Source organism: Streptomyces sp. GESEQ-35, from assembly GCF_017948485.1.
Classification (GTDB): domain Bacteria; phylum Actinomycetota; class Actinomycetes; order Streptomycetales; family Streptomycetaceae; genus Streptomyces.
On record NZ_JAFFSX010000021.1, the window covers coordinates 1 to 207,275 of the forward strand.

General features: G+C 68.6%; 174 protein-coding genes and 26 pseudogenes. 97 read left to right on the forward strand and 103 right to left on the reverse strand.

Features of this window, described 5'->3' with window-relative positions; genetic code table 11:
* The 4 genes and pseudogenes from KCH87_RS49465 to KCH87_RS32400 form a co-directional block, all read right to left on the reverse strand.
* Positions 1 to 170: pseudogene (locus KCH87_RS49465) on the reverse strand (ABC transporter permease); the annotation flags it as partial.
* Complete coding sequence (locus KCH87_RS32390; protein ID WP_210590570.1) at positions 170 to 1,174, reverse strand: sugar ABC transporter substrate-binding protein; 1,005 nt, start codon at positions 1,172 to 1,174, stop codon at positions 170 to 172. The gene KCH87_RS32390 and the pseudogene KCH87_RS49465, both read right to left, overlap by 1 nt.
* Positions 1,175 to 1,689: 515 nt before the next feature.
* A complete protein-coding gene (locus tag KCH87_RS32395) occupies positions 1,690 to 2,325 on the reverse strand; it encodes a TetR/AcrR family transcriptional regulator (protein ID WP_210590572.1) in 636 nt (211 codons plus the stop codon).
* A gap of 49 nt (positions 2,326 to 2,374) precedes the next feature.
* Positions 2,375 to 3,481 carry a hydroxyneurosporene dehydrogenase gene (locus KCH87_RS32400; protein WP_210590574.1) on the reverse strand — a complete coding sequence of 369 codons (1,107 nt, stop codon included), beginning with the start codon at positions 3,479 to 3,481 and terminating at the stop codon, positions 2,375 to 2,377.
* Between the two features lie 133 nt (positions 3,482 to 3,614).
* Between KCH87_RS32400 and KCH87_RS50820 the strand changes: the two are divergent.
* Positions 3,615 to 4,004: pseudogene (locus KCH87_RS50820) on the forward strand (hypothetical protein); the annotation flags it as partial.
* Positions 4,005 to 4,130: 126 nt separating this feature from the next.
* Here KCH87_RS50820 and KCH87_RS32410 read toward each other — a convergent pair.
* Both KCH87_RS32410 and KCH87_RS32415 read right to left on the reverse strand, forming a co-directional pair.
* Positions 4,131 to 4,817 carry a hypothetical protein gene (locus KCH87_RS32410; protein ID WP_210590579.1) on the reverse strand — a complete coding sequence of 229 codons (687 nt, stop codon included), beginning with the start codon at positions 4,815 to 4,817 and terminating at the stop codon, positions 4,131 to 4,133.
* Positions 4,793 to 5,449, reverse strand: a complete 657-nt coding sequence (locus KCH87_RS32415; protein WP_210590582.1) for a TetR/AcrR family transcriptional regulator — start codon at positions 5,447 to 5,449, stop codon at positions 4,793 to 4,795. The genes KCH87_RS32410 and KCH87_RS32415 overlap by 25 nt, the downstream gene beginning before the upstream one ends.
* A 360-nt stretch (positions 5,450 to 5,809) precedes the next feature.
* Here KCH87_RS32415 and KCH87_RS32420 point away from each other — a divergent pair, with 360 nt between their 5' ends.
* Positions 5,810 to 6,073, forward strand: coding sequence for a hypothetical protein (locus tag KCH87_RS32420; protein ID WP_308298971.1), 264 nt, complete (start codon positions 5,810 to 5,812; stop codon positions 6,071 to 6,073).
* Between the two features lie 704 nt (positions 6,074 to 6,777).
* Here KCH87_RS32420 and KCH87_RS32425 read toward each other — a convergent pair.
* From KCH87_RS32425 to KCH87_RS32435, 3 genes are read right to left on the reverse strand one after another with little or no spacing between them, the layout of a single operon-like run.
* On the reverse strand, positions 6,778 to 7,038 hold the full coding sequence (locus KCH87_RS32425) for a hypothetical protein (protein ID WP_210590585.1): 261 nt from the start codon (positions 7,036 to 7,038) through the stop codon (positions 6,778 to 6,780).
* On the reverse strand, positions 7,035 to 8,576 hold the full coding sequence (locus KCH87_RS32430) for an FAD-dependent monooxygenase (protein ID WP_210590587.1): 1,542 nt from the start codon (positions 8,574 to 8,576) through the stop codon (positions 7,035 to 7,037). Before KCH87_RS32430 ends, KCH87_RS32425 begins: the two co-directional genes overlap by 4 nt.
* Entirely contained in the window at positions 8,576 to 9,232 is a 657-nt protein-coding gene (locus KCH87_RS32435) for a hemerythrin domain-containing protein (protein WP_308298972.1), read from the reverse strand. Before KCH87_RS32435 ends, KCH87_RS32430 begins: the two co-directional genes overlap by 1 nt.
* Before the next feature lie 117 nt (positions 9,233 to 9,349).
* Between KCH87_RS32435 and KCH87_RS32440 the strand changes: the two genes are divergently transcribed.
* Positions 9,350 to 12,751, forward strand: coding sequence for a BTAD domain-containing putative transcriptional regulator (locus KCH87_RS32440; protein ID WP_247197163.1), 3,402 nt, complete (start codon positions 9,350 to 9,352; stop codon positions 12,749 to 12,751).
* Between the two features lie 37 nt (positions 12,752 to 12,788).
* Here the strand turns inward: KCH87_RS32440 and catC are convergent, their stop codons facing one another.
* The 14 genes from catC to KCH87_RS32510 all read right to left on the reverse strand — a co-directional run bounded on the left by catC (position 12,789) and on the right by KCH87_RS32510 (position 28,328).
* The gene (gene catC / locus KCH87_RS32445) at positions 12,789 to 13,067 is read right to left on the reverse strand and encodes a muconolactone Delta-isomerase (protein WP_210590591.1); all 279 of its coding nucleotides are present in this window, start codon (positions 13,065 to 13,067) and stop codon (positions 12,789 to 12,791) included.
* Positions 13,068 to 13,079: 12 nt separating this feature from the next.
* A complete protein-coding gene (catA, locus tag KCH87_RS32450; protein ID WP_210590594.1) occupies positions 13,080 to 13,937 on the reverse strand; it encodes a catechol 1,2-dioxygenase in 858 nt (285 codons plus the stop codon).
* Positions 13,938 to 13,972: 35 nt separating this feature from the next.
* Positions 13,973 to 15,076, reverse strand: coding sequence for a mandelate racemase/muconate lactonizing enzyme family protein (locus KCH87_RS32455; RefSeq protein ID WP_210590596.1), 1,104 nt, complete (start codon positions 15,074 to 15,076; stop codon positions 13,973 to 13,975).
* Positions 15,073 to 16,308 carry an amidase gene (locus KCH87_RS32460; protein ID WP_210590599.1) on the reverse strand — a complete coding sequence of 412 codons (1,236 nt, stop codon included), beginning with the start codon at positions 16,306 to 16,308 and terminating at the stop codon, positions 15,073 to 15,075. The genes KCH87_RS32455 and KCH87_RS32460 overlap by 4 nt, the downstream gene beginning before the upstream one ends.
* Positions 16,309 to 16,348: 40 nt before the next feature.
* Positions 16,349 to 16,873 (reverse strand): 4-hydroxyphenylacetate 3-monooxygenase, reductase component, encoded by a 525-nt coding sequence (gene hpaC, locus KCH87_RS32465; protein WP_210590602.1) that lies wholly within the window; start codon positions 16,871 to 16,873, stop codon positions 16,349 to 16,351.
* A 58-nt stretch (positions 16,874 to 16,931) separates the two neighbouring features.
* Positions 16,932 to 17,885, reverse strand: a complete 954-nt coding sequence (locus KCH87_RS32470) for a PDR/VanB family oxidoreductase (protein ID WP_210590605.1) — start codon at positions 17,883 to 17,885, stop codon at positions 16,932 to 16,934.
* A gap of 76 nt (positions 17,886 to 17,961) precedes the next feature.
* Positions 17,962 to 18,729: an SDR family NAD(P)-dependent oxidoreductase gene (locus KCH87_RS32475; RefSeq protein WP_210590608.1), complete on the reverse strand. Its 768-nt coding sequence runs from the start codon at positions 18,727 to 18,729 to the stop codon at positions 17,962 to 17,964.
* Complete coding sequence (locus tag KCH87_RS32480; protein WP_247197164.1) at positions 18,726 to 19,256, reverse strand: aromatic-ring-hydroxylating dioxygenase subunit beta; 531 nt, start codon at positions 19,254 to 19,256, stop codon at positions 18,726 to 18,728. Before KCH87_RS32480 ends, KCH87_RS32475 begins: the two co-directional genes overlap by 4 nt.
* Positions 19,246 to 20,520: a Rieske 2Fe-2S domain-containing protein gene (locus KCH87_RS32485; protein WP_210590609.1), complete on the reverse strand. Its 1,275-nt coding sequence runs from the start codon at positions 20,518 to 20,520 to the stop codon at positions 19,246 to 19,248. Before KCH87_RS32485 ends, KCH87_RS32480 begins: the two co-directional genes overlap by 11 nt.
* The gene (locus tag KCH87_RS32490) at positions 20,517 to 20,885 is read right to left on the reverse strand and encodes a hypothetical protein (protein ID WP_210590612.1); all 369 of its coding nucleotides are present in this window, start codon (positions 20,883 to 20,885) and stop codon (positions 20,517 to 20,519) included. The genes KCH87_RS32485 and KCH87_RS32490 overlap by 4 nt, the downstream gene beginning before the upstream one ends.
* A gap of 62 nt (positions 20,886 to 20,947) precedes the next feature.
* Complete coding sequence (locus KCH87_RS32495; protein ID WP_210590615.1) at positions 20,948 to 22,117, reverse strand: acyl-CoA dehydrogenase family protein; 1,170 nt, start codon at positions 22,115 to 22,117, stop codon at positions 20,948 to 20,950.
* 113 nt (positions 22,118 to 22,230) lie between these two features.
* Positions 22,231 to 22,614, reverse strand: coding sequence for an ROK family protein (locus KCH87_RS32500; protein WP_308298973.1), 384 nt, complete (start codon positions 22,612 to 22,614; stop codon positions 22,231 to 22,233).
* Positions 22,615 to 24,875: 2,261 nt separating this feature from the next.
* Entirely contained in the window at positions 24,876 to 26,789 is a 1,914-nt protein-coding gene (locus tag KCH87_RS32505; RefSeq protein ID WP_210590618.1) for a glycosyl hydrolase, read from the reverse strand.
* Positions 26,790 to 27,089: 300 nt separating this feature from the next.
* Positions 27,090 to 28,328, reverse strand: a complete 1,239-nt coding sequence (locus KCH87_RS32510) for an ROK family transcriptional regulator (RefSeq protein ID WP_247197165.1) — start codon at positions 28,326 to 28,328, stop codon at positions 27,090 to 27,092.
* Positions 28,329 to 28,554: 226 nt separating this feature from the next.
* Between KCH87_RS32510 and KCH87_RS32515 the strand changes: the two genes are divergently transcribed.
* From KCH87_RS32515 to KCH87_RS32580, 14 genes are all read left to right on the forward strand, one after another.
* Positions 28,555 to 29,658: a Gfo/Idh/MocA family protein gene (locus KCH87_RS32515; protein ID WP_210590620.1), complete on the forward strand. Its 1,104-nt coding sequence runs from the start codon at positions 28,555 to 28,557 to the stop codon at positions 29,656 to 29,658.
* Positions 29,655 to 30,575 carry a sugar phosphate isomerase/epimerase gene (locus KCH87_RS32520; protein ID WP_210590624.1) on the forward strand — a complete coding sequence of 307 codons (921 nt, stop codon included), beginning with the start codon at positions 29,655 to 29,657 and terminating at the stop codon, positions 30,573 to 30,575. Before KCH87_RS32515 ends, KCH87_RS32520 begins: the two co-directional genes overlap by 4 nt.
* Before the next feature lie 66 nt (positions 30,576 to 30,641).
* Positions 30,642 to 31,751, forward strand: coding sequence for a Gfo/Idh/MocA family protein (locus KCH87_RS32525; protein ID WP_210590627.1), 1,110 nt, complete (start codon positions 30,642 to 30,644; stop codon positions 31,749 to 31,751).
* Between the two features lie 39 nt (positions 31,752 to 31,790).
* Positions 31,791 to 32,681, forward strand: a complete 891-nt coding sequence (locus tag KCH87_RS32530) for a sugar phosphate isomerase/epimerase (RefSeq protein ID WP_210590630.1) — start codon at positions 31,791 to 31,793, stop codon at positions 32,679 to 32,681.
* A gap of 102 nt (positions 32,682 to 32,783) precedes the next feature.
* Positions 32,784 to 34,292 carry an ABC transporter substrate-binding protein gene (locus KCH87_RS32535; protein WP_210590632.1) on the forward strand — a complete coding sequence of 503 codons (1,509 nt, stop codon included), beginning with the start codon at positions 32,784 to 32,786 and terminating at the stop codon, positions 34,290 to 34,292.
* Between the two features lie 90 nt (positions 34,293 to 34,382).
* The gene (locus KCH87_RS32540) at positions 34,383 to 35,324 is read left to right on the forward strand and encodes an ABC transporter permease (protein WP_210590634.1); all 942 of its coding nucleotides are present in this window, start codon (positions 34,383 to 34,385) and stop codon (positions 35,322 to 35,324) included.
* Positions 35,321 to 37,114, forward strand: coding sequence for a dipeptide/oligopeptide/nickel ABC transporter permease/ATP-binding protein (locus KCH87_RS32545; RefSeq protein ID WP_210590636.1), 1,794 nt, complete (start codon positions 35,321 to 35,323; stop codon positions 37,112 to 37,114). The genes KCH87_RS32540 and KCH87_RS32545 overlap by 4 nt, the downstream gene beginning before the upstream one ends.
* Positions 37,111 to 37,968, forward strand: coding sequence for an ATP-binding cassette domain-containing protein (locus tag KCH87_RS32550; RefSeq protein ID WP_210590638.1), 858 nt, complete (start codon positions 37,111 to 37,113; stop codon positions 37,966 to 37,968). The genes KCH87_RS32545 and KCH87_RS32550 overlap by 4 nt, the downstream gene beginning before the upstream one ends.
* On the forward strand, positions 37,965 to 38,411 hold the full coding sequence (locus tag KCH87_RS32555; RefSeq protein ID WP_210590640.1) for a nuclear transport factor 2 family protein: 447 nt from the start codon (positions 37,965 to 37,967) through the stop codon (positions 38,409 to 38,411). Before KCH87_RS32550 ends, KCH87_RS32555 begins: the two co-directional genes overlap by 4 nt.
* Positions 38,408 to 38,680, forward strand: a complete 273-nt coding sequence (locus KCH87_RS32560; protein ID WP_210590641.1) for a hypothetical protein — start codon at positions 38,408 to 38,410, stop codon at positions 38,678 to 38,680. Before KCH87_RS32555 ends, KCH87_RS32560 begins: the two co-directional genes overlap by 4 nt.
* Position 38,681: 1 nt before the next feature.
* Positions 38,682 to 39,299: a response regulator transcription factor gene (locus KCH87_RS32565; RefSeq protein ID WP_210590643.1), complete on the forward strand. Its 618-nt coding sequence runs from the start codon at positions 38,682 to 38,684 to the stop codon at positions 39,297 to 39,299.
* An 18-nt stretch (positions 39,300 to 39,317) separates the two neighbouring features.
* On the forward strand, positions 39,318 to 40,805 hold the full coding sequence (locus tag KCH87_RS32570) for an ATP-binding protein (protein WP_247197166.1): 1,488 nt from the start codon (positions 39,318 to 39,320) through the stop codon (positions 40,803 to 40,805).
* A complete protein-coding gene (locus KCH87_RS32575; RefSeq protein ID WP_210590646.1) occupies positions 40,798 to 43,353 on the forward strand; it encodes a glycoside hydrolase family 78 protein in 2,556 nt (851 codons plus the stop codon). Before KCH87_RS32570 ends, KCH87_RS32575 begins: the two co-directional genes overlap by 8 nt.
* A complete protein-coding gene (locus KCH87_RS32580; protein WP_210590649.1) occupies positions 43,350 to 44,564 on the forward strand; it encodes an amidohydrolase family protein in 1,215 nt (404 codons plus the stop codon). Before KCH87_RS32575 ends, KCH87_RS32580 begins: the two co-directional genes overlap by 4 nt.
* A 547-nt stretch (positions 44,565 to 45,111) precedes the next feature.
* Here KCH87_RS32580 and KCH87_RS32585 read toward each other — a convergent pair.
* Together KCH87_RS32585 and KCH87_RS32590 are read right to left on the reverse strand one after the other, a co-directional pair.
* The gene (locus KCH87_RS32585; protein ID WP_210590652.1) at positions 45,112 to 46,230 is read right to left on the reverse strand and encodes a DNA alkylation repair protein; all 1,119 of its coding nucleotides are present in this window, start codon (positions 46,228 to 46,230) and stop codon (positions 45,112 to 45,114) included.
* Between the two features lie 25 nt (positions 46,231 to 46,255).
* On the reverse strand, positions 46,256 to 46,555 hold the full coding sequence (locus KCH87_RS32590) for an antibiotic biosynthesis monooxygenase (protein WP_210590654.1): 300 nt from the start codon (positions 46,553 to 46,555) through the stop codon (positions 46,256 to 46,258).
* 278 nt (positions 46,556 to 46,833) lie between these two features.
* On the opposite strand from KCH87_RS32590, the gene KCH87_RS32595 reads away from it, so the two are divergent.
* Positions 46,834 to 47,673, forward strand: coding sequence for a helix-turn-helix transcriptional regulator (locus KCH87_RS32595; RefSeq protein ID WP_210590656.1), 840 nt, complete (start codon positions 46,834 to 46,836; stop codon positions 47,671 to 47,673).
* 21 nt (positions 47,674 to 47,694) lie between these two features.
* On the opposite strand, the gene KCH87_RS32600 is transcribed toward KCH87_RS32595, so the two are convergent.
* Together KCH87_RS32600 and KCH87_RS32605 are read right to left on the reverse strand one after the other, a co-directional pair.
* Complete coding sequence (locus KCH87_RS32600; protein WP_210590659.1) at positions 47,695 to 48,441, reverse strand: SDR family oxidoreductase; 747 nt, start codon at positions 48,439 to 48,441, stop codon at positions 47,695 to 47,697.
* Between the two features lie 474 nt (positions 48,442 to 48,915).
* Positions 48,916 to 49,803 carry a helix-turn-helix domain-containing protein gene (locus KCH87_RS32605; protein ID WP_210590662.1) on the reverse strand — a complete coding sequence of 296 codons (888 nt, stop codon included), beginning with the start codon at positions 49,801 to 49,803 and terminating at the stop codon, positions 48,916 to 48,918.
* A gap of 188 nt (positions 49,804 to 49,991) precedes the next feature.
* Here KCH87_RS32605 and KCH87_RS32610 point away from each other — a divergent pair.
* From KCH87_RS32610 to KCH87_RS32620, 3 genes and pseudogenes are all read left to right on the forward strand, one after another.
* Positions 49,992 to 50,858, forward strand: a pseudogene (locus KCH87_RS32610) (oxidoreductase).
* 90 nt (positions 50,859 to 50,948) lie between these two features.
* The gene (locus KCH87_RS32615; protein ID WP_210590665.1) at positions 50,949 to 51,707 is read left to right on the forward strand and encodes an SDR family NAD(P)-dependent oxidoreductase; all 759 of its coding nucleotides are present in this window, start codon (positions 50,949 to 50,951) and stop codon (positions 51,705 to 51,707) included.
* Position 51,708: 1 nt separating this feature from the next.
* On the forward strand, positions 51,709 to 52,632 hold the full coding sequence (locus KCH87_RS32620) for an NADP-dependent oxidoreductase (RefSeq protein ID WP_210590668.1): 924 nt from the start codon (positions 51,709 to 51,711) through the stop codon (positions 52,630 to 52,632).
* A 21-nt stretch (positions 52,633 to 52,653) separates the two neighbouring features.
* Here KCH87_RS32620 and KCH87_RS32625 read toward each other — a convergent pair whose 3' ends face one another.
* The 3 genes and pseudogenes from KCH87_RS32625 to KCH87_RS32630 form a co-directional block, all read right to left on the reverse strand.
* Positions 52,654 to 53,070: a hypothetical protein gene (locus KCH87_RS32625; RefSeq protein ID WP_210590930.1), complete on the reverse strand. Its 417-nt coding sequence runs from the start codon at positions 53,068 to 53,070 to the stop codon at positions 52,654 to 52,656.
* Positions 53,062 to 53,163, reverse strand: a pseudogene (locus KCH87_RS49470) (IS5/IS1182 family transposase); the annotation flags it as partial. The pseudogene KCH87_RS49470 and the gene KCH87_RS32625, both read right to left, overlap by 9 nt.
* Positions 53,164 to 53,253: 90 nt before the next feature.
* The gene (locus KCH87_RS32630) at positions 53,254 to 53,877 is read right to left on the reverse strand and encodes an SDR family NAD(P)-dependent oxidoreductase (RefSeq protein WP_210590933.1); all 624 of its coding nucleotides are present in this window, start codon (positions 53,875 to 53,877) and stop codon (positions 53,254 to 53,256) included.
* A 750-nt stretch (positions 53,878 to 54,627) separates the two neighbouring features.
* Here KCH87_RS32630 and KCH87_RS50515 point away from each other — a divergent pair.
* A complete protein-coding gene (locus tag KCH87_RS50515) occupies positions 54,628 to 55,917 on the forward strand; it encodes a vanadium-dependent haloperoxidase (protein ID WP_210590671.1) in 1,290 nt (429 codons plus the stop codon).
* A gap of 651 nt (positions 55,918 to 56,568) precedes the next feature.
* Here KCH87_RS50515 and KCH87_RS32640 read toward each other — a convergent pair.
* Complete coding sequence (locus KCH87_RS32640; RefSeq protein WP_210590674.1) at positions 56,569 to 56,850, reverse strand: hypothetical protein; 282 nt, start codon at positions 56,848 to 56,850, stop codon at positions 56,569 to 56,571.
* Positions 56,851 to 57,106: 256 nt separating this feature from the next.
* Complete coding sequence (locus KCH87_RS49480; protein WP_247197167.1) at positions 57,107 to 57,523, reverse strand: hypothetical protein; 417 nt, start codon at positions 57,521 to 57,523, stop codon at positions 57,107 to 57,109.
* Between the two features lie 701 nt (positions 57,524 to 58,224).
* On the opposite strand from KCH87_RS49480, the gene KCH87_RS32650 reads away from it, so the two are divergent.
* Positions 58,225 to 58,782, forward strand: coding sequence for a DUF3291 domain-containing protein (locus tag KCH87_RS32650; protein ID WP_210590677.1), 558 nt, complete (start codon positions 58,225 to 58,227; stop codon positions 58,780 to 58,782).
* Positions 58,783 to 58,980: 198 nt separating this feature from the next.
* On the opposite strand, the pseudogene KCH87_RS32655 reads toward KCH87_RS32650, so the two are convergent.
* A pseudogene (locus tag KCH87_RS32655) lies at positions 58,981 to 59,505 on the reverse strand (transposase family protein); the annotation flags it as partial.
* A 17-nt stretch (positions 59,506 to 59,522) separates the two neighbouring features.
* On the opposite strand from KCH87_RS32655, the gene KCH87_RS32660 reads away from it, so the two are divergent.
* Entirely contained in the window at positions 59,523 to 60,260 is a 738-nt protein-coding gene (locus tag KCH87_RS32660) for a VOC family protein (RefSeq protein WP_210590680.1), read from the forward strand.
* Positions 60,261 to 60,569: 309 nt separating this feature from the next.
* Here the strand turns inward: KCH87_RS32660 and KCH87_RS32665 are convergent, their stop codons facing one another.
* Complete coding sequence (locus KCH87_RS32665) at positions 60,570 to 61,508, reverse strand: serine protein kinase RIO (protein WP_210590682.1); 939 nt, start codon at positions 61,506 to 61,508, stop codon at positions 60,570 to 60,572.
* 602 nt (positions 61,509 to 62,110) lie between these two features.
* On the opposite strand from KCH87_RS32665, the gene KCH87_RS32670 reads away from it, so the two are divergent.
* From KCH87_RS32670 to KCH87_RS50520, 4 genes are all read left to right on the forward strand, one after another.
* Positions 62,111 to 62,874, forward strand: a protein-coding gene (locus KCH87_RS32670) for an IS5 family transposase (RefSeq protein ID WP_374199073.1) whose coding sequence is annotated in 2 segments (ribosomal slippage) — positions 62,111 to 62,402 and positions 62,402 to 62,874 — 765 coding nt in all. Because the reading frame shifts where the segments join, the coding sequence is not laid out codon by codon here.
* A 448-nt stretch (positions 62,875 to 63,322) separates the two neighbouring features.
* Entirely contained in the window at positions 63,323 to 63,799 is a 477-nt protein-coding gene (locus KCH87_RS32675; RefSeq protein WP_210590683.1) for a hypothetical protein, read from the forward strand.
* 452 nt (positions 63,800 to 64,251) lie between these two features.
* Complete coding sequence (locus KCH87_RS49485; protein WP_247197168.1) at positions 64,252 to 64,527, forward strand: transposase; 276 nt, start codon at positions 64,252 to 64,254, stop codon at positions 64,525 to 64,527.
* A 14-nt stretch (positions 64,528 to 64,541) separates the two neighbouring features.
* Positions 64,542 to 64,694 (forward strand): transposase, encoded by a 153-nt coding sequence (locus KCH87_RS50520; RefSeq protein ID WP_308298980.1) that lies wholly within the window; start codon positions 64,542 to 64,544, stop codon positions 64,692 to 64,694.
* Positions 64,695 to 65,694: 1,000 nt separating this feature from the next.
* Here KCH87_RS50520 and KCH87_RS32685 read toward each other — a convergent pair.
* The gene (locus tag KCH87_RS32685; protein ID WP_210590685.1) at positions 65,695 to 66,210 is read right to left on the reverse strand and encodes a hypothetical protein; all 516 of its coding nucleotides are present in this window, start codon (positions 66,208 to 66,210) and stop codon (positions 65,695 to 65,697) included.
* 172 nt (positions 66,211 to 66,382) lie between these two features.
* Here KCH87_RS32685 and KCH87_RS32690 point away from each other — a divergent pair, with 172 nt between their 5' ends.
* The 3 genes from KCH87_RS32690 (at position 66,383) to KCH87_RS32700 (ending at position 68,454) form a co-directional block, all read left to right on the forward strand.
* Positions 66,383 to 66,988, forward strand: a complete 606-nt coding sequence (locus tag KCH87_RS32690; protein WP_210590687.1) for a hypothetical protein — start codon at positions 66,383 to 66,385, stop codon at positions 66,986 to 66,988.
* A gap of 519 nt (positions 66,989 to 67,507) precedes the next feature.
* Positions 67,508 to 67,858, forward strand: a complete 351-nt coding sequence (locus KCH87_RS32695; RefSeq protein ID WP_374199064.1) for a hypothetical protein — start codon at positions 67,508 to 67,510, stop codon at positions 67,856 to 67,858.
* 122 nt (positions 67,859 to 67,980) lie between these two features.
* On the forward strand, positions 67,981 to 68,454 hold the full coding sequence (locus KCH87_RS32700; protein ID WP_210590690.1) for a hypothetical protein: 474 nt from the start codon (positions 67,981 to 67,983) through the stop codon (positions 68,452 to 68,454).
* A gap of 637 nt (positions 68,455 to 69,091) precedes the next feature.
* Here the strand turns inward: KCH87_RS32700 and KCH87_RS32705 are convergent.
* The 3 genes and pseudogenes from KCH87_RS32705 to KCH87_RS32715 all read right to left on the reverse strand — a co-directional run bounded on the left by KCH87_RS32705 (position 69,092) and on the right by KCH87_RS32715 (position 71,368).
* The gene (locus KCH87_RS32705; protein WP_247197169.1) at positions 69,092 to 69,628 is read right to left on the reverse strand and encodes a transposase; all 537 of its coding nucleotides are present in this window, start codon (positions 69,626 to 69,628) and stop codon (positions 69,092 to 69,094) included.
* Positions 69,625 to 70,164, reverse strand: a complete 540-nt coding sequence (locus KCH87_RS32710) for a winged helix-turn-helix domain-containing protein (RefSeq protein WP_210590692.1) — start codon at positions 70,162 to 70,164, stop codon at positions 69,625 to 69,627. The genes KCH87_RS32705 and KCH87_RS32710 overlap by 4 nt, the downstream gene beginning before the upstream one ends.
* A gap of 60 nt (positions 70,165 to 70,224) precedes the next feature.
* A pseudogene (locus KCH87_RS32715) lies at positions 70,225 to 71,368 on the reverse strand (IS110 family transposase).
* Between the two features lie 262 nt (positions 71,369 to 71,630).
* Here KCH87_RS32715 and KCH87_RS49495 point away from each other — a divergent pair.
* Positions 71,631 to 72,247 (forward strand): annotated as a pseudogene (locus tag KCH87_RS49495) (ISAzo13 family transposase); the annotation flags it as partial.
* A gap of 60 nt (positions 72,248 to 72,307) precedes the next feature.
* Here KCH87_RS49495 and KCH87_RS32730 read toward each other — a convergent pair.
* Positions 72,308 to 73,054 carry an alpha/beta fold hydrolase gene (locus tag KCH87_RS32730; RefSeq protein WP_210590695.1) on the reverse strand — a complete coding sequence of 249 codons (747 nt, stop codon included), beginning with the start codon at positions 73,052 to 73,054 and terminating at the stop codon, positions 72,308 to 72,310.
* A gap of 93 nt (positions 73,055 to 73,147) precedes the next feature.
* Here KCH87_RS32730 and KCH87_RS32735 point away from each other — a divergent pair, with 93 nt between their 5' ends.
* Positions 73,148 to 73,690 carry a TetR/AcrR family transcriptional regulator gene (locus KCH87_RS32735; protein ID WP_143638239.1) on the forward strand — a complete coding sequence of 181 codons (543 nt, stop codon included), beginning with the start codon at positions 73,148 to 73,150 and terminating at the stop codon, positions 73,688 to 73,690.
* A 284-nt stretch (positions 73,691 to 73,974) separates the two neighbouring features.
* On the opposite strand, the gene KCH87_RS32740 is transcribed toward KCH87_RS32735, so the two are convergent.
* A complete protein-coding gene (locus KCH87_RS32740) occupies positions 73,975 to 74,427 on the reverse strand; it encodes a VOC family protein (RefSeq protein WP_210590697.1) in 453 nt (150 codons plus the stop codon).
* Between the two features lie 258 nt (positions 74,428 to 74,685).
* Complete coding sequence (locus KCH87_RS32745; protein ID WP_210590700.1) at positions 74,686 to 76,446, reverse strand: CocE/NonD family hydrolase; 1,761 nt, start codon at positions 76,444 to 76,446, stop codon at positions 74,686 to 74,688.
* 296 nt (positions 76,447 to 76,742) lie between these two features.
* On the opposite strand from KCH87_RS32745, the gene KCH87_RS32750 reads away from it, so the two are divergent.
* Complete coding sequence (locus KCH87_RS32750; protein WP_143638245.1) at positions 76,743 to 77,459, forward strand: TetR/AcrR family transcriptional regulator; 717 nt, start codon at positions 76,743 to 76,745, stop codon at positions 77,457 to 77,459.
* 444 nt (positions 77,460 to 77,903) lie between these two features.
* On the opposite strand, the gene KCH87_RS32755 is transcribed toward KCH87_RS32750, so the two are convergent.
* Both KCH87_RS32755 and KCH87_RS32760 read right to left on the reverse strand, forming a co-directional pair.
* Complete coding sequence (locus tag KCH87_RS32755; protein ID WP_308298974.1) at positions 77,904 to 79,256, reverse strand: FAD-binding oxidoreductase; 1,353 nt, start codon at positions 79,254 to 79,256, stop codon at positions 77,904 to 77,906.
* Positions 79,257 to 79,357: 101 nt separating this feature from the next.
* Positions 79,358 to 80,185 carry a MerR family transcriptional regulator gene (locus KCH87_RS32760; protein ID WP_210590705.1) on the reverse strand — a complete coding sequence of 276 codons (828 nt, stop codon included), beginning with the start codon at positions 80,183 to 80,185 and terminating at the stop codon, positions 79,358 to 79,360.
* 643 nt (positions 80,186 to 80,828) lie between these two features.
* On the opposite strand from KCH87_RS32760, the gene KCH87_RS32765 reads away from it, so the two are divergent.
* Positions 80,829 to 81,680, forward strand: coding sequence for a thioesterase family protein (locus KCH87_RS32765; protein WP_210590707.1), 852 nt, complete (start codon positions 80,829 to 80,831; stop codon positions 81,678 to 81,680).
* A 278-nt stretch (positions 81,681 to 81,958) separates the two neighbouring features.
* On the opposite strand, the gene KCH87_RS32770 is transcribed toward KCH87_RS32765, so the two are convergent.
* From KCH87_RS32770 to KCH87_RS32785, 5 genes are all read right to left on the reverse strand, one after another.
* Positions 81,959 to 82,507, reverse strand: coding sequence for a transposase (locus KCH87_RS32770; RefSeq protein WP_247197170.1), 549 nt, complete (start codon positions 82,505 to 82,507; stop codon positions 81,959 to 81,961).
* Positions 82,504 to 83,043: a winged helix-turn-helix domain-containing protein gene (locus KCH87_RS32775; RefSeq protein WP_210590710.1), complete on the reverse strand. Its 540-nt coding sequence runs from the start codon at positions 83,041 to 83,043 to the stop codon at positions 82,504 to 82,506. The genes KCH87_RS32770 and KCH87_RS32775 overlap by 4 nt, the downstream gene beginning before the upstream one ends.
* A 57-nt stretch (positions 83,044 to 83,100) precedes the next feature.
* Positions 83,101 to 83,850 carry a hypothetical protein gene (locus KCH87_RS49500; protein WP_247197171.1) on the reverse strand — a complete coding sequence of 250 codons (750 nt, stop codon included), beginning with the start codon at positions 83,848 to 83,850 and terminating at the stop codon, positions 83,101 to 83,103.
* On the reverse strand, positions 83,813 to 84,541 hold the full coding sequence (locus KCH87_RS32780) for a transposase (RefSeq protein WP_247197172.1): 729 nt from the start codon (positions 84,539 to 84,541) through the stop codon (positions 83,813 to 83,815). Before KCH87_RS32780 ends, KCH87_RS49500 begins: the two co-directional genes overlap by 38 nt.
* Before the next feature lie 134 nt (positions 84,542 to 84,675).
* A complete protein-coding gene (locus KCH87_RS32785; protein WP_210590943.1) occupies positions 84,676 to 85,239 on the reverse strand; it encodes a GrpB family protein in 564 nt (187 codons plus the stop codon).
* 597 nt (positions 85,240 to 85,836) lie between these two features.
* On the opposite strand from KCH87_RS32785, the gene KCH87_RS32790 reads away from it, so the two are divergent.
* From KCH87_RS32790 to KCH87_RS32820, 7 genes are all read left to right on the forward strand, one after another.
* Positions 85,837 to 86,193 (forward strand): hypothetical protein, encoded by a 357-nt coding sequence (locus KCH87_RS32790; RefSeq protein ID WP_210590713.1) that lies wholly within the window; start codon positions 85,837 to 85,839, stop codon positions 86,191 to 86,193.
* A 739-nt stretch (positions 86,194 to 86,932) separates the two neighbouring features.
* On the forward strand, positions 86,933 to 88,438 hold the full coding sequence (locus KCH87_RS32795; RefSeq protein WP_247197173.1) for an amidase: 1,506 nt from the start codon (positions 86,933 to 86,935) through the stop codon (positions 88,436 to 88,438).
* 23 nt (positions 88,439 to 88,461) lie between these two features.
* A complete protein-coding gene (locus KCH87_RS32800; RefSeq protein WP_100599319.1) occupies positions 88,462 to 88,899 on the forward strand; it encodes an HIT family protein in 438 nt (145 codons plus the stop codon).
* Positions 88,900 to 89,045: 146 nt separating this feature from the next.
* Complete coding sequence (locus KCH87_RS32805) at positions 89,046 to 89,807, forward strand: MerR family transcriptional regulator (protein ID WP_210590714.1); 762 nt, start codon at positions 89,046 to 89,048, stop codon at positions 89,805 to 89,807.
* A 640-nt stretch (positions 89,808 to 90,447) separates the two neighbouring features.
* Positions 90,448 to 91,125 carry a DUF3159 domain-containing protein gene (locus KCH87_RS32810; RefSeq protein ID WP_210590948.1) on the forward strand — a complete coding sequence of 226 codons (678 nt, stop codon included), beginning with the start codon at positions 90,448 to 90,450 and terminating at the stop codon, positions 91,123 to 91,125.
* A gap of 262 nt (positions 91,126 to 91,387) precedes the next feature.
* Positions 91,388 to 92,041, forward strand: a complete 654-nt coding sequence (locus KCH87_RS32815; RefSeq protein WP_210590716.1) for a TetR/AcrR family transcriptional regulator — start codon at positions 91,388 to 91,390, stop codon at positions 92,039 to 92,041.
* Positions 92,042 to 92,333: 292 nt separating this feature from the next.
* On the forward strand, positions 92,334 to 93,998 hold the full coding sequence (locus KCH87_RS32820; protein WP_210590950.1) for an MDR family MFS transporter: 1,665 nt from the start codon (positions 92,334 to 92,336) through the stop codon (positions 93,996 to 93,998).
* Here the strand turns inward: KCH87_RS32820 and KCH87_RS49510 are convergent.
* The 6 genes and pseudogenes from KCH87_RS49510 to KCH87_RS32845 all read right to left on the reverse strand — a co-directional run.
* Positions 93,937 to 94,243, reverse strand: a pseudogene (locus KCH87_RS49510) (NADP-dependent oxidoreductase); the annotation flags it as partial. The gene KCH87_RS32820 and the pseudogene KCH87_RS49510 overlap by 62 nt on opposite strands.
* Before the next feature lie 25 nt (positions 94,244 to 94,268).
* Positions 94,269 to 94,616, reverse strand: coding sequence for a helix-turn-helix domain-containing protein (locus KCH87_RS32825; RefSeq protein WP_210590718.1), 348 nt, complete (start codon positions 94,614 to 94,616; stop codon positions 94,269 to 94,271).
* Positions 94,617 to 94,738: 122 nt separating this feature from the next.
* Positions 94,739 to 95,911, reverse strand: a complete 1,173-nt coding sequence (locus KCH87_RS32830) for an ABC transporter permease (protein WP_210590720.1) — start codon at positions 95,909 to 95,911, stop codon at positions 94,739 to 94,741.
* 11 nt (positions 95,912 to 95,922) lie between these two features.
* Positions 95,923 to 96,636, reverse strand: coding sequence for an ABC transporter ATP-binding protein (locus KCH87_RS32835; RefSeq protein WP_210590722.1), 714 nt, complete (start codon positions 96,634 to 96,636; stop codon positions 95,923 to 95,925).
* Positions 96,633 to 97,850: an efflux RND transporter periplasmic adaptor subunit gene (locus KCH87_RS32840; RefSeq protein WP_210590724.1), complete on the reverse strand. Its 1,218-nt coding sequence runs from the start codon at positions 97,848 to 97,850 to the stop codon at positions 96,633 to 96,635. The genes KCH87_RS32835 and KCH87_RS32840 overlap by 4 nt, the downstream gene beginning before the upstream one ends.
* 14 nt (positions 97,851 to 97,864) lie before the next feature.
* Positions 97,865 to 98,383 carry a hypothetical protein gene (locus tag KCH87_RS32845; RefSeq protein WP_210590727.1) on the reverse strand — a complete coding sequence of 173 codons (519 nt, stop codon included), beginning with the start codon at positions 98,381 to 98,383 and terminating at the stop codon, positions 97,865 to 97,867.
* Positions 98,384 to 98,513: 130 nt separating this feature from the next.
* Here KCH87_RS32845 and KCH87_RS32850 point away from each other — a divergent pair, with 130 nt between their 5' ends.
* From KCH87_RS32850 to KCH87_RS32860, 3 genes are all read left to right on the forward strand, one after another.
* On the forward strand, positions 98,514 to 99,170 hold the full coding sequence (locus KCH87_RS32850; protein ID WP_210590729.1) for a response regulator transcription factor: 657 nt from the start codon (positions 98,514 to 98,516) through the stop codon (positions 99,168 to 99,170).
* Positions 99,167 to 100,363, forward strand: a complete 1,197-nt coding sequence (locus KCH87_RS32855; protein ID WP_210590730.1) for a HAMP domain-containing sensor histidine kinase — start codon at positions 99,167 to 99,169, stop codon at positions 100,361 to 100,363. The genes KCH87_RS32850 and KCH87_RS32855 overlap by 4 nt, the downstream gene beginning before the upstream one ends.
* Positions 100,364 to 100,666: 303 nt before the next feature.
* Complete coding sequence (locus KCH87_RS32860) at positions 100,667 to 100,990, forward strand: hypothetical protein (RefSeq protein WP_210590732.1); 324 nt, start codon at positions 100,667 to 100,669, stop codon at positions 100,988 to 100,990.
* Between the two features lie 81 nt (positions 100,991 to 101,071).
* On the opposite strand, the gene KCH87_RS32865 is transcribed toward KCH87_RS32860, so the two are convergent.
* Together KCH87_RS32865 and KCH87_RS32870 are read right to left on the reverse strand one after the other, a co-directional pair.
* Positions 101,072 to 101,569 (reverse strand): FBP domain-containing protein, encoded by a 498-nt coding sequence (locus tag KCH87_RS32865; protein ID WP_210590734.1) that lies wholly within the window; start codon positions 101,567 to 101,569, stop codon positions 101,072 to 101,074.
* 53 nt (positions 101,570 to 101,622) lie between these two features.
* Complete coding sequence (locus KCH87_RS32870) at positions 101,623 to 103,170, reverse strand: MFS transporter (RefSeq protein WP_210590735.1); 1,548 nt, start codon at positions 103,168 to 103,170, stop codon at positions 101,623 to 101,625.
* An 839-nt stretch (positions 103,171 to 104,009) separates the two neighbouring features.
* On the opposite strand from KCH87_RS32870, the gene KCH87_RS32875 reads away from it, so the two are divergent.
* On the forward strand, positions 104,010 to 104,444 hold the full coding sequence (locus KCH87_RS32875; RefSeq protein WP_210590737.1) for a hypothetical protein: 435 nt from the start codon (positions 104,010 to 104,012) through the stop codon (positions 104,442 to 104,444).
* Between the two features lie 222 nt (positions 104,445 to 104,666).
* On the opposite strand, the pseudogene KCH87_RS50825 reads toward KCH87_RS32875, so the two are convergent.
* The 3 genes and pseudogenes from KCH87_RS50825 to KCH87_RS32890 all read right to left on the reverse strand — a co-directional run.
* Positions 104,667 to 105,218 (reverse strand): annotated as a pseudogene (locus KCH87_RS50825) (hypothetical protein); the annotation flags it as partial.
* Entirely contained in the window at positions 105,100 to 105,354 is a 255-nt protein-coding gene (locus tag KCH87_RS32885; RefSeq protein WP_143638266.1) for a hypothetical protein, read from the reverse strand. The pseudogene KCH87_RS50825 and the gene KCH87_RS32885, both read right to left, overlap by 119 nt.
* A 1,216-nt stretch (positions 105,355 to 106,570) precedes the next feature.
* Positions 106,571 to 107,224, reverse strand: coding sequence for a GPP34 family phosphoprotein (locus KCH87_RS32890; protein WP_210590739.1), 654 nt, complete (start codon positions 107,222 to 107,224; stop codon positions 106,571 to 106,573).
* Between the two features lie 563 nt (positions 107,225 to 107,787).
* Here KCH87_RS32890 and KCH87_RS32895 point away from each other — a divergent pair.
* From KCH87_RS32895 to KCH87_RS32910, 4 genes and pseudogenes are all read left to right on the forward strand, one after another.
* Positions 107,788 to 109,680, forward strand: coding sequence for a S9 family peptidase (locus tag KCH87_RS32895; protein ID WP_210590741.1), 1,893 nt, complete (start codon positions 107,788 to 107,790; stop codon positions 109,678 to 109,680).
* Positions 109,681 to 110,248: 568 nt separating this feature from the next.
* Positions 110,249 to 111,063 (forward strand): annotated as a pseudogene (locus KCH87_RS32900) (IS110 family transposase); the annotation flags it as partial.
* Between the two features lie 318 nt (positions 111,064 to 111,381).
* Positions 111,382 to 112,259 (forward strand): annotated as a pseudogene (locus KCH87_RS32905) (transposase); the annotation flags it as partial.
* 20 nt (positions 112,260 to 112,279) lie between these two features.
* Positions 112,280 to 112,687, forward strand: a pseudogene (locus KCH87_RS32910) (transposase); the annotation flags it as partial.
* 234 nt (positions 112,688 to 112,921) lie between these two features.
* Here the strand turns inward: KCH87_RS32910 and KCH87_RS32915 are convergent.
* Positions 112,922 to 113,383: a peptidoglycan-binding protein gene (locus tag KCH87_RS32915; protein WP_210590747.1), complete on the reverse strand. Its 462-nt coding sequence runs from the start codon at positions 113,381 to 113,383 to the stop codon at positions 112,922 to 112,924.
* 339 nt (positions 113,384 to 113,722) lie between these two features.
* On the opposite strand from KCH87_RS32915, the gene KCH87_RS32920 reads away from it, so the two are divergent.
* Together KCH87_RS32920 and KCH87_RS32925 are read left to right on the forward strand one after the other, a co-directional pair.
* Positions 113,723 to 114,487: a peptidoglycan-binding protein gene (locus KCH87_RS32920; RefSeq protein WP_210590750.1), complete on the forward strand. Its 765-nt coding sequence runs from the start codon at positions 113,723 to 113,725 to the stop codon at positions 114,485 to 114,487.
* Positions 114,484 to 115,407, forward strand: coding sequence for an XRE family transcriptional regulator (locus KCH87_RS32925; protein ID WP_210590753.1), 924 nt, complete (start codon positions 114,484 to 114,486; stop codon positions 115,405 to 115,407). The genes KCH87_RS32920 and KCH87_RS32925 overlap by 4 nt, the downstream gene beginning before the upstream one ends.
* Positions 115,408 to 115,856: 449 nt before the next feature.
* Here the strand turns inward: KCH87_RS32925 and KCH87_RS32930 are convergent, their stop codons facing one another.
* Together KCH87_RS32930 and KCH87_RS32935 are read right to left on the reverse strand one after the other, a co-directional pair.
* Positions 115,857 to 116,381, reverse strand: coding sequence for a hypothetical protein (locus KCH87_RS32930; RefSeq protein WP_210590755.1), 525 nt, complete (start codon positions 116,379 to 116,381; stop codon positions 115,857 to 115,859).
* 266 nt (positions 116,382 to 116,647) lie between these two features.
* Positions 116,648 to 118,078 (reverse strand): glycosyltransferase family 39 protein, encoded by a 1,431-nt coding sequence (locus tag KCH87_RS32935; RefSeq protein WP_247197175.1) that lies wholly within the window; start codon positions 118,076 to 118,078, stop codon positions 116,648 to 116,650.
* 227 nt (positions 118,079 to 118,305) lie between these two features.
* On the opposite strand from KCH87_RS32935, the gene KCH87_RS32940 reads away from it, so the two are divergent.
* From KCH87_RS32940 to KCH87_RS32950, 3 genes are read left to right on the forward strand one after another with little or no spacing between them, the layout of a single operon-like run.
* Complete coding sequence (locus tag KCH87_RS32940) at positions 118,306 to 118,986, forward strand: response regulator transcription factor (protein WP_210590761.1); 681 nt, start codon at positions 118,306 to 118,308, stop codon at positions 118,984 to 118,986.
* Entirely contained in the window at positions 118,973 to 120,469 is a 1,497-nt protein-coding gene (locus KCH87_RS32945) for a cell wall metabolism sensor histidine kinase WalK (protein ID WP_210590764.1), read from the forward strand. The genes KCH87_RS32940 and KCH87_RS32945 overlap by 14 nt, the downstream gene beginning before the upstream one ends.
* Positions 120,470 to 120,512: 43 nt before the next feature.
* The gene (locus KCH87_RS32950; protein WP_210590767.1) at positions 120,513 to 120,863 is read left to right on the forward strand and encodes a hypothetical protein; all 351 of its coding nucleotides are present in this window, start codon (positions 120,513 to 120,515) and stop codon (positions 120,861 to 120,863) included.
* 193 nt (positions 120,864 to 121,056) lie between these two features.
* Here KCH87_RS32950 and KCH87_RS32955 read toward each other — a convergent pair whose 3' ends face one another.
* Positions 121,057 to 121,635, reverse strand: a complete 579-nt coding sequence (locus tag KCH87_RS32955) for an aldo/keto reductase (protein WP_308298975.1) — start codon at positions 121,633 to 121,635, stop codon at positions 121,057 to 121,059.
* Positions 121,636 to 122,166: 531 nt separating this feature from the next.
* Here KCH87_RS32955 and KCH87_RS32960 point away from each other — a divergent pair.
* The 3 genes from KCH87_RS32960 (at position 122,167) to KCH87_RS32970 (ending at position 124,402) form a co-directional block, all read left to right on the forward strand.
* Positions 122,167 to 122,547: a hypothetical protein gene (locus KCH87_RS32960; RefSeq protein ID WP_210590771.1), complete on the forward strand. Its 381-nt coding sequence runs from the start codon at positions 122,167 to 122,169 to the stop codon at positions 122,545 to 122,547.
* Positions 122,547 to 123,119 carry a caspase family protein gene (locus tag KCH87_RS32965; RefSeq protein WP_210590773.1) on the forward strand — a complete coding sequence of 191 codons (573 nt, stop codon included), beginning with the start codon at positions 122,547 to 122,549 and terminating at the stop codon, positions 123,117 to 123,119. Before KCH87_RS32960 ends, KCH87_RS32965 begins: the two co-directional genes overlap by 1 nt.
* Positions 123,120 to 123,664: 545 nt before the next feature.
* A complete protein-coding gene (locus KCH87_RS32970; RefSeq protein WP_210590776.1) occupies positions 123,665 to 124,402 on the forward strand; it encodes a hypothetical protein in 738 nt (245 codons plus the stop codon).
* Positions 124,403 to 124,565: 163 nt separating this feature from the next.
* On the opposite strand, the gene KCH87_RS32975 is transcribed toward KCH87_RS32970, so the two are convergent.
* The 6 genes and pseudogenes from KCH87_RS32975 to KCH87_RS50835 all read right to left on the reverse strand — a co-directional run bounded on the left by KCH87_RS32975 (position 124,566) and on the right by KCH87_RS50835 (position 130,684).
* Positions 124,566 to 125,195: a hypothetical protein gene (locus KCH87_RS32975; protein ID WP_247197177.1), complete on the reverse strand. Its 630-nt coding sequence runs from the start codon at positions 125,193 to 125,195 to the stop codon at positions 124,566 to 124,568.
* 23 nt (positions 125,196 to 125,218) lie between these two features.
* The gene (locus KCH87_RS32980; RefSeq protein WP_308298976.1) at positions 125,219 to 125,905 is read right to left on the reverse strand and encodes a nucleoside-diphosphate kinase; all 687 of its coding nucleotides are present in this window, start codon (positions 125,903 to 125,905) and stop codon (positions 125,219 to 125,221) included.
* 361 nt (positions 125,906 to 126,266) lie between these two features.
* Positions 126,267 to 127,292 (reverse strand): thymidylate synthase, encoded by a 1,026-nt coding sequence (locus tag KCH87_RS32985; protein ID WP_210590778.1) that lies wholly within the window; start codon positions 127,290 to 127,292, stop codon positions 126,267 to 126,269.
* Positions 127,293 to 127,708: 416 nt separating this feature from the next.
* A pseudogene (locus KCH87_RS50830) lies at positions 127,709 to 128,218 on the reverse strand (transposase); the annotation flags it as partial.
* Positions 128,219 to 129,144: 926 nt separating this feature from the next.
* Positions 129,145 to 130,122 carry a TnsA-like heteromeric transposase endonuclease subunit gene (locus tag KCH87_RS32995; protein WP_247197178.1) on the reverse strand — a complete coding sequence of 326 codons (978 nt, stop codon included), beginning with the start codon at positions 130,120 to 130,122 and terminating at the stop codon, positions 129,145 to 129,147.
* A gap of 217 nt (positions 130,123 to 130,339) precedes the next feature.
* On the reverse strand, positions 130,340 to 130,684 hold the full coding sequence (locus KCH87_RS50835; RefSeq protein WP_374199067.1) for a UDP binding domain-containing protein: 345 nt from the start codon (positions 130,682 to 130,684) through the stop codon (positions 130,340 to 130,342).
* 71 nt (positions 130,685 to 130,755) lie between these two features.
* On the opposite strand from KCH87_RS50835, the gene KCH87_RS33005 reads away from it, so the two are divergent.
* The 3 genes from KCH87_RS33005 (at position 130,756) to KCH87_RS33015 (ending at position 140,380) form a co-directional block, all read left to right on the forward strand.
* Positions 130,756 to 134,997 carry a trypsin-like peptidase domain-containing protein gene (locus KCH87_RS33005; RefSeq protein WP_210590780.1) on the forward strand — a complete coding sequence of 1,414 codons (4,242 nt, stop codon included), beginning with the start codon at positions 130,756 to 130,758 and terminating at the stop codon, positions 134,995 to 134,997.
* A 220-nt stretch (positions 134,998 to 135,217) separates the two neighbouring features.
* A complete protein-coding gene (locus KCH87_RS33010; RefSeq protein WP_308298977.1) occupies positions 135,218 to 135,457 on the forward strand; it encodes a CU044_2847 family protein in 240 nt (79 codons plus the stop codon).
* Positions 135,458 to 136,120: 663 nt separating this feature from the next.
* Entirely contained in the window at positions 136,121 to 140,380 is a 4,260-nt protein-coding gene (locus tag KCH87_RS33015) for a trypsin-like peptidase domain-containing protein (RefSeq protein ID WP_210590784.1), read from the forward strand.
* Positions 140,381 to 140,559: 179 nt separating this feature from the next.
* On the opposite strand, the gene KCH87_RS33020 is transcribed toward KCH87_RS33015, so the two are convergent.
* The 3 genes from KCH87_RS33020 to KCH87_RS33030 all read right to left on the reverse strand — a co-directional run bounded on the left by KCH87_RS33020 (position 140,560) and on the right by KCH87_RS33030 (position 143,049).
* Complete coding sequence (locus KCH87_RS33020) at positions 140,560 to 141,267, reverse strand: helix-turn-helix transcriptional regulator (RefSeq protein WP_247197179.1); 708 nt, start codon at positions 141,265 to 141,267, stop codon at positions 140,560 to 140,562.
* 192 nt (positions 141,268 to 141,459) lie between these two features.
* Positions 141,460 to 142,623, reverse strand: a complete 1,164-nt coding sequence (locus KCH87_RS33025; RefSeq protein ID WP_210590786.1) for a helix-turn-helix domain-containing protein — start codon at positions 142,621 to 142,623, stop codon at positions 141,460 to 141,462.
* 6 nt (positions 142,624 to 142,629) lie between these two features.
* A complete protein-coding gene (locus KCH87_RS33030) occupies positions 142,630 to 143,049 on the reverse strand; it encodes an NUDIX domain-containing protein (RefSeq protein WP_210590788.1) in 420 nt (139 codons plus the stop codon).
* Positions 143,050 to 143,217: 168 nt separating this feature from the next.
* Here KCH87_RS33030 and KCH87_RS33035 point away from each other — a divergent pair, with 168 nt between their 5' ends.
* The 7 genes and pseudogenes from KCH87_RS33035 to KCH87_RS33070 all read left to right on the forward strand — a co-directional run bounded on the left by KCH87_RS33035 (position 143,218) and on the right by KCH87_RS33070 (position 147,693).
* Complete coding sequence (locus tag KCH87_RS33035; RefSeq protein ID WP_210590791.1) at positions 143,218 to 143,541, forward strand: hypothetical protein; 324 nt, start codon at positions 143,218 to 143,220, stop codon at positions 143,539 to 143,541.
* Positions 143,526 to 143,960: pseudogene (locus KCH87_RS33040) on the forward strand (TauD/TfdA family dioxygenase); the annotation flags it as partial. The gene KCH87_RS33035 and the pseudogene KCH87_RS33040, both read left to right, overlap by 16 nt.
* Positions 143,961 to 144,156: 196 nt before the next feature.
* Positions 144,157 to 144,885 carry an ATP-binding protein gene (locus tag KCH87_RS49525; protein ID WP_247197181.1) on the forward strand — a complete coding sequence of 243 codons (729 nt, stop codon included), beginning with the start codon at positions 144,157 to 144,159 and terminating at the stop codon, positions 144,883 to 144,885.
* A gap of 59 nt (positions 144,886 to 144,944) precedes the next feature.
* On the forward strand, positions 144,945 to 145,616 hold the full coding sequence (locus KCH87_RS33055) for a hypothetical protein (RefSeq protein ID WP_308298978.1): 672 nt from the start codon (positions 144,945 to 144,947) through the stop codon (positions 145,614 to 145,616).
* A gap of 137 nt (positions 145,617 to 145,753) precedes the next feature.
* Positions 145,754 to 146,332 (forward strand): hypothetical protein, encoded by a 579-nt coding sequence (locus tag KCH87_RS33060; RefSeq protein WP_210590795.1) that lies wholly within the window; start codon positions 145,754 to 145,756, stop codon positions 146,330 to 146,332.
* The gene (locus KCH87_RS33065; protein WP_210590798.1) at positions 146,329 to 146,991 is read left to right on the forward strand and encodes a hypothetical protein; all 663 of its coding nucleotides are present in this window, start codon (positions 146,329 to 146,331) and stop codon (positions 146,989 to 146,991) included. The genes KCH87_RS33060 and KCH87_RS33065 overlap by 4 nt, the downstream gene beginning before the upstream one ends.
* Positions 146,992 to 147,078: 87 nt before the next feature.
* Positions 147,079 to 147,693 (forward strand): hypothetical protein, encoded by a 615-nt coding sequence (locus tag KCH87_RS33070; protein ID WP_210590800.1) that lies wholly within the window; start codon positions 147,079 to 147,081, stop codon positions 147,691 to 147,693.
* A gap of 138 nt (positions 147,694 to 147,831) precedes the next feature.
* Here the strand turns inward: KCH87_RS33070 and KCH87_RS33075 are convergent, their stop codons facing one another.
* Entirely contained in the window at positions 147,832 to 152,577 is a 4,746-nt protein-coding gene (locus KCH87_RS33075; RefSeq protein ID WP_210590802.1) for a P-loop NTPase fold protein, read from the reverse strand.
* A gap of 521 nt (positions 152,578 to 153,098) precedes the next feature.
* Here KCH87_RS33075 and KCH87_RS33080 point away from each other — a divergent pair.
* Positions 153,099 to 153,577: pseudogene (locus KCH87_RS33080) on the forward strand (IS110 family transposase); the annotation flags it as partial.
* Between the two features lie 327 nt (positions 153,578 to 153,904).
* On the opposite strand, the gene KCH87_RS33085 reads toward KCH87_RS33080, so the two are convergent.
* Positions 153,905 to 154,315 (reverse strand): helix-turn-helix domain-containing protein, encoded by a 411-nt coding sequence (locus tag KCH87_RS33085; protein WP_210590804.1) that lies wholly within the window; start codon positions 154,313 to 154,315, stop codon positions 153,905 to 153,907.
* Positions 154,316 to 154,415: 100 nt separating this feature from the next.
* Here KCH87_RS33085 and KCH87_RS33090 point away from each other — a divergent pair, with 100 nt between their 5' ends.
* On the forward strand, positions 154,416 to 155,273 hold the full coding sequence (locus tag KCH87_RS33090) for an alpha/beta fold hydrolase (protein ID WP_210590805.1): 858 nt from the start codon (positions 154,416 to 154,418) through the stop codon (positions 155,271 to 155,273).
* Between the two features lie 18 nt (positions 155,274 to 155,291).
* Here KCH87_RS33090 and KCH87_RS33095 read toward each other — a convergent pair.
* A pseudogene (locus KCH87_RS33095) lies at positions 155,292 to 155,525 on the reverse strand (IS5/IS1182 family transposase); the annotation flags it as partial.
* 156 nt (positions 155,526 to 155,681) lie between these two features.
* On the opposite strand from KCH87_RS33095, the gene KCH87_RS33100 reads away from it, so the two are divergent.
* The 5 genes from KCH87_RS33100 to KCH87_RS33120 all read left to right on the forward strand — a co-directional run bounded on the left by KCH87_RS33100 (position 155,682) and on the right by KCH87_RS33120 (position 160,166).
* Positions 155,682 to 156,236 carry a DUF6431 domain-containing protein gene (locus KCH87_RS33100; RefSeq protein ID WP_308298981.1) on the forward strand — a complete coding sequence of 185 codons (555 nt, stop codon included), beginning with the start codon at positions 155,682 to 155,684 and terminating at the stop codon, positions 156,234 to 156,236.
* Positions 156,237 to 156,341: 105 nt separating this feature from the next.
* A complete protein-coding gene (locus KCH87_RS33105) occupies positions 156,342 to 157,697 on the forward strand; it encodes a DDE-type integrase/transposase/recombinase (protein WP_210590809.1) in 1,356 nt (451 codons plus the stop codon).
* A 20-nt stretch (positions 157,698 to 157,717) separates the two neighbouring features.
* Positions 157,718 to 157,972, forward strand: coding sequence for a hypothetical protein (locus KCH87_RS33110; protein WP_210590811.1), 255 nt, complete (start codon positions 157,718 to 157,720; stop codon positions 157,970 to 157,972).
* Positions 157,969 to 158,619: an ExeA family protein gene (locus KCH87_RS33115; RefSeq protein WP_210590813.1), complete on the forward strand. Its 651-nt coding sequence runs from the start codon at positions 157,969 to 157,971 to the stop codon at positions 158,617 to 158,619. The genes KCH87_RS33110 and KCH87_RS33115 overlap by 4 nt, the downstream gene beginning before the upstream one ends.
* A gap of 305 nt (positions 158,620 to 158,924) precedes the next feature.
* A complete protein-coding gene (locus KCH87_RS33120) occupies positions 158,925 to 160,166 on the forward strand; it encodes an IS110 family transposase (protein WP_210590816.1) in 1,242 nt (413 codons plus the stop codon).
* A 235-nt stretch (positions 160,167 to 160,401) separates the two neighbouring features.
* Here KCH87_RS33120 and pyrE read toward each other — a convergent pair whose 3' ends face one another.
* The 7 genes and pseudogenes from pyrE to KCH87_RS33155 all read right to left on the reverse strand — a co-directional run bounded on the left by pyrE (position 160,402) and on the right by KCH87_RS33155 (position 167,078).
* Positions 160,402 to 160,932, reverse strand: a complete 531-nt coding sequence (pyrE, locus tag KCH87_RS33125) for an orotate phosphoribosyltransferase (RefSeq protein WP_247197182.1) — start codon at positions 160,930 to 160,932, stop codon at positions 160,402 to 160,404.
* 210 nt (positions 160,933 to 161,142) lie between these two features.
* Positions 161,143 to 161,775 (reverse strand): annotated as a pseudogene (locus KCH87_RS33130) (IS5 family transposase); the annotation flags it as partial.
* Positions 161,747 to 162,718 carry an ISL3 family transposase gene (locus KCH87_RS33135; RefSeq protein WP_210590819.1) on the reverse strand — a complete coding sequence of 324 codons (972 nt, stop codon included), beginning with the start codon at positions 162,716 to 162,718 and terminating at the stop codon, positions 161,747 to 161,749. The pseudogene KCH87_RS33130 and the gene KCH87_RS33135, both read right to left, overlap by 29 nt.
* A gap of 163 nt (positions 162,719 to 162,881) precedes the next feature.
* Positions 162,882 to 163,697 carry a class I SAM-dependent methyltransferase gene (locus KCH87_RS33140; RefSeq protein WP_210590959.1) on the reverse strand — a complete coding sequence of 272 codons (816 nt, stop codon included), beginning with the start codon at positions 163,695 to 163,697 and terminating at the stop codon, positions 162,882 to 162,884.
* Positions 163,698 to 163,805: 108 nt separating this feature from the next.
* A complete protein-coding gene (trxA, locus tag KCH87_RS33145; protein WP_210590961.1) occupies positions 163,806 to 164,198 on the reverse strand; it encodes a thioredoxin in 393 nt (130 codons plus the stop codon).
* Between the two features lie 126 nt (positions 164,199 to 164,324).
* Positions 164,325 to 165,938, reverse strand: a complete 1,614-nt coding sequence (locus tag KCH87_RS33150) for an MFS transporter (RefSeq protein ID WP_210590822.1) — start codon at positions 165,936 to 165,938, stop codon at positions 164,325 to 164,327.
* A 135-nt stretch (positions 165,939 to 166,073) separates the two neighbouring features.
* Positions 166,074 to 167,078, reverse strand: a complete 1,005-nt coding sequence (locus tag KCH87_RS33155; RefSeq protein ID WP_210590824.1) for an NAD(P)/FAD-dependent oxidoreductase — start codon at positions 167,076 to 167,078, stop codon at positions 166,074 to 166,076.
* Between the two features lie 91 nt (positions 167,079 to 167,169).
* On the opposite strand from KCH87_RS33155, the gene KCH87_RS33160 reads away from it, so the two are divergent.
* The 6 genes and pseudogenes from KCH87_RS33160 (at position 167,170) to KCH87_RS33185 (ending at position 171,491) form a co-directional block, all read left to right on the forward strand.
* Positions 167,170 to 167,784 carry an XRE family transcriptional regulator gene (locus tag KCH87_RS33160; protein ID WP_210590828.1) on the forward strand — a complete coding sequence of 205 codons (615 nt, stop codon included), beginning with the start codon at positions 167,170 to 167,172 and terminating at the stop codon, positions 167,782 to 167,784.
* A gap of 134 nt (positions 167,785 to 167,918) precedes the next feature.
* Positions 167,919 to 168,812, forward strand: coding sequence for a trans-aconitate 2-methyltransferase (locus KCH87_RS33165; RefSeq protein WP_210590832.1), 894 nt, complete (start codon positions 167,919 to 167,921; stop codon positions 168,810 to 168,812).
* Between the two features lie 179 nt (positions 168,813 to 168,991).
* A complete protein-coding gene (locus KCH87_RS33170) occupies positions 168,992 to 169,252 on the forward strand; it encodes a hypothetical protein (RefSeq protein ID WP_210590835.1) in 261 nt (86 codons plus the stop codon).
* A gap of 62 nt (positions 169,253 to 169,314) precedes the next feature.
* Positions 169,315 to 169,806 (forward strand): DUF1684 domain-containing protein, encoded by a 492-nt coding sequence (locus tag KCH87_RS33175; RefSeq protein WP_210590838.1) that lies wholly within the window; start codon positions 169,315 to 169,317, stop codon positions 169,804 to 169,806.
* A 55-nt stretch (positions 169,807 to 169,861) separates the two neighbouring features.
* Positions 169,862 to 170,239 carry a nuclear transport factor 2 family protein gene (locus tag KCH87_RS33180; protein WP_210590841.1) on the forward strand — a complete coding sequence of 126 codons (378 nt, stop codon included), beginning with the start codon at positions 169,862 to 169,864 and terminating at the stop codon, positions 170,237 to 170,239.
* Between the two features lie 276 nt (positions 170,240 to 170,515).
* Positions 170,516 to 171,491, forward strand: a pseudogene (locus KCH87_RS33185) (IS481 family transposase).
* Between the two features lie 9 nt (positions 171,492 to 171,500).
* Here KCH87_RS33185 and KCH87_RS33190 read toward each other — a convergent pair.
* Both KCH87_RS33190 and KCH87_RS33195 read right to left on the reverse strand, forming a co-directional pair.
* Entirely contained in the window at positions 171,501 to 171,791 is a 291-nt protein-coding gene (locus KCH87_RS33190; protein WP_210590844.1) for a hypothetical protein, read from the reverse strand.
* A gap of 406 nt (positions 171,792 to 172,197) precedes the next feature.
* A complete protein-coding gene (locus KCH87_RS33195) occupies positions 172,198 to 173,046 on the reverse strand; it encodes a helix-turn-helix transcriptional regulator (protein ID WP_210590847.1) in 849 nt (282 codons plus the stop codon).
* A 138-nt stretch (positions 173,047 to 173,184) separates the two neighbouring features.
* Here KCH87_RS33195 and KCH87_RS33200 point away from each other — a divergent pair, with 138 nt between their 5' ends.
* On the forward strand, positions 173,185 to 173,964 hold the full coding sequence (locus KCH87_RS33200) for an NAD(P)H-dependent oxidoreductase (protein ID WP_210590850.1): 780 nt from the start codon (positions 173,185 to 173,187) through the stop codon (positions 173,962 to 173,964).
* An 87-nt stretch (positions 173,965 to 174,051) separates the two neighbouring features.
* Here KCH87_RS33200 and KCH87_RS33205 read toward each other — a convergent pair.
* Positions 174,052 to 174,552: pseudogene (locus tag KCH87_RS33205) on the reverse strand (phosphotransferase); the annotation flags it as partial.
* 229 nt (positions 174,553 to 174,781) lie between these two features.
* Here KCH87_RS33205 and KCH87_RS33210 point away from each other — a divergent pair.
* Positions 174,782 to 175,976 (forward strand): annotated as a pseudogene (locus KCH87_RS33210) (IS110 family transposase).
* A 34-nt stretch (positions 175,977 to 176,010) separates the two neighbouring features.
* On the opposite strand, the pseudogene KCH87_RS33215 reads toward KCH87_RS33210, so the two are convergent.
* Together KCH87_RS33215 and KCH87_RS33220 are read right to left on the reverse strand one after the other, a co-directional pair.
* Positions 176,011 to 176,112: pseudogene (locus KCH87_RS33215) on the reverse strand (IS5/IS1182 family transposase); the annotation flags it as partial.
* A 123-nt stretch (positions 176,113 to 176,235) separates the two neighbouring features.
* Positions 176,236 to 177,270: an XRE family transcriptional regulator gene (locus tag KCH87_RS33220; protein WP_247197183.1), complete on the reverse strand. Its 1,035-nt coding sequence runs from the start codon at positions 177,268 to 177,270 to the stop codon at positions 176,236 to 176,238.
* Between the two features lie 366 nt (positions 177,271 to 177,636).
* Here KCH87_RS33220 and KCH87_RS33225 point away from each other — a divergent pair, with 366 nt between their 5' ends.
* From KCH87_RS33225 to KCH87_RS33250, 6 genes and pseudogenes are all read left to right on the forward strand, one after another.
* Positions 177,637 to 178,035: an NUDIX domain-containing protein gene (locus KCH87_RS33225; RefSeq protein WP_210590963.1), complete on the forward strand. Its 399-nt coding sequence runs from the start codon at positions 177,637 to 177,639 to the stop codon at positions 178,033 to 178,035.
* Positions 178,036 to 178,203: 168 nt separating this feature from the next.
* Positions 178,204 to 178,389 carry a hypothetical protein gene (locus tag KCH87_RS33230; protein WP_210590853.1) on the forward strand — a complete coding sequence of 62 codons (186 nt, stop codon included), beginning with the start codon at positions 178,204 to 178,206 and terminating at the stop codon, positions 178,387 to 178,389.
* Positions 178,386 to 178,697: a hypothetical protein gene (locus tag KCH87_RS33235; protein ID WP_210590856.1), complete on the forward strand. Its 312-nt coding sequence runs from the start codon at positions 178,386 to 178,388 to the stop codon at positions 178,695 to 178,697. Before KCH87_RS33230 ends, KCH87_RS33235 begins: the two co-directional genes overlap by 4 nt.
* Positions 178,698 to 178,870: 173 nt before the next feature.
* Positions 178,871 to 179,329 carry a hypothetical protein gene (locus KCH87_RS33240; protein WP_210590857.1) on the forward strand — a complete coding sequence of 153 codons (459 nt, stop codon included), beginning with the start codon at positions 178,871 to 178,873 and terminating at the stop codon, positions 179,327 to 179,329.
* Positions 179,326 to 179,658 carry a hypothetical protein gene (locus KCH87_RS33245; protein ID WP_210590859.1) on the forward strand — a complete coding sequence of 111 codons (333 nt, stop codon included), beginning with the start codon at positions 179,326 to 179,328 and terminating at the stop codon, positions 179,656 to 179,658. The genes KCH87_RS33240 and KCH87_RS33245 overlap by 4 nt, the downstream gene beginning before the upstream one ends.
* Before the next feature lie 330 nt (positions 179,659 to 179,988).
* Positions 179,989 to 180,683, forward strand: a pseudogene (locus KCH87_RS33250) (DUF899 domain-containing protein).
* Between the two features lie 448 nt (positions 180,684 to 181,131).
* On the opposite strand, the gene KCH87_RS33255 reads toward KCH87_RS33250, so the two are convergent.
* A complete protein-coding gene (locus tag KCH87_RS33255; protein ID WP_210590861.1) occupies positions 181,132 to 181,719 on the reverse strand; it encodes a TetR/AcrR family transcriptional regulator in 588 nt (195 codons plus the stop codon).
* 95 nt (positions 181,720 to 181,814) lie between these two features.
* On the opposite strand from KCH87_RS33255, the gene KCH87_RS33260 reads away from it, so the two are divergent.
* On the forward strand, positions 181,815 to 182,558 hold the full coding sequence (locus tag KCH87_RS33260) for an SDR family oxidoreductase (protein ID WP_210590862.1): 744 nt from the start codon (positions 181,815 to 181,817) through the stop codon (positions 182,556 to 182,558).
* 152 nt (positions 182,559 to 182,710) lie between these two features.
* Here KCH87_RS33260 and KCH87_RS33265 read toward each other — a convergent pair whose 3' ends face one another.
* Together KCH87_RS33265 and KCH87_RS33270 are read right to left on the reverse strand one after the other, a co-directional pair.
* Positions 182,711 to 183,097 carry a hypothetical protein gene (locus tag KCH87_RS33265; protein ID WP_210590864.1) on the reverse strand — a complete coding sequence of 129 codons (387 nt, stop codon included), beginning with the start codon at positions 183,095 to 183,097 and terminating at the stop codon, positions 182,711 to 182,713.
* Between the two features lie 422 nt (positions 183,098 to 183,519).
* A pseudogene (locus KCH87_RS33270) lies at positions 183,520 to 184,337 on the reverse strand (IS5 family transposase).
* Positions 184,338 to 184,682: 345 nt separating this feature from the next.
* On the opposite strand from KCH87_RS33270, the pseudogene KCH87_RS50525 reads away from it, so the two are divergent.
* Both KCH87_RS50525 and KCH87_RS33280 read left to right on the forward strand, forming a co-directional pair.
* A pseudogene (locus KCH87_RS50525) lies at positions 184,683 to 185,534 on the forward strand (IS5 family transposase).
* Positions 185,531 to 185,929 (forward strand): hypothetical protein, encoded by a 399-nt coding sequence (locus KCH87_RS33280; protein ID WP_210590869.1) that lies wholly within the window; start codon positions 185,531 to 185,533, stop codon positions 185,927 to 185,929. Before KCH87_RS50525 ends, KCH87_RS33280 begins: the two are co-directional and overlap by 4 nt.
* 105 nt (positions 185,930 to 186,034) lie before the next feature.
* Here KCH87_RS33280 and KCH87_RS33285 read toward each other — a convergent pair whose 3' ends face one another.
* On the reverse strand, positions 186,035 to 187,123 hold the full coding sequence (locus KCH87_RS33285) for an alcohol dehydrogenase catalytic domain-containing protein (RefSeq protein ID WP_210590872.1): 1,089 nt from the start codon (positions 187,121 to 187,123) through the stop codon (positions 186,035 to 186,037).
* Between the two features lie 101 nt (positions 187,124 to 187,224).
* On the opposite strand from KCH87_RS33285, the gene KCH87_RS33290 reads away from it, so the two are divergent.
* Positions 187,225 to 188,118: a LysR family transcriptional regulator gene (locus tag KCH87_RS33290; protein WP_210590875.1), complete on the forward strand. Its 894-nt coding sequence runs from the start codon at positions 187,225 to 187,227 to the stop codon at positions 188,116 to 188,118.
* Positions 188,119 to 188,544: 426 nt separating this feature from the next.
* Here the strand turns inward: KCH87_RS33290 and KCH87_RS33295 are convergent, their stop codons facing one another.
* The 10 genes and pseudogenes from KCH87_RS33295 to KCH87_RS33335 form a co-directional block, all read right to left on the reverse strand.
* On the reverse strand, positions 188,545 to 189,510 hold the full coding sequence (locus KCH87_RS33295) for a terpene synthase family protein (protein ID WP_210590878.1): 966 nt from the start codon (positions 189,508 to 189,510) through the stop codon (positions 188,545 to 188,547).
* Positions 189,511 to 190,075: 565 nt separating this feature from the next.
* Positions 190,076 to 191,476 carry an NAD(P)/FAD-dependent oxidoreductase gene (locus KCH87_RS33300; protein WP_247197186.1) on the reverse strand — a complete coding sequence of 467 codons (1,401 nt, stop codon included), beginning with the start codon at positions 191,474 to 191,476 and terminating at the stop codon, positions 190,076 to 190,078.
* A gap of 204 nt (positions 191,477 to 191,680) precedes the next feature.
* A pseudogene (locus KCH87_RS50840) lies at positions 191,681 to 191,932 on the reverse strand (hypothetical protein); the annotation flags it as partial.
* Between the two features lie 380 nt (positions 191,933 to 192,312).
* A complete protein-coding gene (locus KCH87_RS33305; protein WP_210590885.1) occupies positions 192,313 to 193,425 on the reverse strand; it encodes a hypothetical protein in 1,113 nt (370 codons plus the stop codon).
* 8 nt (positions 193,426 to 193,433) lie between these two features.
* Positions 193,434 to 193,712: a hypothetical protein gene (locus KCH87_RS33310; RefSeq protein WP_210590888.1), complete on the reverse strand. Its 279-nt coding sequence runs from the start codon at positions 193,710 to 193,712 to the stop codon at positions 193,434 to 193,436.
* A 168-nt stretch (positions 193,713 to 193,880) separates the two neighbouring features.
* A complete protein-coding gene (locus KCH87_RS33315; RefSeq protein ID WP_210590889.1) occupies positions 193,881 to 195,248 on the reverse strand; it encodes a prenyltransferase/squalene oxidase repeat-containing protein in 1,368 nt (455 codons plus the stop codon).
* Between the two features lie 571 nt (positions 195,249 to 195,819).
* A pseudogene (locus KCH87_RS33320) lies at positions 195,820 to 196,778 on the reverse strand (4-hydroxy-3-methylbut-2-enyl diphosphate reductase).
* Entirely contained in the window at positions 196,775 to 197,839 is a 1,065-nt protein-coding gene (locus KCH87_RS33325) for a polyprenyl synthetase family protein (RefSeq protein WP_210590891.1), read from the reverse strand. The pseudogene KCH87_RS33320 and the gene KCH87_RS33325 overlap by 4 nt, the downstream one beginning before the upstream one ends.
* Positions 197,836 to 198,978 carry a flavodoxin-dependent (E)-4-hydroxy-3-methylbut-2-enyl-diphosphate synthase gene (ispG, locus tag KCH87_RS33330; RefSeq protein ID WP_210590894.1) on the reverse strand — a complete coding sequence of 381 codons (1,143 nt, stop codon included), beginning with the start codon at positions 198,976 to 198,978 and terminating at the stop codon, positions 197,836 to 197,838. Before ispG ends, KCH87_RS33325 begins: the two co-directional genes overlap by 4 nt.
* Complete coding sequence (locus tag KCH87_RS33335) at positions 198,975 to 200,369, reverse strand: 1-deoxy-D-xylulose-5-phosphate synthase N-terminal domain-containing protein (RefSeq protein ID WP_210590897.1); 1,395 nt, start codon at positions 200,367 to 200,369, stop codon at positions 198,975 to 198,977. Before KCH87_RS33335 ends, ispG begins: the two co-directional genes overlap by 4 nt.
* A gap of 938 nt (positions 200,370 to 201,307) precedes the next feature.
* Here KCH87_RS33335 and KCH87_RS33340 point away from each other — a divergent pair.
* Together KCH87_RS33340 and KCH87_RS33345 are read left to right on the forward strand one after the other, a co-directional pair.
* Positions 201,308 to 202,648, forward strand: coding sequence for a hypothetical protein (locus KCH87_RS33340; RefSeq protein WP_210590900.1), 1,341 nt, complete (start codon positions 201,308 to 201,310; stop codon positions 202,646 to 202,648).
* Between the two features lie 347 nt (positions 202,649 to 202,995).
* Positions 202,996 to 203,478 carry a hypothetical protein gene (locus tag KCH87_RS33345; protein ID WP_210590903.1) on the forward strand — a complete coding sequence of 161 codons (483 nt, stop codon included), beginning with the start codon at positions 202,996 to 202,998 and terminating at the stop codon, positions 203,476 to 203,478.
* Positions 203,479 to 203,548: 70 nt separating this feature from the next.
* On the opposite strand, the gene KCH87_RS33350 is transcribed toward KCH87_RS33345, so the two are convergent.
* Both KCH87_RS33350 and KCH87_RS33355 read right to left on the reverse strand, forming a co-directional pair.
* Entirely contained in the window at positions 203,549 to 204,829 is a 1,281-nt protein-coding gene (locus KCH87_RS33350; RefSeq protein ID WP_210590906.1) for an IS701 family transposase, read from the reverse strand.
* 227 nt (positions 204,830 to 205,056) lie between these two features.
* Positions 205,057 to 205,908: a LysR substrate-binding domain-containing protein gene (locus tag KCH87_RS33355; RefSeq protein ID WP_308298979.1), complete on the reverse strand. Its 852-nt coding sequence runs from the start codon at positions 205,906 to 205,908 to the stop codon at positions 205,057 to 205,059.
* Between the two features lie 81 nt (positions 205,909 to 205,989).
* Here KCH87_RS33355 and KCH87_RS33360 point away from each other — a divergent pair, with 81 nt between their 5' ends.
* Positions 205,990 to 206,484: a cupin domain-containing protein gene (locus KCH87_RS33360; protein ID WP_210590909.1), complete on the forward strand. Its 495-nt coding sequence runs from the start codon at positions 205,990 to 205,992 to the stop codon at positions 206,482 to 206,484.
* A 169-nt stretch (positions 206,485 to 206,653) separates the two neighbouring features.
* Positions 206,654 to 207,016, forward strand: a complete 363-nt coding sequence (locus tag KCH87_RS33365; protein ID WP_210590912.1) for a DoxX family protein — start codon at positions 206,654 to 206,656, stop codon at positions 207,014 to 207,016.
* Positions 207,017 to 207,275: the final 259 nt, after the last annotated feature.

Here is a 207,275-nt window from a genome sequence, read left to right on the forward strand (position 1 = left end):
GCCAGGAAGAACACCCACACCGCGACGGCGCCCAGGAAGACACCGATCTCAGGGCGGGCCAACAGCCGCAGCGCCAGGGGACGTTCCGCGGTCCGCCCGTCGGTTTCCTTGCCGGGGCCGGGGGCCGGCGGTGTGGTCACCGCCGGCTCGGCATGCTGGGTCATGCTCATCACCGGGTGCCCTTCGCGGCGAACTCGGCGACTGCGTCGACATTGGTCTTGTCAATGAAGGCCGGTCCGGTGAGGACGGGCGCTGTGCTGCCACCGCTGAAGTTGCCGTTGGTCTTGTAGAGCCACAGCGAGTCGACCGCCAAGTAGCCCTGTAGGTAAGGCTGCTGGTCGACGGCGAACTCGACCTTTCCGTCTTGGACGGCCTGCACCAGGTCCTTGTTGAGGTCGAAGGTGGCGAGCTTGGCCTTGCTGCCGGAGTCGGACAACGACTGGATCCCCGTCAGCGCGATCGGAGCGCCGAGGGTGACCACCTGGTCGATGGAGGAGTCCTGGCTGAGCTTGGCGGTGATCGTCGACTTCACGGACGGCATGTCGGTGCCGTTGACGTAGAGGGTGTCGGTCTTGCCGCTGAAGCCCTTCTTCAGGCCGGCGCAGCGGGCCTCCAGGGCGACCTGTCCCTGTTCCTGGATGACGCAGAGGGCGTGCTTGGCGCCCAGCTGGTTCAGGCGTTCGCCGAATGCCTGGCCGGCGATGCTCTCGTCCTGTCCGAAGTACTCCAGCATGCCGAGCTTCTTCCAGTCGTTGACACCGGAGTTGAAGCCGACGACCGGGATGCCGGCTGCCTTTGCCTTGGCCACGACGTCCTTCATGGCGTCCGGCTTGGCGGCGGTGAGGGCGATGCCGTCGACCTTCTGGTCGATCGCGTTCTGGACGAGGTTGGCCTGGTTTCCGGCGCTGGGGTCGCTGGAGTAGACGAGCTTGATGTTGTCCTTGGCCGCCGCGGCCTGGGCGCCCTTGCGGACCAGGTCCCAGAACGTGTCGCCGGGGGAGGCGTGGGTGACCATGGCCACCGTCATACGCGGGGTGGTGGCCTTGCCTGCCGAGGCGTCCGCACCTCCTTCCTCGGACTTCTTGCCGCCCGAGCTGCTGGAACAGCCGGCGGCGAGCAGGGTCCCGGTGAGAACGGTGGCGGTGAAAATTGCGGCTCGGTGGTTTCTGCGCATGTCCCTTGCACCTCGCTGTGCTTGTCAGGGTGGAGTCTGTGGTGGGCGGAAGCGCGCCCGATGTCGGCGGCCGATGAACGATCACCGAGTGGCGACGCGGCGCGCAAAAGGTGTGTATACGCCGTGTATAGCGGCGCGTTTTCTGCGGCGGCCGTAGGTATGGGCCACCTGGATAGCGACTGGAGCGCTTTAGTAGCGCGCTCTAGTTGGTGAGACTATGGAGCCGCTACGCAGGGATGTCAACAGGTTTGTCAGGACGTACCAACAAAGTGGCAGCGGTGAGCCGTGAAACGGAACCCGCGCCGCCCACGGGCCGGAACCCATGCTTTCACGTACTGAGCGGAAAGCTGCCCTGGCGTATGGTCCACGCAGGTCAGGGCTCAGCGGGGCCGAGCCGCGACGCGAAGGTGTCGAAGGCCGCGCGCCACCGTCTGGAGCCCCGCAGCCACGGTCTGCTGGCAGATCCTCTACAACCCGGCCCCTCGAAGTGACACCCGCCCTGCACATCGCCGGCCTCAGGGGCGCAGCGCGTTCATGACGAAGTCGGCGACGGTGTCGGCGTATGCGTCGATGGCTTCGGGAGCCAGTGGTGCGGGGGTGAAGAGGCGTTCGGTCTGGGCGCGGCCGGCGTACATCGCGCCGCCGGAGGTGATCATGTAGAAGATGACTTCTGGGGGGACCGGACGGATCTCACCGCGGAGTACGAGGTCGTCGCGGACCGCCAGGAAGCGCGCGACGACGGGGGCGGTGTAGGTGTCGGTGATGTAGTCGAGGCGCTCGCCGGGCTGTGCGCCTTCGATGTTCATCAGGCGCAGGAGTTCGGGGTGGTGGGCCGAGAAGCGGACGAAGGCGCGCACGAAGGTGCGGAGGCGGGCCTTCGGTGGCGCCGACTCGTCGTCGGCGGAGAGGAGTTCGGAGACCAGGAGGCCGAAGCCCCAGTCGGCGGCGGCCTGCCAGAGGGCTTGCTTGGAGCCGAACCTCTGGTGGAGCAGGTTGTGGCTGACACCGAGTTCGCTGGTGAGGGTGCGTAGCGAGACTCCGTTGAAGCCGTGGGTGGCGAACGCTTGCAGTGCCGCCTGGAGTACCTCTTCGGCCGGTGCGGGGTCAGTGTCTTTGGCCGGCCGGCCGCGTCGGCGGACGTTCTGGTCCATGGTTGGGCGCTGTTCCCTCTCGTTGCGGACGCCGCCGTCGCCCGCGGCTTCAGGACGGGTTCTTGCCGAAGTACATGAGTTCCCACAGGGCGGGTGCGTCCAGGCGCTCGGGATCCGCGCCGGGGGTGAGGTGTTCGACGCTGACCTGGCCGGTGAAGCGCAGGTAGGCGCCGTCGAATCCGGCGACCGTGGCGAGCAGGCGCTTGGGGCCCTTGAGGGCTTCGATCATGGGGTCCTGGACGATGGTGGACTGGCGGCGGAAGGTGACGCGGTAGCGGTCGCCGCCGGTGGCGGTCGCGTCGTAGTCGTAGACGACGGTGTTGGCGACGGGTTTGCCGGTGACCGGGTCGATCTGCTCGTCGCTCTTGGTGAAGTGCAACAGCGAGCCCTCGTCGGCGAGGATCTTGCCGTCCTTGGCGAGGACGAAGATCGGCACCTCGGCGAAGCCGAACTTCTTCTCCGCGGTGATGTAGGAGGCGATGACCGTGTAGGCGCCGACTTCGGCGCGCATCCAGTACCAGTGGTGCATGAGGCGGGCCATCTCGGCGTCGCCCCAGTTGTGGTCGTGGTAGCCGGTCCCGGTACGGGTCTCGGTGACGCCGTCGACGGTCAGTGTCGCTTCCGCGGCGCCCGATGGTACGGAGGGCAGCCAGGCGAAGTACTTCTGCGCGTCCCCGTCACCGAAGAGGATGTGCCCGGTCTCCGGGCGCCAGGCGGGGACCTGCCCGGTGAGGGTGACGTCCGCGGTGACGCCGTCGAGGTCGACGTGAATGCGGTAGGTGTGGAGGTCACCGGCGAAGGTGTTCGTCGCGATCCGCAGGTCGCACCGGTCGGTGGCGAAGTCGAAGTCGTCGGGGTGCGGCTTCGAGGTGCGCTCGATGTGGGTGCCGTCGGACCGGTCGAGTTCGAAGGTGACGAGCGGGGCGGCGGGCTGGTTGACGCCCTTGGGGCTGCGGAAGTCCTTGGCCATGAAGTTGATCACGAGTGTGGAGCCGTCGTCGAGGACGAAGTCGGAGTACCACCACTCGAAGGTCCCGGGCTCGCCCGGGGCGGAGCGGAAGCCGTCCTCCCACTCCGCGATTTCGCCCTTGGCGAGGCCGAGGCGCTGGTAGTCGGCGGTCCGGTCGGCCATACGGCACGGTTCGGTACGGGGCATGATCTGCGCCTCACGATCGGTCGACGTGCGTCGTGCTCGTCGACTACGGGTTCTGGTCGCCCCCCTTTCCATTAATGGGCAGCTGACCATTAATGCAAGTCGGGGAGGCGACACACATCCCGAGCAGACCCAGGCGACCGTACCCACCGACTCCGGCATCCTGGCGCTCGACGAGGACGGCACCGCCTGCTCCTCGGACTACTGCCTGCGCCTCATCGGCGACGGCGGCCGCATGGCCCACCCTGCCCGTCACCGGCCAGGTGGTCGGCTTCAAGGCAGGCGTGATGCCCTGCGCACCGACGCGGACCACGTTGTAGAGCTGCCGCCACATGAAGTCGCCGTGAACGCGCTGGCGTTCGGCGGCGTCGGTAGGAGCATCCAGCGCGCGTCCCACGATGTTGTTGATCACGAGGAGGTACGCGGCCACCAGGTCGTCGAGAGCCCGCTCGCCACCGGACTGCGCGGCACGCACGACCGCGGCCCGGTCCCGGCGGCCGTCGGGTCTTTCGTACCCGCGGTGTGAAACCTCGCTCATGACTGGAGGAGGGCCCTCGCCTGTATCGGCATGACAGAAATCGGTACGCCATCCTCGCGCTGCTGGAAGAGCGGTGGCTCGGTCGGCACCGCGGGGTCGTGCGACGGCGGGGCGTCAGGGCGGGGTGACCCGTTGGGCCGGGAGCCACGCCGAGGCCGGCGCAGGTGACTCGCCGACGTCGGAGAGCGCGTCGGGGTGGGCCCTGAGTCGTAGCACAAGGCCGATGTAGACGAGGTCGAAGACACTGCACAGGATGCCGATGCCGAGAATGAACGGCTCTCCGTCGAGTACGCCGATCAGGATGGTGGGGGCGAGGGTGCCGAGCCACTTCGCGACGGCGATCGTGAGGGTCTGTCCACGCAAGCCACGGCGCGCGACGAGCATCGCGATGAACAGGGCCGACATCAGCAGGTTCTGCAGGAAGGCCGAGTAGCGGGCGGCATCGTGTTCGCCGAACTCCGCGAGGAACAGCCACTGCACCGCGTACGAGGCGCCGAAGACCAGGGTGCTCCAGAGGGCGAACATCGGCCGGGTCACGAAGCGCGGGAACTCGGCGCGGCCGAAGGCGAAGAAGGTGTACACGATGACGAGGTCGGCCAGGGCCCAGACGAGGTTCACGTAGCCCTGGAACGACATCGTGCCCATGAGGTCGTGCGCCGTGTACGTGGTCTCCCAGGCGAAGTTGAGGGCCAGCGCGGCCAGGGGTATCGCGTAGGTCCGCTGGCGGAAACCGATCCGGATCGCGGCTATGTAGACGATCGTCCAGGCGAGGCCGCTCAGCGCGGAGAGGAACGGTTCCATAGGGCTTCTCCTGCGGTGGGTGCGGCGACATGCGGGGGGACCGGCCCGCCCGGAGCGGGGATGGCGCGGTAGCGGCGGATGAGATCACTCACCGCGTCCCGCAGTCGACCGGGGTCACGTGCCCGGTCGGGGGAGAGGGCTGTGAGTACGAGGCCCTGCAGCGCGGCGGTCACGGTGAACGCGGCCTCGTCCGAGCCGACGTAAGGGGCCAGGAGGCGGGCGAGGCGCAGTTCGAGAAGTCGCTTGACCGGCTCGAGTTCGGAGTCGTGACCGGCCGCGAGGATCATCTCGAAGACGGCGATGGTGTCGATCCGCCGCTGGGTGACGAGACGCGCCGTGAAGTCGCCGCAGATGTCCGGGAGGGCGTCGGGCTCCTCGGCGGCGCGGGTGACGAGCTCCAGGAACTCAAGGCCGATGCGCGAGCCTGCGTGCTCGAACGTCGCCTGGCGGAGGTCATCGGCCGACGGGTAGTGGTAGGTGACCGAAGCGAGCGACACGGCCGCCGAGGCGGCGACCGCACGGTGGGTGAGCGCGCCCAGGCCCTGCTCGCCGACGATGCCCACCGCCGCGTCGAGCAGCAGTTCCCTCCGGGCCTCGCCGCGCGCGAGGCGTCCGTCGGTCACCTTCTGCATTGCCGCTCCCTGTCTATCCGTACAGATGTACTGCTAACTTACGGTACACATGTACCGGTAATCAAGGTTCCACGGGCTCCGCCTGCTGCGGCTCGCGTACCGAGGGGTCACCCCTCGATGCGCCTGCCATGCGACCACGTGAGGTACCGAGGGTTTCGCCGTCGCCGTCGCGACGGCGCTGCTCATGGGCTTCGCAGGCGCGGCCGAGACCTCTCCGGCAACGAGATCAACAACTTCCCCGGTCCGCTGCGTCGTTCGGGACGATGCAGGTTCTCGCCCGACACCCAGAACAGCTGTGCCGGGTACCGGTCGCGCAGAAGGCCCGCGACCAGATGACCGACATGCTGCGCAAGGTTCGGGGTGGCCGGCCGGATCGGCAATGTCAGCGACGCCGACAACTTCTACAGCGTGGTGACCGTGCCCGACGTTGCCGACTGCGCCGCGCACGGCGACCTAATGTGGCGGCAGTTCTACAACCTGGTGCGGGCCGGGGTGCAGGGCATCTACATCTTGATGTACGACGAGTACAACGAAGGCAACCAGATCGCCAAGACCGCCGAATCCCAAGCCTGGTCACCGAGCGGCGGCGGCATGCTGGCCCTGGACGAGGGCGGCACCGCCTGATTCTCGGACTGCTAACTGCGGCTCACCGGTGACGGCGGGAGGGTGCTCAAGGGGCGATCGACCTCACCGTCACCCGTCTCACCCGGCCGGTGCTCTCCGGCACCCGGCGCGGTGTCGGCTCGGTCACGCGGACAACACCGGGACGTCCCTGCTGATCGCCAACCGCACGACCATCGGCACCTGGGAGCAGTTCACCTTGGCCACCGCGTAGCCCCGCCGGGCCGGGCAGTACCACGGCAGCGTGCCCGAGGGGGACTTGAGTCAAAACCTCAACAGGTCGTGCTGCGATTGGTTACCAGGGCACCGGACTTGGCATCCCGTACCGCCGCAGGAAGGGCGAAGAACCTCCGGCAAGGAAGGACCGGACGTGTCCGGTGGCCGCTTGGCGTTCGGGGCAGCCGGCCACACGCCGTGAACCGGACAGGACGAGCGGTCACGCAGAGGTGCGGCTGGCGAGCTCACGGTGCACCAGGTGGGACGGGGGATCGGTGGCTCGCATGGCCAGGGTCAAGGTGACGGCCGTGGCGACGGCGAGCGGGAAGAGAAGAACGGGTACTGAGGCGCAGCTGGCCACAGCGCGTGCAGCCGCGGCATGGGCGGGGGTCGGCAGCGCGTGAGCCGGCGGCGTTCGGCGGCCGCTGCGGAACGGTGCACGGCTGCGACGGGTAGCGGGTCGTCGCCTCCGATGGCGGCGTTGGCGCAGGTCAGGGCCGGCGGTCCGCGGGCAGGTCCGCCCAGAGGGCGCGGCGCTCCCCGCGGGGGTCGCGGACGATCCGCTCCAGCTTCCGGCCGAAGGCCAGGGAGGTGGTGAACCCGAGCGTGCCCAGGTCCCGTTGCCCGAGGCCGAGCGGTGAGACGGCGGTGACCACTGCGCCGCCGGCCGGTGTGAGGTAGGAGACGGCCGCGGTGAGGTCACCCTTCACCACGTCGTCGACGTCATCGGACCAGCTGATCACGTCACTCATGACAACACCGCCTCATATCCGAGCCCTTGGAGGGCGTGCAATGCCTCGGCATCGAGGTCCACGGACATGTCCGCGGCCCACCACACATGCCCGTCGGGGCGAAGGAGCGCAGCCCCGACGGCCGACCACGCCGGGTCGCTGTGCGGTGCGAGGCGGCCGGCACGGATCGGGATGCCGAGCGACGCGGCCTGCTTCGCCGCCGTACGAAGGCCACCGCCGGAGAAGTCCAGCAGGACGGGGCGGCCTTGTCGCAGCACACCGGAGAACAGTGAACAGGCGTCCTCCACGCTGCCGAGGTCGGGCGCCCGGGCTCCGGTGAGGGGGTGAGCGCGCGGGTCCGCCGCGGGATAGCCGACATCGAGAGCGGACAGCTTCATCGCGAGTCCCAGGGAGAAGCCCGGTTGGGAGGCGATCAGGCCGCTCAGCAGCGAGCGCAGCGCCCCGCCCTCCGGCGAGGTGGTGGTCATGAGCAGGGTCTGCGCGAGGGTGTGCTCGGCCAGAGCGCCGCCCACCGGGTGGCGCTCGCTCTGGTAGCTGTCCAGCAGGTCCGGCGTCGCGCGGTGCTGTACCACGGCGGCGAGCTTCCAGCCGAGGTTCATGGCGTCCTGGAGGCCGACGTTGAGTCCGACACCGCCTGCCGGGAAGGCCATGTGCGCGGCGTCTCCGGCGAGCAGTACTCGGCCCTCGCGGTATGTTGCGGCCTGCCGCGTGGCGTTGCCGAACCGTGAGAGATAGCCCGGATCCCGCATGCCGAAGTCGCTGCCGGCCAGCCGGATCGCGGTCTCCCGCAGCTGATCCAGCGTCAGTTCGTCCGCCGGATCCTTGTGAGCGGCGTCGTATCCCATCACGCGGAAGAGGCCACCGGGCGCCGGTGCGACGGCCAGGGTGCCGTGCACGCTGTGCCAGGCGAGGCCCATCTCGCTGGGCGGGGCATCGAGGTGAACGTCCCCGAGGAAGCCGACGATGGTGGTGTCCGTACCGGGGAAGTCGATGCCCGCCGCCTTGCGTACGGTGCTGCCGGCTCCGTCGCAGCCGACGACGAACTGCGCGCTCCGCGTGTACCGGACGCCGTCCTGGCCGGTGACCTCGACGGTCACCGAGGAGCCGTCCGCGTCCTCGGTGAGGCCGGTCACCGTGTGGCCGCGCAGGACGCGAACGCCCAACTCGACGGCGTCCGCCTCCAGAAGCTCCTCGGTGCGCACCTGCGGATGGGCGAGCATGAAGGGGAACGGGGTGGGGAGGGCGCGGAAGTCCAGGCGGTTGTCCAGCATCGCGAAGTGCCAGGCCGGCACCTTCACGCCGCCGGCGAGAAACTGGTCCGCGAGGCCGCGCATCGCCAGGACCTCGATCGTCCTGGGGTGGATCCCCAGTGCCTTGGAGTGCGGGGCGCGCTCCACCGTGCGCTCCAGGACCACCACCGAGACGCCGGCCAACCGGAGTTCACGGGCCAGCAACAGCCCCACCGGTCCGGCGCCGACCACGATGACCTCTTCGCCGTTCGGGCGGTGGTCCTCACTTTGGGTCTCACGGGGCGGCATCAGCCGCGCACCTTGCGAACGTAACGGGCGTACTGGGCACGGCCGATGGCGTACCAGAGGACGCGGGCCGGGCCTGGCATGTGGCTGAGCATCTGCTGTCGCTCGGCCGGGGTGGCATCCTCCAGCGCCATTCCGAAGAACCGCAGCATTTTGGCTTTGGGTGTGTGGGTGGCGACGTGCTCTCCCTGGGCCTCCCATTCGGCCAACGTCAGATGCCGGGCGGCGAGCGGCAGCAGAGCGGCCTCCTCGTCGTCGAGGTGCGCGACGAGAACCGCCCGCTGGTCGACGAGGGCCGCCACGAGAGCGTCCCGTTCGCTCTCGCCGGGTGTGGCCTCCCACGCGTCGGCGGCGGCGGTGACCTGGTCGAGGCTGCTGGAGATGTGCTCATGCGCGGCCTCCATCCGCAGCACGACATCGGCCTCCTGGTCGAGGCGGGCCAGCAGCTTCGGCCAGAGGAGTTCGTCCTCGGCGCTGTGGTGGACGTGTACGGCGACGCAGTAGTCGCGCAGATGGTCGACCAACACCCGGCACCGGGCCCGGTCGCCGGGCTCGCACGCGGCGATCAGTTCAGCCAGCAGCCGCGACTCGCGGCGGAACATCCGGTGGACGACGACCATCTCATGGGTGTCGATGGGGGCGGATACATCGGCCGTCACGGCACACACTCCTGGTGGGCGGCGGGCCCGCTCTCGGTGGGGCCCAGTGACTAGAGCGTCGGCGAACGGTCTTGGAAGCCGGCTGGAAGATGATCCAAGCGCGTCTGGAACCGTAGGATGTGGCGCACCATGCTGTGGATCCGGGTGCTCGGCTCACTCGATGCCGAGACGAACGACATACCGATCGCTCTCGGCGGCCCGCGTCAGCGTGCACTACTGGCCCTGCTGGTGGTGGCCCGCGGCCAGGTCGTCTCGGTGGACCGGCTGATCGAGGACCTGTGGGGCGGGGAGCCACCGGCTCAGGCGCTCAAGACCCTTCAGTCCTACATCTCCAACCTGCGCAAGCTGCTGGAAGCCGGGCGTGCCCCGCGCGTCCGCCCGAAGCTGCTGGTCAGCGCCGCACCCGGATACGCGTTGCGGCTGCCGGAGGACGCGGTGGACGCTTCGCGGTTCGAGCGGCTGCTCCGGGAGGCGCGCGCGACGATGGCCCAGGGTCCGGCACCGGCCCGGTCGCTGCTGGACGAGGCGCTCGCGCTGTGGCGTGGACCGGCGTTCGCGGAGGTCGCCGACGAGCCCTGGGCGGCGGCAGAGGTCGGCCGCCTGGAGGAGCTGCGGTTCACCGCGCGAGAACTGAGAGCCACGGCGGCGCTCCGCACCGGGGACGTAGTCGAAGCAAGGTCGGAGGCCGAACGGCTCACCGCCGAGCGGCCGTTGCGGGAGGAGGGATGGCGGCTCTTCGCGCTCTCGCTGTGGAGCGAGGGACGCCAGGCCGACGCCCTGAACGCACTGCGCAGGGCTCGGTCCGTCCTCGCTGACGACCTCGGACTCGACCCCGGGCCCGCGCTCGCCGGCCTTGAGGACGCGATCCTGAACCAGCGCGGCGCGGTACTGGACGACGCCACCCGTGGTCCGGCGGTCGGCCCTACGACCCCGGCCCCGCGGCCAGGTCCGGCACTGGCTGCCCCGCCCCCCGCCGCACTGCCCTGGGCTCCCGCAGCCGCCGACCACTTCGTCGGCAGGGAAGGGGAACTCGCCCAACTCGCCACGACCGCGGCCGAGGTGGCGCACCACGGGCTGCGCATCGCCCTGGTCACGGGCGAGGCCGGCATGGGCAAGTCCGCGCTGCTGTCCCAGCTCGGTACGCAGCTCGAACGCGACGGCTGGCTGGTCACGGCAGGGCGCTGCCCCGAGTCCGAGGGCACCCCGCCCGCCTGGGCATGGTCCGAGGCACTGCACACGGTGGCCGCCCTCGCACCACCGCCGCCGGAAGCCACCGGGATCCTGGCCCCGCTGCTCTCCGACTCGACCACCGACACCGCTTCGACCGACCCTGCGGCGGGACGCTTCCGCCTCCACCGCGCCGTCTGGTCCTGGCTCGGTGAGACGGCCCGCGGCCGGCCACTCGCCATCATCCTCGACGACCTGCACTGGGCCGACGCCGAGACCCTCGCCGTGCTCACCGCCGCCGCTGACGACCCCGCCGGCCGGCCGATCCTCGTCGTGGCGGCCTTTCGACCGGACGAGATCGACGGGCCGCTCGCCGACGCCCTCGCTCTCCTCGCCCGGCAGGCACCGCTACGGCTGTCGCTGCCCGGACTCACCGAGCCCGCCGCCGCACGGCTGGTCGACGCCGTGTCGGAGACCGCCGTCGGCACCGCGACGGTGGCCGCGCTCACCGAACGCACCGGCGGCAACCCGTTCTACCTGCGCGAGAGCGCCCGCCTGCTGCGCAGCGAAGGCACGCTGGTGGCCATCTCCGAGGTACCGGAGGGGGTACGGGACGTACTGCGGCGCAGGCTAGCTCGGCTACCGCCGTCGGCGGTGGCGGTACTGCGCCTCGCCGCCGTCGCCGGACAGAGCACCGATGTGGACGTGCTGATCGGCGCCGCCGAGACGGATGAGGCCGCGGTCCTTGACGCTCTGGACGCAGGGATCATCTCCGGGCTGCTGACCGAACCCGCTCCGGGCCAGGTGCGGTTCGTCCACGCGCTGGTCCGCGACACGGTCGCCACCGACCTCAGCCAGGTGCGCCGGACCCGGATGCATGCGAGGCTCGCGGACTCGCTGGAACGACTCCACCCACAGGACGTCTCCGCGCTCGCCCACCACCGCAGCCGGGCGGCGACCGCGGCGACGGCCGCCAAGGCCGTCCGTTACTGCGTGCGGGCCGCTGAACTCGCAGGCGCCCGGTACGCGCACGACACTGCCGTAGAACTGCTCACCCAGGCCCTGGAGTGCTTCGACCGGATACCGCCCGCCGAGCACTCCGACCAGGACAACGAGCGGATCGAACTGCTGGGGACCCTGCTGCGCGCCCAAGTCAGAGCAGGTGCCGTCCCCGCTGCCCGCGCCACCCGGTCCGCCGCGGTCGCGGTCGCGGAACGCGCACGGCGCGACGACCTGCTGATCGCCGCGTTCACCGCCTGGACCGAGCCGACGCTCTGGCAGACGCGTCCCTTCGACGTCGTGGACGAACGGATCGTCAGCCACCTGGCCCGGCTCCTCGACCGTCCCGGTCTGCCGCCCGCCGTCCGGTGCCGGCTGCTGATCATCTACGTCGAGGAGGTCTCGGGTGAGAACAGTCGTGGCTCGCTCGACGCGGCCTGGGAAGCGGACAAACTGGCCAGGGAGCTCGATGATCCGCGCCTGCGTGCGCTCACGGCAGCGTCCCTCATCAGGGAGCTGATCGACGGTGACCAGGATCAGGTCACCCGGTATTCCGAGGAACTCATCGCGCTGGGAGTCGCGCACCATGTGCCCGCCTTCCACTGGGCCGGGCTGTTCAACCTGGCCAGGGTGGCGGCCCGACGACATCAGGCCGCCGACGCCCGACGTCTCGTCACCGAGTCCCTGGAACTGGCACACGCCTACCGACTGCCCGAGGCACTCGCCGTCAGCCAGTGCGCGCTCGCCGCCTTCGCGCACCTGGAGGGCCGCCTCGACGACGCCGAGCGCCGCTACGCCGAGGCCGTCGACACCATGCGGCGCCAAGCCTCGCTGCACGTCGGCACCATGACACTCCAGTCCAGGGCCAGCGTGCTGGCCACCCGCGGCCGTCTCGCCGAACTCGCCCCGGATACGGATCAGTTGTCGCAGGCCCGCCACCCCATGTCGGTGGACATTCTCGGCGCCGCGCTGACGGCGGCGGGTCGCCACGACGAGGCCCGAGCCCTCCTCGCGGATTCCGTCCCGCTCTCCCACCCTCTCCTTTTCCCGGTCTTCTCCACCTTCCGCGCCCAGGCCGTCATCGACCTGGACGACCGCGAGAGCGCGGAAGCTCTGTACGCGTCCCTCCTGCCCTACCGCGATTCCCCGCCCGCCGGCATGGCCAACTTCGCCGTCGTCATGCCCCCCGCCGCCCACACTCTCGGCGAACTCGCTGTCCTGCTGGGCCGCCACGAGCAGGCGGCCGAGCACTTCACCCGGGCGGTCGCCATCGCCGACCACTGGCACGCCACCCGCTGGGCCGCTCAATCCCGTACCGCGCTGGCCGCCATGCGCAACGCGGTCATCACATGACCCAGGCGCCCATGGCTGTGATCTTCAGTGGAGGGGGTCAGCGGATGGCAGACGGGTGCTGGGCCAGCGGGGTCACGGTGACGTCCATGTACGGGAAGAGGGGTAGGCCCCACAGGAGTTCGTTGAGCCGGTCGTTGTCGATGACGTCGAAGACGCTGAGGTTGGAGTACTGACCGGCACAGCGCCACAAGTGCAGCCATTCGCCCGCGTGTTGGAGCTTCTGTGCGTACTCCTTCTCGGCGGCGACGGTCGACGCCCGGAGCGCCGGGTCGAGATCGGGTGGCAGGTTCACGGTCATGTGGACGGCGAAGAGCATGACGGTCTCCGGTCAGGAAGCGGGATCGAGGACGAGGTCGTAGGTGACCTGGTTGCCGCCGTTGCCCGTCGGCTGCGGGTCGATGACGAGTTCCGGCTTGACGGCGGAGGCCACGTCGTCCTCGACGTGTTCGCCGCCGCGGAAGTACAGCTGGGCGGTGAGCGTCTCGTGGCCGGGCGCGGAGACCTTCAGGTGCAGATGGGCCGGGCGCCAGGCGTGCCAGCCGGCGGCGGCGATGAGCTTGCCGCAGGATCCGTCGGTGGGGATCTGGTAGGGGGCGGGCTGGATGGTGCGGACCGCGAAGCGCCCCGAGTCGTCGGCTTCGACGGCACCGCGCAGGTTCCACTGGGCGATGCCGGGTGCGAACTGCGCGTACAGCCCGTCGTCGTCGGCCTGCCAAATCTCCAGCAGCGCGCCGGGCAGGGGCTCGCCCGAGACCCCCGTGATGCGGCCCTGGAAGAGGAGCGGGGTGCCGGACTCGTCCTCGCGCATCGGCAGGGTGCTGACGCTGGGGAGGGCGGGAGCGCCCGGCACGTAGTACGGCCCTTCGATGGTTCCCTTGCTTCCCTTGCGGTCGGCGCCCGCGACCTCCTCGACGACGTGCTCGATCCACACGTCCAGGAAGAGCGGCCATTCGCCGTCCTCTCCCACGGAGATCAGCCACGACTTGAGGGCGTTGTACTCCTCGTACGTCACCTGGTGTCGGCGGATGACGTCGTGAACGGCGGCGATCATCTCCGTGGCGAGGATGTTGACGCGCTCGGTGTCGGTGACGGCCTGGCCGGACGCGGTGGTCTTGTCGGTGCGGAAGCGTTCGGTGGCCGAAGCGCCGGATGCGGCGGCCGTGGCTTTCAGGGTGGTGTCGGACATGGTGTGCGGCTCCTTTGCCGGTGGGGACATGCGGTTCAGCGGTCCTGGCGGTATCGGGTGAGTTTGTCCGGGTCGATCGCGACGCCCAGACCGGGCAGGTCCCGTACGGCGAGCGTGCCGTCGGTGATCGTGACCGGTTCGGTGAGCAGGTCGTCGCTCATGTCCAGGAAGTTGGAGAGTTCGCCGGCGCGGCGGGAGGCGGCGGCGTACGCGGCGCCGAAAGCGACCGTGCACACCGTGCCCAACTGGCCGTCGATCTGGTTGCCCATCACCACCTCGGCGCCCATCCCCTCGCACTGGAAAAGCACGCGCTGGGACTGGGTGAAGCCGGTGCGGGCGGTCTTGACGCTGATCGCGGTGGCCGCGCCGTCCAGCAGAGAGCGGGTCACCTCCGCGGGCGTGGTGGCGGACTCGTCCGCGACGAAGGGCACGGGACTCTGCCGTACGAGCCATCGGCGTCCCAGCACGTCGTCGGCGGGGCACAGTTCCTCGGCGAGTGTGATGCCGACGGGTTCGAGTGCGCGCAGGGCGGCGGCGGACTCCGAGGGGGTCCAGCCGCGGTTGCCGTCGACGTACAACTCGGCCTCGTCACCGAGAGTTTCGCGGAGCGCCCGGCACACATCGAGGTCGAGCGTGATGGGCCGCCGACCGACCTTCACCTTGAAGGTGGTGATGCCGTACGTGTCGCGGATTCGCTCGGCTTCGGCGGCCATCCGCTCCGGGGCATCGAAGCCGAGCATGTGCGATACGCGCATCCGGTCGGTGTAGCCGCCGAGGAGTTGGGTGACAGGTTGGCCAAGGGCCTGGCCGACGATGTCCCAAAGGGCCATGTCTATAGCCGACTTGGCGGCCGGGTTGCCGACGGTTCGGTGCAGCCGGGCGTGTACCTGCTCGCGTGCGAACACGTCCATGCCGGTGACCTGCGGGGCGAAGATCTTCTCGATGACGGCGATCACGGACTGCTGTGTCTCGCCGTAGGTGAAGGGGCGGGGTGGCGCGTCGGCCACTCCGACCAGCCCTTCGTCGGTGTGGACCCGGACGAGCACGTGCTCGGCGCTGTGCACCTCACCGCTCGCGAAGCGCAGGGGTTTCGCATACGGGATCGAGTACGGGATCGTCTCGATCGCGGTGATCTTCATCGGGTGCCCCCGGCGGTCTCCTGGACGATCGCCTCCGTGTGCTGGGCGATGCCGAGCAGGCGGGCCACACGGTCGGGGTGGCCGATGAGTTGGAGGCCGAGCGGCATGCCGTGCGGGTCGCGGTGGCCCGGGACGGTGACGACGGGCAGGCCGAGCAGCTGCCAGGGGCGGCTGAGTACGGGGGTGCCGGTGGCGTCCAGCCCGTGCGGGGCGGGGCCCGGGGCGGCCGGAGCGAGGATCACGTCGACCTGGGTGAGTAGGTCAAGGACGCGGACACGAGCGGTTCGGGCGGTGTCCTGCGCCGTGAGGTACTCGCCCTCGGGGGTCCGGTGGCCGCGCTCCAGCAGTTCGCGCAGGGGCCTACTCAGCGACTCCGGGTGCTCCGCCTCGGCGGCCAGGGAACGCGCGGCCTCGTACGCCATGACGGTGGCGTGGGTTTCGGCGAGTTCGGGCGTCCGGATCTGGCTGCCCAAGTCGTTGGTCTCGGCGTCGGCTGCCGTCAGGGCCCTGGCGGCGCGGTCCAGCGCGTCGAGCATCGCCGGGTCGATGTCGGCCAGTTCAGTGCCGGGCCAGACAAACACCCTGATCCTGTCCGGGACTTCGGCCTGGGTGCCGTCGACGGCCTCGACCGCGGCGGCCAGTTCGGTGACCCCGGCGGTGATCAGCCCCGGCGCGTCCAGGCTCGGGCTGAGTCCGGTGAACCCCCGCGTCGACCAGGCGCCGACCGGGGCGACGTAACCGGCGACACCGCAGAAGGACGCCGGCCGGGTCAGCGAACCCGCCGTCTGCGAGCCCAGCGCCAACGGCACCACGCCCGCCGCGACCGCCGCCGCGGACCCACTGGAGGAACCGCCCGGAGTATGGGCGAGGTTGTGCGGATTGCGGGTCGGGCCCGGCTGGAAGTACGCGAACTCGGTGGTGACCGTCTTGCCCAGCGGTACGGCGCCCGCCCGGCGCAGCCGGTCCACCAGCCAGGCGTCGGACGTGGCGATCCGCCCTCGCCGCAGCGGGGAGCCGCACTCGGTGGGCAGCCCGGCGACGTCGATGATGTCCTTGACGCCGACCGGCACACCCCGCAGCGGCCCGTCCGTGCCGCGCCCGGCCGCCTCGCGCGCACCCTCCGCGTCGACGAGGACCCAGGCACGGATGTCCGGCTCGGTCTCGTCCAGGCGCCGCAGAGCGCTGTCGACCGCTTCGCGCGGGTCGTGCGCGGCGGAGGTCAGTGAACGCACGTCAACCTGCTTTCGAAGTAGGGGTGTTCCTCGACAGGCCTCAACAGGCCACCGGCGGCGCCGAGTCCAGCCGGTGGAAGTTGCGGTTGAAGTAGACGAGGCTGTGGCCGCCCGGCCGGGTGCGGATCTGCTCGATCTCGACGAACAGCACGCTGTGGGTGCCCATGGCCTTGGAGTCCTTGATGGTGCCGACCACGGTCACCACCGCGTCCTTGAGGACCGGCACGTCATGAGTCCGGTCCCAGACGTCCCAGGTGAAGCGCTCGGCCATGGACGCCTCGGTCGCGCCGGCGAAGTGCAGCGCCAGCTCCTGCTGGTCCCCGCCGAGCACGTTGACGCACACGCGGCCGTTGGCACTGAAGACATCGTGCATGGCGCTCTTGCGGTTCACGCAGACCAGGACGGTCGGCGGAGCGTCGGTCACCGAGCAGACCGCGCTGACGGTGATGCCGCAACGTCCGTTCGGTCCGTCCGTCGTCAGGATGTTGACGGCCGCGGGAAGGTGCGCCATCGCCTCCCGGAAGTCCGCCTGATTCGGGGCGCGTTGGCTGTCGTACGCGTTCATGGTCGGCTGTTCCTCTCTGCGCCGGTCTCCGGCGCCGGGCGTCGCTCCGCGTGCCGGCTCACCACAGCTCGACCACCAACCGGGGTGACCTGGAGCGTGAGACACACGCGGCGATCTGGTCGCCCGCCGCCTTTTCCTTGGCGGTCAGGCAGTGGTCGCGGTGGTCGGGCTCGCCGTCGAGGACCCGTAGGACACAGGTGCCGCAGATGCCTTCGCGGCAGGAGGTGTCGAGTGGGACTCCGTTGTCCTCCAGCACTTCGGCGATGGTCTTGTCGGCGGGCACGGTGTAGACCTCGCCGGTGTCCAGTTCGACCTCGAAGCTCTCGCCGGGGGCGGCGTCCGGCTGGTCCGCCGCCTGGAACAGCTCGGAGTGGATCTGGTTCTCCGGCACACTCCGGGCCGCGAGCGCGGCGACCTGTTCCATGAACCCCTGGGGCCCGCAGGTGTAGACGTGCGCGCTCGCCGGGAGATCGGTGAGCGCCTCGGAGAGCGCTTGGACCGCCGTCTCCCGCCCGTGCCCGAGGTGGAGGACGACCCGGTCGGCGAAGGCGGGCTCCTCCAGCCGGTCCGCGAAGGCCGCCTCGGCCCGGCTCCGCGCCACGTAGTGCAGCGTGAAGTCGGCACCGGTGCCGAGGAGTTCGTACGCCATCGCCAGCAGCGGCGTGATACCGATGCCGCCCGCGACCAGGTGGTGCTCGCTCGCGCCGGGGTTGAGGCCGAACAACTGCCGGGGTACGCCGATGTGCAGCTCCGTGCCGGGTTCCGTCTTGTCGTGCAGGGCCTGGGAGCCGCCGCGGGAGGTCTCCTCGCGTTTGACCGCGATGGTGTAGGCGCCGGGGTCGTGCGGCGGTCCGCACAGTGAGTAGGGACGGGTGATCCCGGTCGGTCCGGTCACATCGATGTGGGCGCCAGCCGGGTAGCCCGGGAGCGGGCTGCCGTCGGAGCGGGCCAGCCGGAGGATCTTGACCGCGTCGGTGGCGTCGACGGCCTCGGTGACGGTGACAGTGAACATCCGTCTGCCTTCACATTCGGGGTGGAACCAAAGGGGTGGAACAAAGGGGCGAGGGGCTTCAGCACATGGAGGGGCTTCAGCGCATGTAGAGGCCGCCGTTGGCGTCCCAGCACGCCCCGGTCACCGTGTCCGCGTTGTCCGCCGCCAGCAGCACTGCCATGTCGGCGATGAACTCGGGGCGCCCGAGGCGGCGTACGGGGATCGAGGCCTCGATCTGCGCGAGCCTGTCCGGGTCGACGCTCTCGCGGACGGACGGCAGTTCCTGCGGGCCGGGGGAGATGGCGTTGACCGTCACGCCCTGCGGGCCGAGTTCGCGGGCGAACACCTTGGTGAGCGTGATGACGCCGCCCTTGGCCGAGGCATAGTGCGCGCCGGTCGCCGTGCCGCCGTTCTGCCCGGCGAGCGAGGCGATGTTGACGATGCGTCCGTAGCCACGGTCGGCGAAGTACGCGCCGAGCACCTGGCAGCCGAGGAACGTGCCGTCGAGGTTGGCCGACACGACCGAGCCGAAGCTGTCGGGAGTGATGTCCATCAGCGCCTCGACCTTGGAGAGGCCCGCGTTGTTGACCAGGACGTGAACGGCGCTCCAGCGGGCGACCAGGTCGTCCAGTACCCGTACGAACGCGGCCTTGTCGCGGACGTCCAGGCCGAGCCCGACCGCGGAACTCCCGGTCGGGTCCAGGGCGGCAGCGGCCTTGACCGCGCCTTCGCCGTCCAGGTCGGTGAGGGCGACGCGGTAGCCGCGGTCGTAGAACCGGGAGGCGATACAGGCGCCCAGGCCACGGGCCGCCCCGGTGACCAGCACGACGCGCGGCTGGGCGTCCTCCCACCCTTCCGGGCTCACAGGAGGAACCCCGACGCAGTCACGGCGTCCTCGGAGTTGATCAGACGTACGACCTTGCGCGCGATCCGGGGACCGTCGGTGGTGAACCTGACGAGGTGCGTGAGATCGGCCGCCAGGACGAAGGTCTCGCCGCGCTTGTAGCCCACAACGATCTGCGCCGAACAGATCTCGATGGAATCCTCGGACTCGTCACGGGCGGCGACCGTGAAGCGGGAGACGGTACGGACCGTGCGGGCCGCGGCCGTCGCCGAGATGGAGAGACCACCGGTCAGCCGCTCGATGCGCATCCGGCGCATCCGGTCGTCGTCGTACACCAGGTTCAGCGAGCCGGCGAAGTCCGTCGTCACCGGGTCGATGGGGATGACGTACTCGCCACCGTCGGCCCACAGCGTGTCCCACTCCTCGTACCGCTTGGCATCGAGGAGGCGGGCTTCACGCCAGATCAGAGACAGCGCGGCGAGGGCGCGAGGATCGTCGAGCGGCAGCTCGGCATCCACAACTGCCGTACTGAGAGTGTCACTTGACATCGGTCATCATCCTCTTCCACATCGCGTACGCCTCCCGCATGCCGGTCTCGTCGGTCGCGTGAGAGGTCGGCTGGCCCAGGTCGTTGGGCTTCTCCCGGCCGAGGCCCCGGTTGACGAGGATCGGCATGTCGACGCCGCCGGTCACGCCGCGCTGGACGCGGTTCCATGCCTCGGCGTCGTCGGGGCTGCCGAAGCCGAACGGGCCCTGGAAGTGCTCGTGGATGCGCAGCCGCTCGCGGTTGACGATCTCGGGGCCGCCGTCCAGACCGAGGGCCACATGCCGGATCTCCGTCTCCGCGACCGAGACGGGCCGCAGGACCCGGAAGAAGGACATCGACATGGCCACGTTCGGGAACAGGTTGAGGTTGAAGCCCGCGCCGTGCAGCGAGCGCACGATCCGTCGCACGCGCTCCGGAGGCAGGTCCTTCGACAGCTCCTCGATGACGTGACTGAAGCGTTCCTGGAGCTTCTCGGTGCCGTCGTCGACGTCCAGGTCGGCGTGCTCGGCGACGGAGACGGACACGCTGTGGCCGTTGCCGAGGGCGTGGGTGACCGCGTTCTCGTCGGTCATGATCGACAGCATGCTCGCGGTCTCGGCGTCCACGGACGACATCCAGGAGCGGTGCACGATCGGGAAGTGGTACCAGTCGGTCGTGTTCTCCAGCTGGATCTTCCAGTTGCCCTGGAAGCGGAACTTGTGCTCGCCCTGCACCTTGATCGGATAGCCGGCGCCCTGCTTCATGAAGCGGTCGATCCACAGCCGCGCCCCACCGAGGAAGTCCTCCAGCGGTTCGATCTCGTCGTTGAAGCTCGCGAAGATCATGCCCGCGTACGTCCCCACCTTGAGGTGTTGCAGCGGCAGGTCCTTCTTCTCCGTGACGTTCTCGTAGCCCTCGGGATAGGGGATACCGCGCAGGGTGCCGTCCAGGGCATACGACCAGGCGTGGTAAGGGCAGGTGAAGCCGTTGCCGTTGCCCTTGGGGACGTCGCAGACGCTGGCGCCGCGATGGCGGCAGCGGTTGAGGAGGACGTTGATGCCGCCCTTGCGGTCGCGGCTGACGATGACGGGACGGCGGCCGATCCAGGCCGTCTTGAAGTCGCCCGCCTTGGCGATCTCGCTCTCGTGGGCCACCCACACCCAGGTGCGGTGGAAGATCCGGTCCATCTCCAGCTCGAACAGCTCCGGGCCGGTGTAGAGGGTGCCGGCGACGCGGTCGTCCTCGACGAGCGCGGCGATGTCGGGAATCTCCGGGGACACGGTCATCGGGTGGCCTCCGGCTCCGGCAGCGAACGGCCGACGCGCGCCTCGATCTTCATGTAGCGCCACAGCCCGTGCTCGCCGACCTGGACGGTGCGGAACAGGTTGCAGGCCGCCCCCACCGTCGGCTGGTCGGTCACATCGGCGAGGACGTACGACGTCCAGGGCCAGGAGCCCGAGGGGCCGACCATGTGCTGGTCGTCGTCCATGGTGCCGAGGACGCTCACGCCGGGCAGCTCCCAGAGCTGGGAGAGCATGGTCGTGAAGCCGTCCCAGACCGCCTTGCCCTGACCGGTGGGCAGATCGAAGAAGTTCTGGTTGACGCCGATGCAGAAGAGCACCCGCAGGGGTTTGTCGCCGGACTGGGGCATGGTGGAGTTCCCGCCTTTCAGGGGGGCCGGACAAGGGCTGCTCGGAGGTGGCCGGGGAGGGGCTAGAGGTAGCCGGGGAAGGGCTGGACGCCCATGAGGACCGCGCCGGCGCCGTCGTACATGCCCTCCTGGAGGAAGGCGTGCTGCGGGACGACGGACGCGTCGCGCAGGAAGCGCTGCATCGGGTGGCCGTCGGCGATGGCCGGGATGCCACTGAGCTGGTACGCGGTGCGTACGACCTCGAACGAGGTCTTCGCGAGATGGGCCGAGGCGAGCCGCAGCAGACTGGCCTGCTCGGAGGTCGCGGGATCTCCCGCCTCCACCGTGGCCCACACCTCGCCGGTGGTCTCGTAGAAGAAGGCGCGCACGGACCGGAGTTGGGCCTCCGCCTGGCCCACCGCGATGCGGTAGGTGGCGCGCTCGGCGGGTTTCGGGGCGCCGGTGAATCCGGCGCGTCCGCCACTGGCGATCGCCTGGTCGAGTGCGGCGCGGGCGACTCCGAGACCGACCACAGCGAGAACCTGGGCGGCGTACGGGACAGTCGGGTAGCGGTACAGCGGTTCGTCGACGGTGGGTTCGCCGCCGCGTACGAACGTCCACTCCTCGGGGACGAGCGCTCCGTCGGCGACCAGGTCGTGACTTCCGGTGCCGCGCAGGCCGATGACGTCCCAGTTCTCGACGATCTCCAGCTGCTCGGGGCGCATCACGGCGGTCAGTGGACGACCGGCGTTGTGCTGACCTGCCTGGTCCCCGCTCGCCTTGATGCCGACCCCGAGGACGTCCGCGCCCTTGCAGCCGCTGGCGAACTTCCACCGTCCCGAGACCCGGTACGTGCCGTCGACGAGTTCGGCCGGCTGGACGGGGAACAGGCCGCCGGCGAAGGCCACATCGGGTCCGTCGGCGTACAACTCGGCCTGGGTCTGAAGGGGCAGCGCGGCCAGATAGACGAGGGACGAGCCGAAGCTGGCCACCCAGCCAGCCGATCCGTCGACCTCCGATATCCGCTCGATGAGCCGCAGGAACTCGGCCGGCGGCAGTGCGTCGCCGCCGAAGCGCTTGGGGGCGCCCGCTCGGTAGAGGCCGGCGCGTTTGAACTCGGCGACCATGTCCCGCGGAACGTGGCGCTTCTCCTCGAATTCCGCGCGCCGCTGGGCCACTTGGGACAGCACGCGGTCGAAGGCCGCTCGGGCGTCGGAATCGACCGGTGCCGGGGAATCCAGCGACTGCGTCATGGGATGAACTCCTCGTGTTGCCGGGCGGTTCTCGATCCCGCCGTGTCTTCACGCTAGGCGTGGCAGGAACGGGCGGACAATTGGGAGTTGGCTGGAGTGTGTAGGGGATTCCTTTACGTGGTCCGGCGCGTCAGGAGCCTTAGGTGGGTTCGTTCGCCCGGAGGGTTTACGTGGGTTCGCTCGCCAGGAGTCGTGCGATGCCCGGCGGGCGGATCGCTGTTGGCCACCCGCTGTGCCAGTTCGTGGGCGCCGTGCAGCGGGTCTTCGCCCGTCGTCTCGGGAATGCCGAGGCTGCGCAGGATCGCCCGGTGGGAGGCGAGCGCTCCCACGCAGCCGATGTTGCCGCAGGCGCACAGCACGTCGCCGCCGCCGACCGCGCGGATGTGGCCGATGTCGCCGGCGGCCCCGTCGGCTCCGCGGTACACGTCACCGTTCGCGGTGACGATGCCGGCACCGATACCACTGGCGATCTTGATGCACAGCAGTGGAGTGTCCACCGTGGCCTGACTGCGTTCGGCGGGACTTCACTGCCGAGGCACCCGACCCCTTCTGGTGCGGGGACGTGACGGAAATCGATACTGGTGAGGGCAAGGCTCGGCGCCACCGTGCGGCGCAGGCCCGGTCGGACAGGCTCTACTGGACGAAGTGGAGCTCCACCGGGCCGCGCAGTCCGGAGACGAGTTGGGAGGGGAAGACGAACCGGGTGGGGCTGACCGCGTGGAGATAAGGAGCCAGGGTGTTGTACACCCGGACCACGATGTCGTTCTCGCCCTCCGCGAGCAGTCCGGTCGTGTCGGCGCTCCACGGGCGGCAGAACAGCAGTGCCGCGGATCGGCCGTTGACCAGGACCTCCACGCTGCCGCGCAGCTCACCCAGGCGCAGTTCGGCACGCGCTGACGCCTGTTCGGCGGTGAGCCGGACCCGCGTGCGGTACTCCAGGCCACCGCTCCAGGTGGTCAGGCCCAGTGTCGTGGCCCAGTCGCCGAGCGGGATCGGCCCCGGGGCGACGTCCACCTCCACCGGGCCGTCCCAGGCGGCACCACCGCGGGCCAGTCCCGCGCCGTCCACCCTGACCAGCAGGTCCGACGGGCTGGTAAGCGGCGGGTCGAGTACCGTCTGCCCGTCTTCGCAGGGGAGTTGACGGTCTGCCAGCCGTACCGTCGCGGTTCCCCGCACCGGGAGGCGCACACGCGCCGTGCCGACCGGCAGGCGCATGCGGAACCACTGCGGAGCGTCCACGGACTCCGGGGCCGCGTCGGTGCGCAGCGTCTCGGTGCCCACCGCGGGAGGTCCGTTCAGCCAACTGGTGGCGGGCAGCGGATGGGGGCGGGCGATCCGTTGGATCGCGGCCGGCTCGCCCCACTGGCCCCTGTGCAGCCGCACCGGGAACGACCGCTCGTCGACGAAGCTGCGCCAGGAGGCGTCGCTGACCACCGTCCGCACGTCGCCGACCGGTTCCATCGCCAGGTCTACGAGGACGACCGCGCGAGGATCGGAGCTGTGCAGGACGACTTCCAGAGTGTTGCGGCCCGGGTGCAGCGCCGGGCGGACATCGTGGACGAAGAAGGCGGGACGGGCTCCCCAGTCCGCGTAGTACTCAACCTTGGCCTGGCGGGCCACCGGTTCGCCGTTGACCAGCAAGGAGAGTTCGACTGCTGCGCCCACCAGGGCCTCGGCGAGGTCCGGTACCGCGTCGATGGTGAAGTCGCGGAGGAAGCGGGTCTCCCGGCCGCCCTCCGGGGCCGTGGTGGTCAGGTACTCGGGACGATCGGGGAAGTCGCCGGGCTCGGCGAGTGCCCAGAACGCGTCGACGGAGGTGCCCTTGCCCTCGGGCATACCGGTCGCCCGGCGCCAGTCGGCGAGCCGGATCTCCAGCACATTGCGGGCGTTGGCGGTGACCGGGGCGCGCAGCAGATAGCCCTCGCCGGCCATCGGCTCCGCCTCGGGCGTGACCTCGACCCCGTTCCACCACACGCGCTTCGCCGCTCCCGCGCCGACCAGGAGCTCCACCGTGCCGCGTACGCCGGTGCCGACCACCGTGCGGTACTGCACGCCCTCTCCCGGAGCCGGGCCGGGGAAGGACAGGAACTCCTCGGGGACGCGCCCCTTGGGGCCGAGCGAATGCCGCGGGTCCTTGTGGATGCCTCGGCTGTCGGAGTACTCCACCGGGTACCAGGCGGTCTCCTCCGCGAGGGCGTCCTCACCCCGGGTCACTGCGGCAGTCCGGTCGGGGAGCAGCGGGGTGGGCAGCTCGGCCACCGGCGCCGTGGGGTGGGCGAGCCCGTGCGGCCCGAAGGTGGCGTGCACCGTGGACCACGGGCCGTCCGGCGCCTCGGCGGCCTCGAACTCCCAGATCTGCGGCGCGGGTTCGGACGCGTCCGGCTTGGCGACGTCGCCCCGGGCGTTGACCGCGCCCAGGGTGGGCAGCAGGGTGCCGTGCCAAGGCCCCTCGATCGCGAGGGCGCTGGATTCCCCGCCTGCCGATTCCCCGCCTGCCGATTTCCAGCCCGCGGACGGCCGGAGCGCGGCGGCCGGTGACGGCTCGTCGGACCAGACGACGAGTTGCGCCGGGGCGCCCGCGAAGTCGACCTCGACCCGGGTCTGCTCGCCATCCCGGGCGAAGCGCGCCGGGCGGCGTTCGCCGGTGGCCGGGTTCCACAGCTCCACGGCGGCGGGCGTTCCGTCCAGCCACAGGGTGGTGGAGGCGGCGTAGCGGGCCGGGTCGAAGTCGTGGTCCTTCCACCACCAGTCGCTGCCGTCACGCAGGGGGTAGCGGGAGGCGTTCGGGGAGGCGGCCGGGACGAAGGCCACACCCTCCGAGCCCTTCGCGCGGGCCAGCACCGGGACGGAGGAGCGCAGCGGCCGGGTCCCTTCGGTCAGCCGACGGGCTAGTTCGGCGGGGTTGTCGGTGGTCAGGACCCGCGGGTGTGCGGCGATCCGCTGGACCAGCTCGTCGTCGCCGCAGCGTTCCGCGGCTGCCGAGGGCGGTTCGCCGAGCAGCGCCACCCGGCCGCCGGCGTCCAGGAGTTCGAGCAGATAGCGGGCGGTCGCGGTCTCCAGTACCGCGCAGCCGGGCAGTACGACCCACCGGTAGCACAGCGCGTCGATTGCGGTCCACCCGTCCTCGGGGACGGCCCGCTGAAGCGAGTCCTCGTCGACGATGTCGTACTCGACCGCGGCCTCGCGCAGCGCACCGGGGCGGTGGTGGAACCAGTTGTTCTGGCCGACCAACTCCAGGTACTGGATCTGGAGTCGGGAGAGGGGACCGTACTCCGGGCCGGGGTCGGCGGCGTCGAAGTTGTGGTCGACCGGGGCGTCCAGCGGAAGCCGGGCCCGGACCGTGCCCGCCGGGTGCAGCACGGCGACGTCGCACACCGGCGTGCCCCAGCTGAGCATCGAGCAGATCCGTGAGACGGCCTGGGCGAACGGTCCGTACTGCCCCCCAGTAGGGCTGGCGCCAGTCGGTGGAGGGCGGCGCCCATTCGAACCAGCCGCCGCGCATGCTGTAGTAGACCGCATGCGGGTTGTAGAGGGTCGCCCCGGACTGGAAGAAGGGCAGCAGCCAGTCGTAGGTGTCCTCCAGCGTGCCGCCCCAGCCCGAGGAGTGGAACGACTCGCACCAGACCCGGTCGTGGCCGTAGAGGTGCGCCATCGAGCTGTGCACCTTGATATCGCCCTCGTGGTCGCTTCCGGCGGCGCCGAACCAGCGGTGAGTGCGGAAGTAGTCGGAGTAGAACTGGGTCGCCTGGATCGGCTGCCCGCCGCGGGCGGGGTTCAACTGGTCGGCGCCGACCAGCATTCCGTACCGGGAGTGCCACTCGCCCAGCGGACGGAAGAAGGCCTCCTCGGCGAGCTCCGCCCGGGTGCGGTAGTAGTCGCCGAGCACCTTGGCGCCGTCCTCGGTGGCCTCCGGCGCCCAGAGCGCGGGCAGCACGTCGAGCAGGTCGTAGCCGCGGCGCTTGGTGAACTCCTCGGACAGCCGCGGGGTCCAGGAGTTGTGCATCGGCAGCTCGTCCTGGAAGCTCCCGGCGATCACCCGGCCGAGCCGCTCGGGCATCCGGCGCTCGAACTCGCCGTGCACCAGGTCGCGCAGGGCGTCGCAGGCCTCGGGGGACAGGTAGTCGTAGGCGGTCCGCAGGGTGTAGGTCAGGGTAACCGGGGTCTCGGGGGTGGCTTCCCCGTCGACCAGGCGCCCGTCGTCGCCGAGGGCGATCCGCCGCCCGTCGGCGTCGTACGCGGCGACCGGGGTGGCCAGCGGCGGTACGGCGACCCGCCCGTCGGCACTGACCTTGAGCTCGGTGCGGTGCAGCGTGGCCCCGGCGTACTCGGGATGGTCCTGCGTCAGTCGCCCCTGCAGATTGGCTCCGGAGAACCCGATCTGGTCGTAGAACCAGATCCGCATCCCCAGCCGTTCGCAGATCTCGCAGGCATCCGCGAAGCGGTCCCACCACTCCTCGCTGAACCAGAGCGGGTCGTCGGACGCGGCTCCGACCATGGGGCCGGCCGGAGCGAGGTTGATGACGACGACGTTCTTCACGCCCTGCCCGGCCAGCTGCTCCAACTGCTCGGTGAGCCGCTCCGGAGTGACCTTCTCCCCACTCCACCACCACAACGGCGCGGGGGAGAACTCGGGGGACGGTTCGTCGAACAGGCGGGTGAGTTCGGAGTTCATGCGGTGCTCCCTTTACGGTCGCGGCGGGGGTGGGCACTCCGGTAGGCAGTCCGACCTGCGGGGCGATCCTTCTCATGATCCGGATACCGATGGCGCCGGCCAGGCCCATGGCCGCGTAGAACAGCCGGTCCCGCCGACGGGTGTCGGCGAGCCGGACGAACTCCTCGCATTGCCGGGCGGTTCTCGTTCCCGCCGTGCTTTCACGCTAGGCGTGGCAGGAACGGGCCGACAATTGGGAGTTGGCTGGAGTGCGTAGGGGATTCCTTTACACGGCTACACGGCCCGGCGTGTCAGGAGCCGTTACGTGGGCTCGTTCGCCAGGAGTCGTGCGATGCCCGGCGGGCTGAAGATGTCCCGGGTGGCGAGCGCGATCCCGCCGTGGATGCCGGCTGCGGCGCCGAGCTGGGTCGTGGTGATGGTGAGTTTGCGCGTGGCCAGTGGCAGGGCGCGCTGGTAGACCACCGCGCGGACGCCGGAGAGCAGATCGTCGCGGAGTTCGCTCAGGGGGCCGCCGAGCACCAGGGTGCGGGGGTTGAACATGTGCACCAGCATCGCCACCACCTCGCCGATCTCGGTGGCGGCCTGGCGCAGTGCGTGCAGGGCGGGCGGGTCACTGTTGGCCACCCGCTGTGCCAGTTCGTGGGCGCCGTGCAGCGGGTCTTCGCCGGTCGTCTCGGGGATGCCGAGGCTGCGCAGGATCGCCCGGTGGGAGGCGAGCGCTCCCACGCAGCCGATGTTGCCGCAGGCGCACAGCACGTCACCGCCGCCGACCGCCCGGATGTGGCCGATGTCGCCGGCGGCCCCGTCGGCTCCGCGGTACACGTCACCGTTCGCGGTGACGATCCCGGCACCGATACCGCTGGCGATCTTGATGCACAGCAGCGGAGTGTCCGCCGTGGCCTGGCCGGCCTCGCCGAGCGCCATGAGGTTGACGTCGTTGTCCACCACGACCGGGCAGCGGAACGCGGTGCGGAGGTGCTCGGCGACGGGGTAGCCGTCCCATCCGGGCATGCCGGTTGGACGTACCGCGCAGCCGTGCTGGAAGTCGACGGGGCCGGGCAGGCCGACCACCGTCTCGCGTACCCGGTCCGGGTCGCGGTCGTGCTTCGCCAGCAGGCTGGACAGCCGCTCCGTCACCGCCTCCAGCACCGCCCGGGGGCCGGCGTCGATCCGGATGTCCACGGTCTCGTGCGCGATCACCCGCTGGGTGAGGTCGGCGATGGCGACCTGGCTCGACAGCGTGTCGATGTCTGCGACGGCGATGGTCCCGGCCTGCGGGCTGATCGTCAGGACCCGCGGCGGGCGTCCCCGGACCGACTCCCTGCTCTCCAGCTCCTGGAGTATGCCGCGCGCCACGAGGTGGTCGACCTGCTGACCCACGGTCGAACGGGCGAGGCCGCTGCGCCGGGAGATCTCCGCGCGGCTGGTCGCCTCACCGGAGACCACGAGATCCAGCACCCTGCGCAGGGCGACCGGCACCGGGGAGGATGGGGCCGTCCCGGCAGTGTGCCCCTCGCTATATCCGTCGCCTTTATGCATTCCAGTGACCCTAATAACGTCATCTTGCGCCCGTCAACAGTGTCTTCCGGTCAAGGATGTCGGGATCATGTCGAGATCGTTTCGGTGCAGGACCGGGATTTGGCCGATTTTAGGCCTTGTAGAAAATTAAATAGGGCCTCTTGTGCTTCTCCGGCGAACTAAACGATGGTGATGCGCAACGCGGCGTTCAGGCCGCGGTCGGTCGGCAGACGGCGGAGGTGCACCGGTGAGTGGTTCCCTGCGCGCGGTCGTGATCGGGACCGGAATGATCGGCGCGGTACACGCCGCGGCCATCCGCTCGGCCGGGGGCATCCTCGCCGGAGCGGTGGCATCGACTCCCGAGCGCTGCGCACAGATCGCCAAGGAGTGGGACGTACCCGCTCGGTATCCGGACTTCGACGCGGTACTCGCCGACGAGAGCGTCACGGTGGTGCACCTCTGCACACCCAACGCCCTGCACGTCCGGCAGGCCGAGGCGGCCCTGCGCGCCGGCAAGCATGTGATCTGCGAGAAGCCGCTGGCCACCTCCGCCGCCGACGCCGAGCATCTGACCGAACTGGCCGACCGCGCCGGGCTGTTGCTGGCGGTGCCCTTCGTCTACCGGTATCACCCGCTCGTCCGGGAGATCCGCGACCGCCGCCTGCGCGGTGAGTTCGGGGCGTGGCAGCTCATCCACGGCAGCTACCTCCAGGACTGGCTGCTGGCCGAGGACGCGACGTCGTGGCGGGTGGATCCGGCCGAGGGCGGGCCCTCGCGAGCCTTCGCCGACATCGGATCCCACTGGTGCGATCTGGTGGAGTGGGTCGCCGGAGTCCGCTTCACCGAACTGACGGCACGCATCGGCACCACGTTCGCGAACCGGCCCACCGAGGACGTGGCCGCCTTGCTGCTGCGCACCGAAGCCGGTGTCCTCGGCACGCTGACGGTCTCCCAGGTCTCCGCGGGCCGCAAGAACCGGCTGTGGTTCGAACTCGACGGCGCCGACGGCAGCGCGGTCTTCGACCAGGAAAACCCCGAGACCGCCTGGCTGGGCGCCCAGGACGGCGCACGGATTCTCGTACGCGATCCGCAGCACGGCTCCGCCGAACAGCGGCGGCTCTCCCGGCTGCCCGCCGGACACGCACAGGGCTACGCCGACTGCTTCAACTCCTTTGTCACCGACGCCTATACGGCGATCGAGGGCGGCGCGCCCGAAGGCCTGCCCACCGGCGCGGACGGGCTGCGCTCGGCGCGACTCGTCGAAGCCGTGCTGAGGTCGGCCGGCTCCCTCGCATGGACCGGCGTGGACGGCCCCGCCCTCAGCCACGAGAGCCAGGAGGCCCCCGTATGAAACTCGGAATGCTCACAGCCTGTCTCCCGAACCTCTCCTTGACGCAGATCGCCGCCTGGGCGAGCGAGGCCGGATACGAGGCTCTGGAGGTCGCCGCCTGGCCGCGGACCGGCGGCCGTGACTTCGAAGCCGCACACCTGCCAGTGTCCGACTTCGGCCCCCAACAGGCCGCCGAGACCCGCGAGTTGTTCGAGCGCCACCGCCTCCAGCTCCCGGCGCTCGCGTACTACGAGAACAACCTCCACCCCGATGCCGGGCGCCGGGAACAGATCCACGCCCACCTCAAGAAGGTCATCGACGCGGCGGCCTCCCTCGACGTTCCGTACGTCGGCACCTTCGTCGGCCGCGACTGGACCCAGCCGGTGGCGCACAGCCTCCGCGAGGCCGAGAAGATCTTCCCCGAACTCGTCGAGTACGCGGGCGAACGCGGCGTACGCATCATCATCGAGAACTGTGTGATGGAGGGCTGGCACCCGGACGGCTACCCGGGCAACCTCGCGTACTCGCCGGAGCTGTGGGAGTGGATGTTCTCCCTCGGGCTCTACCTCAACTGGGATCCGTCGCACCTCACTTGGATCGGCGTCGATCCGGTGAAGACCATCGCGCCGTACGCCGACCGGATCGTCCACGCCCAGGCCAAGGACGCCGAGATCCTGCCCGGCGCGATCGACCGCTACGGCGTCTTCGGCAAGGCGGTCGGGCGCGACGACCCCTGGGACAACGGCTGGTGGCGCTACCGCGTCCCGGGCCGCGGCCAGGTCGATTGGAACGCCGTCGTGGACGCCCTGTACGAGAACGGGTTCACCGGGACGCTCTCGGTCGAGCACGAGGACCCCGTGTGGAGCGGCACCGAGGAGAAGGTCAAGACGGGGCTGGAGATCGCCCACCGCACGCTGCGGCCACTGATCGCGGCCTGACGGGCCGTACCCAGCCCGCCACTTGACCGACACGCCCCCCAACTGACAAGAAAGCGCAGGAGATTCATGGCTCAGGAGAACACGCGGCACCGCATCGGGATTCTGGGCGCGGGCAACATATTCGGCCGTTACGTCGAAGGCCTGCGTAATTTCCCGGAGCTGGAAGTGGTCCGCGTCGCCGACATCGACCCGGCCCGCGCCAAGCAGGCCGCCGCCGAATTCGGCATCCCGGAATGGGGGGACGACACCGAACTCCTCGCCGACGACAGCGTCGAGATCATCATCAACATCACGCCGCCGCAGTTCCACGCGAAGACCACCATCGCCGCGCTGGAGGCCGGCAAGCACGTCTACGCGGAGAAGCCGCTTGCCGTCACCGTCGAGGAGGGCAGGAGCATCCTCGAAGCCGCGGCGCGCACCGGGCGCCTGCTGGGATCGGCACCCGACACCTTCCTGGGCAGCGCCGTGCAGACCGCGCGGCACGCGATCGACGCCGGGCTGATCGGCGAGGTCGTCGGCACCACCGCCTTCGTACGCTCCAGCCGCGCCGAGACCTGGCACCCCGACCCCCGTTCCTTCTTCCAGCCGGGCGCCGGGCCCGTGTTCGACATGGGGCCCTACTACCTGGCGGCCCTGATCAACTGCCTCGGCCCGGTGAGTTCGCTCTCCGCGGCCACCCGCATCGGCGCGAAGACCCGCAAGGTCACGAGCCCCGACCGCGTGGTCGACGAGATCACCGTCGAGGTGCCCACCCACGCTTCCGCCGTGCTGACCTTCGACTCCGGGGCGATCGGCACCGTCCTCATGAGCTTCGACGTCTGGGACACCGAACTGCCACGGATCGAGATCTACGGCACCGAGGGCACCCTCGCGCTGCCGAACCCCAACTTCTTCGACGGCGACGTACGGATCAAGCGCCACCAGGACACCGACTGGGAGGTGCTCACCCCGGTGACCGAACTGTTCGGCGCCGTGGGCACACCCGAGCAGCACCGCCGGGGCCTGGGAGTACGGGACCTCGTCGGCGCGCTCGCCGGCGAGCCGCACCGCGCGAACGCCCAGTTCGCCTTCCACACCCTGGAAGTCCTCGCGAGCTTCGAGATCGCGCAGCAGGAGAGCCGGGTCGTCGCGCTGGAGAGCAGCTGCGAGCGCCCCGAGCCCCGCCAAGCCCGCTGATCCCGAGCCGCGCCCCACAGTCTGAAAGGACCCGAGAACATGAAGATCAGGCAGGACCGTCTCGCCATCAACCCCCTGCAGTGGGTCGCGAGCCCCGACGGCTGGATCGACCCCACCCTCGCGCCGGCGCTGGAGAACCGCCTGGAGGTCATCCGCGACGCGGGCATCACCGCCGTACACAGCGACGTCCCCGGCGACATGAAGGCCGCGACGTACGCCGCGCTGCTGGCCGAGCACGGACTCAGCGCCGCGCCCGGTTACGTTCCCGTACGGCTCACCGAGGACGAGACCGAGCGGCAGCAGTACCGGGACACCGCCGCGCGGGTCGCCGAACAGCACGCGGAGCTCGGCGTGCCCACGATGTTCCTCGCCATGGGGATGGCCAAGGACGCGGTACGCGTGGCCCGCCCGGCGGTCGGTCAGGACGCCGACCAGGACCGGCTGGAACGCGTACGGGACCTGCTCGCGGAGACGGCCGGCATCATCCGCGCTCAGGGGATCACCCCCGCCTTCCATCCGCACGTGGGCACCTGGGCCGAGACCGAGGAGGAGACCCGCTTCGTCCTCGACACCGTCGACGCCTCCGTCCTCGGTTTCGGTCCCGACATGGGCCACCTGGCCTGGGCGGGCGCCGACGCCGCGCAGCTCGTCCGCGACTATGCCGACCGCGTGGCGAGCGTCCACATCAAGGACCTCGACCTCGGCCTCGCCGCACGGGCGAGGGAGGCGGGCTGGGACTACCGCAGGACGGTGAAGGCGGGTCTGTGGTCCGAGCCGGGCCACGGAAACGCCGACATTGAAGGCTTCGTCGGCGCGCTCCCGGACGGCTTCGACGGCTGGCTGATCATCGAGGTCGACCGCGGGGCCCAGCCGACCCCGGAGGAGAGCGTCCGACGCTGCGGGGAGTGGGCCGCCAAGTACGTGCGGTGACCCACAGGCTCGGAACGTCGAATGACTGGTTGCTCACACCCGGGGAGCGGGACGACCAGGGGGAGCCGAGGAGACAGTGGTAATGGAACAGATGGAGAGATCATGCGCAAGACAGCGGCGTTCATCGGCGCCGGATTCCTGACCATCACAACCGCGGCCTGCGGCGGCACCGGCTCGACCGGCGCCACCGACAAGACGCTGACCATCTCCGAGTCGGTCACGGCCACGCCGTGGGACCTCGCGAAGGCCAACATGGGCCCCGAGGCCCCGTACTACCAGCCGGTCTACGACACGCTGATCCGGCTGAACACGAAGAACGAGCCCACCCCGAACCTGGCCACCTCGTGGACGTACGACAAGGCCGAGACCACCCTGACGCTGAAGCTGCGCAGCGGTGTGAAGTTCACCGACGGCACAGCGCTCGACGCGCAGGCCGTCAAACAGAACCTCCTGCACACCAAGAGCGGTACGGGCACGGCCGCCGGCGAGATCCAGGACATCTCGAGCGTGGACGCCGTGGACGCCCAGACCGTCGCCATCAAGCTGAGCCACCCCACCGCCGCCCTCCTCCCCGCCCTGGGCCAGGTCTCCGGCATGATCGCCAGCCCCAAGTCACTGGAGAACCCGAAGGCTCCCGTCGGGTCCGGCCCGTACCAGCTGGACGCCTCGGCGACGACGGCCGGGCAGACGTACACCTACACGCGGAATTCGGGTTACTGGAACGCGAAGGCATTCCCGTACGACAAGATCGTCATCAAGTATCTGGCCGACCCGACGGCACGTACCAACGCCCTGCTCTCGGGCCAGCTCGACGGCGCCTCGCTCAGCCTCAGCCGCGTCAAGACAGTCAAGGGCCGTGGCCTGAACGTGGTCACCTATCAACCCGGCGACATCGAGGGCCTGTTCATCTGGGACCGGGCCGGCAAGACCGTCCCCGCGCTCGGCAAGCTGAAGGTCCGACAGGCGCTCAACTACGCCTTCGACAAGCAGGCCATCATCAAGACGGCCAAGACCGGCCTCGGCGAGCCCACCACGCAGCTGTTCGCACCGTGGGAGGAGGGCTACGACACCTCGCTGAACTCCACGTACTCCTACGACCCGGCGAAGGCCAAGAAGCTCCTCGCCGAGGCCGGTTACCCGAACGGTTTCTCGGTCACCCTCCCGGACTTGTCCGCCCTCTTCCCGCAGGAGCAGGCAGCCCTCACCCAGTCCCTCAAGGACATCGGCATCAAGGTGAAGCTGGACAACCTGCCGAGCGACCAGATCTTCAGCAGCATGTTCGCCGGAAAGTACGCCCTGTCCTACTTCAAGATGGGTGCCCCGACCTCGTGGGACAAGGTTCAGCTGGAGCTGACCGAGAAGTCGGCCGGGAACCCCTTCAAGTACCACGACGCCAAGGCCGACGGCCTGATCTCGCAGATCTCCAAGGCGACCGGAGCCGAGCGCAGCGCGCTGTTCAAGGAGCTCAACACCTACGTCGTCGACCAGGCGTGGGACGCCCCTTGGACTCCCACCGTGAACGCCTACGCGACCGCCAAGGACGTGAAGGTGACACCGCAGCCCGGCATCATTTTCCCGCCGATCTACAACTTCGCGCCGGCGACGAGCTAGCAGCGACGAGCCAGCAGCAACGATCTAGACGAGCCAGCAGCAACGATCTAGTGGCAAGGCCGCTGTGACCTGCGGAAGGAGGAACTGACCGTGCTTGTCTTCTTGTTCCGGCGCATCGCCGCCGGTGTCGTCCTGGTGGTCGTCGTGGCCACCGCGACGTTCCTGCTGCTCAGCCTGACCGGCACCGACGTGGCCCGCAACATCCTCGGCGAGACCGCCTCGTCGTCCCAGGTGTCCGCCAAGGCCCGTGAACTCGGCCTCGACGAACCCCTGGTGGTCAGGTACGGGCACTGGATCGACCAGGCCGTGCGCGGCGATCTGGGCCAGTCCTGGTTCACCGGCGACTCGGTGAACCAGTCCCTGGCGGACACCCTTCCGGTCACGCTCTCCATCGTCCTCGTCGGCATGCTGATCGCCCTGGTCCTCAGCATCGCGTTGGGAACCGTGGCGGCGCTGCGCGGCGGCTGGGTGGACCGGGTCGTGCAGTTCGCCGCGGTGCTCGGCACCGCGATCCCCAGTTTCCTGATCGCCCTGGTCCTCGCGGTCGTCATGGCAGTCCAGCTCGGACTGCTGCCGGCCACCGGATATGTCGCCCTTGGCACATCCGCCACGGGATGGCTCCAGTCGGTCATCCTGCCCGCCGTGGCACTGGCGGTCGCGGCCACGGCGGCCACGGCGATGCAGGTGCGCGGGGCACTGATCGACGTCCTGCGGGCCGACTTCGTCCGCACGCTGCGCAGCCGGGGGCTCAGCACACGCAGTGTTGTGTACAAGCACGCGCTGCGGAACGCCGCCCCACCCGCCCTGACCGTGCTCGCCCTCCAGTTCATCGGCCTGATCGGCGGCGCGGTCGTCGTGGAGAAGGTGTTCGGGCTGCCGGGCATCGGCACGCTCGCCAACTCGGCGGCCGTCCGGGGAGACGCGCCCGTCCTGCTCGGCACGGTCGTGGTGACCGTGGCCGTCGTCGTCGCCGTCAACCTCCTGCTGGACATCGCGTACGGCTGGCTCAACCCGAAGGTGCGTGTCTCATGACCGTCCCGGAGACCGCCGCGATCCCGAAACGGGACCGCCTCCTGCGCCGGACCCTGCGCGACCCGCTGGCCGTCGGCTGCCTCGTGGTCCTGGCGCTGGTGATCCTCGCGAGCCTGGCCGCCCCGCTGCTCACCGACCAGGCACCCGACCACAGCGTCCTGGCGGACACCCTCGCACCGATCTCGGGCGCCCACCCGCTCGGCGGCGACGGCGTCGGCCGGGACGTGCTGTCCCGGCTGCTGTACGGCGGCCGGACCAGCCTGCTCGGCGGAACGCTCGCCGCTCTGGTCGCCTTCCTGGTCGGCGGCCCGCTCGGCCTGGTCAGCGGCTTCTACCGGGGCTGGTTCGACGCGGTCGCCGGCTGGATCATCAACGTCATCATGGCCGTGCCCGCCATCATCGTGATGCTGGTGGTGATGGCGGCCGTCTCCCAGGACCTCAACGTCGCGATGATCGTCCTGGGCGTCATCATGGCGCCGATGGTCTTCCGGCTGATCCGCGCCTCGGTGGTCTCGGTGCGCGAGGAACTGTACGTCGACGCCGCGCGGGTCTCCGGCCTCGGCGACCCCCGCATCATGCGGCGGCACATCCTGCCGGTGGTCATCGCGCCCTCGGTCATCCAGGCGACGCAGCTGTTCGCGGTGGCGATCGGCATCCAGGCCGGTCTGTCCTTCCTCGGTCTGGGAAAGTCGTCCCAGGCCAGCTGGGGCGCGATGCTCAACGACGGGTTCACCAACGTCTACACCACACCGACGCTGCTGGTGTGGCCGGGCCTCGCGATGGGCGTGACCATCCTGGCGGCCAGCCTGCTCGGCAACGCGGTGCGCGACGCACTGGGGACGACGGAGACCCGTGTGGTCCGCCGTCGCCGGCCGGTGCCGAGGAAGACCGCTGCCGGGGTGCCGCCGCTGTCCGATCGCCTGCTCACCGTGGAAGGCCTCCGCATCAGCTACCCGAAGCCCGGAGGTTCCGGCGGCTCCCGCGGCTCTGGAGGTCCCGGCGGCTCCGGTGGCGACAAGATCGTCGTCGACGGAGTCAGCCTCACCGTGGAACGCGGTGAAGTCCTGGGCCTGGTGGGCGAGTCCGGCTCCGGCAAGAGCCAGACGGCGTTCGCCGTCCTCGGACTGCTGCCGGACGAGGCCGAGGTGACGGCAGATCAGATGGCCTTCACGGGAAAGGAGTTGCTCGGTGTGAGCCGGGCCGCACTCAACGCCCTGCGCGGCCGTGGGATCGGATACGTTCCGCAGGAGCCCATGTCCAACCTCGACCCCTGCTTCCGTATCGGCTCCCAGCTCGTCGAACCCATGCGCAAGCATCTGGGGCTCTCCAGGGGCGAAGCCCGCGCCAAGGCGCTGGAGCTCCTGGCGCGCGTCGGCATCCCGGACCCGGAGCGGGTGTTCAAGTCGTACCCGCACCAGGTCTCGGGAGGCATGGCCCAACGCGTACTGATCGCGGGCGCAGTGTCGTGCGATCCACAACTCCTGATCGCCGACGAGCCGACCACCGCGCTCGACGTCACCGTCCAGGCCGAGGTGCTCGACCTCATGCGCTCCCTCCAACAGGAACGCGAGATGGGCATGATCCTCGTGACCCACGACTTCGGCGTCGTCGCCGACATCTGCGACCGGGTCGCCGTCATGCAGACCGGACGCATCGTCGAGACGGCACCCGTCGAGAAGATCTTCGCGGCGCCCGAGCACGCGTACACGCGGATGCTCCTCAATTCCACGCTCGAAGGCGGCCCCGCGCGCGCCGCCCTGGACGCCCCCTTGAAGGAGGTGACGTCATGACCGCTCGCCCCGCGGCCCCGACCCCGCTGCTCGAACTCGAAGACGTCGTCGTGGAGTACCCCGGCAAGGGCCGTCGTGCGAAGCCCTTCCGCGTCCTGCACGGAGTGTCCCTGTCGATCGCGCCCGGCGAGACACTCGGCCTGGTCGGCGAGTCCGGCTCCGGCAAGACGACCCTGGGCCGGGCGGTCCTCGGCCTCGCTCCCGTCACCAGCGGCGAGATCCGTTACGGCGGCAGGCCGGTCTCCGGGCTCGGCAAGCGCGAGCGGCGGGCGCTGAGCAAGGACATCCAGGTCGTCTTCCAGGACCCGTTCACCTCGCTGAACCCGGCCATGACCGTCATGGACATCCTCACCGAACCGATGCTCGTGACCGGTGTCTCGCGCACCGACGCGGAACGCCGCGTCCAGACCCTGCTCGACCATGTGTATCTCCCTCACGACGCTGCGCAGCGACTGCCCCGGGAGTTCTCCGGCGGCCAGCGGCAGCGGATCGCCATCGCGCGCGCCCTGTGCCGGGATCCCAGGCTGATCGTGTGCGACGAGCCGGTCAGCGCCCTGGACCTGTCCACGCAGGCACGGGTGCTCGACCTGTTCATCGAGATCCAGGAGGCGACGGGGGTGGCGTATCTGTTCGTCACGCACGACCTCTCCGTCGTACGACACATCAGCCACCGGGTGGCCGTGCTGTATCGCGGTGACATCGTGGAGACGGGCGACGCCGCCCAGGTCACCGAGCACCCCGAACACGCCTATACGAAACGGCTGTTGCTCGCCGCGCCCGTCCCCGATCCCGAGCGGCAGGCGCAACGCCGGGCTGAGCGGCTGCGGTTGGCGCGGGAACGGGATGCGTCATGAGCGAGAGGTCTCCTGAGGACCTGATCACGGACACCCTTGCCCGCTACCTCGCCCTCTGCGACGTGCCGGTCCGTACGGAAGGTGAGTTGGGGGACCACTTCACCGAGGACGCGGTCTGGGAGGGCGGCGGCAGCGAGTACGCCGAGAAGTTCGGCCGCACCGAGGGCCGCCAGGCGATCGTGGAGATGCTGTCGACCTACCTGCCGCCCACCCCTCACTTCCGTACGAACGTGCACTTGCTCTTCCCCGGCACGGTCGAGGTCAAGGACGGTACCGCCCAGGGGAGTTGGCCGATGCAGCAGCTCTCGCGCTACGAGTCGGGCGCCACCGAGATGATGGTCGCCAAGCTCGACGTGACCTTCCGGATCGGCCCGGATCACCCTCGTATCTCGGCCTTCCGCACTGAGCGACTGTTCAGCGCACCGTTGACGGGAGAGCGATGAGCGCGGACACCCAAGACCGGACGATGTTCCTGACCTGCTACGCAGACACCCACCACTACGGCTGGCACCATGTCGACCTGTTCGTGCACGACAGCGCCGGCCGGGAGGTCAACTGGGTGCACTGGCAGGTCGATCAGGACGGCCCGGACGGCGCCGACGCGGCGACCGCGCGGGTCGAACCCGCCCTGCGTCGCACCAGCGAGTGGCAGCGCGGCGTCAGCGCCGACGGCAGTGAGTACTGGATCGCCCAAGCGGCATGGGCCGATTGAGATGTGCCTCGTCTACATCCTGGACGACGACGAGGAGTTGTGTACCTCGCTGGCCTGGCTCCTGGAGTCGGTGGGCATCCGCGCGCAGTGCTTCTCCGACGCCCGGGCCTTCCTGCGGTCCTACGACCGGGACCGGCCCGCCTGTCTGGTCCTCGACGTGCGGATGCCGGAGATCAGCGGATTCGGCGTCCAGGAGATGCTGAACGAGGCGGGGGCGGCGCTGCCCGTCGTCTTCGTCTCGGCGCACGGGGACATCCGGATGACGGTACGGGCCCTCCAGAACGGGGCCGTCGACTTCCTGGAGAAGCCGTACGACCCCCAGCACATGCTCGACGTCGTGCAGGCGGCGCAGCGGACGGCGCGGGAACGCTTCGACGAACTCGCCCAACGGCGCGACCTGCTCGGGCGGTTGGACACCTTGACCGCCCGCGAACGGGAGGTGCTGCACCTGGTGGTTGACAGCGTGCCCAGCAAACTGATCGCCGGGCGGCTCGGCATCAGCACGAAGACCGTCGACGTACACCGCACCCGAATCCGGGAGAAGACCGGCGCGGAGAGCATCGCGACGCTGGTCCGCGACGTACTCCGGCTGGGACTGCGGCTCCCCGCCGCCCGATGAGAGCGAGGGCAAGGCCGCATGAACGACCTCGAACAGGCCGACCGCTTGAATGACCTCGAACCGGCCGACTTCCGGGCCCTGACACAGGCCTTGAAGTACTGCGTGCTGCTCCACGACGCGAGGACGTACGACATCCTCTGGGCGAACCAGTCGGCCTGCGACCTGCTGGAGTGGACCGTCGACGAACTGAAGCCGCTCAAGGCCCCCGACATGAGCAAGAACGCCCGCCAGTACAGCCGCGAACTGGGGCACCGCTGGCTCGGGCAGGCGGTCGAGGACGGGGTCAGCGCCACCGAGTGGTGCTACCGCTCCAAGAGCGGCGAGGAGATCCTGACCGAGGCCATCGCGATCCGCGTGGACCTGCCCTCTCGCCCCGTCGTGATGGTCCAGTTCCGCGACATCGCCGAGGAGAAGGCCGTCCGCCGCGACCTGTTCCGCACCGAGGGACGACTGCGCACCTTCCTCGGCAATCTGGCCGAGGGCATCGTCGTCCTCGACGACGACGGCGGTGTGGTCTTCGCGAGCGAGTCCGCCGCCAAGCTGCTCGGCGTCGACGTACCGGCCCTGCACGGTGCCGACTTCGCGGACTACTGCCGCGACGGTGCTGTCCCCGAGCGTGAGGGCCGCTACCGCCTCGGCGCACCCGGCGGCGAAGCCCGCTGGTACGCGGTCACCTGCCAGGACATCGACATCGAGAGCGATCTGCGTGGCCGGCTTCTGCTCTTCTACGACATCACCGACCGGGTGCGCGCCGAGGAGGAACACCGTCGGGACACCCAGCACATGAACCACCTCGCCCGCTACAACGCCATGGGCGACATGGCGATGGCGATCGCGCACGAGGTGAGCCAGCCGCTCGCCGCCGCGTACAACTTCGTGGAGGGAGCCCGCGGGCGGCTCGCCGCCGGCGACGAGTCCGTCGCCTGGGGGCTGGACAACGCCGTACGGCAGATCGAGCGGGCCCGGCGGATCCTGGGCAGCCTGCGGCAGTACGTGGGCCGCTTGGAACAGTCCGAGCAGCTGACCGACCTCAACACGATCGTCGAGGACTGCGCCTACTTCATCGACGTCAGCGCCCAACAGCACGCCGTGGACGTCGAGTTCGACCTCACCGACCAGCCCCTCCCGGTGCGCTGCGAGAACGTCCTCATCGGGCAGGTCGTCATGAACCTTGCCTTCAACGCCATTGACGAGATGGCCGGTTGGCCGCCGGGGGAGCGCAAGGTCGAACTCACCACACGGCGGACGGCGGACGGAAACGCCGAACTCGCCGTCCGCGACCACGGCCGGGGCCTGCCGGCCGACCTTCCCGGCGACCGGATCTTCGACGGCGTCTTCACCGCGAAGGAGAACGGCAGCGGCATCGGCCTGGCCCTGAGCCACCGCATCATCACCCGTCACGGCGGCCGTATCCACGCGGCCGGGAACCAGCCGCAGGGAGCGGTCTTCCGCTTCGCTCTCCCGCTCGTGCCAGCCGCGGCCCTCTCGGAGGAGGACCATGCCTGACCAGGACATCCACGTGACCGGGCTGCGGGCCGAGCACCACAGGGAGCCACTCGGGATCGGCGAGCCCCGGCCCCGGCTGACCTGGCAGACCGTCACCACCCGTGCGGGCTGGACCCAGTCGGCGTACGAGATCCGGCTCACGGAAGGTGAGCGGGAGCTGTACACGGCCCGTCGCCTGTCCGCGGACTCGGTTCTGGTGCCCTGGCCCGGCGATCCCCTGCACTCGCGGCAACAAGTCGGCGTGTCCGTACGGGTATGGGGGAACGACGGCGCGGGCCCGAGCCCGTGGTCCTGGCCGCTGACCGTGGAGGCCGGGCTGCTCGAACCGTCCGACTGGCAGGCCCGCTTCGTGTCCCCGGCCTGGCCCGAGGCCACCGACCGGCAGGTCCCGCCGCCCGTGCTGCGCGGCACCTTCCGACTGCGCGCGCCCGTGGCGTCCGCCCGCCTCTACGCCACCAGCCACGGCTTGTACGAGGCCGAGATCAACGGCGTACGCGTCGGCGACCATGTCCTGGCCCCCGGCTGGACCCACTACACCGAGCGGCTGCGCCACCAGACGTACGACATCACCGAAGCGCTGCACCTGGGGAGCAACACGGTCGGCGTACTGCTGGCCGACGGCTGGTTCCGCGGCCGGATCGGCTTCGGCGGCGGACGCCGCAACATCTACGGAGACCGGCTGGCTGCCCTCGTCCAGATCGAGGTGCGCTACACCGACGGCACCACCGAGACCTTCGGCAGCGACTCGGGATGGCAGGCCGCGCACGGCCCGATCCTCACCTCCGGGATCTACGAGGGCGAGGAGTACGACGCGCGCCGCGAACCCGCAGAGTGGAGCCCGGTCGAGGTCCTACCGTACGACCTGGCGCCGCTCGTCGCCCCGGACGGCCCACCCGTACGCCGTACCGAAACGCTGGCTCCCGCCACCGTCCTCACCTCACCTTCCGGCCGTACGATCCTCGACTTCGGTCAGAACCTCGTCGGCCGCCTCCGTATCCGGGTCACCGGCGAGGCCGGACACACCGTCACCCTACGCCACGCCGAAGTGCTGGAGGACGGCGAACTCGCCGTCCGCCCGCTGCGCGAGGCCCGCGCCACGGAGACGTTCACCCTGCGGGGTGAGGCGGACGGCGAGGAGTGGGAGCCGCGTTTCACCTTCCACGGCTTCCGCTACGCCGAAGTCACCGGGTGGCCGGGAGACATCGGCGACGGCGACATCCACGCCGTCGTCCTGCACACCGACATGCGCCGCACCGGCTGGTTCAGTTGCTCCGATCCGCTGCTCAACCGCCTGCACGAGAATGTGGTGTGGAGCATGCGCGGCAACTTCGTCGACATCCCCACCGACTGTCCGCAGCGCGACGAACGGCTCGGCTGGACCGGCGACGTGCAGATCTTCGCCCCCACCGCGACCTTCCTGTACGAGTGCTCCGGCCTGCTGCGCACCTGGCTGACCGACCTCGCCGCCCAGCAGTACCCGGACGGCCGGGTCCCGATGTACGTGCCCTTCTTCCCCGACCGTTTCCCCGAACTGCGCGCCGCCGCCTGGGGCGACGCGGCGGTCGTCGTGCCGTGGGTGATGCACGAGCGCTACGGCGATCTCGGCATCCTCGCCGCTCAGTTCGACAGCATGAAGGCCTGGGTCGACGGCATCACCGCCGTGGCCGGCGACCGGCACCTGTGGAACACCGACCGTCAACTCGGCGACTGGCTCGACCCCACCGCCCCACCGGACCGCCCCGGCGACGCGCGTACCGACAAACACCTGGTCGCCACCGCCTACTACGCCCACTCAGCCTCCCTGCTCGGCCGCACCGCCCAACTCCTCGGCAGGGACGACGACCACGCGCACTACACGAAGCTGGCCGAGGCGGTACGGGCCGCCTTCCGCGACGAGTACGTCACCCCGGACGGTCTCCTGACGAACGACGCCCAGACCGCGTACGCCCTCACCCTGCGCTTCGGCCTGCTCACCGACGCCCAACGGGCTCAAGCCGGACGTCGCCTCGCCGAACTTGTCCGTGAGGGCGGCTTCCACATCGGTACCGGCTTCGTCGGCACGCCGCTGATCTGCGACGCGCTGTGCGACGCGGGGGAGTACGACACGGCGTACCGGCTGCTGCTGACGAAGACGTGCCCGTCGTGGCTCTACCCGGTCACCATGGGCGCGACCACCGTCTGGGAACGCTGGGACAGTATGCTGCCGGACGGCACGGTCAACCCCGGCGAGATGACCTCCTTCAACCACTACGCCCTCGGCGCCGTCGCCGACTGGCTGCACCGCACCGTCGCCGGGCTCGCCCCCGCGGCCCCCGGCTACCGCCGCCTGCTGGTCCGCCCCCGCCCCGGCGGCGGACTCACCCACGCGAGTGCCGTACACGACACCCCGTACGGCCGCGCCGCCGTGTCCTGGTCCCACACCGACGGCGTGCTGCGCGTGACGGTCACGGTCCCGCCCGGCGCCACCGCGCTGATCGACCTGCCGGGCATGGCGGAGCACCCCGAAGTCGGCTCCGGCGAACACCGCTTCCTCACGGAGATGCCATGAACACCCGCTACCAGCACGCGACTCTGATCGACGGAACCGGAGCCGCGCCCGTCCCGGACGCGGTCCTCGTCGTGGACGACGCCGGTCTCATCGCCTACGCGGGACCGGCGGCCACCGCGCCCCCGACACCGACGGCGAAGACGGTGGACCTGCGCGGACGCACCCTGCTCCCCGGCTTCTTCGACTGCCATACGCACCTGTGCATGACCCCGGGACGCGGGCTCACCGCAGGCCTGACCACCGACCCGACGGTGGAGACCTTCGAGATCGCGCGGCGACTTCGCACGACCCTCGACGCGGGTGTCACGACGCTGCGCGACCTCGGTGGTCTGCCCGCGGGCTATCGCACGGCCGTCGAACGGGGTCTCGTCGAAGGCCCCCGGATCCAGACCGCGGTCAAGGTCATCGGCCACACCGGCGGACACGCCGACTGCTCGCTGCCCAGCGGTGTGAATGCCGCCCCGCACCTGACCGAGCTCGCCGACACCCCCGACGAGGTACGGATCGCGGCCCGGCGCATGCTGCGCGACGGCGCGGACGTCATCAAGGTCTGCGCCACCGGTGGCATGGGCAGCCCGCACGACGACCCCGACGACGAGGGGCTGACCCCCGACGAACTGAAGGCCGTCGTCGACGAGGCCCGACGGCATCGCGGGAAGACGGTCGCCGCGCACGCCCAGGGCACCGCCGGCATCCGCAACGCCCTCCGGGCCGGTGTCACCAGCATCGAGCACGGCTACGGAATGACCGACGAACTGTGCGATCTGGCGTTGGAACGGGGAGCCGTCCTCGTCCCCACCCTCGCCACGGTCTTCGCCCCACTCGACGAGGCGGCCATGCCCGACTACCACTTCCGCAAGAAGAGCCGCTGGGCTGGCATCACCAAGGAGAACATCGCGCACGCCATCGCCCGCGGCGTCCCGATCGCCCTCGGCACGGACGCCGGTGTCGTTGCGCACGGCCGAAATCTGAGCGAGTTGTCGCATCTGGTGGAACTCGGCATGGACCCGCTGGCCGCGATCACCTCAGGCACACTCACCGCGGCCCGGCTCCTCGGGGTCGACGACCGACTGGGTTCCCTGGAGGCGGGGAAGACCGCGGACTTCGTGGCTGTCGACCAAGACCCCTTGCACGACATCGGCACCCTTGGCCGACCGGAGAATGTCGTACTGGTCGCCCAGGCGGGAGCGCTGCGCAAGAACCTCCTTTGAGCAAGGGAGAGTTGGCGAGGAACGTAGCATCGAGTGGCGCTGCGCGCCCCCAAGCCCCTGCACGAGGAGCATGGTTGCGCTGGGGACAAGGGGTCGCAGGTTCCAATTCTGTCGTCCCGACGGTGCGAAGGTCACCGCGGGTCCATCCGCGCCGATGATCTTCTGGAACGGGCTTGGGCGGAAGGCGTCCGGCACTGGCAGACTCGCCGGCGGCCGATTTCTGCGGAAACACTCCGCAAGCGCCTGCAAATCGTCGCCTCACGATCTCGCTCACTGGTCGCTGTCCCGCGCACGGCAGCGTTCCGTAGCCCAGTAGTGGGCCACGGCCCGTGGCTGATCCGGATTTTGGTTGCGCAGGCCCATGGGCATGGGCGTAGGGGTGTCGCTGCGTGGGGACGTGGCGAGGCCGCGAGACACGGTTCGCACACTGCGGGCAATTCGCGCGCTGCCAGCAAGGGGAAGGTACGGCGGGCGGACATCGACGATGAGGAATCGGTTCACGCCCGGCCGCATGCCCAGAGAGGACGCCATCGCGCCGCAGCGCGGGTCACCTGGTCTGCGAGGCCGGCAGGAGCTCGAAGCTGGCCTGCGGTGAGCGCACGCCGTTGACCTGGAGTTCCATCGCGTGTCCGCCTGGGTAATAGCGGCGCGTGGTGACCGGCCGGAACGAGTGCTCGCGTCGCAGCCGCAACTCCTGGCCCGGCTCGACGGTGCGGGTGGTGAGCTTGAAGACCTTCGGGCGCATGGTTCCGTCGGCCGCGAGGTGGTGGATCACGTAGTCGATGGCCAGCCGGACTGGTGCCGAATCGGTGTTGCGGATGGTCGCGGTGAAGGTGAGGGTTCCGCCGATCGCCACCGCGGGGTCGGCGATGGTGGGTCCGGTCAGCTCCACGCTCGCGGGCGTGAAGCCGAGCAGTGCGAGCGCACCGGGGTGGGCCTGCTTGACCAGACCGCGCAGTCCGTGGCGGACCAGGCGAGGGGTGTGGTCGTCGGGCCGCGCGAGCCAGGCGGTGGCGGTTTCCACCACGAGGTCGGGGGCGTGCCGGCTCAGATCGTTGAGGTGGTTCGCGACCGAGCGTCGGACGTACTCGCTGTCGTCCCGGTAGAGCGCGTTCAGCAGCGGGAGAGTGGACTCGGGCATGTTGAGGATGGCGGGCACGCGCACAGCCCAGGGAAGGTAGGGGCGCGTGCCCTCCGAGGCCAGGCGGCGCACGTCCACGTCGTCTGAACAGGTCCAGGAAGCGATGACCTTCAGGGCCTGGTCCAGGTCGTGGTTGAGCAGGGTCCGCAGCGCGAACTCGGAGGTGAGCCGGCCCGTCAGCTCGGCGAGCAGCGCCAGCGCGTCCTCGAAAGTTCCGGGAGTGTCCTCCTGGGTGGCTTTGACGGCGACGGCGCTGGTGACCGGCCAGATCAGCCATCCGTCGAAGGGGACCTGGCTGTCACGGGCGGCCTGTCGTACGGCGTCGGCGAAGGAGACGTAGTCACCGGGCAGGTCGTCCAGCAGCGCGTCGCGCAGCAGGTCGGCACGGGCGCGCAGGCCCAACCCGTCAAGGCCGGTCGACGCCCGCCGTAGGGCGGACAACGGGGAGCCCGGCCGGACCTGGCGGATGGCGCGCACGAGGACCTGTGCGGTGACGCGGTTGATCAGATCGTCGGCGAAGGGCATCGGGCGGTCTCCAGGTGTATCGGGCTCAGGCCGTGTGCAGGACTTCGATCACACGCCAGTCCACGGTGGTGTGGTCGATCGTGTCGTGGACTGGTGAGGAGGCCATCTCGGTCATGATGCCCGCGGCCGAGGTGCGGGCCTGCTCCTCGCTGTCCCAGGCCACGATGTCGACGACGGTGCCGTCCTCGCGCACCGCGATGTTCCGCCACCGGTAGCCGGGCTGTCGCGCCAGGTAGGCATCGATGTCCTTGTTGGCCTCGACGAAGTCGGCGGCCGTGCGGCCCGGGGCCGGGGTCAGGGTGGTGATTTCCAGAACGTGCGTCATGACGGCTTCTCTCGATCGGGTTGCCGGTGCGGCGGAGGGCACCGTTTGGTGATCTCCACCCTGGGCGCTCGTCCGGAGGACGGGAAGGACGTACCGGCCAGGGTGCGGTGCACCCACCCTGCCGCGGCCTCCCTCGGTCTCCGCTGCTCGACCAGACTGGGTTCGACCGACCGGCCCCATGGTCAGGGCCTTCACCAGGAGGAATCCCTTTGCGTCTCGTCGTCCCTGCCCAGCCGCCCACAGTGGCCGGCGGTCGTCCGCGCGGTAGTGTCGGTCATATGCGGAACGCGCCCGTCAACGCCCTCGGCGACTTCCTGCGTGCCGGCCGTTCCCGCCTGGAACCGTCCGATGTCGGACTGCCCGCGGGCGGTGGCACCCGTCGGGTGAAGGGCCTGCGGCGGGAAGAGGTCGCCGTGCTGGCGGGCGTGAGCGCCGACTACTACATCCGTCTGGAACAGGGCCGCGAGACCCGCCCGTCACCGCAGGTGGTGGACGCGCTCGGCAGGGCACTGCGCCTGGGTGCCGATGCGCGCGGTCACCTGTTCCGCCTCGCCGGGATCAATCCGCGTCTGAAGGCCGACAGCTTGCGCGACCAGGTGCATCCCGACCTGTTGCGACTGTTCGACACGTTCCCGACGGCCGCCGCCTACATCCTGGGCCCCGCGTTCGACATCCTGGCCACCAACGCCATCGCCGACGCCCTCCTGGCCCCCTTCGAGGGGGAGAGCAGCATGCCGCGGATCCTGTTCACCCACCCGCGGGCCCGCGAGGTCTTCCCCGACTGGCAGTTGGTCACCAGCGCGACCGTGTACGCACTGCACCTGAACGCGGCCCGGTTCAGCGACGCCCCCGAGATCGACGACCTGGTCCAGGAACTGATCGAGGTCTCGGGGGAGTTCCGGACCCTGTGGAACGACCAGACCGTCCGGGCCCTCACCCGCGCCTACAAGGTGTTCGTCCACCCCGAGGTCGGTCGCATCGAGCTCACCTACCAGAGCTTCGACGTGCGCGACGCGCCCGGCCAGGAGTTGCTGGTGGGCTCGGCGGAGCCGGGAAGCCGCAGCGAGGAAGCCCTGACGTATCTCGCGTCCATGGCCGCTCCTCGGTTGCGGGGGTGACGGTGCCGGACGCGGTCCGCGTCAGTTCTGGGCCGTGGGGCGGACGATGATCTCGTTGACGTCGACATCCGCGGGCTGGGCGATCGCATATCCGATGGCCTCGGCGACCGCCGAGGCGGGCAGCCCGATCAGCTCGGTGGCGCCGCGTGCCGCGGCCTGTGCCTGTGCGTCACCGCCCTTGTCGGCCAGTTCGGAGCGGGTGAAGCCGGGGCTCACCACCGTGACGCGGAGGTCGGAGTTCTCCTGCCGCAGCCCTTCGGACAGGGCCCGCACCGCGTACTTGGTCGCGCAGTACACCGCGGCCGTGGGGTCGACCCGGTGGGCGGCGGTGGAGGCGATGTTGACGATGTGCCCGCAGCGGCGTTCCCGCATCGACGGCAGCACGGCCGCGATGCCGTGCAGCACTCCCCGCAGGTTCACATCGATCATCTGGTCCCACTCCGCGACGTGCAGGGCCGCCAGCGGGGCCAGGGGCATCACCCCCGCGTTGTTGACCAGTACGTCGATACGGCCGTGACGAGCCAGCGCCGTCTCTGCGAAGGTACGGACGCCGGCAGGGTCGGTGACGTCCAGCTCTGCGTACTCGGCGCTGTACCCGGCCTCGCTCAGCTCCTTGGTCAGCGCTGCGAGGCGGTCGGTGCGCCGGGCCCCGAGGACGACGTGATGGCCGGCCGCCGCCAGGTGGCGGGCGGTCGCCTCGCCGATGCCGCTGGACGCCCCGGTCACGAGAATGATTTGGGGGTCGGACGGGGTGGAAGTCGTGTTCACGGGACTCTCCGGAGTGGGGGACTTGGTGTCGGCAGCTGCCGACGTTCCGAGTCTTCGCCCGTGCGACTCCGGGAAGAAGGCCGTGCCGACGTGGGTGCCACACACCCTCCTTCTTGCCGGCGATCAGCAGGCGCAGCACTCACCAGTGGAAGCGTGGGCGAGGCCGTCGGTCGCCTGGAGACTTTCCGCGGACAGCTCCGGCCCGGCGTGTTCGAGGGATCATCCGGCTGAGGTCTGCAGCGGCGCCCTCGTACGGAAGGACGAGCCGAGGCATGGCTTCGCCGACCGTGCTGCGATGGGCGCGCAGGCGGGCGTCGTCCAGCCTGCCAGGTGCCATGGCGCCTGCCGGTGTCCAAGCGCTGGCCAGGGGCGGGAGCGAACGTGAGCAGATCCTCGGCGGTGAACGCCTTGGGTACGCGCCCGTCGGCCTGACCGAATGCGTCGAGCACAGGACGTTCGCCGTCTGGCATTGCGTCACTGGGAGGCGGTGTTCGGTGCTTCGGTGCCGGTGCGGCCGGGCACCTCGGTCGTCCGGAGCTCGTCGCGGGTGCCGAGGGAGAGGGATCCGAGGAGGGCGAGAGAGCGTGCGGAGTCCGATCCCGGTTCCGGGTGGTAGATGACAAGGAGCTGGCCGTCGGTCCCGGCGATGGCCAGTTTCTCGAGGTACAGGTCGAGGTCGCCGACCTCGGGATGGCGCAGGCGGCTCCGGGTGCCCTCGCCGCGGCGTACGTCATGGCGTGCCCACAGGCGTCGGAAGCGGTCGCTCTTGAGGGACAGTTCGCCCACCAGGGCGGCCATGCGGGGGTCGTCGGGTTCGGCTCCCGCGGCGGCGCGCAGTCCGGCGACCACGGCGACTGTCGCGGTCGCCCAGTCCTTGTGGAGTTCCTGTTCCCGTGGGTCGAGGAAGGCCGCGCGCAGCCGGTTCACGCCGGGGGTCCAGTTCGGGGAGAGCGCCCGGGCGATCGGGTTGGCGGCGAGGACGTCGAAGTACTTCCCCTGTACGAGCGCCGGCATGGGCAGCTGGTCGAGCAGGAGCAGGATGCCGGCCGGTACCCTTTCGGGCTTCGTGCGGGGGGCCTTGCGTGACCGGGCCTGGGCGAGGCCGATCATGTGGGCGGTCGCATCGGTGTCGAGGTGCAGGACGCCTGCGAGCGCGTCGAGGACCTGGACGGAGGGGTGGCGGTCGCGCCCCTGTTCCAGCCGGAGGTAGTAGTCCGAGCTGATGCCGGCGAGCATCGCGACTTCCTCCCGTCGCAGTCCGGGCACACGCCGCAGTCCGGTGCTGCGCAGCCCGACGTCCTCCGGCTGAACCAGTTCCCGCCGGGCGCGCAGGAACTCACCGAGTGCATTCGAGCTGTCCATGGCAACCACGGTAGGCCGGATCTCCCGCGGGTGACTGTCCCTGACGCTCCCAGGAACACCGGGGTACTCCCACCGATACCGGACAGGCCGGAGAGTCGTAGCAGAGCCCCACATCACTCGGTGCGAACCGGGATGCCCTGGCGCTCCTCTGCGATACGGCGAATGCGATACGACGAAAGGGACGAACCATGACCACCACAGCTCCCGGCGGCACCCTCACGCTCGCGGACGACCTCACCGTCAGCCGCATGGGCTACGGCGCCATGCAGCTCGCCGGCCCCGGCGTCTTCGGGCCCCCGAAGGACCGCGATGAGGCCCTGGCGGTGCTGCGTGAGGCGATCGAGCTCGGCATCACCCACATCGACACCAGCGACTTCTACGGGCCGGCCGTCGTCAACGAGCTCATCAAGGAAGCCCTGCACCCCTACCCCGCGGGCCTGCACATCGTCACCAAGGTCGGCGCCCGCCGCGGTGACGACGGCGGCTGGATTCCGTCCCTGGAGCCCGCTGACCTCAAGGCCCAGGTACACGAGAACCTCCAGCACCTCGGCCTGGACGTCCTGGACGTCGTCAACCTCCGCCTCGGCTCCGTCGAGGGCACCTCCGAGGACTCCATCGCCGAGCAGTTCGGCGCCCTGGCTCAGCTCCAGGAGTAGGGCCTCATCCGCCATCTCGGTCTCAGCGGCGTCTCCGGCGCCCAGCTCACCGAGGCGCAGGCCATCGCGCCCGTCGTCACCGTGCAGAACCTCTACAACCTCGCCAACCGGCAGGACGACGACCTCGTCGACCGCTGCGCGGCGGAGAACATCGCCTTCGCCTCGTTCTTCCCGCTCGGCGGCTTCACCCCGCTCCAGTCCGACACGCTCACCAAGGTCGCCGCCCGCCTGGACGCCTCGCCGCAGCAGGTCGCCCTGGCCTGGCTGTTCCAGCGGTCCGCGACGACCGTCCTGATCCCCGGCACCTCCTCCGTCGGTCACCTGCGCGAGAACGTTGCCGCGGCCGACCTGGTCCTGCCCGCGGACGCGGTCGCCGAGCTCGACACCATCGGCAAGTAGCCCCCGGCTCCACGGGGGCGGCCCTTTGGAACACAACGGGCACAACGCGCAACATCCATGCCGGGCTGTCCGGACCGAAGGGAAGATCACATGCGTTCCGTTGTCGTCGTACTCGGAGCCTCGGGCGGCATAGGCCGCGCGGTCACCGCAGACCAAGTCGCCCATGGGCGGCACGTCGTAGCCGTTGCCCGTGGCGAGAAGACCCTCGCGATGCGTGATGAGCACATCACCCCGGTGCTCGGTGACGCCGCCAAGCCTGAAGACCTGGAAGAGGTGTTCTCCGTCGCGGCGGGCATCGGGCCGGTGGACGCGCTGGTCCACTCCGTCTTCGCCGACGCCCGCGTCCCGCTGACCGAACTCGACACCGCCGCCATGCAGCAGGTCTTCGCCGCGGGCGCCACCTCGGCGCTCAAGGCCGCCCAACTCCTGCACCAGCAGCCCGCCAGGACCACCGCCTGCGTCCTCGTCGGCTCCATCCATGCCGGATTCGGCGAAGCAGGCATGGCCGCATACTCCACGGCCAAGGCCGCGCTGCGGGGTATCAGCCGCTCCCTCGCCGTGGAATGGGGCCCAGAAGGGATGCGGACCAATCTCGTCGAGCCCGGCTTCGTACCCGTACCCCGCAATGAATCCCTGACGGACGACACCGTGCTGGAACAACTGCAACACGCGTACCCCAGCCCGCGCCTGTGCACCCCGGACGACGTCGCCCACCTCACCACGTTCCTCCTCAGCGACAGAGCCGAGTTCATCAACGGCGCGACCGTCCCCGTCGACGGCGGCGCGGGCGCCGTCCTCCCCGAGACCCTGCTGCGACGGCCCCCGGCCGCGCACGCCAAGGAGCAGTGACATGCCCAGAGCTGTCCGCTACGACCACTACGGCTCCCTCGACGTCCTGTACGTCGCCGAAGCCGACGTCCCCACCCCGGCGGCCGACGAGGTCATCGTCGAAGTCGTGAGCGCGGGGATCAACCCCGGTGAAGTCCCCGTCAGGGAAGGCCTCGCGCACGGCATCTGGCCGGCCGCGTTCCCCTCCGGCCAGGGCAGCGACTTCGCCGGCCGGGTCGTCGCCGTGGGCGCGGCGGTGTCGGCCCCCGCAGTTGGCGCGGAGGTGGTCGGATTCACCAACAACCGTGCCGCGCAGGCGGATTACGTCGCCGTCCCGGCGACGCAGGTGACGCTCAAGCCCGCGAACGTCGGCTGGGACGAGGCGGGTTCCCTGTTCGTGGCCGGTAGCACCGCCTACGCGGCCGTCCGAGCCGTCGAGGCGAAGTCGGGCGAGACGGTCGTGGTCACGGCAGCCGCCGGCGGGGTCGGCTCACTGGCGGTGCAACTGCTGTGCCGCGCAGGAGTGCGCGTCCTCGCCGTCGCGGGCAAGGCCAACCAGGAGTGGCTGGCCTCCCTCGGGGCGGAACCGGTGGTGTACGGCGACGGCCTTGAGGAGCGGCTGCGTACCGTCGCGCCGGATGGCGTGGACGCGTTCATCGACGCGTTCGGTGACGGCTACGTCGATCTTGCCGTCAGGCTCGGGGTCGCCCCCGTACGTATCAACACCGTCGTCGACTTCCTCGGCGCGCAGAGGTTCGGCACCAGGAGCGACGGCGGCATGGCAGCGGCCACCGCGGACGTTCTCGCCGAACTCGCGGCCCTCATCGCCGCCGGTGAACTCACCGTCGAGATCGGCGCCAGCTACCCGATCGAACAGGTTCGGGAGGCGTACACGAAGCTCGCCGAGCGACACACCCGGGGCAAGATCGTCCTCCGGATGCGCTGACCGGGCCCTCTCGTTTGGCTGTCAACTGCCCAGGGGCAGAGGAGCGTTGGGACTGTCCTTGAACTCGACCGTGGTGAAGACCAGGGGTGTGGGACCTGTGTTCTCCAGATCGTGGAGGAGGTACTGGCCGGGGCGGAAGCTGAAGTGCCGGTTCTCGCCCGGGTGGTACTCGACCTCCCGGGTGGGGCCTTCGTCGGTGTGCTGGCGGCTGCGGCCGCCGGTGATGGCCGTCCAGAAGTAGTCCAGGACATGCCGGTGGGCCGGCACCCGCTCGCCCGGGGCGAGACGGATCTCCCACACCCGGATCCGGCCGGTCTCGCCCAGCAGTGTCTGGCCGACCTGCACGTTGAACGCGTTGCGCCGGAATTCCTGGAGCAGGTGCGCAGGCCGGCCCTGGAAGCCGTCGGAGACCAGGTCCCCGGGCGAGCGGCAGCCCAGCGGGTGGCCTACGGCGAACTCCTCCAGGACGGGGAGGAGCGCGGCCAACTGGTCCCACAGGGGTTCGAGCAGGCAAGCCGGCAGCGCGGGCACGGCTGTCCTTCGTGATCACTGAGCGTAGAGATTACGAGCATGAGGTACGCGCAGGGCGGCGGGTCGACCGATCCTGAGTTCAGGGCAGGTTCACCACGGGAGGTTCCCGGATCGGTCGATGAACTGTCCCGTCGGCCCGCCCAGGCCGATCGTCGCGAGGGTCACGATGGACTCTGCGCCGTCGGCGACGCTGTGTCCGAGGCCGCCGGTGAAGTCGGTCGCACTCTGCCCGGGGTCTGCGGCGTTGGCCTTCACGTCCTTCAGTTCCTTGGCGTACTGCGTCGTGAGCATCGTGACGGCGGCCTTCGAGGCGCAGTAGAGGGGCAGGGCGTACTGCGACTCGATCCGCGCCGGGTCCTGGGTCATGCCGAAGGAGCCCATCCCGCTGGACACGTTGACGATGACGGGGTTCGGCGACTTGCGCAGCAGCGGGAGGAAGGCGTGCGTGACGCGCACGATCCCGACGACGTTCACGTCGAGCACGGCGCTCACGTCGGCCGCGGTGTACTCCTCGACGGGGCCGACCTTGCCGAGGACGCCGGCGTTGTTGACCAGGACGTCGATCGTTCCCTCATGCGCGGCGACATCCGCGGCCGCGGCCTGGACCGAGGCGTCGTCGGTCACGTCGATCTGAACGAACCGGGCGCCGAGCGACTCGGCCGCGGCCCGACCGCGCTCACGGTGGCGGGCACCGAGGAGTCCAGCCTCGACCAGCCGATCCGGACAAGGGCCGGACCAAGTTCGACTTCGCTCCCAAGATCACCTTCGCCGCGGCGCCCTGCTCCGGGACACCCGGTTCCACTCCTTCAGCGACTGGTCGATCAGCCGATTGGCGTGTTACCTCACACCGCCCAGGAACTTCGCATGGTGCCGGAAGAGAACCTCGACGCTCTGTATCCCGCCCAGCGAGCACACTCCGCCGGGTCGACGCCGGAGTACAGCCAGAAGGAAATGCGCGCGTGCCGAAGGTCGGGCCGCTCGGCCGGCCCCACGGCCAACGCGGCCACCACCTCCGGCGCCCAGCCGCCGACTCCTTGCCGGCGGTCGACCTGCCGAACGGCTGCGACACCGCCCACCGGGCGGCGTACGAGACGGCTGGATGGATCGGTGGAACCTGGCCTCCTTCCTGGCGCATGCTGCCGACAGCGACGTGCTGTCCGTCGTCGTGGCAAGGCGCCGAGTCAGCCGTTCTGCGTCTGCGCATCGACCCCCCTGCTCTCCGCCTTCGCTTCGCGCCGACCGCGCCCAGAGGCGCCCGGACTTCCTGCCCGTGCCCTCCGTCCCGGCGACCGACCTCGCCACCACGGCCGACCGGCCCGCCCGGAGGCCGCGCATTCGTCGCCGAGGTGACGGACATCCGGGTGTGAACCCCGTCGGATTGTCAATGATTGTCGATGTAACGACAAGAATGACCCCTGCCTATAGGCTCTGACAATCTGTCACCGACAAGCCCATGGGGGTCTCGTGACACAACGCCCGCTCGCCGGATCATTCAGAGGGTTACGCCGTATCGCGGTCCTCACCGTACTTGCCCTGACCGTCCCACTGACGGCCACCACCGCCGAGGCACACAGCGGCGTGGAGGCCGCCCCGGGCAATCCCGTCATCGCCTGGAACATCCACGCCCAGACCGCCATCTACGACACCGCCAAGCAGTCGCCCACCACCAGCACCCGCAGCTTCGCCATCGTGCAGGGCGCCGTGTACGACGCGGTCAACGCCGTCGCCGGCCGTCCGTACGAGCCCCTGGTCAGCGCGCCCCGCAGCCGCCCCGGGGACTCCACCGCCGCGGCGGTGGCCGCGGCCGCCCACGACACGCTGCTGTGGCTCTTCCCCGGGCAGGCCGAGTCGCTGAACGCCCGGTACGACGAGGCGCTGGCCGCGATCCCCGACGGCCGCGCCGAGGACGGCGGGGTGGCCGTCGGCAGGGCCGCCGCCGCGGCGATGACCGAGAGCCGCCGTGACGACGGCTTCGACCCCACCGCGCCGTGGACCGTCGGCACCGAGCCGGGCGAATACCGGCTCACCCCGCCCGGCTACGTCGGCGTCGGCGCCTGGGTGCCGAACCTGAAGCCGTTCGTCGTCCCCGACGCCGGCGCCTACCGGGTCAAGCCCCCGCCGGCCCTGACCGGCGCCGCTTGGGCCCGCGACCTGAACGAGACCAAGAGCCTCGGCGCGGCCACCAGCACCGTCCGCACCGAGGACCAGACCGAGGCGGCGATCTGGTGGGACGATCCCCGGATGGTCGAATGGTCGATCACCCGGCAACTCGCCGGCGAGCACCGCCTCAGCAGCCTCCGGACGGCCCGGCTGCTCGCCATGGTGTACGTGGCCTCCGCCGACACCCTGATCGCCTGCTACAAGGCCAAGGCGCACTGGAACTTCTGGCGCCCAGTGACGGCCATTCCGCTCGCCGGCACCGACGGCAACGCGGCCACCGATCCCGACCCGGACTGGACGCCGCTGCGGGTCACCGCCCCGTCGCCGGAGTACCCGTCGGGCCACGCCTGCTTCACCACGGCGGTCATGACGGCCCTGGGGTCGTTCTTCGGCCGTGACGACCTCACGTTCGCCGCGTACAGCCCCGCCTCCGGCACGACCCGCCACTACGACAGCCTTCAGGCGGCGACAGCCGAACTCCTGCAGGCGCGAATCTGGGCCGGCGTGCATTACCGCTTCGCCTCCGAGCACGGGCACCGGCTCGGGCTGGCGGTCACCCTCGACGTCCTGAACCGCGCCTTCCAGCGGCGCTGACGCGGCCGTCCCTTCCACCACCGTCGGGAGGACGGCTCAGGACAGCACCGACACCGGCGCCCTGGCCCGTCGCCGTATCCGGTCATGCCGCCTGGTTGTTGCGGGCAGGGTGCGACACTGAGCATCCAACGGAGTTCCTCTTGCGACAGAAGGATCTTGGTCGATCTCCTGTCTATGGGGAACTCCGTTGCCGCGTGGGGCTTTCGCGGGACAGCCACCCAAATTGGGGCGGAGTTCACAGAGCTAGAGCCCTTACAGACTCGCTCCCCAACCCCCGCCACCTGCGGTAACACGCTAAGTAACCGGCATTGCTGCTCACGGACCTCTTGGGCGATCTCGCCGACACTGGCCCCAACACCGAACCTCACGAACAACTGGCCATCGCAGACCGCATCCTGCGCGAAGCCGCACACCTACTCACCGCGCACTACCGTGCTTGGAACGGAGCCGGAAAGTGGTTGCCCAGGACGGACATCTAGCCCTGGCCGGGCACGCTGACCCGGGACCGTTGGCAGCCTCAGTCAGCCATGCGCTGGACCTCACAGGCAGCCCCCTCCGCGAGGGTTATGTCAACCGCCGTCGCGAGCCCTGCCGGCGCTCCACAAACATCAAGGGTGTGCCGGGCGCCGGTCAGAGCTCCGCGCCATTCGCTCAGCTGAACAGCCTGCTCAGTAGGCCTTCGTCTGCGTCTTCGTCAGGACTTTCTGCGGCCGGAGTCTCGCGTTGGTCGGAAATGCCCCCGATTCGATTCACGCCGTGCTCAGGCAACGAGCTCGGCATTTCATGTCCGACCTGCTCTGGCTGGTCATTCCCGGAAGCGGATTGAACGATGCTGCCGCTGTTCTCTTCGTCCTCGGCAGTGGCTGGGCCAATGCTGCCGAGGACTGCTGCGGCAGCCATGGCGGTTACGGTCAGGAGCGTGCGGATGCGCATGTGGGGCGTTCTCCGTTCGAGCGCGGAACATTGGATAGGCCCATAACATCATCAATTGTGAAATAAAAGCCCACTGCACCCATCTGTGGGCGAGGCGTCCCATAAAGCAAGTGGACCGCGGCGGGGGAGTGCCGGCCGCTGTGCTCGCGCTGGGGTGCTGCGCCATCCGGTGGGGTCAACTCGTGGTGAAGGCTGCGGCAGCGATGGCCGCCTCCCACGGGATAGGGTTCCTGGCTCATGACCTGGGTAGCCAGGTTCATGAACGGGACGATGCCGGTGCGTTCTTCGGTGCGGCCGAACACCTTCGCGGCGTGGACGTCGTAGGCGGCGAGGTAGGCCAGGGCACCGCCGGGTCCGTAGGAGTGATTGACGCGCATCGCCCTGGCCGTACCGGGGCGAGGGTGGGGTGGCAGCGGCACCGGGCCTGGATGGAGGTCTTCTCGTCCGCGCTGATCACGTACTCGTCATCGCCGAGTTGTTCGCCCTGCCAGGTGCGGGCGTACAGGTCCAGCACCCAGGCGGCCTTCAGCCGGAAGCCGCGGCTGGTGATGAAGATCCAGGAGCGGTGCTGCCAGGGCTTGAGCGCGTCCTGGGCGGCCAGCGACGCACGGTCGACGCCGACATGAACGGGGCGATGCCCCGCCGGGCGGCCTAGCGGGCCAGTTCCGGGCACGACCAGCGTGAGAGCGGTACTTCACTCTGGGCAGGCAGGCAGGCAGGCAGGCAGGCAGGCAGGCAGGCAGGCAGGCAGCCGGCAGGCCGGCGCCTTGACCTCGGCGGCCGGCAGCGGTGTGAACGAGGCGGGACAGCCCCAGCGTTGACGGTCTTTGAGCCCGGGCAGGCCCGCCTGGGCGAACCGGCCACGCCAGCGGCGCACGGCGTCCACATGCAGCCCCGTCTCCCGGGGCGATGCATGCGTTGGAGCGTCCACGCGCGGCGTGCAGCACCACCTGTGCACGCACCCGCACCCGCAGCCGGTGCTCGGTCTTGTTGCCGTAGGCCATCTTCTTCAACCGCACGCGTTCGGCGGCACTCGGGGCTGTCGGACAGGAGGTGCGGACGGGCATGGCGGGCGAACCGATCGGCTGAAGTGGATCATTGGTACCCCGCAGCCTGCCCCGCCCGTCACCGCCCCGGCCCCCGCAATTGACCGGTGCAGGAGGCCACTTGGACAGGGAAAACGCAACTTCGACATGGCCCGCAAAGGCAGCTACCTTCACCTGGTCTTCGGCGATCGCCCACGGTCGCGCAGGAGTTCCTTCAGGCTGAGCCACCCGCGACGGGATGAGTTGGTCATGCCCCACGAACCCTCGCCCCCATGCGTCAGCCACCGAACCGGGTCCACGCCAGGCAGCCCCAACCAGGGAGAGACGCATGCCCCATCTTGCTCTGTACACATTCGGCGTCCTGAAGTCACCTCTCGCCGATCCCGCACCTCTCACGCGCGAGTTCTACGACATTGGTGAGGCCGTCTACCGGAAGATCAGTCAGCACCCCGGATACCTCGCGCATGCTGAAGCGGCAGACGGTGACCGGGGCATGCTCTTCGAGGCGGACTGGGGTGCATGGGGAGAGTTCGCCGTACCGACCTGGTACGGCAAGGGCCGTACGGTGGAAACCACCGCCCTGGCCGCGACACTCTCACTCTGGACCGACCTGCGCCCCGCCTTCGACGCCATCTACACCGGTCTGCACCGTGAGGCGCTGAACAGGCGTTACGACTGGTTCGAGAGGACAGGACACCCGAATTACGTGTTCTGGTGGGTCTCCGACGGCGCGATCCCCACCTGGCAGGACGGGGTTTCCAGGCTGGAACACCTTCACGACCACGGCTCCGCGCCGCACGCTTTCACCTTCCACCACTCATTCGCCCCGGACGGAACTCCGACCAGGATCAAAGGCATCGGGCCGAAGAGCGACCAGGTTCGCTGACAAGGACGCCTGAACGACTGGGTTCGCTGTCAGACGCCGCGATTGAATGACGGCGAACAGATGCGTCTGCGCTAACGGCGGATCCGCCAGTACCTGGGGCTTCGCCCTCTACATCACTGACCCCAGCATCTGACCCCGCACCACACACAACACAGGCTCCACAGTCACCCCCCGAAGGCTTTACGGAGCCGACCACTAAGCGCCGGACTCCGCCCACGCCTTGCAGTGGTTGCGGTTGCCGGGCAGCGGCTGGCCGGCCACGACGACGAGACGGGTGTCGGCGTCGATGACGGCCTGGTGGTTGGTGGAGAAGCGGTAGTTCTTTCGCTGCTCGGCCATCGGGCGGTCACGGGTGGGCACGGGGGTGCCGTCGACGATGGGCACGGTGTCCTTCGCGAACCGGTTGCGCGGCTGGAGCGCGAGCTTGGGGCCTAGGTGATCGATGATGCGGTCGGCAGCCGACTTGGAGACGCCGCAGAGCGGGGCGAGCTGGCGCAGTGTCAAGTTGGTGCGCCAGCAAGCGGGGACGAGCAGAACCGGGTTCTCTCAGGGCAGGCTCCACGGACGTCCGCGCCGTGGCTTCTCCGCGGTCTCGCGGCGCGCCAGGGTCACCAACTTGCGGGAGCAGCGCGGGCTCAGCCCGGCGAACGGGGCTGTCCAGGACGGCTCCGACGCCGTGATCACACCAGTCTCGTCAAGATCATCTGAGTCGTGACCAGGCAACCCTTAGGGTATGCGGCATGACACTGCAACTTGTTCAGGTGAACTTCAAGGCCCGGGACGACTCGGCGCTCGGCCAGTTCTGGGCGGAGGTGCTCGGCTGGGGTGTTTCCAGCGAAGGGCCCGGAGTCACCAACCTGGAACCCGTGGGTTTCGACTGGCCGGACCCGTCCGCTGTCTGCGTCGATCTCGTCCGCGTCCCGGACCCGGAGACGGTGAAGTACCGCGTGCACATCGAGCTCGCCACCACTTCCGACGCCCATCAGACGGAGCTGGTCGCACGTCTGAAAGACCTCGGGGCGGCGCCCGTCGACGTGGGCCAGGGCGACGTGCCGTGGACGGTGATGGCCGACCCGGAAGGCAACGTGTTCAGCGTCCTGGAGCCCCGAGAGCTCTACCGGGACGCCGGGCCGATAGCCGCCGTGGTCGTCGACTGCGCCGACCCCCGGGCCATGGTCCGGTTCTGGGGCGAGGCGATCGACTGGACCGTGCACGAGCTGACCGACGACCGCGCCCTGCTGCGCTCCGTCAAGGGCGTCGGGCCGTACCTGGAGTTCCGCCGCACGCCGGACGACAAGGTTGTAGGGAACCGCATCCATCTCGACGTGATGTCCGACCCTGTCGAGGATCAGGCGAAGGAGGTCGCCCGGCTCGAAGGTCTCGGCGCGACACGGGCCGATGTGGGTCAGGGTGACGTCTCCTGGGTCGTCCTGGCCGACCCGGAGGGCAACGAGTTCTGCGTCCTCGGTCGGGGCTGACGCGGAGCTGCGTCTGCTGCCTCGCGGTGGTGCTTCAGTGCGCCCCGCCGGTGGGACGGAGTGCTGCCACTGCGGACCCTGCCCATTGGCTACTGGGTGACCAACCTGCCCGCCACTGCCGACCTGGTGCGCTGGGCCAAGGTCCGCTGGCGCATCGAGCGCGACTGCCGCGAACTCAAACACGGGTTGGGGCCTGGACCACTGCTGGACCGGCGCCTGCACCACCTGCCGCCGCCTACTCCGGCCCTCCCATCAGCGCGAACGAGCAAGACACCCTCACACCTGACGGAGCTCTACTGGCCGCCCGGTTCAGAAGGCGTGCGCCATCAGCTCCGCGAACAGTGCGTGCTCGTCGGCCTCGAGGCCCCGTGAGCGGAACCAGCCGCAGATGTTGGCGCAGTCGCGCTGGAGGTAGTTCGTCCCGTTGAGGTTGCCGACTAGGTCGACGATCTGTGGCAGGTCGATGATGACGAGCCGCTCGCCCGCTGCGAGGATGTTGTACGCCGAGAGGTCGCCGTGCACGAGGCCGTTCTGCACCATCGTCGCGAGTGCATCGGTGAGCTGCTCGAAGTACGCCGCCAGCAGCTCGGGTGAGGGCCGGGTCTGGGCGAGCCGGGGCGCGGTCGCGACGGTGCCGTCCTGGTCGGCGATGGTGATCCACTCCATCAGGATCTCGGTGCCGTCGATCTGGACCGGGTAGGGAACCGGCAGCCCGAGGTTCCAGAGCCGCACCAGGGCACCCCACTCGGACACCGCCCACTCGCCGGCCGCGACCTGCCGGCCGAAGGTGCTCTTGCGTTTGAGGGCCCGCTGGTCACGTGAGCGCTTCATCGAGCGGCCCTCGGTGTAGGACGCGGAGCGGTGGAAGGTCCGGTGCTCGGGAGAGCGGTACCGCTTGGCCGCCATGACCACGCGGGCGGCGGGGTCGAGCAGGTCGGCGCGTTCGACGAGGTGGACGTCGGCTTCCTTGCCGGTCTTGAGGACGCCGAGCTCGGTGTCGATCGCGCCCTGTGTGGTCACCACCCAGTCAGGGAGCGGCTCGGGGCCTCGGCAGAGGGGTTCGACGCTGCGCCAGGTCGACCAGCGCTGGCCGTCCTCGAGGTCGCCGTAGGCATGGAAGTCGAAGACGAACCGGTCGTCGATGTCGCCGAGGTCGTCCGGCGGCGGGACGTGGCGGTAGGGGCCGGTGATGAAGTCGTCAGGAAATGCCGGGTGCTGAGTGTGCTGCGAGAGATCGTGGTGAGACATCGCTGGAGGTGCTCCATGAGGTGAGAGGGAGGCGGTCTGCGGGCAGGCCCAGGACAGTCGTGGTCACGGTCGTGCCTCCTCTCGTGGAGCACCGGGCAGCTCCCGGTGTCTCGCCCATGGTGAGGGGCGGACACGGGGAGCGGCAACCGAATAAAGTCGGCCCGCATCGAGCGGCCCCGGCGGTGCCGTGGGTTTCCGGCGTGATCCTCCGTACCGGGTTCGTCCCGGTCCTGCCTGGGCTGACGTTGGCGGGTCGTTGCCCAAGGGCACCTCGGCCATCGAGGAGCCACAGGGCATGCCCGCTGCGCAATCGGGGCTCCCGCCACACCGTGTCGTGCTGAAAGGAACAACAGCACTTTCACCGTGATGAGGGACGTGTGCCTGCCGAGTCACCAACGCCTGCGGCATGGCACCTCATCGGCCCAAGCGCCAGGCCGAGTTGCCGCAGCACCGCACTTCCGAGGGCAGACCACAAAGAACAAGCTAAGAGGTCCTAACAGAAGCCGTTGATCATGTGACTTTCGGCTTGGGTTCTCGTTGGTCTGGTCGTGGGAACACGACAGTCTCGGCCGTGGATCGTGTCGGATGAACTGTGGTCGCTGATGGAGCCGTTGCTGCCCGAGCCGGGTCCGAAGCTGGTGGAGGGCAGGCCGCGGATACCGGACCGGCAGGCGTTGTGCGGGATTCTGTTCGTGCTGCACACCGGCATCCAGTGGGAGTACCTGCCCCAGGAGCTGGGCTTCGGTTCCGGCATGACGTGCTGGCGGCGCCTGGCCGCGTGGAACGAGGCCGGCGTGTGGGACGAGTTGCATCTGGTGCTGCTGAAGAAGCTGCGGGCGGCGAACAAGCTGGACTGGTCGCGGGCGGTGATCGACTCCTCCCATGTGCGGGCGGCCCGGCGGGGCCCAAAAGCGGGCCCAGTCCGGTCGACCGCGCGCGGCCGGGCAGCAAGCACCACGTCCTCACCGACGGCCAGGGCATCCCGCTCGCGGTGTCGCTGACCGGCGGAAACCGCAACGACGTCACGCAGTTACTGCCGCTGCTGGACAAGGTTCCGGCCGTGGCCGGCGCCGTCGGCAGGCCCAGACGCCGACCCGATGCGCTCCTCGCAGACCGGGGCTACGACCACGACAAGTACCGCCGCCTGCTGTGGGCCCGCGGTATCCGTCCGGTCATCGCCGAACGAGGCCAGAAACACGGCAGCGGCCTGGGCACCTTCCGGTATGTGGTCGAGCGCACGATCGCCTGGCTGCACGGCTTCCGCCGCCTGCGGATTCGCTGGGAACGACGCGACGACATCCACGAGGCCTTCCTCGGCCTCGCCACCTGCATCATCACCCACCGCCACGTACAACGGCTTTGTTAGGACCTCTAAGAGGCTGTTGTCTTTCCAATCCTGAGCGGCGTCCCTCGAACGGGAATCCCGAGCAGGTGATCGCCGCTGGCTACCCCCGTTCCCGCACCCGCGGGGAGGTCGCCGGCGGCGGCCAGAATGCGCGTGGAGGCGCCTCAGGGGCGTTTGAGCGGGGCGTGGCGGCCCTGCTCTAGTACAAAACAGCCTGGCAGCCGGGGAGTTGTCCGGTTCGTCAACGGCGAGATCCGTCAGCGTGCCGTTGTCGTTGGTGACGTGTGGGGCGGAACCACGGCGGGTGGCGTGCCGGGCCGCCATGCGGCGATCGCCTCAGGGCAAGGCTGTTCACTTCTCGTTCGATTTTTGTTGGGGTGTCTGCCGTTACTGTCTGATGTGCACTCAGATCGACGATCATAAGACGACGAGAGCCATTATCCGTGGTTTCCGAATACGGGAGAAACACGTGAAGGTACTTCGCCTGCCGTTCGTCCTCGCCGTTGCGTTGGCGGCCCTGTTGGGCACTCTCGCGTCGCCGGCTTCGGCCGTAGAGCGCACCTGCTACGGGAAAACGGGAGACTTCAACGACCAGCCTCTTCTGCTGGTGGACTGGAACAGAGGCGTAAGCGAATGCTTCGGCGTCGCGCCGTCCGGCAGCATTTGGCACACATGGCAAACTGCCAACACATGGTACGAGATGCCGGGCAACGGCCGTGCCTGGTATGCCGCGTCTGGCTATGACATCTACGACGGCATTTTCCCGGAGACATCTCAGAATATTGGAAAGGCCGTAAAAGTCGTCTCCTCGACGAGTAATTCTTACTGCAATTATCTTGACTACGCAACCAACACCTGGGGTGGCTGGTATCAGGTCCCCTCTTCCAGCACCTGCACGAGCGCACCCAACTACGGATATGCAGCTCCGAGTTGGCTCCTGCAGTAGGGCGTAGCCGCGCTCCACAGAACAGTTGCCTCGCGAGAGACAGCTGTCCTGCGGTACGTGATCAGGACCAGCCTTGTCCGCGCAACTCCAACAGAGCGGTACAGCCGTCGTCACGCAGGCCCCGGATTCACCAGGAGCGTCCAGGGACAGGCCAGGGTCTTCGGGTCGCTTCTGAGCGCTAAGAAGCCGTATCTCGACTGATCATGGAATGTGCGGTTCGAACAGGTTTCCCGGCGGGGTGATCTTCCCGTTGTCGACGCATGAGGACAGGGCCTCTCGGTAGCTCGGGGGATGCGAATCTGACCGAGCAGTGCCGGGAGGCCCTGGTGTCATTGTTGTATGCGTCCCAGCCTGTTCAGTTCAACTCGGCTGCTCCATCGTGTGATTGCCTTGCGCATGTGTAGGGGAACGCGGTCGACCATCCGGACCGGCAACGCCGGTCTCCCTCGGACATGTCGGACAGCAAAACGCTCCAGGGCAGGGGCGGCCGGCCCGAGGGCTACTGCCATCGGCAGATGCTGGACGCGATCCGTTACCTGGTCGCGGGCGGGATCTCCTGGCGGGCGATGCCCGTGGACTTCCTTGATTGGGGCCGGGTTTCCGCCTTCTTCCACCGTCGGCGCGAGCACGAGATGATCAGCGACACGACCGGCTGTGCGGTCGGGTACGTGAGCGGGAGGGCCGTGAGGCGGAGCCTACGGCGGCCATCATCGACGCCCAGTCGGTGAAGGCCGCCGCGACAGTGTCGGTCGCCTCACGCGGCTACGACGGCAGAAAGAGAGTGGGCGGCCACAAGCGGCACATCGTGACCGACTGCCTCGGCCTGCTGCTGGTCGTCGCGGTGACCGCTGCCAACGTCGGGGATGGGGAGGCTGCGGTGGGTAGCGAACCTTGAGCGTGTGCTATCAAAGGTGAATTTCTGCGAAACGAGTTGACGCCTTCCCTATTGGTCCTGGGCTGAGACAGGATACGTCGCATGGATCAGGGGCTGGCCGCTGTTCTTGGCGCTACGGGGGGTGTCGTAGGAACGCTGGGAACTGCGGTCTTCGCGTACGCGGCGGCTCGCATGCAGACCCGTGACGCCGGGATGGTCGAACACGGGCACTGGCTACGCGAGAAGAGACTTGCCGCCTGTAGCGCCTTTCTAGAGACCTTGACGCAAGTTGAGGATCGCGTGCACTCCGACTGGAGCGGCCTGCGCTTTCCTAAGAGCCATGAGCAAGACAAGTACCCAGAGTTGCTACTTGAAAAGTTGACGGCAAGCGCACTGCTCTGTACTGAGCAGGCCAATCTGCTGGAGCAGGCGCGGGCTGGCCTGATCCAATTCGGTCCGACTCGGCTGGTGGAAATATCCAGCAAGGTCGTGTTGGCCTTGCGGTCCGTTGGGTTCGAGACGGACCGAAGGAAGCGCTTCGAAGGTGAGGGGCGCTTGGCGGAGGAAGATGCGAGGTGGTGGGAGGCCGGGAAAGCCTTCAGGGCCGCGGTCCGAGACGTTATGGAGTCACCTCCGAGGCGCCGGCGCGCCTGGGGACGCAGAGCGCAGTGAAGGCAGCGACGCTCGTCCTTGGGTGGCACAAGCCAGAGGCCCCCGACTCGACGTGGCAGGAGGCCGATGCTTCAATCGAACATATGATCGACAAGTCTACGGGCCCGTCGCGTCTCCGCGCGATCCTGGCACACCTCGATCAGCAGCTCGCCACCAACGAGACCGTCGCGATGTACCTCTGCCTCCAGAGGGAGGCCGTACAGCATGGCTCTGACGTCGTTGAACGGGTTCTGGCAGTGATCACGGGGAGCTGTCATGGTCGGTGTAGCGTGTTCGATTCCCGTGTCTGAGCCGGGGTGCGCCGTGCGATGGTGGGTGATGGATGGGTTTTCGGGCCGTGTCGTGTCTGTCAGGGATGGTCGGGGTTGCCGGCGAGGGATCCGCCTATCGAGAAGGGCAGTGCCTTTTGGTCTTTGCTCAGTGAGCGTCGTATGGCGTTGACCAACTGCACCTGTGCTTGGGCGGGTGCTCTACTGGCCTGGGTGAACTCTTCCTGGCTCAATGGATTGTGCAACGGGTCGCGTGCCGGGTCGCGCGCCACCTGGTCCAGGAATGCTCCGATGGCCTTGCCGAAGTTGTCGATCTCCGCCGCGACGGCGGCGGGGGCGACCAGGCTGGCACGGGTCAGGGTCGCGCTCCACTCGCTCCAGTCGTAGTCCCAGCCCTGTCGGCCGGCGTGGGCGCGGCTGATGGTCATCGTGAACTTGGCGTAGTGGCTGATCAGTTCCTGGTAGGCGATCAGTTGCTTGTCCCGCAGCCACTGACGGTCCTGGGCCCGGTGGGCGACGATGCCCCCGACCAGGACCCCGATCGTGGCGGCCAGCGCCCCGGCGGCCGTTGTCACCAGTGTGTCCAGCAGTGCCACCCCAGGCCCCGCATTCCCCGTTGCTCGAACATCGGCGGCTCGAACCTACTGGTGACCAGCCTCCGGTGACAATGCCCGACCTGCGCTGGCGCAGGCCGCTGTCGCGGCGGGTCACGCGAGCAGGATCATCTTCCGTAACAGGTCGAATTCGGCGCGCCCGTACAGCTGCCTCTTGATCCTCTTTGATGCGGTTCACGGCGTCCTCGGTGCCGCCCGAGCTCCAGCGGAGGGTGAGCCCGGCGGTGATGGCGTCGAGATCATTGGTGAGGCCGCGGGCGAAGCCGGTCAGGCCGGGCAGGTCCGCCGTGAGGGTCTTGTCGGGCCGGGCGGGCAGGAGGACGCCGGTCTGCTGGGTGAGCATGTCACCGAAGTCACGGATGAGTTGGTGCGCGGTGGCCGGCTCGGGGCAGGTGTCCAGGACCGTTTTGAGCTGCCGGTGTTCGTCCTCGGTGAGCGAGCCTGGCCGGCGTGTGAGCCAGCCGGTGACCTGCCGCGCGGTCGGCGGGGGCGGTTGTGGGGTCCGGCGGGGCTGGTGCAGGCGGTGCCGCGCCCAGTCGCGCAGCGTGGAGTGGCTGCCCTGCCAGCCGCGTTCGGCGAGTTCGCGGTGCAGGGCGGTGAGCGAGATGCGGCCGCGGGTCTCGGTGATGCGTCGGGAGAGGTAGGTGTGGTGGACTCCAGCTCGTCGGTATTCACAGGCGACAGCCTCCTGGCATTCCGGCCTCCATACTGCCGATTTGCTGGCCCCCTTCCCGGTGTGACCGGCTCTCCCGGCCTCTGAGTACTACGGAGCCTCCGCCCTGCCGCACGGCCATCAGCCGGCGATGGGCCTGCCCCGGCCGGACTGGAGGCCCGGTCCAGGGGCGACCGCAGGCAGTTTCCCCGTTCACCACGGAATCGATCGACGGGTGAGGTGTCCAGCTCTACCCCGGCAGCATTGCCGCACCTACGCCGCAGATCTTCGGCGCGGCCTCCCCGCCGATCAGTGGAGTCGGCTTCGGAGTCGACCACCAAGGATCGGCGGTCGTGCACGGCGTCCGGCCCGCATCCGCCAGGTTGGAGCCGGTGTCGTAATTACGGGGCGTCAGGCACTGGTTCCTCGCGTACGCAGCCATCAGGCTTTGGCTCCGACCATGGTCCGCCGGACAGGCCTTAGCCCGCTGCCCCCTGGGAAGCGCTCCCGTCGAGTGACCGGCGCGTAAAAGCCGTGTGCCGGTCCTCGGACTGCTGTAGTCGTCAACTGCCCTCGGATGTTGGGGTGTTGAGTGGTCATTCGATGCCAACGCAAGAGGGAATGACAGTGAAGCGCATCGCAATTGCAGCATCCGTCGCCGCCCTCGCGGCCCTGCCCCTGGCGGGCGCCGCTCACGCGGCTGACAACCAACCGACCGCCGAGCAACCCGTCGCACCCAAGGTGAGCACGCAGAGCGTGCTGGACTGCAACACCGGCGTCGCCGGGCTCGACGGCTCGGCCGCCTGCCGCAACAACACCGATCAGCCCGTCTCCTTCGCCGTGCAGGTCGTATGCGGCTGGGCACCGGATGTGACCGGCAACTGGGTCACCCTGAATCCCGGTGCGACCGGAACGTCCACCGGTACGTGCCCCTCGTACTCGTCCGGCGCGGGCAGCGCAAGCTGGATCGAGCAATAGCGCCGAGTGCGCACCTCAAACAGGGGCCCGGTCGCAAGCACCGTTGGTAGAAGCTGGGCCTCTGCTGGACGCTGGTCTTCATCACCTGGCTGTGGTGGTGAAGACCGGCGTTCGGTTTGGGGGTGGTGTCGGCGGGCCTTGCCGATCTCGTCGGATGCATTGAGGACGTGGCGGGCCAGCGCACCCGCTGCTATCTGTTCGCCTTCCGGCTGGCCTATTCCGGCAAGGCCGTGCACCGCATCTCTCGCTCCTGTGGTCAGCAGGCGTTTTTCGAAGGACATGTCCACGCGCTGAACACGCTGGGCGGAGTGCCGGCCGGTCAGGTCCGCTACGACAACCTCACCCCGGCGGTGAAGAAGGTGATCTTCCGCAGCCGCTCGCGGGAGGAGAACCCGCGCTGGGGCAACTTCCATGAGTACTACGGATTCACCCCGTTCTACTGCGAGCCGGGACTGCGCGGCGCCCACGAGAAGGGCGGCGTCGAAGGCCAGGTCGGCTACTTCCGCCGCAACTACCTCACCCCGGTGCCTTCTCTGAACTGCCGAGACGAGGTCATCTTCGGAGTCCGTTGCCTGCGTATCGCAGCACTTGCATGATCGATTTCAGCCCGCATCGTGCTTCTGCCTCTCTAGACTGCTGCCACTTGGCAGCGTGGAGGGCGGGGTTCGTTCATGTCCACTGGAACCATCGAGTTCTACTGCGAGTACCCGTGCAGACAACACGGCAATTCCCGAGGTAGCGGAGAGCCCGGAGAGAGTGACTTCTACGTCGATGTGCGGGAAATCGAAGCTAACGCACGTGGTGACGGCTGGACGGCCAGGGGCGAGGGGGTTAGCTATTGTCCCCTCTGCGGGGCCGCGGTCCGGATGATCACCCACAGGGTTCCTTTGGAGCTTCAAGGGCTGCCCTGCTCCCGGTGCCACGAGACCGTTGATTACCGAGTCGAGCTTCAGTGCGTCACCACCGATGCCCGGCGGTTCACCTTCACAGCATCTGTTATGTGCCCGGCTTGCAGCCGAAAGTCTGTCTTTCGGAAATTGATCGAGAGTCTGATTCGAGTCAGACGGATTCAAGTAGGTCCAACCGGCATCGAACTTGAACTTGAGAATGGCCAGTCAGCTGAGTAGCTCGCATCGAGCGCCTCGCTGGCCAGCGCGGGCTGGCTCTAGTTCTTAAGGAATCTCAATGACCTGTCAAGCCCCAGGGGACGCGGTGGAGTTACTGAGCTTGAACTCATGAAGTCGTTGGGGTGAGGGATAGTCCGGTTCCGGCGAGGCATCCGTCGATGAGGTAGGGGCGGTACTGGATCTTCCTCATCCCCTGCCGGATGGTCTGGATGAGGTGCTCGGGGGTGGTGAAGGCGGTGTTGGACAGCCAGCCTCGCCGCAGCAGCGACCAGATGCCCTCTACCGGGTTGAGATCGGGCGCGTAGGAGGGCAGCTGGTAGACGGTCAGCCAGTCCTGTCGAGCGATGAACTGCCGCATGCCGTAAGCGAGATGGACGTTGAGGTTGTCCCAGACGAGGACGATCGGGCCGCCGAGCTGGGTGTGGGCGGTGATGAGCAGGTCGCGGTAGTCGGTCCAGGCGAAGCTCTTGCGTCCGTCGCGCCGGCCGTCGTCGCGGCGGGGCCGGTAGATCAGCCGGGAGCGTTCGCCCGGCTTGTAGCAGGTCAGTGCGGCGATCGAGATGCGGCGGCGGGAGCGGCCCCGGACCCGGATCACGGGCGTCTTCCCGCGCCTGGCCCACGTGCGGGCAATCGGCGGCGTCATCGAGAAACCGGACTCGTTCTCGAAGACGATCCACGCGTCGAGCGCCGCCGCGGTCCTTCCACCTGCGGCCAGGTCTCCTTCACCCAGCCGGTGACCTGCTCCTCGTCGCGTTCGACGGCCCGTCTGGCCGGCACCTGGCAGGAGTAGCCGTGCCGGATCAGCAGCTTGCGCACCCCCTGCAGGGTGTAGCTCTTGTGGAAGCGACGGCCGATCACGGTCTTGACCCGGGACAGTGTCCATCGCTGGTCCGGCCAGCCGTGCGCGACCGGCCCCTTCGCCAACTCCGCCTCCAGCTGGGCGAACTGGGCCTCGCTCAACCGGGGCAGAGAAGCAGATCCCGCGGACCGCAGGGCCCGCGGACCGCCCTTGCCCCATAGCCTGCGCCACCGCTGAATGGACCGGACGCTGACCCGTAACTCCTTCGCGATCGCCGAACTCGGCTCACCCGTGGCGAACCGCTCGGCGGCCACCATGCGGATGCCCTCGCGGAACTGCCGGCGCTCGTCCGACAGTCCGCCGCCCTGCGCGTACCTCATGACAACGGCGTACCGCGAGGATCAAGGCCTGTCAGCGGCTACGACAACCCGAGTTCAAGCTCAGTAGCCGCTTGCAGGGGCGGTCGGCAGCGCGAGTACGTAGGGGCGGTGGTCGCGGAGCATCGCCCAGAGCACGTCGACGCGGCGACGGGCGAGAGCGAGGACAGCTTGGACGTGGCGCAGGCCCTCGGCCCGTTTGCGCAGGTAGAAGTCTCTGGACGGGCCGGGATACATCATGGCGCTCTGAGCGGAGAGGTAGAAGACCCAGCGCAGACGGCGGTCGTAGCGTTTGGGCCTGTGCAGGTTGCCGGTCCGGCGGCCCGAGTCGCGTGGCACCGGGGCCAGGCCAGCGTGGGCGGCCAGGCGGCCGGCGCCGCGATAGGACGAGAGGTCCCCGGTGATGGCAACGAACTCAGCGCCGAGGATGGGGCCCATGCCGGGTAGCGACTCGATGATCTCCGCACGGTCGTCCGTGCGGAACAAGTCCCGGATCTCCTTGTCGTTGGCCGTGATCCGCTCGTCGAGTGCGAGCAGCTGGTGCGCCAGCTCTCCCAGGAGGACTGCGGCGCGGGCCTCACCCGGCAGGGCGGTGTGCTGCTGTTCGGCTGCCTTCACGGCCTTCTCCGCCAGCCGCTGGGCACTGCGGACCTTCCGCCGCTGAAGCCAGGTGGCCAGGCGCTTGACGCCGGTGCGGCGAAGAGCTGCCGGGGTCTGGTAGTGCGTCAGCAAGATGACTGCGCCCCTGGAGCGGGCGTAGTCGAAGGCTTTCTCCAGGGCGGGACTGATGCCGCACAGCATGTCGCGCATCCGGTTCACCAGCCGGACGCGGTCCGCGATCAGGTCGCGCCGGTGGGCGGTCAGCAGGCGGAGGGTGCAGACCTGTTCGCACGGGATGCTGATGGCGGTGAAGTCCCGGCGGACGCGGGCCATGTCCGCGATGATCAGGGCGTCCTTCGCATCGGTCTTGCCCTCGCCGCGGTAGCCCTCAGCGGCCCGGCTCACGCTCCGGCCCGGGACGTAAGTGATGTGCTGGCCGTGCGCGGAGAGCTTCGCAGGCGGTGGCGATGAGTTTGAGAATCTCTGTCTCGTCGTTGGGGATCTTCCGCGAGAAGACGGCCTCACCGGCCGAGTTGATCGCTACGGCCCAGTGGTGGCCTTTGCCGACGTCGATGCCGACCCATAAGTGTTCGTTCCGGGTGTTCACTGCTGTGGCTCTGTTCCTTGCTGACCAGCCTTTCGTGGTCCGTAGAACACTCCGCAGCAGGCCCTTAACCAGCGATGACCGCAGATCTCAATCAGCAACACAGAGCGTCCCGGAGGACCAGGTGGCCATTCAACGAAAGCCACAACAACGGCAGTCTGGCATCAGCCATGCCTGGTCCTCCCGGACCGTTGTCATTGTCCAGCAGTTTGGTATCAGCCGTGCCTGGTCCCCCCGAACCACTGCTGATTCTTAAGGGTCTGGCATGAGTGGGTTGGAAGGGCAACGGGCCGTGCTGGCAGCCAAGTTCGGGGCGGTTCTGCCGCACCTGGACGAGCGGCAGCGCCGCCTGGTGGTAGGGGCGGAGGCCCAGTCCCTCGGCCACGGCGGGATCAGAGCGGTCGCCCGTGCCGCCGGTGTCCGTGAGGGCACTGTGACTGCCGGAGTGCGGGAACTCAGCTCAAGAGAGGCCCCGTTGGGACGCATCCGCCGGCCCGGCGGTGGCGCAAACACGTCGCCGACCTGAACCCAGCTGTCCGGGAGGCTCTCCTCGCATTGGTCGAGCCCGACGTCCGCGGAGATCCCATGTCGCCGCTGCGCTGGACCATCAAATCCACTCGCAAGCTCGCCGAACAGCCGACCAGGCAGGGCCACCGAATCTGCGCAGAAACGGTGGGCGACCTTCTGCGCGAGGAGGGCTTCAGTGTGCAGAGCAACGCCAGGACCCTCGAAGGCAAGCAGCACCCCGACCGGGACGCACAGTTCCACTACCTCAACGAGCAGACCCGCGACCATCAGGACTGCGAGGCGGGTCGACACCCACGACTTCCCCGATCGCGAGCTGGGCAGCTGGTCGGCCCGTTCAAGAACAACCGCCGTGAATATGCCCTCGCGTGCAAGCGACCTCATCACCGCGAGGACGTCGCCCACCGGTACCGGATGTCATGCGGGCCGGGAGTCCCAGAATCGGTTGAGTACCTCCGCGCCCCGATCAGGATCCTGGAGCATCCAGTAGTGGGTGAGGTTGTCCAGTTCCGCTGCCTGTGCTCCTATTCGCGTGGCCATATCCAAGTCCATCGCGGGCTGCGCCATCGGATCGCCGGTCGGGATCAGGACGAGCCCCGGCGCGGGAGCGGGGCGGTCGAAGTCCTTGCCCCAGTCGGTGTGGAAGTTGGGCCAGGCCGAGCGGTAGAGCGTCAGGATGGCCTTGCTCATCTCCTCGTCGTGGGCGGTGTCGACTTCTGCCGCCAGTTCGGCGCTCATCCCCCGGGGGCGGAGGAAGTCGCCGAAGCTGGGGCTGCCGGGGGTCTGGGTGCGCAGCGACGCGAGCAGCTCCTCGCCCTCCGGGGTCTTCTGGAAGAGGGCGGCCGCCTCGTGCCACTGATAGTCGGGGTGCCAGCCGTGTGCGACGTCGGACACCCAGCTGCGTACCGGAACGTCGTAGGCGGAGACGATCCGCATCACCAGATGCGCGCCCCAGTCGTGGCCCACGAGATCGACGGGCTCACCGAGGGCGCGCAGCTCGTTCGCAAGCCAGACGGCGTACGCCTCCTTGCCGTCCAGGTGGGCCGGGCGAGGGCTGCCGAATCCGGGCAGCCGCAGGGCCGTGGCGGGGCGGTCGATCCGTACCCGGAGGTCGTCCCAGACGGAGGGCGTCTCCGGTACTCCATGGATGAACACAACGGTCATGACCGCTCCTGACACAGTGAATTGGATTGGTTATCCACTTCACCGTAGCACCCACCTGATAGGTTATCCACATAGGTGTGCGAAGGAGGGATCATGAGGTCGGATGCCGCACGCAACAGGCAGAGGATCTTCGATGAGGCTCGCGGCGCCGTCATCGGCGGGGAGACTGCGCTCACCCTCAACGAGCTCGCGCGCAGGGCGGGCGTGGGGGTCGGGACGGTCTATCGGGTCTTCCCCACGCAGCGGGCCATGCGGGAGTCCGTCCTGGAAGAGGCGGTCCGAGAGCTCATCGATGCCGCGACCGTAGCTGGCGGATATCCCGATCCCGCCAAGGCACTCATTGACTTCCTCCGCACGGCACTCCTGACCGCCCTGGCGCGACCGGGCCTCACCGACGTTCTGATCACCGGGTCCGACGAGACGGACTCTCTGCACCGGGCCAAGGGAGAGCTGGTCGAAGTCACCTCCCACCTGCTCGCACGCATCCGCCCTGCCCCTGCCCTCACCGGCGAAAACCTGCTCAAGCTCCTGTGCGGCCTGATCCACGCCGTCAGCGAGCACCCGGCGGAGCGGCAGGGGGCCGCGATCGACAACTACCTGGACATCCTCCGGGCCGGCCTCGCACCCACCCTCTGACGACCGGGGCTCTGGGTGCGGGCTGGGCCCGAACTCGGACGTTGGGCCGGAGGCTGCATCGTGCCGCTCGTCGTGCAGCCCACCTTGATGTGGACGCGAAGGCGCTTCGGAGCACGGCTGGCTTATCGGATGCCCGCCAGTCGCCGGTTGCCGCTCGGGCGCACGGACCGTTGGCACACGCGCCCGAGCGGGGAAGATGGCGACTGTTCGTGAACACTGGCCAGCGCGACCGTCAGATGTGAGAGCCCGCTGCCGTGTCGCGTCCGTCCGGAACCGTGTCGCGGTCAGGCGTCTTCGCCGATCATTTCGATCAGCTCGATGGCCGGCCCATGGGCCAGGCCGTCCAGGTACACGAAGCGTGTCCGCCCTGCGATCGATGCCTCGAAGGTGACCGGAGCCCCTTCTCCCGTCGCTCGCAGCGATTCGAGGTGCTGGTCGATGCTTCCCACCACGTAGGCGAGGTGGTGGACGCCTTCGCCGTGGAGGTCGAGGAACTCCGTGTACGGCGAGCGGCCACCGAGCGGCTGGATCAGTTCGATCTCCGAAGATCCCGTCCTGATGAAGCCGTAGCGGGCAGAGGAGCCGACCTCTTCCCCGTGAAGTCTGGCCGTGGGAAATTCCAGATCCGTTATCTGCTCTGTGTCGACCCCCCACCGTTTCTCGTAATCGGCGACGGCACGGTCGAAGTCTTCCACGACGATGCCGACGTGAAAGAGAGGCGGAAGGCTGATGGGCACGGGGCTCTCCCTTGGTTTGATGAACTGAGCTGTTTCCGACCTGTCGTTCGCGCTGGTCGGTGGGCTTTCGGTGGCGGGACGGCGGGGGCTGGGCTGTGCCGCCTGGCACCTGGCACCTGTGGTGATGCTGGGCCCGCGGGGTCCCGCCCACCGGCCTGGCCGGGGCCCCGCGGCATGGTCGTCGGCCGCGCTGCGTGGGGGGAACTGTGCTCCGCCCTGTGAGCCAACGCGACGAGGATGTCCAGCGGTGTGGCGTCCTCAGCGCCGCGCACGGGCCGGGGGCACCGAGAACGTGGCTGGGCCGGGCTTCAATTTCGCCGCGTTGATCTGCATGAAGGTGTCGAGCCACGGCGCTCGGTCGCCACCGGTGGCGATGTCTTCAGCCGGGTTGTCCAGGGACAGATGGAGACGGGCGTTACTGATCCGGATCTTTTGCTTGGAGGGGGTGTCGAGCCAATCGCCGGTCCGCACCGAGCCGATCTCCACGGCGAGGCGGTGGCCTGCCCGCAGGGTCCAGTCGGTCGACTTCAGGCCGATGTCCGGCCGGTCCCGGTCCAGCCGGGAGACTCGCTCGTCGAATGCGACAGCGTTGCCGTCCTCGTCCACGTCGTACAGCTTGACCATCACGTTGCCCTCACCCTTGGCCATCATGGTGACCCGGGGCGTGCCGGTGACCCGCGTGGCCGTCTCAAGAGGCCCGGACCAGACGATGAAGCTCCCGGCGTCACGACCGGCTTCCTGTTCCGGGGGAGTCGGCTGCGAACCCGCTCCGCTGTCCACGTACGAGCCATTGCCGAGACGGACGTTCGCGGAGCGGTTCGCTGTGGGCCAGGCCTTCTCCGCGCGCCAGTTGCCGAGGTTGTCCTGGACGGCGTAGTTCGGGAACTGGCTCTTCAGGTCGATGCCCTTGAGGTGTTCGTCGAAGAAGGACAGTGTCTCCTTGAACCAGGTCGCGCGGCCCATCGCGAGCTTCCCGTCCTGCGTGCGCTCATTGCCGCGTACGTGGTCCCAGGGGCCGACCCAGGCCCGCTGCGGGCCGCGGTGATTGTCGAGGAACTCCTCCATCCCCACGGGCAGGGTGTTGGTCTCGGCGGTGCCTTGAGTGAACAGAAGCGGAGTGGCGGTGCCCTTCGCGTTCCTGGCCGGGCTGCGGTCCTTCCAGTACGGGTCGTCCGGGTCACCGATCGAGGGGCCGAAGGAGTTGAGCACCAGGCACTCGGGGTGCTTCTTCTCGTACGCGGCGTTGGTCCGGTACCGCTTGTCCTCGTCCGGCAACTGAGCCAGGCCCGCAATGCGGTTGTAGCTGGTGGGCAGTTGGACGCTGTTCGGACGCGGCACGCCGTAGGAATGGAGCTGCTGATACAGATCCCAGATGGGCTCCTGGGCGACGACGGCTTTCAGCGCGTCGTGTTTCACGTTGTTGCCGAGGAGACCGGTGTAGGCGTCGAGGGACTTTCCGTACATTCCCACCGCTCCGGTGGACCAGGGCTGTCTCGCGATCCAGTCGATCGCGGCCTTGACGTCGGCCTGGTCTCCTGGCCCGCCGAGGTCGAGACATCCGGTGGAGCCGCCGAAGCCACGGGTGTCCACCATGACGAAGGCGTACCCCTCGTCGAACAGGTCGGTCCCCTCGATGAGGTCCCGGAAGCGCTCCGAGGGGCCGGCGTGCTCCTCCTCGACCTCCATCGCCCCCGAGTGGCCGAAGTACGCGCCGGCCGACAAGATGACAGGCACCTTCGCGCCCGCGGGGAGCTTCTCCGGAAGCAGAACATCGGCGTGCAGCTCCGTCTTGGAGCCGTCTGAGGAGGGGAAGTAGTGCTGGGTCCAGCGCGCCCCTTCCGGCACCCGCTCGTTCTCCTCGTGCGTGATCGATTCGGTAGCGGTGGCGACTGTCGTCTCTTCTGTTCGGCCGCCGTCGGTTGCCTGGTCCGGCGCGGCGACGGCTGCCCCTATGAGGCCGCAGGTCAGGGCGCAGGCCGTGAGCAGGGCTGCGGCGGTGGCGGCTGGTCGTTTCCTCATGCGGTACTCCGGAGCTCGCGTGTGGGGGACTCGGAAGGGGGGCGCCCGCTGTGCAGGCCGGCCTTGCACTGCGAGCGGCAAAGGCCACCGCACGGCGGGGCCCTTCTGTCACTTAGTGACAGAGTCGACGGTGTCACTAAGTGACGGACATTGCAAGTGGGTGCGTTCGGGTGTGGATCAAGGTGGGCGCAGGCCGAGGCTGCGCGCACCGAAGGCGCGCGCACTAGCTGGCTTGTAGCGTCACTTAATGTCAATATGGCACTGAGTGAGCGCGATGGTGAAAGGGTGGCGAAAAGATGGCCGACGACGTGGTATCGACCGAACGCAGCCGTGGCGGGATGAGTGAGCAGCGCCGCCGTCGTGTACGTCTCGAGATCTCGCGGGAGGCGGCACGCCTGTTCTGGGCGCAGGGCGTCGACGGCACGAGCGGTGACCAGATCGCGGAGGCGGTGGGCCTGTCGACCCGCACCATCTGGCGTCATTTCCGTAGCAAGGAGAGCTGCGCGGAGCCGATCGTTGCGCAGAGCGTGGAGTGGGAACTGGCCACTCTGCGCAGTTGGCCGCTGCACCGCTCTTTGGAGGAGCACTTCGCCACGGAGGCGAAGCGGTTGGTCAGCGAGATCAGCCCTTCGGAGCAGGCCGATGCCGGGCTGGGCGTCAAGATGATTCGATTGGCCGAGACCGAACCGGCCCTGCGCACGGCCTGGCTGATGGCCTGCGACCAGGTGGAACACGAACTGGCCGCGGTCATCGCGACTCGCCTCGGACTCAAGCCCGACGACCTACAGGTACGTCTGCACGCCGCGGCCGCCGCTGCCGCCCTGCGAGTCATCAACGAGTACGTCGGAGCCGGCCTTCTGGACGGCACCGATCCGCGGAAGCTCGGTGACGAGAGTTTCGCTTTCATCGCGGACGCTGTCCGCACGGCCACCGGGGGCGCCGTGGGCGACCCGGTCCAGGTCGACGAGGCGCCCGCCGCGCCGGACGAGGGCGCCGCCGATCGACAGGAGTAAGCGGTGCCCCCTGAGCGGCACACTCCGATGGGCTCACCCACGGAGGCAGGAGGGGACACGGTCGTTGCTGCACGCACTGTCTACGCCGCTCAACCGCCGATCTCTCAGGGCACGTCAACGCCGTAGTGCCCATGTGAACTCTGTGGTCCAGGGCGCCATTTCGGCCAGTCCGACGAAGACCCCAGCTCTCCATCCCGGATACAGCGGCCGGTGGCGCCTGACCCTGCCCGGCGCCCTGGACCCGGGGAGCGCTTCTCTCCTGGCGACGAACAGGACCTTCGACAAGCCCTACCTTCCCAGTTCAGAGGCGCTCCCCGGCTATCTGATCACCCGTCGGACGGCCCCCTTTGGTGAAAGCCCGAGGTCAACGTGGTCAATGTCCGACGACCCGATGCCGTTCTCCGGCGGGATCGCCGGCATCCCCGGATGCTCCGGTTCCGCGCCTCACACGGGCCTGGAACCGGCGTCGTCACTCCCGCTGGGGAGCGGCGTGGCGGCGAAGACGGAGTCCGGGTCGACCGCAGATTTCACGGCGAGCAAACGCTCGGTGTTCGGCCCGTAGGACTCCGCGACCTGGTCGGGAGTCTCCGGCCCCAGGAAGTTCACGTAGCCACCCGGCAACGAGAACGGCTCAAGCGCCGCGTGCAACGCTTCCAGCCAGTGCAGGTGCGGGGACCTACCATCGCCGGCTCCTGCGTTGCCCTTGCTTTCGCCCTCCCACAATGAGATCAGCTCGACCATCAGGTGCGGTTCGCGTCGGCCGAAAGCTGTCGAGCCGAGGGGCAGACGGGCGGCGGCACCATGGAACTGATGCCACACGATCGCGGAGAACGGTGAGGTGAACTCCTGGGCAGCCCGGTCCAGGACGGTCGCGATGGAGCCGGAGATACTCTGGACGGTGCGCGTGCGAATCGCGCCCATCCGCCCCGGTGGGAACATGGTGTCCGTCGCGGCCAACGCCGCGGAACGGGCGGCCGGTCCAATCTCGGCCAGCACGGGTGTACCGAGTCTGGCCAGGGCACGCACCGGCCCGTTCTCGGCGTTCCCCACCTCGATGTCCCCCGACCAGGTCGGCGCGACGTACACCGTCGGCTTCCCGTCCGGGCCGGGAAGGAACCCCACGTCAACCGTCAGCTCATCCGGACAGTCCTGAAGGATCCCACCGAGGTCGGCGAGAATGTCGGCGCTCTGGACGATCGGGTACAAGATGGTGCCCGACACGACTGTCGGCACGGGGTGCAGACGGATCCGCGCCGAGGTCACGACACCGAAGTTGCCGCCGCCGCCCCGCAACGCCCAGAAGAGGTCCGGATGATGGTCGGCGTCGGTGTTCACTCGTGAACCGTCGGCCAGGACGACTTCGGCGCCGAGCAGGTTGTCGGCCGCGAGCCCGAACTGCCCGATCAGGGGGCCGTATCCGCCGCCGAGCGTGAGGCCAACCATGCCGACGGCGCCTGCTGTTCCGGTGACCGCCGTCAGGCCCGCCCGCTCGGCAGCGGATACGACGTCGGACGAGAGTGCCCCGCCACCCACCGTCGCGAAACGGCGGCCGATGTCGACCTGAACTCCTCGCATGTCAGTCAGATCGAGAACCAGTCCGCCGGGACGGAACGCCCGCCCCCAGAAGTCATGCCCTCCGCCGCGTACCGAGATCGGCACCCCATGGGTGCGAGACGCGCGTATCGCGGCCTGCACGTCAGCGGTGGTCGCGCACCGCACGACGACAGCAGGACGGACATCGACCGCTGCGTTGAACAACGCCACTGCTTTTGCGTACTCCGGTCCGTTGGTGAGCACACGGCCCGCAGGGATTCTGGACCGCAGCTCAGCCAGCAAGGCAGTGCTGACTGCGTAGCGGGCATCTGCATGGGCATGGGCACGGGCATGAGACTGCATTGTCACTCCTGCGTGTCGCTCACGGGTGCGGCCGTCGACGGCGACGGCATGGAGCCGGAGACCGGCGCGGTCAACGAAGTTCGGTAGCGTTCCGCCCGTCGGGGCTGGGTGGACTCGTCCACGATCACGTGGGTCCGGTGCAAAACGTCGAGCTGCGCCGGGTTGTACAGCTCACGCAGGACGGTCTCCATGGTCTCTCGAACGAATTTCTCCCCCCTCGGGGCGTCCGTGTACAGGTCGGGCAGGTTCGGGTGGTCCTGCCGCAGCCGGCGCAGGTAGGGCACCATCCGCTCCATGAGGTCTTGGCGGATGTGCTCGCCTGCGTCAGCGGGCAGTTCGTCGAACTCCCGATTGATCGGGTGAGCAGGCAGATTGCGCACCAGTGAACCGTAGGCTTGCAGCTGCTCCCCGTTCATCAACCGGGTCATGACCAGCAGGAGCGAGCGGTCGGTCTCGGACAGCACCGTTGCTTCGCCGGGCGTGAGTTCCGTAGGCAGGTCGGCCGGGGCACGCAGGTCGATCAGTGCCGCGAGTTCGAGCCGGGCCCGCTGCAGCCGTTCGATGGTCGCGGCCAGCTCCGCGTCGAGCGTGCGCAGTGCCTGCCCGGGGTGCTCACCCTCGTCCACCGTCTCCGCGATCTGGTTCAGCGAGAACCCGAGATCGACCAGACGCTTGACCCGCAGCAGGCGGACCAGGTGCGGCACGCCGTACTGCTTGTAGCCGTTGGCGCGGCGCTCGGGCTCCGCCAGCAGCCCGACCTCGTGGTAGTGCCGTACCGCCCGCAGGCTGGTGCCGGCAAGCTCGGCGATCTCCCGAGTACTCCAGCTCATGGCTCTCAGCCAACACGGTGCCGCTACGGCACAGTCAAATCCTGTCTCTGCCGCTCACGATCGGCATCGCGATCGGGCCCGGGCCGGTGCTGTTCGGCTCCCGGCTCCCGCGCGGTGAACGCTTCACCGCCGCGATCGGCAGCTTGGCCGCGTGGCGGTGACCGTCGGCATGGTGGCCTGGACCGCCGCGTGGGGCCTTGCGCGCCGAGTAAGGCAGCCGACTTCGAGCCTTTCTTGCCCCGGTCCACAGGGTTCGGACCTGTCAGCTCCCCCCGCAGTTGGCGCGTTTGCTCAGGGCCCCGCAGTACTGCGGGGGCCCCGCCCCACACCCCGCCTCGGACCCGTTACACACGCCCTGAACTGGTCCCTCTGGCGCAGACGACACCAAGCCGCAGCCCGCTGCTGCCACTACCGAAGAAGAACCAGCTCAGGCAACGATTTCTGATTGGAGTACCGGGACATGGAGATGAGCGTGTTTGGAGGAACGCCGGCCGAGCTTGGCGGAGCTGGTGGCGCATCGGCAAAGGCAAGATCGTCGGTGCTGCGCACAGTCGCGGTGCGGCTTGGAGCAACTGGACCTGGTCGTGCGGTACGTCCTGTCCGACCTGGCAGCGAAGTTGACGCTGCTCTAAGATCATCATGCATGAACACTCCTGACGGTCAGAGGCTCGGTACCCAGATCGATGTCCGGGTGCGACAGGCCGATCTTGGTCGAAACGGCTCGGCAAGCACAATCGGCATGGCGCGCTGGCTGGAAGATGCCCGGATCCGGCTGCGGCTGCACCGCTTCGAACGCCTCATTGGTAAGGGTGGTTTCGGGCCGTACCAGATCTTGCTCGTCGGCCAACGGGTCAACCGGCTTGCTCCGGTCGGCCCGACCGGTACCCACCTGCAAGTGCACACCGGCGTTCGCCGGATCGGGCACTCCTCATTCACCTTCGAACAGGCGATCATGGTCGACGGCAAGCATGTGGGCAGTGGCGACGCCACCGTCGTGCTGGCCGACAACTCGGGGCCGCTCCAGCTTCCGGACGAGCTGATCGCCGATCTCGACGAGATGCAGCTACCGGAGACGGCTACGTCGGCAGCTGCCCGTCCACGCCCTGAGCGCCTGCAACGTGCCCACTACTCGCACTGGGCCACGCTGCGTTCCCGGATCGGTGACGTCGACTCCAACCAGCACGTCAACTTCATCGCATTGACCACTTGGTACGACGAGGCCGTCGCCACCTTCACCTCGCACTCGATTGGGACAAGTGGTGCGGGCTCGGTGCCAGATCTGCCCCCTTCGTCATACCAGATCCAGTATCTCGGTGAGGTGACCTATCCGGGCGACTACGAGATCGGGCTCACGGTCCGCTCCGTCGACGCCGACTCCGTGCACTACGAACTCGGTATCTTCCACGACAGCACCTGCCTGAGCGTGGCCGACGCCGTCGGCCCACGCGGCGAACTGACCTCCGAAGCCCTGAAGGCGGCCCCGACGGCGGACTGACCACAGTCCTCTCGGGGACAGGCCCAGGTTCATCCCGGCATTGCGGCGCCACTGGGCCCGATCCGCGCCTGCGGAGGAATGCTCCGATTCTGGGACTCGATCCAGCCGACTCCTGGACGCTCTGCTGCCCCGCCCCACACCCCGCCTCGGACCGGTTGCACATGCCCTGAACCGGTGCCTCTGGCGCAGACGACACCAAGCCGCAGCCCGCCGCTGCCACCACCGAAGAAGAACCAGCTCAGGCAACGATTTCTGACTGGAGTACTAGCGGTGGTTTGTTACTGACCTTTCCGTTGAGTTGTCGCGTTGAGTGAGAGGCCGGTTTCGGCGAGGTAACCCTCGATGAGGTCTGTGCGTCGTTGGATGCGGCGCAGGCCGCTGCGGACGGCTCGGACAAGGTGGTCGCGGTCGCGGAAGACGACGTTGGCGGTAGTGCCGCGCCGGAGCAATGACCAGATGCCCTCGACCGGATTGAGGTCGGGCGCATAGCTGGGCAGCTGGACGATGGTGAGCCAGTCGTGCTCCGCCGCGTACTCACGTAATCGACTACAGCGATGAACATTCAGATTGTCCCAAACCACCAAGACGGGACCGCCGAGCTGAAGGTGAGCCCGCACGAGAAGATCACGGTAGTCCTGCCAGGTGAAGCCACGGTGGGCACCTCGGTGATGGCCCTGGGTGCGAGGACGGTAGATCAGCCGGCTGCGCTCGCCGACCTTGAAACACGCCAGCGCAGCCATCGAAATGCGGCCGCGGGAAGCGCCGTTGAACCGAACCACCGGTGTGCCGCCTTTCGGCGCCCAGGTGCGGGAGCGGTGCGACGTCATCGAGACGGCGGCTTCGTCCTCGAAGACCAGCCATGCCCCGAGCGCCGCCGCGGTGGCTTTGCCTGGGGCCAGGTCTCCTTCACCCAGCCGGCCACCGCCGCATCGTCACGTTCGACCGCCCGTCGCGCAGGCTGCCGACACGACCAGCCGTGCCGCCGCAATAACTCCCACACTCCGCGGATCGACATCGACACGCCCAGCTGGTCGGCAATCAGCAACCGCACCCGGGCCAGGGTCCAGCGCTCATCTGACCAGCCCCAAGCCACCGCACCCTCCAGCAGGAGCGGCTCGAGTACAGCGAAGTCATGGTCGTCCACCTTCGGCCGTTTCGCAGGGCCCGAAATGCGCAGGGCCCCCTGCCCTCCATCCCGCCAGGATCGGTGCCACCGCTCCACCGACCGCACACTGACCCGGAGTCTTTTGGCTATCACCGTGTGCTTCTCACCCCGGGCAAAGCCATCGGCAGCGAGCATGCGCACCCGCTCGCGCGCGGCCTGGCCTTGCGGCGTGAGACCGCCGCCCTGTGCATACCTCATGACCACGAACGACCGCAGGGATCAAGCGATGTCACCCCCGACAACTCAACGGAAAGCTCAGTAGGTCGGGATGTAGAGGTCCAGGGGTCTGCCGGTGCCGTCGGTGTTGATCAGTTCCTGTAGTGCTGTGGGCGGGGCTTGGTCGTCCAGGCCCGCCAGTAGCGTTGCAGCGTGGCCCAGGGCATCAGCCAGCGACGGACGGCGCGGATGGCCTGGGGCCAGCAGGCCGTTCGGGGCCGCTGGGACCCGGGTTCTCCCCCTCTCTGCCGGTCCTGGCGGCGCGTCAGGCTCGGGTGGTGGGCCGACCGGAGCGGGCGGGGGTGGGTTGGGCGTGAACCAGGTGTTCCAGCAGAAGCTGAACGCACAGTTCACGAGGGTCTGGTGGCGGCGGATCGCGGTGTCGGAGCGGACCTGGAAGTCGGCCCAGCCGAGTTCGTCCTTGACCTGTTTGTAGCTCTGCTCGACCCAGTACCGCAGGCCGTAGAGCCGTACCACTTCGGTGAGATCGGCGGCCGGGTGGCGGCTGTGTGCCGCGCGGGGTGATCCAGGCTGGGGCAGGTTGGTGGCCAGGTACCAGGTGGACGTCTCGGGCAGGGTGGCCGGGTCGGTAGTGGCCACCACGAGCCGGATCACGCCGCCGGGTCCCCACCAGCCCAGCCGGGCGTCGGCGGCCCACCAGGTCGTGGTGCGTCCGTTGCGGAAGATGCGGGTGACAGGCTGCCAGTCGCCGCTCTGTTCAGGGCCATACCAGGGCAGCTCGCGAGCGGCATCAACGGGCCGGAAGGCGTCCTTGTACTGGCCAGGCACCGTGGCCGCGTTTGAGGGCCATCACGAACGGCAGGCGGGCGTCGGACAGTTCTGCGCGGAAGGTGTTGTGGTCGCCGTAGGCGCAGTCGGCGACGACCGCACGGAACTTGACGCCCGCTGTCGTCGCCGCGTTAGCCAGGGTGGCCCCGATCTGCAACTTGGTGCGGAAGGCCGGGTCATTCTTCCCGTGCGTGAAGTGGTGGGCGGCGGTGTAGGGCACGGCATGCAGCGGGTAGGAGAGGCGTTCGTCGGCCCAGCAGGTGGTCACCGTGACCACGCCGCGGTCGATCTTCCCGACCGAGCCGAGGTACTGCTTGCCCACATGGGCGGTCGCGCCGCCGTCCTTGCGATCCCCGGAATCGTCGATGACCAGCACCCCGCCGTCATGCGGTGCCGTGGCCGGGTCGGCCAGCAACAACTGCAGGCGGCGGGCATTGATCTGCTCGCCGTCCCAGGTTGACTCGGACAGGAAGAACTGCAGGCGCTGCACCGCCGCATGCTGGGCACCCACCACGGGCTCCGTGCCGGCCAGGCATGTCAGTGTCTTGTTGTGGTCCCGCGGCAACAACAGCCCGGCCAGGAACTCGCGAAAGCCCGGCCGCTGCGCCAGCGTCCCGAAGAGATCATCGAAATGGACGGCGTACGCTTCCAGCGGATCCGGTGCAGGCGGACACGGCAGCCGCTTCGTCATCTCGGGCTCCCCAGACCGTAGTTGACGCCTCCACTCACGGCCTACTCCCGCTCGAACCCGCCGCCAACAAACCACCGGTAGGCGTCACCAGTCGAACAGATTCACAGATCACAAACCCGTGAGACCATCCCGCGTCATTGGCGAGTTGCCCTGGCTCGAGTCTTGATCGCGGAGATGACGTCGTTCTTGGCGTCGGCGTAGTCGTTCATGTCGTTCCACTGCTGGCTGAGCAGAGCTCGTTTGACACTCTCGTACAGGGCGCGATCGTCTGCATTGGTGCGCAAGTGGTCACGGAAGAGAAGGTACTCGTGCACCGCTGCGTCCCCTCGTTCATATACGTGCACGTGAACGTCGCGAGTCGGCGTACGCACGAGCCGATGTCCTGGCTCGCGAACCCGCAGTTCGTAACCTGCGGCCAACAGCCCGTCGAGGTAGTCCTCCTCTGCTGTGATGTCGGCCACCGCGACGACGATGTCAACAATCGGTTTGGCGGCAAGGCCTGGAACCGAAGTCGATCCAATGTGCTCGACATCGACGTCCACTGCCGCCAACGCATCAAGGATCCGACGCCGGTGATGCAGGTAGACCTCCGCCCACCGGGCGTCATAGCTGCCAAGGCCGACCTCGAGCGCTTCTGGACCACCGATGATCTCGACCGTCGTGACGTCCGGCCGACGAGGCTTGCTGCTGTTCATCACCAACACATCCTCTACGTCTTGCGCCAGTTCACCACCTCGATCGACGGGGCTGCGGTTGGCGGCTTCGTCGAGCCTCGCCGTCGTCACGCGGGCTCGGCGGATCGGGACCTGCGTCGCGCCGAGAGCGGCGACGCGTTCCTGCTCGACCCGGAAAAGGTCGATTCTACCGTGCAGCGCGACATGCTCGGCCCAGGCACAGTTGTCCTTGCTCAGCGGCATGGATTGCGGCGCGCGAACCAACAGGCTCCTGAGGCGGGCCAGAGGACTGTTGGCCCCTCGGATGAGCGGCTGCCCCTCCGTCAGCAATGCGGACACTTTGTCGGCGCCGGGGCTAACGATGTCGGCGTCCCTCCTGTGAGTGCAGTACACAAGAACCCGATCTGCGAGCGGTCCCTGAGTCTGCCGCCGCTATCCCGGGTCCTCACTCGAGCGGCTCTCAGCAGACAACGCTTGCAATGAAGTCTGGCCTGAGTTACGTTGCCGGGCTGACCATTTCAGCCCGGCCAGGTTGTCGAGGTGCCCGGCAAGGTGGGCAAGACCCGCCGCGTGTTAGCGGCGAAGCCCGCGCCGCGGGCTCTACACAATCTGGAGCCAGTAATGACCGACACCGGCAGCATCTCCGACGGGTTCCACACCTTCGACGAGCTGTACGAATTCAGGCTGCTCTACCACGCACACGCAGTCCGGGCGTGGCTGGCCGCCAGGTATCCCGTCGTCCGCTCATGGAAGCACCACGACGGTGAACCATGCTTCGGAGGCGGCTGGTTCATAGTCGTGGCCCAGCTCCCCACGGGGCAGGTCAGCAATCACTACCGAGCCAATGGCTGGTCGTTGTTCGGTGACGTGCCCGAGGTAGAGACGGCGCCCGTGTGGGACGGGCACAGCACCACCGACGTAGCTCGCCGGCTGCGCACCCTCCTCAGTGGGGATGGATCTACGAGCGTGGCGAGCTGACGCTGCGCCGATAGGGCAGTCCGCTTTCGCCATGAGTCGCGGAGGGCATCCGTGGCGCCGACCTCCCACGCGAGCGCCGCGCCCACCTCTTCACCACGGACCATCAGCGAGAAGCAGGCCGGCCTGCGCACCGAAGCGGTCGCCACGCTCCTCAGAGCAGAGGAAGAGGCCCCCGAAGCTGTTGACCTGTCCCGCGCCAGCCGTCTTGCTCAGTTCGCGCCGACTTTCCGCAGTGGTCGCGGCCGTCGAGGTTGCGCGGGTGCGGGTCGTCGGACGCCGATGTCCGAGGACCTGCGCGAGTACGTCGCGGACGACGGTGAGTGTCAGGCGCCAGGTCGGGGTCGGGAAGGCCAGACCGCGCGAAATGGCGCGCGTCAGCCGCAGCCCACTGACGACGTCAACTCGGCATAGCAAGAAGGCGGACGGGCCTACGTCGGCCCGGCAGCCGGACACCCCTTCTGCCTCCGGTCAGTCCGACCTTCACCGCGTGCCCGCGTCCTATGCTGCGCCCAGAACTCGGCGTGGTGTGATCCCGCTATCCATGAGCTTGAGTGTGCCGTCGCGGCATGGTGTTGACTCAGATCAGGGCTGATCAACATCGCTACGCGGTGTCTGACGCGGTCGTGACCGGCCGACTGAGACCTGCGCGAGGTCGTGGCCGGGACGCCGGTGGCCGAGGCGTCGTGACGTTGGACGTGCCTCGGACCGGGCCCCTTATCACTCTGATGGGAGCACTCGTATGGGTATCACTTGGGATGAGTACCGGGAGCACGATGCCGTCGGGCTGGCCGAGCTGGTGAAGTCCGGGGCGGTGAGCCCGGTTGAAGTGCTCGAGACGGCGATTGCCCGTGCCGACGCCGTCGAGCCGACGATCAACGCGATCCGCCACCGACTCGACGACGATGCCCGTGCCCGCGCTCGCAGTCCGCTGGCCGGCCCGTTCGCCGGCGTCCCGTTCCTGATCAAAGACTTGGGTCAGCACCTCGCCGGGGTTCCGACCGGCAGTGGGAATCGATCGCTGGCGCGCTTCCCGCGCCCGGAGACGTCCACGGTGGTACAGCGTTGGCTCGACGCCGGTCTGGTTGTGTTCGGCCGGACCACGACCCCCGAGTTCGGAGCTCGCGCGATAACCGAGCCGGTAGCGGGGGGCCCGACCCGCAACCCCTGGGATCCGTCGCGGACGCCCGGTGGCAGCTCCGGCGGGTCCGCGGCGGCCGTCGCGGCCGGAGTCGTCCCGGTCGCGGGCGGGAACGACGGCGGGGGCTCCATCCGGATTCCGGCTGCGGCCTGTGGGCTGTTCGGGCTCAAGCCGGGGCGGGGCGTCGTCCCGTCCGGGCCGGAGGTCGACGAGGTCTTCCATGGCGCCGCGGTGCAGGGCGTGCTGTCGCGCACGGTCCGTGACTCCGCCGCGATGCTCGACGTCCTGGCCGGCTCCGCACCGGAGGGCCCGTACCGGGCGGCTCCGGCGGAGCGTCCGTACGCCGACGCCGTCGTCGACGACCCGCGCCCGCTGCGGATCGGGCTGACCACGGTGTCCCCGCTTGGCGGACCGGTTGATCCGCAGGCCGCCGCCGCGGTTCGGGACGCGGGGGAGTTGCTCACCGGACTCGGACACGTCGTGGAGGAATCCGCCCCGGTCATCGACGGGCAGCGCCTGGCCACCGACTTCCTCACGACCTGGTTCGCGATGGTCGCCGCCGAGGTCACGGCCGCACGGGAGTTCACCGGGTGCGCCGAGGACGACTTCGAGATCGAGACCCGGATGATGGCTGCGATCGGCCGGAGCCTTTCGGCGCCGGAGTATCTGGCCACGCAGTCCCGCTGGCACCAGCACACCCGGGCGCTGGCCGCGTTCCACGAGCGCTACGACATGCTGCTCACCCCGACCATGGCCCGGCCGGCTTGGCCGATCGGCGAGTTCGATCTCGCCTTGCCGGTCCGGCTCGCCGCACGGGGGCTGCTGGCTGCCCGGATCGGCGGTGTGCTGGGCCGGATGAACCTCGTCGAGAAACTGGCCGTCGCGAACCTTGAGCCCGCGCCCTTCACTCAGCTGGCGAACGTGACCGGGCGCCCGGCGTCGTCGGTGCCGCTCTACCGGACGTCGAGTGGGCTGCCGCTCGGCATCCAGTTCGTCGGGCGCCCGGGTTCGGAGCCCGAGCTGCTGGCACTGGCCGCGCAGTTGGAGCGAGCGCTGCCGTGGGCGCATCTCTGGCCGTCGTTGCCCGATTCGCCGTCCGCGGCCTGACGTCTCTGAGGACAATTTCACGTATGACTACTGTATTCTCACGCATTATCGTCGGCGAGCTGCCCGGACGCTTCGTCTGGCAGGATCCGGAAATCGTCGCTTTTCTGTCCATCGCTCCGTTGCGGCCTGGCCACACTCTTGTTGTGCCGCGGCGTGAGGTCGACCGGTGGACGGACGCAGACGGGACCCTTCTGGCGCGTTGCTTTGAGGTAGCCCAGGCCATTGGGCAAGGGGTGCAGCGGGCTTGGAACGCTCCGCGTGCCGGCCTCGTCATCGCAGGCTTTGAGGTACCGCATTTGCATATACATGTCGCTCCCGTCTGGGACATGTCCGACTTTGATTTCAGCAAAGCCAAGCAGGAGGAGGATCAGTCAGCTTTGGCTGAAGCCGCAGCAAAGCTCCGTGCCGCCCTGCTGGAACTCGGTTATGAACAGGCACGGGACTTTGACCCCGGAGTGTGAACCGGAACTCGCGCGACCGCGCACTGGCCCAGCTGCCGCGAGCCGGGAGCCGAACAGCACCGGCCCGGGCTCGATCGCGATGCCGATCGTGAGCGGCAGGGGGAGGATTTGACTGTGCCGTAGCGGCACCGTGTTGGCTGAGGGCCATGAGCTGGAGTACTCGGGAGATCGCCGAGCTTGCCGGCACCAGCCTGCGGGCGGTGCGGCACTACCACGAGGTCGGGCTGCTGGCGGAGCCCGAGCGCCGCGCCAACGGCTACAAGCAGTACGGCGTGCCGCACCTGGTCCGCCTGCTGCGGGTCAAGCGTCTGGTCGATCTCGGGTTCTCGCTGAACCAGATCGCGGAGACGGTGGACGAGGGTGAGCACCCCGGGCAGGCACTGCGCACGCTCGACGCGGAGCTGGCCGCGACCATCGAACGGCTGCAGCGGGCCCGGCTCGAACTCGCGGCACTGATCGACCTGCGTGCCCCGGCCGACCTGCCTACGGAACTCACGCCCGGCGAAGCAACGGTGCTGTCCGAGACCGACCGCTCGCTCCTGCTGGTCATGACCCGGTTGATGAACGGGGAGCAGCTGCAAGCCTACGGTTCACTGGTGCGCAATCTGCCTGCTCACCCGATCAATCGGGAGTTCGACGAACTGCCCGCTGACGCAGGCGAGCACATCCGCCAAGACCTCATGGAGCGGATGGTGCCCTACCTGCGCCGGCTGCGGCAGGACCACCCGAACCTGCCCGACCTGTACACGGACGCCCCGAGGGGGGAGAAATTCGTTCGAGAGACCATGGAGACCGTCCTGCGTGAGCTGTACAACCCGGCGCAGCTCGACGTTTTGCACCGGACCCACGTGATCGTGGACGAGTCCACCCAGCCCCGACCGGACCACTCGGACGCCGGCTCGCGGTAATGATCGTGACCCGCGACGGGGCCGGTCTCACCCGGAGAGGGTGCGCGGGTCAGCTTCGACGCCGTCGAGGGCTCGCGTGAGCGGAGCGGCATCGGGGGTTCGAGCCATCGGACCACTCCTCCCTGATTCAGACGATGCCGACATCGCCTGGTCTGCCCACGTGTGAAAAGCACGTCGAAATCCGGCTCTCCCACACGGAGATCACCGAGCTGATCGCCCCGCGCACCGACGCCCCGCCAGGAAGGCTTCGGACAGCGAGCGGCGGAGTGTGGCTGCACCGTGGCAGGCCCATCAGCCACGGCTCGAACGCCCCGCATCCGACCACGAGCTGGTCGGCGCGCCGCGCGGGAACCGGTCAACCTGAGGTTTGGTTCGGCGGCAGCGCGCTGTTCGATCCGTTCACCACCGCGCGATGCGGGACACCTCCCGAGGGTCCGATCAGCATCAACGCCGTGATCGCGGCACCGTCGTACGGACCCTGATCGCCACGTGATGACGGGCGACTCGCTGAGCGGAGGTTTCGCCGAGGCGTGACTCAGGTCACGTCGCGCGAGGTGGCTTCGTTCGTCACTAGATGTCAAGATGTCACTTAGTGACGCAGGATTTCGCCCCCAAGACGAACCCGGAAGAGCTGATCACCATGCAGATCACCAGTCCCCAGGAGGCAGCGACCGACATGCAAGCGGCAGACCAACGGAAGAAGAAGTCGGCGCTCGAACAGGCGGGCGGCACCAAGGGGGTCATCTACTCGGCGCTGCCCGCCCTGGTGTTCGTCGTCGCCAACAACGCCAGGGGACTCAAGGTGGGCATCCTCGCCGCCCTGCTCGTCGCCTTGGGCATCGCGGTGCAGCGGCTGATGCGCAAGGAGTCGATCCAGCCCGCGCTCGGCGGCATGTTCGGCGTGGCGATCGCCGCCGGCATCTCCTGGTACACGGGATCCGCCAAGGACTTCTTCCTCATCGGTATCTGGCTGAGCCTGGCCGGCGCCGTCGCCTTCGTCCTCTCCGTGGTGCTGCGCTGGCCCCTGGCCGGCCTGATCTGGAACTCGACGACCGGCAAGGGCAGCGTCTGGCGGGCGGACAAGCGTTCGCGGTTCTACTACGACATCGCCACCCTGGTGCTGGCCGCCATCTTCGGCGCCCGGTTCGCCGTCCAGCAGTACCTCTACCAGGCCGACGAGGTCGGCTCCCTGGGCTTCGCCAAGATCGCTATGGGCTACCCGCTCCTCGCTGTCGGCTTCCTGGTCGTCGCCTGGGCCGCCCGCGCTTCCGACAAGCGGCTGAAGGCCGTGGGGCTGCTGCCCGCCAAGCGCACCTGACCGACGCCCTCTCCGCTCCCCGTCCGTGCCAGACGGGCCACACGGCCCGTCCGGCACGCGCGTCCGCACCGCGGAGCGACCACGGCCAATTCGGGCGTCGATTCTTATGGGTTGCCGACGCCCGCACCGTCGCCGCGAGCGCAGGGCCCAGCACTTCCTGGCCTTCGTCGGCATAGCCGCAGCCCTCGTCGGTTACCGCCGCCCCACCAACTGAACGACGTCTGAGTGGCGTTGTCCCATGGATGAATGACGAGGTGAACCCATGCAGGTGAGCAATCGCGTGGGACCTGGGACGAGCGAGCAACGGCGCTGCCGGATCCGGTTGGAGATCTCTCGAGAGGCGTCGCGTCTCTTCTGGGAGCAGGGCGTTGCCGCGACCAGCGGCGACCAGATCGGCGAAGCAGCGGGCCTGTCGACGCGCACCATCTGGCGCCACTTCCGGAGCAAGGAGAGCTGCGCCGAACCGATCATCTTGCATGGCGTCGAATGGGAGGTGGCCGCCCTGCGACGCTGGAAACCCGAACTCTCCCTCGATGACCATCTCGCCGACGAGATGAGCAGGCATGCCCGCGACGCCGACAGGGCGGAGCGCGCCGACGACGCGCTCGCGATGAAGATGATCACGCTCAGCAACAGGGAGCCTGCACTCCGCACGGCCTGGCTAATGGCCTGTGACCAGGTGGAACGCGAACTGGCCGGGAGCATCGCTGGTCGACTTGACCTGCCGGCCGACGACATCAGGGTGCAGGTGTACGCGGCGGCCGCCTCAGGCGCCCTACGGATCGTCAACGAGACGATCGGCGATGCCCTGCTCGGCGGTGCCGACGTGCGGCAATTCGCACACGCGCACCGGCTCCTGGCCCAGGCGGTTCGCAGCGCCACGGGAGGCGCCATGGGGGACGCGACTACGACCTGAGGTCCGTACGCGACGACACCGTCAGGTCGCAATAAACACTGTCAATTAAGTGTCACGCTCGGCATTTTGTCTGATCCGGCCGCCTGCGCTGTTCGCGCGGTGTGACACAGGCCCGGCCCGGTGGCAGGTGGATCCACCCGCGCCGGATCGGATGCCGCCCTCGTTTGCGGTCCTTCGGTGCATCGCCGTCAGGTGGCGATCTGTGCCCATGAGTACGCCGCACTGTTCTCCTTGATTGGAAGAGTCAGTGGCTAGCGAAGTTTCCCCTGAGAAGAGGCCGGAAGCGGTGACGATGCCGCCCCGGCAGGTGCTGCAGGCGGTTTCCGGGCTGGTGGCCGGTTTGTTCGTCGCCATCCTCGCCGGAACCGTGGTGGCCAACGCGCTGCCCCGGATCACCGCCGAGTTGGGGGCGAGCCAATCCTCGTACACCTGGGTGATCATCGCGGAGCTGCTGGCCATGACGGCCACCGTTCCGTTGTGGGGCAAGCTGTCCGACCTCTACAGCAGGAAGCTGCTCCTCCAGACATCGCTGGGCCTGTTCGTGGTCGGCTCACTCCTGGCCGGATTCTCCCAAGGTGCCGGCACGTTGATCTTCAGCCGGGTGGTGCAGGGCGTGGGGGCAGGCGGACTCACGGCACTGACGCAGGTCGTGATGGCGGCCGTCATCCCCCCGCGGAAGCTGGGCAGGTACTCCGGCGTCTTCGGCGCCGTCTTCTCCGGCGCCACCGTGGCCGGCCCGCTGATCGGCGGCCTCCTGGTGGACACCTCCTGGCTCGGCTGGCGGTGGTGCTTCTTCATCGGTGTGCCCTTCGCGCTCCTTGCCATCGCGCTGCTGCAGCGCACACTGCACCTTCCGCACGTCCGCCGCGACGTGAAGATCGACTGGCTCGGTGCCTTCCTGATCGTCGCCGGTGTCAGCTCGCTGCTCATCTGGGTCTCGATGGCGGGCAGCACGTTCGACTGGTTCTCCTGGCAGACGGCCGCCCTGGTCGGTGGCGGAACGCTGCTGCTGGCGGCGGCCGTCCGGGTCGAGTCCCGGGCCGCCGAGCCGATCATCCCGCTGAGCATCTTCCGCAACCGCACCGTGGCACTGACCAGCCTGGCCTCCCTACTGGTCGGAGTCGGCCTCTTCGGCGGCACCGTCTTCCTCTCGCAGTTCTTCCAGGTGGCCATAGGCAAGTCGCCCACGATTGCCGGTCTGATGAGCCTGCCGCTGGTCCTGGCATCGCTCGCCGCCTCCACGCTCGCCGGCCACCGGATCAGCGCGACCGGCAGGTGGAAGCGGTACCTCGTGGCAGGCACCGTCCTCATGACCGCCGGCCTCGCCCTGCTGTCCACCATCGGATCCCACACGCCCTTCGTTCTGCTGAGCGTCTACATGGCCGTCCTGGGGACCGGCGTCGGCATGCTGACGCAGAACCTGGTCCTCGCCGCGCAGAACGACGTGCCCGCCGACACTCTGGGCAGCGCGACCTCCGTCCTGTCCTTCTCGCGCAGCATGGGCGGGACCGTGGGCACCAGCGTCCTGGGGGCGGTCCTCGCCCACCGCGTCGCCACCGAACTTGCCGACGGCCGCGCGGCGGCAGGTGACACGCCGGGAGGCGGAGCCGGGCATGGTGTCCCCGACGCGACGAACCTGCCCGCCCCGGTGCGTGCGCTCGTGGAGAACGCCTACGGCATCGCCATCGCCGAACTCTTCCTCTGGGCCACCCCGTTCGCCCTGCTGTCACTGATCGCCGTCCTGTTCATCGAAGAGAAGCCACTCAAGACGACCACCAGCACGGAGCGACTCGCCGAGGAGAGCGCCATCGCCGCCGGCGGCCGCGCCCTCCCGACCCCCGCCGACACACCCCGTGCCGACCTCGCCGAGGCGTCGACCAGAGGCAGTGGAGGGTGCCCAGGCACCACCCGCCTGCTTGGTCGGCGACCGTCGCGACGCGCGTCGGGTCGCCCGTGATCGCGACGAGGTCGACCAGCGAGCCGGAGCCGCAGTGTCGAGTGTCAGGTCGACGCAGTGCGGAGCGAGAGCGGTGAGGCGCTGTGCGAGGCCGGGGCCGTAGGTGGTGGGAACGGCGCCGAGAGAGGTGGGGAGTGGTTGCGTTGACTGGCTGTCCCGATCACGGTGGCACCTTGTGCTACAGCGATCTCGACTGCCGCGCTCCCCACGCCTCCAGCGACGCCCTCGACGAGAAGGGTGCGCCCCGCAGGCCGAGGTCGCGCAGTCGATTTAGGCCGCGACGCACGAGGATGCGGTGGCCGGCGCCACGGTGACGGCGTGCAGCCGCTCAAGTTTTGCGGCGAGCCGGGCAGGCCCGTACTTGGTCTGCCGCCGCAGCGCTTCCACCAGGTCGGCGATGTCCTCGCTGGTGCGCGTAGGGCTGGCAGACGGTCGGGAGGAGTGGTCGCGCAGGCCGTCCTCGCCGTGTGTCCGCCATCGGGCATACCACTTCGCCAGGCAGCGACGCGAGATCCCGGCTTCCGCCGCGATGTGCGCGATGGGGCGTCCAGCGTCGACGCGTAGGCACAACCGGAGCCGCCCTTCCGGGGTGCGGGGCGCGTTCGCGTGCAGAGTCATGACCCACCGCGTGCTGCGGCACGCGGGCCTCCGTTCGTATCGAGCAGGATCATCGAGCAGCCCCGGAGCGGGACGGGCACGACGCGATCGGGCATCCAGACCTTGGACGAGCCCGCCTGGGATCAGGCCCCGGACAGCGCCTCCGTCGGGGGCAGCCGGGACGCCCGTACGGCGGGGTACAGGCCGGCCAGGGCCCCGATGGCGAGGGTGGCGAGCAGGCCGCCCGCCATCGCCCAGGCCGGGACGACTGCCGGCCAGCCCTGCGCGACGGCGTACGCGGTGGTGACGCCCACCCCGATGACGACTCCGGCGATCCCGCCGAGTCCTGCCAACAGCTGGGATTCCGCGAGGAATTGGGTGCGGATGTCGCCTCGCCGTGCGCCGAGGGCGCGGCGCAGGCCGATCTCGGCGCGGCGTTCCAGGACGGAGATGACCATGGTGTTGGCCACGCCGACCCCGCCGACAAGGAGCGCAACGCCGCCGAGGCCGAGCATCAGGCCCGTGAAGGCTTTGTCGGTGGCGCCCTTGGCGGCGAGGGCGTCCGAGGGGCGGCTGATGGTCACTTCGGTGGGAGCCTCGGGGTTGACGGTGGCGGCGAGGACGTCGCGTACGGACGTGACCGCGCTGTCTGCGGTGCGGACGTAGATTGTCGTGGGGTGTCCGTCGAAGTCCAGGTACCGCTTGGCGGCGTCCCAGCCGACGAGCGCGCTGTCGTTCAGCTCGGGTGCCAGGAGCGCCTCGTCGAGGATGCCGACCACACTGAACCACTGACCGCCGAGCCAGACCCGGGTGTCCGGGCCGACTTCCCCGATACCCAGGCGGTCGGCGGCGCCGCTGCCGAGTACGACGGCCGGGTACTTGGCGGTGGCGGCGTTGAGCCAGTTGCCGCGGGCGAGAGAGCCGCCGACGGTGTCCAGGAGGTCGAGGCGGGCGGCCTTGACGTTGATGCTGCCGGTCTCGGCGGCCGGGATGTGGTCGTTGCGATAGACGTACGCCGACACTTTGCCGGTGCCGGTTGCGGACTCGACCGGGGCGATCCTGCCCGCCATGTCGATGGAACGCTCGGGGAGTTTGGCCTCGCCGCCGGTGAAGGTCCGGCCGGGGGACGCGGTGAGGAGGTTGGTGCCCAGGCGGTCGAGAGTGCGCTGCAGTTCGGCGTGGCTGGAGGTGGAGATGCCCACCACGCCGATCATCGCCGCGATGCCGATGGCGATGCCGAGCGCGGAGAGGAAGACCCGCAGCGGGCGGGCGCGCAGCCCGGAGGCGCCGACGCGTACGACGTCGCGGGTGCTCATGCGGGAGACCTTCAGCACGCGGACACCGCCTGAACGTCGCCCTGGGCGTTCTGGGCGGAGTCCTGCACGATGCGCCCGTCGCGAACGTGGACCTGGCGGGGCAGCGAGGCCGCGATCTCCCGGTCATGGGTGATGATCACGACGGTGGTGCCGTCGGCGTTCAGGGCGCGCAGCAGGTCCATCACGGTGGTGCCGGAGTGGGAGTCCAGGGCGCCGGTCGGCTCGTCCGCGAGGAGCAGGCTCGGCCCGCCGACCAGGGCGCGGGCGATCGCGACGCGCTGCTTCTCCCCGCCGGACAGCTCATGCGGCCGGTGGTACACCCGGTGGCCCAGGCCGACCCGCTCCAGGGCGGTGCGGGCCGCGCGGCGGCGTTCCGCGAGCGGGATGCCCGCGTACAGCAGGCCCTCGGCGACGTTGTCGAGGGCCCGTACGCCCGCGGTGAGGTGGAAGTGCTGGAAGATGAAGCCGATGCTGAGCGCGCGCAGCGCGGACAGCTCCCGGTCGCCCAGGCCGGCGATGTCGTGGCCGTCGACGGTGACGGTGCCGCTGCTGGGCCGGTCCAGGCTGCCGATCATGTTGAGCAGGGTCGACTTGCCCGACCCGGAGGGCCCGACGATGGCGACCAGCTCGCCGCGGCGGATGTCGAGCGAGACACCGTCGAGGGCGGTGACGCCGCCGGCGTACGAGCGGGTGATGTGGTCGAGGCGTACGACGTTGTGGTTCATCGCGGCACCCCGACCTTGTCGCCCGCCTTCAGGCCGGCGCCGGTGATCTCGACCCGGCCGTTCGCGAACATGCCGGTCTCCACCGCGACCGTGCTGCTGACGGAGCCCTTGACGACCTGGACGCCGTATCCGCCCTCCGACAGCGCGAGGAGCGCGGAGATGGGCACGGTCAGCACGTTCTTCTTCTCCGCGGAGGTGATCTCCACATCGACGGGCGCGCCGTCGTAGCTGCCGAGCTTGCCCCTGTCCTTCTTGTCGATCTGGACGGTGACCTTGATGACGGTCTTGCCGTCGCCCTCTCCCGGAGCGCCGTCCCCGCCTTCAGTGCTGGCGACCGTACCGACGGAGGTGATGGTCCCGGCCGCGTGTGCACCGTCGGGCAGGACGACGGTGACCTTGTCGCCACGGCGGACGAGTTTCTGCTTCTTCGCGTCGAGGTCGATGGCGACAAGCTGGCTGGTGCCGGTGTACGTCAGCACGGGTGAGCCGGGCTGGAGTATCTGGCCCTTCTTCACCTCCTGGCCGGTGACGCGTATCTCACCGTCGGCAACGACCAGGTCCGCGGGCTTGACCGTGCCCGTCTGTGGCACTCCGAGGTGCTTCTGCCAGCGCTTGACGGCCGCCTCGGTCCGGTCGGAGTACTCCTCGTCGGCGGTGAAGCCGGTGTAGCCGAGGGCGGCCAGGGCCCGTTCCACCTCGGCGACGTCGGGGCCTTTCGTGCCGGCGCGCAGTTCGCGGTAGAGAGGTGTGTCGCCGTAGATGAGGGGGATGGGCCGCCCGTCGGCCTTGAGCGCGTTCTGGCCCTGCTTGATGGTGGCACCGGGGTTCGGCAGCCAGGTCACGGTGCCCGACGCGCCGCTGGTCAGGGGCTGCTTGTCGCCGTAGCCGAGGCTGCCGGTGACGGTGTCCTGCTGAGCGAGGTCGGAGCGGGTCACCAGTGCGGTCGCCGGCGGCAGACCGCTGCCCTTTTCGGACTTCTTGCCGTTGCCGCCGCCGAAGCCGTACGCTGCCACGCCGGCGGCGCCCAGGGCGACCGCGACCGCGATCAGTACGGCGGTGGTGCGGGCGCGGCGGCGACGCGGTGGGGCGTGCTGCGGGCCGTCCGGAGAGCTGCCCGCCGAGACCCCTGACGGGTCCTCTGCCGGGTCTGTTCGAGGGGAAAGCTGGTGCATCCGGGGCGTCGCGTCGTCTGCGGTTTCGGGCGTGTGCGTCATCTCGATCTCGCCCGTCACTTCTGGGACGCGGGGTTGACGTCCTTGCACTTCTCGGCGGCCGCCTGAAGCTTGTTCATGTTCTTCATGGCGTCCTTGTCGAGCGGCATGCCTCCCGTCTCCGGGTCGGGGTCCGGGGCGTCATAGCCGTTGGCCCGCAGGCACTTGACGTATTTGCGCGCCTGCTCGAGCTGCTTTGCGTCGGGCTTCTGCGCGTTTTGCATGTCCTGCGCGGTGGGCGCGAACTCCTTGCACGCCGCGAGCGCGGCCTGCACCTCCTCGGGCGACGCGGTCTGCTCGGGCGCGTCCTCGCCGGCCTTCCCGCCCGTCGGCGCCACGCCCCGCTCGGCCAGGCAGGCGTTGTACTTCTTGGTCTTCTCGGCGGGCGTGAGCTGCTGCCCGCCCCCCTTCTTGTCGCCGCCGGCCGACGCGACCTCGTCGTTCCCGCCGGTGTCGCCCCCGCAGGCAGCCAGGCTCAGGCTCAGCAGCGGTACGGCTGCCAGCAGCCCCCAGTTGGTGCGCGAAATGGTACGCATGCGCTCGGCAGTCCCTTCTGTGCCGGGTCTCTCCCGGCGTCGGGGACCAGTAGAGGCGGGGCCCGGTATCCCCTCCGTAACCGCAGGCGGTTACGTCCTGGTTATCCCGGCCTCTGGCACTCTGGGGATCATGAGAGTGCTGATCGCCGAGGACGAGCGGATGCTGGCCGACGCCGTCGCCGAGGGGCTGCGTGAGGAGGCGTTCGCCGTCGATGTCGTGCACGACGGGGATTCCGCTCTGGAACGCCTTTCCGTGTACGACTACGACGTGCTCCTCCTGGACCGCGATCTGCCCGTCGTACACGGCGACGAGGTGTGCCGGGCCGTCGTCGAATCCGGCGGCCGCACCCGCATCCTCATGGTCACCGCCGCCTCCGATGTGCCCTCCCGCATCGAGGGCCTCGCCATCGGAGCCGACGACTACCTCACCAAACCGTTCGCCTTCGAGGAGCTCGTCGCCCGCGTCCATGCCCTGGCCCGCCGCGCCCAGCCCGCGGGCCCGCCCACCTACGAACGGGCCGGCCTGCGGGTGGAGACGGCCCGCCGCGAGGTCTACCGCGACGGCCACTACGTATCCCTCGCACGCAAGGAATTCGCCGTTCTGCTGGAACTACTGCGGGCGGACGGCGCGGTCGTCTCGGCCGAGGAACTCCTGGAGCGGGCCTGGGACGAGCACATCGATCCGTTCACCAACGTCGTCCGCGTGACCGTGATGAAACTGCGCAAGAAACTCGGGCCGCCGCCGGTCATCCAGACCGTCCCGGGCTCGGGGTACCAGATCCCATGAGGCTCACCTCGCGGCTGCCGCGTCTCCCCATCCGCGTCCGGCTCACGCTCCTGTACGGCGCCCTGTTCATGGCCTGCGGCGTGATCCTGCTCGGCGTGACCTATCTGCTGCTCGACGCGGGACTGACCGACCGGTTCGACGGCGTGGCCGTGCAGATCACCAAGGAGGGCGGGATCGCCCCGGTACCCGAAGCGTCCACCCACAGCCTCCCGTCGGAGCCCGCCGCCGGACTGGCCGGCAGTCCCGAGCTACGCGAACTCAAGGACCGCTACCGGGCCGCGACCCTGCAGTCCCTGCTCCGCCAAGGCGCCCTCGCCCTGGGCGTGCTCACCGTCGTCGCCACGCTGTTCGGCTACCTGATGGCCGGCCGTGTGCTGCGTCCCCTCAACCGCATCTCCCAGACCGCGCGCCGCATCACCTCCCGCGGCGACCTCAGTGAGCGGCTGGCCTTCACCGGCCCCCGCGACGAGGTCACCCAGCTCGCCGACACCTTCGACTCGATGATGGGACGCCTGGAGAAGTCCTTCCAGGACCAGCAGCGCTTCATCGCGGACGCCTCCCACGAACTGCGCACGCCCCTCGCCATCAACCGGACCCTTATCGAGGTGGCCCTGCGCCGCAAGACCGCAACCGAAGACACCAAACGCCTCGGCACCTCACTACTCGCCGTCAACGAACGCAACGAAAGACTGATCAACGGCCTCCTCGCGCTGGCCAAGGGCGAGACAGAGGTCGCCAACCGGACACCCGTCGACCTCGCCGAACTCGCCCGTCACACCGCCGAGTTGCACCAGTCACAGGCAGCCGAAGCAGGTATCGGCCTCCGGCTCGACACCAGGCCCGCCACCACCTCGGGCAACGCCGTGATGCTGGAGCGCATCATCCACAACCTGCTCGAGAACGCCATCCGCTACAACGAACCGAACGGCTGGGTCCGCCTCACCACCCGCACCACCCCGCACGGCGCCGCAACCCTCACAGTCGAGAACACCGGCCCCGTGGTCGCCCGCCAGGACATCGAGGCGCTGTTCCAGCCTTTCCGCCGCCTGGGAGCGGACCGCACCGACTCCGAGCGGGGCTCGGGCCTCGGCCTGGCGATCGTACGAGCCATCGCGCGCTCCCACGACGGCGATGTGACCGCGGCCCCCCGGGAACGCGGCGGGCTCATGGTCACCACCACCCTCCCACGGTGAGAGGCCCCTGCGCGAAGGGCTCTTCCTCCGGTGCCTCGGGGGCACCCCCGACGAGCTCAAGTGCTTTGCGCTGCGCCGGAGTCGGGTGCGCCGGGAGGTACAGGTACCAGACACCACGCCATCAACCTCATGAGATGGCACACCCTGGACGAATAGGTCCGATGTATTCAGTGATCGAATGCGACCAGCGACCAGCGACCGCGTGCTCGGGGCGCCGGTCTTGTGGTTGCGCCAGATAGCGGCGGCCATGGCGAGGATGCGCCGGGCGACACGGACGGCGACGCCCTCGAAGGTCCGTCCGCCGTGCTGCTCCAGGTCCAACTGCCCCTTGAGGGTGTCGTTCACGGACTTGATCAGCTGCCGCACCGACTTGAGCAGGCCCTTGCCCTTGCGCTTCTTCTCCCACTTGAACGAGGGCCGCAGCAGTTCGGCCCCACGCATGACCAGGTCATTCTCGAACTCCTTGGAGGCGAAGCCCTTGTCCGCGATGATCAGCAGTCCGGGCCGGTCGGCGACCAGGTCTTCATCGACGTCGAACATGGCCTGGAGCACTTCGCGTTCACCGAGTTTCGGGTTCGCCAGCGCCCACAGGATCGGCATCCCGGTCGGCGTGCGTCCGGCGGGTAAGACCGGAAGAGCCACGAGGAGACGGCGGTTCAAGGAGTGGACAGGGGCTCGGCGACGATGGCCGTCGAGCCCCTGTCGGTCTCAGTGGAAGACCCGCTCCACGAACGCGTCGAGGTTGCCGTGCAGGCGCTCGATCTGCTGCTCGACAGTGAGGGACTCCTCCATGCGCCCGCCCGGTGCCGCCTTCTTCCTGCCCCGTACGTACAACGAGCAGTCCAGGTCGGCGCAGATGTAGAGGCCCACCGAGTTGCCTTTGCGGCCGGCTGGGCCTGCCTTGGGGGCGGTCATGAGGGAGACGCCGCTGCCGGGATGCGTGGTCAGGCACAGCGAGCACAGGCTGCGGCGCAGGAAGCCGCGGTTGCCGGAAGCGGAGCGCAGGGACAGGCCGATGAGTTCATCGGCGCGTTCGACGACGAGATACCTGCGATCGGGCGCGGACAGATCGAACCAGCCCAGGAAGTCCAGGTCGTCCCAGTGGTCGAGGTCCGCCAGGTACTTGGGCAGGGGGAGACGTTTGGCCTCGCCCTTCGAGCAGTTGACGAACGAGGTACGGATGTCGTGCTCGGTCAGGAGTTTCATGCAGGGTCCTTCGAGGGGTGAGGTGAACGGTGGCGGGACACGACCCCGGCTCGCTAGGCCGGTGCGTCGTTTCCGGCGTGCTTCGGCGTCTTGAGCCGTACGGTGAGGCCCGCTACCAGGGCGGCGAGCAGCAGGACGCCCGCCGAGCACCAGTAGGCGACGGAGAAGCCGTGCACCATGCCTTCGTTGAGGGTCGCGCCGCCGTGGGCCGGATCGTGCGAGTGCGAGTGGACGTAACGGCTGGTGGCGCCGGTGGCGATGGTGTTGAGCAGTACGGTGCCCAGCGAAGCGCCCATCTGCTGAACGGTGTTGAGGGCAGCCGAGGCCACACCGGTGTCCTGCGCGGGCACGCCGGCGGTGGCCGTCGCGTAGACCGGCATGAAGGTCAGGCCCATGCCCAGACCGAGCAGCAGCAGGGCGGGCAGCACGTGCGGGACGTAACTCGCATGCACGGTCAGGCGGCTGAGCAGCACCATGCCGGCGGCAGCCAGCACCATGCCGGACGACATCAAGGTGCGCGGCGCCGTGCGTGGCAGCAGGCGGGGCGCGATCTGGGCCGCGGCGATGGCGATACCAGCCGAAATCGGCACGAAGGCCAGGCCCGTCCGCACCGGCGGGTAGCCGAGGACGACCTGCAGGTAGTACGTCAGGAACAGGAAGACGCCGAACATGCCGATGGTGGCCAGGCCCATCGTCGCGAGCGATCCGGCCCGGACACGGTCCTTGACGATGCGCAGCGGCAGCAGCGGGCTCGCCGCGCGGCTCTGCCACCACACGAAGGCGGCGAGCAAGATCACGCCGGCCACGAGCAGCGTGAGCACCGACGGGCTGGTCCAGCCGCGAGGTTCGGCCTCGCTGAAGCCGTACACGAGGGCGACGAGCCCGCCGCAGCCCAGCAGCGCGCCCGGCACGTCCAGGTGCCCGCCCCGGCGGCCGGAGCGGTCGCGCAGGAAGACCGGTGCGCCGAGCAGGGCGGCCAGCGCGATGGGCACGTTGACGTCCAGGGACCAGCGCCAGTTCAGGTACTCGGTCAGCAGACCGCCCACGATCAGCCCGACCGCGCTGCCGCCGCCGGCCAGCGCACCGTAGACCCCGAACGCCCTGGCCCGCTCCTTGGGGTCGGTGAACGTCGTCGTCAGCAGCGACAGGGCCGAGGGCGCCAGGACCGCCGCGAACGCACCTTGCAGGGCCCGCGCCGCGAACAGCATCCCGGGACCGGCCGCCGCGCCGCCCAGCGCGGAGGCCGCGGCGAACCCGGCCAGGCCGATGACGAAGGTGCGCTTGCGGCCCACCAGATCGGCGATCCGGCCGCCGAGCAGCAGCAGCCCGCCGAAGGCCAGAGTGTAGGCGGTGATCACCCACTGCCGGTCGGCGTCCGACATGCCGAGAGCGCGCTGGGCGGAGGGCAGCGCGATGTTCACGATGGTGCCGTCAAGGATCACCATCAGCTGGGCGAGGGCGATGACGGCCAGCGCCCACCAGCGCTTCGGATCCGGTGCCGGTGCCGGAGTCGCGGCGGGAACCTCGCGGTCCGGGGAACGGTCGGTGGCCGTGGAAGGGGCGGACGGGAGGGATTCCCCTCCGGGACGTTTCTTGCTCATGGCGATCACGCACGTTTCGTGTCGAAGTGCTGTCGAGACAGCCGGCCAGGGACGGTCGCAGTGGTGACGACGGGCCGGTGTACGCAGCACGGGGACACGGCATGGCGGTGGGGCAGCGGGAACCGCGGACAGCACCCGGGGCCTGCCTCACCAGCTGCGTGTCACTCACGCCGGCGCTCTTGCTGGTCGTGAGGCGGAGAGTGCCGAGATCACGGTGACCAGCAAAAGAAGGGCCCGTCTTCGGGCACGCGCCCCCGCAGCCCGCGCGGCGACGAACCGCGCAGACCAGGACATCTCGTGACGCGGCATCTCAGGAAGATGCCGAAGACAAGAAACAAGAAGGGGGAAGAGTTACCGCGCGCCGCAGAGGAGGGAGGGCACACGGCCGGAGGCAACTATGGCCGCAACGCATTCAGCACGGTCCATGTCTCTCGCCTCCTTCCGGGCAGGGCACGCGGTGCGTGTCGACGCCGAGCGCGCCGAACGGGGCGGCAGAGAACCTGCCGCGCGAAATCCCGGAGAGCTTATCCCATCGATGCCACCGCGCGACCGGAATTACCGACCGCCCGCGCACACGGAAGGGGTTTGCTTGGGGGTGGAAGTCCCTGGGGGAGGAGGTGGTGCCAACCCCGAGCCGGGAGTACGCGCGGGAAGCCGTTGACGATGTCTGACAGCTGTTGGTGCAGCCCCGACACGTATGCGGCCTGGCAGTCACGGGGCTTGATGTCCAGCACGACCCAGGTGCCGAGTAGTCCTGCTGCTCTCGCTCGACCAGAGCGTGGCGTTCCTCTGGGTCGACGTCGTCAGACAGGACGTCGACGACCTCGACGTCAGTTTCCGTGGGCTCGGGAGCGATCCTGTGGGCGCTGGCGAACCCGAAACTCGACGAACGCGAAGTGCTCCAGGCCATGCTCGACGTCGATGAAGACCTGGTCGCCGACCGGCCCGGACTGCTGATCATCGCGGACGAGGGCTTCGCCTCCAAGGAGTTCGAGAATGACCTGGTCATGCGTGGGGCCGAACTGCCGCGGCCCTCGTTCAAGCGGGAGAAGAAGCGCAAGGGCAAGGGCCTGCTCAAGGCGGTGCGGCAGCTGATCAAGTCCGTGAACGACACCCTCAAGGGGCAGTTGGACCTGGAGCAGCACGGCGGACGGACCTTCGAGGGCATCGCCGTCCGTGTCGCCCGGCACATCCTCGCCATGGCCGCCTCTATCCGGCGCAACCACAAGACCGGCGCCCCGAGCACGCGGTCGCTGGTCGCATTCGATCACTGAATACACCGGACTTATTCGTCCAGTTCCACGAGTTGAGCGCCGGGCACTCCGTGTGCCGCTTCTCCTGGTCGGCCTGGCCCGGCAGCGCTTGTCGCCGTCCGGCGACTGCCGGAGGTACGAAGATGTTGGTACGCGTCGAACGACTTGCCGTTCATGTCCACTGCGCCTGTGGGACCACGGCTGCTTCGCGCTCCAGTTGATCGCGGCCTTCACGTCGGCCTGCTTGCCGGGTTCGCCGAAGTCGGGACAGCCGGTGGAACGGTCGAACCCGCGCGTATAAACCATCACGAAGGCGTAGCCGTGCCCTTGTCGAACAGGTCGGTGCCCCTCGTGAAGTTCTGGAAGCGCTTGGACGGACCGGTGCGCTCCCAGCCTTCGGGCCCGAGCTCCCCGGAGTACCCCAGTACGAGAGTGCGAGCTCGTCGACAGGCTGACCGACGCTTTCTTGCCGTTGGGCAGCTCTACCGGAAGCAGGATGTCGGGGACGCCGCGCCCGACGCGGTTGCGACCGTGCTGGCCAGCGGGCGAACGGGCCCCACCCAGAGCCTGCGGCCCGAACGGCAGGAGACGGACCGGGCTGTTGGTGAGACAACGGGGAGCGGCCACCCTGCGCAGCGCGCCAGGGTGGCCGCCTCTTCTGCGCCTTGCGAAGCGGTCAGCGCACCCAGACGGTGTACTCGGCGCGACCACCCGGACCGTCGCACCACACCTCGTCATACCCGTTGTGCTGGGCGTTCGGCAGCTCCTCAGCCTCGCACTGCCTCTTCGAGTCATACGTCATACCGCCAGCCACGTGCCAGCCGCTGCCGGGTGGGGGGACGGCGACTGCGCTGGTGGCGGTCAGCGGGACTGCTATCGCTGCGGCGCCGACGGCGAGGCCGACGGTGATGCGGGAACGCCACGACTTCATGAGCTCTCCTTCTGTTGGCTGCACTGTCCCTAGGTAAAGCACCCGGGATCCGTGCGTGGTGCCTCTGCGGCTTGCAGCGTGTCTTGATCGACACGCCCCACGGGATGACACTAAGCGCCAGTTTGGCATTTAGTGACTTCAATGGCCATCCTCGGTGGAGTGGCCTGAGTCACAGCAGAGTGTCTACGCTGAGGCCGTGGCAGCAGACCTTGACCGCACTCGAGAGAGTCCACGGGCCGCAAGAAGGCGGTAGGGGCTGGTAGGTGATCTGCCGTCACCTGAACGGATGGGGCTGGGGCACCCCAGCCGGTCGCTCGCTCGGCTGAACACCGTGAGCAAGGACTGCTCGATGCGCGGGTCTGTCCAACGTGAAGTCCATGGTGCAGGGCCTCGCCGCCGCCTGCGAACTGCAGGGCGGTCTCCAGTGGGAAGCGACCTACGACGGGCTGCGGGTCGCCGAGGCCAAGGGCGACGGCGGTGGCGATCGGCTATCCGGGCAGGACCATCGCCGACGTGCGCCGCGCACCTCGAAGGCGGGCCACGGCTACCCAGGCCCGCGAGCACCGCATCAGCCATGGCGCCGTGCGCACCGCTGTGGTCGACCTCATGCCCGACCACAGCGCGGCCGACCACCAGGCCACACCTGCCACGGGCAGTCGTCACCCTCGATACGCCGGGCAAGTTCGCCGAATTCCTCCGCGTGACCGAGCTGGACGACGCCGAGTGGGCCACTCCACCGCCGCTCCCGCCGTGCACTGCCGAGCCGTTTGACGGCCCCCAGGGCGCCCCGACCGTCCCGGGTGAAGCGCAAGGCCCGCCGGGAGTACGAGATGGTCGGTTGCGGTTCCGGTGACGTCGGCCAGACGGCCAGGAAAGCTCGCTGCGGCGTGATGGGTTCCCGCTCACCGGTGGCGAATTCGCCGGTCGCGGACGGTATTTGTGGGGTGTACGGGACGCGGTCCGGGTACGGCGGTGTTCCCTTGCGGTGTTTGTCTTGCCGTGGCGCGATTTTTTCTCCGTCGCCACTCGTCACAACGACTGTGGCGCCGGCGATGATCAACCGGAGCCCAAGGGATGGACGTGAGCTCGGCACTTGGCTCCATCAGCCACCATGCGGCGAACGCGGCAACCAGAGTCTCCAGCACCGGCCTTGATGTCGCTCGATTTTACTTCGGCTCGCATTCTGCGGACGCGCGCATTTTTAGGTTTGTCCTGCTCAGCTCCATCCGCCGCCGACAGACCGACTGGAAAGCACCGAGTTTGACAGGGCTTTGCGCAGGCCCGGTATTTCTCGATCGAATTTCTTGGCGAGTTCCTCAAGCGTATCCTTGTGTTTGCGGCGCTCGGAACGGTTCAGTACGACCCCCATGGTCGCGTCGCTCTCCAGGGCGATCACCGGCAGTGCCACTTGCGCCAGGGGCAGAGTGGACGGGTCGGGAGTGGTGGTGACCCGCGTGCGCAATGCTTCCTGCACAGTTCGGGCCTCCTCTTCCCGCCGCAAGACAACTTTGCTTCCTCCGAGCAGACTCAAGGTGAGGCCGGTCTTCTTTTCGATAATCCCAGCAGCCGTCAGCTGGTTTTCGACCGGTTTCTCCGCCTTGTGCGCGGTGTTGTGCACCAGTGCTATCCACTTTTTCGGCCTCGCGTGCAGCTCTTCCCACACAGAGGCGAGAAACGGATCCGTCGGTGATTGGTCTCCAAGTACGCTAACCCGGCGCCCGTCGGTCTCAGCCTGTCCCGCAAGGACTAGTTCGGTCAGGGCAGCAGCGCGCAGCCGCTGCCCGCGGAACTGCAGAAGAGTAGCCGGAAACTTGTTCTTCTTGAAGGCGTAGGCACACAGGTAGATCTGCTGCGGAAGCGTGAGATCCATGTGAACTCCTTGAATACGTGGTAACAGGGCCAGTTCCTACTACATGGCGCGATCTACAAGGGTCGTTGACGGCATTTTGGGTTCGCCGACCTCGGCCGTCGACCTGTCGGCGTAGCGCTTTTCCTGACTCGACGGGACTGCAGCCGCTCGAAGGCGCCATGAATCCGCACCACGGTCACCCGACTCACAGCAGGAAGCTCGTGATCTTCATGGCCGTCAACTCTCCCGAAGTGCATCTTGCGCGACCTCACCATCGTGTCACTAACTGCAACACTGACATTTAGTGACGGCATTGCCTACATCTCGCGCATGTGACCTGCGCCACGAGTGCACTGCCGGCCGAGCGGTCACCCAGGGGAGGTGGGGCTGTAATCGACGGCCCGCAGCGGCTGGGCGTGCGGCGCACTTGCCATTGCTGTCACTTAGTGACAATGTCATTAAGTGACAGCCTTCGATCGCTGAACGGTGACCGGCTCCAGGCTGCGGACCCACTCAGAGCCCTTGCGGACCATCATCAGGGCCTCATCACTCGCTGTCCGGGGACAGCCACAGGAAGGACCCACATGGCACTGCCGAAGCCGATCAGCGTCGAGGATTTCTTTGCCCCTCCCGTCCGTTCGAGGGCCTCCCTCTCGCCGGACGGCACCAAGATCGCGTACCTGGCTCCTTGGGGAAACCACCTGAACCTGTGGATCGAGAGTGTCGACGCGCCCGGGGACGCGCGGCGGGTCACCTCCGAGGACCGCAACCTGCTGAGCTACCACTGGACCGACGATCCGAGGTGGCTGCTCTATACCCGGGACCAGGGGGGCGACGAGAACCGGCACCTGTACCGCGTCGATCTCGAAGACCCGGACGCAGCGGCTACCGACCTCACCCCCTTTCCCGGCGCACGCATCATGGATCTGAAGCTGCCCGCCGGGCGGCCGGGGAAGGCGGTGTTCTCCTCGAACAGCAGGAATCCCGCCACGTTCGACCTCTTGGAGCTGGACATCGCAACCGGTGACCTGCGGACCCTCGCAGAGAACACCGGAGGCGCTGCCACCACCCTTTTCTATGGCGGCAGCGGAGACCCCTTCACCAGCGACGTCACCGAACAGGGCGACCTCAACCTCTCGCGCTGGAACGAGGCCACGCAAACGTTGCGCCACATCGCGCAGTTCGACGGTGCCGACTATCCGCTGGGCGTCTATCCGCTGGAAGTTACCGCCGACGCCGGCGGCGTTCTCTTCGGTTCGAACCGGGGCTCGGACAGACTCCGCCTGGCCCGGCTGGATGCAGAAACCGGCGAGGAGACGGAGGTCGACTCCCACCCGCAGTACGACCTGGACACACGAGCCCGTGTCTTTCCCGCACTGCCCTCGCCGCTCATCTTCAGCCGACGTACCGGCGAGCTCATCGGAGTTCGCTACCTCGGGGAACGACTGGTGATCAACGCACTGGACCCGCACTTCGCCGAGGTCTTGGAGAACCTGAGGAATCTGTCCGATGGCGACCTGGCCCACATCTCGTCCGACGAGAGCGAGCTGCGGTGGGTCGTCAGCTTCACCCACGACCGCGATCCCGGGGCCACATACTTCTACGACCACTCCTCGGGCGAGAGTCGCCTACTGTTCCGGCCCCTTGGCCACCTGGACCCCGAGCAGCTGGCACCGATGACACCGGTGACGATCACCGCTCGGGACGGTCTCGCGCTCCCCTCCCACCTGACACTGCCAATCGGGACAGAGCCGCACCGGCTGCCGCTGGTCCTGCTTGTGCACGGCGGTCCCTGGGACCGAGACAGCTGGGGGTTCAACCCTCTCGTCCAACTGCTGGCCAACCGGGGCTACGCGGTGCTTCAGGTGAACTTCCGCAGCTCCACGGGGTACGGCAAGTCGTTCATGAAGGCCGGCATCGGGGAGCTGGCCGGCAAAATGCACGACGACCTGATCGACGGTGTGAACTGGGCCATCCAGCAGGGATATGCGGACCCGGACCGGGTGGCGATCTTGGGCGGCTCCTACGGTGGCTATGCGGCACTGGTCGGAGTCACCTTCACGCCCGATGTCTTCGCCGCTGCGGTGGACATCTTCGGGGTCTCTGACCTCGCCAACTTCCTGCGCAACCAGCCGGATTTCGTCCGGCCGGCCCTTGCCGCCAACTGGTTCCGCTGGGTCGGCGACCCCGCGGATCCGCAGCAGGAGGTTGACATGCTGGCCCGCTCACCGATCAGCCGGGTGGACCAGGTCCGTACACCGCTGCTCATCGCCCAGGGCGCCAACGACGCCCGGGTAGCGCAGGCAGAATCCGACAACATGGTCCAGGCTCTCCGGGCACGTGGGGTCCCCGTCGAGTACATACTCATGGTGGACGAAGGGCACTCCATCGAGAACCCGGAGAACTTGATCGCTGTGTACCGCGCCGTGGAGCGTTTCTTGGACGAGCATCTCGGACACGGCCGGGACGCTACGTAGCCGTCGTCCGGGCCGTGGCGGCAGGCGGTCGGCGGTCGGCGTAAGGAAATCCGTGAGGACCCGCAGCCCGGAGGCCGCATTCTCCGCGGCCGCCATTAGCGGATGCTCTGTCCAGCGGCTGCGGAGGTGTTGTGGGAAGCGGCGGCGGGGAAGCGCGAGGCGTGAGCGCCTGAGGGAAACACAGCGAACCGGAACGGAGCCCGCGCAGCCATAGCCAAGATGTGGGAAAGCTACCGAAGCCTCCCTGCGCTTCGCCGGGGGGCACCCCTGATAGGACCCTCCGACGGCGGCCGTGCCCGTGCTGCGCACCTATGTCTCGCGGCTGTGCAAGAGCCTGGAGCCCGACCGGGCGGCCGACGAGTCCCGGGCCGTGATTGTCTCCGTCATCGACAGATACCTGGCCTTCGCTGTGCCTAAAGTGGGCGAGACGGCGCTGGCCGCGATAGAGGCAATTGCGTGCGAACCTATTCGGACGGCACCTACCGCGTGGTGGCACACCTGGAGAAGGAGGATGTGTCGGAGGACGTCGGGGAGATCGCGCCGGGTACCTATCGCACGTCCGGGGGACCTGTCGGACTTCTACGACGTGGATGTCTTCCTCGGCCTGGACGTCGGCAAGACGGCCCACCACGGCCACGGCCTCACCCCGGCCGGGAAGAAGATCCTCGACAAGCCTCTGCCCAACAGCGAGCCCAAACTGCGGGCCGTCTTCGACAAGTTGACCGCGAAGTTCGGCACGGTCCTGGTGATCGTGGACCAGCCCGCTTCCATCGGTGCCCTGCCCCTGACCGTCGCGCGGGATGCCGGCTGCAAGGTCGCCTACCTGCCCGGACTGGCCATGCGCCGGATCGCCGACCTTTACCCAGGAGAGGCCAAGACCGACGCGAAGGACGCGGCGGTGATCGCAGACGCCGCCCGCACCATGCCGCACACCCTGCGCTCGCTGGAACTGACCGACGAGATCACCGCCGAGCTGAACGTGCTCGTGGCTTCGACCAGGACCTCGCGGCCGAGGCGACCCGCGCGTCCAACCGGATACGGGGCCTGCTCACCCAGTTCCACCCCAGCGTGGAACGCGTCCTCGGCCCGCGCCTGGACCACCAGGCCGTGACCTGGCTGCTGGAGCGCTACGGGTCCCCGGCCGCGCTGCGCAAGGCCGGACGGCGCAGACTCGTCGAGCTGATCCGGCCCAAGGCCCCGCGCATGGCAGCCCGGCTGATCGACGACGTCTTCGACGCCCTCGACGAGCAGACCGTCGTGGTCCCGGGGACCGGCACCCTCGACATCGTCGTGCCCTCCCTGGCCCGCTTGCTCGGCGCCGTCCATGAACAGCGCCGGGCCCTGGAGGCACAGATCAACACCCTGCTGGAGGCCCACCCTCTAATGCAGTGCGTACGTGCTTCCGCACCCGCTTGTTGAGACGGGTCTGGAACGCGTGGAGCGGATGCCTCAGTTCCTTCTGACCTGTGAGGTCTCAAAAGAAGACAGGCACCGCTCTCCACGGTGAGTTTCGTGGTGGCCTGGTGGGCGTCGGGATGACTCCGAACCCTCTTCGGCACGGTGATGCCTATTGAAAGACTGGCAGCGCCCGGCGTCCTCCGACCGCCATGAAACTCGCGGGCCCACAGCGGACGTTGATGCTCGTGGTGCGAGCCCGCCGCATGGTGACCTCCCGTTCGTCTCCGCGAGCCCCCGAGCTCTAGGCCACTGCCGGCCGACAGCGAACTCGCCCAGGCTGTCGTTGTGCTCGCCCGCGCCCAGCAAGACGCCGTCTGGCGCCGCCAGCAGGCCGCCAACCAGCTCCGCTCGCTGTTACGCGAGTACTACCCCACCGCGCTCGACGCGTTCCTCACCGGCCGCAACGGCGGCCTCGCTCATCCTGAGGCCCGCGCCATTCTGGCGATCGAACCTACGCCCGCCATCGCGGCGAAACTCACGAAACCCCAGATCCGAGCGGCTCTGAAACGTGGCGGCCGCCAGCGGTACACCGAGGCCGAGACCAAACGCCTCCAAGAAACGTTCCGGACCGACTGCGCCCACCAGCCTCCGCTCGTCGAGGAGGCCATGGGCAAGCAGATGCTTGCCCTGCTGCGCCAGCTCGACGCTGCCGCCGAAGGCGCTGAGGACCTGGCCAAGGCGGTGGAGTCACCATTTCAGGAACACCCGGACGCCGACCTGATCACCAGCTTCCCCGGCCTCGGCTCCCTGCTCGGCGCCCGGGTACTTGCCGAAGTAGGAGACGACCGCGACCGGTTCGCGGACGCACGAGCGTTGAAGGCATACTCCGGGTCGGCCCCCATCACCCGCGCGTCAGGGAAGAAACGCTACGTCGGGCGCCGATTCGTCAAGAACAACCGCCTCACTCACGCCGGCTACCTGTGGGCCTTCGCCGCCATCACCGTCTCACCAGGCGCTAACCCCACTACCGGCACCGCCGCGAACGGGGCGACTGGCACGCAGCCGCACAACGCAACCTGTTCAACCGCATGCTGGGGATGCTCTATCACTGCCTGCAAAACCGAGTCCCCTACAGCGAACAACGCGCCTTCGCACCGTTCCCCGAACCCGCCGCGGCTTGACTCTTAGCGTCGTGAGATGTCTTTCCAAAGTCCTGACCTCGATGCCCGGCGTCGGCGTCAGGACCGCCGCAGTCCTGCTGACCACCATCGGCGACGGCACCAGCTTCCCCACCGCCGCCCACCTCGCCTCCTACGCCGGACTCGCGCCGACGACCAGGCAATCCGGGACCTCGATCCACGGCGAACACGCACCACGCGGCGGCAACCGGCAGCTCAAACGCGCCATGTTCCTCTCCGCCTTCGCCTGCATGAACGCCGACCCGGCCTCCCGCACCTACTACGGCCGCCAGCGTGCCGGCGGCAAAACCCACACTCAGGCCCTCCTCCGCCTCGCCCGCCAACGCATCAGCGTCCTGTTCGCCATGCTCCGCGACGGCACCTTCTACGAACCCCGCGAGCCCAGGACCGCCGCCCCCGCCGCCGCATGAACCCCACACCGCCGAATCATCTCAAACCCGGCACGACAGGGTTGACGAAAGGCATAGAGGCACCCCCCGGCGTCGAGCGCCGGCGACCGGGATCATGGGCGCAGAGCATGTCCGGGAGAGTCGCAGGTCGGACCGTGGGGTTTCCAGAAGCCCGGAACGATCAGCTGGCAATTGTGAAGCCGCAGGTACGGAGGGGTGTGTTGGTCCCTTCGAAGGAGCCCCACCCATTGTGTTTCAGCTACTGCCATCACGACGTGTACAGGTGCTCATGATCTCGCCGTTGCTGCGGTGCCAAGGAAACGTTATGGCGTTAGCCGTCGCCAGCCCGTAGACACCGTCCCACAATTCGTCCTGCTCGGGGAAGAGATAGATCATCTGAACCCAGTGGAGAGCCGCAGCAGTCCGGCTTCCATAGTCACCGTCGACCACGATGTCCCGGCCATAGCAGAACTTCAGTGCGGTCTGCAGTGCCACGACTGCGCTGTTCTTGCTTCCCTCCTTGAGGTAGCACTTCACGGTGGAGCTTGACTTAGGGATCATCATGTAGTAGGAGTACGCAGGCACCGGCTTCATCTGAACCTGCCGAGTGCACTGCGGCGTCGCGGTGCTCGCCGCACCCGCCGGCGCCACCGCCGCTCCCGCCGTGAGCAATCCGGCGGACATGAACACTGCTGCGAGCTTGAGTCCGAACTTCATTGGGTGTAACCCCTTTCCCTTCGGGGTCGTAGGGCGGCACCTGACGTGCCGCCGACTGGCGACATCAGAGTGCGCGGCGGGCGGCGAGGGCTGCCACGGTTGCCGCGGAAGTGACGTCCTCACGGGACGCCTCAGCCGCTGACCTGCGGGGACGCAGTCCGATGGGACCGTATGGCGGGACGGTGGGACGGGCGGTGGCCGATTTCCGTACGGGCCCGGGAACCACGTTCGGGTGCATTCCGTGGATACTTGCGTTGACTCTGATGCGGAATGCGACGGGAAACAGGGGCCGCTGGCCAGGGCCACTGGGCACAGACCGTGAACGTGAGTGGGGGGACGATGTCGCGCTGGAAAGCGCTGCCCGTTGAACTCGATCCGAGCGTCCTGCAGTTGGTGGCGCGCTTGCGCCGACTGAAGGACCTCGGCGGGCTGAGCATGCGGCAGTTGGCGGCGAGGACCGGATACAGCCCGAAGTCGTGGGGGCGGTATCTGGGCGGCAGGTCGCTCCCGCCCCGGGACGCCGTCGTGGCGCTGGCCCGGGTGAGTGGAGAGGACCCCACACGGCTGCTCGCGCTGCACGAAGTCGCCGCCGAGGCCTGGGCGAACGGGCGCGGAGGGACGGCCCTGCGGGAGGCGCCCGTGCCGGAGCCGGACGTGCCGGAAGCGGAGGTTCTGTCGGCGGGCGACGAGAACCCCCCAAACCTCAAGCGTTCGCTGCGCGTCGCGCTGGTGGCGGGGGCGGTGACCTTGACACTGGCCGTCCCCTCGACAGTGCTCGTGACCGTACGGGTCCTGGACCACGGCGGCGGGGCGACGGCGGCGGCGACTCCGACTCCCTCGTACCCGTGCCGTATGGAGCGGGTCGACGGCCGCTGGTACGCGGGCAACAGCCGTACCGGGGACGCCATCGTGCAGTACGGCAGCGTCGGGCCGGAGGTGGCCGAGGCGCAGTGTCTGCTAGGCCGGGCCGACTTCTCGCCGGGCGATATCGACGGGATATTCGGCCCGTTGACTCGGGGTGCGGTCAAGGCGTTCCAGCGGCAGGCGGAGCTCGACGCGGACGGGGTCGTCGGGCCGCACACCTGGAAGACACTACGGCGATGACGGCACCGACGCCCTCGCCGGAACGGGCCCGACTGGCCGCCGCTCTACGGGAGTTGAGGGCCCGTACTAGTCTGAGCATGGCAGGGCTCGCGGCGAAGACGACGTTCAGCAAGTCGTCCTGGGAGCGCTACCTCAATGGCAGGGCGCTGCCGCCGCGCGAGGCGGTGCAGGAGCTGTGCCGTCTGGCGGGCGAACCCGATAGCCGGTGCCTGGCGTTGTGGGAGATCGCGGAGTCGGAGGGGAGCGGGCGGGCGACGACGAGGGCTGTGGGGGCGGGGTCGGTGGCGGTGTCCGCGGCGGGTACACGGTCGCGGGTGCCGTCTCTGGACACGGCCCAGGTCCCGTCTCGGACCGCGCCCGCGGGCTCGCCTCCGGTTGTCGCGCCTCCGGATCCGCCGGTGGCCACCCGTGCCGGTAACCGGCGTGCGGCGGCCGTGGCCGCGCTCGCGGCAGTGTGTGCCGTGACCGTCGGGGGCATCGCGGTGACGCTGTTGCTGTTGCCGCACCCGGGCGGCGAACCGCGGTCGCCGGGGAGCGCTGCCCCGTACGCCACCGGTCCGGAGTGCCGGGGGTCGGCCTGCGAGGGCAAGAACCCGGTGGACACGGCCTGTGCCGTCCTGCCGGTCACCCTCGCCCAGCACCAGCTGGCGGGCGGCGCCCGCCTGCAAGTGCGCTACAGCCGGCCGTGCGGGACGAGTTGGGGGCGGATGTGGGGAACGCGCGTCGGCGACCGGCTCGAGCTGACGGCGGACGACCGGGTCCGTGAGGCCGAGATCAGGGATGCCGTCGACCTCGACTCCTTCGTCTACACGCCCATGACGGTGACCGGCCCCGGAACCGCCCTGCGGATCTGTTTCCGTCCGGCGGCGGGCAGCAGTCCTCCCCAGGAGGAGTGCTTCAGCTCCGTTTCGCCGTGGTGACCCCGGGTGTCGCGTACGGCATCGTTAAACGACTACCGGCACCGGTCCCGTCTCCCGGATCGCCGACCGGGTTGAGACCCTACAACTTGACCTTGCGTGAAGGGTTCTGGGCCGCGTGCACGAGGCGATCGCGGCGCCGGGCGCCAGGAGTGCCGAACTCGGCCTGCTGGCCGCCCTGTTGGTCGACGGGCTTCGGCACCTTCTACAAACCCCACAAACCCAGGACCGCCGCCCCCGCCGCCGCATGAACCCCACACCGCCGAATCACCTCAAACCCGGCACGACAGGGTTGACGAAAGACATAGAGGCACCCCCCCGCACCACGGTGCGACGCGATCGGCGGCCGGCGGGTGCTGCAGGAGCGCGGCTCACTGTCCCAGGGACGCGTACCGCGCGCCGCACACGGCCAGCTCGGGTGGCGCTGCGGGGTTCGCGGTGGTGTTGTTGCGTCAGCCGGTCTGGGTGGCCAGGGAGTCGAAGGTGTCCTGCATGATGACGTCCGTGGCGCCGGGCTGGTCGACCAGGGTGTCGTACAGGTCGGCGAGCAGCCACACCACGAAGCTGTGCGCCAGGGCCTCCTTGGGTGGGACGATCCCGAACTGGTCGCGCCAGGCCACTACGTCCATGCCCATCGTGGCGGCCATAAGCACTCCGGTCACCATCGGCACCTGGGCGGGGTCGGCCAGTTCGGAGTCTGGGAGCTTGCGAATCACCGCCGGGATCAGATCGCTCAGCGGGTCAAGACGCCCCTCTTCGTCCTCCGGGCCGTCCTGCCCGATGATGTGCGTGGTCAGCACGCCCACCAGGAAGACCGAGCCCCTGGCAACTTCGCCCTGGCCGTATGAGTCCATCGCGGCCCGGACGCGCAGCTGCGCGTGCCGGCGGTCCTCCTGCGATGTGCGGTTTTCCAGGATCCGGTACGAGTCCCATGCTGCGCGGACCGCTTCGTCCACGACTACTCCGTCGCTGCTCATGCGCCGACCCTAGTGATGGCGTGGCCGGGCCCGACAGGGTGCACCAGGAACCGCTCGTCCCGGCAACGGCCCTCGCCAACCGTACGTGTGTGGCACGGTGTGCTGTGGCCTGGCCCGTCGCACTCCCCGTGGTGACGGGCCAGAGCCATGTGCAGCGCGCGAGGGGAACTCCATGCCGCGCGCCGGCGTGATGCTGGGGTGTCCGCGGCTTCCGGGTCGACACAGCGTGACAGCGATGGTGCCGGCCGGGCCGGCACCAGTCGCGGTCACCTCATCACCCCGCCGCTCGCTCCCGGGCTGTTGGATCCAGGACCGGCCGTCGGAGACGGGTCGTGGTCTCGGACATAGACGGTGACTCGCGCCCCGTTGACATGGGTTGTTCCGTACTCGCGGAAGTTGCGCCGCAGGGTGCTCGTTTTCGCTTCCTCCTGCGGGTTGGTCGGCGAGTGCGCACCCGCTGCGCGGACCGCGACGATCCGGTTGAATTCCAGCATGCGTGCCGCTATTTCCTGGGCGGGAAGCTCGACACCTGCAAGTGTGTTCGACGAAACGGGATCCTGCGCCAGGGCCAGATCCGTCAGGAAACGGGTGTCCTCGGGATTGGCCGCGGTCAAGATCCGGTGCTGGCCGGCGAGATAGAGCAGTCCGTCGCCGGGACGGCCTTCCTTGCGTACGGTGGCGCCGATGGCGGTGACGTCATTGCTCCGGCTCTGGGGCGTCCTCAGCGACATGCTCGGCTGGACGAGCGCGGCCAATACGGCAACCGCCGCGATCCACGCGATGCGTGAAGAATGCCACCGCCGGTGGAAGTAATCCATCAAGGCGCCCAGCAGCAACGCGATTCCGATATTGCTGAAGAGCACATACCGGTCGACGAAAATGGGCTTGACCAGTGAGGCGATCAGCAGCAGAAGGCCCGGAAGGACAAGAATCGGCACAGCCAGCGCGGAAAGCCGTACGGGCCCCCTCACCCCCAGGGGCGCACGGGCACACGCCACGCCCACGACCGCCACCACCAGGAAATATTGAAGCCGTACCGGTCCGCCGATCCAGGACACCTGCTCCGACTGCCCCGCACTCCAGATCGCCAGCGGCAACAGCCCGACCACAATGCCCGCGGCAGCCACACTCCACGCCCTCAGCACCGGTCGTGGAACACGGGAGACGACCAGTGTGACGCCGTGTGCAACCAGGGCGAGGACCGCGAACTCATGGAGGAGACAGGCCAGCAGCATGGTGGAGCCATATACCGCCCACCGCCACCGGGCGCGATGCGGGACGCTGACCACGAGCGCGTAGGTGGCCCAGGTGACCAGGGCACACACCATGGCATACGAGCGGCCTTCCTGAGCGAACTTCTGTACCTGGGGAAGGAGCGGAAACACCAGCCCGGCCAGCAGCCCGGCACGGGGCCCCGCCAGGCGTAGTGCCAGAAGCCCGACTCCGCTCGCCGCCGCGGACATCGCCAGCACAGACGGCAGCCGCAACGTCAGCAGCCCTCCGCCGAAGAGACCGAAGATCTCATGCATCACGGCGTAGTAGAGGGCATGGACCAGATCAACATGCTGGGCGGTGTGCCATATCTGCGAAAGATCGCGGTGCGCGAGCTGATAGGTGACGGACTCGTCCCCCCACATGGTGTTCTTCCTGCGGATACCCCAGAGCCCCAGAGCGATGGTCAGCGCCAAGGGCGCCATGACGACAACGGCTTTGGCCGGGCTCGGTGATGGTCGACGGGCGGCTACGGGAGGGGAAACCGTCCTGGCCGCGGCGGGGGCACGTTCAGCAAGGGACATCGGCGACAGGGCCTTTCAGCAGTGGCGAAGAAGCTCCGCCAGCGTGCCGGGACCTCGTTGACCGGATGCTGATCCAACCTGACCGGCCGATCAGGAAGGCGGGCCGGCGCTGTGCGAGGCTGCACCGCATGCGCATTCTGGTGGTCGAAGACGAGGTGGACCTTGCCCACACCCTGCACACCGGTCTGACCGCCGAGGGCTACAGCGTCGACCTCGCCCATGACGGCCGGCAGGGATTGTGGATGGCCCGGACCGGTGAATACGCCCTTGTCGTCCTGGACTTGATGCTGCCCGGACTCAACGGCTACAAGGTCTGCGCCCAGCTGCGCCGGGAGGGCAACGCGACCCCCATCCTGGTACTCACCGCCAAGGACGGGGACTGGGATCAGGCAGAGGCCCTGGACACGGGTGCCGACGACTACCTGGCCAAACCCTTCTCCTACTTGGTGCTCGTCGCACGGCTGCGGGCCCTGGTCAGACGAGCCGCCACGGTCGCCCCGCCCGTCCTTGCCGTGGGCGACCTCTCGTTGGATGTCGCCGGCCGGGTCTGCCGCCGGGCCGGGACCCGGGTGGACCTCACCCCCCGGGAGTTCGCCGTGCTGGAGCTGCTGGCCCGCCGGGCGGGCCAGGCGGTCTCCAAATCGGATCTGCTCTATCACGCGTGGCCCGACGAAGCCTGGGATCCCAACCTGGTGGAGGCGCGCGTCAGCGCGCTGCGCAAGAAGGTGGACGCCGCGTTTGACCGGCAGTCCCTGCAGACCGTACGGGGTACCGGCTACCGGCTGGTGGACGACCGTGAACGCGACTGAGCCGCGACGCCGCTGGTGGCCTCGTTCGGTACGAGCCCGCACAGCCCTGGCCGCCGCCCTGGCCGCCGCCGTCGTCCTGGTCGGCATTGGCTGGTGGGTGCACCAGGAGGTCTACCGCGAGAGCATGACCATCGCCGAAGAACGTGCCGAGCGGAATCTCGCCGCTCTCGTCCATCAGCTGAGGGATGGTTCGGTTCCCGGTCCCAGAAGCGCCGCGCCGTACGAGGTCGTCGCGACCGGCCGACGCACCGCTGTCGCCTCCGGCGGAGCCATGCAGGACTTCGATCCCCGCGCCCGCCATGTGCTGCCCGCCCCACCCGCGCTCTCCGCCCCGACACCGGATGACGGTGAGGGCGGGGGCTATACGATGCAGCCCCTCCGCATACCGGAGCGCCGCGACTACAACCCCGAGTACGGATACGACTTGGCCGGCAAGACCTACTTGGTCTTGTACAACGACATCTGGGCCGGTGAACTGGGCAAGGACAAGGCCGCCGCCCTGGGAGTCACCGCCGGCGCCACGCTGCGGGCCTACGTGGTGGTGCTCCCGGACACAGCCGAGGAGATCGCCGACACCACCGACCGCCTGCTGCTGCGGGCCGGTCTCGTCGGCCTTGTGCTGATCGCCGCCATCGCCTACTTCACCGTCCGCATCGCGCTGCGGCCGGTCGAAGCCATCCGCGTCCTCACCGCCTCGGTCACCGCGAGCGACCCCCGCGAACGCGTCACCGTCCCCGCCACGGGACACGAGATCACCGCCCTGGCCACCACCATCAACACCACCCTCCAACGCCTCGACAACGCCGCCGCCCAGCAACGCCGCTTCGTCGCGGACGCCGCCCACGAACTACGCAGCCCCCTCACCACACTGCTGGCCAGCCTGGAAGTCGCGCTCGCCTACCCGGAACGCACCGACTGGCCCGCCGCGGCCACCACCGCCGCACGACAGACCCGCCGCCTCCAGGCCCTCGCCGAAGACCTGCTGCTCCTCGCCCGCCTCGACACCCGCACCCCCACAGCCGGCCCCGAAACCGTCGACCTGACAGCCCTCGCCTCCCGGCTGACCGAGCAATACCCCCTCACCGAACGACCGTTGACCCTCACCTGCGACAGCACCGCCCCCGCACACGCCCACGGAAACCCCGACGAATACGAACGACTGCTGCGCAACCTCATCGACAACGCCGCCCGCCACGCCGCACACCGCATCCAGATCACCATCCGAGACCAGGACGACTGGATCGTCCTCACCGTGCACGACGACGGACCGGGCGTGCCCACCGAGGACGCCGAGCGCATCTTCGAACGCTTCGTCCGGCTCGACGACGCCCGTGCCCGCGACCACGGCGGCACCGGCCTAGGCCTCGCCATCGCCCGCGACCTGGCCCACCGCCACCGAGGCACCCTCACCCTCACCCCCCAGACCCTCGGAGCATGCTTCCAGCTACGCCTTCCCCAAGCCCCCACCCCAGCCGAGAAATGACGCGCTTCACCGCGGCAGCCCTTCGGAACCGGAAGACCACCAGATGACCACGCCCACCGCCGCTGCCACAGAAACGATCATTCACTTCACCCGCCACCTGACTGAGCCCGGCTGCTGTGGACCTCCACCGCCCGACCCGCGCGCGGCTCGGAGATCACCGCCTGCCGCCACGACGACCTGGTCGGCCGACTCCGCGCGGCCGGCCTCGCCGCGATCGCCGACCTCGGCTTCATCGGCCTCGACGGTGGTGGCGACGGCAGCAGCGACCCGCGGTCATCACCGGCTACAAGAAGCCCAGGGCAAGAAGCTCACGCCCGCGAAGAAGCAGGTCAACCAACTGATCGCCGCAGAACGAACCGTCTGCGAACACGCCTTCGCACACCTGAAGAACTGACGCGCACTGACCCGGATCCGCCTCGACGTGAAGTGGGCCACCCGGCTCGTCCGCGCGCTGAGGGTCCTCAACTGGCACGAGATCGCCCGCTGACCGACGATCTTCACCGCAGACAGCCGCCGCCGACCAGCACGAGCATGACCTCACCCACCCAGGCCACCCCCGTGACCTGCACGTTCAAGATGAACACAACTCACTGGTGCTGGGGATGGGCGCGATGTGGGAGCCCTGACCGAGGAGCCAGTGCAGCGGCTGCCGGTCCGTTCACACGAGCCAAGGTGCCGGCGTCGAGCGGCCTGTACGCCACATAAGGAATGCTGAGTTCCTGGCAGAGTTCCACGGCGCCGTCGTCACGGTGTGTGGAGTTGAGGACGTTCTGCACCGCGGCAATGGTCAAGTCCTTGCCCACCCGGCGGATGGTCCCGGGCGTGACCTTCGACAGACCAATGTGCCCGATCTTGACCTCGTCCTGCAGTGCCTGCATGACGGCGATCTGGTCGTCGAGGGCCACCTCGGGATCGATCCGGTGCAGGTAACACAGCTCCAGCCGGTCGACCTTCAGGCGGCGCAGACTAGCCTCGACGGAGGCCCGCAAGTAGAAGGGATTGCCGAGCGGCACCCACTGCCCCGGGGCGGGGCGGACCAGGCCGACCTTCGTGGCGATCAGCACGTGCTCCGGGTACGGGGAGAGGGCCTCGCGGATTAGGTACTCGACGGTGTGGGGACCGTAGGCGTCCGCGGTGTCGATATGTGTGATGCCGTGCGTGTTCACGGCCCGCCGGAGCACGCTGAGCGCGATGTCGCGGTCGACGGGGTCTCACCACTGGCACGGTCGACTGGGCCACTCTTGGCGCGATCACGCAGGTGCTGCTCGCCAATGAGTCCCTGGCGGCACTGGATACTGACGAACCGTGATGGGTGCGGCCCCACTTCCGTGACTTCCCCGCTCGGGCGATGTAGCCGGAGTCGTCCCTGGAGTGAGCCTGCTGGATCGCTCGCGGCTTCGACAACTCCGAGTTGTGCAGGAGACCGCTCTGCCCGCCGAGACCCGCTCACCAGGCACTCTGTTCGATCACATCGCCGTCATGCCAGACCCATGAATCACCGAGCGCGCCCCGGCCGTCCAGCCGTTGCAGCGCCCAGCCCTCCTGGCCCTCGACGTACGCGGGCGCATCAAGCGTTGATCACGAGTCAGCTCACAGAGCACTTGTCGAACTGTCCTGCCGTATTTGACCGTTGATTGCGCGGGACTGATCGTTTGTCTCTATCGTGGACGGATCACGAGAGAGACTACGGGGGCGTCATGCGGGTTCAGGTCAGTATCGACGCGGAAGACGGTGGCACGGCGCTCAACGACCTGTACCGCTGGTTCCGACAGGATACCGACCTGCGACGCCATGCCGAGGTACGGCTGCGGCCCCTGCGGCAGACCGGTGGCTTCATGGGAGCCGCCGAAGTGGTCGAGCTGGTCATCGGCCAGGGCATCGCGGCAGCCAACCTCGCCGTCGCGTACGCCACGTGGCGCCAAGGACGCGCCGTGCAGGCCCCAGTGACGATCACGGTCGGCGGCGTATCAGTCACCGTCCGGGACGGCTCGGAGGAATCAGTGCGCCGGATCATCGAACTGCTGCGGCCCGGAAACGATGCCGCAAGCGACGGCGGAAACGACCCCGGGAGCGGCTGATGGGTGTGCCTGATCCCGCGCGATCCCGTGCCGTCCTCATCGGAGTGGACGGTTACGACCACTTGGACGACCTGCCTGCGGTCGGCAACAACGTTCGCCGCCTCGCGGAACTGCTGACGGATCACGACCTGTGGGGCCTGCCTGCGGAGCGCTGTGTGGTGCTTCACAACCCCTCGACCACCGACGCCGTACTCAATGCCGTCCACGAGGCCGCGGGCGCAGCAGAGGACGCCTTCGTGCTCTACTTCGCAGGCCACGGCCTGGTGTCGCCGGTCGGCGAGGTCGACTTGCATCTGGCCCTGCCCGATTGGGACGACAATCGGTCGTACCGGTCCGTTGCCTACAGCGCACTCCGGCACGCGCTGGTTGACACGTGTACGGCGTATGCCCGTGTGGCCCTCTTGGACTGCTGCTACAGCGGAATCGTGCTTAAGGGGTACATGAGTCCGCCCAACATGGCGGATCTGGCCGCTGTGGACGGCACGTACGTGATGACCGCGTCATCGGAGACCCAGCTGGCCCGCGCGCCGGAGGGGGGGAGGAATTCACCGCCTTTACGGGCGAGTTGGTGAAGGCGCTGGCCGAGGGGATACCTGGTGCCCCCGACCCGCTGGACATGGACACGCTCTACCAGCACCTGGACCGTGAACTCCGCGCCAAGGGCCATCCCGTACCCCAGCAGCGGGCCCGCAACGCCGGCCACAACATCGCTCTGGCCCGCAACCGCTGGGCAACGGGCGAACTCGCGGAACCACCGCCCGCGCCGGACCAGGCAGGCCACGAGCAACCGTTGGTAACCGCACCGCACGCAGCGACCACGACCGGCCGTCCCGCAGCGCAAGAGCCGCAGAACGCGGCGGTCGTCCGCAGCGCGCCGGGAGCGGGTGACCACCGACGCCTGCCAAACGACCCGCCCCCGGGCCCAGTGGATCCCGACCTCCCGCCTGACTCCGCTGCCCCGGACCTGCCGACCGAGACCGCGGCCCCGTCGGCCAGACTCACCGCTGGGCGCGAGCCCGCACCGCGCCTCAACGCGGCAGATGCCGGCGCGCGATCACGGGCAGCCGCTGCCACGACCGGGACCGTGCCGCCTCATGGGCGCGTACGGACAATGGCTTTGCCCACCAAGGTGCTCGACCCGCCGGCCAGGCCGATCTGGAAACGCAGAACAGTCGTGGCGGTGGTGGCGACACTCCTGCTTGCCGCCGTCGTCGCCCTTCCGTACGTACTCTCACAGGACCGGGGAAACGCCGGGCAGCAGAGCCCGACGAGCTCCCCGGTCACGCCTCTGAGGCCGACGCCGACGCCCAGTCCGAGCGCGTGGCCGACGACCACTGGGCGATACGCCACGATCCCCGACATCTGCACCAAGCTGGTGAGCAGAGCAAGCAAGATCGTTCCAAGTACTGTGGGCGGCACGGAGGACACACCGTACGGCGACTTCGCCGGTCTCGCAGAGGCACACGAATGCGACTGGAGCACGGAAGGGGAATGGCAATACCACCCCTGGGCCGCCAGATTCACCGTCGAGATGTTCCGATTCTGGTCCGGCTCCGACGCGTCGGCCGCGTTCGAAGCCGAGCGCACCGACGTCTACGACAGCGCACTGCGGCTCCATGACTACGCCGACGCGCTTTGCATGCGCATCCAGGCCGACGAGGAGACCCCGTACACCAACGTGATGTTCCGCGTTGACAACCTGCTCGTGCAGGTGTCCTACAACATGAAGACCAAGGGTTCGCCTGATCCGGCCGTGGCGAAACCGCGTGGCCTGGACATGGCGAAGTACATCTACGAGCTAGTGACGCCGCCCCGTTCGACGGCGCTCGTGGGCAGGAAGCACAGCCTTGGCTGAGCGGGCTTGCTCGCCAGCACGAACCCGAAGCCGAACACCGGCCCGGGCATGGCTCAGGGGCCACCGTTCAGGCGGTGTGACGCCCGCGTAGACCACGGCGATCTGGTCCTTCACGAGAACAACACCCCTACAGGAAGGGCCGGTTGCGGACAGAGCGGTTGGCTTACCGTCGGCACCGTTGCACCACACCTGTGGTGCTCGATAGCCTAGGGTTCATCGCTTCTGAACTGCGCGAACGTGAGCCTTCCTCCTGTCGCAAGAGGTTCACCCCGAGAAAAGGCCCGATGGAGGAGTTCACCGGTTTGATGGCCGGGTTGTCGATGCCGGAGTGGGTGACCAGGACCGTCAGCCGCAGGTTCTGGAAGGAGTTGAGGACGGCACAGTCCTCGGCGCTTACCCGCCACCGGGTGATGACCAGGACGTGATTGGTCAGCCCTTGCTCGTCTAGCTGCCGGAGGACTGCGAAGACGTGCGGCTTGACCACGGGAAGCATCGGATCAGTGGCCCGGTTCAACAACTGGATTGGCGTCTTGTGGGGCCGGAAGTACGGATGATTGACGAGCGCGGCGAGCGCAGCCTCGTCGCTCATGAGCCGCTTCGGGGTCTTCATACCGAAGTTGTCGAACAGGTGGCGGACGCAGTATCCGCACTCGAGCGGACAGCCGACGATGTGGTTCACCGACAGGCCTGACTTGCGGTACTCGATCACGTCGGCGAGCTCGGGCTTCAGCTCACTGATCTGCTCGGCGGTCAGGATCGGAAGCAGGCGGCGCAGTACGGCGGGAGCGGTCAAGGGATCCTCCTGGGCCGGGGTGGTCAGCGGTCGGCGTGAGTGGGCTGGAGCGGTACGCCGGTTGGGGAGATGAGCAGTCCGCGGCGGGCGGCACCGAACCAGGTGCCGAAGTCACGGCGGGCGGCGTCCGGGTCGTCCGAGGTATGGACGAGGTTGTGCACGAGGCGCTTCTGGGCGAGCGCAGCGTCGAGGCTGTCGTTGCCGAGATCACCACGGATGGTGCCGGCCGCGGCCCGTGTCGGGTCGAAGTGCCCGATCAACTGGCGCAGCAGGGCGTGGATGCCGGGCTCGCCGAAGGCGAGGGCCACCGTCACCGGCTTGCCTGCATACGCGTCGTCCAGGCACTCGGGGATGTTGCGGTCGGGGAACCAGGCGGCGTCCACCAGGAGATCCCAGTAGTGAACATGGGCCTGCCACGGCTGCACGGTGACATCGAGGCGGCTGGCAACGGTGACGCCGGCGGCGGCGATTCGCTCGAGTACGGCGTCGACGAGGCGGCGCTCCACGGCATCCGGCTTGCACAGGATCACGGAGCAGCGGTCGAAGTCGGACACCTGCAGCGTGCGGCCGGGCCCGTACCAGGTGCCGTACTCCCGGCGGGCCCCGGCCGGATCGTCCGAGGTGTGGACCAGGTTGCGGACGAGGCGCTTCTCCGCGCGCGCGGCGGCGAGACTGTCGTCGCCCAGTTCGCTGCGGATCGTGCCGGGCACCGCCAGGGTCGGGTCGGTGTGGCCGATGAGCTGGGCAGCCGGGCGTGAACGCCGGGTTCACCGTGTGCCAGGGCTACGGTGACCGTCTGGCCCACATACGCGGCGTCGATGTAGGAGGGCAGGTCGCGCATGTCTCTGCGGCCGGTGTCGGCGAGCAGATCCCTGTAGACGACGTGCGGCTGCCATGGTTGGGCCACGAGGTCCATGCGGTCCGAGACGGTGATGCCCGCATCGGAGATCATTCCCAGGATCCGGTGGATCAGGCCTCGGGCGAGGGCGTCCGGCTTGCACAGGATGACTGCCCGGCGGTCGAAGTCGACACCTTCCACCACGGCGCCGCTCCTCGGCTTCCCGTTCCCGCTCATCGCAGGCTCCCGTCAGGGGCAGCGAAGCAGGCCGACCACTTGCGTTCCATGAGCCAGCGCAGGCCCGGGGGGAGCGCGGCCAGGAGGCCAGGGTCGACGGCTGCGGTCTGGTCATGCTGGATCTGCCGGTACAGCTCGAACAACATGACCACCTGCTCCCAGTACGGATCCAGGCCCAGGCCGCGGATGTGTTGGGCGTTGTAGCGGAGCTGGTTCGTGCGCAACGCCTCTTCGTGCTGCAGGACGTGCGCGATCGTCGCCCCCTCGGTGCTCTCCGGCATTGCCGGGAACGAGAAATCGGGCGCCGTGGGACGGGAGTCGACCTCGTCCAGGACGCGCTTGACGCGCTCGGCGTTGCGGTCGTTGACGTGGGCGGACCCAATGAAGTGGGTGTACGTCCCGAGCTGCAGGCCGAGCTGGATGGCCGCGTATTCCTGGATCATCGTGCAGGAGAAGACGTCGGACAGCAGGCCGCAGTCGAGATCGTTCGCGCGCATGTTGCAGATCATGTGTAGCTGCCCGTCCCGCGGGAGCAGGTGCAGGCCGGCCAGGCATGCGACGTCAGGGTTCTTGCGGTCGGCGAGTTCCTTCGCCCTGAACACTGGCAGGTATCCGCGCTTGCTGTCGGGTTCGTTCAACAGCAGTTCCACCACGTGGTCGAACTGCGACTGCTTGGCGCCGCCGGCCGGGCTGAACAGGGCGTGGCCGTACGCGGATCCGCCGAGTCGGATGCCGTCGGCGCCGCTGGCGCGCATCGACGGGGCGTAGTAGCCGATCATTTCCAGGTCGCGGCGTCCGGCGAGGTACCAGAGCGCTTCCGCGAACTGGAACACCGGGTTCGCCTTGCGCTCGGCCAGGTACGGTAGGCGCTGGCGGGGGTCGGTGAGGCGGAATCCCACGCCGATGACCTCACGGGCCTCGTTGCCGCGAGCCGCGGTGTGGTGTTCGGACTCCTCGGTGGCCAGCCGGAGAAGGGCCACGTAGGCGCCTTCCACGCTGGTGAACTCGGGGGCGGTGTGCATGTGAACTCCAGGTCAGGGCCCCCGGTGAGCACTCCAGTTGTGCGTGTGTCCCGGCGCGGGGGCGCTCGGCAGTCTCGGCTGGCGCTGGGGCCGTTGGGGGACGTGACCCCAGCGCCGTCTCCGCCCGCGCCGAATGCCGTTTGTCGTACGGGCGGAGTCTGGTGCCTGCCCGGTGGCCAGGGCCGGATCCTCCCGGGCCACCGGGCAGGGGTCTATGCGGCGAGCGTCGCCAGTTCCTGCGTCAGCTCGTCGAGTCCGACCACCCTGAGAGAGCTCAACCTGCGGATCAGTTGGGAGCCGAGCAGAGTGGGCAGGTTCGGGTGCCCGAAGGGCAGGGCGTGGTCCGGCTGCGCAACGACGTGCACCGCGTTGTCCGCGTTGAGGCCGTAGAGCGCGGGACCGGGTGATGCGCTGGAGGTGCAGAAGGCGTGCGCGACGGAGACTAGGGTGACGTGGTGGTGCCAGCCCCTCCAGGTGCGGCCCTCGAAGTGGGCCAGGCCCAGGGCCTGTTTCATCTCGCGGTAGTCATGTTCGATGCGCCAGCGCAGTTTCGCGGTGCGCACGAGGGTGGCCAGCGCCGTGTCGGAGGGCAGGTTGGACAGCCAGAACTGCACGGGTTCGGGTTCGGTGGCGGGCCATTCGGCCAGCAGCTAGCGCACCGGCAGCTCCGGGCCGTCGGCGGCCTTGCGGATCGCGCGCCCAGCGGGCCGGATCCGCAGGGCCACGAACCGTGAGTACATGCGCTTGACGCCGCTGCGGCCGCTGCCCGGACGGGAGCCTTCCCGCCACTGCACCGGCCGGGCGGCTTGCTTGCCGGCCTCGATGACCAGCTTCTTCACCGTCTGGGCCGGCTCGGGGTGGGCGGGCTGGGGCCTCGGGCCGCGACCTGCGTAGGGCGGGGTGCGCGGCCGTGCTTCTTCCGGCTGGCGCTGACCGGGCATTGGTGGTTGCTGGCTGGCAGCGCGCTGGGCGGGGCCAAGGACTACGTCCGCGAGTTCAACGCGGCCCTGGCCCCCTGACGGCGCGAGCCGGCCGTGCGCGAGTTCGTCCACCGGACCCGCAAGGAGCTCGGCGTCGCCGCCTGACCGACCGGCACACCCCTCCTGGTGCGGCTCGCGTAGCTCGTCCAACAGGGCGATCCGGCGTTTCGCCTCCCTGATGAGGGGTTGGCCGCGGGGCGTCACCCTGACCGGCCGCTTGCGGTGATTGAACACGGCGAACCCGGCGGTGTCCTCCACCAGGCGAAGGTGCGCATTGAACGTCGTCCGGGGGATGCCGAGGGTGAGGGCTGCCGAGCGGCGCGTTGAGTATCCCGGCACCAGCGCCGCGCTTCGCAGGGCGGTCAGGCAGTTCTGGCGGATGCTGATGCGGGGCATGGCCAGCGAGAGCCTCACCGGCAGGTCGGCGAACGGATTCGAGTGGACGCGTGGCGGAGGGACGTGGCCGCGGAGAGGATGACGAGGGATCCCCCATGCGTCGAGGAGGTTGGTGATGCTGTTGCCGCCGGTGTTGAGCTCCCGGCCGATGTCCGCGGCCATGCGCCCCTTTACGTGGTACTCGTTCCTGAGCCAGGTGCGGTTGACTGACCTGGCGAGTTCGCCTGCCGCGCGGCGCGGCCGGAGCGGGATTCCGGCTTCCTTCAAGGAGTAGCGGACAATGCCGGGACTGCATCCGGCGAGCTCAGCGGCCTTGACGGCATAGCGGTGCATCAGCGGCTTGCCCGGCGCGAAGTCCGCACGCGGCTCTCCGTCCAGCGCCAAGGCCGCGTCGCCGAGCCGGTATCCGGTCAGGACCTCCTGGAGGTGCTGGACCTTCACGGTCAGCTCGTCGTCTTCCTCGGCGGCCAGGCCGCTCAGCAGGGCTGCGGAAGCCGTCGTCTCCTCCGGAACCGGCGCCAGGATCTCGGTCGTGGGATGGGCAAGCAGTATGGAGATGTCGACCTGCCGCAACTTCGGCGGCCCGGCCAGCGCCGCCTGGCGCAGGAGAATCCGTCGCCCCTCGATCTCTTCGACGGTGAACTGCTCACCGTCGAAGCCGATCGGCAGCCCTGGCCGCAGCGTCGTCGTCCACTGGTTGATACGTGCCTCCGCAGTACGCACTCTCCCGACAGCGGCCGGGCCGCGAGGTCCGTGGTCAGCCTCCCGGCCCACAACAAGGCCATGAGCGGAGGACGGGCTGCTTCGGGCTCCCGGTCTCCGGCCAGCCGCCGCTCGGCGAGCGCCAGCTCCTCGCCGTCGACGACTTCTTGCCAGGCCCGTTCGGCGTCGGCGGCGGGTACAACGCCGGGGTGCCGATAGGCGGCGAGGAAACTGATGTTCTCCAGCAGGGTCGGCTCGGCTCCCGACCAGATCTCGTACTCCCAGCCATGCCGCTCGATCAGATGTCCCGGCCAGGCCAGCGCCTGCGCGACCTTGGGGTCCTGCAGGCGCGAGGCCGGCTTGACGTTGACGACGCGCACCGTCCCCGAGCGCATCACCAAGAGGAAGTCGGGAACGTGGCTGCGTACCTTGCCATCGATCCTCGCCACCATGCGCAAGGGCTGGGCGAAGATGCCGCACACCGACGGATCGAAGTCGGCGAGCAGCAGACGGGCCAACTTCAGGTGGCTCTCGTAGACAACCTGGCCGCCCGTCATCGCCGAGGCGTAGTTGCCCGAGTAGTGCGCCATCCCGTGCACCGAACGAACCCGGCGCCACGGGTTCGACTCGTCGAAGTCCCTCAACCGCAGCAGGCTGAAGGGGACGTCGCGCGTCGACCCGTCGGCGTACCGAATCGACGCCGTGGGGCTGTTGTGTTTGCTACGGCCCTTCCTTGAGCGCTCTTCGGCCATACTGGAACGGTGCGAAGAGCACACACCACCCAAACCGGACGACCGCTAACAGTCGACAACTGACAACTACGGCGCGCTACCGCTGCTCATGATCGCGCGGAAATGCTCGCGAAACCGCGACGACGTCGAGGGTGCCGCGGCCGTCGATGACCCTCGGGGTGGCGGCACGGGCGGCGGGGCGGTGCAGGTCGATGTGTGAGAAATGCGGCCCACTCGATCAGGTGCAGCAGCAGGTCGGTGTCCTGAACGGCGGCGATTGGGTTGTAGATGAAGTCGAGTTCTGGGTGCGTCTTGCGGGCGTTGTCGAGGGCCAGGGGGTCGCGACAGTGACGGTGGCGCCGCGTTCGTGGAGCTTCTGCGCGACCGCGAGGGCGGGCGAGTCGCGGATGTCGTCGGTGTTCGGCTTGAAGGGGGCACCCCTGGGGAGCGCGTTCGCATCCCTCCGGTTGGTCACCTGCAGTCCTGATGGCGGAGTCGGGTGGAGGGCTGTGGGAGTGTCTTTGTCTTCACTGAAGGATGGGTGTTTCTGCGCTGGGTGAAGTTTCAACTGGGGTCTGGGCATGCCGAGTTGTGTGGGACGGCTGTGCCGGGAATGCTGGCGTTTCGCGACACGCCAGCAAGGTGGGGGAGTCCATGGCTGCGGTACTGGGGAGCGATGTCCTTGAGGCGTCGCAGGTGCGGATCCGCTCGGCTGCGGGTGAGGTGGTCGGCGCCGGCTTTCTCGTCGCCGCCGATGTGGTGTGTACCTGCGCCCACGTCGTCGCCCGGGCGGTCGGAGCGCCAGATGCCGTGGAGTGGGCGCCCGGCCAGTCGGTGGATATCGACTTTCCGCTGCTGGATGGCAGTACCCGGCGGGCGACCGTCGTGTCCTGGCGGTTGGGCGGGGCGGATGTCGCGTTGCTGCGGCTCGACGCGGGCGTCGAGGGTGCGAGGCCGGCGCCACTCGTCGACGCGACGGGCGTTGCGGGGCATAGGTTCAGGGCGTTCGGCTGCCCGGCAGGCGCCGACGATGGCATGTGGGCCTCTGGGGTGCTGCGCGCCGGGCAGGGCTCGGGCTTGGTGCAGATGGAGGCGCAGCGGCCGGGGCCGCACATCATGGAGGGGTTCAGCGGGGGGCCGGTCTGGGACGATGTGCACGGCGGCGTCGTCGGGATGACAGTCGCCGCACACGAGGGCGAGAGCACCGCGTATCTGTTGCCGTCGGACGCGCTGGTCGATGAGGAAATCCTGGAGCCTCGCTGCCCGTTCAAGGGACTCGCGGCGTTCACGGAGGACGACGCAGAGTTCTTCCACGGCCGAGACAGTGACATCGTCCGCGTGCACACAGCCGTCAACGGGCGGACTGTGACCCTCATAGCGGGGCCCTCCGGATGCGGGAAGTCGTCCCTGGTATGGGCCGGGGTGCTGCCCCTGCTGCGGGCCGACGGCATGAGCGTGACCGAACTGCGCCCCGTCCCCGGCGTGCGGCCGACTGCGGTGCTGGCGCAGGCGCTGATCGGTGCTCTGGAGCCGGGGCTCGACGAAGTCGAGCGGCTGGCCAAGGCCGAGGAGCTGGCAGGGCTCCTGGAGACCGGCGACGATATGCCCGCCAAGCTGCGTCGCAGAGTTCTGGACTGCGGAGAGGGCTCCGGACATGTCGTCTTCGTCGACCAACTTGAGGAGTATGCACTCGCCGACACGGGCGCCGCGCGGGACCTGTTCGGGATGCTCGCCGACCTGGCGGGCAATGACGGCGCGGCCGTGCTGCGGGTCGTCGCCACCACACGCCCCGACTCCCTCGACGTGCTGCTGACGGGCGACACGTCCGACCTTGTGAGCGACGCGGTGCAGTTCCTCGCGCCGCTGGCCGCCGACGACCTGGAGCGGGCGGTGACCGAGCCCGTCGACGCCGTGCCTGGGGTGTGGTTCGAGCCGGGCCTGCCGAAGCGGATCGTGGCGGACGCGGGCGACGAGCCCGGGCGCATGCCGCTGGTCCAGTTCGCCCTGACGGAACTGTGGCAGCGCCGCACCTCCCCAAGGCTCACCCGAGCCGCCTACGACGACTTCGGCGGCGTCGCGGGCACCCTCGTCACCTACGCGGACGAAACTGTGGCCGGGCTAACGTCAGCCCAACAGGAGTGTGCGCGACGCCTGTTCGTGCAACTGGCCCAGCCAGGAGAGGGCGACACCTTCCGCCGCAGGCCCACCCGCACCGCCGACCTCGCCTCCGAACTGCTCGACCTGGCGCGGAAGCTGGCCCCCGGCAAACTCGTCGTCCTCTCCCGCGCCCGTGGCGGTGCCGAGCAGGAGGAGATCGTCGACCTGGCGCACGAGGCGCTGACCCACCTCTGGCCTGCCCTGAGGCAATGGCTCGTCGACTCTCGCGACTTCCGCGCCTGGCAGGAGCAACTGAGGGACGACCTGCACCGCTGGCAGGCGCAAGACCGCAAGACCGATCGGCTGCTGAGCGGAACCGACCTGGCAGAGGCCGACCGCACGCTGGCCCACCACTCCGACGACATATCCGCCGACGAGCGGGGCTACATCCTGCTCAGCCGCCGCCACTCCCAGCGCGGCACGCGCCTCAAGCAGGCCGCGGTCGGGGCGCTCGCCGTTCTCACGGTGCTTGCCGTCGTGCTGGGGCTCTCCACCTGGACGACCCTCAAAAGCACCGAGAAGCGGGTGCGCACCCAGGCCGCGGGCCTGTTGGCCCAGGCCGCCGAGGAACGCCCGGGCAACGACCCGACCACCGCGATGCAGCTTGCGCTGGCCGCCTGGAACACGAAGCAGACGTCCAAGACTCGCCAAGCCCTGCTGCACCAGTACGCGCGAGGGCAATACCTGGTCGGAAGCTATCCGTCGGTATGGCGGGGGCAGGTCACCGGTATGGACGCCACCGCTGACGGCCGGACCCTCGTGGTGCGGTCGAAACGTGAAAGCGGCGAGCGACAGACGATCACCGTGGTTACGGGTGCCCTCCAAGGCAAACCAAAGGCAAGGGAGTTGGGCGGCGTTCCCGAAGGGGATCTGGTGACCGCTGTCAGCCCAGATGGTCGTTTCTTCGCTGCGACGGCAGGTGGCGGGGTGCGGCTTTGGCGGTTGAGTGAGCCGAAGCATCCCGAGGTTCTGGGGCTCGGTGACTACGACGTTCCCGAAAAGACGATCAGTACATTCTTGGACTTCAGCAGTGACGGAAAGCGGCTGCTGCTGGCGATGAACGAAGCCATTGGCGGATGTTATGCCGGCACTGAGGCATGCCACCCCCCTTTCATCGGGGCTTGGCACGTGCCCTCCGGTATCCGTATCGACGTATCGGACCGGATCGTCCCCGAGACTGGGCTGCAGGACGCGGCGTTCACTTCCGACGCAGACACCGTAGTGACGATCACCTCCACCTATAAAAGTCAGCGCGATCGCATCGAGTTGAGGGACCTCACCAATGGTCGGCTGCGATACACCTCCACCGCCGCGAAGTACGACTCGCAGCTGCGGGACGGCGGTGAGATCTTCTACACAATCTCCTCCCAATCGGGCACCGCTCACAGCCAAAGCCTTGGCCGCGCTGCGGGCCGCAAGACCGCCCTGCCCGCCGAGGGGGTTTTTCCGGACGCCACCTCGAGCTACGGCATAGACGCGGGACCGAATGCATACGATGAGGGGACCGGGAACTACGACGAGCCGACCTTGACCGATAGCCGCACCGGGCGCATCTACCGCACCCGCATCCCGACTTCGGGCAACCGCTCCGAAGCCAGTTACACGGGCGTCGCGGCGGTACCGCACGCGAAGGGTGGACTCACAGTGCTCGTGCCCATCGGCACGGCGCTGCTGGCGGTGCGGGCCGAAGCAGTCGGCAGCAAAAGCATCCTAGGGGATGGCTCTGAAGACTACGCGATGTCACCCGACGGACGCTTCGTAGCCAGGTACACCGGCGACCACCTTGAGGTCGTGGACGCCTCACGTACCCGCCTCCAGTCCGTGAAGTTGCCGACTCTCCGCTACATCAACTGGGGTGCGAACTGGACGGCCGACTCACAGCGGATCGTGCTGTGGGACGAGAACGGCACCCTCTACCGGTCGTATTCCGTGCGAGACCTTAACGACAGCGTGCCGCTCGATGATGCTTTCCCGAAAGGAAAGCAGGTGGCCAATGTCGCCGGGCTCCAGGCCAGTGAGATCGCTGTGCTGACCAAGGAAGGCACTCTGTTCCGCGTCGACGCCGCCGATGGGGCTGCGCTCAGCCAGCCCCTCCTCGTCCACCCCGAACCCAATCCCCCCGACGACCCCGAAGGACTTCAGGAGCGGAACCAACTCGTAGCTCGTCCGGGGCACCCTGGACAGGTGGCCGTAGTCACCAATCTGGGATCCCTCCGCGGTGAGGTCCTGCTGTGGGACGCCCATAAGGGCCGACGCATAACCACGCTGCCGGGACCGGAGATCACTGTGCACGGGATGCGCAATGGGTCACTCGCCTTCGACGCCGACGGCTCGCACCTCGCGGTGCAGAACGATACGGGGGAGGTGCGCGTGTGGGACGTGGACCGCAGGAAGCAACTGGCAAGCAGCGCGCTCAGCTCAGATTCCGAGTGGGTTGTTGGGTTCGGCCCCGGCGACAGCGTCGTCACGTATCTCTGGAAGAAGAAGCAGATCCAGATCTACGACGCGATGGGCGACGGCGCCTCCACCACTCTGGTGGTGGAGGCCATCGACACCGACATGGCAGCCCTCCTGCACGGCCCCCGCCTGACCACCGACACCGGCACCATGCGCCAGACCTTCGACCTGAACCCCAACACCCAATTCCGCACCCTCTGCGCTGCCGTAGGGCGTGACTACACCTCAGCTGAACGCAGGGTGATGCCGGCGGGAACGCCGTCGGAGCCGCCCTGCGACTGACTGTGTGGCAGTCGCCCGCCGCGCCCCAACTGCAACTACGTGGTAACCGACTCACTCACGGCAGGAACCCCCGAGCGCTCCGTGCACAATTCTGCGTATGACTAGTACGCAGGAGTTCAGCCTCGACGATGGCACAACGGTTCGGTTCCTGGTTTCAGGGGAAAGCCGACCTGCTCAGGAAAAGGCAGATGCCGTGGGCGGCATCGGACCGATCGTTCCCGTGGCTCGGCGTGGACAGGCCGTCGCCGCAGTCGCCGCCGAAATGCTGCGCAGTACCCTCCAGCCGCTCGGCCCCCTGGTCCAGGAGGTGCACGATGCGGTGACCGCCGGGCCCACACCGCCCGCCGAGGTCGCCGTCACCTTCGGCGTCCAGCTCGGACAGGACCTGAAGCTGGGCATCGTAAACGGCAGCGGACAGGCACATCTGACGGTCACTGCCACCTGGAAGCCTGGGGCGTGAAACACGTTCTTGAGCACCCTGGCGCCGAGATCGTGTGCCGTGACCGGCTGATGGCCTTCACCAAGGCCATCAGCCAGGCAGCCTCCGACGCACTGGAGGTGCCAGATCGGTGGCACCTCCTGAAGAACCTCTCGGCAGTCGCGGAGAAGACCTGCCGCCGACACCGCGAACCCCTACGACAGCCAGTTGCCACCGACTCCGGCCTGAAGCCGACCGGCATGCAATCGCCGCTCCCTGGCCGGAGTGCGCCATCGCGAAGTCAACGAACTGGCATTCCCTGAGCGCCATCGGCCGCTGCCCGCTCTCGGCCTTTTGGATCCCAGTTCCGGAGCCGGTTTCCACAGCGGCGGCGGAGCATGTCCGTGAGCACTCCCGCGCGAAGTCGCAGGCCAAAGCTATCTCCAGGCAGGCGCTCCGCGCGGCGCTCAGAGTCTGCATCCTCTTTCAGCCGCGGGAGCGCGTTCGCATCGCTCCGGTTGGCTAGCCGCAGTCCTGATGGCGGAGTCGGGTGGAGGGCTGTGGGAGTGTCTTTGTCTTCACTGAAGGATGGGTGTTTCTGCGCCGTGTGAAGTTTCAACTGAGCTCTGGGCATGCCGAGTTGTGTGGGACGGCTGTGCCGGGAATGCTGGCGTTTCGCGACACGCCAGCAAGGTGGGGGAGTCCATGGCTGCGGTACTGGGGAGCGATGTCCTTGAGGCGTCGCAGGTGCGGATCCGCTCGGCTGCGGGTGAGGTGGTCGGCGCCGGGTTCCTCGTCGCCGCCGATGTGGTGTGTACCTGCGCCCACGTCGTCGCCCGGGCGGTCGGAGCGCCAGATGCCGTGGAGTGGGCGCCCGGCCAGTCGGTGGATATCGACTTTCCGCTGCTGGATGGCAGTACCCGGCAGGCGACCGTCGTGTCCTGGCGGTTGGGCGGGGCGGATGTCGCGTTGCTGCGGCTCGACGCGGGCGTCGAGGGCGCGAGGCCGGCGCCACTCGTCGACGGGACCGACGTATGGGGGCACACGTTCAGGGCGTTCGGCTACCCGGCAGGCGCCGACCACGGCATCTGGGCCTCTGGGGTGCTGCGCGCCGGGCAGGGCTCGGGCTTGGTGCAGATGGAGGCGCAGCGGCCGGGGCCGCACATCATGGAGGGGTTCAGCGGGGGGCCGGTCTGGGACGATGCGCAGGGCGGCGTCGTCGGGATGACAGTCGCCGCACACGAGGGCGAGAGCACCGCGTATCTGTTGCCGTCGGACGCGCTGGTCGATGAGGAAATCCTGGAGCCTCGCTGCCCGTTCAAGGGACTCGCGGCGTTCACGGAGGACGACGCAGAGTTCTTCCACGGCCGAGACAGTGACATCGTCCGCGTGCACACAGCCGTCAGCGGGCGGGCCGTGACCCTCGTCGCCGGGCCCTCCGGATGCGGGAAGTCGTCCCTCGTGCGGGCCGGGGTGCTGCCCCTGCTGCGGGCCGACGGCATGAGCGTGACTGAGCTGCGGCCGGTGCCCGGGGTTCGGCCGGCAGCCGTGGTCGCACGGGCTCTCATCGGAATCCTGGAGCCGGACGTCGGTGAGGTCAAACGGCTCGTCAAGGCCGAAGAGCTGGTAACACTCCTGGAGACCGGCGACGATATGCCCGTCGAGCTGCGCAGCCGGGTCCTCGCCCGCGGAGAGCGCACCGGGCACGTCCTCTTCGCCGACCAACTTGAGGAGTACGCGGGTGCCGACCCAGGCGCCGCACGGGACCTGTTCGGGATGCTCGCCACCCTGGCGGGCAATGACGGCGCGGCCGTGCTGAGGGTCGTCGCCACCGCGCGGCCCGATTCCCTCGGCGTGCTGGTAACGGCCGACACGTCCGAGCTCGTCAGCGACGGTGTGCAGTTCCTCGCGCCGCTGGTCGCCGACGACCTGGAGCGGGCGGTGACCGTGCCCGTCGACGCCGTGCCTGGGGTGTGGTTCGAGCCGGGCCTGCCGGAGCGGATCGTGGCGGACGCGGGCAATGAGCCCGGGCGCATGCCGCTGGTCCAGTTCGCCCTGACGGAACTGTGGCAGCGCCGCGACCGCTCGATGCTCACCCAAGCCGCCTACGACGATCTCGGCGGCGTCGCGGGCGCCCTCGTGAAGTACGCGGACGACACACTCGACGGGCTGTCGCAGCCCCAACAGGACTGCGCCCAGCGGCTGTTCGTGCAACTGGCCCGGCCCGGCAAGGGCGACATCTTCCGTCGCAGGCCCACCCGCACCGCCGACCTCGCCCCCGAACTGCTCGACCTGGCGCGGAAGCTGGCCCCCGGCAAGCTCGTCGTCCTCTCCCGCGCCCCCGGAGGCACCGAGGGCGAGGAGATCATCGAGCTGGCGCACGAGGCGCTCATCCAGCTGTGGCCACGCCTGAGGCAATGGCTTGTCGACTCCCGCGACTTCCGCGCCTGGCAAGAACAACTGAGGGACGACCTGCGCCGCTGGCAGACCCAACACCAAGAGTCCGCCCGCCTGTTGACCGGAGCCGACCTGGTCGAGGCAGGCCACAGGCTGGCCCACCACTCCGCCGACATATCCGCCGACGAGCGGGGCTACATCCTGCTCAGCCGCCGCCACTCCCGGCGCGGCGCGCGCCTCAAGCAGGCCGCGGTCGGGGCGCTCGCCGTTCTCACGGTGCTCGCCGTCGTGCTGGCGCTCTCCACCAGGACGACCCTCAAACACGCCGAGGAGCAGCTGCGCACCCAGGCCGCCGGCCTGCTCGCCCAGACGGCCGAAGACCGCCCGGGCAGCGACCCGACCACCGCGATGCAGCTTGCGCTGGCCGCCTGGAACACGGAGCAGACCCCCGAGACCCGGCAGGCCCTGCTGCACCAGTACGCGCGCGGACAATACCTGGTCGGAAGCTATCCGTCGGTATGGCAGGGGCAGGTCACCGGCATGGACGCCACCGCTGACGGCCGGACCCTCGTGGTGCGGTCGAAACGTGAAAGCGGCGAGCGACAGACGATCAGTGTAGTGACGGGCTCTCTCCAAGGCAGGCCCCAGGCACGGAAGTTGTCAGGGGTCCCGGAAGGCGAACTGGTGACCGCCCTCAGCCCGGACGGCCGCTTGTTCGCAGCCACGGCTCGTGGTGCGCTGCGGCTGTGGCGGCTGAGCGATCCAGGGCCCCCTCAGGTGCTTGGCCTCGGTGACTACGACGTTCCCAAGGAAGAGATCAGTACGTTCTTGGACTTCAGCAGTGACGGAAAGCGGCTGCTGCTGGCGATGATCGAAGCCGCTGGGGGGTGTTACGTCGGTATCGAGGCGTGCCACCCTTTCGCCGGGGCTTGGCACGTGCCCTCCGGCACCCGTATCGACGTATCGGACCGGATCGCCCCCAGAGGGCTGGAAGGGGCGGCGTTCACGTCGGACGCGGACACTGTCGTAACGATCACCTCCAACGTCTTCAAAATGCTGCCCAGGCGCATCGAACTCCGAGACCTCACCACCGGTCGGCTCCTGTACACCTCCACTGTCGCCAATGGCGACAAGATAGAGCTACGGGCTGGCGGTGAAGTCCTCGTCACAGAAGTCGGCGACTACCTGGACTCCACCGTGTACAGCCAGGTGCTCGGCCGTGCCCCGGGCCGCAAAACCGTCCTGCCCGTCGCGAAGTTGCATCCGGGGGACGCCACCTCGCGGTACGACATGGCCCACGGGGAGTGGACCATCGATTCAGATCCCTGGCCCGGTGGCTACGTCGAGGCAACCCTGACCGACGTGCGCACCGGACGTACCTACCGGACCCGCGTACCCACCTCGGGCGAGACTCCCGCCGCGTACACGGGCGTCGCAGCGGTACCGCGCGCCGGCGGCGGGTTCACCGTCCTCGTGCCTGTCGGCTCGGCGCTGATGGCCGTGCGGGCCGAAGTGGCGGGCATCGAGCAGGCCCCGGATGATGCAAACTTGGCCGCGCTGTCACCCGACGGACGCTCCATAGCCAGAGTGTCCCTTGGGCGCCTTGAGGTCATGAACGCTTCCCGTACCCGCATCCAGTCCGTGAAACTGCGCCACCCCAACACCTTGTGGCCGACCTGGACGGCCGACTCACAGCGGATCGTGCTGTGGGACGAGTACGACGGCCTCTACCAGTCGTACTCCGTACGGGATCTGAGCGACAGCGTGCCGCTCGGCGACGCTCTTCCGAAGTCCAAAGAAGTGGACACGGTCGCCGCGCTGCAAGGCAGCGAAATCGCGGTGCTGACCGAGGACGGATTCCTCGCCCGCGTCAACGCCGCCGACGGGGCTGGGCTCGGCCGCCCTTTCCTCGTCGACCCCACACCCAACCCCGCTGACGCCTCCGATATTGCTGAGGTACGCAGCGAACTCGTCGCCCGTCCCCGCCACCCGGGGCAGGTCGCCGTGGTCACCAACTTGGGAGCCACCCGCGGCGAGATCCTGCTGTGGGACACCCGCAAGGTCCGGCGCACAGCGAAGTTGTCGGGACCAGGCATCGTAGTGCCAAACCACCTCGATACCTTCACCCATGGGCTCGCCTTCGACGCGGACGGCTCGCACCTAGCCGTGCAGAACTCAGACGGCCAGGTGCACGTGTGGGACGTCGACGGCAGGAAGAAGCTGGCCCGCAGCGCGTCCCGATCAACTGACGACACCCTCGTCGGTTTCGGACCCGACGACAGCATCGTCACGTACCTCGCCGAGAAGAAGCAGATCCAGATCTACGACCTGACGGGCGGCGACGCCACCACCCTGGCGGTAGATGGGGGGAACCTCACCAACGACTGGCTGTCGGCCTTCGTCCACGGCCCCTACCTGACCATCGAGACCGCCGATCTACGACAAACCTTCGACCTACGCCCAGACGCCCAGTTCCGCACCCTGTGCGCCGCCGCAGGGCGCGACTACACCAAGCCCGAACGCAAGCTCCTGCCGGACGGAACCCCGTCGAAGCCGCCTTGCGCCTGACAGGCCCCGCACGCGCCGTATGCCGCACGGGCGCGCCAACCGGCTTCATAGACGACCTGGCCGCCCGTTGTCGCGGATGCATAGTCGCCCGAGTAGTGCTCCATGCCGTTTATCGAGCGAACCCGCGCCACGGTTCGGACTCGTCGAAATCCCTCAACCGAAGTCGCCGGGAGGGTATTTCACGAGCCCACCGTCCACATACCGAATCGACGCCGTGCGGCTCGTGTGCTTGGGAGAGCCCTTGCGCACTCAGTCGTGACGTCGTACTCGGCACCAGCCTTGTCGTACTCGCCCAGGTCCCAGGCCACCCATCCGGCAAGGGCAGCGGTTTCGCCGGCTGCGATGGTGAGAGCCCGCTCGTGCGCGCCGGCGTGAGGCAGGGCTGCGGTCATCGGGTCAAGGTGCGACTCAACCGTGCCTTGCAGGCGCCGGGCACTGAGATTGAGTTCCTGGACGTGCAGGTCAGCAGCTCGGTTGACGAGCGCGATCGCAGCGGGCGTGTCGATGCGGGACCCCTTGCTCAGAGCGAAGGCGAGCCGCCCCCAGGGCTCGGCAGCCGCGCTTACGCCGATGGCGGCGCTGCCCAGCAACTTGCGGCGCTTCACGTCGTCCTGGTCCTCCTCTTCACGGACGTTCCCCCTCCTCCGTCGGGCGCGGGCGGCGTTGGCCTCCCGCAGTAGTTCTTCGAAGGGGACGCCGGAGGCCGCTGCGATGTGGGCGAGTGTGTGGTTCGTAGGGACGTTCTCGAACTTCTCATAGCGGCTGATCTCCCGGCGCGTCAGAGTTGCCCGGCCGGAGACAGCGTTGATCGCGTCTGCCTGCTGCTCTTGCGTCCGGCCTGCGTCATTCCGGAGCCGAAGTAACAGTTCAGCGAACGGATCTGGCATGAGTGTGACCTCTGTCGTGGGCGGAATCCAATCATGGCCCCAATTCCCCTACGAGTTTCCCCCCTTGAAAGATTTTTCCCCCTCTGGATTCCCCTGGTAGACGGCTTCGTAGCGCGGTGCGATGAGCCCATGACAACGTTCCTTAAGCCGGACGACCGAAACCAGCCGGTGCTGCTCCGGGACGAGATCAAGTTACGCGGCCATCTCTTGCCGAATCCGGTCCAGGGCGTGGCCTGCGGTCTCCCTGATCTCCGGCAGCCGGGGGTGCGCCGCGCGCACGATGCGTTGCAACTGGTGGGGAAGTCGCTGGCGACTAGCTTCGTCGACCGCGGTGTGCAGGGACTGCGCGGCGCTGCTGCAGTCGTCGGCGGTCAGCCGTACTTGGGCCACCGTGATGAGCTCGATCACCCGCCACTGGGGTGCGACGGTGGTCGTCGGCACAGGGCTGCCCTGCTCGATCAGTTGTATAGCTACGCCGGTCCTGCCGGTGGTCATCAGCCCGCGCAGTCGGATCTCGTGCAGGGCGTAGGGGTTGAACAGCGACGTGTGTTCGGTCTCGTCGAGGAGCCGGTTCGTCTCGCGCATTGCCTCGTCGAACAGGGGCTGGTTGTGGAGGGTGCCGGCCGCGCGAGCGAGGAGCGGGAGTACGGCTGCTTTCGCTGCTGGGTCGGGTGCGAGGGCCGCGGCGTGTTGCAGGCGGTCGACGGCGGCGCCGTGGATGCGGGCCTTGCGGAGTTCGTTGCCGTGCATGCGCAGCACGTAAGAGGTGAAGGCCGGGTTGTCGAAGTAGCGGGCGATGTCGATGCTCTTCGCGGTCCAGCGGGCGGCGGTGCTCAGTCGTTCCTCGGGCAGGACGTTGCCGAGGGCGACGCCGAGGCCGACACGGGCTCGGGCCAACAGGTGCAGGGCGTCCCGTTCTGTGTGCCCGTCGTCCATGCGTGCTTCGAGCCGGGCGATCAGGGGCCACAGCTCGGCGACGGCTTCGGAGGCGTGCCCGGACTGTCGGGCGATCTCGGCGAGGCGGACGGTGGACTCGCCGAACTGGAGCATGGCGCGGTGGTCGGTGTCGGCGGGATCGGTGACGCCGACAATGTGCGGAGGCAGACGCAGGGTCTGGGCGATGTGCCGGCGGGAGCCGATGTCCTCGAGGCTGCGTTTGCCGAGTTCGAGGAGCGAGATGTATGTCTTGTCGTAGCCGAGGAGCTGGCCGAGTTCGGTTTGGTTTATGCCGTGTACAGCGCGGTGGAAGCGCAGGATGGCCCCGACGTCGCGGGTGGCCAGGATGGCCTCGGCCTGCGGGGTGGCCCAGTGCCACAGGGCGTGTTGCGCGCGCCGTGCCACCATCGCGTTGTCCATGGTCGGTCACATCCGTGCGTACCAGGTGGCGATGGACTGCTTGTATCCGTCCGGCATTGTCAGTCCTGGCACTTCGTCGGCGGTGAACATGCCGACCTGCTTGTGTTCGTGACTTACCACGGGGGGCACGTCCGGGGTGAGGACGAGGCAGCCGTAGGTGACGATCACGACGCGGCGGTCCGGCATGGTCACGGGCAGGGGCTGGTAGATCCACACGTCCAGGAGGGGACCGGCCTTGACCGCCCAGCCGGTCTCCTCCTCGATCTCCCTTTCCACTGCCAACTCCGGTGTGCCGTCGGTGGGTTCGAGTCGGCCTCCGGGCAGTTCCCACTCCTCGCGTTCGTTCTTCAGCAGCAGGACGCGTCGGCGGCTGTCCACGGCTACGCCCTTGACGGAGACGGGCCAGGTGGGGGGCGTGTGCGCCATCGCTCTCCTCGGATTCCACGTGCGGCCGGGGGTGGTCGGAACGTAGCACGCGGCCCGTGCTGCGAGTCGGGCGTGGGCGAATTGCCCGAGTCGACAGTCTGTCGCTTTACCCCCGAGGCGTCGGCGCCGAACAGTGAGACCAATCCATCGCCGCGAAGGAGTTCCGTGATGCGCCGAGTTCATCAGCCGTACGCCGACGTCTTCGTGCGCAATCGTATCGATGTCACCGTGCCGGGGGCGGAGGAGGAGATCGCAGGAAGGCTGCGGGATACGGGCCTGGTCACTGTCGATGGTCTCGCCTCGCGTCCTGCTGTGCTCGCTTTTGCCACCCGGATCATGAATGTGGTGTCGCATCGCGACAGTGACCAGGACGGCCTCACCACCATCCGGGACACGCGGCGCGACGCGCATCGGTCGGGCCTGCCGGGTTCGGCAACGGTCCGCTTGACCCGCACACGGAACGCTCCGGCACACCCAATCCGCCCCGTCTGATGCTCCTTGTGTGCGGGCAGGCTGCCGTGACCGGCGGGGAATGCCTGCTCACCGACGGGCAGGCCGTGCACGCCGACCTCTTCACGGGTCAGCGGGAGGCCGGGGTTGCGCTGACACAAGCCCGCACCGCGTTCTTCGGCGCTGGAGACGGTCATGCCACGCAGGTGTTCACCGTCCACAACGGTCTGCGGGTGTCCGTTCGTCTGTGGTTCGACGGACTGGCGCGCTGGAATCCGATCGTTGCGCCCTACCTTCCGCAGCTGCGGGCCGCAGCGTCACGTCATCAGGTGGGTCTCGCCCTGGCTCCCGGGCAGGGGTACCTGCTGGACAACGAACGCTGGCTGAACGCGCGACGTGCCTTCACCGGCGATCGGCTCTTCTGGCGCGCTCTTGGCCAGCCCCTGCTTCCCATGCCGTGAGGGTTCGTTCCCGCCCTCACCTGCGTCCGTACCCCCTCGCTTTCTGAGGCGGCTGATGACGGAGCGAAGCATGACGCTCGCCACAGGAGCGATGACGTCCCCCACGTCTGTCGCCGTTGCCTGGTCAGCTGGGGACCGGCCAGTGGAGAGCGGCTTCGAGGTCGACTTCCTGCCGGCTGACAACCGCACTGGGCAGATGAGACGGATCACCAGGGCCCAGCTGCGCCACTGGGACCTGACGACGCTGGCCGACGATGCCACGCTCGTCGTCTCCGAGTTGGTCACCAACGCCATCAAGCACGGTAGGGGAACACCGGTTGGAGTGCGGGTGCGGCGCTCCGTCTATGAACTGCGCATCGAAGTCACCGACGGCTCCCCAACTCCGGCCCGGCTGCGTTCCGCCGGCATGGCCGACGAGAGCGGCCGCGGCCTGCTACTCGTCGCAGCCATCGCGAAGGAGTGGGGCGTGAGCCCCGACTGGCACCATGACATGGTGCTCCCTCGCGATCCCCGAAGGGGGACCGTGATGGTCGCAGTGACGGCTGACGTCGCCGTGCGGTTGCTGAGCCCGCGAGCCTCCAACGATCACGAGACGGTGGGTGCGGTCCTCTACGGCCTTCGCCGCTCCCTCGCCAGCGAGGCGATCGACGAGCAGCTCTACGACGACTTGGAGGCCGTGCTCGGCGAGCGCGCCCACCCGGCTCCGCATGAAACCGCCGTGATGGCGGGGCGCTTTCGGACGGCGACCACGACGCTCGTGGAGATCGTGCCGCGCCTTGTGCAGCCGTACCCGGTCGATGAGATGCGCCACCTGATCTACCTGAGCGCCGAGCACCCCCACCCCGAGGCTGCACACGGCCACCTCCGCCGGTTGGCCCTGGCCGTCCTCGCGCTCCTGGACCTGATGGGAGATGACGCCTCGTGACGCGCTGTCGCCCGCTCCCCGCTAGCCCGTTCATACCGCCGAGAGAGATGAACCGTTCCGTGCGCCCAGCGACCGAACCGCGTCTGATCCCCTACATCACCCAGCGGGAGGGGGAGGACGCCGCGCCGGACAATCTCATCATCGTCCGCCACGCCTGCGGCCCCAGGCTCTACTACGCGGATGAGGATGCCCAGGGCAGGGACCGGCCGCTGCGGGGCGTGCTGTGGGCGCGGTGCGGGTTCAACCCGGTGGACGAGCACAAGATGCCGACGGGCGAGCCGCAGTGGAAGCTCATGCACCCCTACCGGCAGATGCTGACGATGCAGGCCCTGCGCTGCCAGGTCTGTACGCAGCCGGCACGAACCCCCCTGGGTTTCATCTTCCTTGCCGGGCCAAAGGACGAGGACCCCTCATGGGCCACGCTCCGTACGAACCAGCCTCCGGTATGCCCGAAGCATGCCCGCGCCGCTGCCGCGCTCTGCCCGCACCTGGAGAAGAACCCGATGGTCTTCCTTGCGAAGAGTGCACCCTTGTACGGGGTCCTCGGCACCCTCTATGGCCTCAACGCGAACCAAGTGGTGCACGTCGCCGCCCAGCCGGACGACGCCCTGCCCTTCGGACACCCGGACATTGCCACCCTGCTCGCCTCGCAGCTCATCCGCCGGCTGAGTTCCTTCCGCGTTGTCGGCATGGACGAGCTGATGCAGGAGCTCCCCGCGAGAGCCACATAGGCACTCGTCCCTCCCTCGACGCGGACGAGCTCCAGGGAGGGACGGGATGCACCTCCCGGTGCCGGGCCGTCTTCCCCTCCCCGGGCGGCCCGGCACCGGGACCCGTCACCGATCCGACTCACTCAAGGGGGCAACCCGTGCACGATCTACTTCCCGGCTTCGTCGACCGGCTACTCGATCAGGGGAGCGACCCGGGCGAGATTCCCGAGGTCCCGGTATCCAGTGCCACGGGATGGCTTGGGCCCCTCGCCGCGCGGATTCTCAGCGTCCCCAGCGCGGGCACGCATCGGCCCGCGGACGCGTTCCTCGCTCACGGCTACGTCCACCTCCCGCTTCCGGCGCCCGACGGCCGTCCGGTCTACCTGCGCCTGGGTTCCCGTTCCGCCATGGTGCCGTGGCCCGTACTTGCCACCTCTGTCGTTTTGACGGTTGCGGGCTCCGTCGCGCTGGAGATGTATCAGGAAGTCGCCGACTCGCTGGCCGGCCGCCCGCAGTACGCGCGTAGCTTCGGCCCCGAGCAGGTGTTCGCCGTGCACCCGGGCACGCAGTGCGCGACCCAGAGCAGCCCGGGCGGCGTGCAGGTCCTCGCCGCCGCGAGTACCTCACCGCGGGTGGGCACGTCGCTGACCGGCGACGCGTACGCGGCCGCCGTCCAGCGCGCCCGATGGGTCCTCGAAGGCCTCGCCCATGGCGCTCCGGCAGGGGATCGACGGTGAGGACTGCAGCCACCTGGCTGGACCGGGTGCCGTCGCTGGATATCCCGGATCTGCGTGAAGTGCACCGCATCACCCGCGCGCTCCTTGACCAGCTCGCCGGCGACCGGGACCTGTTGACCCTGCTGGTCAGAGAAGTCCTGCACGACCCTGAACGGCTGGCAGCCAGCCGCGTCACGCTCCTGCTCGATCGGCTGTCGCTCTATCAGGCGCCCGACCGCGGCTTCGAAATCCGCCTCAATATGAACCCGCGGCCCGACAACCAGCTTGTTCCGCACGACCATTGCTATGCGTTCGCCACCCGCATCCTCGCCGGGGGCTACCTGCATGTCGTTCGCCGCCGCACCGACGGCTGGGACGGCCCGTTTACCGGGGCCGACCTCGAACCCGCCATCGTCACCGTGAAACGGCCCGGCAGCGCGTACACGCTGGACCACACGATGGTGCACCAGGCGGTGATGGAGCCGGGCACCGTCACCCTGTTCGTGCGTGGCCCCCGCCGCAAGCAGGACTCCCACGCGGCGAAAGAGCTGATGCCGCCCAAGGAGACCTGGCCGGCTCCGGCCGGGCCCGGCGCCTGGGCCGTCGAGTCCCGGCCCGCGACGGTCGAGGAGTACACGCAGATGCGCACTTACCTGATGCAGCAGCGCTTCATCAACTGATGGTCCGGCATTCCGTGAGCCCCGCGCGCGCAGGTTTCGTGACGCGAGAGGCTACGGCGCACAACCGCACTTCGTGAGGAGCATCCGATGACCGTCGTACTGACGACTGACCACCCGGCATGGCAGACCGGTGACGACGAGCAGCATGCACGCGCCGTTCGTACCCCCTCCGGGATCTGGACCCTGTCCTTCGACCGGCAGGGCCTGCATATGACGTGCGTGCACGGCACGGAGGACGTGAAGCCCGCGTTCGTCACCACAGACCCCGCCCGTACCCGCCGCCGCTCCCGCGTCGCTCCGGGACGGTCTGCATCAGCTGGGCACCACGCAGCGCTTGGCCAATCCGTGGCTCTGGGACGCGATCACCACCGCCCTCCTGCGGCAGGTCGTCCGCGCCGACCAGGCCCGCAAGCTGCTATTGGTAACCCGGGCTATCGGAACCTGCGGAATGCTGTGGCGCAACAGGCGGCGATCGCCTCGGGACGACGATTAGGTCTGGGTGTCGACCTGGTCGATGGCGACGACAAGTTCTTCGACCAACACCTGGTGCTGCTCTCGCTCGGTATGCCGTGTTGGGCTGGTCAGGACCAGCGTCTTTGCCAGTCCAAGAGCCTCTGGTCCAGCGCCCAGCAGTTCGCGGGTGACGATGATGGAGTCCATCACGCCGATTCCACGCGCGCTCAGCATCTCCTGGATGGCTGACATCTCCGTGCCCGTCGCCAGCAGGGGCCGGAGTTCGGCAGTCAGAGCCGAGGTTGCGCCAGGTGGCCATCGCGCGGGGCGCGTTGTCGGTCCGCAAGGCGTCCTCGGCGAAAGTGATGTCGCGGACGTGATGCAGGACTAGCTGCGCTCCCCGCCGTCGGCTCTCGGCTGGAGGTGCCCCGTACGGAAAGAGAAGCGGGCGACGTAAGTAGCCCAGTGTTGATATTCGGACGCGGCGTCCGAAGCGCCAGTCTCCGCGACGACTCGCTCGGTGACCGATGCCAGGCGGCTCCAGATGTACTGAGAGTGCTCGGACGGCTGCTCCTGTCGCGCGGGCTGTTCGCGCGTGTGCACCCTCCGGAGCAGAGCCGTGAAGTCTCCCGGCAGTGCCCCGGTCCCGGCATCGAGCAAGGTTTCCAGGACCACCGCGCCCTGAGCCGGATAGCCGATGAGGACCGCGAGCAGGAGGATCAGCGGTTTGTGGTCGCCCGAACGGACACGCTCGATGTCGGTTTCGTTGAGACAGGTGCGCAGGAGACGGTAGGTGTTCACCAGCCTTCTCGCCGTCCGCGGAGTGGCGATGAGCGGACCGACAGACATGATCATGTCGTGCTCGGCACGCGTCAGCCGAAGTGCTTCGAGCTTCAGCGCGGCCTCGGGGTCCGGATTCTCGATCGCCCAGACCTGCACGGTGCCGTCCTGCGCGCCCGTGGCGAGCCGACGGCCGCTGGGCGAGAAGGCCAGCGCCGTCACGGCCGAAGTCGCCTCCAGCTGTGCGCGGAGCGTGCCGGAGGTGACCTCCCACACTCGGACCCGGGTGTCCTCGGCGACGGCGATCAGGCCGTCCGCACTCAGCGCGATCCGGGCGGTGGCCAGCACCGGTGGCAGTACCTGTGAAGGTGTGATGGGCCCGGGCGTCCCGGCCGTGTCCCACAGTCCCAGGAGTGTCTCGGTACCGATGAGTGCCAGTCGCCGGCCCAGCGGATCCATGACGGTCCGCTCGATCCGGCCGGGGTCGGGGGACACCTCGAAGGAGCCACCGGCGGTTCGGCTCAGCCGTACACCGTCGGCGTCCGCGAGCAGTCGCCATGAGCCGGTCCAGGCCAGCAACGCACCCGCCTGCGGTGCAGTGATGTCCAGTTCGACGACCTCTCCCATGACCCTGTCTTGAACATGGCCCGCGGGCGTTCCGCCAGCCTCGTGCCAGGTCAGCGCCACTTCGGAGCCGTCCTCGGAGAACAGCACGGAAGGGGTGGTGGGGAGGGGCGGATCCGGTGCGCTGACTCTGCTGAGGATGGTGCCGCGCTCGTCCGCCACCAGTGCCACGGCGTCTTCGAACTCGCCGGTGAGCAGCACATTCCCCTCAGGTGTGAACGTGACGGTCATGAGTTCGCCACCGGTGATCTTCTGTGTCAGGTGAGGAACGCCGTTCGCGCGAAGGTTCCGGTGGGTGAGGACGGCCGCGGAGTCGACGGACACGATCAGGGGACGGTCGTCGGTGAGGCCGAGGGCTGCGACGGGACCGGTGTCCTGATACCGGTGCAGCTCGCGGGCGACGACTCGGGGCGTTCCGGGAGCGGCGACCGTCGCGGAGGGGCGTGCCGTCGGCGGCGGCTGTGAGGGTTGGGGTGCCGTCTGCCGAGTGGTCACGGGCTGCTGCTCAGTGGCGACGGCGGCCGCCTCCTCGGGGACGGAGGGCAGGGGCTCGTGCAGGTCGGCACCAACCAGACGCGTGTATCCCGCTGAGGACATGGGTGGCAGGCACAGCGGGATCTGGAAGATCTTTTCCAGGTAGTTCTGGGGCGTGGAGGCCCAGTGCTGGGTGTCCTCCACAGCTGTGGGCACGCTGTCGGAACCCAGAACGTCACGGTAGTGAGCGTGTACCGACCGCAGCAGCCATTGCGCGTCCACGCCGACCACCACGACGAAAAGGGGGAAAGCGAGCAGCAGTTGGATCGCCTGGAGAACCTCGACCACGCGAGGGGGCGGGCATCTGTCGAGGTCGTCGATGTAGAGCACGATGCGTTCGAGGTCGGTGGTGGCGGAGAGGGGCGAGGTGTTCTGTGCGGTGAGCCGGCGACTGAGTTCTTGCAGGTCACGTCGGAGCAGGGCCATCAGGCCTTCGTGCCGCCGGTAGTCGTCATCGTCGAGGCGTTTGAGCGCGTAGGCACGGATGCTGCTCTCCTGTTCCAGGTCCCGGATGCTGGCGTCGATCGCTGCGGTCTGCTCCTCGATCCGGGCGATACGGCGCTGCAGGGCCTCCTGGCGGGCTTGCATCGGTATGCGGCGTTGCCGGTCGACTTCGTTCACCGCGTCCTCGGCCACCTTGAGCGCCTGCTTCAGTCGGCGCAGATAGGGGGTGGCGATCGCGGTCGCCAGGATGGCGGTGCCGAGCATGGACGAGATCGCGGCGATACTCGTGCCCAGGACGTTCCGCAACATGTAGATCAGCGCGGGCCCGAGCAGTACGAACACGGCAATGGCGGCCCCGAGTGCCAGGCGGACAGGCCAGTTGCCTCTGCTGAGTAGCAGCCACAGCCTCTGCAGGCTGTCGGCGGATTCCATCGCCTGAAGCTTCACCTTGCCGACCTGGGTAGCCGAGATTCCCGCATCGGTCAGTGCCTTGTCGGCCTGTTCGAGCACAGACGGCGCAACCACGTCCTGCACCTGCTTGAGGCTGTCGACGGTAAGGAGGCTACGGAGGTCCACCGGTTCGTTCCGGGCGAGGTCCTCAGTCGTCTTGCCGAGCTGCGCCTCAAGACTCCTCTTCTTGTCCTTGAGTTCCTGGCCCAGTACCCGGGCGGAAGGCAGGTCCCGCAGGGTCGCACGCGTATCGGTGTCGGTGAGGGCGAGCCGGTCGAAGATGGCGGAAGCCACGCTGGCCCACAGATTGGCGTCGAGATAGTGCCAGGCGTTGAACTCGACCTCGCACACTCCGCTACACAGGCCCGAGCCGACCTGTTCCAGCTCGGCCTGCTTCGATCTGCGCGCCAACTCCTTGATGCGTTGCCGCATCTGGGCCATGAAGAATGATTTCCCGGTACCCCAGTCGCCGAAGAGCCCGATCGACATCGGCGGTCTCACTTCGCGGGCCATGATCAATTGGCAGAGCGTGTCCACCTCCCGGGATATGCCCAGGCGGTCCTCGCCTTCGGCGACATCGGCGGCGTATCCCGCGTGGAACGCGGCGGGTGCGTCCGTATGGGGAGCTGTCGGGGTCTGGGTCTGAGTCGCCGCCTGTGGAGCGGAGTTGAAGTCCCCCAGAGGCCAGGGACGCAAGCCCTGGGTGTCCCCGATGAGCAGGAGGTTCTGGCCGTTCATCTCCGCGAAGGCCAGCGAGCAGACGTCCGGGCCGCTGCTGGTCACCTCCAGTAGCTTCGTGCCCGCCCCCACGTCCCAGATGTCCATGGTTCCCCCGGGACCACCGACGGCCACGAGCGGGCGTCCCAGCAGTACGGACAGGGCTCGGATCGGCGTCGGCCGGGCCGAGAGAGTTCGGAAGAGAGTCCCGTCGGCCGTGGCCCAGACACGTAGGGTCCCGTCCTCGCCGGCGCTGACGACCACCTCGCGACCGCCGACAGCTGCCACGGCCAGCTTATGGACGGGGCCGGTATGCATGGACTGACGCCACTTCTGCTCACCGGTGGCGTAGTCCCACGCCGCCACGTCTCCATCGGCACCCGCCGAGATGACCAGTGGACCGGCGACGGCGACCGCATTGGCGAAACCCTGGTGTGCCGTCGGGATGTCGATCTGGATGACGCCCTCGGTGTCCCCTCCCCGGATCGAGCCGTCATCGGAGGCGGAGCACACCATCCAGCGTCCCTCCACGGAACCGACGGCCAGGTCGTTGACCTGCGCGGCATGTCTCCACAAGACTCTCTCGACCGAGAGATCGACGCTTGACCGGACCTCTACCGCGTTGCTCTTTCCCGCACACACCAGCGAGTCACTGCCCGGTACCGGCGCTACGGCGAAGACGCTGTCCGTGCGGACCGTGGCTCGCGGAAGCCCGGTTTGCAGGTCGAAGACGCGCAGTGAGTCGTCGCCGCCCAGGGCGACACTCGGTACTCCGTGCGTGTCGTACACGGAGAGGCACCAGGTCCGGCCGGCATCCTCCATTGCCGGGATCGGTGAGGCCGACGGCTGGTATCGAGGGTTGGGGAAGAAGGGGAATTCCGGCTGGTTCAGGGGGTTGATCAGGCTGGTGACCAGCGTTTGAGGCAGATCTTTCTGCTGGGTTCCAAGTTGGTGCTGGATCTCTCGGGCGACAAGTGTCAGGGGTACGTATCTGACGCTCGGGTCCACATTATGGGCGTCTGTGGAAATGGATCTCAGGGTCCGGGCCGTCGCTTGTGTGAACAATCCGTCGAACGCCATTTCGTCAGCATCGGACGCGCCTATGATCCAGACGTGCTCAATGTCCGCTTCGCTGGTTGTTCTCAGGAACTGCGTCGAGCGCCGCGTGACGCTTCCCGCGTGGCTGACATCCAAGAGGAACAGGACCTGCGGGCCTGCGGCCCTGTCGGCCGCCTCCGCGATCCAGTCCTCGACTGTGGCCGCTCCTGCTTCGTCCCCCTCGGCACCTATGACTAGCAGGCGGCCTGAGCGATCCAAGGCGCTGTGGCTGATCACGTGCACAACTAGAACGTCTTCGGGCTCGGCATCACGAATCGCCTTCCGGACCGTTGTATCCATCTCGCGGGACGTTCTATCGGCCAATAGCGAACAGTCGAAATCGAATTCGCTGAGCCTGTCGGCGAGTTCCGCCGCACGCTTCGGAGCGAACGGCAACGGCGGATAACTGCCGGAGTTCTCTTCGCCGGAACCACCGAAATGTGAGCCGGCGATGAGAATGGCCCGCCGTGGCATCCGTTGCTCCATGGACATGCCCCCTGCCCTGCCGTCTACGCGGCGTCACAAACCTTCAGCGTCGCAGGTCCGCTGTGCCTCCGCACCGGAGTCGGCAATGCTCGTCGTCAGCGCCGGGACGACAGCCGCCGTCCAACAGCACATCGGCAAGGTGCCGGGCCAGGGCTTGGCATAGTCACGTGACGCCCAGTTCGTGGCAAACCGCCAGCTCAGCGGTATTCTCGGAACGTGACAGGCACGGCTTCCAAGATCATGGAGTCCTACCTTTCAAGCATGGGTTTCCACTGGTCATTCGTAAGACCGGTGGGCCCAGGGGCTCCGGGTATGGCTGTCATGGAGGAGACGATCGGATGGCTCAGAGAACATGGCCGCCCGGAGCCCCGCGACGACTCGACCGCCAATTGGGATACGCGACTTGATCGCTCTGTAGGACTACGTCGGCGAGGTCGTCTGCGGGGTGGACTGACGACGAGCTGACGGAGGTGGCCGTGCCCAGATTTGGGCCGGGATGAGCAAAGGAGCATCACCACTGTGTGGTGATCAACGAGCGAGGCGAACGGCTGCTGTCCCGCCGAGTCCTGAATGACGAGGCGGCCCTGCTGGAGCTGATTCGCGACGTCCTGGACATCAACCAGGAAGTGTTGTGGGCGGTGGACGTCAATCATGGCGATGCCGCGCTGCGATCGGTCTGCTGCTCAACCACGGTCAGCCCATGGCCTACCTCACCGGCCTGGCCGTCCACCGTGCGTCCGGCACCTACCGCGGTGAGGGCAAGACCGACGCCAAGGATGCCTTCGTCATCGCCGACCAGGCCCGCATGCGTCGCGACCCGGGCCTGCTGCGGCCCGGCGACGAGATAGCCGTCGACCTGCGTATCCTCACCACCCGCCGCACCGATCTCGCAGGCGACCGCACCCGTCAGATCAACCGGCTCCGCGCCCAACTGCTGGAGTTCTTCCCCGCGTTGGAACGTGCGCTGGACCTGACCAACAAGGGTCCCGTCATTCTCCTGAGAGCCTGTGTCTGAGCCTCACATGACAAGTTGAGCGGGGCTCAGACACAGGTCAGGGCGCTATCGCATGGACGTATCCGCCCGTTGACCTACTTAGAACCACCGCGGATAGGTGCCCTCGACGGCGGACTTCAGGATCTTGGAGTGCTTCGGGCAGACCCCGGAGATGCCGTCATTGGACACCATCTCCCCGTCGTCCTACACCAGTTCCTTCGTCGCCAGCCACTGTGCCGGCGGCATCCCCTCCATCTCCTACGTGGTACGAGGGCGGCGACGCCGGCTACATCGAGTACCGAGCCACCAGTACTGAGCGCGGAACCGGCCTACCTATCCGTCATCGACCTCCTGGTCGGCGGCCTCGTTGGCGCGGTCGATCTCGGCCATGTGCTCCTCCGCCCAGGTCCGCAGCCCCGCAAGCGCGGCCTCCAGGGACAGCCCGAGTCCGGTGAGCCGGTAGAAGACCCGCGGCGGCACGGTAGGTTCCACCCGGCGCGACACCAGCCCATCGCGGGTCAGGCTTCGCAGCGTCACGGACAGCATCTTCTGCGAGACGCCAGGCATCCGGCGTCTCAGCTCCGCGAAGCGCACCTCGTCCGGTGCGGCATCGGCGAGCGCCTTGACGGCCATGGACGTCCACTTCGTACCTATGCGATCCAGCAACTGCCGCGTCGGGCACCGGGGATCGAACAGATCGCCGCGCACCCCGCGACCGACGGCCCGGGCTTCTTGGGTGGTCACCTGTGGCTCACCACCTTCCCTGAAAGTGCCGTCTAGGCAGCGGTCGGACAGTTACCTATCGTTCTGTGGTCACCAATGGTAACCAACCGCAGGAGCCGTCTTGCCCGCCACCACCGCACACCAACTGCGCCGCATCGCGACGAACGGCGTCCAACTCAACGTCGCAATCGCCGGGGACGGACCTGCGGTTCTCCTGCTGCACGGCTTCCCGCACACCTGGCAACTCTGGAGCGACATCATGGGCCGACTGGCCGGGCAGTACCGGGTCATTGCCCCGGACCTGCGAGGCTTCGGTGCCAGTACACGAGCCGTCGAGGGTTACGACGCAGGCACCCTCGCCGCCGACGCCGAAGGGCTGCTCGTCGCACTCGGCGAGCCCTCGGCAGCAGTGGTCGGCATCGACGCGGGCACCGCCCCCGCCGTCCTGCTCGCGCTGCGTCGGCCCGGCCTCGTCCGGCGCCTGGTCGTGATGGAGGCACTGCTCGGCCGCCTGCCGGGAGCAGAACACGTCATCGCGGGCGGCGCCCCGTGGTGGTTCGGCTTCCACGCCGTCCCCGGCCTCGCCGAGACCGTCCTGGCCGGCAACGAGGCCCCGTACATCGACTGGTTCCTCGACTCGGGGACGCTCGGGCGAGGAGTACCCGACGACATCCGTGCGGCCTTCGGCCACGCGTTCACCGGGAACGGGGCTCTGCGCTGCGCGTTCTCCTATTACCGGGCCCTGCCCACCAGCGCGCAGCAGATCCAGGACGCCGTCGCGAAGGCTCGGCTGACCATGCCCACCATGGCCGTCGGCTCTCACCCCGTCGGCACCGGGCTCGAACGCCAACTCCGTCCCATCGCCGATGACCTGGTCGGACACCATCTCCAGGACTGCGGCCACATCATCCCCCTCGACCGCCCCGACGCATTGTTCGCGCTCCTTGCTCCCTTCCTCTCCGCCGATCTGCCGAAGTGACCGGAGCGGGCCGAAGGATCACGGTCGGCGGTTCGGGCGTTCGTCCCAGCGGTGAGTTGTCCAGGACCGCCGGATCAGGTTGCGCACGGTGATGATTGTGTCGGCGAGGTCGAAGAAGGCATCAATGACAGTGACGCGACGCTCATAGCAGCGGGCGAGACGGTGAAAGGCGTTCTGCCACGCGTGAGTGCGTTCGACGTACCAACGCCGACTGGCCTGAATGGGCGCCTTCTCCCCCTTGTGTGTTGGACGACTCTCTGTATGAGCACGTAGCCGGGGGTCGGCGACACTCGCGGTGGACATGAGTGCTGATCTTGGTGGGCAGCCTGATCTTGCTTCGTGCACGACGACACGGTGTGCACGAGGTGGAGGTGTGAGGTGCTCATCGTCGACACCGACGTCGTGCTCGTGGAACGCCAGCTGCGGGCTGGTGAGTTGACGTGTCCTGCGTGCGGGGCCGTGCTCGCGCCGTGGGGACACGGCCGGCCGCGGGAGATCCGTGGTGATCTTGGGTCACGGCTGTTCGTACGTCCTCGTCGTTCACGCTGTACCGGCTGCCAGGTCACGCACGTGCTGCTGCCGGAGATGCTGTGGCCGCGGCGGTCGGATGCGGCCGAGGTGGTCGGGGCCGGGCTGGAGATAGCTGCCCTGGGCATGGGGCACCGCCAGGTCGCCGCTCATCTGGGGCTGGCGGACGGCACGGTCCGCGGCTGGATCCGCCGCTTCCGCCGCAGGTCGGAGGACGTGCGCCGGTACTTCACCGTCGCCCTGGTCGCGCTCGCGGACGATCCGGTGATGCCGGAACCGACACAGACGCCGCTGTCGGATGCCGTCTCGGTCGTCGCGGCCGCCCATCGCGCGGCCGTGACAAAGTGGCCGCAGATGAACACGGTGTCGCGATGGGTCTTCGCCGGCCGGGCGATAGATGGCCGGGTGCTGACCTGCACTCCTTCAGCCAGTTGATCAACACGGGCCGCCCCTGGGCGGCGATCGGAGGCGCCGGAAGTCTTGATCGTGTCCGCCCCAAGAGGAGGCGGACGCTGATCGAGATGCGAGGAGAGTCCGCGCATGGCATTGAGCGAGGACGAGGACCGCCGCCGGGCGGAGAAGGCCCGGCAGGTCGGTCTGTTCCGCTATTCCCTGATCCAGGACCTGCTGGACAACAGCCTGACGACCCGCGAACGAGGCCGCCTCGCACGGGAGTTGGCAGAGAAGGAACACACTGATCCGTTCGGCCGGCAGGTGAAGGTGTCCAGGGGCACGATCGACCGGTGGACGCGGGACTACCGCGGCGGTGGGTTCGCCGCGCTGGTCCCCGAGCCGCGCAAGGCGGTCCCCCGGACGCCGCCGGAAGTGCTGGAGCTGGCGGCCGCGCTGAAGCGGGAGAACGTTGGCCGGACGGCCGCGCAGATCCAGCGGATCCTGCGGACCACGCAGGGCTGGTCGCCGACCGAGCGCACACTCCAGCGGCACTTCGTGAACGCCGGCCTGACCGGGGCCAGCAGCGACAGGAGCGTCTTCGGCCGGTTCGAGGCCACCCGCGGCAACGAGTTGTGGACCGGGGACGCCCTGCACGGGCCGAAGATCGGCGGCCGGAAAACGTACTTGTTCGCGTTCATCGACGACCACTCCCGGGCGATCGTGGGGCACCGTTTTGGGTTCGCGGAGGACACCGTCCGTCTCGCCGCGGCCCTGCGGCCGGCCCTGTCGGCCCGCGGGGTCCCGGAGTCGATCTACGTCGACAACGGGAGTGCCTTCGTGGACACGTGGCTCTTGCGGGCCTGCGCGTCGCTGGCGATCCGGCTGACCCACTCCAAGCCGGGACGGCCGCAGGGACGCGGGAAAATCGAACGGTTCTTCCGCACCGTCAGGGATCAGTTCCTCGTTGAACTCGACGAGGAACGTGTCGGCCAGATCGAGCATCTCACCGAGCTGAACAGGCTGTTCACCGCCTGGGTGGAGACGGTCTATCACCGCGCGGTGCACTCGGAGACCGGACAGCCGTCGATCGAACGCTGGCTTTCTTCGATTCCCACGCCGCTGCCGCTGCCCTCCCCGGCCGATCTGCGGGAGGCGTTCTTGTGGTCGGAGTTCCGCACCGTGACCAAGACCGCGACGGTTTCGCTGCACGGCAACTCCTACGGAGTCGACCCGTCGCTGGCCGGGGCGAGGATCGAGGTGGTCTTCGACCCGTTCGACCTGACCGACATCGAGGTGAGGGCCTCCGGCAAGACGGTGGGCAAGGCCCTCCCGCACCACGTCGGCCGTCACGCCCACCCGAAGGCGAGCCCGGAGACTCCGGCCGAGCCGGCACCGCCGACCGGGATCGACTACCTCAAGATCCTAGACGAGGCCCACACCGCGAACACCGCCAAGGGCATCAACTACTCGTCCCTGATGGACGATTCGCGGGGCCGACAGTGAAGCCGGCCCGAGCTGCAGAGTTGTACGTCGACCCCGAACCCGACCTGTTCATGCTCACGCCCCGCGAACTGGCCGACCGGGCCCTGGCCCTGGCCGAGGTCTGCTGCCACCGGGCCGAACACGACGCCGGACCTCTCGACACTCCCGCCGTCCGCACCGCTTTCCGCTCGGTCCGTCTCGCCGTCCGGCTGGGACAGCGGGCCGCGGCCGCCGAGTCGGCCGAACTCGCCGCCGCCCAGGCGGAGTTCTGTCCCTGCCCCAGGAGGATTCCTTGATCGACCGTGTCCAGGGTTACTACGGATTCACCCGCGTCCCCCTCGGCCGTGACCTGGCCCCCTCCATGCTCCACCAGCACATCTCCCACCGGGAGGCCGCGGCCCGCATCGCCTGGTGCATCAACAACCGGGCGATCGGCGTGGTCACCGGCGAGGTCGGCGCGGGCAAGACCGTCGCCCTCAAAGGCGCCGTCTCCTCGCTCGATCCGGCCCGCTTCACCGTGATCTACCAGCCCAACCCGGAGGTCGGCATGCGCGGCCTCTACGACCGCATCGTCACCAGCCTCGGCGGCACCCCGAAATACCAGTCCGCCGCTCTCGCAGCTCAGGCGTCCGCCGCGCTGGCCGCCGAGGTCGACGAGCGCGGACGCACCCCCGCGGTCGTGATCGACGAGTCGCACCTCCTGGACCACCACGAGCTGGACGCGATCCGCATGCTCACCAACTACGACATGGACTCCACGACGCCGTTCGCGGTGTTGCTGATCGGCCAGCCCACCCTGCGCAAGCGGATGAAGCACGGCGTCCTGGCGGCCCTGGACCAGCGGATCGCGATCAGCTACCAGATGCCGACCATGACGAAGGATGAGACGGCCAGCTACATCAAGCACCACCTAATGGTGGCTCGCGGGGCCGGTGAAACCTGAAGCACCACCGGGTCGGAACCCTGTGATCAGACGGGTTCACCGGCCCCGTCCTTGCGGTGCTGCCGCTAGTGATCACGCGATCCAGCCGATGATGTTCGTGGTCCGAGCCCCTCGCGGGAAACACCTCTCAGCTCACTGGGAGCTTTCGAGCCCCTTACAAAGACCGAGGAACCCGCGGGCAGCTGGGGTCACGAACGGCTGATCGGTGATGGGCCATCAGAGCCCTTCCATTAGGGAGTCGCGTGCCTCCACGGCTGTGACCACCAGCAACACGCACTCCCGACGGAAGGACGTGAAACCAACCCATGAGGATCTACTGCGGAATCGACTGGGCCAGCGACCACCACGACCTCGCCCTGGTCGACGCAGACGGCACCCTTGTGGCCCGGGCCAGGATCAGCGACGACATCGCCGGCCTCCAACAACTCCTCAGCCTGCTGGCCGAACACGGCGACACCCTCGAAACCCGCATACCAGTGGCAATCGAGACTTCCCGGGGACTGCTGGTGGCCTGCCTGCGAGCCACCGGACGGCCCATCTATGCGATCAACCCGCTGGCAGCGTCCCGGTACCGCGAACGCCACACGGTCGTGCGCAAGAAGTCCGACCACCTCGATGCGATGGTCCTCGCCAACATTTTGCGCACCGATGCCTCAGCCCACCGGACGCTCCCCGCGAACAGCGAACTCGCCCAGTCCGTCGCCGTTTTGGCCCGCGCACAGCAGGACGCAGTCTGGGACCGCACGCGGGCGGGCAACAAACTCCGCTCCCACCTGCGTGAGTACTTCCCCGGCTACCTCGCCGCCGTCCAACCGATCCTTGGTGGACTGTGCTCACCCCTCGCACGCGCCCTCCTCGCCGCCGCACCCACTCCGGCCCGAGCCGCCACTCTGCCCAGAGCCCAACTGCGAGCCGTGCTGAAGCGGGCCGGGCGACAGCGTGGCATCGAAGCCGAGGCGACACGTCTTCGCGCAGCCCTGCGCAGCCCTCAGATGCGCCAACTCCCGCTGGTCGAGGAGGCGATGGGCCGTCAGACCCTGACCTTGCTGCGGAAGCTGGATGCCGCCTGCACCAGCGCGGACGAACTTGCCGAAGCGGCGGTGGAGACGTTTGAGAGGCACCCGGACTCCGAGATCATCACCAGCTTTCCCGGGCTCGGCTCGCTCACCGGTGCCCGGATACTTGCCGAGATCGGCGACGACCGGTCCCGCTTCGCCGACGCCCGGGCTCTCAAGTCCTACGCCGGAGCGGCACCGGTGACCCGGGCGTCCGGCAAGAGCATGTCCGTCAAGGCCCGCCGCATCAAGAACCAGCGTCTCGCCGCTGCCGGCTACATCTGGGCCTTCGCCTCCCTCACGGCCTCATCCGGCGCCAGAGCCCACTACGACCGCAGACGCGCCCACGGCGATCGCCACATCTCCGCCTTGCGCAATCTCTTCAACCGCATGATCGGTTGCCTCCACCACTGCCTCGACAACCGCGTCCGCTACGACGAGATCATCGCATTTCCCACCGAGCCCGAACCGGTCCTCGCGACCGCAGCTTGACTCCTTAAACGCATCGGATGTCTGACCATCGCCGGACGGTCCGATCCACTGTTCTCCGACGACGCCGTCGACCTGATCCACCTCACCAGCCGCGGCCTGCCCCGCTCGGTCAACAACATCGCTCTGCAGTCCCTCATCGCAGCGTTCGCCGACGAGAAGAGCATCGTGGACGAGTCCTCCACCCGCCTCGCCATCACCGAGACACACGCGACGGATTGACCACCGGCTCTGCCGATCAGGCAGCAGCCCGCAGATCCCCCGCCGTCAGCAACGACACCAGGCGGATGCCCTCGGCCGCGAGGGCATCCGCACCACCTTGCTCACGGTCAATCACACACAAAGCCTCGCGCACCTGGGCACCCAGACCACGCAGGTCCGCGGTCGACAGCACGATCTGCCCGCCGCTGGTGACCACATCCTCAACAACCAGCACCCGACGGCCCTCGACCTCGGCACCCTCGGCGAGACGGCAGGTGCCATACGGCTTGGCCTGCTTGCGCACGAACGCGCAGGGCAGACCCGTATGCCGGCCGAGCGCGGTCACCACCGGGATGCCGCCCATCTCCAGACCGGCCAGCACCTCCGTGTCGGACGGCACCAGCGGCGCCATCCGCAAGGCGATCTCGTCCAGCAGCACGGGATCGCCTTCGAACCGGTACTTATCGAAGTACTCCGTGGCGGCACGGCCGGACCGAAGCGTGAAATGGCCCTCCAGATGAGAGACCGCATGGATGCGACGAGCAAGATCAGAATGTGTCACAGGCATCCAGTCTTCCAGGCATCGCGCCGAGCCAATACTCGTACTCGCTGCGCAGGGCCAGGTCCAGGTCCAGGAGGCCCACCCTCCATGCCGACACCGTGAACACGAAGCCGACACCGTGAGCACCAAACACCCCTGCGGCCTACGGCCGCAGGGGCGTTCTCACTCCCGCACGTCAACAACGACAGTGACGCCGTCGTACTCATGCAGCGTGTCGGGCAACACCTTGTGCGCGATGCGTCCGTGCAGGCCGCGTTCGCTGAGCAGAGCGCGGGTGGTGTCCGAGTCGTAGCCGTCGTCCAGGTGCACGGTGATGGTGTCGGGCAACGGGCCGAGGCCCTCCAGACGGTCCAGAGTCGGGGCGAGCAGCGGAGAGTCGTGGCGGTTGGCACCGGCCAGGACACGGCCCAGCGGAATGCCGTATCCATCCGTCATGCCCGAGCGCTTCAGTCCCTGTTTGCCGCGGTCGACCGGTGAGCGTCCGGCGGCCTCCCCGCCTCCAGGTGCCTTGGTGATCGCTCCGGCGACGGCGATCTGGTCGAGGACGAGGCCGACGATCCGGTCGTAGGACTCCAGAGCGAGCTGCTTGAGCCGGGCGAAAACGCCCAGTCGTATCCACTCTTCGCGGCGACTGCGGATTGTGGTGGCCGAGCAGATCGTGTCGGCGATCGCCTCGTAAGAACAGCCGAAGCGCAGCAGTTGCAGCATCTTGTCGAAGATGATCCGGTCGCTGATGCGCCGGCGGTGGCAGCCGAGCGGATGCTCTGGGTGGTACACCGACCGCTCGGGCAGCAGGGCCGCGAATTGGTCCCAGAGTGGTTCAGTCAGCCATGATGGCAGCGCGGGCACAGGTCCCCCAGTGATTACAGAGCGTCGCAACTCCATGGGCGGCGAGGAGAGCGTGGATGGTGGCGTGCTTGGCGCGGGTGCGTTCGGCGAACCGGTGCCCTGTCGGCCAGGGCGACGCAGCTGGTTCCGCCTCTTCCTGCGGTTCCTCAGGTTGGGCCGGCGTGGGGCGCAAGCAGCCGCGGTGCCGGTAGACGCATTTCTCGGCGGCTTCGCCCAGGTTGTGCCAGAGATGCCATCGGTCGGCGACCTGGAGGGCCTGCGGGGCGCCGCGGGTGGCACCTTCGGCGAAGAAGGGCGCCCGGTCACGGCAGACGATCTCGATGCTGGGCCGCTCGGCGAGCCAGGCCGCGAGCGTGTCCGCCTCCCGATCGTGAAGGAGGTCGACGGGGCGACGTGTTTCGACGTCGACGAGCACGGTTCCGTAGACACGGCCCTTGCGCTGGGCGTACTCGTCCACGCCGACCACGCGGGGCACTGCGGTGGCGGGGTCCGGAAGCGAGGCGATCAGCCTCAACAGGGTGTTCCGGCTGACCGGAACCTTGAGGGCGTCCGTCATCCGGGCGCCGGCCCGGCCCGCGAGCGCAAGACCGACTGACACCAGCGTCGACCGCAGCCGCTCGGTCCGTCGCCCGAACCTGCGGGTGAGACCGGGTAATTGCTCGGCGAAGGTCATACGCTCGCAGGATTCCTCCTCGCAGACGAACCTGCGCACCCGCAACGACACCACGACGAACTTGCCCGCCGTCGGCAGATCACGAGGAAATCGCAGGTAGGAGCCGTGTATTCGCCCCGACCAGCACCCGCACGCCGGACAGGCCGTCCGCCCTGCGATCGTGCGGGCCTCGACCCGGACGACCGTGTCGATCACCTCGACCGATTCCACCAACACGCCCTCGACCGAGGAGAACAGCAGCTCGTTCAACTGCAGCAACACTTCGTTCACGGCGAAGGACTGTCGACCACACCACCATCCGGCCAGGCGATTTTCGGGCGAACTTTACTGGTCGTAGGCGGTCAGTGCGCGCATGACTGGCTGGCCACGCATGAACCTGGCTCCACTCATCAGGCCCCTTTGGAATCGATCACCCAGGGAACCGGGAGGCGTTCTACCGGCGGACCGCCGAGATCAGTCCGCCGGGCCGCTCCTCACGCTGCGACGGGGTGCTGATCGGGCGGCCATAGGCGGCAGCGCGCTCGCGCAGAGCGTGGCTGCCGGCCTCCCAGCCGTGCCCGGCCAGCCAGCCCACCGGGTCGTCGGGCATCTCCGAGACCCACATGGACGCTGCCGATCCCGGCACGGCGTCCGCACCGAAGCGCTCGATCACGCCGCGCGAGCCCAACGTCAGCCCCATCCGACTGCCTGCCGCCGACTGCGCGCTGATCCGGGCCAGCAGCAGCTCCACCGCGTCCTCGGGCAGATAGATCAGCAGTCCTTCGGCGATCCACACGGTCGGCACCGCCGGGTCGTGTCCTGCGGCGGCCAGCGCGCCTGGCCAGTCCTCACGCAGATCCACCGCTACGGTGATCCGCTCGCAGCGTGCGACGGCCCGCTCCTGGCGCAGCACCGAAGCCTTGAAGTCCAGTGGCGCGGCGGTGTCGACCTCGAACAGCCGTGTGCCCTCGGGCCAGTCCATCCGGAAGGCCCGGCTGTCCATGCCGGCGCCGAGCAGCACGACCTGCCGGACCCCGGACGCGGAGGCCTGCTGCAACAGGTCGTCGAGGAACTTCGTCCTGATGACGATGGAGAACGACACGCCCAGCCGGCGGCGTCGCGCGGCCTCGTCACCGGGCAGCGGCGGCGAGGAGGGCCCCAGGCCGCCGGCGCTGGCGAAAGCCTGTGCCAGCGGGTCGCGGAACAGCGCGTCCTCCCGCTCGGTCTCCAGCGCCCGAACCCTGGCCACCCCCACCGCCGTGGCCCACACTCCCGATGGCTGCACCCGCTCCTGCTCATCAGTCACCGCGCCAGCCTAGATGTATTGACCACAAGCGTTGTTGACACACAGCAGATTTCGTACCCCGGGGAGTTGCGCCTACTGGTTCTTGTCTGCTGTCGTGCGGGAAGCGCGCACTTCGTTCATGTCGAGGCTGCGCGCCTGGTGGATGAGGTCGTCGAGTCCGGCCTCTGGCAGGGCACCCGCTTGGCGGAAGATGGCGATCTGGTCGCGCACGAGCATGAGGGTGGGGATCGATATGATCTCGAATGCCTGCGCCAGCTCTCGCTGTGCCTCGGTGTCGACCTTGGCGAACACGACGCCCTCGTGCTTGTCCGAGACCTGCTCGAAGACGGGCCCGAACTTGCGGCAAGGGCCGCACCATTCGGCCCAGAAATCGATGACCACAAAGTCGTTTCCGGAGATGACCTCGTTGAAGTTGTCCGGGGTCAGCTCGATGGTGTGCTCATGAGGGCTGCTCCTACATGTGATCGGGGGTATCGGGTTGCGCTCGGGGCGCTGTGCGGCCGTCGGGCACACCGCGAGGTCGCGGTGTGCCCGACGGTCGTCTGCCGTGCGGGCGGCGTCGTGCTCCGTCCGCACGGAGTTCCTGCGGGGTCAGCGAGCGGCGACGTTGTCCGCCACCCCGGCCTCGGGGGCTTTCTCGGCGTCGGGCTGGAGGGGTGCGGTGTTCTTCGGGCCGCGAAGGGCGACGTAGAGGAGCAGTGCGGCCATGACGGCGGCGCCGATCCACATGGATTGCTGCCAGCCGTCGACGAAGGACTGCTGTGCGGCGTGGATCAGGTCCTGGGCATGGCTGCCGGTGGTGGGTGCGACCTCGATGGCGTTGGCGATGCCTTCGCGTGCGGTGTCTGCGGCGCCCGTGGGGATGCCGTCGAGCTTGTCGTCGATGGCGCTGCGGTAGCCGCCTGCCAGGAGCGCGCCGAGCATGGCGACGCCCAGGGCGGTGCCGAACTCGCGGGTGACGTCGTTGAGCGCGGAGGCAACGCCTTGCTTGGCGCGGGGCAGTGAGCTGGTGATGGCCTCGGTGGAGGGTGTCATCGACAGCCCCATGCCGGTGCCCATGGCGAGCATGCCGGCCAGGATGGACAGGTAGCCGCCGTCGACGGAGACGAACAGCGCCATCAGCGCCAGGCCGAGCGTTGCCAGGGCGACGCCCACGGTCATGGTGGAGCGGGCGCCGATCTTGGCGGCCATCTTCGGGGCCAGGCCCGAGGTCATCATCATCATGACGGCCATCGGCATCATCGCCACCGTGGACAGCAGCCCCGACCAGCCGAGCACTGCCTGGAAGAACGGGAAGAGGACCACGGCGATACCGGCCTGGACGCCGAAGACGACCAGCAGGGTGATCGAGCCGGAGGCCAGGCCGCGCTCACGGAAGAGGCGTACGTCCAGCAGCGAGGCCTCGCGGCGGTGCAGCTCCCAGGCTACGAAGGTGATGGCGGCGACGACGCCGACGGCCAGGCTGATCAGGGTGATGGGGGCGGTCCAGCCGCGCTCGGGGCCTTCCTGCAGGACGAAGATGAGACCGATCACGGCGATGGTGGAGACCAGCGCACCGATGGTGTCAAAGGAATGGGTGGAGCGTTCGCGGGAGTTGGGCACCGACTTCAGAGTCATCGCCAGCGCGACGACGACCAGGACCACGGGCAGCACGAACAGCCAGCGCCAGTCGGCGACGTCGACCAGCAGGGCGGAGAGGAACATGCCCAGGATGCCGCCGCCTCCGGCGACGCCGGTCCACACACCGATCGCCTTGCCGCGCTCCTCCTCGGGGAAGGTGGAGGTGATGACGGCGAGAGTGATCGGCATGATCATCGCGGCGCTGATGCCAGCGGCCACACGGGCGGCGATCATTACCCCAGCCGACGGGGCGAGGCCCGCGGCGACACTGGCGGCACCGAAGACGATCAGCCCGGTGATCAGCATGGGCTTGCGGCCCAGCCGGTCACCGATCGCGCCGAGCGGCAGCAGCAGAGCGGCCAGGGCGAGGGTGTAGATATTGATGATCCACAGGACGGTGGTCTGCGAGGCGCCGAACTCGACGGCCATGTGGGTCTGGGCGACGTTCAGCCCGGACACCGAGGCGATGACAGCCATCAGCGCGATCGAGACCGTGATCAGGATCGCGCGCAACTGACGCGCATCCGGCGCACCCGCGCCGCCGGCCGGCGCGGCCGCCGCATGAGGAGGCTGACTGATACTCATCATTTCCTTTCCAAAAGGGCATGCAGAATCAGCGCCGGGACAAGACCGGTCGCCAAGTTGGTGAGATAGGGACTTACTCACCGCGCCGACCGCTGGATGGCGGTCGCGCGGTTCTTCAGCAGCGGAACTTACGCGTCAGCCGGTGGTCTTCTGCGTGGCGGCGAGCGCGGCGTCGGTGTCCGCGGCGGCGAGCACAGCGTTGATGTGCGAGCCGGCCAGCGCGTCGGCCGCCGCAGAGGCGCCGACCTGGGCGGTGAGGTCGGTGGCGTTGCCGGCCACCCATACGCCCGGGATCTCGGTGGTACCGGCCATGGCGGAGGCGAAGCGGCAGCCCATGTTGTCGGGCAGGTCCTCCATCGGCAGCTTCAGCCCGTCCAGGCCCTCGGTACGGGCCTGCATCTGCGTGGCCACAGCCAGAACCCGCCGCCCCACAAAGGGGCCGTCGATCAGGCGGACGCTTGCTAGCGCGCCGTCGTCGTTGACGACTCCCTGGACGTCGGTCTCGATGATGCGGATGTTGCGGGCGGCAAAGCGGGCGCGGGTCTCGGAGTCCGGGTCGGTGCCGCGGGTGAAGTAGATGAGGTCATCCGTCAGCTGGCAGAACAGCCAGGCATGGTGGACGGAGGCCGGGCCGGTGGCGAGGACGCCGATGGGCTCATCACGCGCCTCATAGCCGTGGCAGTAGGGGCAGTGCACCACGCTGTGGCCCCAGTGCTCGGCCAGACCCGGCACCCCGGGCAGCACGTCGCGCAGGCCGGTGGCCACCAGCACCCGGCGCGCCGTCAGCGTGCGGCCGTCGGCCAGGGTGGCGGTGAACCGCAGGTCACCGGCTGCCGAGGGGGCGGCGGGTTCGGCCGTGGCCACTTCCCCGAACACGATCCGGCCGCCGTACTGGCGTACCTGCTCGCGTCCGCGCTTGAGGATCTCGGGCGGCGGGGTACCGTCCAGGACAATGAAGCCATGCATGGCTGTTGCGGGGGCGTTGCGCGGGGTGCCGCTATCAATCACGACAACCGAGCGGCGCGAGCGGGCCAGCATCAGCGCGCCGTTCAGGCCCGCGGCGCCGCCGCCGATCACCACGACATCCACGGTTTCGGTGGGCAGTGCGTCGCTCTCGTAGCGGGAAGCCTGCGCAGACATGTCGCGCCCTTTCGTCGTACCTGGCCCCCGTGCCGGACCATCTGTGCTCGACGTTAAGCCCGCTTTGCATCAAGGGCATACCATGTTGCCTATGACGCAAGAAGATGGGCAGCTGGACAGCCTCGTACGCAAACGGATCCGCGCGCTGCGCGTCGCACAGGGCTGGTCCCTGGAGGAACTGGCCACCCGCGCCAACCTCAGCCAGTCCTCACTGAGCCGCATCGAGAACGGCCAGCGCCGCCTCGCCCTGGACCAGCTCGTCACCCTCGCCCGCGCCCTGGACACCACCTTGGACCAGCTCGTGGAGAACGCCGCCGACGACGTCGTCATCAGCCCGATGATCGACGGCACCCACGGCCTGATGCGCTGGCCCATAAAGGGCGACCCCGGCATGAGCGTGATGCGTCAGCGGATGACCGACCCGCCGCCCGACAACCCGGCCCGCATGCGCGCCCACCCCGGCCGCGAATGGCTCGTCGTGCTGTCCGGCACCGCCATCCTCATGCTCGGCCACCGGCGCTTTCGCATCGAGACCAACCAGGCCGCCGAGTTCCCCACCATGATGCCGCACGCTATCGGCGCCGAGGGCGGACCGTGCGAGATCATGGGCATCTTCGACCGCGACGCCCGCCGCGGCCACCAGAAAGACTCCGACGCCGACGGCCCCGAAGCCGACTGCGGAGGCACCCAGGATCCCTGCGAATAGCGGGCCACCACAGTCGCGCCGAAGGCCCACGGTGCGGTGGGCGATCTTGCGTGCTGGGCAGCACGCCAAGCCACCTTCTTGCGCATTACGCAATCAGTCGTGCGGAGGACGCATGGTGGATTTACGGTGTTGCCATGACCCAAACGCACCAGCACACCCCCCACCAGGGCGAAGGCGGTCACCACCCCGACCACGACCACGTCGGCCACCAAGAGCACAGCGATGGCGGTCAGGCGGAGATCCTCGATCTGGACGCCGAGGTGCTCACCGAGCACATAGCGTCCATCACCGCGTGGCTGCCGCTCAAGAGCGAGCCGCGCCAGATCGTGGACCTCGGCTGCGGCACCGGCGCGGGAACCTTCGCGCTCCTCGAACGCTTCCCCGACGCACACGTCACCGCCGTCGACACCTCGGCCGGGCACCTCCAGCTCCTGCGCGAGAAGGCATGCGCCCGCGGTGTCGAGGGCCGCGTACGGACCATGCAGGCCGACCTCGACACCGACCACTGGCCCGACCTCGGCACGCCGGATCTGGTGTGGGCCTCGGCCTCGATGCACCACATGGCCAACCCCGACCGCGCCCTGCGGAGCGTCCGCGAACTGCTCACCCCCGGCGGCCTGTTCGCCGTCGTCGAGCTCGCGGGCTTCCCCCGCTTCCTGCCCGCCCACGCCCCGGAGAACCGGCCTGGCCTCGAAGAGCGCGCCCACGCCGCGACCGACAGCTTCCACGCCGAGCACGTTCCGCACCGCGGCGCCGACTGGGCCCCGATGCTCACAGCCGCCGGCTTCACCGTCGAGGACGAGCGCACCATCACCGTCAACATCGAAAGCGTACGCAGCGAAGCGATCGGCCGCTACGCCCACGGCAGCCTGCAGCGCATCCGCGGCGTCGCCGCACCCGCCCTCAGCCCCGAGGACCTCGCCGCACTCGACGAACTCCTGGACACCAACAGCCCGAACAGCCTTCTGCGCCGCGAGGATCTCGCCGTACGCACCGAGCGCACCGTCTGGGCCGCCCGCCGCGCCTGACACCCGGCGCAACCCAGGGTTGCCTGCCGGGCAGCCCCAGCACCCAATTGCTTGCCTCATACGCAACCACCGCCTGCGCAGCGCCATGCGCTTCGTTGGGCTGAGCAACCATGCCCGCGCACGCCCGCCCAGTGCCATCGCCGCGACCCCACAGCGCGACGGAGAGGAAAGGGAGCATCATGACCGCACTGCAGATCCCCGCCGACTACGAAGCCTGGCGCCAGGGCCGGTGGGAAGAGATCGCCGGAGCGAACGGCAAGGCCAAGGTCGTCGCCAACGCCAAGATCACCGACCCGGGCCCTCACACGCTTCCCGACATCCCCGGCGAATGGCGCACCACCGCAGCAGGAGACCTGACCGTGACGGCCAAGGCTGCCGACGGAGTGCAGCCGGCAGCCTGGTCGACGGAACGAACCCCGTTCCCTCCGGCGGCTCCCTGAAGTTCCCTCACAACCAGGTCGGCTTCGCCAGCGGCGCGGATGGCTCCTACGGCCTGGTCGTCATGGACCAAGGCCGCGTCGAGCGCACCGGACTCACCGGCATCGACACCTTCCCCTACACCCCCGCCTGGGTCTTCGAAGGCCAGTACCGGGCAGCTCCCGAAGGACGCCGGATCGAGGTACCGCGGCTGACCAGCCCACGCAGCACCGAAGCCATCCTGGCCCCGGTCGACCTGGCCGTGACCATCGACGGCGCCGAATACGTCCTGGCCGCCCTCCAGGACTTCCCCGGCCAGCGACTGGTGATCTTCACCGACGAGACCAACGGCGATTCGACGCCGACGATCGGCCGCTGGCTGGTGCTGCCGCTGCCGCTGCCGCTGCTGGAGCCCGGCAGCCCCCTGACGGTCGACTTCAACAAAGCCACGCTCTCGCACCACCACCTGAACCCGGACGTGTTCGTCTGTCCGCTCTCGCCGCCCAGCAACCATTTGCCAATGCGTATCGAGGTCGGCGAGCGCGCCCTGATCCACGCCGCTAGCAGCCAGAGCTAATACGCCCAACCCCTGCCGGAACCCATCAACTCACTCGTATCGAAGGAAGACCCGCATGAGCCAGGACCTCAAGGACAAGGTCGCCACCTACCTCCGCGCACTGGAGAACCGCGACTGGAAGACGGCCCGAACCCTGTGCGCCGAGACGGCCACCGTCTGGCACAACGACGGCAAGGGCGAGCAGTCCATCGAGGAGAACATCGCCGGAATGGAGGGGCAGATCGAATCCATCGAATCGATGCGCTACGACATCCTGCGCCAGCTCTCCCAGCCGGGCGAAGTCCTCCAGCACCACGTGGTCCACGTCGCCACCACAAGCGGCATGCGCGGCGAGGTCCACGCCGCCGTCTACTTCGGCTTCGACGATGCCGGACAGATCAAGCGCATTGAGGAGTACGCCAACTTCATCCCCGCCGGCGGCCAGGACAGCTGACAGCGACAGTCAGCACAAGCCCCTCATCGTCACGGCACCCAGTCCATGGCAATCAGGGGCGCTTCCACTCAGGCAGGCGTGAGAGAGCTATACGGCGCCATGGCCTCGAAGGGCCCCTCCCACTGCCCGGGGCCGCCAACCACCACCTCGGCGGCCCCGGGCAGTGGCTGTGCTCCCCACCTCTCCGCCACAACTGAAAACCCAGGGAGCGAAAACCAACGGCAGCGCCCCGAATCCAGACAGCCCGTCAGATCCCGCACCGCAACAGAGGTCTTCGTGTCTCATCCACATGCCCGGCTGACTATCCACGGCAGACGGCTCCTGATCGACAGAGTCCGGGCCGGCCGCCCCGTCGCCCACGTGGCCGACGAGATGGGCATCTCCCGCACCACCGCCCACAAGTGGGTCCGCCGCTGGCGAGCCGAAGGCGACGCGGGACTGTACGAGCCGACCTCGGACCACCCCGCACCGCACCCCCGCCGACGTCGAGGAACAAGTCTGCGCGCTGCGGCGCGAGCGAAAACTCGGCCCCGCCCGGATCGGTCCGATCCTGGGAGTACCCACCTCGACGGTCCACCGCGTCCTGACTCGCCACGGCCTGAACCGACTGCGCTGGATGGACCGGCCCACCGGCCAGATCATCCGCCGCTACGAACGCTCACGCCCCGGCGAACTCGTCCACGTCCACATGAAGAAGCTCGGCAACATCCCCGACGGCGGCGGACACCGGATCATGCCCCGACAGCAAGCCCTTGCCAATCGGCAGGCCACCACCGCTATGCGCGAGGCCGGCAGTCCCGCCATCGGCTACAGCTTCGTCCATACCGCCATCGACGACCATTCCCGGCTCGCCTACGGCGAAGTCCTCACGGACGAACGCAAGGAGACCGCCTCCGCGTTCTGGCAGCGCGCGAACGCCTTCTTCAACACGCACGGCATCACCGTCGAACGCGTTCTCACGGACAACGGCTCTTGCTATCGGTCCGGGCTGTTCGGTCGGACTTTGAGCGCGGCCGGCATCATCCACAAGCGCACCCGGCCATACCGTCCACAGACGAACGGCAAGGTGGAGCGACTGAATCGCACCCTGCTCGACGAATGGGCATACGTGCGCCCCTACTCCAGCAATGCCGAACGCACCGACGCCCTGGCGGGCTTCCTGCACACCTACAACTACCACCGGTGCCATACCGCGCTCGACGGGCAGCCGCCCATCAGCCGCGTCAACAACCCTGCGGGTCAATACACCTAGGGCGCGTGATCAGTCACCAACGAACCAGACGTATCGGTGGGAGCCTTCCTCCGCGGTCCGGCACAAGGCTCGCACTGCGTCAACCCAAGGACCACCTCGCGCTGCGGGCAGTCGGTCCAGCTCCTCAAGCAGCATGGGGATTTGCCAGGCGTTGAAGACGGTATCCGCGAACGGGCAGACACCGGAGAGCATGGGAAACTGCGACCGGTCGATTTCTGCGAGCGACTCGTCCCAGGCGACGCCATGCTCGGAACCGGCCACAACAGTCCCGGACTCGTGACGAACCTGCACGTTGATCATCGCGTCAAACTATCGCCCGAAGAGCCCACAGCCCATCCAATGTGACCGAAGCTGCGTTCAGTGGGGTTCATTGCACGCCCAGGTCAATTGAGCCGTCACGCGGAGTGACTGCCCACCAGGAGTGGATCAGAGCCGAGTACGGGCAGCAGATGTACACCACTTCCGGAAGCGCCCTGCCGCACACAGAAGTCGAATTGTCCAGCAGACACGACAGCGGCCGGCACCATCCCGGCTTCTTGTTAAGCAACAGTCCTTGAGTTCCTGAAGCCCGTGACTGGTTCCTCCTGCTCGTTCCGTGCCTGGACCAGGACCTGTTCACTCCTTCGGGTGGTCAGACCTCGTTCTGACCCCACCTCATCCAGGGTGAGCGCTGAGGCGTTCCCGGCGGTGGGTGGGCGTCGTTGAGTTACTCGCGGATCTGAGCGTTCACCGCGGGATGCGCGTCACCGTTGGCGACGCCCAGGCCCGCGAGCAGGCGCAGCCCGTCTTCGGCGGGGCTGCCGGGGGCCGCGGACAGCACTAGCAGCTCCATGCCTGATTCATCCGGTAGTGCGAAGTTTTCCTGGTGCAGTTCCAGCAGTCCGATCAGCGGGTGCCGATACGCCTTGCGTCCATGTGTGCGGGCGCGCACGTCCGCGCGGGCCCAGAGGCGGCGGAAGCGCTCGCTGCCCATGGCCAACTCGCCGATGAGTGAGGCCAGGTGGGGGTCCTCGGGGTGTTTGCCGGCGGCCAGGCGCAGGTGCCCGACCACGTCGAGCGTGCAGTTCTCCCAGTCCGCGTACAGGCCGCGCTCGGCCTCCTCGAGGAAGATGTGCCGGGCGGTGTTCAGGCCCGGAATCGGCCGGCCGTACAGGAGCCCGGCGAGGCGGTTCCCGGCGAGCACGTCCAGGCGGTGGTCCATGATCAGCGCGGGCGCGTCGGCGACCAGATCGAGGACGCGCAGCAGCTCGGGCCGGACTCGCCCGCCCGGCGCCTTCGCGCGGCGGCGGCGCTGCCGGGCGAGCCGGTAGAGGTGCCCGCGTTCGGTCTCGTCGAGGCCGAGGACGCGGGCCAGCGCGTCGAGGACCTGCTCGGAGGGCTGGGTCGCGCGGCCCTGCTCCAAGCGTACGTAGTAGTCGACGCTGACTCCGGACAGGTGCGCGACCTCTTCGCGGCGTAGCCCTTCAACCCGGCGGCGGCTGTCGGTGGGGATGCCGACGGCCGCCGGGTCGACCCGGGAACGCCGGGTCCGCAGGAAGCCCGCGAGATCGTCCATGTTCCGAGTATGGCGTCGGCGGTGTCCGTGAAGGTGGTCCTGCCGGTACCAGGAAGTCCCGTCCGACGGAAAAGGAGCCCCTGAACACCGGGCGCCGCGGCCCCCAGGATCGAAGGCATCCGATCCGAAGGAGTTCCCGTGAAGACGCTGATCGTCTACGCCCACCCGGAGCCGAAGTCGCTCAACAGCTCGCTGAAGGACCTCGCGGTGTCCACCTTGGAGAGCGCCGGGCACGAGGTACGGGTGAGCGATCTGTACGCGATGAACTGGAAGGCGGTCGTGGACGCCGCGGACTACGGCCCCAGCGCCTCAAGCCCGCTGAAGGTCGCCCTGGACTCGGGCCGGGCCTTCGACGCCGGGACACTCACCCCGGACGTCCTCGCCGAGCAGGAGAAGCTGCTGTGGGCCGACACGATCATCTTCCAGTTCCCGCTGTGGTGGTACACGATGCCCGCGATCCTCAAGGGCTGGGTGGACCGGGTGTTCACCTTCCACTTCGCGTACGGCGTCGGCGAGCACAGCGACACCAGGTACGGCGAGCGCTTCGGCGAAGGCACCCTCGCCGGCAGGAAGGCTCTGCTGTCGGTGACCGCCGGCGGCCCGGAATCGCATTACGCCGCTCGCGGGATCAACGGCCCCATCGACGATCTGCTGTTCCCGATCCACCACGGCATCCTCTACTACCCGGGCATCGAGGTGCTGCCCCCGTTCGTGCTCTACGGCACCGACCGGATGACCGGCGAGGACTACCCGGACGTCGCCAAGGCCTGGGAGCAGCGCATGCTCACCCTGGAGTCGACCGAGCCGATCGCGTTCCGGCGGCAGAACTTCGGTGACTACGAGATCCCCTCGCTGCACCTGAAGGAGGGACTGGAGCCCGCGGGCCGCACGGGATTCGGGCTGCACGTGCGCGGCTGACCGCCGGCGATGGACAGGATGAGCCGGGGAGGGAACCCGAGGGCCGGGGCGGCGATGGCGGCCGACGCAGCCAGCAGCTGCTTCACGTCACGCGAGCGCCTTGTCCGCCAGCATACGTTCCAAGGATCGTTGGCCCGTCCGGCTCATGGCCGGGTTGCTTTTGACGTTGTACCAGACCAACCTCATCGCTTGAACGAAAGCCCACGCCTTGCCTCGCTCCCATTCAAGGTCGTCGCTGCCCAGGTAATCACGGAGCACCTGCCGCGGCCCAGCCTCGAGCAAGTGCCACGCACTCACAAGATCCAGCGAAGGGGCAGCCGGCCCGAAGCCGCCCACGTCGAGAATCCCCGCAAGCCGATCAGCGGACACGAGCACGTTGCCAGGAATCAGATCGCAATGAGCCATGGCGTCCTCAGCTGCACCTCGCGGCAGATCACGCAAAGTTGCCCAGATACGGCGCAGCCGAGGGACATCCAGGAGTTGCTCGCTGTGTCTGAAACAGGTCTCCATCCACGCGTCATGGGACTGCAGGTCGCCTCGTCGACCTGTGCTGGCGAACGTGTGGCCATGCGTGTCGATCGCGCGTAGAGGTTGTCCTACCTTTCACGCGTGGGTCTGATCCGATCGTTCGTAGGATCGGAGGGCCCGGGGGCTCCGGGTATGGCTGTAAAGACTGAGCCGCTGGATGGCTTACGGGACTTGGCCGCCTGGAGCTCCGCGACGACACGACCGCCAATTGGGAGACGCGACTCGATCGCTGCTGTAGGACAACTTCGGCGAAGTCGTCTGCGGGTCGGTGTACGACGAGCTGGCGGAGGTGACCGTGGCCGAGATCTGGGCCGGGGTGGACATTGGCAAGACGCATCACCACACCGTGGTGATTAACGCGGAGGGCGAGCGACTTCTCGCGACCGATCCTCAATGACGAGGCTGAGCTGTTGGCGCTGATCGGCGATGTGCTGGCGTTAGCCGACGATGTGCTGTGGGCCGTCGATCTCAACCATGGCGGTGCCGCCCTGCTGATCGGTCTGCTCATCGGACATGATCAGCCCGTCGCCTACCTCACTGGCCTGGCGGTCCACCGGGCCTCGGCCACCTACCGGGCGAGGGAAAGACCGACGCGAAGGACGCCTTCGTCATCGCCGACCAGGCCCGCATCCGCCGGGATTTGGGGCTGCTCAGGCCCGGTGACGAGATCGCCGTCGACTTGCGCACTCTGACCACCCGGCGCCTGGACCTCGTCTTCGACCGCACTCGGCAGATCAATCGTCTTCGGGCTCAACTGCTGGAGATGTTCCCCGCGTTGGAGCGGTCGTTGGACTTGGCCAACAAGGGTCCGGTGATGCTTCTGACCGGCTACCAGACTCCGGCAGCGATCCGCCGGGACAGGCGCGAGGCGGATCGCGACGTGGCTAAAGAATCGCAAGGTCAAAGGCGCTGCCGTACTGGCTCGCACCGCCGTTGAAGCCGCCCAAGCCCAGCACACCGCGCTTCCCGGAGAGCATTTGGCCGCTGCCATGGTGGTCCGCCTGGCGAAGGGGGTGATGGCCCTCGACGACGAAATCACCGAACTCGATGCCCTCATCGAGACCCGGTTTCAGCAGCATCCGCACGCCGAGGTGATCCGCAGCCTGCCCGGCATGGGGGCAAGGCTGGGCGCCGAGTTCATCGCCGCGACGGGCGGCGACATGGACGCCTTCGGCAGCGCCGACCGCCTGGCCGGCTTCGCCGGCCAGGCCCCGCAGCCTCGTGACTCCGGCCGCGTCAGCGGCAACCTGCGCAGACCTCGCCGCTACCACCGCGGCCTGCTGCGAACCATGTACTTGTCGGCGATGGCCAGCCTCAAGTCCTGCCCCGCGTCCAAGGCGTACTACCAGCGGAAGAGGAGCGAGGGAAAGGGACACAAGCAGGCTCTACTAGCCCTCGCCCGCCGACGCGTCAACGTTCTGTGGGCGATGCTCCGTGACAGAGAGTGTTACGAGCCTTCACGCCCCGTCGCGGAGGCGGCTTGACATCATCATTGGGAAGTCCCGTATGGGGTTTGAGTTATCGAGTGAGAGCCAGGTTGTGGAGTCGGGCGATGCCGAGCATGGCTTGGTGAACGCCGTTGCCCTTGAGGCGGCAGTCGCGCAGGATTCTCCAGTTCTTCAGCTCGTGCGCGCCGATGCGTGACCAGCGCTGCTTCGTGTTCTTACGTGATGGGGAAGCGTCCGACGCCGGGCAAGGCGTAGACGGTCTTGCCGTCGTGAGATGCCGGGCACCTCGTCTCACTTACGCGGCGGCGAGTTGGAGGAGCTCCGGAACACCCTGGGCACGGGCGTAGGGCTGGAAGCGGGGGAGCAGGTCGTCGACGAGGCTGACGCAGCGGGGTGCGTCGATGCGGCGGGCCAGGAGCAGGGACTCGGTGGCGGCAGCCGCGGCGGGCTCGGGCTCCTTCAAGTCGAGGTAGCTCGCCGCACGGTAGGCGAGGAAAACGCCGCGGGTCTTGTCCCGGGCCGGGGGCAGCAGCCGTTCGCCTTCGGTGATGAGCCGGTGGGCGCTGCCGGTGTCGCCGAGATCCAGGAGGGCCTGGCCGGAGTCCACCGCGAGGTCGGCCTCGGACACCCAGGCGCACCAGGCGGGCCGGTCGGCACCGGCGTCGGTGAGGTGTTTCTCCGCTGCGGTGAGGGCGCGTAGTACGGCACGCCGGTCGCTTTGGTCGCTCGGGTCTTCTCGTGCGGCGAGGGTGCGGGCGAGGCGCAGCTGGAGCAGGCAGCGTGCGGCGGGGTTGTGGGCGCGGGTCAGGGCGTGGTCGAGGATGCTGGCCGCGGTGGTGTGGTCGCGGCGCCAGGCGGCCTGGTAGGCGAGGTCGCCCAGGAGGCCGGCGCCCATGTCGTGGTCCCCGGCCGCGTGCGCGTTGTGCAGGCCCGCGATCCAGTACTGGCTGGCGTGGGTGTGGCTGCCCAGGTCGAAGCGATGCCACGCGACGGTCTGGGCCAGGGAGGCCGCCAAGCTGTGCAGGCGCAGCCCGACGGTGGACGTGTAGCGGCCGTGCGCGAGCAGTTCGGTCACGGTGGACAGGTGGGCATCGAGGAGCACGGGGGTGTGCTGGCGCTGCTCGGTGACGAGGCCGGCGAGGTGCCGGGTGCTGTTCTCCAGCCATGTGACGAGGTTTTCGCCGACCTGTTTGCCGTCGCGGGCCTGGGCGAGTGCGCCGGTGGGGCCAACGGCCCAGTCCGCGGCCAGTGCTGTCATGGCGGTGCCGGAGATGGTCAGGAAGGTGCGGCGTTCCATCGCGGTTCGCAGGGCCTCTCTCAGGGCGGGCACGGAACTGTGGGTCCGAGCGGGACCACCCCGTCGGTCGTCAGCGGCAGCCAATTCGGCCAGTCGTCGCTGCGGACGATGTCCCCAGGCCAGCCGAGCGCTTCGGCGATGTAGATCTGGGATTCCTCGCTGGGCTCTACGCCGCGCTGCCCTTTTGCGTACCCGCGCCTCGTCACCACCTGGGCGCAAGCCCCGCCGGCCGGCCGCGGCACGAATGCCCGCGACCAGCTCTCTGATCGTCATGTCGCGCGCGATGCGGGCGACGGCCAGCGGGTGACGGGCGGTCTCATCCACCCCCTCATCCAATCACTCAGCGCACCCAGCCGGTGACTCCCTCGCGGATGCGGGACCCCTGCGGGACCCCTCCAACTGGTCGACCAGGTCGAACGACGCTTCTGGGCCACACCGGGGGGCTCTCTGGAGTCGGGGGAGAACGACACCGCTGCAACGCTTCGCGAGTTGCAGGAGGAGTTCGGTATCGACGAGCAGGCTGTCGTACTGGGCGTGCAGCTCGCCGAGCGCAGCATGGGCCACCTGGTGGGCGGACACCAGGTCCGCCAGGTCGAGAAATGCTTCCTCGGCCGGGTCGACGCGGCCGCCGTCGACCCGGCCTGGGCTACGCAGAGCGACAACATCCGCGAATCCCGGTGGTGGACCGTTCCCGACCTGCGTCGCACCAAGGAGACGGTCTATCCCGAAGGCCTCGCCGGCCTGGTTGCCCGCGTCCGTGACGGCCGCATCCCCCTGCATCCCGTCGTGCTGGGCTGATCCGTGACCGAGTCCAGGGGATCAGCCGTGCACGGGCCCTTCGATGCGAGGGCGCACTCGTAGGTCACGTGCGTCGGCGGCCTCCCCGCCGACTCCTGGAGCGCCTCGTCTCAGCCTGTTGGGCGATAGGGGTGCGGTGATGGCGGCTGTGCCACTAGATTTGGTGTCATGACTGCCATCACTTTGCGGATTCCCGACGCCATGGACAAGCAGCTGCGCGACGCCGCAGCCGAGGCGTCGTCGCTCAACGACTACATCCTCAAAGCCGTGCGTCGGCAGATGACGCTCGACGCCGGCCGTAAGCTCTCCGCCATCCAGCCCCTCGACCTCGCGGGTGAGGGCGACGCTCTGTGACGATCCGCAAGGGCGACGTCTTCGACGTCGACACCGGCAAGGGCGTGCGCACGGTCCTCGTCGTCAGCCTCGACGGGCTTGCCGAGGCGTACGGCGCTGTAGTGGCCCTGGTGCTGCACGCCCCGGCCGCACACCCCGACACGGCCATGAGCGTCCGGCTGACCTCCCCGGTCGACGCCTCGGTCGTCGCTGTCAACCTGCTCCAGCTCTCCGCGGCCCGCTTCGAGACCGCGACGCTTCACGGGAACGTTGGCCCCGAGCAGCAGGATCGCATCGACAACGCGCTCCGCGCTGTCCTCGACCTGTAGCGCGAGGACAGCGGGGGTGAGTGTGACAGCGACGCCCGAATGTGCGCGGAATGTTGAGGAAGCCGGTCTCAGAACCCCGCGGCACCGCCGGTCTGCGCGCCCCACCACTGACACCTGCAGTCCCTGGAAAAGGCCGCTGTGTGCTGGAGAGCTGAGCTCCCTACCCTCACCCCATGGCGTGGAACGAGGACAGTGGCACAGTCAGCCGGGCGTTTGATGACTGGAAGTGGAGCGACAGGGAGAACCGTGCCTTCCTGCGCCTGTCCGACCAGTGGTCCACAGAGGCCTACCAGCAGACCTGGCAGCAAGCGGGGAAGTCTCTCGCCGAGCGCTTCGACCCGGACCGGCACTACGGCGACGAACACGTCGACATGTTCCACGACGCTGTCGATGGACTCTGGCCCAACGACTACGCCTGGATCACCGACGCCTCGGTCATCAAGAACGCAGTAACCGCGTTCGAGGTCTACTTGGAGAAGGCGCTGCACGAGGTCTTGGGCTCGACCCTCACCATCGACGGCCAACAGCACACAGTCCGGCTGGCCGCCCCGCCGAAATTCGAGTCGCCGGGTGGAAGACGCTGGTCACGGCCCACGGAGTCCTCGGAACCGCGGTCGAGATCGACGACGTGACCTGGGCCAGGGAGCTGAGGCATCTACTCACCCACCAGAACGGCGAACTGCGCACGGAGAGGGCGCTGGCGAAGTTCCGAGACCCTGACGCTGAGCTGGACCAAGACGAGATCGACCGCGCGGACGTCGGGGGCAAGGTCCGACTCGGTGCTCCACGAGTGGTGAAGATCCTCGACTCCCTCGCCGCCGTGGTCCGAACGGCAGATGCTCCTGTGTGGGCGCTCTGCTGGGGCAGAAGCGGCCGCGCGCACTGGCCGGAGACCGTCACGAAACTGCACGAGCAGAAGTGCATCGTCATCGAACCTGTCCAGACCGACGCAGCGCGATGAAGCCGCCCGGCGGCCTGGAGACGCCTGCGAATTAACGCGGACCTACCCTGAAGGTCCCCGCAGGAGGTCTGCGTGCCGCCCTTCACTCTGCCTGCTCCGCTCGCTCTGGCCCGCGCGGTCGACGCGGTGCCCGAGGCGCCGGGCTGGACGCTGGAGCCGAAGTTATGGACAGGGTTTGTCCTGTCCGCTGTCTATCCTCGATGCGCGGAACTGGCCGCCGTGCAGAGTTGTGCGAGCGCCGATGGGGCGGCTCGGTCCGATGAGTTCCGCGGCACAGTGGGGTCTACCTCTGCACGAGCGAAAGCTGCACACGAGTTCTGTGAGGGGACCATGACCACCCATGCGCTACCACCCGTCGTCGACGCCGCAACCTGGGAGCGCCAACTCGAGGCGCTGCGTGCCCGGGAGAAGGCCGCGACGCGGGAGCTTGACGCCATCGCCGCCGAACGTCGTCGCCTGCCGATGGTCGAGATGCCCGACTACAGCCTGGAGGCGAGGACGGCCCCGTTCGGCTGGCGGACGTCTTCGAAGGCAAGAGGCAACTGATCGTCTACAACCACATGTGGTTCGCCGGCAAGGAATGGCAGTGCCCGGGCTGCACGGGGTTCACCTCGCAGTACACCCGCCTGGAGTTCCTGGACAACTACGATGCGCGATTCGTCATCGTCACCCAGGGCCCGATCAAAGAGGCACTCGCCTATCGGCAGCGGGTCGGCAACCAGATGACGTGGTACTCGACTGCCAACAGTTCCTTCGGAGCCGACGTCGGTGCACCGCCCGACGCAGGATTCGCGGTCAACGTGTTCCTGCGCGACGGCGGCACCGTCTATCGCACCTGGCACACCAACGGCCGGGGCACCGAACAGCTCAGTCACACCTTCCCGCTGATCGACGTCCTGCCGTACGGACGGCAGGAGGAGTGGCAGGACTCGCCCGAGGGCTGGCCTCAGTCGCCCACCTACAGCCGGTGGGCAACGTCCAAAGACATTGCTGCGCTCTACGGCCCGGGCTCCGGCGGCGGCTGAACGACCTGCATCACGGCCGGTGAGCGGGTGAACTCGGTGATGCTGCCGGTGCGCGACGGGTTGACCATCGCTCGGCGCCCCCGCAGCTGCCGGGACAAGTTGCTTACGCGCTGCTCGGCAGGGCCTCCTCGGGGTCTCTTCACGTGGCCACGCGAGCTCCCGGCGGTGTGGCACACCCGCCCACCCTGTGATCGACATGGCGCTGGACGATAGTTCGTGGACAGCTCAACAGCGCATGAATGAAATGGGATGGCTGGAGACGCCAGATCCATACCGCGACCCGACGGGTCTGGACCATGGCTTCGTAGGTGGGAGCGGCCACCACTTGTCGACGAGTTTGAGCGGCACTTGTCGATTACCGAGCAGTGAAATGTCGATGAGAACTGACACCGCTCGGTGGCGGAGTCGACGTCTCTCCTCTGCTATCTGGTGATGCTGCGGTTGCTGTTCAGGATGTCTTCGGGGTTTGCCGCCCTCGCCGGTCCGCGTCCTGTCGGCGAAGGCCCTCGAGGATGACGTTCATCAGAGGCCGTGCTGTTGGCTCCCATTCATCTCGGTCCAGTCGGCCGAGGTAGGCGATGAGCAGGAGGACCCCGCGGGCATCCACGTCCGTGCGGATGGAACCAGCTGCTTTCCCGGCGTCCAGCAGGTGGCTGAGAGCGCCTTCGATGGGGTTCTGGCTGTGGGCGACAAGGTCTTGCCACGCTGCCGGCTCGAGCGCCGCCAGGACGCCGTACTTGATCTCGGCGTAGTCGATCACTCGGTCGAGCCAGTGGCGCAGGGCTTCCATGGGTTCGTGTTCCGCCAGTAGCGCGGAGGCGGCGGTCACGAGTTCTTCGACGTCGCGCCGGTAGACCTCGGCGAGGAGCGCTTCGCGGTTGGGAAAGTTCCGGTAGAGCGTTCCCTGTCCCACACCGGCGCGCTTGGCGATCTCCTTGAGGTGGACGTGGTCGGACTCGGCGAGGGCTGCGCGGGCGGCCTCCACGATGCGGGTCCGGTTCTGCGCCGCGTCCGGACGGCGTGCCGGTGTGTTCATAGGCGTCTCCTGACGTTCCGTCCATCACAAGTGGACATGAGTCCGGTAGGGTGGGTCACGCACCGGACACGTGTCCACTTTATCTGGAGGCAGTAGTGCCCTCTCTTCATGACAAGATCGTCGCGGTCACCGGAGCAAGCGGCGGCATCGGTGAAGCCACAGCCCGTCTCCTCGCCCAGCGCGGTGCCGCAGTCGTCCTCGCGGCGCGCCGCAGTGAGCGCATCGAGGCCATAGCGCAGGACATCCGGGAGGAGGGGGGCCGTGCTGCCACGTGCATCGTCGATGTCACCAAGGCCGAGGACCTGCGGCGCCTGGTCGCCACCACCGTCGATCGGTACGGCCGTATCGACGTACTGGTGAACAACGCTGGTATCGCCCCGATCAGCCCGATGGCCGACCTCGACACCGAGGGTTGGTCGGCAATGATCGACGTCAACCTTCGCGGCACTCTCAACGGCATCGCCGCCGCGTTGCCCGCCTTCCGCGAGCAGGGGTCGGGCCACCTGGTGAGCATCGTCTCCGTGGCCGGCCTGTCCGGCGTGTCCCCCTCGATGGCTGTCTACGCCGCGACCAAGAACGCGGTGCGCACCGTTCACGAGGGGCTGCGCAGGGAGTCCACCGACGGGGTGGTGCGCACGACAGCCATCTCGCCGGGATACATCCGCACCGATCTTGCTGACTCCATGGCGGACCCGAACATCCGCGAGCAGACGCGCAAGAACATGGACGCGGTGGGCATCCCTGCGGCGGCGGTCGCCCGCGCGGTGGCCTTCGCCATCGAGCAGCCCAGCGACGTCGAGATCGGCGAGATCAACGTTCGCCCCACCGTCCAGGCGTGACACTTGCCGTCACCGGTCAAGTGAGACGGCCGCCAGCCGCTTGCACAACGCCACTGTCTGGCCGGGCGTCCCGACGAGCAGAACACAACTCCGGACCTGGCTCCCGGCCTCAACGGGAGCGACGCCTCTCGGTGAAGGAAGTCCCAGAGCGGTCAGCCTGCCGTGCCGTCCTGGGCAGCGGCCCGGGCTTGGGTTATGGCGAGGCGGTGCCAGTCGTGGATGTCGCTCAGTTCGCTCTGGAGCGCGAGGACGGGCGCGGTGATCGCCCGGTACTGTCGGTGGGTGTCCAAGGCAGCCTGATAGGCCGCGTTGGCCGGTCCCATGGCGTCGACGATCGAGCGACGTGTGGACTCGACCATGCGGAGTTGGCGGCGGACCGGCTCAAACTGCCTGTCGATGGAGTTGAGCCAGGCCGAGGTCCGCCTGATCGACTCCATGAAACCGGACAGGCCGATGTTGCCGCCCTGCTGCGGCTCCGCTTCCTGGCCGAAGGCTTCGTCGTCGCCTTCTTCTGCGCCGGGGCTGTCCTCGTCGTTCATGGACTCATGATCCCGCCATCGGCGCGGGCGGGCACTCGTATTTGTGGCTGCGGGGCGCAGCATGCCAGGCCGTACGTATGTGCCGGGGCGGTGAACCGACAACTCCAGCGAACGGTTCTCAGCGGAGGTTCAACGGCGCGATCGATGAGGCATGCGATTCGCCGGAATTGTCGCTCACCGAATCGTGATCATGTCCTCAAGGCGCAATTCAAGCGAGCCGATGAGCGGAGCGAGCCCCGCGCCTGCGGGGCTCTCGTCGCGTGACGAACCTCCGAACCGCATAGGGAGGAGCCGGGCTCGCCCATCTGCCGGCCAAGCGCTGGGCGAGCCCGTAGGCCCATGAACAACGGTCCGCTCATCAGCCTCACCGCCATTGTTCTCCTCGCAGTAGGCAGAATCACAACTTATGTCGCTTAAAGGCGCTAACAAAGCCGTTGGACGTGGCGGTGGGTGATCAGGCAGACGGCGAGTCCGAGGAAGACTTCGTGGATGTCATCGCGGCGTTCCCAGCGGATGCGCAGGCGGCGGAAGCCGTGGAGCCAGGAGATTGTGCGCTCGACGACGTAGCGGAAGATGCCCAGGCCGGTTCCGTGGGGCTGGCCTCGCTCCGCGATCACCGGGCGGATCCCGCGCTGCCAGAGCAGGCGCCGGTACTTGTCGTGGTCGTAGCCGCGGTCGGCCAGCAGCGCATCCGGCCGTCGGCGCGGTCTGCCGACCCGGCCCCCGACGGCCGGGATCTTGTCGAGCAGCGGCAGGAGTTGGGTGACGTCGTTGCGGTTTCCGCCGGTCAGCGACACCGCGAGCGGGATGCCCTGCCTGTCGGCGATGAGGTGGTGTTTGCTGCCCGGTCGTGCGCGGTCGACCGGGCTGGGCCCGCTTTTGGGCCTCGCCGGGCCGCGCGGACGTGCGAGGAGTCGATCACCGCCCGGGACCAGTCCAGCTTGTCCTTCGAGCGCAGCTTCTCCAGTAGCACGACATGGAGTTGGTCCCAGACGCCGGCCTCGATCCATGCGGCCAGCCGGCGCCAGCAGGTCATGCCCGAACCGAAGCCCAGTTCCTGGGGCAGGTACTCCCACTGGATGCCGGTGTGCAGGACGAACAGGATCCCGCACAGGGCTTGCCGGTCCGGCACCCGCGGGCGCCCCTCGACCAGTTTCGGACCTGGTTCGGGCAGCAACGGCTCGATGAGCGACCACAGTTCATCCGACACGATCCACGGACGCGACTGACGTTTCCCCACAACCAGACCAACGAGCAGACAAGCCAACAGTCACATGATCAACCGCTTTTGTTAGAGCCAGTTACAGCAGCGATCGGAGTCGCGTCTCCCAATTGGCGGTCGAGTCGTCGCGGGGCTCCGGGCGGCCAAGTCCTTTGAGCCATACAACGGCTTCCCTGTGACAGCCATACCCAGAACCCCTGGGCCCTCTGATCTTACGAATGACCAGATCAGGCCCACGCCTTGAAAGGTAGGACCCCTTAGTGGGCGGTTCGTGGGTCTTTGAGAGGATCTGTTGTCGCCTGATGGTGTGGCGGTGGGGCGGAATCTGCCGGTCCGCGGTTGTTGATCTGGTCATGTGATCGGGTGAGTGAACGCAAGCCGTATCCGAGTGACTTATCGGACGAGCAGTGGTTGTTGATCGAGCCGGTGATCACCGCGTGGAAGGACCGGCACCGCTCGGTCAGCGGCCATCAGGGCGCCTATACGACATGCGGGAGATCGTGAACGCGATCCTCTACCAGGGGCGGACCGGCTGCCAGTGGGCCTACCTCCCGCACGACCTGCCGCAGAAGAGCGCGACCTACTACTACTTCGCCGCCTGGTGGGACGACGGAACCGACCAGGTCATCCATGAACTCCTGCGCTGCCAGGTCCGTGAACGCGCCCGCCGATTAGAGGACCCGACCCTGGTGGTCCTGGACACCCAGAGTGTCCATGTGGCCGCCGGGGTCTTTGCCGCCACGAGCGGCCACGATCCGGCCAAGCGGGTGCCCGGCCGCAAACGCGGACTGGCTGTGGACGTCCTCGGCCTGGTCATCGCGGTCGTCGTCCTCGCCGCGAACACCCACGACAACGCCGCGGCCATCATCCTGCTGGACCAGGTCGCCGAGCACGCCGGCAAAACCGTCCGCAAAGCCCTGGTCGACCAGGGATTCAAGAACCAGGTCGTCGTGCACGGCGTCGGCCTGGGAATTTGACGTCGAGATCGTCGCACGCAACCCGCAGGACAAGGGGTTCGTGCCGCAGCCGAAGCAGTGGAGGGTCGAGCAGACCTACGGGATCCTGATACTGCACCGGCGCCTGGTCCGCGACTACGAGCACCGCCCCTCTTCCTCCGCCTTCCGCGTCTACTGGGCGATGACCCACGTCATGACCCGACGCCTCACCGGCGCGAACGCACCCACCTGGCGCGAACCGCAGGCGGTGACCGCATGAACATCCAGCCCCTGCTCGACGCGCTGGACCTCCAGGAAGACGCCGCCCGGGCCCAGGCCAACGACCTCCGCACACAGATCGGCGAATTGCAGACCCGGCTGCGGGAGGCCGAGTCGCACCTCGAGTACCTCGCGATCACCCGGAAGACCGTCACGGGCCTTGCCGACCGACTTCCGGCCGTCCCACCGGCCCTGCCCGAGCACCCTGACTACCCTCGCATCCTCGCCGTCTTCAACGAGGCGACCGGACCGCTGCGGGCCAAGGACATCTGCGAAGCCCTCGACCACAGCCTGCTGCCGAAGAACATTGAAGGCACCCGAGCCAAGTTGAAACGCCTGGTCAAACTCGGCATCCTCACCGAGGTCGACACTGGCAGCTTCGCCAGGAAGCAGTAACCGGCCGAGCCCCGATTGGCTTCGTTCACGTCAAACAGCAGCCGTATGGCCGCCTGTGCTCGTAAGAATGGCGGTCGTGCGGGTGGTGGGGATCAGTGGGCCTTGTCAGCCAGCCGCTGGGGTGAGGCTGGTGCGGTCGAACGGGCCACCGTGCGCGGCGGCGTACGCGATGGCGTCGTTGACGGCCTCGAGGCCGAACGGCCGGACTCGTTCGGGTGCGAGATCCAGAGTGCCCGAGGCGAGGAGCCGGATGATGCCGACATTGGCTGTGCGCGGGTACATCCACTGCCCGCGCACGGTTATTGAGTTGCGCATGATCCATGGGTACGGGAGTGCGAGGTCGTCGCCACCGAGCATGCCGACGCCGCCCATGAGGACGACGCGGCCGTACTCGCGGACGGTCATGGCCGCCGCGCGCGACGCCGAGCTGGGTGCGCTCGGCGGGAGCAGGTCGATCACGATGTCGATCGGGCCGTCGGCCGCCGCGGACATCGCCGCGCGGTCGGTGGCCTCGTCTCCGGTCAGCGGGACCGGGCGCAGCCGCGGACCGAACCGGTCGGAGAGGAGGTCGAGCGCGGCCTGGTTGCGGCCCGGGGCGACCACGCGGCCCGCTCCCATCGCGAGCGCGACCGCGACCGCGCTGCTGCCGAGGTTGCCGCTGGCCCCGCTGACGAGCAGCGTCTCGCCGGCTGCCAGCCCGCCTGCCAGCAGCCCGCCGTAGGAGATGGCGTGCACGGTGAGTGCGGCCCAGCGGGCCGGATCGTCCCCTGCCACGGTGGGCAGCGGGAAGACGTTCTCCGTCGGGACCCGCATGAGCTCGGCGAACGAACCGTCGTGCAGGTACCGGGCGAGCCGCGCGCCGCCCTCGCCGCGCGAGCTCCAGCCCTGGAGCGTGATGTCGGGAGTCAGGGCGTCGTCCCGCGAGCGCACCGTCGAGTCGCACCACACCAGGTCGCCGACGCGCAGCCGGGTGGCGTCCGGGCCGACGTGGATGATCCGCCCCACGCCGCCGACACCGGGCACGACAGGAGGGACAAGGGGGTAGTTCCGCTTGCCGCCGAAGACCTCGGCCGCGTACGGCGCCACGCTAGCGGCGAGGACCTCGACCACTACCTCACCGCCCCCGGCCTCGGGGTCGGGCACCTCCCGCACCGTGAGCGGGGCGCCGAACTGCGTCAGAACTGCTGCTCGCACGTGATGACCTCCGTGTTCGTCCGTACTCGTGGGATCGACACTAGGAGCTGGGTGGGCATGCGGGAAGCGATGACCTGGCATTCGTGGTATGCGTATGCCGCATGGACATCTCCAGCACGGGACTGCGGGTCCTGCGGCAGATCGCTGAGTCCGGCAGCTTCACCGCGGCAGCTGCCCGACTCGGCTACACGCAGTCAGCCGTCTCACGCCAGGCCGCCGCCCTCGAACGCAGCGTGGGCACCACCCTGTTCGAACGCCGCCCAGACGGGGTGCGGCTCACTCCCTCCGGCCTGACCCTGCTGCGGCACGCCCACACGGTCCTGGCCTCGCTCGCAGAGGCCGAGCGTGAGCTCACTGGCACCGTCCCGCGGACCGAACTGGTGCGGCTCGGGGTGTTCCTGAGCGCGGGCGCGGCGATCCTGCCCGCTGCCCTCGCACACCTCGCGGCGGCCGGCCAGCAGATCACGGTCACCACCAGCGAGGGCACCACGCCCACTCTGAGCCGGGCGCTGCGCGCCGGCTCACTCGACCTCGCCGTGCTGAGTTCCCGCCCACCCCACCGGCCCTTCGACGGCGACTCGCCGCGCCTGCACGTCGAGACCGTCGCGGACACCGAACTGGTCGTGGCGGTGCCGTCGACCGGAGAGTTCGCCGGACGCACCACGGTGCACGTCGACGAGCTGGTCGACGCCGCGTGGATCGCCACCCCGTCATCGAGCTCCGAGCCGCTGCTCGGCGTCTGGCCCGGCCTGCCCGGACGGCCTCGCGTCATCCACTCAGCGCGCGACTGGCTGACCAAGCTCCAGCTGGTCGCCGGCGGCTTCGGTGTGACGACGGTGCCGTCCCGGCTCTCACCGGTGCTGCCGCCCGGGGTGAGCCTGCTGCGCGTCGACGGCGCACCCCCCGAGATCCGCCGGGTGCTCGTGGCGCGCCTCCCCGGCCACCCCGCCCCGGCGATCACGGCCGTCACCCGAGCGATCACTTCGACCGCCTGAACCGCCGCCAAGGCCGCGCACGATCGCGTGTACCCCTTTCCCCCTCACGGGTGGGCACCGCGGTCACCGTCGGCCTGTTCTTCGCAGTACTGGCGATCGGCTTCGCCGTCGTCACGGCCCTGCACGTACTCCTCGCGCCCCGCGGCCGCGCATAACGGCCGCCGGCAGCCAGCCTTCCGCCGAGGCAAGCGGACTCGTTGCCGGTGGACAGCGTGGCACTGGTCGTAGTTCGTGTCCGATCTCCCACCAAAACCTCTCAAACCGCCCTTTGAGCGCCTTCCAAGCGCGCGCCGGCCTGGCTGTCCGGATGCGTGATTCGTACGCGGCTGACCTGCCCGGTGGATCGGACTGGTTCATGGGTTCCCTCTCTCTGCGGGAAAGGTGACGACTGCGGCGTGCTCGTGGGATCACGCGGCCGGCGGAGGCTCAGCGGGCGCCACCGGCACCGGGGGGAAGCTGGTCCCACCACCACGAGATCTCGGGGATCGGCAGCGGAGCCAGGTCGGCGTGTTCTGTCCGGTGAGGGGTGAGGACGACGGTCGCCTCGCTCGCGTCGGCCGACAGCGTGTAGCGCTGCTGGGAGGCCCCCCATTCGAGCTGGGCCCGCATGAAGTTCCCGAGGTCGTCGACGTAGCGGCACAGCGCCTCACCGGCTGCGGGACGGATGTCTTCGCGAAGGGCGAGGTACAGGCACATCAGGCGGTCGCACAGTGCCATGCCCTGCTGAACCGGGGTCCCCGGCAGCTCACCCGCCACGACAGAGAGGACGCTCTGGTCGTCCTCATGCTGCAGGGCCTCCTTGTAGGAGGACATGAGGTCGTTGCTCCACCCTACGTAGAGCCAGGTGAGTTCGGTCAGGGCCCGCACAGCCGGGTGCAGGATCTCCGCCTCGGTCAGCTCGATCCCATTGGCGATCTCGATCAACACGGTCAGTTGCGGCGCGTACGATGCCTCACCGCGAAACAGGCAGAACTCCCCGAGGCTCGGCTGCCTGCCCGCAGCGCGGTTGGCCACCTGCCACTGCGTGGCCTGGGCCCAACGGCGGAGCGCCTCCGACCAGCGGCGCATCAGCACTGGCGACAGGTGGCGCTCAGCGCGCTGGGCCAGGTCCCGAAGAGCGCGGATGTGCGGGTTGGCGTCGAACACGGTCAAGCCGGGTACCTCGACTACCCGCACCAGCTTTCCCAGGACCGGGATCAGGTCGCCCGGCTGTATTTCCGCGTCGCAGTACTCGTCGTCGAACCGTAACGCCCAGTAGTTCCAGTCCGAGGCAATCTGGAGTGCCGGGCCAGCGGGTGCTAGCGGGAGAAGCCGTGCCGCGAAGTAGGCCGGGGCGAAGGCGCGCAGTTTCTCTTGCGTCGCACTGCTCGCGCCGAACGCCGCGGTGTCCATCCAAGCGATCGAGCCCCGTTCGAGAGCCGCTGCCGAAGGGTTCGAAAGAGACGGAAGAGGGCAGTACAGGCGGGGACTTTCGATCTGCTCGGGGGTCCCGTCAACTACTGTGTTCTCTACGGGCATGTCGACTCCTCGCTGCCTCTGAGGGCCGGCGGCATGGCTGAAGCCGGGCGGACGATTGTCCCGGCAGGGCATGCCGATCCCCTCGACGTGATTGTGCCTATCTTGCGCAGGTGGTCGGCGGCGCCGATGCCGGACAACCGGAGCAGACGGGGGGCGAACCCGAGCTGGCGGGTCAGGCGGCCAACCGCCGCAGGCGGTGCAGCAAGCACGTTGTCGAGGACGGAACCCGGACAGGGCAGGGTGGACGGCTGCACGGCGGCGCCGAGCAGGCTGGCCAGAAACTCTGGCCAACGGGCCATCCGCATGGCATGTTCCACCGCCCGGTAGCCCTCTTCCTGGTGTGGCACGCGGACCGAGACGTACGGTCGGTACTTAGGTTCGCGGGCCATGTAAGCGGCGGCCCCGTCTGTTGCGGGACGGTCATCGTTGCCGAACATGTTCAGCGCCGGAGGCGGCGTCGAGGGTGTGTGCGGTGTCCTGGGTCGTGAGCCAGGCTGCGGCGCGGGTTTCTGGCGAGTAGGACGCGTGCGAGGATCTGCGGTCGGGCCAGCGCCGTGGGCCGCCTAAGACTGTGGAAGACCAGAAGGAACGCCTGGCGGGTCACGGGATCGTGGATGATGCGGGTGAACAGCCGGTTCTTGTACCACTGCACCGCGTGAGAAAGGCGGTCGGTGCGCTGCTCCCGCGCTGCTGCCCAGATCCGGTCCTCGCTCGTGGACATGAGCCAGGGCCAGAAGTGGACTCCTCGCAGGCTCCGTTGGAAGGATCGTGAGAATCCGGTCAGGTCGGCATCGTGCCGGAGTAGGCTCCGATGCAATGTCAGGGCGCTGTGGCACGCGACCGTCATTCCCTGGCCATAGACTGGGTTGAACGCGCACACGGCGTCGCCGACTTCGACGAAGCCGTCGGGCCAGGCCGCTCCGCGTCTTAGCTCACGACGGCGGTTTTCGGTGCGGGCAAACCGGTGTATGGCCGAGATGGGATGGCTGCTGGCCAGGACATGGGCCAGTTCTGGATTGTCCAACGAGGCTGCGAAGGACAGGAATCCGTCTTCGTCCGTTGGGGGGTGATGTCCCGTGACGCCGAGCAACGTGACCAGCCACTGGCCGTCTTCGATCCGCGTGATGTAGACACCGCGGGGCTGGCCGCAGGCGGCCAGCGGCTGGTAGAGGGCCTTCCACTCCAATGCGGGACCCTTGTACATGCGCGATGCGTAGGCCAGCCCGGAGTCGACGACAGTCTCGGTCAGCGGCGGATAGCCCAACTCGTCCAGCCATCGCGGACATTGCGAGAACCGGCCGGAACAGTCCACGGTTAGGTCTGCCTGGTACTCCACGAACTGCCGGGCCACCCCCGGGCGGTGTACGCAGGCGGCGACGCCGGCAACGGATCCTGGCGACGGGCCAGTGAGCAGGGCCGTGGCCGACACCCCGGTTTCGACGCGCACGTGCCCGATCGTCTTGACCCGTCGGCGGATTTGAGCCTCCAGCAGGTCACGGCTAGAACTACGAAAGAGCAGGCCCGCTGTGCTGGCAGGCACCCGTCCCGGCGGGAGCAACATCACGCTCTCGTCTCCGAAGTCGAACACGAGCGCTCCCGCTTCGGCCAGTTCGGTGCCCAGGCCGGGAAAGAGTTCCTCGAATCTGGCCGCCCCGGCAGCTAGGAGTCCGTGCACATGCCTCGCCTGTGGAACCCCTGTCCGACCCACACCGTCGCCGGGTAGCCACTCGCGTTCAAGGATGACCACCTCCCGGAAGTGATCGGCCAGAACGCGGGCCACTGCCAAGCCCGCGATCCCACTTCCGATCACCAGCGCCCGATCTCTCGTGCTCACCTGCATCCCCCTCCTCGCCTTTACCTGACCCGTCACTGGTCGGATGACTGCAGCGGCTCTGTGATCCGACACCGGGTTCTGTGCGTATGCTGGCCAGCAACCGAGCAACTTTGCGGAGCTCCTTGCTCTATGGGTCCGTCTGCGGGAACCGCCTGCCACGGGCCAGAACACCGTCCACCAAGGGCGCGTGGGACACGGCCCGGCCGCTGCCACCGCAACACGCCCTCGATCTCTGTGCTCGGGCACCTCATCGGTCTCCGCGACGAAGATCGCGTCCTTGGCCTGAAGGGTGCTGACGACGTAGGTGTTGTGGACGATCTCGTGGCGCGCACCTACTGGTGCCTCGTACACCTCCAGCGCTTTCTCCACGGTGGCGATCGCCCATTCCACTCCGGCGTAGCCCCCGCGCGGGCGGCGAGCTGGACCCGCTTGCGGCCGGTCATGAGGTGCGCTCCACTGCAAGGGCCGCGATGCGGCGCAGGGTGACGGTGGCGGCGGGCGTGAGGGGGGTCTCCCGGGCGGCCACGGCCTGTCCGTATCGGGCGGCGATCAAGGCGACTGGCTCGACGGCTAGAAGCGTGGCGCTGCTTGTCGATCACCTGGATCGGCGGGAGGGCAAGAGACGGCTGAGTGGGCATGGATTCTCCCAGGCAGAAAGGGGTGAAGAGGTCCCTGCCGGCGCCGGCCGTGGCGACCACGGGCGCCACCGCCTGCGGCCGGAGCAGCTGCTGTGGCTCCTGGTGGGCAGCGAGGCTCGGGGTGCATTCGGGCCGCAGCCCCTGGAGCGGCAGCATCGTGGGCGGTTGGGCCGGCTGGCTTGGCCCGTTCAACTGGCCGATGTTTCAAGCCGGCTTCCAGCAGACGGGGCGTTGTACGCGCCACCACCAGCTGATCGAGTCGATGTCGAGCGGTTGATGGGAGGTTGCACCGCACTGGTCGGTGAACCCGGGCGGGGTGAACATCTCGGCGCTGTCGGGGCTTCCGTCCTGGTAGCGGTAGCGGTGGCTCTCCTGGAAGAAGTGCATGCAGCCACTGATGTACGCGGCGAGCGCGTTCAGGTACGTGTCGACGGTCGGGGGATGGTCGTCGTGCAGGACCTGTTCGCGTAGGTCCAGGAACCGGTTCACGATGCGTTCGTAGATGACGACCGCTTCGGCGACCGCTTCGGCGATCGTGGCGCGGTGTTCGTGGCGCAGTACGTCGATCAGGTTGTGCAGGTCACTGGAGCGGGCGGCTTCCTTGCCGTGGGAGAAGACCTCATGGCCGACGGCCGCGGCCATGACGGCCATCTCGGTGAGGGCCCGCAGCCTTGGGTCCGCGAAATGCTCCGGCCCCATCCCGTGGATGCCCATCAGGGCCGGGAAGAGAACGCATGCCGGGCCGCCGCCGATGTAGAGGCGTGAGTGCAGCGTGTCGCTCAGGGTAGGCGGGATCCCGCGCACGTTGGCGGCGATCCGCCAGAGTTCGCGTACCGTCTGGGCGTGGAGGGTCGCTTCGAGCCGCTCGCACAGATAGGCCGGGCAGGAGGCGCGGAAGTCACGCAGGATCTCCGCCAGCGCGTGGGCATAGGGTCCGTCCCTTTCGCTTACCGGCTCCGGGGCGGCCGCCGTGCGGACCGTGCGGGCCAAGAACGCCGCCGCACCGGCCGTGTCCAGGCGGACCGGCCCTTCGTCGAGGAAGTCGTCCACCGCGAAAAACCACATGGACATGTTCGCGGCCACCTGCAACAACTCCGCCGGACCGGCCGGAACGATATAGCCGACCAGGGCCCCGGCCAGGTGGCCTGAGATGCGCTCCTGCTCCTGCGGCGGGTAGAGACCATGGCGTCGCATGAACTCGTTCGCGCCGAGATCGACGGTGTGGGAGGCCGGGTGCAGTTGGAACGGGATCGGGCAGTACACGGGTGGCACATCGATCTTGTGGATGTCTGGCACGGAGGTCTTCGGCAGGGTCATCGGCTCTCCTATACGGGGCAAGTGCGGGCGGTCGCGTCCGGGACTTGGTCGGGCGGGGCGGTGAAGTCGCCGTCGGGGTGCGGTTGGGCAAGGAGATAGCTGACCGTGGGGGTGATCACGCGTGAGGCGGCGCCATATCTGGTGATCGCGGGGATGGCCTGAGCGGTGGACAGCGCGTCGCTGGCGCTGTTGCCGTCATGACCCCAGCCGCCGTCGGAGTTCTGGGGCTCCTCCAGATGCGCTATCGACCGCGAGGTGGCGGCTGCGATGTGTTTCTGGATGGCCATCCCGCACTCCGTTAGGGCGGCCTGCTGCGCTTGTGCGCGGAGGCTCTCGGAGTCCATCAGCGTGCCGTCAAAGTCGAAGACGTAGGCCGTGTAGTGGAAGGACCGGTCTGCTCCCTTGCGGCCTGGCGGGGGTGGCCCCGGTTTCGGTGAGCGGCCTTGCCGTGCGCGTCATACCGCCGCCGACTGGGGTCGTCCGTTGGCCGGGTGCGCCTCGACGGCCGTGTTGAGCGCTGTCAGGGCGTGGACGTTGGCCAGGACCGGGAAGTTGTAGGGGAGAGGCCGTGGTCCCACCTGGTCGGGCGGGGCCGTGAAGCCGCCCTCGGGTTCCTGCCGGTCGAGGAAGTGGGCAAGAGCGCGGCCGGCTGTGGTTGCGGCCCCGTGCCGGACGATGATGGGTACGGCGTGCGCGGTGGACAGTGCGTCGCTCGTGGTGCTGTTGCGCTGGCCCCAGCCGCCGTCGGGGTTTTGGGTCTGTTCCAGGCGCCGCACCGCCTTGGCGGTGGCCGCGGCGATGCGGGTGCGGGCCGTCGGGGAGACGTGGGCCGTGGTGCGGCCGAGGGCCTCCACCACGTGGGCGATGACGCTGGACTCGCTGAGTGTCCAGCTTCGCTGCCATGTTCCGTCGTCGTCCTGGGCATTGAGGAGGAAGCCGACGGCCTGGTCGAGGATGCCGGAGTGGCGTCGCCAGTCGGGGGCCAGTGCGATGACAGCCCCGGCGGTCAGGTCGGGCTCGGGGGCATGTCCGCGGACATAGGTAGGCCATCCGCCGGCCTTGTCGGCCATGCGGCGCAGGTAGTTGTCGGCCCGGCCGAGCCGATCCCCGTAGGTGTTCGGGCCGGCCAGGCGGAGCAGCTCGGCGCACCGACTGGTGTCGTCGACGTCGCTTTGGGTGGTGGTCTCGTCGTAGCCCCAGCCACCGTCCGCGAGCTGCTGGCCCGCGACGTAGGCGGCCATCAGTGGGACCACGCCTCGCCGGTCTCCGGCGCCCGCGAGAACGGTCCCGGCCAGTGCGGTCACCCACACCTCCTGTCCGGCGATGAACGGGATCCCGCGGTCGGCGTTCTGGACCCGGATAAGTGCGTGCAGGCCCTCGCGCAGCAGCGCGCCGCCGGGCTGATATGTGTGCAGGGCGTGCAGAGCGATCAGGTGTGCCAGCGTGTTCCCCTGCCATACCTTTCCCGCGTCAAAGGAGCCCAGGGACGTGGCCATCCGGACCCGGTCGGCGTCCAGGGCTGGGGATTCCTCGTTGCGGTGTGCGGCGTGGAGGATCCGGACCGCGCGGAGGGTCACGTCGGTCCAGACCGCCTGTTCCTCGTCCGGGATGGACCCGGGATCCGTGCGGCCGTCGAAGGGCAGGGCACCCAGCACTGCAAGGAGCGTTTCGAGAAGGAGCTGTTTCCGAGCGCCGGTGAAGTGCCGGAAGCCGTCCAGATGGGCCCGTACCTCCGCGCTCGCTACCGGCCGGCCCGTGACGGCTGCTGCTGCGGCGGCGTCCAGGACGCCTGCCGGGCGCGCCCGGCCCAGGAAGCCGGTCAAGGCTTCTTGCGTGTCGGGGTCTGTCCCTTCTTTGCGCAGCAGCCTGAGTAAAAGGGCTGATTCCAGGATCCGGCTGGCGCATCGGTCCCGGATCGCACCGTCCGGTTCCACGCGGCGGACCAGGTGGTTATACAGGCGCTGGCGGGCGGACAGGATGCGAGCGTTGGGCCAACTGACGGTCGTGGTCATCAGGTTCTCCCTCATTTGGGATAATAGGGACCGCTGAAGTGCCCCCGGAGTGACTCTGCTGGTCTGTTCACGTGTCGCAAGTGAGAGAGGCGGAGGGTGTCGAGGCGGGAGGTCCAACTGCCTCCCAGTGGGGTTCCGGTGAGCCAGGCATCGATGCAGACGAGGTTGAGGGCGGGCATCGCAGTGACTACGTGTTGCAGGGTGGGTCTTGGCGAAGCCTGTGTAGCGGGCGTGGTGGACATCGCAGTCAGGCCGGCCGGCCCGCCCATCGCCACCGCAATGGCCACCACCCATGCGACCGAAGGTGTAGGGCCGGTCGAAGTCGTGTTCGGCCGCATACAGGACATTGGTGTTGATCCGGATGGGGCACGGGACGGGAAGGTCAATCTTGTGAGGCATGGGCATCCCCTGCATTCGTCAGCTCTCGTGGCAGGGCGAAGTGCTGGTGTTCGGTGGCGGCGCTGACGGTCTTCACGTCGTCGTAGCCGTGGGCGGCCAGCCGCTGGAGGACGCCGTCGACCAGGATTTCCGGGACGGAGGCGCCCGAGGTGACGCCCACGGTGCTCACGCCCTCAAGCCACGTCTGGTTGATCTGGTCGGCGTGGTCGACCAGGTGGGCTGTTTGGGCGCCGGCGGCGAGTGCCACCTCGACCAGCCGTTTGGAGTTGGAGGAGTTCTGTGAGCCGACCACGATGACCAGGTCGGACTCGGCGCCGATCATTTCACGGCCATCTGACGGTTCTGGGTGGCGTAGCAGATGTCGTCGCTGGGCGGGGACTGCAGGTTGGGGTAGCGGTCCTTGAGGGCCGTGACCGTCCGCATGGTTTCGTCGACGGAGAGGGTGGTCTGGGAGAGCCATACCACCTTGTCCGGGGCGCGGACCTGGACGCTTGCCACGTCGTGGGGGCCGTCGACGAGCTGGATGTGGTCAGGTGCTTCGCCGCTGGTGCCGATGACTTCCTCGTGTCCTTCGTGGCCGATGAGGAGGATGTCGTAGTCCTGCTCGGCAAAGCGGGCGGCTTCCTTGTGGACCTTGGTGACGAGCGGGCAGGTCGCGTCGATGGCCCTCAGGCCGCGTGCGGCCGCCTGTTCGCGGACGGTGGGGGCGACGCCGTGGGCGGAGAAGATGACGATGCTGCCCTCGGGTACTTCGTGCGTCTCCTCGACGAAGATGGCGCCTTTGTCTTTGAGGGTGTTGATGATGTGGGTGTTGTGGACGATTTCGTGGCGTACGTAGACCGGGGGCCCGTACAGTTCCAGGGCCTTCTCGACGGTGGCGATGGCGCGGTCGACCCCGGCGCAGCATCCGCGGGGAGCGGCGAGCAGCACGCGACGGTTCATGAGGTGCGCTCCACGGCTCGGGCGGCGATGTGCCGCAGTGCGGCGGCGGCCGGTGGCGGGTACGGGACGGCGTCGAGGGCGGCGAGGGCGCGGGCGTACCGGGTGGCGATCATGTCTTCGACCGTGGCGCGGGCGCCGGTGGCGTCCAGGACGGTGCGGATGCGGGCGGCGCCGTTGTGATCCAGGTCCTCGGTGCCGACCAGGGAGTCGAGAAGCTTGCGCTGGGCGGTGTCGGCGCGCTGGGCGGCCAGGGCGAGAAGGACTGTGTGCTTGCCCTCGCGCAGGTCGTCCAGGACGGGCTTGCCGGTGTCGTCGGGGCGGCCGTAGACGCCGAGGATGTCGTCACGGAGCTGGAAGGCTTCCCCGAGTGGAAGGGCGTAGCGCGACAGCGCGGCGTGCAGGCCCACCTCGGCGTCGGCGAGGGTCGCTCCGCAGTGCAGGGGGCGATCCACGGTGTACTTGGCGGTCTTGAACCGGATCACCTGCAGGGCCGCTTCATGGTCGGTGATCGGCCCGAGCGGCGTCATGAGGTCCAGGTACTGGCCGTAGATGACCTCTTGGCGCATGACATCGATGACCCGGCGCAGCCCGGCGAGGCGGTGGGCCGGGTGGCCTGAGCTGTGCAGCAGCTCGTCCGACCAGGCCAGAGCCATGTCGCCGATCAAGATGGCGGCGCTGGTGCCGAGTTGGTCGTGGCCGAGGCGATTCGCGAGCACACGGTGCACGGTGGGCTGGCCGCGGCGGGTGGCGCTGTTGTCCATGATGTCGTCGTGGATCAGAGCGAAGGCGTGGAACATCTCCAGGGCCGCCGCCGTCTGGATCACGGCCTCCTCGTCGCCGTGGCCGCTGGCGGCATACCAGCCCAGTACGCAGAGCAGGGGGCGCAGCCGCTTACCGCCCGCGTCAAGGAAGTCCCGCAGTGCCGTGGGCACCACCAGGGGCAGGGACCGGTCCTCGGCCGTGCGTGTCTTGGCGTCGAGGAAGCTGTGCAGCGCCTGGTCGATCCGGCTCTGCACGTGCGCGAGGTTGATGGGTTCGGTGTTCAGGGACGGGGCGGTCATGGGGTATCACCTGCCGGCTCGGTGGGTGCTTCGTCGGTCAGGAGCAGGGCTTCGTCGAGGAGGGCCTCGACCACGCGGGACTCGGGGACGGTGCGTACGACCTGGCCGCGGACGAATATCTGGCCCTTGCCGTTGCCGCAGGAGACGCCGAGGTCGGCTTCGCGGGATTCGCCGGGGCCGTTGACGACGCAGCCCATGACAGCGATGCGCAGGGGGTGGGGGAAGCCGTCGAAGGCCGCTTCGACCTGGCTGGCGAGGCGGTGGATGTCTACTTGGAGGCGGCCGCAGCCGGGGCAGGAGACGATCTCCAGCTTGCGCGGACGCAGCCCGAGGGAGGCCAGGATGTGGTTGCCGGCCTTGACCTGCTGCACGGGATGGTCGGAGATCGAGACCCGGATGGTGTCGCCGATGCCCTCGGCGAGGAGGATCGCGAAAGCGGCCGCGGACTTGATCGCGCCCTGCATGGCGGTGCCGGCCTCGGTGACGCCGAGGTGCAGCGGGTAGTCGCAGGCGTCGGCGAGCAGCCGGTTCGCGGCGATCATCGTTCGTGGGTCGTGGTGCTTGACGGCGATCTTCAGATCGGTGAAGCCGTGTTCCTCGAAGAGGGATGCCTCCCACAGCGCGGATTCGACGAGCGCCTCGGGTGTCGCGGATCCGTACTTGGCCAGCAGGCGGGGGTCGAGGGATCCGGCGTTGACGCCGATGCGGATCGGCACCCCGGCGGCACGAGCAGCCTTGGCGATCTCGCCGACCTTGTCGTCGAACTTCTTGATGTTGCCGGGATTGACGCGCACGCCCGCGCGGCCGGCGTCGAGGGCGGCGAAGACGTAGCGGGGCTGGAAGTGGATGTCGGCGATGACCGGGATCGGTGACTTGGCGGTGATGGCGGGCAGGGCGCCGGCGTCGTCCTGGGAGGGGACGGCGATACGGATGATGTCGCAGCCGGCGGCGGTGACCTCGGCGATCTGCCGCAGCGTGGCATCCACGTCGGCGGTGTTGGTGGTGGTCATGGTCTGCACGCTCACCGGCGCGCCGCCACCCACCGGCACATCCCCGACCCGCAACTGACGGGTGGCCCTGCGGCGCACCGGAACCCGCGGGACGGCAACAGCGGGCAGTCCGAGGTTGATGGCGCTCACCGCAACGCCTCCCGGGCGGCGAAGGACGCGCCGGCGACCGACGGCCGTAAGCCAAGGGCGTCGTGGACGGCACGGGCAACACCGGCGGCGTCGAGTCCGGCCCGGGCCAGCAGGCCGGTGCGCGGGCCGTGGGGGACGAACGAGCGGGGCAGTCCCAGCGGTACCACCGGTGTGCTGACCGCGTGGGCCTGGCATGCCTGGGCCAGGGCCCAGCCGATCCCGCCGGTGACCACGCCGTCCTCGATACTGACCGCCAGCCGGTGACGGGCCGCCAACGCGGCCAGTGCGGGGTTGACCGGCAGTACCCACCGTGGATCGGCGACCGTGGTCCCGATGCCCTGCTCTTCCAGCAAGGCCGCGGCGTCGAGGGCCGCCCCGGCCAGCGGGCCGACCCCGACGAGCGGTACCTCCAGGGGGCGGTGCGGGCTGCGGTGCAGGATGTCGATCCCGTCCATCCTCGCCAGCGCCGCGATGTCCCGCGATGCCATGGCCTTCGGGATCCGTAGCGTGGTGGGCCCCTGGTCGTGGGCGACGGCCTCACCCAGCAGCTCCTGAACCCGTGCGGCATCCCGCGGGGCGGCCACCCGCATGCCCGGCACCATGGCGAGCAGCGACAGATCCCACATGCCGTGGTGGGAGGGCCCGTCCGGGCCGGTGATGCCGGCCCGGTCCAGGACGAAGGTGACCGGCAGCCGGTGCAGGCCGACGTCCATCAGCACCTGGTCGAAGGCCCGGTTCAGGAACGTCGCGTAGACCGCGACCACCGGATGCAGGCCCCCCATCGCCAGACCTGCCGCCGAGGTGACCGCGTGCTGCTCGGCGATGCCCACGTCGAAGACCCGCTCGGGGAAACGTTGCTGCATGGGATGCAGGCCGGTGGGCCGCAGCATGGCCGCCGTGATCGCCACCAGGTCGGGCCGCTCGGCGGTGAGCTCGCAAAGGGCCCGGCCGAACACCGCGGTCCAGGACGGCAGGCCGTCGCCGCAGGAGCGTCCGGTGGCCGGGTCCACGGTGCCGACGGCGTGGAGGCAGTCTGCCTCGTCTTCCTCGGCCGGGGCGTACCCCTTGCCCTTGACGGTCACCACGTGCACCAGCACCGGTCGGTTGAAGGTTCGGGCCCGCCGCAGCACTTCCTCGACCGCCCCGGTGCTGTGCCCGTCGACGGGCCCGAAGTAGCTGAAGCCGAGGTCGGTGAACAGGTTCCGGCACGCAGCCGCGTCCTTACCGGACTTGAGCGTGTGCAGGTGTACTGCCATGGCCCCGGTGGTCGGTTCGTAGGAGCGGCCGTTGTCGTTGAGCACCACGATCACCGGCCGGTCCTGAGCGGCGCCCAGGTTGTTCAGCGCCTCCCACGCCATGTTGAGGAAGACGTCGCCTGCCAGATGGCCCATTCGGCTGGTCCTTCCGCCTGATCGAGCGGTAAGCAGTACGGGACGGGGAGGGCGAGACAAACCGCTGTGGGGCCGGCGTCACGCCAACATGCCGCAGCGGAAGGCCAGTTCAGCACCGCCCGCCTCGCTGGGCCATGGAAGGAAGCCGCGACCGAGTCGCACAACTCGCAACCTAGTGAATTTGTGATACGCGGATACGGGGCCTCAGCAACCGCACCGCGGGCGGGCGAGTCGCATGCCGTGGTGCTCCCGGTGCCGGTGGGGTGATCGCGAGGCCGGCGCGGTCACCCGGGCCGCAGCAGCAGGCACAACCGGCACCCTGCGGACTCATCCGCACGGGTCGGTCCCCGGCCCGTGTGCGCGGCTCCATACGGGGTGTGCGCAGGACGCAGGGGTGGGAACCGGCGTCCCGCGTATGCCCGCCGCACACGCTTACCTCGCCCGGAACGCTTTGCTTGACTGCCCTACCGCGCTCAGCACACATCCCACGGACAACGGCGCGCGAGCGGAAAGGGAACTCGCCGTGCAAGATCCCTTCTTAACTGCCGAAGTCATCATCGCCGGGAGGGCTTTCGGTAGCCGCCGGCCCGCGGCACCGAGATCGACACCGCCCACTCTCCCGGCCGGGGTACGTCTCCCGGTATCGGGCCAGCGCGCATCCGCGGACAGCGACACACAAGTGATCGGTGCCACTTCGGCCGAGGCGGATCGAAATCCAGGCGTCAGATGCCGCCCACCACTTACAGACCGGTGATCGTGCGATGCGCGGGTTCGGCCGACGAGTCCTGCGGCATATAGACGAAGTGCGGCTCGTCCCCGGACATGCACAAAACGCATCGTCACACCAGCGACCGCTGCGATGGCGCACGGCCGCAGGACCCGCCCCGTCTTCAGACACCGGCAAGAGCGCCACGCACTCGCCCGCCCTGGAGGCAGGCATGCCACGCACCCCCAACACCCGGCTCACGCTCTTACTGGAGGCGGCCGACTGGGGACCTGCCCAGTTCGCCGCCGCACTCCGGAGCGTCGCTGCCGAGCAGGACCTGACGTTGATCGTCCATCTCACCACCGTGCGGCGCTGGCTGGAGGGCTCCCAGCCCCGGCCCCCGCTGCCCGCTCTGATCCTGGAATGCCTCTCCCGCCGCCTGGACAGGCGCATCACGGCCCACGAAGCTGGCCTCACCCGAGCCCCGGCCCAACTCGTGGATCCCGCCTGGGAGGCCGACCCCATGCGCAAACTCATCCACCTCACCCACGCCGAGCTCGACCCGCACCGTCGCACCCTGCTCGGCGCGGGCGTCCTCACCGCCACCGCGCTCGCCGTGCCCGCCCAGGCCCGGAACCCGGCCATGTCCGAGGGCCCGGAACGCTCCGGCCGTCGCGCCACACAGAGCGACGTGGATCAACTGCGGGCCATGGCCTCGGTGTTCGCCACCTCCGCCGACCAGCACGGCGGCCAGCGCATGCGCGCCGCCTTAGCCGCCTACCTCGCCCACGAGGTTGCTCCCCTCCTGCACCGTCCGGCCCCCGCCCAGGTGCACCACGGCCTGCTGGCCGCCACCGCCCGGCTCGCCCTGCTGCTGGGCTCCATGTGCGCCGACAGCGGCCACCACGCCCTGGCCCAGCACTACCACCAGATCGCCGCCCGCCTCGCCACTGACGCCGACGACCACACCACCCTCGCCATCGCGCTGCGCACCATGGCCACCCACGCCCACGACCTCGGCCAGCACACCCCCGCCGTCCTGAACCTCGCCGAACAAGCCGACCAGCACGCCCGGCACGCCCCGCCCGCCGTCCGCGCCTACACCCACATCCACCTGGCCGTCCTCAACGCCCACCACAACCGGCACGCCGCTGTGGCCGCCCTGCTCCGCGCGGAACGTCTCCACATCGAGGCCGATGCCGAGCTGGGCCCTTTCAGCAGCTATCCGGCCGGTGCCCTGCACTACCAACGCGCTCAGGCCCTTGCCACCCTCAAGGACCGCACCGGCGCCCTCACCGCTCTGACCACTTCCCTGCGCCTGCGCACCCCGACCGAACGTCTGCCCGCCGCGCTCACCCGTGCCCGCCTGGCCGAAACTCACCTACGCCTCGGCCACCTCGAACCCGCCCTCACCCATTGGCACGCCCTCCTCGACGCCTACCCCGCCCTTCGTTCCGTGCGCGCCGACCAGTGTCTGACCGCAGCAGTCCAGCACCTGCGGCCCCACCAACGCCGAGCCGGCGTCGCCGACCTTCTCGACTGCATCACAGAGCTGACCAGTGCACCCCGCTGAGCAGGCGTCGCCTTGTGAGCTGTCACCCACCGGCCCGTGCAGCGCTATGCGGTCGCTGTGGGGAACTCCGCGTTCTGGTCGACCGGGCCGCGGGACGGCACGGAATCGTGCGGACCCTGCTCCGGCACGGATATCAGCTTCTCCTGCCGGCGATGTGGCTTCCCGGGCGACATCTACGCCGATGGCTGCTGCACCCGATGTGTGGTCCGCGACCAGGTCAGTGATCACCTCAGTGGTGATGGCGAAGAGGTTTTGCTGCAGCTCGCGCCGCTGGCCGAGGCATTGATCTCCGCAAGGTTCCCCAGGTCCCGCAAACCGCCCACACCCGCTCGGTCCGCGAGACACTGGTGGCCACCAGGGTCCTGCCTCCCCGCCACGAGGGCCTGGCCCGTCTTGAGCTGTGGATCGAGGAGACGCTCGACGCGGCTTCCCCGAGCCAGCGCCGGTTCGTCCGGCCGTTTGCGGAGTGGTCGGTGCTTCGTGATGCCCGTCGGCGGGCCGCCCGCGACCGATTCACCGCGGGCACCGCCGATGGCGGTCGCAGAGACATACGCGCAGCCATTGAACTCATGGACTGGCTCGACCGGAACACGATCGATCTCGCGGACCTCGACCAGGCGCAGTTCGAACTCTGGCTCCTGGCGGTCAAGCCGACGCGTCGCCGCGGCATCGGCAGGTTCATCCGGTGGACTAACGCCCGACACGTGACCCGCAACCTTGAGGCTCCATCCCCCAAGCACGGACTGGCCGAGCGGTTCATGGACGAAGACGAACATCAAGAACAGCTTCGGCGTTGCCTCACCGACACGTCTCTAGTAGGGCTCCGTTAGGTCTGTCTCGATCTTGCGGTCCCGCTGGGCAGGGGTTGTTGGCAGGTGGTGCAGATGCCGGTCCAGTACCTCAGGGTGTTCTGGAGGGTGTCGAGGACTTGGTAGAGGGTGAGGCCGGCCCGGGGACTTTTGGGGCCAGGCGTTGTTCGGTGAGGAAGGCGTGGGCGGCGGTCACGAGGGTGATGTGGTGGTGCCAGCCCGGCCAGGAACGGCCTTCGAAGTGGTCCAGGCCCAGGCCGTGTTTGAGTTCACGGTAGTCGTGCTCGATGCGCCAGCGGACCTTCGCCAGCCGGACCAGGTCGGCGATCGGGGTGCTGGCCGGCAGGTTGGACAGCCAGTAGTCGGTGGGAGCCTCGGCGTCTTCGGGCCATTCGACCAGCAGCCAGCGGTCGGGCAGGACGCCGTCCCACCAGCCGTGTTCGGCCGAGGCTGCGGCCTTGATCGGGCGCTCGACGGCTTTGCCTGCCGGACGCACACGTGCGGCGGCGAAGCGGGAACGTAACTCTCCTCGCGAGCCTTGCCGCCAGGTGAGGGTGGTGAAGGCCTCTGGCTCGAGTCCTGCGGCAAGAGCCGCCACTGAGGGTGCCCGGTGCCGGTAGCGGGGCTGGGGCCAGCAGCCGATGGGCCCGTTGCGGGCCGGGGCCTTAGGCTCCGCGCCGAACGGGTGAGCCGTCACATCGGCCCGGATGGCGAGCACATAGGCGAGTTGGCGGTCGTTGAGCGCGGCCCGCAGGTGTGCGTTGGTGCCGTAAGCGGCATCGGCCACCACCGCCGGCGGTGTCATGCCCCAGTCGGCGAGGGTGTCGAGCATGTCCAGCGCCAGGCGCCACTTCTCCCGATGCGTGACCTCGGGCGGGATGATGGTCTTGGCCCGGCGGTCGCTGTCCGAGGCCCATTCCTCGGGCAGGAACAGCCGCCATTGCAGCGGGCAGGAGGCGGTGTCACTCGCCGCGTGAACACTGACGGCGACCTGGCAGTTGGCGCGTTTGCCCACGGCTCCGCAGTATTGCGGAGCCACGGCGACAGACATCTGACCGTCCTTGGGCACCGACACATCGTCGATCACCCAGGCCGCCGGGTTGACCAGCGTCAGCAGGCGTTCGTTGATCCGCCGCTGCACCGGCACCGGATCCCAGGTGGACTGGTTCACAAACTGCTGCAGGTTCTGCTCGTTGCCGTCCGGCAGCCGCGACGCCATCGCCTGAATCGACTTACGGCGGCCATCCAGCATCAATCCCCGCAGACAGCAGTCGCCCTTGGCCCGCTGATCCTTCCGCGGCACCGAGGCGAACACATCCGCGACGAACAACGCCAACACCGCCCGGACACGGTTCACTTCATGTGCGTCCACACACCCAACATGCTCCTGAACAGGACCGACAGGAAGACATAACGGAGTCCTACTAGAGGTCCAAGCCTGACTACGCAGTCGAATTTCAGGGCGAAACCACGCGGCCCAGGTTCAGAGTGGCTCTGTACGCGAGAAGGGGCAGCAGATGTCCACCACTTCGGGAGGCAGTCCAGAGGGCCGCAGCGTTCGAATTGTTCACGAGCTGCGGCAGCACCGGTTGCCGGTGCTCAGTGGCGGTAAGCGGCTGTCGCGATCTTGATGAAGGACCGGATCAACGGGTTGGTGTCACCTTCGTTCCACGCTGCCACCACGCGGCTCGGTACCATGTCGATCAGCGGTACCACGGTCAGCTCTGCGGGCAGGTCGTGTCCGAGCGGGGCCAGGCCGACCGTGCCGTTCCACAGCACGGCCTGTAGGCATTCCTGGACGGCGCGCACCATTGGGCCCTCGCGCGGCCTGCCGGCGTTCCAGTACGACTGCCAGATGGGGTCGGTGCCCTGTGGGAACTGGAACCAGCGGCGGTCGCTCAGCTCGGCCAGCCGCAGCCGGTCGCGGCGGGCCAGCGGATCGTCGGCGCGCAGGACCACACCGACCGGATCGGTCCGCAGCACACGCACCGTCAGGGCAGTCTCGTCGAACGGCGCCCGAGTCAAGGCCACGTCGACCAGTCCGGCGCGCAGCCCGCACGTTGGGTCGGTCAAATCGGTGTCGCGGATGCGGATGTCGATGCCGGGGTGGCTTCGGCGGTAGGCGGCGGCCAGCCTTGACACTCCCGGGTCGGTGCCGTCGCCCAGGATGCCGACGGTGATGGTCGCGACGCCGGCCGCCGCGCTCACGCGTACACGGACGCGGTCGGCATGGTCGAGTAGGGCCCGCGCCTCGTCGAGCAGCACTGTGCCCACCGGAGTGAGAGTGACGCCGGTGGACGAGCGGGCGAACAGCAGGGCCCCGACTTCGGCCTCCAACTGCTTGATCGCCCGGCTCAGCGGCGGCTGACTCATGTGCAGTCGGGTGGCGGCCCGGCCGAAGTGGTGTTCCTCGGCGACCGCCACGAAGTAGCGCAAGTTCCGTAGCTCCACGCTGCAACGATACCCACGAGGTATCGGCGCTGCGGAATGGGTTTTGGACACTGGCAGGGTGTCGGCGGTGCACTCGTGAGCATGACCGAAGAAGCAAGGACCAGCGAGCCGCAGGCCAGCCCCGCCGTATCGGTGGTGGGTCCCGGCGGCGGCGAGACGATCGTTCTGGGCACCACGCACCTGCGCGTTCTGGAGGACGGCAGCCACACCGGGCACCGCCTCGCGATCGCCGAGTCCGTCCTCGCCCCGCACACCCAGGGACCGCCGCAGCACCGCCACGGCCGACACGACGAGGGCTTCTACATCCTCTCCGGCACGGTGCGGTTCACCGTCGGGGATAAGGACTACGACGCCACCACGGGCACGCTCGTGATGGTTCCGCCCGGTACCCCGCACACCTTCGCCAACCTGTCCGACCAACCCGCCGTCATGCTCAGCACATTCACCCCCGACTTGTACGTGCAGTACTTCCGAGATCTCCAGGAGGTGCTCGCCGGCGGTCGGCCGTTGACGCCACAGGCCAATATCGACGCGATGAGCCGCTACGCGACCGAGCCCGCCACCGACCTCGCCTGAAGCCGACGGGACGGCACGGTGGTCGCCCTCCTTTCGACCGGCGGTGCCGTGGCCCTCCCGCCTTTCGGTGTCCGGGTCCCTCGGGCGACAGCCCGGGCCTTGCCAGGGCTCCCTGGCAATCGACGTAATCGACGGGCCTCCGCGAACCGGTGGCCCATGAACGGGAACTATGAACATCGCCTATTGGATCGTCGCGGGACTGCTCGCCCTCTTCTACTTCTACTCCGGCACGCTGAAGGTGAGCCGCAGCCGCGATCAACTCCGACCGATGATGGCCTGGGTCGACCGCGTACCCTTGCCCGCCCTCAGGGCGCTGGGGACGGTCGAAATACTCGGCGCGACCGGCCTGATCCTGCCGCCGCTGACCGGCATCGCTCCCGCGCTGGCACCGGCCGCGGCCATCGGCTTCGTACTCCTGCAGACCGGTGCGATCGCCGTCCACCTGACCGGAGAAGACCGCCGGATCACGCTCAACGTCGGGCTCACCGCCACCGCGGCAGTGACTATCTGGCTGGCCACCACCTGGCTGTGACCGAGCACAGCTCTCGACCGGTGGATGCGACTGCGGGCCAGCCGACCCACGGCCGCTGTCACCTCTCATGAACATCGAACACGCCGCCATCCACGTGCTGCCCGGTGAGTCGTACATCTGCTGTCGCATCTCGTGAACAAAGCCATTCAGAGGCACTCATTGAGTGACATCGAAACTCGCCGACATTCAGAGCCCCGCAGGCTCCCGACTGACATCCGTACTCATCGACAAACGACATTCGTTGAGACGTGCGCAGCCA

Coding starts and splice junctions, on each gene's coding strand:
- KCH87_RS32390 (WP_210590570.1), bottom strand. CDS start 1,174: ATGCGCAGAAACCACCGAGCCGCAATTTTCACCGCCACCGTTCTCACC.
- KCH87_RS32395 (WP_210590572.1), bottom strand. CDS start 2,325: ATGGACCAGAACGTCCGCCGACGCGGCCGGCCGGCCAAAGACACTGAC.
- KCH87_RS32400 (WP_210590574.1), bottom strand. CDS start 3,481: ATGCCCCGTACCGAACCGTGCCGTATGGCCGACCGGACCGCCGACTAC.
- KCH87_RS32410 (WP_210590579.1), bottom strand. CDS start 4,817: ATGGAACCGTTCCTCTCCGCGCTGAGCGGCCTCGCCTGGACGATCGTC.
- KCH87_RS32415 (WP_210590582.1), bottom strand. CDS start 5,449: ATGCAGAAGGTGACCGACGGACGCCTCGCGCGCGGCGAGGCCCGGAGG.
- KCH87_RS32425 (WP_210590585.1), bottom strand. CDS start 7,038: ATGAGTGACGTGATCAGCTGGTCCGATGACGTCGACGACGTGGTGAAG.
- KCH87_RS32430 (WP_210590587.1), bottom strand. CDS start 8,576: ATGCCGCCCCGTGAGACCCAAAGTGAGGACCACCGCCCGAACGGCGAA.
- KCH87_RS32440 (WP_247197163.1), top strand. CDS start 9,350: ATGTGGCGCACCATGCTGTGGATCCGGGTGCTCGGCTCACTCGATGCC.
- catC (WP_210590591.1), bottom strand. CDS start 13,067: ATGCTCTTCGCCGTCCACATGACCGTGAACCTGCCACCCGATCTCGAC.
- catA (WP_210590594.1), bottom strand. CDS start 13,937: ATGTCCGACACCACCCTGAAAGCCACGGCCGCCGCATCCGGCGCTTCG.
- KCH87_RS32455 (WP_210590596.1), bottom strand. CDS start 15,076: ATGAAGATCACCGCGATCGAGACGATCCCGTACTCGATCCCGTATGCG.
- hpaC (WP_210590602.1), bottom strand. CDS start 16,873: ATGAACGCGTACGACAGCCAACGCGCCCCGAATCAGGCGGACTTCCGG.
- KCH87_RS32470 (WP_210590605.1), bottom strand. CDS start 17,885: ATGTTCACTGTCACCGTCACCGAGGCCGTCGACGCCACCGACGCGGTC.
- KCH87_RS32480 (WP_247197164.1), bottom strand. CDS start 19,256: ATGTCAAGTGACACTCTCAGTACGGCAGTTGTGGATGCCGAGCTGCCG.
- KCH87_RS32485 (WP_210590609.1), bottom strand. CDS start 20,520: ATGACCGTGTCCCCGGAGATTCCCGACATCGCCGCGCTCGTCGAGGAC.
- KCH87_RS32490 (WP_210590612.1), bottom strand. CDS start 20,885: ATGCCCCAGTCCGGCGACAAACCCCTGCGGGTGCTCTTCTGCATCGGC.
- KCH87_RS32495 (WP_210590615.1), bottom strand. CDS start 22,117: ATGACGCAGTCGCTGGATTCCCCGGCACCGGTCGATTCCGACGCCCGA.
- KCH87_RS32505 (WP_210590618.1), bottom strand. CDS start 26,789: ATGAACTCCGAACTCACCCGCCTGTTCGACGAACCGTCCCCCGAGTTC.
- KCH87_RS32510 (WP_247197165.1), bottom strand. CDS start 28,328: ATGCATAAAGGCGACGGATATAGCGAGGGGCACACTGCCGGGACGGCC.
- KCH87_RS32520 (WP_210590624.1), top strand. CDS start 29,655: ATGAAACTCGGAATGCTCACAGCCTGTCTCCCGAACCTCTCCTTGACG.
- KCH87_RS32525 (WP_210590627.1), top strand. CDS start 30,642: ATGGCTCAGGAGAACACGCGGCACCGCATCGGGATTCTGGGCGCGGGC.
- KCH87_RS32530 (WP_210590630.1), top strand. CDS start 31,791: ATGAAGATCAGGCAGGACCGTCTCGCCATCAACCCCCTGCAGTGGGTC.
- KCH87_RS32535 (WP_210590632.1), top strand. CDS start 32,784: ATGCGCAAGACAGCGGCGTTCATCGGCGCCGGATTCCTGACCATCACA.
- KCH87_RS32545 (WP_210590636.1), top strand. CDS start 35,321: ATGACCGTCCCGGAGACCGCCGCGATCCCGAAACGGGACCGCCTCCTG.
- KCH87_RS32550 (WP_210590638.1), top strand. CDS start 37,111: ATGACCGCTCGCCCCGCGGCCCCGACCCCGCTGCTCGAACTCGAAGAC.
- KCH87_RS32555 (WP_210590640.1), top strand. CDS start 37,965: ATGAGCGAGAGGTCTCCTGAGGACCTGATCACGGACACCCTTGCCCGC.
- KCH87_RS32560 (WP_210590641.1), top strand. CDS start 38,408: ATGAGCGCGGACACCCAAGACCGGACGATGTTCCTGACCTGCTACGCA.
- KCH87_RS32565 (WP_210590643.1), top strand. CDS start 38,682: ATGTGCCTCGTCTACATCCTGGACGACGACGAGGAGTTGTGTACCTCG.
- KCH87_RS32570 (WP_247197166.1), top strand. CDS start 39,318: ATGAACGACCTCGAACAGGCCGACCGCTTGAATGACCTCGAACCGGCC.
- KCH87_RS32575 (WP_210590646.1), top strand. CDS start 40,798: ATGCCTGACCAGGACATCCACGTGACCGGGCTGCGGGCCGAGCACCAC.
- KCH87_RS32580 (WP_210590649.1), top strand. CDS start 43,350: ATGAACACCCGCTACCAGCACGCGACTCTGATCGACGGAACCGGAGCC.
- KCH87_RS32585 (WP_210590652.1), bottom strand. CDS start 46,230: ATGCCCTTCGCCGACGATCTGATCAACCGCGTCACCGCACAGGTCCTC.
- KCH87_RS32590 (WP_210590654.1), bottom strand. CDS start 46,555: ATGACGCACGTTCTGGAAATCACCACCCTGACCCCGGCCCCGGGCCGC.
- KCH87_RS32595 (WP_210590656.1), top strand. CDS start 46,834: ATGCGGAACGCGCCCGTCAACGCCCTCGGCGACTTCCTGCGTGCCGGC.
- KCH87_RS32605 (WP_210590662.1), bottom strand. CDS start 49,803: ATGGACAGCTCGAATGCACTCGGTGAGTTCCTGCGCGCCCGGCGGGAA.
- KCH87_RS32615 (WP_210590665.1), top strand. CDS start 50,949: ATGCGTTCCGTTGTCGTCGTACTCGGAGCCTCGGGCGGCATAGGCCGC.
- KCH87_RS32620 (WP_210590668.1), top strand. CDS start 51,709: ATGCCCAGAGCTGTCCGCTACGACCACTACGGCTCCCTCGACGTCCTG.
- KCH87_RS32640 (WP_210590674.1), bottom strand. CDS start 56,850: ATGCGCATCCGCACGCTCCTGACCGTAACCGCCATGGCTGCCGCAGCA.
- KCH87_RS32650 (WP_210590677.1), top strand. CDS start 58,225: ATGCCCCATCTTGCTCTGTACACATTCGGCGTCCTGAAGTCACCTCTC.
- KCH87_RS32660 (WP_210590680.1), top strand. CDS start 59,523: ATGACACTGCAACTTGTTCAGGTGAACTTCAAGGCCCGGGACGACTCG.
- KCH87_RS32665 (WP_210590682.1), bottom strand. CDS start 61,508: ATGTCTCACCACGATCTCTCGCAGCACACTCAGCACCCGGCATTTCCT.
- KCH87_RS49485 (WP_247197168.1), top strand. CDS start 64,252: ATGTCGGACAGCAAAACGCTCCAGGGCAGGGGCGGCCGGCCCGAGGGC.
- KCH87_RS32705 (WP_247197169.1), bottom strand. CDS start 69,628: ATGACGCCGCCGATTGCCCGCACGTGGGCCAGGCGCGGGAAGACGCCC.
- KCH87_RS32710 (WP_210590692.1), bottom strand. CDS start 70,164: ATGAGGTACGCGCAGGGCGGCGGACTGTCGGACGAGCGCCGGCAGTTC.
- KCH87_RS32730 (WP_210590695.1), bottom strand. CDS start 73,054: ATGACCGTTGTGTTCATCCATGGAGTACCGGAGACGCCCTCCGTCTGG.
- KCH87_RS32735 (WP_143638239.1), top strand. CDS start 73,148: ATGAGGTCGGATGCCGCACGCAACAGGCAGAGGATCTTCGATGAGGCT.
- KCH87_RS32745 (WP_210590700.1), bottom strand. CDS start 76,446: ATGAGGAAACGACCAGCCGCCACCGCCGCAGCCCTGCTCACGGCCTGC.
- KCH87_RS32750 (WP_143638245.1), top strand. CDS start 76,743: ATGGCCGACGACGTGGTATCGACCGAACGCAGCCGTGGCGGGATGAGT.
- KCH87_RS32760 (WP_210590705.1), bottom strand. CDS start 80,185: ATGAGCTGGAGTACTCGGGAGATCGCCGAGCTTGCCGGCACCAGCCTG.
- KCH87_RS32765 (WP_210590707.1), top strand. CDS start 80,829: ATGAACACTCCTGACGGTCAGAGGCTCGGTACCCAGATCGATGTCCGG.
- KCH87_RS32770 (WP_247197170.1), bottom strand. CDS start 82,507: ATGACGTCGCACCGCTCCCGCACCTGGGCGCCGAAAGGCGGCACACCG.
- KCH87_RS32775 (WP_210590710.1), bottom strand. CDS start 83,043: ATGAGGTATGCACAGGGCGGCGGTCTCACGCCGCAAGGCCAGGCCGCG.
- KCH87_RS32780 (WP_247197172.1), bottom strand. CDS start 84,541: ATGACGAAGCGGCTGCCGTGTCCGCCTGCACCGGATCCGCTGGAAGCG.
- KCH87_RS32790 (WP_210590713.1), top strand. CDS start 85,837: ATGACCGACACCGGCAGCATCTCCGACGGGTTCCACACCTTCGACGAG.
- KCH87_RS32795 (WP_247197173.1), top strand. CDS start 86,933: ATGGGTATCACTTGGGATGAGTACCGGGAGCACGATGCCGTCGGGCTG.
- KCH87_RS32800 (WP_100599319.1), top strand. CDS start 88,462: ATGACTACTGTATTCTCACGCATTATCGTCGGCGAGCTGCCCGGACGC.
- KCH87_RS32805 (WP_210590714.1), top strand. CDS start 89,046: ATGAGCTGGAGTACTCGGGAGATCGCCGAGCTTGCCGGCACCAGCCTG.
- KCH87_RS32810 (WP_210590948.1), top strand. CDS start 90,448: ATGCAGATCACCAGTCCCCAGGAGGCAGCGACCGACATGCAAGCGGCA.
- KCH87_RS32815 (WP_210590716.1), top strand. CDS start 91,388: ATGCAGGTGAGCAATCGCGTGGGACCTGGGACGAGCGAGCAACGGCGC.
- KCH87_RS32820 (WP_210590950.1), top strand. CDS start 92,334: ATGCCGCCCCGGCAGGTGCTGCAGGCGGTTTCCGGGCTGGTGGCCGGT.
- KCH87_RS32825 (WP_210590718.1), bottom strand. CDS start 94,616: ATGACTCTGCACGCGAACGCGCCCCGCACCCCGGAAGGGCGGCTCCGG.
- KCH87_RS32830 (WP_210590720.1), bottom strand. CDS start 95,911: ATGAGCACCCGCGACGTCGTACGCGTCGGCGCCTCCGGGCTGCGCGCC.
- KCH87_RS32835 (WP_210590722.1), bottom strand. CDS start 96,636: ATGAACCACAACGTCGTACGCCTCGACCACATCACCCGCTCGTACGCC.
- KCH87_RS32840 (WP_210590724.1), bottom strand. CDS start 97,850: ATGACGCACACGCCCGAAACCGCAGACGACGCGACGCCCCGGATGCAC.
- KCH87_RS32845 (WP_210590727.1), bottom strand. CDS start 98,383: ATGCGTACCATTTCGCGCACCAACTGGGGGCTGCTGGCAGCCGTACCG.
- KCH87_RS32850 (WP_210590729.1), top strand. CDS start 98,514: ATGAGAGTGCTGATCGCCGAGGACGAGCGGATGCTGGCCGACGCCGTC.
- KCH87_RS32855 (WP_210590730.1), top strand. CDS start 99,167: ATGAGGCTCACCTCGCGGCTGCCGCGTCTCCCCATCCGCGTCCGGCTC.
- KCH87_RS32865 (WP_210590734.1), bottom strand. CDS start 101,569: ATGAAACTCCTGACCGAGCACGACATCCGTACCTCGTTCGTCAACTGC.
- KCH87_RS32870 (WP_210590735.1), bottom strand. CDS start 103,170: ATGAGCAAGAAACGTCCCGGAGGGGAATCCCTCCCGTCCGCCCCTTCC.
- KCH87_RS32885 (WP_143638266.1), bottom strand. CDS start 105,354: ATGAAGTCGTGGCGTTCCCGCATCACCGTCGGCCTCGCCGTCGGCGCC.
- KCH87_RS32890 (WP_210590739.1), bottom strand. CDS start 107,224: ATGGATCTCACGCTTCCGCAGCAGATCTACCTGTGTGCCTACGCCTTC.
- KCH87_RS32895 (WP_210590741.1), top strand. CDS start 107,788: ATGGCACTGCCGAAGCCGATCAGCGTCGAGGATTTCTTTGCCCCTCCC.
- KCH87_RS32915 (WP_210590747.1), bottom strand. CDS start 113,383: ATGAAGTTCGGACTCAAGCTCGCAGCAGTGTTCATGTCCGCCGGATTG.
- KCH87_RS32920 (WP_210590750.1), top strand. CDS start 113,723: ATGTCGCGCTGGAAAGCGCTGCCCGTTGAACTCGATCCGAGCGTCCTG.
- KCH87_RS32925 (WP_210590753.1), top strand. CDS start 114,484: ATGACGGCACCGACGCCCTCGCCGGAACGGGCCCGACTGGCCGCCGCT.
- KCH87_RS32930 (WP_210590755.1), bottom strand. CDS start 116,381: ATGAGCAGCGACGGAGTAGTCGTGGACGAAGCGGTCCGCGCAGCATGG.
- KCH87_RS32935 (WP_247197175.1), bottom strand. CDS start 118,078: ATGGCGCCCTTGGCGCTGACCATCGCTCTGGGGCTCTGGGGTATCCGC.
- KCH87_RS32940 (WP_210590761.1), top strand. CDS start 118,306: ATGCGCATTCTGGTGGTCGAAGACGAGGTGGACCTTGCCCACACCCTG.
- KCH87_RS32950 (WP_210590767.1), top strand. CDS start 120,513: ATGACCACGCCCACCGCCGCTGCCACAGAAACGATCATTCACTTCACC.
- KCH87_RS32960 (WP_210590771.1), top strand. CDS start 122,167: ATGCGGGTTCAGGTCAGTATCGACGCGGAAGACGGTGGCACGGCGCTC.
- KCH87_RS32965 (WP_210590773.1), top strand. CDS start 122,547: ATGGGTGTGCCTGATCCCGCGCGATCCCGTGCCGTCCTCATCGGAGTG.
- KCH87_RS32985 (WP_210590778.1), bottom strand. CDS start 127,292: ATGCACACCGCCCCCGAGTTCACCAGCGTGGAAGGCGCCTACGTGGCC.
- KCH87_RS32995 (WP_247197178.1), bottom strand. CDS start 130,122: ATGGCCGAAGAGCGCTCAAGGAAGGGCCGTAGCAAACACAACAGCCCC.
- KCH87_RS50835 (WP_374199067.1), bottom strand. CDS start 130,684: ATGCCCAGACCCCAGTTGAAACTTCACCCAGCGCAGAAACACCCATCC.
- KCH87_RS33005 (WP_210590780.1), top strand. CDS start 130,756: ATGGCTGCGGTACTGGGGAGCGATGTCCTTGAGGCGTCGCAGGTGCGG.
- KCH87_RS33015 (WP_210590784.1), top strand. CDS start 136,121: ATGGCTGCGGTACTGGGGAGCGATGTCCTTGAGGCGTCGCAGGTGCGG.
- KCH87_RS33020 (WP_247197179.1), bottom strand. CDS start 141,267: ATGCCAGATCCGTTCGCTGAACTGTTACTTCGGCTCCGGAATGACGCA.
- KCH87_RS33025 (WP_210590786.1), bottom strand. CDS start 142,623: ATGGACAACGCGATGGTGGCACGGCGCGCGCAACACGCCCTGTGGCAC.
- KCH87_RS33030 (WP_210590788.1), bottom strand. CDS start 143,049: ATGGCGCACACGCCCCCCACCTGGCCCGTCTCCGTCAAGGGCGTAGCC.
- KCH87_RS33035 (WP_210590791.1), top strand. CDS start 143,218: ATGCGCCGAGTTCATCAGCCGTACGCCGACGTCTTCGTGCGCAATCGT.
- KCH87_RS49525 (WP_247197181.1), top strand. CDS start 144,157: ATGAGACGGATCACCAGGGCCCAGCTGCGCCACTGGGACCTGACGACG.
- KCH87_RS33070 (WP_210590800.1), top strand. CDS start 147,079: ATGACCGTCGTACTGACGACTGACCACCCGGCATGGCAGACCGGTGAC.
- KCH87_RS33075 (WP_210590802.1), bottom strand. CDS start 152,577: ATGGAGCAACGGATGCCACGGCGGGCCATTCTCATCGCCGGCTCACAT.
- KCH87_RS33105 (WP_210590809.1), top strand. CDS start 156,342: ATGGCATTGAGCGAGGACGAGGACCGCCGCCGGGCGGAGAAGGCCCGG.
- KCH87_RS33120 (WP_210590816.1), top strand. CDS start 158,925: ATGAGGATCTACTGCGGAATCGACTGGGCCAGCGACCACCACGACCTC.
- pyrE (WP_247197182.1), bottom strand. CDS start 160,932: ATGCCTGTGACACATTCTGATCTTGCTCGTCGCATCCATGCGGTCTCT.
- KCH87_RS33150 (WP_210590822.1), bottom strand. CDS start 165,938: ATGAGTATCAGTCAGCCTCCTCATGCGGCGGCCGCGCCGGCCGGCGGC.
- KCH87_RS33155 (WP_210590824.1), bottom strand. CDS start 167,078: ATGTCTGCGCAGGCTTCCCGCTACGAGAGCGACGCACTGCCCACCGAA.
- KCH87_RS33160 (WP_210590828.1), top strand. CDS start 167,170: ATGACGCAAGAAGATGGGCAGCTGGACAGCCTCGTACGCAAACGGATC.
- KCH87_RS33165 (WP_210590832.1), top strand. CDS start 167,919: ATGACCCAAACGCACCAGCACACCCCCCACCAGGGCGAAGGCGGTCAC.
- KCH87_RS33170 (WP_210590835.1), top strand. CDS start 168,992: ATGACCGCACTGCAGATCCCCGCCGACTACGAAGCCTGGCGCCAGGGC.
- KCH87_RS33175 (WP_210590838.1), top strand. CDS start 169,315: ATGGACCAAGGCCGCGTCGAGCGCACCGGACTCACCGGCATCGACACC.
- KCH87_RS33180 (WP_210590841.1), top strand. CDS start 169,862: ATGAGCCAGGACCTCAAGGACAAGGTCGCCACCTACCTCCGCGCACTG.
- KCH87_RS33190 (WP_210590844.1), bottom strand. CDS start 171,791: ATGATCAACGTGCAGGTTCGTCACGAGTCCGGGACTGTTGTGGCCGGT.
- KCH87_RS33195 (WP_210590847.1), bottom strand. CDS start 173,046: ATGGACGATCTCGCGGGCTTCCTGCGGACCCGGCGTTCCCGGGTCGAC.
- KCH87_RS33230 (WP_210590853.1), top strand. CDS start 178,204: ATGACTGCCATCACTTTGCGGATTCCCGACGCCATGGACAAGCAGCTG.
- KCH87_RS33240 (WP_210590857.1), top strand. CDS start 178,871: ATGGCGTGGAACGAGGACAGTGGCACAGTCAGCCGGGCGTTTGATGAC.
- KCH87_RS33255 (WP_210590861.1), bottom strand. CDS start 181,719: ATGAACACACCGGCACGCCGTCCGGACGCGGCGCAGAACCGGACCCGC.
- KCH87_RS33265 (WP_210590864.1), bottom strand. CDS start 183,097: ATGAACGACGAGGACAGCCCCGGCGCAGAAGAAGGCGACGACGAAGCC.
- KCH87_RS33280 (WP_210590869.1), top strand. CDS start 185,531: ATGAACATCCAGCCCCTGCTCGACGCGCTGGACCTCCAGGAAGACGCC.
- KCH87_RS33290 (WP_210590875.1), top strand. CDS start 187,225: ATGGACATCTCCAGCACGGGACTGCGGGTCCTGCGGCAGATCGCTGAG.
- KCH87_RS33295 (WP_210590878.1), bottom strand. CDS start 189,510: ATGGACACCGCGGCGTTCGGCGCGAGCAGTGCGACGCAAGAGAAACTG.
- KCH87_RS33300 (WP_247197186.1), bottom strand. CDS start 191,476: ATGCAGGTGAGCACGAGAGATCGGGCGCTGGTGATCGGAAGTGGGATC.
- KCH87_RS33305 (WP_210590885.1), bottom strand. CDS start 193,425: ATGACCCTGCCGAAGACCTCCGTGCCAGACATCCACAAGATCGATGTG.
- KCH87_RS33310 (WP_210590888.1), bottom strand. CDS start 193,712: ATGGCCATCCAGAAACACATCGCAGCCGCCACCTCGCGGTCGATAGCG.
- KCH87_RS33325 (WP_210590891.1), bottom strand. CDS start 197,839: ATGACCGCCCCGTCCCTGAACACCGAACCCATCAACCTCGCGCACGTG.
- KCH87_RS33335 (WP_210590897.1), bottom strand. CDS start 200,369: ATGGGCCATCTGGCAGGCGACGTCTTCCTCAACATGGCGTGGGAGGCG.
- KCH87_RS33340 (WP_210590900.1), top strand. CDS start 201,308: ATGCCACGCACCCCCAACACCCGGCTCACGCTCTTACTGGAGGCGGCC.
- KCH87_RS33360 (WP_210590909.1), top strand. CDS start 205,990: ATGACCGAAGAAGCAAGGACCAGCGAGCCGCAGGCCAGCCCCGCCGTA.
- KCH87_RS33365 (WP_210590912.1), top strand. CDS start 206,654: ATGAACATCGCCTATTGGATCGTCGCGGGACTGCTCGCCCTCTTCTAC.